Consider the following 230,686-nt stretch of genomic DNA (forward strand, 5'->3'; position numbering starts at 1 on the left):
TATTAGTATGTTTATTTACTAATGCCAGTACGTATTTATGTAATATTTTATGCGACATTCTGAAGTGCGGAATATGGGTTGTAACCTTCATAAAGTGCAAATGTCAGCTGTAACATGTTAAAAATTTTTTATAGTACTAATGAATTAAAATTACTTAAACAAACGGTTTATTTATTTTTGTGAATAATTGTAAAATATTGTATATGGGTAATAATGCCCGATTTGACTATACTTATATAATTAATCACCTATGTCATCACTAAGTACAAAAACATCTGACTGGAAAATTAAGCTGTTATATGACGGTGAATGTCCCTTATGTGTACGCGAAGTCAACTTTTTAAAAAAGCGAGATGCTGGTAGAGGGTTAGTTGCTTTTGTAGATATTGCGGATGAAAACTATAACCCTTCGGCAAACGGTGGGGTTGACTTTGAAACTGCGATGGGTCGTATTCACGCAGTATTACCTGATGGAACACTAGTCAAAAATGTTGAAGTGTTTCGCCGTATTTACGAAACTTTGGGGATGGGATGGGTTTATGCTGTAACGAAGTTGCCCGTTATCGGCGCCATAGCTGATTTTATATATGGTATTTGGGCAGACTGGCGCCTTGCTTTGACAGCAAGACCAAATTTGGCAACAGTTGTGCGAGAGCGTCAAGAGCGGGCAGAGTGTACAGAGCGCTGCCGCATTGATTGATTAGTGTAAGAGTGGGATGGGCATCTTGTGGGATGGGCATCTTGTGGGATGGGCATCCTTGCCCGTCCCTACAATATTAAACATGATAAACGGGCAGGGATGCCCGTTCCACAAGAGTGATTGTTATTGCCAAGATAAATTTAGAAAGTTTGCTAGCTTTAGAACAATTCTGGCGCCAACATTACCATCCCACTCAGCATCACCAACTTCGCACAAGTCAAAGCCAATAATTTTTCTACCACTGTTTACTAGTTCTCTAAATAAACAATAAGCTTGTTCTAGTTCTAAACCACCTGGTACTGGTGTTCCTGTTTTTGAACAAAGTTTAGGGTCTAAACCGTCAACATCGAAGCTAATATGGACGTGTTGGGGTAGATTATTAATGATTTCTCGACATAAGTCTATCCAGGTGGCGCCAGAATATTGTCTTTGCTTGATTAGTGAGTCGTAGTAGGCGACTATACGATTGTTTGAGTTGTTAATGAAATCAACTTCTTCATGACAAATATCGCGTAAAGCTACTTGAACTAACTTAGAGATTTGCGGAATTTTCATGGCGTTAAACATAATTGACGCATGAGAATATTTAAATCCCTCATATGCATCACGTAAGTCAGCATGTGCGTCAATATGTAAAATTCCAAAATCAGGATACTTTGCTGCTAATGCTTGGAAGTAACCTAGTGGAACACTGTGGTCTCCACCGATAACACCAACTCGCTTACCTTTATTGAGTGCTTCTTGACAGTTTTCAAATAACCATTGATTTACATTGGCGCCTGCCTGGTTAATTTCTGTAACAACAGGTGTTAAGTCTGGTGTTTCTGTGAGTGACTTACCTTGTTCTAATCTTTCAATAATGGATGCTGCGCGCGTGCGGTAATATTCGTTTTTTTCCAATATATCTTGGGGAATCTCTTGCATAAAAATTCCCTGTTTCCACCCATCAGGATTATCAAAATCAAACAAATCTAACTGGGGTGATGCTTCTAAAACTCTTTGTGGTCCTGAAGCTGTGCCGGCGCCGTAAGATACAGTTACCTCCCACGGAACCCCAAAAACAATCAAATTCGCCGACTCATAATCGAATGGTAAACCAAAAAGATTCCCATTCGCTTGGCCTACTCCACTAGGGTTGTAGTCTTGGAGATTACCCATAATACGCTTCCAGCATTCTGAACTAAACCATTACTATGTTAAAGGTTTAACGTAGAAAGGGTTATTATATAGAGTGTGTGTACCAGCGTGTAACTTATGGTTCTACAAGCTCCACCCCAGAAGAAACAGCCAAGCATCACTTGGGAAGCACTTCCTCCCGACTTTGCTCTACCAGATGACCCTGTGGAAAACATTCAACAACCCCCTCTCGCTGCTGGACTTACTGATGCGTTAGGTGCAGCTGGACGTATTCAACCGCAGATGCTAATTGGTTCCAATTTTGGGCTGGTTGCAAACGTTAACAAAAAAACAGTTGTAAAAGCACCAGATTGGTTTTATGTGCCAAATGTGCAACCTGTGGCATCCGATGTAATTCGTCGTAGCTACACTCAGAATTTAGAGGGCGACCCCATTGCAGTTGTAATGGAATTTCTCTCGAATGAAGATAATGGAGAACTTTCTGTACGTGCGACTCCACCATATGGAAAACTTTACTTTTACGAACAAGTTCTCGCTGTTCCCACATATGTAACTTATGACCCTTACGAACTAATTTTAGAAGTACGGCGCCTGCAAAATAAACAGTACGTACTACAGCAACCATCCGAGCAGGGGCGCCACTGGATTGCTGAGTTAGAGTTATTTCTAGGAATTTGGCAAGGTGAGCGACTGTGCCAAACAATGAATTGGCTACGATGGTGGGATGCAGATGGCAATATGTTGTTATGGAGTAGCGAGCAAGCTGTCCAAGAACGTCAGCGCGCGGAGCAAGAACGCCAACGCGCGGACAAGCTAGCCGCAAAATTACGCGAATTAGGTTTAGACCCTGATGAAATAGGTTCATAATTATGGCGCCTCTTAAATAATTAGGAGGCGCACACAAGTTTATTTATAAAGTAAACATTAATATCCGTAGGTTGGGTGGAGGCTTTGCGGAACCCAACTAATATAACTATTTTTTATTGTATAAAACTTACCTTATAAATAGTATTTATCTTATATCTCAAAATTTTAATCTGTAATCGACTATTTATACTTGTATTTTTAACATCGCAATTTAACTAAAATAGTCAAATTTTAAGAATAATTTATATTAAATATAAATCCAAAATAATAATTCAAAAATTATTGGTACAAACTCATGCTTATAATGGTACAGTGATGGTACTAAAAAATCTTTGGAAAGGTTATATTCCCGTCGATTTTTGGTATTGTACCACGGTACCGTACCACTATTTTTATGGTAAAAACAAGAGTTTTAGTTAGTTTCAAAAAGATGTTGAGTCATATTATTAAGCTATTATTGACAAATAATTTTATGTTAGTACCAATAATTTTTGATTTGGTACTATATTTAATAGCTAACTTTAAGTTTATAAGTTTTAATATATACAAGTAGTAGGCAGTGGGATTCAGAAACAACCCACTGTAAAATGTATTTAGCAGTACTTAAAAACTATTACGAAATCTTTAGCATCAATATTGGTTCGGACTACTAGTTTTTCCCAGCATGATACTTTCTACTAGAGACCTCCATAACTGATCAGGTAATATGGTATGTAAGAAAAATATTGCTTCACCGTAAGGGGAATAACGTAGTTTACCTGATTTATCGTTTGCTGCTCTATATATAACTTTGGCGACTCCTTCAGGTTTTGCTAGGGAGTCATTTATCATATCCATGAAGTTTCTGACATGATTTTCCATCTCAGTATAAGCTGGGTGAGGCGCCCATAATGCTCCATGATTAATAAAATTTGTTTTAATTCCACCAGGTTCAATAATTTTGACACGAATGTTAAAGCGACGCAGTTCGTAACGCATAGCTTCTGAAAGTCCTTCTACTGCCCATTTTGTTGCATGGTAAGAAGACGTAAACGGAAAACCTATACGCCCACCTATCGATGCAACATTAATAATTGTGCCCCCACCAGATGAGCGGAAGATTGGCAGGATTGTTTGAATAGTTGATACAAGTCCGAAAAAGTTGGTTTGAAATTGCTGGTGTAATTGCTCTGGTGTGACACCCTCGACTGAACCCATGAGCGCATACCCAGCATTATTAATCAATACGTCTATACTGCCAAAGTATTCTAAGGTTTCATGGATTGCGGATGTAATTGTCTCTGGTTTGGTTACATCAAGTTGAGGACAAATAACTTTGTTTGTTTTCGTCCAATCAAGTGCTTTATTTGGTGTTCGCATTGTGGCTGCAACATTCCAACCTTTTTGGATAAAATATTTTCCTGTTGCTTCGCCAATACCACTTGAGGCGCCTGTTATCAAAACTGTCTTACTCATTGCTTGCTTCCAAATGTCGTTATGAAGCAGCGTAAACTATGGAGTATACTCCACAGTCAAGTGGTATTTATTCAAAATTTTTTGGTTACTGTAATGCTAATTGGTCAACTATCGAAGAAAACTGGTTTGTCGAAGGACACTATCCGCTTTTATGAAAAAATCGGGCTAATCACTGCAACTGACAAGCAAGCAGGAACCAGAATTTATAAAGAGTATGACGAAGAGATGGTAGAACGTCTTTCGATGATTAATCAAGGTAAGGGGTTAGGTTTTACTCTCGGCGAAATGAAGCAATTGCTCGACGAATGGGGAAATGGCTCTATTCCTAAAAGCGAACAAATACGAATCATTGAGCGTAAACTCGAAGAAGTTGCGACTAAGATGCAACAACTTCATCAAGTGGAAAATTATCTAATAAATAAGTTAGGCAAATTGAAAGATGATTTCTAAAAATAGGTGTTGCATTCAGAGGTGCCTTCTGTTTCTAACACTTGATGATTTGCAATAATTAGAGATGCTTCGTACCTCAGCATGACAGGAGGAGATGCTTCGTACCTCAGTATCACAGGAGATGCTTCGTACCTCAGTATCACAGGAGATGCTTCGTACCTCAGTATCACAGGAGATGCTTCGTACCTCAGTATCACAGAGGATGCTTTGTTTTTTAGCATGATGTGGTTGGCGCCTCACAAATTTTTGTGTTACAGTGTGTAGTAAGGCAGTAATACAAAGCGATGCTATGGTTTGGGTTCTGTATGCCCAACTGGTGCGCTCTTAAGATTTAATTGTGCGTATGCCGCATTATTGTAGCTGTCTTATCGTGTGATTAGCTCAGTTGGCAGAGCATCCGAAGAATCGGCTGGACGAAGGTTCGAGTCCTTTATCATACACCAAAAAAGTTAGCTCATTAGGTAGAGCGGTCGGCGTTTAACCGATTGGTAGTAGGTTCGATTCCTACACTTTTACCAACCCTGTCCGGGTCAAAAGACACTACTTTGAGGAAGTAGCTCCTACAAAAATGGAAAAAGGGAGAAATCCCAAAACGGTTCGATTCCGTTATTTTACAAACTCTGTGGTGCAGGTGCGCGTTTTTGCTTGTCATTCGTGGTGAGCTTTAATGCAACAGTGAAGGCGCCTGTGCGTTTACATTTTATCTGACTTGAGTATGCCCTTCATTTGTAACATCTAAGTTCTTTACAGAATTTGGAATTAGCAAATTGAACGGTATATGTGAGCGTTGTTTTCTTAACTGCCGAAAGGTACTTGAGTGACAATAATCTTAATCCAGTAGATAAATATGTATTTGTCCGCACCTTAACTGTAGACACTTGCACTTGCGGAGTTTATAATTATTTTTCATGTAGTATATATGCTACAAGTTATAAATTATGGCTTTATTTAATTTTGACTGGGTAAAAATACCCAAATTATCTATCAATATCACTATGTGGAAAACTTTTTATATCAAACCTAATGAGCTTGGAATTTTGTATCATCGCAGCGATTTTAAGAAAATTTTGCAGCCTGGTACTTATACTTATTTTGGTAGTCACTGGCAAGTTAAAGCATATGACCTGAATGTGCCAGAAGCTAAGATTGAAAACTTAGAATTGTTGCTGCGAAACCACGGTTCTGAGTTGGAAGATTATCTATTAATTGTGCGAACTGCATTTAACCAAACTGCTTTGGTTCGTTTGGGTCAAAACTGGTTGAGCGTTGCACCAAATCAACTACGTGCGTTTTGGCGTGGTTTTATTGAAGTGGAAGCACATGTCTTTAATTTGGAGGAAAGCTTAGAGTTACCATCTGAGTTTGTTCAACAAACGCGCAGTCTGGTTTTGGGTGGAATTAGAAAGTTCCAAATTTCTGAGTCTGAGATTGGTTTATTGTATGTGCAAAATAACTTTGTTCGACCTTTAGAACCAGGTGAGTATGCATTTTGGACTTTTGATAGAGATGTGGCTGTTCGTACTCTTAGTCGAATTATCCCAAATCCAGATTTTCCTCTTGAAGATGTTTTGATTCAAAGACATCCTGATTTTGTTGCTGCTTATTGTGAGGTCGTGCAACTGCTGAGTACTGAAGTCGCTATTGTACGATATCAAGGTAAAGCTATTTCTATACTGGCGCCATCTAGTCGCAAGCTGTTTTGGCAAGGTGTGGAAGTTGAAGTTATTGATATCAGCACAGATGCTAAGTTATCACCTCGCTTGGTAGCTGAGTTAAACTCTGGTTTACCTGAAGTAACTTATCTTGCTTGCAAGAGTTTGCATTTATGCGAGGTTAAGGCACAGCACATTGGTCTACTATATATTAACCAAGAGTTCAAGAACGAACTTCAACCGGGTGTCCACGCTTGGTGGATATTTGGACGGTCTTTCCAAACTGAAGTTTTTGACTTGCGTCAACAAGCAATGGAAGTATCGGGTCAAGATATCCTTTCTAAAGATAAAGTGCCTTTGCGGTTAAACTTGACGGCTGGTTATCGTATTCTAGACCCATTACGAGCAAAAAATGCTTTGTCAGATATAAGTAATTTCTTGTACAAAGAATTACAGTTTGCTTTACGCGGGGCTGTTGGTGAAAAGACTCTTGATGCTTTGCTCGAAGATAAAGGCGCCGTTGATACGAGTATTTCTGAGTACATTCGCGCGAAGACAGCAGAGTACGGAATTGAAGTTGCTTCTGTGGGAGTTAAGGATATTATTTTACCTGGTGAGATTAAGACTATTTTGAGTAAGGTAGTCGAAGCTGAAAAAGCTGCTCAAGCTAACGTAGTACGGCGCCGTGAAGAAACTGCCGCAACTCGTAGTATGTTAAATACCGCTAAAGTGATGGAAGATAATCCTGTTGCTTTACGATTAAAGGAACTTGAAGTGCTAGAACGAATTGCCGAGAAAATTGAGAAAATTCAAGTAAACGGTAGCTTAGACAGCATTTTAACCGAGTTAATTAGCATTAATAGATAGTAAAGTTTTGAGAGGTTGTATGGTGGGCAATGCCCACCTTACTGCACAGTTCGTATGCCTGTGCTATGAGTAACGTAGGGTGTTAGTTTGTTTCTCCAAGTAAGATGAATGAAGTTTTTAGTTGTTTAATTACTTGCGTTGTAACTTCACTGACTGCTAATCCTCCAGCAGTACGGTAGCGCACGGAACGCAAAATTACTATATCGGTATTTAATGCTTCTTGAGTAATTATTCTGGCTATATCATTACCTTTTACTGTTTTAATAATAGTGTTTATTTTTGATTGGTTTTTTGAGGCTATATCTAATATTTTTGATTCAAAAACTTCAACTTGAATTTGCGTTGTTTTTGGGTTACGAATGTGTAATAAAATTATTTCTGCTTGATTTCCTTCTGCTAGTATTTGAGCAAACCTAATGGCGCCTGTTGTTTGAGATGTTAAATCTCCGACGGGTACGAGAATTTTTTTGAACTCTGTTGGACTTTTTAAAAGACGAGTTACGGCAACTGGGCAGTGAGACGACCAAAAGATACTATCGATTATATTACCGAATACTTTTGCCTTTAAACCGATGTTTTGTGACCAACCTAATATTAACAGGTTAGCGTCTTGCTCTCGACTAACACGACTAATACCTAAAGCTATATCATCATCTATCCGAATTGCTGGCGCCACTTCTATATCAAATTCTTTGCTTATATCTGTGGCTAAATCTAATCTTTCTCTAGCTTGTACAAGTTCCGTTTTCAATTGAGGATTATCCATTTGGATATGTCCTTTTGTTATTGCTAATGGCACCAGTCTTCCTGACTCATAACGAGCTAAAATTGCTGCCATTTCTAGTAAATAACGTTGGGTTTGCGGGTTATAAATTGGAACTACTACAGTGAATGTTTGATGAATTGTATCTACCACATCATCGCGGTAATTACTCCACCAAGTTGAGAGAGGTTCAGAAGCTAAATCTGCTTGGGGAATAGTCAGGGAAGTGGCAGACCTCGCTGTTATTACTGGGCCAAGAATAGCTGTGATTAGCATTAAAACTATAACACTATTTAAAACACCACTATTAATTAGTCTTTCATTGTTGGCATTTACAGTTTCATAGGCAACTAATGCAGCAGCGAGTGTGGCAGCTACTTGTGGTAAAGATAATGACCACATTGTTAATAGTTCTGCATTATTATAACGGTAAAAAACTTTAGCTAGATATGCGGCAATAAATTTACTACCTATTAAACCTATGACTATTGCTGCTGTTAAACCTATTGAGCTTAAAGTTTTAATAAATGCTGGTATATCAATTAGTAATCCCATGTCTATGAAAAAACAAGGGATAAATAATGCACTGCCAATAAACTCTATTTTCTCTTTGACTGGACTACGTCCTAAAACATCATTTACCGCTAAACCCGCTAAAAAGGCGCCAACTATTTTTTCTACTCCAATAAGTTGGGCACCTACCGATGCTAAAAACAATGCTAATAAAATGAATAAAAATTGGTTACTTTGCTCATCGCCTGTACGTTTAAAAAATTCTTTTCCTGCCCAATCAAATCCAAACAAAACAATTACTGAATAAATAGCTAATCCACCCAGTAAAGTAATTAAACTCAAAGGTGTAAATTCTCCACCATGAATCCCTACACATACTGCTAGTACTAATAAAGCACCTGTATCTGTAAAAATGGTGGCGCCGATAGTAACTGTTACCGCTTCATTTGCTACCACTCCTAAGCGACTGACGATTGGATATGCTAAAAGGGTATGTGAAGCTAGTAGAGAGCCAATTAAAACAGAGCTATTCCAACCAAAATTAAATATTCTACCAACTAAAATACCCGCAATCATTGGAACTATAAATGTTAAAAATCCAAATCCTATCGAACGGTTTTTTGTTTTACGAAATTGTTCTAAGTCTATTTCTAACCCTGCCACGAACATTAAATATATTTTGCCAATTTCAGATAATAATTTGATGCTTTCTGACTCAGGATTGAGAAGTTTTAATCCGCTATCACCTAAAAGTACACCTGCTACAAGCAAACCTACTAGTCCAGGCAGCTTTAGCCGCTCGAAGAGTGGTGGAATTGTAAATATTACTATTAAAAGAATGGTAAATGCAATGATTGGGCTATTTATAAGCACTTTGTGTATCCTTTTGATTAGTTTTTGACGAGTAAAAAAACAATTGCTAGTAGGATAAGGGTTATCTTCTATTTACAGTTCTACCTTTAGATGGGATTTTAATTATTCAATATTATCATTAATTAACTTTGTGTATAAATTAGTTCTATTGTGGTAATAATAATGTTCAGTAGCGGAGCCACCTGGTTAAATTATCCAATACCTGAAGCTTTGATGATTTTGGTGATGTTAGGGGTAGGCGCCGTTTGCTGGATACGTAGGAATTTCTATGTCCTTTGGCTCGAATAGGCAAGACTGGCAACGGATGTAACGGATGTAACGGATAAGTACTTGGTAACAACTGCAACAAAAATTGTAAATCAGCGTCTAAGCCTCTAGAAACCGGGTTTCTTTGTTAAGATATTGTAATAAAAACGATGATTTGTCTGCGACAATGAATGCATAGAAAGCCGGTTTCTTTACGTTATTATATGCACGAGAGTTATTTAAGATGTTGAAGTTATTAAGTAATGATAAAGACTTTAGATATTGGTTCGTAAAATCAAAACTAGTAGGAGTCAGCTTTTTTGTATCTATTATTTTAGGTGTAATTTTATCACAACCTGCAAGTGCTTGTAGACCCGCACCAGGAAGCACGCCCGCTACTTTAGCGGCAAGAGTGGATAATACTCCTTATGTTTTTGATGGTACTGTCATTCGAGTGAATGAAGATAAAGTGACAGTTCGAGTCAAGCGGTATTTTAAGGGTAAAGGTTCAAGAATTGTTACCTTAACGGGGTTTAATAGAACTTCTTGCGATAATTTTATTACTACTACTGGCACCCGCTATTTATTTTTTGCTAAACCCGCAGAAAAAAAGATTTTGACTGCGGTTTATGATGGCGCCTTTGGTTCGGTGCGTGAGTGGTCTAATGATACTGAAAGTGAGTTAAGGCAGTTGGGTTTACTAGGTAAAAGTAAAAAACGTACATTGTAGAGACCGAATTAATTCGGTCTCTACGTGGATATAATTTTTTGTTGAATATAACCAGGTAGCGCAAACGCTGCTTGATGAATATCTGGGTTGTAGTAGCGCAGGTTATGTAATGCCGTAAATTGCGTTGAAGAGTCACGGTCAAAATTATTAACTGGGTGTTGTCCTTGTTTAGAGCAATATGTCAAACTCCACATTCCCGTGGGGTACATGGGTATAAATACTAAATACGGATGTACAAAGTCGGCGCCGAAAACTTCTTTAAGACATTTATTTAAGTCTACGAATGCGTCGGGATGGAATAGTGGTGACTCGCTCTGTATTGTTACTACTCCACCTGGACGCAAGCAACGGTATACGTCTTCGTAAAATGATTTGCTGAAAAGTCCTTCTGATGGGCCTACTGGGTCGGAGGAGTCGATAATGACTAAATCATAAGATGCATTGGCGGCATCTTTGACAAATTTAATGCCATCGTCGATGAGCAAATTCAATTTGGGATGTTCTAGGGCTGATGATATTGTGGGTAAAAATTGCTTTGATGCGCGTACTACAACTTCGTCAATTTCTACCATTGTGACTTTTTCGATACCTGGATGACGCATTAGTTCCCGAATTGTACCACCATCTCCGGCGCCGATTACTAATACATCTTTGATACTGGAATTAGCAAACATTGGTACATGAACAATCATCTCATGATAGTTTGCTTCATCTGATTCGGTACACATAACCATGCGGTCAATAGTCAGCATTTTCCCTCGGTCGTATGTATCAAATACTTCTACTACTTGAAATGGTGATTGCTCTTTAAAAAGACATTCTCCTTTGACGCGAATTGACAGCGCGCTTTTATTGTTATGGTCTATTACCCATTCGTCTTGGTTAAATTCTGCTCCGGTCTCAGGTGTAGTCATTTTAAAGGGCGCCCTTATCAAATAAATCAAATGCCAGTGGATTAGTATACATCAAGAAGGCGCCTCTACATATATACCTATTTTTTGCTAATATTTAAGATTCGAGAGATAAGAACACGGATTTGAGATATGAGCAAGGGCACGCTGTTTGATAAAGTTTGGGAATTGCACACTGTTGGTACGCTTCCATCAGGGCAAACACAATTATTTATAGGACTTCACCTTATTCACGAAGTTACTAGTCCCCAAGCTTTTGCGATGCTACGCGAACGGGGTTTGAAGGTATTATTTCCAGAACGGACTGTGGCAACGGTTGACCATATTGTTCCTACTGACAACCAAGTGCGTCCATTTGTTGATACTCTTGCTGAAGAGATGATGCAGGCGCTGGAGGATAACGCTTCATCTAATAATATTACTTTTTATAATATTGGTTCGGGCAATCAGGGAATAGTTCACGTTATTGCACCTGAACAAGGTTTGACTCAACCGGGTATGACTATTGCTTGCGGTGATAGTCATACTTCCACACATGGCGCCTTTGGTGCTATTGCTTTTGGTATTGGGACTAGCCAAGTTCGTGATGTTCTCGCTTCGCAAACGTTGGCTTTGGCAAAACTCAAAGTTCGTAAAATCGAAGTTAACGGCGCCTTAAAGCCAGGTGTATACGCTAAAGATATTATTTTGCATGTTATTCGCACTCTTGGTGTTAAGGGTGGGGTTGGGTATGCATACGAATTTGCTGGAACTACCTTTGATGCGATGAACATGGAAGAACGAATGACCGTTTGTAACATGGCTATTGAAGGTGGCGCCCGTTGTGGTTATGTTAATCCTGATAAAATAACTTACGATTATCTCAAAGGACGCGACTTTGCTCCTAAAGCTCTTGACTGGGATAAAGCTGTTGCATGGTGGGACTCGATAAAAAGTGATGATAACGCTGAATATGATGATGTAGTTGTTTTTAAAGCCGAAGATATTCCTCCTACTGTCACTTGGGGAATTACACCTGGTCAAGGTATTGGAGTTGACCAACAAGTACCAACTCCCGAACAGTTGAGCGAAGATGACCGTGTAATCGCTCAAGAAGCATATAAATATATGGATTTGGCGCCAGGTCAATCTATCGAAGGCACTAAAATAGACGTATGTTTCATTGGTAGCTGTACGAACGGACGTATTAGCGACCTTCGCGAAGCTGCAAAAATTGCGAAAGGGCGCCAAGTTGCTTCTGGAATAAAAGCCTTTGTTGTTCCAGGTTCTGAACGAGTCAAAAAACAAGCAGAAGAAGAAGGACTCGATAAAATTTTTGTGGAAGCGGGTTTTGAATGGCGTGAAGCTGGATGTTCAATGTGTCTAGCAATGAACCCCGATAAATTAGAAGGACGACAAATAAGTGCTTCTTCTTCTAACCGTAACTTTAAAGGGCGCCAGGGTTCTGCAAGTGGTCGCACTTTATTAATGAGTCCCGCAATGGTTGCTGCTGCTGCTGTTAAAGGTGAGGTCTTTGATGTGCGTGAGTTAGTGTAGGTTGGGTGGAGGCTTTGCGGAACCCAACATTATCTATATATAAGGGACGGGCAAGGATGCCCATCCCACAAGATTTCCACAAGATTTCCACAAGATTTCCACAAGATTTCCAGTTAAAAATATCTAGAATTTATATGCCAAGTGAAGTAAAATCAGTTTCTGGTCGCGGTATTCCTTTAGTAGGTAATGACATCGACACCGACCGCATTATTCCTGCGCGTTTTTTACGTTGTGTTACCTTTGACGGGTTAGGCGCCCATGCTTTTGAAGATGACCGTATTGCCCTTAAAGGTCAACATCCTTTCGACCAACCGCAATATCAAGGCGCCAATATATTAGTAGTCAACCGTAACTTTGGCTGTGGTTCATCGCGCGAACACGCACCGCAAGCTTTAGCAAAATGGGGTATTACTGCGGTAGTTGGTGAAAGCTTTGCCGAAATATTCTTCGGCAATTGCGTAGCTATGGGAGTACCCTGTTTAACAGCCGATAGCGAAACAGTAAAACAACTCCAAGACCTAATTACCGCAAATCCAGAAATATCAGTAACAGTAAACCTAGAAACAATGCAAGTTCAATGTAATGACTTTACAGGCGCCGTCTCAATAAATGAAGGAGCAAGAAACATGTTTGTCTCCGGTTCCTGGGACGCATGTGGACAACTAGTAGCGCAAGCAGAACAAGTCAGAGCCACCGCAGCAAAATTACCCTACATAGCTTGGAAGTAAAGTAGGGTGCGTGATGCCTACAACTTTTCATCAACAAACATTACAATCAAATGGCATCACGCACCATCTAACATATAAAACCACCAAATTACGATAATTCAAGAAAACCGTTGCAGGAAAAACCGCTTAGTAACTACAGGTTCAACAGTGCCAAACGATACATAGGGTTTGCTTAAATGCACTTTCAATGATAATATATATATAGTTAAAAAAGTTTTGCGGCGCAGAACAGAGTTTGTCAAGGTGCTTTTACAAAAATTTCTAAATAGAAAAATATTCAAAATTTGATTGTGGGGTGTCGCGAGCCACCCTAAATTTGAAATGGGCAGGGATGCTGATTTTAGATTGCAGGAAAATTATTAATTTTTATAATCTCCTGATAGTACTGCATAAAGTTACGTTGATTACCCCTATAAGATACTAGAAAATCATTTACGTTGACCTCGGATTACCGATTCCCAGTTTAATTATAATAATTTAAGGGTAAAAAAATGTCTTGTGATGCACTCAAAGCAATTTATACTATACAACCAGATTTGCTGACAGAGGCTGCTAAGATTGCAGCTTTAGTTTTCCCTGATACTGAGTACAAGTTATTGTATCGGCAAGCTAGCTGTTTCGATGCTGCTTTTATTTTTCCAAAAAATCAATATCATTTGTTAGGTCAAAAAATTGGCAATAATAACTTGTCTATAACTTTCAAAAAAGAAAAACATATTGGCAAAAATGTAAATTTCAGTGTGTGCTTTTTCCCAAAAATTAATACTATGACTTTATCTGGGTACTATTCTGAAGGAATGGCTCACCTTATTTATACACCATTTAATAATTATAACTGGTTAAATGGAAAAGGGTATAAAATTACTACTCCTGATTGTGTTGGAGAGAAATTTGAGTTGTTGGCGCCGAAGTTTTATACTTTTTTTGAAGAATTTTTTATAGACTAATGGTGTCCATTGGTGCGTGATGCTTTATTGTATTACGCATCTAATATTACATGTGTATGTGATGACGAGTGATACAGCATTATATTTACGTCAAGCAGCAACTGAATTTCTGGAACAGGATGCTCAACAGCGTTTACATATACTTAAGCAATATGGAATCGCACGCTATACGTTTTTGTTACAAATGCGTTTGAATGAAGCGAATATAATTTGTGTAACGAGATATTTACAAAATCCTAGAGGATTAAAGTTTCCAAATTTGATCGGAGCAGATTTATCTGGTTTAAACTTGGATGGAGCTAATTTGATTCGCGGTAATTTGTCTGGCGCCAATTTAAGCAATACTAGTTTAGTTAAAGCTGACATGATATTTGTTAATTTTACTGGCGCCGATTTAAGTAACACTAATTTATCGGGCGCCACGCTTAATGAAACAATATGGCAAGATACATTAGTTACAGGATGTCAACTTGATAATACTATTGGTCTAACTTTAGCACAACGTCAAAATTTACTTTCGCTGGGCGCCAGATTGTAAGTTGTACTCAGTATTTATACGACTAACATGCGATGGTACCAAGCTTGATATTTACATCACAACAGCATTAGTGCGTTAAAAAACTAGCAATTACCACACCCCTAGATAATTTAAATATGGGTCAAAATAGAGGAAGATAATTCTTCTGTTAATAAGATTGTTTCAAATATGAGTAGTAGCAGCAACTTCCGCGAAGCCATTAACCAGGCGAAAAATCAAGCCCTGGTTGGTCCAAACGTAATTGCTAACGCCCTTCCTTTTGTGGGTGGGGGTCTTGTGTTGACTGCTGTCGGCACATATGGTGGTTTGTTTGTGCGCGCGAATAACCCAGGAATCTTTTTTCCTACGTTTATTGCGGCGTTTGTCCTAGAACTGATACTTTTCTTCGTTGCCCAGAACGTTGCAGAGAAAGCGAATAATAAAGTCGCATTACCTTTATTGGCAACATATAGTCTGTTATCTGGCTATACACTTTCGGGTATTGTGGCAGTTGCCTTGGGTACCACAGGTGTAGGCATTGCAGGAATTGGGTTTGCAGCACTTGGTTGTGGAGTCACCTTTATTGGCGCCCGTCAAATTGGCTCTAACCTCTCTGAGTCTGATGGGATGGCGCTAAGTAAAACAATTGGCTTAGGGTTAATTGCTTTACTTGTTGTGATGCTAGTCCAAGTAGTTTTCCGTATGTTTGGTGTATACACACCAGGTTGGTTAGAAATTGGAATTTCGGGTATCGGAGTATTTTTGTTCGTAGGAGCAGCAGTTGTTGACTTCTATATATTACCGCGCGCTTATCGTGATAACCAGTATTTAAGCGCTGCTTTATCAATGTACCTAACCTACATCAATTTGTTTATTTTCATTTTGCGGTTACTAATTGCAATAAATAGCCGTGATTAATCTCTACCTGAATATTAATAAGGTGTTCTAGATTGATGAGATAAAATATTCAATTTTGTCCAGATTAGCTCAAGCCCGCAGCGAATACAAATTCTAGATGCACCCTGATTAATCTTTGCCTCAGCCCCTAGTGGGTTGAGGTTTTTATTATTTATATGTAAAGATAAAAAATCAAGAAATGAAATAAATTTTAAAGCAATTTAAATTTATTTACAAATAATTTTAAATATATAAAATTTACGCTTCATTTTCAAAATCACGGAGATAACGGTTAAAGTAAATTTCGCGTGAACTCATATCTTGCACTTACATTTTTTATGTAAGATTAATTGCTCAATTTGTAACTACGCTCATACCCGCCTAGGAATAGAAGTTCCTAGGCTAATAGCCAAAGTCCATTAAAATGGACTGAATAAATAGTCATATTAAACACATACTTTTTGAAAATTAATAATTTATTTCCATAAGTGAAAGATGTGAATAAATGTATTGATTTAAATTGTTTCTGAAGTATCAAGTTAAGTAATCCTGGCTAACTTCAAAGTTGTTAGCTGGGATTATGCAATAGCACCACTAATTTGCCCTGTAAAAAAGGCTATCGCCATTAAGGGTAGTGATGAATTTAGAATGCTTTGGTATATATTTCATATATATCTATCTTAGGAGGAATTGTTACTCAAGCTACGCTTGTATATTGTAAGAAATCACTGATTGGAGGTTTATTATGAACATAGAATTTTCTCTCTGTCCTATTGGTCGTATCTACATTCCACGTCCAGGTAACTTGCCCTCTGAGTTAGAGGACTTATTGAAATTAGTTGATGTTATGCATCGTCATAGGAATGTTACTTGGTTTAGAACTAAAGACTACTCTGTGTATAGAAGGTTATCAGAATGGTATCCTCATCCTAGGTACTCTTTTACTTCCCAGATATACTTTCATGGTATTTCTACGTCAGATAACAGGTTCTAATTATTACCGTTAATAGGTTACAATCTATTCTACTGACCGACAATACGCCTCTACTATAAATAAGTATATTTCTCCATCCTCTTCTGCCAGGTAAAACATAAGCTCTCCTCTTCATTTTTTTGTACCTGTTCGGTCTCATTGACTAGTTCTTGGCTTATACCTTCTAAATCTTGCATATATTCTCTTAATATTCCTCCAACGGAAATACCTCTAGTTTTGTGTAACTGTCGGGTTAACTCTAAAAACCACTTAGCGTCTGCTACCAGGTCTGACTCTTATTACCTGATACTTAAGAATTTCTGGGATGATAATTTTAGGGTCTTGATGCTTTGCTATAGCACTGACATGAACAACAGGTTGATAGTTGACTCTTAAACATTGTTGCCATGTGTCTACCCACTTGGCTTGTGTAATGTAACCATGACTAAAGTACGATGGGGGCGCCATTGCTAAAATGTGTAGGTGTGGGTGTGCTGATACTCCATCTTGCCCTCTAGTTACTTCGACTGACTTTATCCAACCTTTAAAACGCCAAATTTTTAACTCTGTTAAGCGTTTAAAGCTTTTGTTGATAAGATTTAAGGTTGACCGCAATTCTTTAATATCGCAGTTTTTTAGAGTTAATGTTATAAACAGCCACCGATGCTTAGGGTAATCACTTATAATCTGTGGAAGGATTTTACAGATTTTTGCTTTCCACATTAGACTACGGCGCCACTGACAAACTGGACAATGACGAACCCTACAGAAGCGCGCGTCTGTTAGCTGTAGTTGAACTGTGCCTTCATCATCGTCTAACAAGTTAAACTCTAACCATTTAGAGCAATTTTTTACTCGCCAAGCGTAACGAGCAAAACCATCTTCTTCTGCATCAGCATAATATTCAGAGATTTTTTGCGCGCTAGCTCTGTGCTTGTCCCAAATTTTACCAGCAACAGAGACATTAGAAAGCTTAAGTTTATTTTTTGTTTTTATTATAAGTTCTGGAGATAAGTCCATCTATGAGATATATATGATTACAATATATCTTCCTCTAAAATTTACTTACTGATTGCAGTATAATTACTGAAATTTAGATTATAAATAATCTAACATTGTCTAATTAAAGGACTTTATAATACGATAGGCGCCAATTTCCAAATTTAATGACATGAAGCACGCTTTGGTCTGTGTTATTAGTTTTGCCAGGTTGGCGTATATCGTAAGGAGGGCATTGCCCACCCCACAACCGTCCAAAACTTATGACATATACCACTAGTAATAGCACTGAGTTTTTTTCAAGATGATAAAATTTATTGTTTGCCATATTACTTTAATTTAAGTTGATTGAAAACCAGACTGTTCACTGTAGCGATATCTGTAAATATTATTATTTTTAAAAGTATTAAATAATCGTTGCCAGTGGACAATTATATCGTTATCTTGTGAGTTACTCTTTAATTGCAAGCCGATGAGAGATTCTATATTCCCGCGACTGTAAGACGCAGAAGTTGGAGGTTGATGTCTAGAATTAGCAAGAATTTCTACAAAAGTCGGCCATGCTTTTGTGACTCTAATAAATTATTGTGGTGTACCTTGATTATGGCTTATTATTAATAGCTCATAATTATCTCCATAATTAACCATTTTTTGCCATTCGTTTTTTGTAACATGTATGTAGTGTTTGTGATACGTAATTGCCTTAGCTTCTACTCTAATATTTTCTGCACCTTCTTGAGAGTAAAGTAAATCAAAGCCACTGCCATCGCGTGCTAGAATAGTGTATTCTAAAAATTCTTCATACAAACGTCTTGCCCAAAGTTCACCTATTTGACCGTATCTTTCCGCATTTTCCCCAGAGCTTGGGCTATCATCGTTTTGATTTGGAATAGATATTAAAGAATTAGTAACCAAATTTTCGGTAACAGAATAGTTATCAGGTTCTTCAACTAAAGAATAATCTTCAGGATTTTCAATTAAGCTCGTAGAATTATCGTTTATATAAATAACTCCTTGATTGGTAACTGGCAGAACGCAATTAATACCAAGTTCTGCAAGTAATGAAACAACTATTTCAGTCTCTACGTTTGATTCTCCTTTTAAATTTTCTAATGCTTTATAAGTATCAATCTTTTCAGCGAGTTGATTTAGGTCATTAGCTGTGATATAAGGTTTGCGAGCAATATTAGCTATAGCATCAAGTTTATCCGGAGGAGCTTGCAAAACATCAAAAATATTATTTCTAACTTCGTCATTGCCCAAGGTTTGCAAAACTAATTCAGCCCGACGTTGAAAGAAGTAAGTAAATAATTTTTCAAATTTTTTTTCTACTATCGAATTAGACCAATGCAAGAGTTGTTGTACAACTTGCCTAAAATTGTTATCTTCCTTATCACCTTCATAATCACGGATGGCATTATCAATTTCATTAGCAATATCTTCAAGTGTTACAATCTCTTTTACGTCAATTATCTGTCGTGCTTTTGTGAATGAATCGTTTTTTAATAGAAGGAAATCATTCCAATCCTGTAACCTTAGATAACGTGCAATTTCTTTCAGTTCTTCTGGTATACCTCCATCTCTTTTTAAAGATTTTTTTAATTTAAAATCTTCGTTTTGAGTTGGAAGAATTGCATATTTATCAAATAGTGTATAATCAATTGTATTAACGAAACATAGGAAATTATTGAGCCAACTTGTTGTTAGCTCTTTAGTTTGGGATAAAAAGCTTGCAAGAGTAGTTAACCTGCTTGCTTGTGCTACCTCTTCAACAATAGCAATTATTATCCATTTGTTACATTCCTCCCAGTCAAATTCTTCTAAATTATCTATTTCTACTTTGTCTGGAATCGCTTGATTATAGATATCGCGCGCAAATTGCCAAATTTTTAAGCGATTTACTTCTCTACTGCCAAATTGAAAGTAGCTAATTAAGTTATAAATAGCTCGTTTAAAGTCTTCGCTTTGGTCTCTACCTTTACCTCTAATAATATCGTTAATTTCCTTCGAGTTGTTAGCAACACGATATTGCTCTAAGCTTTTATCAAAATTTAATATATTTCGATGTAAAAGTCTACTTCTGCAAGAAGCGTTTAATCTTTCCAAAACATCTTTTAACTGTTCAGGTACGTTTTTATCAAAAAGTAATTCTGCTTTTTTACGAAAAACTCCTTGTTGGTTAGGGAAGATAGCTATTTCGCTATACAGTGATTGTTTTTTATTAGCTTTAAGAAAGTTAATAAAACTGCTTAACCAATTAATACTTTCTAACTCTGTAGTTTTTCCTAAATTTGTGTGTAATGTAATAACATCTTGGTACTGGGCGATATCTTGAATTAAAGTATTTAAAAGCCACTCGTCATTAATATCCCAGAGAGAAGGAGTCCAATCAAATAATTTCTTAATTTCAGGCACATTATTATCTAAAGCTTTTGCAAACTGCCAAATTTGGATTCTCTTTTCTAAGAAATCAGTTTTAATAGCTTTTTTGTTGCTTTCGCTGTTGGGAAGATAACTAGCTAATAGGTAAGCTGCATCTCTTAAATTGGGATGTGCTTTTTCTGTAAAAATGGCGCCGATACGTTCGGATATATTACGTGTGCTGTAACTTCTTTCTAGTTTAGAATTTACATTTAAGTGTAATAGTTCCTGCTTCCAATCTTCGCCAAGTATAAAAAGAACTTCTTTTAACCCATCAGGAATATTTTCATCTAATCGCAATTGAGTTCTTAATTGGAATACTCCGTACTGGTTTGGTAAGATAGCATACTTGTTATCCAAAAGTTCAAGTTGCTTAGATTCAATAATAAAGCTGATAACCCTGTTTAACCAAGTTAGAGTATTAGTATCTCTCAAACCGAGCCGAGCAGATAAATTTTCTAAAGTTTTTTGTTCGCTAATCTCAGCGAGCAACCTTTGTAAATTATATCGCAGTTCTTTTGGATAACGATTATCAAGCCCAATAACTTCGCTCCATTCTTTTATATCCTGTCTTTGAGGTAACTTAGAAGAATGAAGGAATGCTGTAATTTCCCAAAATTCTAAAAGATTTTTATTGTTATATTCGGGAATTAAAGCATCTTTCAACTTGATATTTACCCCCTCATTGGTACGAACAATTTTACTTTCAAGTACTTTAGCTCTAATAAAACTTTGAATATGTGATTCATACCATTCGGAATCAATATTTTTTGGTAATTCTGCCAAAGCCAATAAGTGAGGGTTTAACCAATTTTGTGCTGCGTAATCTAATAAAATACCGTAAAGTGATATGGTTTCTTCAAAAATTGCTCTATTTTTTTTACCACCAGTCTCATTTCTATCGTCAAGCAATATACTGTCTCTAGGTTCAGTTGGCTCCAATAATGGACTGTTAATTACTACCGGATACTTGAATTTAGTTTCAGAGCCAATTAAAGGGAAATCGCAAAATAGAAGTGGTGCAGAGGAATTAAGCTTAACAACAGAATATTGATTATTTATTTGTTCTAGCTGAATGGCGATACTTATCTCACCTTGTTCATCGGCTAAGTTAATGGTTTTTGAGCAATTTGCAATAATTATTTTTTCTATTTGGTCATCAACGTGCTTTTCTATATGCGATATTGTTATTTCTTCTAGTTTTTCGCGATTTTGAATATAATAAGATGTCTTTGTTGATTTTGTTTCATCTTTAACTATTACAGATTCTAGTTCAGGGATGAAAACAAGGGTATATATAATTGCATTGTGTAAATCTTCAATTCCTTTTTGAGCAACTTTAAATCCTTCTTTATTAAGCCGGTAACGAAATGATGTATCACAAGTTTGGTATAGCTGATAATCAGGAGGTAAAGTAGGACATATGTTTTTATCGTCTAGATGGCGCCGAATATCAGAAGCTTTTTTGACTGCTTCAATCATTTCTTCGATTGTTGCAGCACTTCTATCTAAATTTAAATTAAATCGCTTATAAATTTTACATTTTGGATCTTCAAATATACTACTTAACTGAACTACTTTAGATAGTAAGTGGGTGGTCATAAAACCTGTACCAAACTTACCAGTAGTTCTGACTTTATTACTATCGCTTTGATTTTCTGTAGGTTTATTACTATTTCTATCTTTTGTTGAAACTTGTTCAATTAAATATGTAATATTTTTCATCAAGAACGGCTTACCGTTATGCTTGAACTCAAGATAGTCTTGATTCAAAATTATTTCTACTTTAACCTGATTATGAGCAACATCTTTAGCGTTTTGTAAAAGCTCCCAAATCCAACGCCGGGGTGATGACTCGCTACTATATAACCTACGAATACCGTCAAATAGTTTAGTTGCTGTTTGCTGTCGGTGAGCATTTTCTAACTCGTCACGATACTCTTGTTCGTAAGTCATAGTATTTTACCCTGTTTATGCTAAAAGTACTGGTAATTATTTTCGCTATGCTTAGTATTCCCAGAAATATGTAGAAACTAAACCTGGGCAGAGCAACTTTATCGAAATTAATGTTATTAATGTCAATTCTTCTCTAGCTTGGTCGCGACAGTATGTTGGCATATATTCCTGTATAAGTTTTAACTTAAAATCATTATTCCATACAGTTAGGATACCCACGATTAGAACGAAACTAACCTTGTGATAAGAAGCGGCGCCTTTGTAGCAAGTGTATGATTTCTAAGACTTGCTTTCTATAAATGATTTAATTTCACTTACCGTTTTATGACTGTTAATCATTGCCTGTACTGCCGTTACTTTATTCCTGGGTATTGACAACGAGCGTCCTTTCCATTCGCCGTTTTCTGAAACCTCATATGAATATGCCCAATACTAGTGTTCTAATTTGTTTGGGTCACGTTCACCTTAAGAGCATCTACAGTTATGAATCTTACGCCAACAATAGGAGCGATTTCTGTTGCAACGTACTCCAGTGCCCATTCTACTAAGCAGCGACCAACTCCTTTTGCCCTTTGGTCAGCAGCTAACAAGCCTATTTTTATCGCTGGGAAAGTTTGATACTGCACGCCTTCTTGAATCAAGATTTGCTCGTCAACTTCTAGCTTATCTGCCAGTAAAGTTATATATCCAGCTAGCGCATCACCAACACGAATAATCCAACACTGGCTAATTAAAGCATTTACTTCACGTTGTACTCGTCCCTGTCGCCAGTAGGTTACAAACTCACCTCGCAAACACCTAAAACCCTGACCAGGAACATCCAAATCAGGGGTTAGCTTTTCGACATCAATCTGAGAGAAGTCAACTCCGGCAAATTTACTGCTGGCTGCCATTAGCTGCTTGTTTCTGACGACGACGCTCGGCAATCTTTTTTGATAAAGCAATAGCTGTTTCATTTGCTACATAGCCACCTGACATAATCGCATGAGCTATTTTTCTAGCTTCATCACCAGTTACCCGTTGAGATACAGTACCAAGAGGATAATCCATATAAGCTTGATATACACTTTTTCTAGTATAACAGTTTTGTAAATGGTTATAATGCTAACAAATATAAATTTACAGGTGCCTTTAATAGTTCTAGTTTTTATAAAAGAAATGCTGAAAACCCTGTCCTTTTAAGGCAGGGATGAAAGCTGTATGAAGCCTTTTAAAGCTTCATATTTTTTTTTAATTCTGTGGTAAGATTTTATAGTCAGTACAAGACGTTAAAACCTACCCCTGGACTGAGGGAAAGTAGACGCCTGTTCGCGAAGCGTGCCGAAGGCATAAAACCTTGAGGAGACATCAGCACGCTCAATTTTGAGCAAACGTGTTGAGCCTGGGAACCCAAAATACAAGGCAAGTCCCTGAATCTGGGATACGGCACAAGATAGACTGAAATGAGCCGTGAATCTCTGCTCCTAAAGGACACCGAGAGTCAAAAGCGAGAAAAGAGTGTTTTTCATTGCTTAACTTTTCGCGCTTAATTTCTGATTTATTCGCGCTTAACTTTTTCTTGTGTTGAGGCAGGCAGGGATGCATGCTCCACAAGATTGTTAATTGTTAATTGTGATGTTGCTGTTAGACGTTACATGTTAGGTCGCCGGCTTTTTGGGAGAAGCGTGCGTTTTCGCGGTAGTCTACTGGGCAGTCTATTACTGCGGGTACGTCTTGGGCTAGTGCTTCTTTGAGGACGGGTATAAAGTCGGTAGCGGATGTGACTCTGTAGCCTTTTAATCCCATGCTTTCGGCGAATTTTACGAAGTCGGGGTTGCCGAAGTGGACGAAGGATGAGCGACCTTTACCGAAGTGGTTTTCTTGTTTCCATTCGATTAGTCCGTAACCTCCGTCGTTGAATATTAAGGTTACAAATGGTGTGCCTACTCGCAGTGCGGTTTCTAGTTCTTGACAGTTCATCATGAACCCTCCGTCTCCTGTGGCTGCGATGACTTTGCGGTTAGGATGTACTAGTTTGGCTGCTAGGGCGCCTGGTATGGCTATACCCATTGCTGCGAAGCCGTTAGATATTATACAGGTGTTGGGACTGTGGGCATGATAGTGACGGGCTATCCACATTTTGTGGGCGCCTACGTCTGATATTACGATGTCTTCTGGCCCCATTACTTGCCGCATGTCGTAAATTAATTTTTGCGGTTTTATTGGGAAACCGTCATCGGATGCATATTGTTCGTAGTCTTCGCGGATGTTGTCACGTAGGGTGAGTGAGTAGGGTTTTGCTTTGCCGTGTCTGTCGGCTACTTTTAATATTTCGTTTAATGAGTCTGATATGTCACCAACTACTTCAACTGTTGGTATATAACTGCTGTCTATTTCTGCTGAGTTGGCGCCTATATGTATGATGGGTATCTTACCGTTGGGATTCCATTTTTTGGGTGAGAATTCGATTAAGTCGTAACCAATGCAAATTACTAGGTCTGTGTTATCAAAACCGCAGCTTACAAAGTCGCGTTGCTGTAACCCAACTGCCCATAATGCTAATGGATGAGTATAAGGTATTACACCTTTACCCATGAATGTATTGGCTGTAGGGATATTTAGTTGAGTGGCAAATTGTGTTACTGCATCACTCGCTAACGCGCGGATTGCTCCGTTTCCTACTAAAATAATTGGGTTTACTGCTTGAGATATTGCTGCTGCTGCTGCGCGGATACTAGCAAAAGAAGCAAAAGTTCTATCGGGTTTGTCGATGCGTAAGGGTTCACCTTCTACTGGCATCGCTGCGATGTTTTCGGGTAAGTCGATATGCACTGCACCAGGTTTTTCGCTTTGCGATTTTTTGAACGCTTTACGTACTAGTTCGGGTGTGATGCTTGGTCGAACTATTTGTTTACTCCATTTGGTGACTGGGGCAAACATTGCTACTAAGTCTAAGTACTGGTGCGATTCTATGTGCATTCTGTCAGTACCAACTTGTCCGGTTATTGCTACTAACGGCGCCCCATCTAAGTTAGCGTCGGCAACACCTGTCATTAAGTTGGTTGCACCGGGACCAAGTGTAGAAAGACACACGCCTGCTTTGCCGGTTAGGCGCCCGTATACGTCAGCCATGAAGGCTGCACCTTGTTCATGACGGGTAGTAATGAATTGAATCGAAGAATTTTTAAGTGCTTCGAGTACGTGTAAATTTTCTTCTCCAGGAAGACCGAATACGTACTGTACGCCTTCGTTTTCCAAACATTTTACTAATAATTCTGCTGTATTCATTGTATTCATAATCTATTGCCCCTGTTCTCTAATTATTTCTGCCACACTGTTTTAACATTTACAAACTCATGTATCCCCTGGATACTTAGTTCGCGACCGTAACCAGAATGTTTAATGCCCCCGAAAGGTAAGCGGGGGTCTGATTTTACCATGCCGTTTATAAATACTGAACCTGCTTCGATTTCGTTGATGAAACGTTTTTGCTCGCTTTCATCGTTACTCCAAGCACTGGCGCCTAAGCCAAAGGGTGTATCATTGGCAAGTTCAATAGCTGCGTTGATATCTTTGACTCGAAACAACATTGCTACTGGTCCAAAGAATTCTTCTTTGGCAATGGGGTTTTCTTTGGAAATTTTTAAGATTGTTGGTGGATAAAAGTTACCAGGACGGTCATCGATAGGATTACCACCTGTTAATACTTTTGCACCGTTGTTGACGGCAGCTTTGACTTGCGAGTCTATATCTTGGAGGATGTTTGGTGTCGCGAGTGGGCCAATGTCGGTGTCGGTTGACATGGGGTCGCCGATTTTTAATGCTTGGAATTTTTGTAGGAGTAATTGTTCAAATTTATCTGCTATTGTTTCAGTGACTATAAATCGTTTGGCTGCGATGCATGATTGTCCGTTGTTTAACATGCGCGCGCTTGTGGCTGTTGTTGCTGCTAGCTCTAGGTCTGCACTCTCCATTACTATAAATGGGTCGCTTCCACCTAGTTCTAATACGACTTTTTTAATTTCTTTGCCTGCTGTTGCTGCTAGTGAGGCGCCTGCTGGCTCGCTACCTGTTAGGGTTGCCGCTTTTACGCGGTCGTCGGTTATAATGTCAGCGACTTTGTTGGCGCCGATGAGGAAAGTTTGAAATACACCTGCTTCAAACCCTGCTTTTTGGAAAATTTCTTCGATGGCTATGGCACACTGAGGTACGTTTGAGGCATGTTTTAATATACCAACATTACCTGCCATTAAAGCTGGTGCCGCAAAGCGAAAGACTTGCCAAAACGGGAAATTCCACGGCATCACAGCAAGAATAATACCTAATGGCTGGTAGCGAATAAAACTAGCGCTCGCATCTGTTTCGACACTTTTATCAGCTAGAAATTGCGGTGCCGTTTCGGCATAATAACGACACACTAGAGCACATTTTTCGACTTCAGCAATAGCACTTTTATAAGTTTTGCCCATTTCTAAAGTCATCAAAGCTGCAAATTTAGCTTTGTCTTGTTCTAAAATTTCTGCTGAAGAATTGAGTAAATGCGAGCGCGTATCGAAACTTGTGTGACGATATTTCAAAAATACCTGCTGTGCCAAATCTATTTTGGCGCCTATTTCACTATCATTGAGCGGCTCGAAAGTCCTGAGTAGTTCCCCGGTAGCGGGATTTATGGTGGCTATTGCCATGACAAACACCTCCCGTTAAATACACCTATAGATAACATTGATTTTTGACTTAACCATTATGGTAAAGAGCAAAAATTAATTATGTATAACACTATTATAATTTTAGTGTCTGCTATAGAAACCGGTTTTTTTTATTAGATTGCAATAAAAATGACAATTTTGCTTAAAAACCCGGTTTATTGCATTTTAGATTTAAAATTTACAATGTTAATTAGTATATATATTTAAAACAATCACTTTTGTATTTACTTATTCAGTATTTATACTGATGAAATTAATATAATTATAAATTAGTGCATCCTTGTTTGATATACTTTTACTAGACGGTCAATACCTTTAAAGCGGTACTCACCCATTTCGTAAAATGAAGAATTGGAATTAAGAAGTTGGTAAGTTGCTTCACTTATGACGCATTCACCTGGTGGACATACACTTTCTAAACGTGATGCTAAATTAATTGTTGCTCCTAATGCAGTGTATTCTACCCGTTGTGAACTGCCAACATCACCTACAACGGCTTTACCACTGTTAATTGCTATTCGTAATTGTAAAGGTTCTTGCCAGAAGTTATTGGCATTTAGATTCTCTAACCGAATTAACATTCCTTGTGCAGCAGCAACCGCACGTTCTGCGTGGTCGGGCTGTAGTTCGGGGGCGCCGAAAAAAGCCATGATACAATCACCGATATATTTATCTAAAGTGCCACCGTAGGCAAAAACCTCTTGAAGCATTTCTTCAAATAAATTATTGAGCATTTCGGCAATTTGCGTTGGTGTCATCCGTTCGGAAATAGCTGTAAATCCAACGATATCGGCGAATAAAATGCTAATTTCGCTTTCTTTGGGTGGTAAACGTCCATCGGGTAAAGCACCAACCTCGATTAATTGCTGAACAACTGCTGGTGAATGATATCGTTCTAAACGCTGACGTATTACTTCTTCGCTTTTGAGTTTTTCTGCTAACAACCAACGTTGAACGCTCGATGCTACAATATTTGCTAGCGCTGAGAAAAAACTTAACTCTTGCTCTCCTTCTGCTTCCCAATGGTATGAAGAAAGATGCGCGTCTGCATATAAAACGCCAACTACTTTATTTTCATCCCATAGAGGTACAGCCATTGCGCTGCGTATATCGTTCATTAATATGCTATGTTCGCTTGCAAATCTTTCGTCGTTTTGTGCGTCAGCAATTTGAATCGCTATTTTTTCTTCAAATACTTTTTGGCAAATACTGCGACTTACCCAACTGCCATCTGCTGAGAGTTTTTTTTCTTTAGCAGAAATTCGTACTGCTGCACTTATTAATTCTAGCTTGCCACAGCCTTTAACATCGATTAATAGGGCTAAACGGTCGATGCTGTCTAAGTAGCGAAATACAACTTCTTGCACTTGTAAAAAAATTTCTTCTATTGACGCTGCTGCTGAGAGATTTTTCGCGATGTTTACTAAATCCTTAAGACGTGCAATTGTTTTATCTTTGTTACTATCGCTACCTGAGTTTCCTTGTGCTTCTATCCAGCTTTCTTGTAACTGCTTGACGTTTCGCAAGATAGTTCGCTGTTCTCCTGCTTCTGGGAACCCCGGCGCCTGAAGACGAAAATTATTATCTTTGAGAATAACGAGCAGGCTGATGTTTCCCAACCATATTACATCGCCATGATGGAATTGTTGTGGTGCCGTAATCATTTTATCATTAACGTGTGTCCCGTTTTTGCTTCCCAAATCCTCAACTGTCCATGTGTCGTCAGGTGCTTTTACTAAACGAGCATGATAGCGAGAAATTCCGCCAAACGGTAAATATAAGTCGCATTCCGGTAGACGACCAATTGTAAACACATCTTGATGCACTTCTACCGTTTTTTCAGTATTTCCCTCTTTGAGTCGTAGCTTCAGGTGGGTCATGGGTGACGAAAACTCCATCCAGGGCAAAGTTGTGCTAGCATCTTAACTCAGCAGCCTGTTGGCTTGGTAATTGATTAGTCATTTTTAGCCCACACTCCTTGATATGAGTAATATAAAGCACATAATATTTTCGCAATCTAATTCCAGAAACGCAAGGTTAAAAGTACTGGATAGCTTAGACAAAAAATTTAATCTGAGTAATTTCAACTAGAGTATAGCTTATTGGCATAGGTCAGGCGAGTGCTGTAGGTCAGGTGAGATGCCTCATTTACGGTTATTTTTTATACAAATACAAATACAAATAAGTATTTTTGCATATTCTTTACAACGGCTTTATTCTATCTTGACCTTTTTTTAGTCAATATTATATAGACAAAATATTTTAGCGACTAGATATTAATAAATAATGAAACGAGACAAAGCATCTTCCGTATTACTAATTTGGGGTTTTCCAGCAGATTTATTGTTGGTGTTTGTTGGTATTGCAGCAGTCGCAATTGCAACATTATACCCGTTTAATTTTTCAGTACCAGATAATTTTTCGCTTGGCGCCATTTTTGAGCGATTTGACAACACGAGTTTTTTTAATGATCAAGTAAATAATATTTTACTGTTTATGCCGCTTGGTTTCGGTGTTGCAAGTATTTTACTTAGAAAAAATGTTTCGCCATTAATTCAAATACTTGCTGTGATTGCCACTGGCGCCTGTTTATCTTTTACGGTAGAATTTTTACAATCGTTTTTACCTTCACGAGACCCTACTCCTGCTGATATTTTTAATAACACGCTGGGTAGTTTTGTTGGGTTGCTTAGTTTTTATATATTAGACACACGTCAATTCCGTTCTACGCTTGATTATATCCAAAATAGCCGCATTAGTAATTCTCGTGCTGGTATTGTAGGATTTTTGACTGGATATATTATTTTGGCGTTTTTTGTTGGTATTTCCTGGGAAAACAATATTAGTTTAAACCAATGGAACACAAATTTCCCTTTGGTGATTGGTAATGAACGAACTGGTGATAGGCCTTGGCAAGGAAGTGTATCGCAAATAGCTATTGCTGATAAGGCTTTTTCAGATAGCGAAATTGAAAAAGTTTTCTCTAACCCTAATTATTTAGCTAGTACAAATGATGCGATATTAGCAAAATATGAATTTGATGGGAAAGATAGCTATCGTGATATTACAGGGAAACAACCTGATTTATTATGGCAAGGACAAGTATCTAACGGTTCAAGCAGCAATCAAAAAGGTATATCTGTTGATTCGAGTCGCTGGTTAAAGACAGAAGAACCAGTTAAATTAATTAATCAAAGAATTAGTGAAACTTCAGAGTTTACGATTATTACTACTGTAGCGTCTGCTAATCTTTTGCAGAAAGGACCTGCACGGATAATTTCTGTTTCTGGTGACCCGATGCATCGAAATTTTACTATTGGTCAAGATAATACTAATTTATCGCTGCGTTTGCGAACTCCTATAACTGGACAAAATGGTTCGGATATTAACTTGTCGGTGCCTAATGTGTTCTCTGATACTAGTCCACGTCGTATAATTATTAGTTATGCGAAGGGTAAAATTCAGGTAAATGTAGATAAACCAGAAAATGTTTATTTGTTTAACTTGTTAGAACTGTATCCTAATAATCTAAAAGTTTTTGCCTATGCAATTACTTTTATTCCGTTAGGATTGTATTTAACAGTGTTGATTATTATGGTTAAGCGCAAAGCGTTTAATTTGATTCTACTTATTTGTGGTGCCGTTTTACCTTCTTTGATAATTGAAAGCATTTTAATTCATGCTAGTGATAAGAGTTTTAGCTTGGTGAATTTAATGCTGGGAGTATTTTTTACTGCTTGTACAGCATTGATGTTTAAAGCACGAACTTTGATATTGAGTAATTAATTAGTAAGGTTGGGGTTATACCCAACCGAAGTTATTCGTCACCGCTAAATTGAGTGGGTATTTCTAGGGGTATTTGACCTAAAAATCCTTTGCGATAGTCTGTGAGTAGCTGACGAGCGGTACGTTCGACATCTCCTTTGTAACGATGTTCTGCTAGAGCATGAAGATAACCTTCACCTGTATGCTCTGTTGGGTCTAGCTTATAACGCTCGTTTAATGCTTGTTTTGGTAGTAGTTCTGGCGCCACTGCTTCTAAGTAACTAATTATATCAAGAAAAGCAGCAGCGACTAACTGATTATCATACGACGCATCACCGATATCATCGCAAATCGCTAATTTGACGGCAGCATCTTGATTTTGTAGTTTTAAAGGAATTACTCCGGGTGCATCGAGTAATTCTAATTCATCAGAAATTCTGACCCAGCGTAGCGAACGTGTTACACCAGGACGTGCGGCACTTTCAACTACACGCTTTCCTAATATACGGTTAATTAATGCCGATTTTCCAACATTGGGAAAACCAATTACAACCGCACGGACAGGACGTGGTAGCATTCCTCTGCTTTTGCGACGTTCATTTAATTGTACACCCTCTGCTTGAGCGGCTTTGAGTACAGCTGGTACACCTTGCCCATGTTGAGCATTGGTATAGTAGGGAACTTCGCCTTGTCGCTTAAACCAGTTTATCCAGGCTTGCTTCGTTTGCGGTAAAATCATGTCGAAGCGGTTGATTACTAAAACGCGGGATTTGTTTCCTATCCATTCTTGTAATTGTGGGTGATGGGTAGATACTGGGATACGCGCATCACGCACCTCTAATACCACGTCAACAAGCTTTAGCTGCTCTTTTAGTTGCTTTTCTGCTTTGGCTATGTGACCTGGGTACCACTGGATAGTATTTAATTTATAGTTTTGTGTTATTCCCATTGATTTAAGTTAGGAGTTAGGAGTTAGGAGTTGGGAGTTAAGCTAGATTTATAATACTACTTTGTGGTGTTTTTGATTGCGGTTGCGGTTTGTTCTGGTTTGCCTTCTAGGGGGAATACTAAAATGCTTTTGATTTTGGGGTTGTCAACTAATTGTTTTAAGCGATTTAATTGTTTATCTAGAATTGCGACTCCTGCGTAATTTTCTGCGTAGTCTAATTCTTCGTTAAAGTTGGCATCGTTATATGATTGAATAAAAACTCTATCTACACCCCAATTTTTCCAATCAGCGGCAAAATAACGTTTCGCCCAATAAGGGTTATGATGACATATGTCGAAACTAACTTTGGAATTAGCTTTTTTCATGTCTGTTATCATTTGCCGCACAAAGTTGGTTAGATGAGCAGTACGGTCTACTTGACCTGGTAGTTCTGCATGATAGCCTAAATAATCATCCCATTGGACTGCATCTATGTTGGGATATTTTTGAACAAATTCTGTTAAGGTTCTTTTAAATAAATTACCTACTTCTGGAATTTCTACATCTAATACATAGTGGTCAATTCCTGCATAGGTTCTATCGACTCCAGGGACAATCCACTTTTTAGATATTGCTAAGTCAAATATTGGGCTGTTTTTATCTATTTTAATGCCTTTCTCAAAATAGGCGTGAACTTGCATTCTTTGTTTATGTGCTTCATCTATTAACCAATTTAACCATTGGTCTTGAAACTGGTTGGGGCAACTTTTATAACCAAGAATTTGCTGTGTCACTTCACTATTATACATTGTACAACCATTACCCCATACTCCATGAATAATGGTGTTGATTCCTTGGGCGCGATAATTACGAACTCGTTGACGAATTGTTTGCTCGTCTGCATTATTCGTTATTTGATATCTACTTAAATAAATTCCTCTAATTACTTTTTTATCCCAAGCTGTTTGAGGTAATGCTTGTCGAGTGCTTTTTGGTGTACTATTTGAAACAATCGGCGCCTTTGGTAGAGGGGTAGTAACTGTATGATTCACTATAGGCGCATGAAGCAAAGTCGGAGCAGTTATTTGCTGGTTATTAGGTAAGAATTTGCTGAGATTAAAATTGCCTAAATGAATAAACCACCAATAACCACCGCCAAGAGCAGCTAAAATTACTGAGATTGGAATACTCCCGCATCCACACCCACTTTCTTTTTTGCGCGACATATTTACAAAAGAGAGCAATATATAGTTACTACAACCTGGCTCTCTCGTATTCCGCAATAGTATTAGCAGAAATATTCGGGTCTGCTGACCAAGGGTTTTTATAGAATCTAAATTTTTGTTTAAGAACTAACCAGAAGAATGGCGCCACATCGAGCAAATACCTCTTCCAGAGTCGCTGGGGTTCAGCGGAAAGTCTATATAACCACTCTAGACCAGCTTGACTCATCCACCTTGGCGCCCGTGTTATTGTTCCTGCTTCAAAATTGATGGTGGCGCCTATTGCTAAGAAAATTTTGATGTTATTTAATTTATGTCTATACTTATAAATCCACATTTCTTGCTTAGGGGCGCCTACTCCAATTGCTAGAACTGTTGCTCCTGAGTCATTAATTAACTCTATTATATTTTGACATTCTTCTTCGTTTTTCTCAAATCCCATTGGTGGGGAATAAGTTTCAATAACGATATTACGCCCTACCTTGGAGTTGATATTACGCTGGGCAGTATATCCAACTTCTCCAATTCCTCCTAACAAAAATATTTTGATATCATCGTCATCTCTATAATAATTATAGAAAGCTGGAAATAAATCTGAACCTGAGATTTTTTCTCGAATGGGTATACCTAAAAACTTAGATGTGAACATCAAAATTTTACTATCGCAAACTATGTAATCTGCTTTTTGATAAGCATGATAAAAATCTAAGTTTTTTTGTAGCTTAATTAGATGGTCTACATTAGGAGTAAATACAATACCACCAAATTTTAGTTTTTTGAGTAACTGATACATTGTTATGTTATCAATAGTCAAATTAAATAGTTGAACTCGATTCATTGCCTTATTATATAATTAAGTAGTTATTTGAGAAAGCAAAAGACAGAGAGCAGTAGCGAATCATTATGAACTTTAAAGGGTTCAATCAGCAGGCTTTATTTCTAAGCTTTGTGTATTGATTGTGGGGTGGGCAAAAATGCCCACCCATATTTGTTTGAGCTTAAAAAATGTTCATATTTCTACTTTTGTTTGGTAAAATGAGTTATCATATTAAGTTTTACCAACATTGTTTGGTCTAAAATGTCTAAAATAGTGCTATCAGTGTTCATATCAAATTTACGTGCAAAATAATATTTATTTTGTTGTATCAAAGTATAATCATCCTTGGTTAGGGTTGCAGGGCTACCATAACGAGATTGAGAAAAATCTATGTAATGTTTAGATTCATTCGATAACTTGAACAGTTGATTGTTGACTAGTACAGTATGAATAAAAGATTCTTCAGGGTTGATTACATATTTATAATGCTCAAGAAGATCGGGATGCTTTTGAGTAAAATCATGTATATATTTAAGGCATTTTTTAGACAGAATACAAAAATAAGAACCTCCATAACAAATAAATTCATCATTAAATGGAGATTTAACTCTGCTTCCTATCATCAAACCATAAAAGAAATGAATTCGCAAAACAGGTTGTAAGTAATTCAAAAATTTTAATGGTTTTAATAGTGATAGAAACCATTTAGGTAAAATTTTTGAAAGTGTATAATATTTATACAAGTATCTATCACACCCTTGTCGAATATTCCATAAAGCTTCTTTAGAAAATACTTTAAAGTATTGTATGTAAGCATCATAACTAGTTCTAGATAATAGGTTTTCTAACTCTGAAATAGGTTGAGTTGGATAATCTTGTCCAGTTAGATTCACAAACCAGTCAAACTCTAGATTATTACTTAATATCCACTTAACAGTTGATAGATATTCTCTTAAAATCGAAAAATCTCCTCTTCCTGTTATTACATTGAATAAATGAATTTCTGAATATTCTTTTAATCTAGACATATCTAAAGTACAAGAAACCGGATTGTGACTTAATATAATTATCGAGTTCGGGCTAGTACTTTTGATATTGCGAACAAGGCGATATATTTGCTCTGGGTTTTTGTAAGTTTGAATTAAGAAACAGATTTTCATACTCTAAACGTCTTGTGATTGATGAAAAATTAATAGGGAAGTAAAGAAAATCAGATATTAATATAAAGAAACCGGGTTTTTTTAAAGATTTTGCATAAAAACCCGGCTTCTGGCTAAGGTCAAGTTGATAATTCTGGTTTACGGAAAGTGGCTTTTAGAGGGTTTAAGAACCAGAGCAGATAAGCTGCAACACCAGTTAATAAAGTCTTACCTGGTTCTTCTAACAGAATGTGCCAATGATTAATCAGAACAAGGTTAAATAGTTTGGCGGCAGTTATTCCGTCACCTAAGCTCACTAGACGACGCACTGTATAACGCATATGATAAGCCTTTGCAGCTTTTTCACAGTGCGCGATGATATCTGGAGCATAGGAACGAGTTTTTTCTACTACTGTTTCTAATGCTTCTAGTTGTTGTAAAGCGTTTGCAGAGAGTCCGGACGTAGTTATCCGGTACAAAGTCAACACTTCTGGAATTCCTTCGTGGCGCCAGTGAGTCAGAATAGAGATTCGTAACCAACATTCGATATCTTCAGCACGACGCAAACGCTCATCAAAATAATAGTTTTCGGCGATGCCATACACATCGTCTTGAAACTCAATACCTTGAAATACTTCACGTCTGATTACGGCAGCTGAACCATTACCAACAGGATTACGACAAAGTACATATGATGGTGTAATGTCATAGAGTTTTCGCGGTTTCTGATAAAGTCCTGTAAGATTACCTTCTTCATTAATAAACGCGGAATAGCAAAAACTAATTCCTACAGTTGGTGAATTATCCAAATGATTGACATGTTTTTCCAGCTTGGTGGGCAACCAGATATCATCAGCATCTAAAAAAGCTAAATAATCTCCTTGAGCATGACGAATACCTGTATTCCTAGCTCCTGGTAATCCCCTATTCGCTTGATGGATAATCTTGATTCTTGGGTCAGTAAACTGCTGACACACTTCTACGCTACGGTCTGGAGAACCATCATCGATAATTAAAATTTCAAAATCCTTATAAGTTTGTGCTAGTACAGACTCAATCGTAGCTGCAATATATTTTTCAGCATTGTAGAGGGGAATAATTACCGATACTTTTTTCATCTTAAGGAACCTGTGTAAACTTCTAATAGCTGCAAAAATTCGTAATTTAGTGATTAATTCATAATTTACTCATATTCAAATTGGGTATAAAATATCTTGAATATACGGCGAGCAAAGTTAAAAGAGTTCTACGAGGTTCTTTAAAAATCAATTTCCATTCTGAACGAAGCGCACGATTCATAAAATTGATGCCAATTTCAGACGAAAGGTGTAAACGCAGTGTTCTTCTGGCTAAATAGCGTAGAAGTAAAGCTTTTGCATGGTTATAATGTGTCTTCACTAATTCAGGTGCATAAGCTTGTACTTTGGAATTGACTCGACTCCATTCTTCTTCCATTCGGTAAAGCTGGGAAGACATTCCTCCTAAATTGGTTCGGTAAAGTACTAATACTTTGTCAATACCTTCTACTTGCCAACCATGACAGCAAACTCGTAAAAACAACTCAGCATCCGCAAATCCACTTAAATCTAGATCAAAACCTCCTACTTGCTGTAAAGCGACTCGACGAATTACAGCATTTGATGGAGTTACAGCAGGATTCTCTTCATATAATTTTTTGGAGGTAAGGTCTTTAAAGCAAGGATTTGAATACTGTCCAGTCGGTGTGCCATCAAAATTCATAAATTCAACTCTTCCAAAGCTCATACCAAGAGTTGGGTTTGCGCTTAAATGTTGAACATGAATTGCAAGCTTTTGTGGCAACCATAGATCATCTGCATCAAGAAACGCAATAAATTCTCCTTGAGCCATTTTGATTCCTGTATTTCTTGCTGCTGAGACTCCTTGGTTTTCCTGTCGAATTATTTGAATTCTAGAATCATTAAATTGCTGACAAATTTGTATACTCTGGTCAGGAGAACCATCGTCAATAATCAAAACCTCAATATTTTTATAGGTTTGCAATAATACAGATTCAACTGTTGTCGCAATATACTGTTCCGCATTATACACGGGAATGATTATGGAAACTTTTTTCATTTTTTGCACTATTAAAAAATTGAAATTAGTTCTTTAAAGATATAAGCTTTTTGACAATTTGAGGTGTGAACAATTTCATGATTGACCATTTGAAAATGTAGAATATTGTAACTGTATCTAGAAGATACTTTGGGTTTAAAGATATCGCTGTCCATAGCTTTTGACCAACTATATTAATATGACTGCTGTTTTTAACATGTGCAAAGTATGTTGCCGCTAGGTAATGATATAAGGCTGCTAATGTTTGATTTTTGAGGTATTGTAAATGTGATGGCACAGATTGGTAGATAATTTCTAATGTCATTAAAAGATTTTGTTCCATGACGGCAACTTTTGATGTTGCTGATGATGGTGATTGACGGTAAAAAACTTGTTGTTTAGGAATGACAGCAAACTTGTATTTTGCAGCTAATCTAATGTAAAATTCCCAGTCTTCGCCATATTTTAAGTTAACGTTGAATCCTCCTATTTCATCGACACATTCTTTACGCATAAGGGGAGTTGAACCATTCTCTAAAAAGTTTACGATGAGTAAATCTTGATAAACGTTTCCTTCTATAAATACGCGGGCGCCGGAATGAAACTTTTTTCCGGTTTCATCCATTTGTGAAGTCCAACTGTAAACTACCCCAATATCGGGGTTTGCTTTGATGGCAGCGAGTTGAAGTTCTAGTTTATCGTTTGTCCATAGGTCATCTGCATCTATAAATGCTATGTATTCGCTTTGTGCAGCTTTTATTCCTTTGTTACGAGCGGCTGATACTCCTTCATTTTGGGATGAAATAATTTTTAATCGCGGTTCTTTTATTTTTTCAAGGACTAATTGAGTGTCATCGGTCGAGCCATCGTTGATGACGATAATTTCAAAGTTGCTGAAGGTTTGCTCTTGAATAGATTTAATTGTTTCTAAAATTGTTTTTTCTGCATTGTAAGCAGGAATAATTACTGTTATTTCTGGCATCTTTTATTATTCAATTTACTATTATTTTGCTACTCACACCTGAACTGTAAACAATAATACTATAGAAATCCTAAATTCTTTTTGAAAAAATCTAGTATATGTAAGGTGGGCACTGCCCACCCTACGTGGTGTTCAAAAATCAAATAGGAATTCTATAGTTAGTTGAAACAATAATATTTGAGATAACATTTTTAATGTAAACAGCTAACATCGTTAAAATTGTTCTTCGAGGTTCTTTGTAAATAATTTTCCAATCAGTTTTTAACGCACGGTTCATAAAATTAACTCCCATATGTGAAGAAATTTGATTACGCAATGTCCTCCTTGCCAAATAACGTAAGAAGAAAGCTCTTGCTCGTTGATAATGTTTATTAACAAGCTCTGGAGCATACGTTTCAACTTTAGCGTTGAATTTTTTCCAATCTTCTTCCATACGGTAAAGATTTGATGACACACCGGCTGGATTTGTACGATAGCGTACTAAAGCTTTATTGATTCCTTCAACCTTCCAACCTTTGTATGCAACTCGCAAGAATAATTCAGCGTCTTCTGTTCCACTCAGGTTTGAATCAAAATTTCCAACGCTGTCAATAACAGTACGACGAACTACGGTATTAGATGGAGTAACTATTAAATTTTCATAATACAAATCTTTGGGCGTAATTTGGAACAGTTGTGAATTTGATAATTTACCAGTAGGTTTTCCATTAAAACTCATAAACTCTATTCTTCCAAAACTAATACCCAAATTTGAAGATTTTGCAAAATGCTGCATGTGTACCTCCAATTTATTAGGTAACCATTGGTCATCGGAATCTAAAAAAGCAATATATTCTCCTTTTGCAATTTGAAGACCTTGATTCCTAGCATAAGAAACTCCCTGGTTTTTTTGGCAGAATAATGTAATACGAGTATCTAGTTTGCAGTAATGGTTCACAATTTCAGAAGTATTATCTGTAGAACCATCATCAATGATAAGTAATTCAAAGTCATTAAAGGTCTGAGCTAAAACAGATTCTATGGTTGTAGCTATGTACTTAGATGAATTGAATGCGGGCATGATAATGCTAATAGTGACGCTCATAGATATTTCGATATAGTAGTGATACGGTGATAAATTTTAAGAGTTTCTTAATCTTGGGTCGCTGATTGCTTTTACACTACTAATAAATTTCATAATGTTTGAAGCATTTTTAGGAGTGAGTAGCCATATTAAAAGTAATTTAACTACTAATACTTGAGTATTCTTTCGCAATAGATTAAGTGGATTTAAGCAAATACCTTTCCATAATCTAATACTTGCTTTTTGAACTGCATTTTCAGTATTGATTTGATTGAAATATAGTTTACTTGTATATTGATATATATTAGAAATACCTTGACTTTTCAGGTATTGTAGTTCTAGAGGCGCCGATATAAAGGCTCTTTCCAATACTAAAAGTAAATATTTTTCCATCACATCAACTTTGCTAGACATACCACCTAAAGACAAGCGATAGATGATTTGTGGTTTGGGTACAACGACGAATTTCCAGTTAGGTGCCAGTCTTAACCAGTAATCCCAATCCTCACAAGATTTAAGAGTGATATCAAATTCACCAACTGATTTTACTGCTTCAGTACGTATTAATACATTTGAGCCACTAGCAATAAAATTATTGACTAGCAAATGCTTATAAACATTACCTTCAAAACTGGCTTTGACACCCTGATGAAAATGCTTTCCTGCATTATCTACGCATATAGTCCAACTGTATGCGACACCTGCTTCCGGTGACTTTTTAAAAGCTTCTAGTTGTAATTCTAACTTATCATATGTCCATAAGTCATCTGCATCAATAAATGAAATATACTCACCTGTCGCATGAGTTATACCTCTATTACGAGCCATTGATAAACCGCCATTTGGGTAAGAAAAAACTTGCAACCGAGAATCTTTTACTTCATTTATAAGTTCTAATGTTTCATCTGTAGAACCATCGTTAATAAGAATTAATTCTAGATTAGAATAGGTCTGTTCTAGAACTGAATTTATTGTTTCTCTAATTGTTTTCTCAGCATTGTAAGCAGGAATAATAACAGAGACTTTTGGTGTGGTTGTAATGTTCATATATATTGAAATTAAATTGATTATTGTTTAATTACTTAGACTCTTTTGTAGAAAACATATTTACTAGACCAGACTGCAAATCCTGACATAAAAACTATATGAGTTACTAAGACAGATACAGCGACCCAAAAAATTCCCCAGTTGACAGCAATTAGTAATCCAAGAACAAAAACAACAGTAAACAAAAGATTAAAATATAAATCAACCCTAGGTTTGCCAATTGCTTTAAGCAAATGACCAGCAGCTTCTCCAAAAGGTCTTGGAATAGCAGAAAGACAAACAACTACCAAAATTGGTATTGCATTTAGCCATTTTTGACCAAAAATAATTGGGACATAAAAAGGAGCTAAAAACGATTGCAATAGAACCAAAGGAATAATTATGTAAGCCATTGTTTTGAGACTATTGAAATATCGTTTCCGTAGCTCTAATATATTTGCTCTTACTTCACAAAGATGAGGATATAATGACCATACTAGCGAGTTAATTACATTTAAACTAATTCCAATTCCAGCATTGAAAGCAAAATAATACATACCTAAAATATCTATTCCTAAAAAACGTCCAATTATTAAATAATCTAAATTAGCTCGAAGTTTAGTCAATACTTCAACACCTAACACATTAAAAGAGAAACTTGCGATTTCTTTCCAACGATATAACGTAAAAGACTTTTGTGGTCTCCATTTATGATTTTTTAAAGTAACAATAGCCCAAATAGGACTAGTTAAAATAATTGGTATAATTATAGCCCACATTCCAAATCCGAGGAAAGCAAACACTATAGTTAAAAAATTTCCAAAGAACGATTGTAAAAGGTTACATAATGCGGAAACAGAAAATCTATTATCGCGTAGTATTAATGCTCCTTGAATTGAATAAATTGGTAGTATTAAATAACTTATAGAAATAACGCAAATTGGTAATATAACTCGATTATCTCCATAAAACCAAGCTATAGGGAAAGCTACACAGCACTGAATAATCATCAATGCAATAGATAAAATCCAATTCATCCAGTAAGATGTGTCACATAATATATCTAGTTCTTCATCAGTAGCTTGAATTAACTTGGAACCTATTCCTGCTCTTAAGGTAAAAACATTAGCAATTTCGTTAGTAGTTAAAACTACCGCAACTAATCCATAGTCGTATGAATTAAAAATACGTGCGAGAACAACGGTTGTTCCTAAACGAAATATTCTATTTGCTAATTCTGTTCCTCCCATCCAGCCAATATTCCGTATATATTGACCGGATAACTTGTGCTTGAATTTACTAAGTAACATAAAAAAAATAAATGTAATTGCTAAAGACTTTGTGAACAATACTTTTGTTAATTCATATAGACGCTTTGAAAACTTTCAGATTTAAATGTCAGGTGTTTTGGTTGACTTTGAAATGCAATTCCCATAAGAATTAATCCAGGGTAATATAAATAAGCTAATAAATCTAAGTTTTCAGCGAAGGAAAATACCATTAATATTAGTATAAAACTTAATGCCGCTCTAGCAATTTCACTTTTTTGGGCTATAACTAATAGATATAAAAAAGTGCTAGTTATTGGTATTAAAAAAGCGAAAAAACCTACTAATCCTTTTATAAATAGTAAACCAACCCAGTTATGGTGTGAACCTATTGGCATATTTGCTGTTCCAACAAAACCTTTTTCTGGCTGACTATGACCCCATATAGGAGCATCTTTAAAACGCTCAAGTGCCATTCTCGTTAAAACTGATCTTACCCGTGAAGAACCTTGTCTAGAACTTACAAATTTATCTTCAAAGTCTCTATATAATCCAATAATAAAGCTCGAAGATATTCCTGATATAAAGCAGGTAGCACTACAGAGAATTTGTGTGTATGGACGATAAAAGTTAGTAAATAACCACATCAAGATTGCTACAGTTGGAAAACAAACAATAGATGTTCTAGCTGCTGTTAAATAACTTATAATAAGGCTTGCGATTATACCTATCCATCGCCATTTTTGAGTTTTTTCTTGAAGTGCAAAGAAAAAATACATTACAGCTAGTAAAGCTAATGCAGGAGACCAAGGTGCAAATAAAGTCAGACGAAAACCTTCTCCAAAATCAGCTTCTTTAAAATAAAGTACTACATCAAAATACATTTGACCATTTTGAGTTATTCTTTCCAACGGTGAAGAGTAGATTAAGTTAGGAATTTTTAATAAGTAAGCTCCAACACTAATTGGTATAACAAATAGACTTTGTAAGCAGAGTATACAAACTGCTCGGTAAATTAATTGTGGACGAATTTTGAGACAGCAACCAGCTAACGGGAATAATGCAAATAATGCCCATTCTCTAGTCCAGTTTAGTACTCCTCGAATAATTGATCTAATGTCCTGACCAGAATTAATAGAACCTATATACCCACCAACTACCATTACAAGCATACAGATAATCCAAAGCCATATAATCCAGGGTATTTTTATTTTTTCTTCCGCAGGAGTATCTGGTTTTTGATACCAAAGTTTTACACATAAGTAAAAAAGTAGTATCCAAGCAATTGTTGAGTTAACAATGTACAGCAAACCAGAAACATATAGAACATAAGTACCGACCATTGGATACCATATTAATCGTTCTTCAAAGTTCTGGGGTTTCATAACCAATTTATTACCTCTTTATTAGTAGTTAATATTTACTGCTCTTTTGCTGAAATTGTTGCCGGCACCAATTTCAACTTGCTTGACCGTGAATACATTGTTAATATTGCCGTCATCGATAAGATTGAAGCTAATCCTGTGCCCAGTAAAACAAGATTTTTTTGTGGTGAATTAGGTTCATCTGGCAAGCTTGGGTCTGTTAAAAGTTGAACTTCTGGATAAGAACCGTAAAAATTAGATTTATTTACATCCAAACTTGCAAGGCTTGATGAATAAACAGCTTCAGCTATTTGCATTTCTCTTTTTAGAGCTTCTAACGTGGATTTATGCTTTGCTAAAGTTTCTACTCTTGTTTGTAGTTGAGCAATTTGACCATCTAACTCCTGAATGGTCGCTTTAGATTCTTGTTGGTCTACACCAGCTGTTACTATTCCTTCCACAAAAGTTTGCTGGGCGCCATCACCACTAAGTTTATTTAGCAACTGCTGGCCAATAGGATAGCCTAAAAGAGATTGGCTACGGCTTAATAAAGCAGATTTTGCTAAGTCTTGTTTGCCTTGTGCGTCAATAATAAGAGGATGCCTAGTAAGAAATTTAGATTGTAGAAGTACTAAATTTGATGTTGCTTCACTATAGTCTTTAAGATGCTGTCTGAATACTTGGTCTGATTGTAAAATAAAAGATTGAGTAGCTTCTGGAGTTGATATTTTAAAATTGCTCGATAATTCGCGTAAACGGGCGCCACTTTGTTGTTGTTTAACCGCAGCTCCATCCCTTTCTTTACGTAATATTTCTAAATTAGTCGCTAAATCTTCAAGCTGTTTATCGGTTACCAACCCAGACTTATTTCTATAATCAAAAAATCTTTTTTGAGCTACTTCTAATTTGCGCTGAGAATCTCTAAGAGAAGTTTGTATTTTACCTTCTTTCTGCGCTGATTCTTTACGTCTAAGCAAAGTAAGCCTTTCTTGGAAAGCCTGATAAAATGCCCATGACTTCGCTTGTGCTTGCTGTGGTTCATCTCCTTTGAACTCCAAGTTCATGACTGTTGTTTTGTCTATTATTTTGAATCTTGGCTTGCCAAATTTTTCTAAAGTCATATTGACTTTAGCCGCTGCCGCTTTGTGAACTACAGGACTTTCTATAATTATTTTGTAATTCTCTCTTGGATCTTGAATAGTATTTTCGTAAGGAGATACAGCTTGAGAAGATGCGGTTCCACGTTCAGGAAGATTGATGTTTGTATATGAAATAGTTCCAGGAAGAGAAAGGGATAACTTACTTGTATAACTAGGCTTGGCATTATTTAAATAAAATAAAGCTGCACCCCACATTGCACAGTTGGTAATAATTATTAGCAACAAGTAATTTACCCAACGCTTTGGAGCTTTTGGCAATTCTAGAGAACTTGCATTTTTAGAAATTAGCTGTGTCATACGGCATTAATGAAGAATATATTATTTTCGAGTCAAAATATTGGTGATGCTGTTATCAAAAAACTTAAAAATTATCTTAATTCTAATAGAAACCCTCATTACTTGCTCTCTTCGTATTGTTTTGATATTTTAAATTTATGACAGTATCTGCCAATGATTTACTAAAGTTTCAATCAATAAGCGCTTTAAACTTTTAAATAATACTCAGAAGATATCCATGCCAACGCGGTTTTTGGAACAACTGTGCAGTTATCCAAGAATGCTATTTCTGTCACTTCTTTGCGCGTATATATTGATTAAGTTTATTGCCTTTTTTGAGCAACTCAAATTAGATCAAAATTATTACTATGCTGGGTCAAACTACAAAACTTTAATCAGTCTTGTTCATTTTTTTAAACACGATTCGATGCACTTAAGCGTTGTGTAAACTCTAACTAATGACTAACAGTATGCTTTCAGCTACATAAGCCTTCGGTAAATACACTTCTTAGTTGCTAGCAGCTGACAAAAACTGACATACCTGCTCTTCCTGATGTATAAAACATGATTTAACTTTGTCTAACTTTAATTAGTGTATAACTTATTCACCGTAAGTCAACTGTGTGTAACATTTTGACGGTAAAAACTTTATACTCTTTACATTTGATTTGTAAATTCTTTACAATTCTGTCTCCGTCTTACAGAAACTACGAAAAGCTAACACGAAAATTTTAGTGTTATGTATATGAATAGACATTTTTCCTAAAATTTCTGCTTAAAACATTAGTTATAGTTTATACTTTCTTTCTACGTAGTATTTAGGTTAAAGCAAGGATAAACTTTAATATTAATTAGTTTTATAAACAGTTCAGTATTAATTATGCCTGATAAAGTACAACTACGCTCTTCTCTACTTCAAGCACGTACGGCACTACCAGTAATTGAATGGCGCCAGAAAAGCGATGATATTTGTAGTCACCTCACTAATTCGCAATTACTAACGAACGCCAAAACCATTCTTGCGTATTTTAGCTTTCGTACTGAACCTGATTTAAGTTCTTTATTTTATGACTCTAACTACCGTTGGGGATTTCCGAGCTGTGTTGGTAAAACTATGTCTTGGCATGTTTGGAAACCTGGAGATTCTACGAACACAGGCGCCTATGGTATTACCGAACCAAACAGCGATGCCCCTATAATTGAACCAAACGAAGTTGACTTGATTTTAGTACCCTGTGTTGCTTGCGACCAATTAGGATACCGTTTAGGCTACGGTGGCGGCTATTATGACCGAATGCTAAGTCAACCTAAGTGGCAATCTATACCAACTATTGGAATAGTGTTTGAATTTGCTTACTTGCCACAATTGCCTATTGAAACTTGGGATAAACCATTACAAAATATCTGTACAGAAAACAAGTGTAGAGACGCGATTAATCGCGTCTCTACATTAAATTACGTCTAAAATCTAAAATGCTACTAAAAAACCCTACAATAAAAACTTTATTGATGTATGGAGTGCTGACTTCCACTGCACTCGTAACACTCTTTCCATTACTATGGCTGGTTGGTACCGCTTTTAAATCGCAAACAGAGAATATATTTCAATCTCCACCACAATTATTGCCTGCCCAACCTACTTTTGATAACTTTGTCACTGTTTGGCAAACTAACCCTTTTGGGCAATACCTGTTCAATAGTACTATCGTGGCGGTCTTGACTGTTTGCTTGAATTTAATATTTTGTGCTTTAGCTGCTTACCCATTAGCCAGATTATCTTTTCCAGGACGTGACTGGATATTTACTGCCATAGTCACGACAATCATGATTCCTTTTCAAATTGTCATGATTCCACTATATATATTGACGGTGCAAATTGGGCTGCGGAATACCTACTTGGGAATGATTTTCCCAAGTTTGGCTTCCGCATTTGGTATATTTCTGTTGAGACAAGCTTTTTTGGGTGTTCCTAAAGAACTTGAAGAAGCAGCGCGGATGGACGGATGTTCAGAATTGGGACTGTGGTGGAATATTATGTTGCCAGCAATCCGTCCGGCACTTGTTACCCTGGCTATTTTTGTATTTATTGGAGCTTGGAGTGATTTTCTATGGCCCCTCATCGTTATTCAAGATGAGAGTTTATATACATTGCCGCTTGGAGTGGCAAAATTAGCGGGAACGTTCTCACTCGACTGGCGTTTGGTAGCTGCGGGTTCTGTAATTTCGATTGCCCCTGTGATGATATTATTTTTATTTCTACAACGATATATTGTACCCACTGATGCTGGCAGCGGAGTCAAAGGGTAAGTTAATATGCCCCTGAAGCTTTTATCACAACCCAAATGGTTTTGATAATTAACTTCAAATCGTACATTGCTGTCCATTTCTGTTGATAGTCAATGTCCATTTGAACGATTTGCTCAAAATCTTTAATGCTAGAACGTCCGTTTGCTTGCCACTCTCCGGTCATTCCGGGTTTGACTTGCAAGCGTACATAATGATGACCTTGGTAATTTTTTACTTCATCAACTGTAGGTGGACGGGTACCAACTAAACTCATTTCTCCTTTTAAAACATTCCAAAATTGTGGAAGTTCATCTAAACTCGAACGTCTTAGTAACCGACCAATGGGAGTAATACGAGGGTCATTGGCACACTTAAATATGTGCCCCTGAGCCTCATTTTTAACTAAATGCTTGAGTTTGTCGGCATTTACGACCATCGAACGAAACTTCCATATTTGAAAAGTTTGCCCATGTAGACCACAACGAGTTTGCTTGTAAAATACTGGCCCTCGGTCGTAGGAAAAGTTTGCTATTGCAATGGGTATTGCTAAGAAAGCTGTTATTATCAGCCCAACGATGGCGCCGATAATATCAACTAGCCTTTTTGTTCTACTTTGTACAGAAGGGTGTATTGGCTGTTGTAAATACTGACTCAAGTACTGATTATTCAGTACTGACTCGCGAGTATAGGGACTCGTATCGGGAATATATGCAGACACAGTTTTCAATTCGGTTCTTACGTAGGTTTTGTCGTACTTCACCATCATAGTCAAGTGAATTTACTACTCAACACCTAAAATCCAAAATTTTATCTAATCTTTGGATAAAGCAACAGAAAAGTAAACTTTCAGTATTTCTATTTGTAAAGCTTGTATGAAGAAAGATAACGATATATGTAAATTACATAGAAAGAAAATAGGGAAAGGGAAAGATTAAATTAACATTCCTTTCCCCTTTCTGCTTTACAAAGGTACACCAACCGCAAAGTTAACGGTGTAAGGTTCTTCTAGTGATTGTTGAGTACTAGCTTTTACTGCATCAAGTAAACGACGCAAGGTGTTTATTTGCTGAATATTGGGACGATATGTAAGACTACCTTGTTTTTCAAATAACTCGGCTTCTTTTGCTGCTTTGTAATCAAAATTTTCTAACGAAGCTTGAGTTAACCACATTGACTCGGTGTTGCCAGGTACCAAACCTGCGGGTAGTTCACCTTCTAAAAATGCCAGTAGTCTTTGTTGGCAGTTACGGGTGTTAATACCGCGTTCCTCAAACAGTGCAATGACTTCGCCAAATGTTAAAGCATGTTCTGGTAATACGCGCAATAATTCTGTAAACAAGAAATAATCTGTATATTGCTGTCTTGACACTTCTAAAACTTGGGGATGAAGTGGTAGTAAGCTTAACCCATAAGCTACACGACTACATGTAGGGGCACCATTTTCGCCAAGATACAAATCTTGAATTATTCTGGCATTTGGAAGTTTTTGGCGTAACCACCTACTAACGGCGCCAAGTGTTGCAACTCCACCTGTTAAAATCGCTTGGTTAATAGCTTCGGTAGGAATACCACGTGCTACCAATAAACGATTTAGTTCACGGTTGAGACGACGGACAAACGGCACAAACACTTGTCCCTCTAAATCGCGCCGTTGCAAAACCCAGCGTTGGTCAGCTAATTCAAATGAGAATGATTCTTGATGCTGCAAAATTAGTTTCATCGCAGTTGCCGCATCTAACAGTGCGTGTCCTAAACGTGAACTTTCAAGTCGCTGTAACAAGCGAATGCGCTCCATAATATCTGGTTCACCTGGTCGCGGTAAGGTTAACTCTTCCCATTTCAAACTAGATAGTCGTGTTGCTTCTAATCCTTGTATGTTTGGTTGCCAGTGTAAAGCATTACTTGCTATTGGCTCAGAAGAAGGCTTTTCGGATAAAGGTTGACGCCATTTTGGTGGTAGTAATAACTGACATAAAATGTCTATTTCGATACCTTTACCACCGTATGCAAAACTATGAAGCATGAAGTCATTGTGAGACAACTCCAATAAGTTTTCGGGCAACTCAACCAGTCCCATTTCCGTAGCACTGGCGCCGATATTCATGATTAAGGTGTTACCTTGTAGTGATTGTTCACTACTTTTGGCACTGCGAAAACCATTTCGAGTATTTAGTTTAACTTCCTCACTGTTGGCGCCGTCAAGTTCGCTAAGTAAACTAGCAACTGCTTCTTCAACAAAAAATACTTGCTGAGGATGAACAATTAATTTTGAAAGCAGCAAAGCTTCACGAATATTAAAGCGATATTGCTCTGACCAGTTCGACGGACACGAGCAAACAACACCAGATATATTATCGACAATACGACGGAAGCTTTCTTGGTTAATACCCATAGCAGTTGCCGTTAACCCCAAAGTCGTGCTATTACGGTCAGATTTGAGAGTTAACAGTAACTTTGAAAGTGAGCGTACCATCCATACTAAAGGTACCGTCGCAACTTCATTTAATTGCAGTACAGGTTCCCATTTATGTGAAGTTTTTGCTACCGACTGATCTAAAGGCAAATCTTGGTCTTCATTTGATTGAATTTGCTTTTCGCTTCTATAAGGTAAAGCTATTTGTAAATAAGGCTTGAGTTCGGCAGAAAACAGATTTTGCGTGCTTTGTGTGCTATCTTGGCTACCAATTGGTAAACCAGCACTTGCAGGTAAGTAAACTTCTGCGGGTAATCGAAACGAACGTTTGGCGCCGTTTGTATTAATATCATCTGTTGACCAGTAAAGGGGATAGACTTCTGCTGTTAAACGATTTAATAAAGCAGCAGAAATTCCAGTTGTTCCTAAATCTATGCCCAAATACCACGCTGAGTCTACTGTATCAGGTATGTCTTCATAGTTATCAATAGATGGAGTTGCAAGTTTTTCTTCGGGTTTTTCTTCGGGTTTTTCTTCGGGTTTTTCTTCGTTTTGTTGAGGAGAAGGATTTATATATTGCTCACCATCAAACTGTCTTAAATCTTGGTCTAATCGCTGTATCTGCTCTTCATCAAGCGAAATATTGGGCATTGCCGCATCAACTTGAGCTGATGCTTCAGAAAGCAATGCTTCTTTTGGCAAAGTTGTAATAAGGTTATTTGTTTGATTTATGTGATTTTCGGGTATCTCAATACCAATTAAAGCAGATGCATCTTCAAAAACTAAATCTGTTAATGAGGTAATTGTATCAGCAGCAGTTAGTTCATAATGTGTCGAATCTTGGTCAATGCGAACAAATGTTTCCCATGCATTTGATGTTTGCCCTGCAATGCTTGTTTCTTGTGGAGCTTGAAAGTCTTGTAAATCTAGTAGTCCCGCATCTGCGCTATCGAGCCAAGGGTCTGGTACAAATGTTGTTTCTGTCTCTGGCGCCGAGGATGTTTCTACTATTTCTTCTGTTTCTTGTAACTCAGCGGCTGCTGATGGTGTAATAAATGTAGTAGATGTAATATAGATGGTTTCTTCAGAAGTTGGTGATTGTAAGGCACTTTCTATAGAAATGCTAGAAATAATTTTTTCGTCTTGGCTTGGAGAAGAAGTTAGAGAATCTAAATTAGCAGCAACATCAACTGTATCAAATATATCAACTGTATCTGGAGTGACTTCTGGCTCAGTTGGAGTTAAAGGCGCCTCTAAATTTACTGGCGATGGGATAACACTGATGGGGTTTGAAAGAGGTAAGCTAACTTGCTGATAGGATGTTGGTGTATCTGAGGCGCCGAATAAGCTCGCATAAAGTAAGTCAACTTCATCAACAGTAGATTGAGTATTGATTTTAGTTGTTTGTAATGATTGAATGTTTGAGTTTGTACTAAAACTATTTACATTCGGATTTAATTCCAAAAGTAAAGCATCTAAATCGGGAGTAACGTTAGCATCACCGACTAAAGCAGTGTCAATATCTGGTAGCGAAACCGCGTTTTGAGCTTCTTGTTGCGTTTGGTGTTGCAATGACTGTGACTTGTTAGCAAGCTCTGACAAAAACATATTTACAGACTGCAATTGCTGCATTAAATTGTCAATCCAATTTTTGAGCAGTTGCTCACTTTGCACACCCTCGTTTTGCATACTCACGAGTGCTTCTGTCAAAGACGAGCGGTAATTATTTAAATTACGTTGTAAAGTCTCAAACGAAAGATTTACATTGCCATCGAACTCAACTATTTTTTGGTCTAACTCATTATAAGAGCGCGAAATACGTTCTAATAGTTCGGCTGATTGCGCTTCGATAACAGAAGGCGCCTCACTTGTTTTAATTAATGGTGGGGCAGTTGCTAATCTAGCATACATTTGCTCTGGTGTTGAGAGCGGTTGTACAGGATCAGGTAGTTGTGGTGCGGTAGTGGAAACTCTGTTTGCTAGCACCTGTAAAAATTCGGCAATCATTTGCTCTTGGTTTGCCATTTGGTTAGCCAAGGAGTAATTATGCATCCGTTGCTGTTCAAGCTGGCGAATTTCTTCAACCAGATTTTTTCGCTCTTGTTGCATGGTTTGAATTTCAACGCGCAACGGCTCAATTAACGTTCTTAAGTCGTTTATTTGAGAGTTCGTAGAATTGATCTGTTGAGATTGAGACTCATTATCGGGTAAGTCATCGCTGCCAATGTACTTAGCTAGTAAGGGAGATAGTAACGCTGCCTGGGAGGACTGCGGTTCGGTTTCGATTGAAACTAAAAAGTCACGCACTCGCTCTAATACCTGTCTGGGTTCTTGTCCTTGATTAGCGAGAACTCTAACCAAGCGCTTACCTTTATTATTGGCGAGCAAGTTATCAATATCTGCAATTAGCGTTTGAATTTCGGTTGAGCGGGAAGTCACAGTAATTTACCTAAGCTATAACTGGGCGAGGGTTTGCTAATCGCTACTAGGGTACAGCATTATTTACAAAATTTCCGCTCTTATCGCCAAAATTATATTTGAGAAACCAGAAACTGGGTTTCTTGATTAAAATCTTTGATCAAAATGATGATTTTGGATAGAAACCCGGTTTCTTATGCTACGGGTATCATTAGTGTAATGCGTGTAAGTAGTTTGGTGATTATATTTGCAATATGTTGTTTGCTGAAAAGGCATTACACTAGACTAAGAGCTAATTAGAGTCAGAGCTTTATCTTTTTATACCCCTAGATAAAATTTGTATCGGAAAAGCAACTCGATTTCAGTTCTTTGTTATAAACTTTTCGCTTTATCTTTGAAAGCAGTTATGCTTTGATAGCGTAGGGTTAAGTTTAACTTTTTAGGTTTATTAACGCTTGTTGCTGCAATATTTAAAAATATTCTAATGGAAGACCGATATAGCTTAATCAGCCCAGCCAATCCTACGATAGTCACCTCGTCACCCTTTTTTCAAGGGTTGCCACAAACTGCTATCGATTTGGCACTTACACATCTTGTTACCCGTACCCATCCGGCAAATCAGGTTATTTTACTCGAAAATGACTGGGGAGGTTCAGTATATTTTATTGCTCAGGGTTGGGTTAAAATTCGGACTTACAATCTTGAAGGTAAGGAAGTAACGCTGAATATTTTAGGAAAAGGTGAATTATTTGGTGAAATGGCGGCACTTGATGAAGTTCCCCGTTCAACCGATGTAATTACTTTAACGGGTACTATTATAGGTAGTATGCCTTCTCAAGATTTTGTTAAGTTACTTCAAACTGAACCAATGGCAGGAGTGCGGTTGTCTCAACTAATGGCACGAAGATTACGACAAGTAAATCGGCGCCTGCGGTTGCGCGAATCGGACAGTCAGTCTAGAGTAGCAGATACATTAATATTTCTAGCTGAGGGGCAGGGAATTAAAGGAGATTTTGGTATGGAAATACCCATCCTACCGCATCGGGAGTTAAGCAGTTTGAGTGGATTAGCGCGCGAAACTGTAACAAGAGTTTTAAATAGGTTAGAAAAGAAAGGACTAATCAAGCGTGACCAAGATTCAATATGCATTCCTGATTTGTCAGCATTAGAAAGGATGATTGTTTAAACTGAGCGCGAAAAATCATGGTTCCAGAGAAAGAATGGGCTGAAAAAAAAGAAGTATTAACATCTCCAGAGATAAAAGTAGATGCACCACTACGAATGGTAGAAACTGCCTTTTTAGCTAGTACAGGCAGTTTGATTTGGTTTATTAGCTTATATTTTCCGGCGTTTGCACCTGTTTTGCGGATATTTTTTCCGGTTCCAATTGCGTTAGTTTACCTGCGTCGAGGCAAACGTGCAGCTTGGATGGCAGCTGTTGTATCTGGGTTGCTGTTATCGGTACTAATGGGGCCGATTCGCAGCTTACAGTTTGTAATGCCGTTCGCGTTGATGGGAGTATTACTAGGTGTCACATGGAATCGCCGTGTTCCTTGGATTGTTTCGATTAGTCTAGGAGCGCTGTTAGGGACGATTGGTGTATTTTTTAGAATTTGGTTTATATCTATATTAACCGATGAAGATTTATGGATTTATATAATTAATCAAGTCACTGGTATAATTGACTGGATTTTTCTAAGGATAGGTATTCTATCGACTCCAAGCCCATTTTATATTCAAATCGGCGCCCTTATATTTGTTCTATTGAATAATTTTCTATATTTATTTTTAGTTCACATTGGAGCATGGCTATTATTAGACCGTCTTGGTAATCCTATACCTCGTCCTCCGCATTGGGTACAAGTTTTACTCGATTATGATTAATATCTATACTCAGATTCAATCCGGAAAAGCCTGGGTAAGTAAGCATTGCGGGTTGCCAATATTTGTTTGCGTATTAGGATTTACTGAGACAGCGTTGATACCAGGTATATCCGCCGCTGGTCTAACTCCAGAAGACCGTATGTACACCGCTTGCGCTGATGCAGAATTTTTATATCACGGTGCCTCACATAACCCTGAGTATCCTTTACCACCACTGACCGCAGGAGCATCACCTGTAGTTATTTCGCGTGCCGTTGTCGAAGAACTAAAGTTACCTGTTTATATTTTTAATGCTGGATTAATTAAGGCGCCGCCTTTAAGTATTAATGCAATTGATTTAAAAGGTACACATGCTCTATGTGTAAGTAGTGGTAATGCAATAAAATTATCTGTAGTGCGTCACTTATTCCAGCAAGGATTAGAGTGGGGAGAGAAGCTAGGACGTGGAGCTTCTTTAAGTCAAGATTGTTCTAATCAAAGATATGTAATTTTAAGCGAGTGCGTTGTTGGTGGAACGACGACAGCTTTGGCGATTTTAACAGCTTTAGGAATTAATGCTGCGGGAAAAGTGAATAGTAGTCATCCTGTTTGTAATCACACCCAAAAATTAGCGGTAGTGCAAACAGGACTACAGAGAATGGGTAAAATTTCTGATGACCCACTAGAATTAGTTGCATCGCTTGGAGACCCAATGCAAGTAGTGGTAGCTGGAATGGCGATAGCTGCGAGTCGTTTTTGTGGGGTAATGCTTGCCGGGGGTACTCAAATGCTGGCAGTGTATGCTTTATCCCGTGCTTGTGCGAATTTTTATGGCTTAGAGTGGCAACCAACCCAAATTGTAGTAGGTACTACTCGTTGGGTTGCATCCGATACTTCTGGCGCCACAATTGAATTAGCTTCTTTAATCGGCGATGTTCCGCTAATTGCTACCCAACTTAATCTTACTAACTCTCGTTACGAACAATTGCGTGTATACGAGCAAGGCTTTGTTAAAGAAGGTGTAGGTGCTGGTGCAGCTTGCATTGCTGCGTATTTATACCAAAACTGGCAACAAGAGCAGCTACTAATGGCAATAGAAAAACAAATTGATAAATTGAAACAAAATTAATGTAGAGACCGTACATGGACGGTCTCTACAGGTTTATTAATAATTGATTCGTTTGAGTAATAGTTGCTCTTCTAAAGCGGCAATGCGATTGTATGCTGCGGTTAGTTGTGCAGTTAACCGTTGAATTTGAATTTCGGGTGTTAAATGCCGATCTCCCCCTTGAAAATTAATGTCCGTAAAAATTCCATCAGTTAAAACGTCTTTATGCTCTAGTTCTGAATTAGAGAGTGTATATCCTTTTAACTGGTAGCTACCAGTTTCGCTTGACTCGTGCAAACTGCCTCTAACGGTGGTTTTCTCTGTATTACACGTCGATAAAGCTTGAGAGACTTTATGCTCAAGTTGCTGAATAACCTGGTAGAGGGCATCGACTTTATGGCTTAAAGTCAAGACCTGTTTCTGCAATGGCTCCATTTAATACCCTCAGCGGTATGTTTACTCTATATTATTCAATTTCAAGTCAATGTTAACTATACTTATGAATTATTTAATTATTACTACTCTTTGATTGAATACTATACAGAATTTAATTAAATAAAAATACTTCTAAAGATTTAATAAAGTCCCTGCTCAGTTAGATGTTTCGTTAAGTAAAGCCATAAAAACAAGAAATAACGATAAAAAAGAAGATATCTAACCTTTATTCGCTGTTTTAAACATAAAAATCCTAAAATGACTCCATATTGTAGGTTGGCTTTAGGAACGCAACCCAACACCCAGAGTATTAATACTTTAGTGTAAAATCTGACCGACGATAAATTACTTACATGTATTTACGTATTATCACTATACATGTCTTAAAGCTTTCAAATTGAATAAAGATGTTACTAATTAGAAAATTGTGGGCATCCTAAGTAAGAATGGAAAGCTGCAAAATATACAATGTTATTACTTAATAAACGAATAAATTATTATCTTTTAGCGACTTGTACATGCTTATCCTATTTAGGATTGCAATCTCAAGCAAACGGGCAAATAAGTACAGAACCAGTTGATAAGAATGAAATTACACAAATGCCTGATTTGGCGCCGTTTCAGCTAAAGCAAGAAGCATCTGATGCAAAGCCAGTTTTAGAGTATACAAGTCGTGCAGAACTGATACGTAGGTTACAGCGTCGGATAGCTGCATCAGATTTAGTGTCTTCACCAGCAATTGCTACAGGTACACAAGAGACATTTCCCATTAAAGACGTGCAAATTTTAGGTAGTACAGTCTTTAAAAAATCGGAGATTGCGGAAATCGTTAAACCTTATATTGGTAGACAAGCTCGTTTTGAAGAACTGCTAGCAATTCGGAGCGCGGTTACAGACTATTACACTAAGCGTGGTTACACAACTTCAGGCGCCTTTTTACCACCGCAAGATGTTTCAAGTGGAGTTGTGAATGTTCAAGTAGTAGAAGGTGAGCTTGAAAGGGTAGAAATTCAGGGACTAAGACGGTTACGTCCTAGTTATGTGCGCGACCGAATTCGTGATAAAGCAGGCGCCCCAATTAACTTACGTCGTTTAGAAACCGCGCTTCAATTACTTCAAGTAGACCCTTTGTTTACTTCAGTACAAGCAGAACTAAAAGCTGGAAGCACACCAGGACGAAGTATTTTAGCGCTAAATCTTAGAGAAGCACGACCAATAACAACTTCGTTTACAGTGGAAAACCGTGATTCCCCCAGCGTTGGTTCGGTTCGTGGTACTTCGTCGTTAAGCTATCAAAACTTACTAGGTTTTGGCGATAAATTTACTGCCCAAGTTGGTTATACAAGTGGCGCCAATAGTTATGACCTTGGTTACAGTTTTCCTATCAATGCACGGGATGGGTCTATAAGCTTTCGTTATGCAGACGGCAACAGTAAAATTATCGAAGAACCATTTTCACCGCTTGATATTCTTGGTCGTACAAAAACCTTTTCACTTGGCTACCGTCAACCAATAGTAAACACTCCAAGTAGCGAATTTACACTCGGTTTCTCAGCAGATTTACGCGAAAGTCAAACTTATTTGCTCAAAGATATTCCCTTTTCATTCTCAACAGGGCCAGAAGATGGAAACTCAAGAGTAACCGTATTACGATTTAGTCAAGATTGGATTAACCGCACACCAAACCGCGTATTAGCTGCACGCTCACAATTTAGTTTAGGAATAGGCGCATTAGGAGCAACAGTAAATGATATTGGTGTTGATGGTAGGTTTATGAGTTGGGTTGGTCAATTTCAGTGGGTACAGAATTTAGGAAGAAATTTTATTGGGGTTGCACGAGTTGCTACTCAGCTAACCCCAGACTCGCTATTGCCTTTGGAGCAATTTAGTATTGGAGGTGTTGATACAATTCGCGGTTATCGCCAAAACCAATTTGTCGCTGATAACGGTATTACAAGCTCGTTTGAACTACGAATTCCAGTAGTAAATCAGCCTGGTGGGTTTGGTAATATTCAGGTGGCGCCGTTTGTGGATGTTGGTAAAGTCTGGAATAATAGTGGTCAATCTGTTGATACTAGTATTTTTGCCAGCACTGGTTTAGGTTTACGTTGGCAAATCGGTGGCTTCGTGACTCGTTTAGACTGGGGTATTCCTTTAACCTCTATTTCTCGACAAGGTGACTCACTCCAAGACAATGGTTTATTCTTTTCTTTGATGTATCAGCCGTAAATTTATTGTGATGAGACTTTAGGCGCCTGCCTAATCGTTAAAAAGAGGTTAAGATTTAAGTCTTAGCTTGCATAGCGCGTTCTCACCAGAGAGCGCGCCTTTTGTATTTGTATAATTTAATAAACTCTCTTGTGGAATGTCTTGTGGAATGGGCATCCTTGCCCGTTTCAAATTTAAGACGGGCAGGGATGCCCGCTCCACAAGAGTTTTTTAATACTTTTACAAAATATCGGAACGTTGGGATTTGAACCCAAGACCTCCACTACCCCAAGGACAATCGCTGATGACCTGCGACCAAACCCGAAGCTTTTTCTTCTTAGCTTTTTACCTTTGCCAACCTTTCAATAAAAATACCAACGTATACCATTATCGTACCATGAGATGTCTTTTACAAGCATTAGTCAATAGTTTGTTTCTAGATAATAGTCAATAGTTAATCATGAGTAATAGTCAATAGTAGTGCCTTGATTCCCAGGTAATAGTTAAGGGTTAATTATGAGTAACAGTCAATAGTTTATTACTATATAATAGTCAAGAGTTATTTTTTTAGATAAAAGCAATGTTTGTGTGTAAACAAAGTCCGCGCATAAAAACCGCACATACATTGTCGCAGACAAACCCATTGATTAACTGTTAATTATTTTTTATGGCGCAATACTCAAAAGTATCATTGTTTATACTGAAAAACTGATAGTATCGCGTATAACTATAAAGTCTTTCAGTAGAAAACTTTATGAGCTTAACCCAAGATACAGAAATTAGAGGTTTGTCAATCGCTGGATGCTACGCTTTATTAATCGCTGAAGGAACCAAAACTATTGAGTTACGGGTATGGCAAGAAAAAACTTACAGAGGTTTGGTAATGCTGCACTGTAGCAGTGGTTCCGGGTATGATTTTTCGTATGAGCATTGGGAAATATCAAAGGATGAATGTCCTAAAAGTTCAATCATTGGTGTAGCTACGCTGGTTGATTGCATAAAATACGACACTGCTAAAAAATGGGATGCTGACCGAGAGAAGTTTCAATGGGATATTTCCTACAAACAAGCTTTAGAAGAATATCAAGGTAAACCAATCTACGGTCATGTTTTTGAAAATCCCTGTGTTTTTGACCCTCCAATATTAAATATTAAAGGAACATTTCGTTATTGGGAACCAAAAACAGACCCACAGATTGAAGCGGCAGAACAAGTAAAGTTTTTGATTAGCAATATTTAACCGTTAGTTTTCTCCGGGTTTTATCCTATCAATGCCTCGATGATAACCGCGATTATAACCTTGACGATAAACCTTTAAAATTTCTTCGCTACAATCTTTTGGCAAGTCCACAGAAACATCTTCCTCGAAATGTTCACCGCAATAATCGCTACTTACATACTGCGATAATAAATCTGGGTTACTAAAGATTCTACTAGCGAAGTCACCTGGTAGATGTCGTACTTGTGCGTAAATCCATTTTTTAAAACTGTGTTCTTTTACTAGATTATTCACTATTTGTTGCAGGTTTTCCATTGTTCTTACCCTGGTCAAATTTAAAAAACAATACCCTCGAAGAATATTATTCTACGACAAAACCAAAAAAAACATAAGCCCAGAGTTACAGTCGCAGCAAAGCTGCTTCTGGGGCATACCTGCCGCAGTCGTAGATATCCCACGAAAAAACCATGAGAATTTCTCATGGAATTTCATTGGTTTCTACGAAACTCCGCTAATTTATCACCAAATTCCACGAAGTTTCACAGACCTATCATCGATATCCCATTGGGCTTTTATCGAGGCTTTTAGCGATTGTTTTTGGTATAAGCCAAGATAACAGCTAAAGCTTCATCCTCGGTTTCGTAACTGGAACGCCAATCAAGGAAAAGGAGCGCTGGATGTTTCTTTTGGTGACTTCGATAGCGAGTTGGTCGTTGAATAGGCGTATGAGTTACTTCCCAGATTTGTCCTGCGTAGGGAAAAAGTTCACCGATTTGTGGCACAAAGTTAAAGCTAAGAAGGTGAACGCCAACGCACTTTTGAACAATATCCTGGGGTGTTTTATTGCGAACATCTTCGGGTAATCTGAGGACGCACCCAATCGTTATCCGCTGTTGGTTTAAAACAACCTTTTCATAAACCTTTCCTAGATTCTCAAGCATTGATAGACTCCTTAGTTAATATTTATTAATTTAACAGAAAAGCATTTTGTAAAAGCTAAAATGCCTATTGCCCCGCCATCGCCCCAGTTTTTATCTATTATTTAATATTTTTGGGGCGGAACAGTGATTTTTCTGGGGCGGAACCTTCGGGCGGACTGGGGCGGAGCCTGTAATGCTTATCGCCCCGTTGTACCCCTGTCTGTTTTTGAGTTTTCGCCCCAGGTAAAAGCAAGGTCTTATCCTTTGTACGAAATTGTGTAAGTATCAGCGGATATTTCTATTAAGAAGTTGGTCAAGGAAAGTAGCTTAAGTATTTCTCGAACATCCTGTACTGATAATCTATTGCCATCATTAGTAAAATCCATAAAGTACCGACTCTTGCGAATATGTTCCACGGTAACTTCCGATAATTCTTTTTGAATTAAATAACCTTTGACTGCATCTGCGAGTTTAATAATGTAATCAAAATGGCTGGCTTCATGGTTAGGTTGAGAGCTTGGTTTAAGAATTTCTTCGGTAAATTCCTCATCATGTAATATGTCAGAGGAAGTTTCGCTAATAACAGGTTCGTTGGTGGTTTTATTGGATTCCCAAAGCTTTCTATAATTTTGATATTCAGCGTAGACAGAACTAGGGACAACTCCCAAAGTCCAATTATTATAGTTACCAAGCACTATTGGTTCATCGGTGGCAACGTCTATTGAATCAAGCTGAGATTTCAACAATGAGCGTTTACCATTGTCGCTAATCAAGAAATTATTTCCTAGGGCTAGTTCGATAAATTCTCTCTTGCCATTCTTCGCTAAGAATATCATATCACCCACAGAACGAGCAGAGGCACTGCCCATGAAAGGTAAATCTTGGACGTTTGATGAATGGCTACTGACAAAAACAGCGCTATTATATTCTCGACCCACAAGCCAATATTCGTTAAGTAAAGTCATCAAGTGTTCGTACAGCGGTAAACAATCAAAAGACGCTTCGCTGGCTTCTTTCTTGCTGTCAAACACTGCATAATTTTCGGGGTTAATGAATTTACCTTTAGTACCAGTCTCAAGGTATTTTTGCATTGTTAGAAAATCATCCAAGAATAATCTGCTGATATTTCCTGTGTGACTTGTTGAACCATCAATGAATTTAATGATTTCAACAGCAGCGGTAACAGCACCAGATTTAACACTAATACATTTGTCAGATACTCCGCGAAAAGCTTCTATATCGCTTTTCTTGACTACTACAGCTAGGCTTTTAAACTTTGACCCATATCGTTGTTTTAAAGCACCCCAAGCTGTACCAAGAAACGTTGTTTTACCGCTTCCTGGTGCAGCTAATATTACACAACCTCCAAGGACAGAATCATCGGCACGGTTAACTAGTGAATCTCTAATAGAGATTGCATTAGCGAATAAATCAGTGTTGCATACCGGATTATTAGCGTTGAAACTATCTTTAGGACTATTTGCAGTAGATGTTAATATATTTGTTTTTTGAGCATCACCCACTGTTTGCTTCCCTTGAATTAAATCTAGTATTTGCAGCGGTTTTAATCGTAATGCACTAGCACAGTAAGTAAGTGCTGCATCCCAAGAATCCACACTTCGACCAATCAATTTATTTTCAAAAAGTTGTCCTGTAGATGCTTCATATAAACTTTCTAAGAAAATGTCAGTGCTGGTGCAATGCCATAACCCAGCCCAATTATCGAGTGGTGCCTTGGATAAAGCAATCTCATATTTTTTCAATATTTCAATTACAGGTGTCTCAAGTTTATTCTTAAAAACAGAACCACCGACAGTTGCCAAAGTAAAAACACCAAGGATAGGTATCGCCACTGGTGTAATCATCAAACTAGCTGTTGCAAAAATTGCTGATGCAATCGATGTCCAACTCGTGAAATTTTTTGCGTTTTCTGCATCATTCTCGCGTTCGCTGATATTTCTACAAAGCTCACCTAAAAACTTTCTCTTTGATTCAAGCGAATCAACATCGTTAAATTGTAGCCCAGATTTAAATAATAGTTCAAAAGAATTTTTTCCTGATTCAGTCAGTGCCAGCGTTTTTACTGTTAAATTAGTCATATGTTTATTTTTTTATAATTTCAAAGGTAGATATTTACGAATCTACCTTGATTTTTTATCTCAATGTATGATATATTAGGAATAAGCAACAGAATAAAGCCTAGAGCTTATATTTTTGTTCGGGTTCTTCGGAATCGCCTTCAATATTACCAAGCAAAGATATTGTGCTGGCAACAAACTTTAAAGCAAACTCAGGAGCAAACAAAGAAAGTACTCCAAGTATTAAACCAAAAGGGTTAAAGTTACCGAGCAAAGTATAGGTAATCATCAGTGTCGTTTCGACAATGTAACTGATTCTACGCGCTGCTTTAAGGTTTTTGTGGTCATGAGACAACCATTGAGTTAAGCGCTGTTTTACAGAAACATCAGCGTCGGTTTCAAGGTTAGGATTCACGTTATTTTTTGAGTAATATTCCGCAAATTGTCTGCTGATTTTCCACATCTCAGAACTAAGCTGAAAAGCATTCACGCAAACCCCGAAGAATAAACCAATAAAACCTGCCGAATAACCACCAATGGAAGATAACCCAAATAATCTACCGAACCATAACCCTAGTGCGTACCATTGACCAGTAGTCACGATTAAAACCACGCCAAATATAATGATTGACAGCAAACATGGCGTTGATGGTGAGCTAATAAATTTAATTGCGATAGAAAACAAGAAGACAGCAGTGTGTAAGCATTCGTGAAGAATCTCTGATAAAAGCGTTAGTAGTTTTCGGAGAATTCTAAATATTTTCTTGACAATTGCTGTAACTCCATCCCAGAATGTTTTTTTGGTTTTCTTTGCTGTATCACTTGATGAATTAGAACCAGGTTTATAATTTTGTTGCATTAGTTGTCACCTTTCATTGATAATTGATTTTGAACTTCTTTTATACTGAAAATCCGTGTAACAGTTACCTCGCCATTCGAGTAAACAACATTAAGGAATTGTTTTGTTTTTGGTACGTAGACGCAACTTGTAGGAATCTTCCCGGTTTCTGTACCTTCGACTGCGATAACATCGTTTATTTTCAGCGGATAATTAGCTTTATTCTGCCAGCAGGTATCGCTCTTAACATGTTTCGCGATATTAACCAGCGCTCTCTGCCGTGAACTTATCGCTGTTTGCGAAGAAACATTCGCTGATATTTGCTGGGTCATTCCATAACTAAATATTGAGAAATTACCTAGCACTCCCACCAGAATAATTGTATTGAGATGTTTTTTTAAAGTTTGAATCATTGCGCTTATTCTTCGGTTAATTGATGGATTATTTTTTACATGTTCAAGAAACATCTGTGAACTGGTTACAGCCCCGCCAACAAATCCAACTTCGCTAGCGGCTGTAACCATATCTATAGACTTTAAGCAATGAGCTTTTTCTTGAACACTTGCATAAAAACCGCGAGTTCATCCTTGGCTGCAACTCCATCAGCTTGTAGTTTTACATCGTCGCCTAACAGCCCAGATACTTCTTGCAAAATGCCGCGTAATGTTTCACGCTCGTTTCTGTGTTCTTGCTGGAAATGTGCCGCTAGTTCTTTTTTCTTCTGATTGTGTATATGGATTATTGCTTGGTTTTCTACTTCAGCGATTGTTTCGTGGTACTGTAACCGCTCGACAATACTAAGCTTGATTTGATGCTCTAACACCTCGCTAGCAGTCAATACAATAGCCTTCTGATGTTCCAATGGCATATCTACTACATGTTCTATTGCAGTGGCTCCAATGCGCTTTGCATTAACTAGTTTGGTGATAATCTCGAACTCCGCATCAGTTAATTCTTTGACTGAATCCCAGTGATTGTTGGTTTCGGATAATATCATGCGGATTTCTTCAATAGATAACCCTGTTTCTGTCGAGACTTGATTAATGTTTTTCATTTTGTAAAATCCTTTTTAGTAAATTTATTGAATGTTTTAGTGTTTGAACCCGGTTTGCTTCCGGTAAGCATACTTTGAAAAATCCGCTGGACTAGCTTTGATTTTGTCAACGATGAATTTCTTGTTCTTAAAAACTTTGAAGGCATCGTTAATTTGAATTAAAACCCAACATTGGTAGCGAGTCAGCGGTAAACGTTCTGTGTGAGTTTCGCGGTAATCCTCAATTAATATTTTTGCCATCCGCTGATAACGATGCAAGGTAGCTGCACCCACGTTTAATATTTGTGATAAATCTTTACCGAGCGTAAACTCTGGTAAACTTGTAATGTCAAACTGTAATAAATCTGTTGATAACACCTGTGTTTTTTCTCCTGTGATTGTTTGATGGAAGTTCGTGGAAGTTCGTGAAAGTTCGTGAGATATTCTCTTGGTTTATCCGTGAGATATTTAACAGTAAAAAAAACGAGATTTGATAATCGGTAATTGTTTGAAATGCGTCTCTGTTGTTTTTACGCTTCTGTTATTAGTTTACCACATTTAAGATGCAATGTGCAACTTAATAGAGATTTTTTTTGGCTAAAACCTTTGTTATTTAAAGGTTTTAGCAGTGATGCAATCAGCACATCAAAACTAAGTTTTTATTTAGAATATAGCCATAGTAAAGGTTTCACCGATTAACCCACTGGGAAAATGCTAAGATTAATGCACTGATGCAAACTGCACATCAAAACTAAGGTTTACTTTTTTAGCTGATGCACAATGCTCACTTTAAGGAAAACTATCTTGTAGATAAACCTATTAAAAATCTTATGTCTAATCAAAACACTGTTAAAAGAAGCACCATCAATATACCCACGAAAATCTACGGATTAATCCTTAGCCTATCCGCAAACCAAATTAGTTTTAGTTCCACAGTTGTCATGCTACTGACTGAAGCTCTAGAAGCCCGTGGTCTTATCGTTGATAAAATCGAACCAATCACTAAGGATGAACTTAAAGAAAAACCGTAAGCTTACTAAAAATGTTTATATATAAACAATAGCTGCGTATTTACGGAGTTATTTTAGTATCTTTTTAGACATGTTTTCTCAAACCTTAATAGCTGCTTAGAATTTCGATACGGGGGGTTCCAAAACCCGTCCATAGCCCCCCTACTTTTTAAAGACTAATATAGTTGCTATGGACGGATTTTTTGCTTACTGTATAAGGCTTTCAGCGATTTAGCCCCTTGCAACGCTTGCAAGCTTTTTTAAGATGCCAAACCCCTGTTTCAACCTCTAAACAAAGCCTAAAAACAGCTAACACTGTACTTAGACCAGAGATAGATACCAAAAACATAAATACTAATCATCTGGTCAAGGGTAGCGCAGTGTGGGCATCCGCAAAAATATCCTTTTAGCCATCCCGCAGGATTAGCCCTGAGACAGCCCCAACGCCCCGTAGGTCGCGAACTTCGCTTGCATAGCCAGCAACCGCTCATCAATGCCACGGTAGAGCGGTTAACCTGCGGAGATGTCTAAAGCTATTATCTGTGGGTAAAGTCTCTGGAAGGCACTAAAACCCGCGCTTTTGGCAGAAGCGTTAGAGATATTACTGTATGGCAATCAAGCATTGATTCATATCTCTGATTAATAATCTTTAAAATTCACCGCATAAAAATATTGCACTGAGCAATAAATATGTTAAAATAGTGTTATGAATAGCCCAGAAAATATGGCACAAAAAAATATATTGTGGCTGTTCCGCAGAAATAATTTACGAGAAAAATAAGGAATAAAGTCATGGGAGAAGCGCGAAGAAGAAAAGGTTTTGACCCGAACTATGGGAATAAAACGACAGAGCAACAAGCATTAGAGATTTGGGAGAAAATACAAAAAAATAAACCTGAAACTTATTCAATAGATTTAGGTTTATCAGTAGCAGCAGAGTTTGGGACGAAGAGATTTAATTTAAGATTTGGCACAGGTGAATACCAATGGTGTGTTTTTCCTTATAAAAAGTTCACAGGGATAACAGTAGTGCTTCCAGGGTTTATTATAGATACAACATTGTATACAGAACAAAGAATAATAACATTGGAATATCCCTTGAAGCACAACAAAGAAACTCTTGATATAATTTCAGAGTTGTTAATGAATGAAGGCTTAGAAGTATTTGCGGATTGGGGTAATAGATACGCAACAAAGGGAATTAATTCTGATTTGGCATCACTGAAAAAACACAGGGATTTTAAAGAGTTGGTAGTTCCGATTAAGTTCACTGAAAAGAGCTTAGAAAAGATACGAACAGCAATAGCGGAAATGAACCAAGGCAAGCAAGTTAATCAGACAACAAAGGATTTGGTTTCGAGTACTGTAGTAGAAGTACCAACAGAGAATGTGTTTTATTTTACAGATGGCACCAATAAAACTCCACAGCAGCTTATTAGAGAACTAGAAGATAGAACAGCGTAATAAAAACAATGATTAACTTAGAATTAATTGGCACTGATTTAGGATTATTAATAAATGTGTTGGATGTTGACCTGCAATATCACCTATTGGAAGTAGAAACATCGGCAGGGAAATATTGCATAAGTCCGTTAGCAGCCTGTAGTGATTACGATAAAAATGAACTTGATGAATATGATAGACATTTCTCGAAAGCAGTAACAGCGTTTGAATCAGTGGAACATTTTAAGGACAACCCTGATACAAATATTTTGATTAGCGTAGATATATTTGGTGCTGGTTATTTGAATTGTCAAGATTATTCACTATTAGGTTAATCTAGCGTCTGAAACAGCGTTTACAGTCTTCGACCGAAAGCTTCGCATTACATACAATCAATAAGTTGATATAGCATTTGTTCATCGGAAGAATCAAGGTCATCTACATTAAAAGTTACATTGGTTCCATCATTGAAATAAAGCGTAAACTCTTCGCTGTTTAAATAATCTTCGCCATCAAAATCCCAGTCGTTTACTTCGCGGATATCATAATCTTTTCCATCGATAGTTATCAAGAAAAATCTTTCTTGAGCTTCCTTGAGTTCTTTCGCAAAATCGTTCATTGCTTTAATTCCTTGATATATCTTCTAAATAGATTATAGCATTTCATCATGTAATTTCACAGACTTTACACATCAAATGTGTGCCTTGAAAACCTTTCGCAGCAATGCTTACCAAGATTACTTACACCTCAGATGGATGTCTTGGAATAATCTTTGAAAAGCATTGCAAAATTCCCCAAGGATAATGTACAATAGAAATATCAAAGCACTTACACCTCAAAAACAAAACCTCAAAGTGTTTCACAGAAAGAATTTAAGGTAAGCACTGACATATCAGCAGGGAAACCTCAAAAGGTATTTATGGAAAATATTTTAGCAGAAAGAATAACAGTAGAGTACGGTGGTCAAAGCATCAGTGGGATAGCGCTGAAAAAGAACTCAAGAAATTCCTTCGGGAACCCCAATGCGTTTGTATCAAAGAAAGATTTAATGATAGCGTTCCCTGGATTAACAGAGGTAAGGTTACAGAAAGCGCTACAACGGGGTAAATTTATAGCCAAAACTATTGATACGACCATTGATTGTTATCGTGTGCAAGCGGTGAACATTAACAATGAGATTTTCTATAAATTTAGTTTGCTAAAAAATATCCTTGATAAATTAGCTTTAAAAAGACCTTATATCGATAGTTTGCGTAAAGCTTACTTTAGTGGTGAACCAGGGAAGAAGCGTAATAGGACACCAGGAACAATATCAAAGTCTCAGCCCAAGAGCCAAGCTTTAAGGCAGCTTCCCGCGAGTTTAATCGGTGAATGGCTCAAAGCTTGCCAACCGTTAGAAGATAATGAATATGGGGCAACGAACAAATGCAATATAGATAAGCAGTATTGGGACGAAGATTATTTTGTAAAGTTCGAGGAACAACCGCTGCGAACATTCTTGGAATTAAGTGATGAAATTAACTCTGTTATCTGGCAATGTGATAACACAATATATTGCGATGATATATATATATCGCATGATTATAATAATAGTCCGCACTGTATCTTGCAAAAACTTTTTGAATATAACCTTGTATTTATTGACAAACCAGTAGCCAAAGCTGCCACAGCGAAAGAAATCTTTGATTTAGGTGTAAGTAAGTTTAGTGATGATGGTTCAGTGGGTGGTGTCGAAGATTTTCAAAGAGTTTTATTAGAGTACGCATTGTTAAACCACCGCTGGGACATCTTAGCGGCGTTCGAGGTAGGTAACAGAAAACCTATCGATAGAAAAGCTTATTGGACTAAGGTCTACAGCGAGCAACTAGGGAAAGAAAGCGTTAATTATTGGCAATGGCTACCCAACAAAGAATGTCTAGAGATTTGCGAGGAATTAACTTGGTTACTTTCGTTAGATAAACCCAGTAACGATACCTTGATTGTTTTAAATGTCTTACCCAAAGGTCAAAATCCGTTCGGTGAAGCCAAGGATTATAATTCTAAAGATTTTGGTTCATGGGCGACTAGACCCGCGTTTATAGACTGGAATAGCACCCGCCGAACAGAAACAAGAAGCGCTTTCAGAGAATGGCATGAGACAACCTTGAAGTTGATTGGCAAGGATAAACTCGAAGCTATCTACAAAACCTGTTACAGGATAACCTGGGATATCATCGAGGAAATTATTGACCAATTCTCTGGACACTGGTGGGAAGTTTTAGGGGTATCATCCACGGCTAGTCCAGAGCTTATCAAAGCTGCTTATAAAAATCTTGCCAAGAGATATCACCCTGATGTTAACCCTAATGGGCAGGCAAAGATGGTTATCATCAATGCTGCTTTTGAAGAATTCGAGAAAACAATCAAAAAAAACAAAGACATGTCTTTAGATGAAATGATTGAATATGTCCGCAAACAGACAGCTAGATAATTCTGTTAATTTCTCAAAGCTATAGCCAGAGCATTTTCTAGCGTTCGCACATCGAAAATTTCAATGTACTTTACAGAAAATATCACTAATGTACTAGCTTTGTTAGATTGACCAATGGTAATACTAGCGCTGCATTTTTGCCAATATCTCTGGTGAAATCTGATGTACTATCCGCGAAGTTTCTAGCGGCAACCAATCAGGATTATTTTGCTGGTGTTCAATAAAACGTTCTTCGCTCCAGATTACTAACGGACTATCGATAGTTTCAATGAAGCCAACAAAGACAAGTTCGGTAATATTCTTTGAGATATCCATAACATTAATCAAGGAAAATATCAGTATACAATCTAAAGTTACCTTTTTAGATTAATGTTACGCTGAATCGCTAAAACAACCATATATAAGCTTTACGGATTAACTTTTTGATATTTTACTGGACAATCATAGAATATCAGTAGCAAAATCCTTGAAAGTACTGCTGGACGGTCTTAAGGGACTATTTAGTGCTTCACCCGTGGATTAATTGCAAAATGATTTACGCAAATCGCTCCTAAAAGACCGTACAGCAATATTTTCAGGCTGTGCATAACAAGTTAAGTTATAGAAATAAACACTAGTCATGCACACTAAAAAAGCCTACTAATCATTTAATCTTTAAAAAGCTTCTTTGTACAAATTGGAAATAGGTCACGTAATCATATTTACTGTTAGCTAGTGGACAGTCGCAAGACGCTCGCACACTATCTTAAAGTTGGCTCGCAGCTAGAATCCTTACTATCCAAGGCATTTCTCTAGAAATCGATTTTAAGGGCAATACAGAGGACATTCAGCAAAGGTATAATCCCACGGCTAGCATCTTTAAGGTGGCTTGCTGGACGTGCTACCGATGGCAATCTGTGTATCTGACAGCGTGCAGCTAATGGTGCCACCAGGGGACAGCTACCTACAGCTAAAAATCCTTGAAACAATTGCTGTGGTTAAATCAGTGGCAACAGCTAAGGAGCCAAGTTCGCCGCTCCAGCCCACCAGTTCCCCTCTGGAGCCGAACAGTGCTAAAAATCCTTGAAAGTATTGCTAGTGCTGGATTCTTTGGTGGAGCCATGAAGCTTAAACCATGATTTTCCGAACAGTAAACCACCACCCATAATAGAAGTCGGCTAAAAACATTGCTTGAGGCTTTATTGGTCAATTCCGTGGATATTTCCGTAAATCTGTCCAATATTGCCAGTCGCCTATAATTCTTGCTGGTGCCTGCGGTTAGCTGTTGGAAGACCATCAGAGATATAGCTTAATGGGCATCTAGTAATGGTAGGACGAAGTACTTGCGAAGCTAAATGGCTTTTGGGACTTGCCACAGATGACCCACAAAAAGTCTATTGGATTATCCAAGAAAAAGCTCCGTAAAGTGCTGTGGCTGGTCTTTTGGGACTGGTGAATAAGACCCACAATAGTAATAAAAAAACCTTGGTGGTAGCACCGCTACTTCGTGCGAAGCATGTCATGCACACTAAACGATTAGATGGTCATCTAAATAAGATTCACTAGTAACCGCTGATGGTGAACATTGATACTAGCTGTGATGGTGCCTGCGGGTGCCTATCAGAGATATAACGATATATCGGTATCGATGAGTCTGTGATGGACAAACTGTCTTTGACAATCATCAGTGAACGACCGTTCGGTCATTCTTTAAAGTTTGTTTCGTGGGTGGGGGTTCTGCGGTATTCCCATCGATAAACCGTAGATTTAATGCGTAAATAAATCTTTGGTAGTTATCGATACTGCCAACCAGTGAATTACTACTGAGGAAGCTATCAAAATTAAACCACCCCAGAATCTAATCTAAGGTGGTTCAATGTTGTTATCAAGGAATTAATCCTTGGGACTATCTTCGCTGTCTTCTTGGGCAATATTCCGCTGGTACATCTCAATATATAAAGCCTTAAGCGCTTTCATTGGTTTGCTACGGGATATCGCTGAATTTAGCCACGGTTTTGTCTGTTGTATAGCTCGTTGCTTCGGTGTCAGTGGGAACTCTATCGGTTTTAACACTGCATCATCTTCGGGTAAATCTGTAAACATATTTATTCTCTATCAAAGTTTAAAACAGCGAACTCACCATGATAAAGTTTTGCGACATTATCATATGCAATTGCAGCAGCGATTTTATCTGTGAATGTTCCTAGATGTTTAATTTTGCCGTTTACCTTGATACGCGCTATCCATTTATTGCTGGAATGCCTGTGAACTCCCTTAAATCCTGATTTATTGTTTTTTCGTTTGGTGCGGTTCCAAGAATTTTGACTAGCGGTAGCTTCCCTTAGATTAATTCTGCGGTTGTCTAATGGATTTCGATTAATATGGTCTACCACTAAAGTTTTATCGAAGCCCATCCTTTTTGTAACTAACTTGTGAAATTTAATAAGTTTACCTTCGACCCACCCTTGAAGATAACCCCTGCCGTCAACATACCACGAATCAACACCATTAAATGTTAAACCAAGTAGGTCAGTGTCTTGATTATCGATAAGAACTTCGCGTACTTTTATTGAAAATATCATAAAAGTTTCTCCGGTAAATATAAGGGTGTTCGTTAATAGTTTAGTCTAATGGTAAATTTGATGATTTGAATCGCTGGAATACCTAATCCCAGGTCATCGCCCCAGTTTTAAGCTACTATTTGATTATTTTTGTACGAACCACTGGCGAACCGTGTGCGGAACCTTGTGCGGAACCTTGTGCGGAACCTTGTACGGCGTACAAGGTTGATTGTACCGTAAAACCCTCTCTGTTTTTTCAAAGTTCGCCCAAGGTCAAAATCAGTGAACATCAGCGGTCAATCTTTGATGCTCAAATCAGCGCATCACTCACTGGTGATTCTATTAATAAAGCTTCGCTAGCTCATCCAGGTGACGTTTCCAAGCTGGGCTATTGGTCTGCTTTGCAGCGTATAACTCTTGGGTTGTCGGTGGCACGTACTCTAAATCATTCACTGGTGCTTCTGCTGATGCTTCTGCTGATGGTTTACTGCGCCACTTCTCCGCTATTTCCTGTGATTGTTTTAGATACTCCGCTGCCTGCTCTTTTGCTAGTTTCGTTGCTCTGTCCATCTGCTGTAATAGCGATTCTGTCTCTGTTGTTTTCATATGATTCCTTTAATATACGTTCATTATGAGCCTTTAACGCTGCTTGTTGTTCTTTAGTTGCCCAGTTTCCTTTCATTAAATTATCCCTGATAGTTCCGCAAATGGTTTCTATGACTGACTCACAGATTTATTTCCTGATACTATCATAGCATATTTTTTGGTGAGTATGCAGATTTGCATAGTAATATATTTTGCAGATTCAAATCCAAAGATAGCGACTGCTGGCATGATGCATCGGAGTCATATCAAGGGTTTGACCGTGGTAAAATGTTAAGAGAAAACTTTAATTAATATGTCACGACATTTTGTCGGAACTTCACTGAGTATCATTTAGTGAATCCGACAAAAAGTCCATTAGAGCCATCTCTAAATCAATCAAAGTCATTATCAGTAGTGCTTTCAGGAATCCGAAACTTTGGAGCTTATACGTAGATGCATTTCTCTGGATTTCTCGCGCAGCAGCATTAATGATATTCCCTAGGTTAGCCCCGCTAGAATGACCAGCAAGCTTCCTCTAGGATACTAGCCGTGGGATTATTCATTATTCATTCGTCCTCTGATTTGGGTCTAGAATGACCAGCAAGGTCAATCTCTGATAGGGACTGAGGTCTGAGCGCTGGAAACTTTGCGCGGGATAATTCATGAGTTATAAAACTCGAAATCTTCCCTGAACCCGTCCAACACAAGCCAGCAGTAAGTAGCATCGTGTTTCTGTTCGTCGGTAAGAACATTGCTGAAAGCATCTTGGACAAATATAATGTGTAACCAATAATCGTAGGGCATTGGGAATTACCAGTAAAATTTCAATGTTTTGTCTCAAGACGCTTGTTTGCTGGTTTGGTTCGCTGACTTTTTGCGCGCGGGATTTTAACCTATTCTTAACCCTTGGATTCATCTGCGATTGGCTCACCCTTATCCGTTCTAATAGCCTATATCCCAATCCTGACTATTAAGTTAATAATGGCTGCACCCACAATAGACTACCGCGAACTACGTATAGAGCCGATGTTTTTGAACAGTCTACAAAGGCTGAAACAGCGGTTTTGTCATCTGAAAAGCTTGCAAACGTTGCAAGGGGCTAAATCGCTGAAAGCCTTATACAGTAAACAAAAACCGCGTCCATAGCACCTATATTAGTCTTAAAGTAGTAGGTGGGCTATGGACGGATTTTGGAACCCCCCGTATCGAAACATTAAGCAGCTACAAGGTCAACTGAGAACATGTCTAAAAAGATACTTAATTGAGTACCAGTAGACACCTTAGCAGGTTCATCGCTGGATGATTCACCGAATGGTATCTCGGTATCGCTCTCTGGAATACTAATGAACTGCTCCGGTGCGTATTTAGCAGCGATACATTCTTGGATAGCCATGATGTCCGTTTTTTGGTAAATTTTGCTGTCATATGCGTAGGAATGAACACGTTGACCATCAATGGTTGGTCGTCCAAGATATTTAGTTTTGATACCTAACCATTCAAGCATTTCAGAGATTAAAATCATTGCTTGTTTGTCATTAAACTTCTTGGCAACTAAACTGCGGTCTTTGTTTTTTTTAAGTTCAACGCCCCAACGTTTTTGGAACTCAAGACCATTGATTTTATCGATAACATTGCGAACTTCGGGTGTTTTAACGTTCCAGCTATCGAGGTTGATAATATCAAGAAGACCAATGTTAATTACTGCTTGAAGTTTAGGGTATTCATCGCTGATAGCAGTGGGTAAACATTGACCTGTTTTGATGAAACCTTTAAGGATGTTCAAAGTTTGTTTAGTGAAGAAATCCTTGGTTATATCCAAGTTTTCGACAAAGAATTTTCTCTGAAGTTGTCTAATTAATTCAGGTTCATCGAAAACAACCTTGCGGATAAATTCACTGGAAATATCTTTGTTAAATATTCCGGGTAGTTTGTCGTTGATTTTGTATTTAGTGATTGCCGATTGTTCTGATGGTGTTCTGTGTTGTTTAGTGCGGAGTTCAGTGTATTCAGATTCGCGCAACAGGTCAGCGTCGAAAATGTCCTCTGATTTTTCATCCTTGATACAATCTTTGATTTTTTTTAGTTCATTCTTGGTTGAGGTATCGCTAGGTAATGCAATGTAATCGATATTGTGTCCAGCTTCTTGGAGGAGAACATTAAGGCATTCGCGGATATTTCTACGTTCGTATTCGTATTGAACAGAGGTTTCAATCGCGGCTCTACCGTTGGTTGTTTCAGATTGTTCAATAACCTTAGCTATGAGTGTTTTAAAATCATAGTCAGTGCCTAATTCCTCGAATACTTTGTCATCGATTAAATCACAAACAGCATTAAAATTATTTTTTAGTGTCTCTCGTGTAGCTTCAACATCATAATTATCATCGCGTCGTCCAGCGATAGAATTAGCGACACAAGAAACGTAGGTTTCAATCGCTGGGTCACGTGGTCTGAATATACCTTGTGTTCCCGAAGATGCATCAATAACCCCGTTTAGCATTATATATTCGTGGTTGAAATACCCGCGAAGTGAGATATCAAGACCGCTATCTCCGGTAGGTGACACTAAAACACCATCGTATTGGTTTTTTAGTAGTTCATCATTAGGATTTTCAATGAAAGCAACAACGTCAGGTTCACTGGAAGTATCAGCGCAAACTAGCAGATATTTTTTCAGAGGATTAGCGGCAGTAAGTGTTTTATGGATAGAAACAAGAGAATCTTTGCTATCGCTAAAGCTGTAGAATTTTTCAGTGCTATTAACAAGTAAAGATTCAACCGCAGAATGGTCATTGTTATTGATTCCTTCGATATCGATAACATCAGTATCAAACTTAGTTTGACCTTCGTAACCATCTTTGTAAGTACCAACAATAAATTTTATTGTGCGTTGTTCAGCGTTTTTTTCGTTGTAGTACTTCCGTAAAGGTCTATCAGTGCCAGCTAATTCATGAATCCACTGAACAGCAGCAGTATTTAAATGTCCATCGAGTAAAATAATGTTGCCACAAATCTTTAATACAGTGCCTAGAATTTTGAGACATTGGTTGCGTACAGAAGGGGCAATATGTTTTGAAATCAGCAGGTGTTTTCTAAAAGACATCAACTCATCAAAAGCAACAGGACGGTTTTTAAATACTTGCTCATTGCCTTTAAATCTAAGTAGTGAGTCAACGCAAAAACTCAGAACAGCATTAGGGTTATTCATATTAGCGATAAATTCATCGGCGTTCCGGTGAATATGATAACCACCAAGTAATTTCGCTGTTTGAATCCCTAATAAATTTCTGTAGCCAAGTATTAATGCACCAGCTTTTAAGTTTTCGACTAATAGACGCATCCAAAAGCTTTTACCAGTGCCTAACCCAGATTTGATTGCGATAATTTCTCTTGGGTCAAAACCAGTGGTAGGTACGCCGTCGCTAACATGGGCAACGTTTATTGATATTGCACCAGTAAACTTTCTCGAATCAGTCCAACGAGCTAAACCAGTGGCTCTTTTTTTCTGAATCCAACTCTGTTTTTCTTCCTCGGTAAACTCTTTGTTGGTAGCTTCACCGCTTGTATTGTTGTCTGATTCGCGAGTATCAACGTTATAGGTTGTAGCATCCCAAAGTGTATCACCAGCGTCTTTGGCTTTTTGACGGAATGCTGTCATGACTTCAGCACTGGTACAATCGCTTTGACATTTCACTGCACCACTCACAGCATGAATATGTAGATTATCCATGTTGCCACTGCTGGAGCCATGCGCGGGACACTGACAGGTATGCCATTGATTCCTACCTCTAGCATCAAATCCTAAGCCGTAGTTCCGTGCAAAGTATCCAGAAAGAGTTTCCTCGGAACCTAACCCAGCTTCTCTTAAGGTTGAATCGCTGACTTTGTTTAGTGGAAACTCATATTCTTTTTTGTATGCTTGGTGAACTTTTTTTAGCGATTCTGTCCAAGCTGTTTCTGGGTCATCACAAGCAATACCTTCGTGTTTTTGTTTGCAGAGTCTAGCGAAGAGTTTAGCCCGTGTATGTAGTTCACTGACTTCTGAATCAGCGCAAGTTCTAAAGATATTAGGGTTAAAATTCTCATGGGAATAATTAACACCTTTTTTCTTTTGGTTTAGCTTGCTGTTGATATATTGATATCCCTTGAAACGTTCTTCGGAATAATCTTTAATACCTAACTTGGCTCGTACTTCTGCGAAATATTTAAGAATATCTTCGGGTGAGTGTTGTGGGTCAGGTTCGCAGGTTATTAATTTGCAGGGTGTGGTATCGTAATCAATTTCTCCGGGCAATTGGAACGAGGATAGTTTAATGTGGTCAAAACTTGCGAGACGCATTAGCCGTGGTAAATCTTTAACCGCTGGGTCAGAACCAAAAGTGTAAGCTGCGATTTGCTGTAAGTGTTTCCAAAGTTCTAAATCATGACAATATTCTTCGCTAACTCGCAAGTAACTGTGTGTTGAACGTCTAGTGGTAATTGCAACAGTTAAATCTACAGGTAACAAGGAATTTACAAGAGCTTGTTCTTCGTGAGTTCCTTTGTCCGATTCCCAGAAAACAGCATGGAATTTGTTTACTGATGCATTATCGCGACCACCATTAACGTTATAATAAATTCCTTTATCGCAATTTTCTTCGGCTAACCAGGAAAGACCATCTTCGTGATAATCTCCGGTGTATCTCTTGGTGCTGTAACTATATTCTGTTATCTGTAAATTGTCTTTAGTCAACACTCCATGCCAATCTGTACGAGTTCCGTCTATTGGTGGGATGTTGCGTCCTGTTACAGTATCGCCTTCTTCATAACCCAGTGCATAAAGCTGTTGAATCGCTGGATGTATCTCTGGTGTACACACACCAGCAAGTGTGCTGATGGACGCTACGCTAACATTGTCCACGTTTTGCGGTAAACTAGATATAGCACTAACTAATAGTGCTGGGGTATTCTCCTTTGAGATAACCTCTGAACTTATATTTGAAGAACTATTTACCTTTGAACTATCATCTTGTACAATATTAGTAAGCATTTTTCATCGGTTCCTATTTTTTAAGTTTTGAGTAGGATTCCCGACTGGTTCACTAAAAAAGCTTTGAGTTTAACTTTTGGCATTAAGCCGTAAAGTTCAGCGTTAAAATTTCAGTGTTAAGAAAAACTCGGTGGAAGCTTTCTAGGACGGCGAATCCTAGGTTAGTTAGCCGGGATTTTTTTTGGGAACTTTTGTCTGCGACAATATATATCGTTCCCTATTGATTATTTTCCTTAGTACGTGCCCGTAATAGTTTCAATACCCCAAGCAGGGGACGGAAACACAAGTTTTAATCATGTTAAAATCAATGATGATTCACAGATGGTTCATGATTGCTAGCCATATATCCAGCCTAGAAAAAGTTTAACGGTCGGTCTGGAGGTTCGTTATAAAGGGCTATCGTAAATCTGTATCCCTCGGTTATAAGCTTTGACTATCCACTTACGACCTACTCTTTTCGATTATTTTTGTTGCCCGTTTTCAAGGTACTGGTTCGCGGGTAAATGCCAAGGGGCATTAATTATTGATAGTTATCTGCATCAATTCCACGTTTTTCTAGGAACTCATGCAGTGCTGATAATAATAAATCTTTCATGCTCATTCCGTGGCATACTGCTATTTTCTTGATGTTTAGATTCTGTGGTTCAACAAAGCAGATTCTTTTCTCGGTCTTATTGGTTATAGTGTTCATTGTTTTTGCTTTTTTGTGCCTATTTATATTTTAATAATAGCGCAGATAAAATATTAATACAAGCATCAAAAAGGTATACCCAGCAGTTCTTTCAGGATATCTTCATTAGAGATATAGTACACAAAGTAATATTTTCTGTAAGTGATATCGAAAATTTCAAAGTGACATCGCTGAAAAATAGACACAGAGCTGCTTTCAGCGCAACCATAAAAAACAGTGAATATTACAGAGAAATAAACGTTGGTTAATCGATAACTTTTAGTGATTGATTAATGGATTAACTAAGGATATTGTGATGGATAAACCAAAAAAAAGTTTACCAATGAACAGAAAGCAAGGTTTACTGCTCTTAAGAAAACTGGCATTAGAATATTATGAAAAGAATTGTACTGATTCTCCCCAAGGATTAGCGTTAGCGTCCACGGCGTTCCGCCAGTCCTTCGTCCCAGACATACTCCCTGCGGTCGAACCAACTTCGTTGCTACTTGGCTGTAGTAGTTATATTATTATTACGAGCCATGATATTAAAAATCAGGGATTAGAACTTTGGTAATATTCCCTGCATAATGTTTGTACAAAACCTCGATAGAATGCCCGGTTATTTCAGCGATAGCTGCTGGTGACATTCCTTGAGCTAAACAGTGGCTAATAAAGGTGTGCCGCAGATGATAAAAACTTCGGTATTTAACACCAGCAGTTTTAAGGCAAGTTCGCCAAGCACGTTTACAAAACTCAACGTCGCGTATCGCTAAACCTTCTGGTGATGGAAACACTAAATCGTTCTCGTTGGTCAACGACGGTTTCACTGATTTAAGCAATGCTTGTATCCTGGGATTACACGGAATTGTTCGGGGTTTATTATTTTTGGATGCTTTGCGCTGACCGCGAGACAGCGATGAACCTATCCAAACCTCGCAACAATCCTCAGAGACATCACCCCAACGTAGACCAATGGCTTCGCTTATCCTGGCACCTGTCCATGCACGAAACTGAACAAAAGGCAAGTAATATTTGTAGTAACGATTTTCCTCAAAAGCTTTAAAGATTAGCGCTAGTTCATCCGTGGTAAACGGCTGAGGTTTGCGTTTTGGTGGTACTTTGATGCGTCCAGGTAGTTCTTCCCACGGGTTTACTTTGACTAATCCTTGTTTGATTCCCCATGTCCAACTAGCACGGATAATTGTCAAGCGTTCTTTCAAAGAAAATTCTGCGAGTTTTTTCTTTTGATGTTCCGCAAATAATTCCGCGTCTTTTTCACTGACCGAAGTTGCTGGATTATTTTCTTTGAAAAAATCTTTTAGTTGCTTTGCGGTGGTATGGTATTTTTCGATGCTGCGACGGTAAAGACTTTTTGATTTGTAAGCTATAAACAGGTCAAATAATTCTGTGACGCTTCCCCGTGGGTCTTTCTCGTTGATACCTGGTTGATATTTCTTTAAGGAAGTATCGAAATTATCCGTAAGCATATCCAGTTCAATCTTCGCGGCTAATTGCTTCGCGGCTTTAATATTGACTGTTGTGTTGGGAAAACCTAGCGAGAGACAATAGCGTTTGTTTGCGAAAGTCCAACGAAGCCGGAGTCGTTGTTTAACTTCCTCGATGGCTACAACGCCCTTTCTACTGCCGTTTAAGTCCTGCGATGCCATACCAAAGCTGTACCTGTGAGGTTATTTTTTGGTATTTTTATTGATGGTTTGCAGGAAGATTTTAGAAACCTGACCAAGGGCTAGAACCTAGATATAGACTGGATATAAAAATATCGGAACGTTGGGATTTGAACCCAAGACCTCCACTACCCCAAAGTGGCGCGCTACCAAGCTGCGCTACGCCCCGAAGAATACAAATTTAACTTTGTAATCTTTAACTTAGCTATAATAACACAAGTCTGAAGAAAAATAGCATCTTTAATTAAAAAACCTTGAGTGTACTTGCTGCTTGGAGTAAACCTGGTACGGCATCGGCCTCCCATTTTCCTTCGCAAGCGCGTTTATTATTAATGATGAAGCGTAAGGTGTAGGAGTGATGGTAGCCTTCTGCTTCCATCCAAATTAAATCGCTTTCGGCTTCTATGGCTATTTTTTCAGAGTCCATTAACTCAGGCGCCAGTTGTTTCATTGTGTCAGCAAGCTGTGCTGATAAACGACAAAAATCATCTAATTCAGCTTGCGTTAACTCAACAGACCAATCCGAGGTACCTACTAATCCTTTAAATTTTGGCACCGAAGGGTTCCAACCAATACGCCAACCAACACCACTTTTAATGACACGTTCCATTTTAGCTTTTGCCTGTGAAGGCGTTTGTTAAAGCTTGTACTAAAGCAGCACGCTGACTACGGGTGAGTTTTTTTACGGCAGCCCTATCACCGTCAAATGGGTTTGTTGTTAAATTATCTTTTCCTGGATAGCTGTAATCGTACATGATTTCGTTGGCATCCAGATAATCTGCCAAAGTTAACTTCCAATCTAAACGAAAGTTAGGCGCCCGTCCCTTTGTGTAGATGTGGTAGCGAATTATGCGACCGACTAAAGTATTATCAGTGGCAACCTTACCACCCTCTTTAGCTTTGTAAGTATTTTCTTTGGGTAAATCTGGTAATTGTTGGTAAATTTTTTGCCAAACATCACCGATAACAACACGCTGCTGTGCAACTGCTGGCTGGGCGCCAAATAAGCTTATATTAGACAAAATTGGTGGGTTAACTTCGGCACTGCAAAGCACGGCAACCAAAACTGTTACAAATAAAGCGAAATATATAATTCGGCGCGCTGGATATAAAAAATAAATAATTGGCAGAATAGGATTTTTTTCCATTGTTGGAATTTAGTTGTTTAGTACATAGTATTTGATCCCCCCTAACCCCCCTTAATAAGGGGGGGAAAAGAGGGAGATTAGAATTAACTTCTACACTTCGCCAATGATTTCCGGTTGAGTTAGCTCATCTGACATTTCGATAATTGCGCGCAGTACAGGTTTCATGAGCGTATCATCGGCATTGTCAAAATCTTCATAACGGCGCCGTTTTGCGCGGTTAGCGACTTGAACTGTTATGCGATAACGATTTGAGGCTGCATGTATCAAATCCTCAGCACGGTGCATAATCTGAGACTGAGTTGTCTCGAACTTTGAACGCTTGAGCATAATCACTGGTTCAGTAGAACAACTTTTAGTGTAGCACTCGTGATTCATTACTCCAGGTAGAGGATATACATACAGTTGGGAATTTATAAGTTACTTGTAATATCACCGAAAAAGAAGCAACTTATGGCAAACCTTTTAGAAACAGCAAAGAATGCAGGTAATTTTAAGACTTTAATCAAAGTAGCTGAAGCTGCTGGGTTACTAGATACTATTGAACACGCAGATTCTTTAACTGTATTTGCACCTACTGACGATGCGTTTAATAAGTTGCCACAATCAACTTTAGATGAACTTCTTCAAGATATTCCTAAATTAAAGAGAATTGTCGCCTATCATGCTGTGTTTGGAGATGTACGCTCTGATGATTTAGCTCAAATTGATGAGGCGCCGACTGTAGAAGGTTCTATATTAGCAATTGAATCTTCTGACGGTAAGGTCAAAGTTAATGATGCTAATGTACTACAGACTGATATTCTTGCTGATAATGGCGTAATTCACGTTATTGATGAAGTATTAGTTCCCACGATGGTTACAGTGGAATAACCATGCAGGAGGATTGGGTAACATTTTATAAAGTTTACTTAATTCCTCTACATCACTGTCAAACCAATTGTTAACCCACTTGTTGTAGTGTTGAATAGCTTGTTGCTCGGTTATTTTACCTGCGGCTTCTGATGTAATTAAATGCCCTGCCATCATTCCCGACATGATAGCTTTTAGTACTCCGTGTGATGATGCAGGGTCGAGAACCATTGCTGCATCTCCGACTGTGAAATATCCTTTTCCTGCGGGTTGAGAAACAATACGCCAAGTTACATCGCTGGCACGTGTTTTTTGGTAAACTTGTAATTGCTCAAATTCTTTAGGAAACCAGTCTTTGTCAAGTTTTTCATCATTTAATGTTAGACGTGACCACTGGTAAAGTTGAGGTTTGACTTTTGCCGTCCATGTCCAACCGCTTGAGTCTGCTACTATTGCAGGCGCCTCATCACGCACCGGACATTCGCCTTGCACATAACCGTAATATGCTATTAAACGAGGTGAACGATAATTTATTTGTATATTTAATTGTTTAGCTAACCAATGGTTACTACCAGATGCGTCAATTACTTTTGATGCTTCTAGAAAACCTTGAGATGTTTCTAAACCAATAATTTTGCCTCTTTGGGTAACTATACGCTTTGCATGGCAAGGTTGTAAAACTTTTACACCCAAAGATTGCGCGCGTTTTAGTAAAATATTATCAAAGTCGGCACGTACTGCTTGAAATCCCTGCCATATTTCTTTATGGTCACTTCCAAAAGGGATAAATTTATTTTCGCCTTCCCATTTTACCCAGTTACCTTGGTGCCGTATAAAATTAGCTTTCAACAATTCTTCTTGAACTCCTAGTTGCTGTAAAAGCGGTTCTGTACCAGGATGAAGCGTTTCTCCAGGGTGAACACGTGGAAACGGTTTTGCCTCTATTAATATAACCTTCAAATTTTGTAAAGCACAGGTAATAGCCGTTGCGGCGCCTGCGGGGCCACTGCCAATAATTATTATATTATCCATATTTATTCTTATAATCTTGTGGAGCAGTCTTCTCAGGCTGCCCCATATGCTTGATATTAAACCCGTCTAGAAACCCAGGTGCCATTTCTCTGTTTCACTAACACATTAATAGGAGAAATGTATAATGTGGTTACTTCATCAACTTCTAAAGTAGATTTACGCGGGTTGCCTGGAAGTAGTTTGGGTTGTTTGCCATTACGCAAGTAAACTTCAAAGCGGTAAATTTTTCCTTGAAGTGTAGTGCGTGTTTGTGTTTGTGCTTGTTGGAGTTCTGCATCAGCAATTGTTATTGCCCGGAACGATAATACCCCGATATTTGCTTTTTGTTGCCTAGTAGTGGCATTGAACATACGATAGACGTTTGCCATTGCTAATACTCTAGCTTGATATTCAGATACATCTACTTTTCCTGTTAGTGATAGTGAGAATTTATTATTTAATGTATTTTCAACGTAGTCAGTGTGGTCATAATCAGCATATTCAATGACTACTTTTCCGTTATTTGATACAACTTTTGGACCTTGAATACCATCCCAAGGTAAGTTACCGCTTTGACCGATTTCTTCATCGGTAAGTGGGCTAACTGTTGGCCAATCTAATTTAGGTACATAGGTACGTGCGGTATCTGGCGCCACTGCAGGCCAAAACGTACTAAGAGCGGCACAAAGTTTTGAGTCTTCTGGAAAAGGACTACCCAAACCATAAGCAGCTAAATGTTCTACATTTCCAGACCTATCAATGCTTACATCCCAACCAGGTGCAAAAAATCCTGCGGCACCATCTGGTAAATGTGTGTGACGCATAGTTGGACGAACATTGAGAGAAGTTTGGCGTACTTCTGGACGATGAAGCGGTAATGATATTATGGCTGTGACTGTTTTATCTTCGGCACGGAAGTTGGCGCCTTGTATTTGAATATTTGCTGCAATACGGTCATCAGATAAAGACTCTGGTGGAATACGCCACAAACCTTGACGAATAGCACTGGGTACAGATTGTTGTGTCCAGTCTAAAAGTTCTCCTTGGTCGCAGTTAGGGAAAAAGTCAGGAGCAGTTACTAGCGAATATGCAGGAATATTGCGAGGAATATCCACAGCTAGTTGAGGACACAAAGCTTCTACCCAACCATCTCCTGTAAAGTCAATATAGTGTAGAGCATCATAACCGCCTTTTTTTACAGTCTCAACTACATTTGGCAAATCGTTAAGATTTTGGATTTGACCATTCGCTAACACTCTATGACGTGCATGAACATATTCTGGAGCGCTTCGATATTGACCTCCTTCACCCATAGCAGGAATCATTATACTCGAAGAAAGCACATCATCTGTTGGCTGAACTTTATATGTTAGTGGTTTACCTTTGTATGTTGCCGCTTCAACTAAATTTGGATGAACAACAGGTAACAATAATCCGGCGCCGAAATTAAGATTTGTTGCTAACTCAGCTATACCTTCGGTAAAAATAAATGGTGGATTGTTAATATCCGGTTGACCCCATCCAGCATTTTTAAGAACCAAGTGAATACGTCGCAGCTTTTCATTTACATGGTGAGTATCAAAATTTACTTGTAAATCAAGACCGCGAATACATTCATCACCAGCAAAAAGCTTGTGTAAAGGTACCCAGAAATTTAAACCGCTATCACCCTGTTGAGACCGCATTGGACCAAATGCATCTTGGTTTCCTCTGCTTTGCACTGCCACATAAGCTGAATAACGCGCGGGTAAAACACGGAAAGAATTTGGTTCTCCTTCCACAAACGGTATAAAACCACGTTTTGAAGCATCATATTTTGGTTGAGCAGTACCAACTCGTGCTACACCAGTTCGAGAAAAACACATATCCGCGTGCTTACGGTGAACAGTTTCAGGCGCCGGACGATACTCGTTAGCAAAAACAACAATAGCTAAAGGTTGTCTACCAGCACGCGCACGTAACTCTCGAACCGAAGGAGCTTGAACACCATATATATAGTTCTCAACAACATCAATTTCTGCTAATGTTGGAAAACCCTGTAAAAGTCTACCCGCAACAGTAGTAACATTACAACAAGCCAAAGCATGAAACAACAAACTACGAGCAGGGTTTCCCGCTTGAATACCGCGCCTTCCCTCAATAGCAAAATCTTCAAACCCAGGAACTCGACGATTAATACTAGGTAATTCTTTAATTAACTCTCGCTCTAAATCAGTAGCTGTAATATCTAAACCATGCTGCATCAGTAAATCACGCCATCCTAAAGGCGCCAGACGGTTGCATATAACTCTGACTTGTTCTATTAATCGCATATTTATTATTTAATCGATTGTGCTTTTAGTTACCACAACACCAAAATTATCGATTCAGGAAAATTAGGCACTGTAATTTGTAATAAATGGCATAAAAACAAACTTATACACCCAATTTTGTGGAACAGACATCCCTGCCTGTGGATTCATGTCTTCATTTTTACCATCGAGACACAGAGAGAGCTATATTAATATTTGTTAAGCACAAATAATACAAGTATACAGGCGCCAAAGTATCACCAAATACCCTATTCCAATACACGGTAGAGACCGTATTAATACGGTCTCTACATTTACGTATTTGTATAACAACTGGGAAACTTTTCGGTTATACCTACTAAGCTACCCAGTTGAGTTTGATTTTCGCAATTACTGCTACCCACAAACACCGCAGCAGATTTACTAGTTTTTATTTGTGTCTCTAGTTCTGGTTGCCAAGGAAAACCAGGACGAAGTTGCCATACATCCAGCCACGGTCTAATTTCTAACTCAATTAATTGATTTGCTATTTTCTGTACCTCTGGCTTGTCCTGACTATTATGGCAAAGGAAAACATCAAACTGAGATGAGGCTACTTTGCCGTCTATCTGGTTTTGCGGTGAAGTCGGGGGTTTACTATTTTGTCTATTTTGTACGAACGCTTTCAATTTTGCATTGCCAGGGTTTTCTTCATAAGCGGCGCCTATAAGTATGTCTAATTTACCATTTGCCTCTGCCCAGTTAATTATTCCAAAAACGATATCATTCAAGTTTTCGCCAATTACTATCTCTTCAACATTTATATTTAAATCGGATTCTCTTAGAAGCATATTTAATTTTGCTTTACTACGAAAAGCATTTGTCAGGGCATTTCGTAATTCTTTTATTTCAGAACCCGATAGTGTCATAATTGCTAAAATATTTCTGCTTATTCTTGTTTTGCTCCCATTATACACTAATGTATAAAAAGCTTTATTTATGAAACAGGCGGCACTGTAGCAATCCCATATGAGTTGTGAAAAATGTATCCACGTAGAGACGCGATTAATCGCGTCTCTACAGCGTGCGGATTTTACAAATGATTTAGGACTGCTATATCAACAAATTGCATTGAAACTTATACTTAGTCGTCTTGAGACGACTTAAGGTATTAGCATTAAATTTGAATCCATACAGGTTAAAAACGAAGCAAATTAGCGATAAAATCGCGTGATTGAGCATTAAAAAAGTCGAGATATATTACACCCGACTTTTCTATACTTTAACTTAATATACTACAAACGGGTTAGAACTTTACTTTTAAACAAAGTTAAAATCTTAAAGATGCTACCCTACCCTTCGGGAAAACTGCGTTAACGTTCCTCGGCATGACATTTTTAAGATGCTACCCTGCGGGAAAACTTCGTTAACGTTCCTCAGCATGACATTTTTAAGATGCTACCCTGCGGGAAAACTTCGTTAACGTTCCTCGGCATGACATTTTTAAGATGCTACCCTGCGGGAAAACTTCGTTAACGTTCCTCGGCATGACATTAGTCCATATTTTACCCGTTTGCAGTATGAATAAGTTATGTTATTGAAGCTCTTGATTTAACCAAGCTTCCAAGTCAGTTAAGGCTGAAAAATCTAGTAATGCTTCTGCCAATGCTTCTAATTGTTCTGTGGACAGTAAACGAACTCTTTCAACTACAGATGCATCAAGTTCACCAAAACGTCGCGAAAGTAGACGCAGAACTAAACGTTGTTCTCCTTCGGCTCTTCCTTCGGCTCTTCCTTCTTGCTTTGCTAACTCACGGTCTTGTTGATAAAGTGGCGCCAGTCTCATAATTAACTCCGTTTCTGCGTCTTCTGTTTTATTTAATTCTAGATTTTGCTTGAAGTTGTATAAACATTCTAGCGTGGCTTGCTTGAAAGGGTTGTCATCCGGTAGTGCGATAAATTCATCGATGGCATTTGCTTGCACTGTGTCTCGACCCAACATTCTTAACCACAGTGTATCAGGTGTTTCAAGCAATTGGTGGATGACAACTATTCCTGTTCTTAAAGCTTCGGGTGGAAAATATATCCCTGGCGCCCAGCTTGTGTCTGGGTCTGCCTTAAACATAGATAATATATCATCAGATGCGGTTGGTGTCAGAACCCATAGTTTTGGTATCGCAGTTTCTTTAAGTACTGTTTTTTTAGATTTGGCTTTTGTTTTGCGTGTTGTTTTCTTTGGCTTTGCTTTTCTTTTGAGTGCGTTTTTGACTTCCAGTACCTTGATTATACAATCACAAATGTCGTCTTCTGGCGCCGGATTGCGAAACGGCTCAAATATTGCTGGAAACTCTGCAAACTTACCAAGTAAACCTAGCGCTTTCAGCTTAGGGTTTTGTAAGACTTTGGGAGTAAATAAAATATCTATTTGCTTTACTTCTGTGGCAACGCGCTTTGGTGCTTTGACTGCACCATAAGGTTCTAGTAATGCTTCAATGAAGTCTTTACTAAATTCATCGTGTATAAATCTAGTCATTGATTTTTGCTGCTTATTAGACTGTTTTAATTGGATAAATACTAAAGTATCATCCTGCTCAGTATTTTTGTATTAAATAATGTAATTTTTTTTATGTATATAAAATAACTGTTATTCTCATTCTAGAAAACGCTGTGTTTTCTAAAAGGCAATCATTTTAAGAGTTGGATATAATGTATATTTATGATAATGATTATTATGATGTTCAAATTGAATTTAAAATTGTTGTATTAATTAATATAACATTGGGTTAATTGTTAGGTGTTTGAGGCTTTTCGTTTTGGTTGAGAAACCCGGTTTCTTTTCGTTTACCATCATAATTGTTGTGCTTAGTGTAGAAGAAACCGGGTTTCTGGCGAATTTTCTGGAATTGGTATGGTTGGGGTTGTAGCATGTATGTGGCAAAATCTATGTTTGTTACTTAGAGTGGCTTGTGAATTTAGAAGAAATAGACCAATTACTGGCTGATTGGAAGTTGAAGCTTGACGTTGTGGGTCAAAATTTAATTGATTTACACGGAATTTCTGCTTATCAGCGTCTTTGTGGGGTTTCGGGTTTTTGCAAGGTGGAGTTGACGGGGGTGACGTTTGCGCGCGTTAATCCTGTGCTACATGTAATGAATGAGTTATTCCAGAATTTTGATTTGCTGGTACAAACTATTGATAAAGCGGTGCAGTTGCGCTGTTTGATACCAAGGTTTTTGGCGCCACCACAAAAAATTCAGGAAGTTGAAGATTTGTTAACAAAACCTTCGATTCATTTGTCGATTGAGACAATACCTTTGGCACAGCGAGGATTACTTTCTGCTGCCCAAACTATAAATGCGATAACTCCGCAAGAGTTGTTAAAGTTGATGACGAGCGCGTTTCAAGCAGCAAAAGATGTGGTTTTAGCTGTTGATGAGGTGTGGTCACGTTTAGAACCAAGTTTAATTGATATAGATGTAGAGACTCGCCAGTTGCAACATTTGGCTGAGTCTTTAAATATTGATTGTACTGAAGAAATTGCTGGTTTCACTCATAAACTCAAACTACAAAGGGCAAAAATTGAATCTGACCCGTTAGGGGTAAATGAAGAGTTTCTAAAATCAATTCAACCACAGATAATGAAGCTGAAGTTAATGCTGGATGTGGCAAGACAGCAGCAGGAGTCTGTACGGTTCGGTTTTATAACAGCGCGCGAGTATTTATCGAAGTTACACGAAATTCATCACCAAGCTGAAGTTGCTTATGATGAAAGCAAAATCAAGGTAGCTGACCACTCCAAATTACATAAACCGCTTGCTTTTGAGGAGATACAAGCTTTAGAGGTGTGGTTAGATAGACTCGAAATAAAATTTAATGAAGGTTTGTTTAATCCTGTGCGTGTTGGTTTGGAAAATTGGACTGCCAAGGTGAAGGAATATATAGCTAAAGAAAAAAATGTTTATGCTGCTAATAAGGCGCCAATCGAATTACGCGCGGAGTTACGAGGTAGACTTGACGCATTAGTAGCCAAAGCACTTGCGCGTGGTTTTGTCGAGGATGTTGTGTTACAAGAACTCGCACAACAAGCTAAACAAATATTATTTACTCGTCCGACTCCTCTCGACCAAGCAGTGGAGTTAGTAACCAAATATGAAAAAAGATTGAGCAATTATCCGAATTCGCGATAAGTCGTGCTGTAGTAGAAACAAACTCTCTTATCTTTGCGCTCTTTGCGCCTTTGCGGTTCGTTATTCTTACTTTGCATAATCTCTAGATTGTTATAAAGAAACAATATATATATAGTTAAACCGCAAAGGACGCAAAGACGCAAAGGTTAAGAAAGTTGTTACACAAATGTTATTTTAAATTACCTACAAAAGCAAAGGAGAGTCCGAATGGATGGTGAAAGCTGCAAGCGCAATGGATGTAGTGGTACCATTGATGACGGCTATTGCAATATATGCGGACACGCTGCGATTAAAAGCGTAGGGACATCTAACATACAGTCTTCGTTATATAACCAGCCAACCAGAGTTAGTGGCAACATTACTACTGGTACAGGTTCCTCACCTCTTAATAGTCGCTCCCACGGTTCAAGGCGTACTGGGGGAACAAGGGGAAGTAGTCGAAAACAATTAGGCGCCGGGTTAATATCTATACCCGAACTACCTTCGACTGACCCTGAAAAGCTGATTATGGCTGAAGCGAAGGTGCCTGAAAACAAGCGCTTTTGCTCTAATTGTAATAATCCTTTAAAAAGGGAAAAAGGCTTTTGTCCTCAGTGCGGTCATAAGTATTCGTTTATTCCTTCCTTAACCCGTGGTGATGTTGTTTCGGGACAATATGAAGTTAAAGGCGCCATTGCATATGGTGGTTTAGGATGGATTTATCTTGGTTTTGATATAACTCTTTCGCGTTATGTAGTTTTAAAAGGATTACTAAATACAGAAGATGCTTCGAGTGCTGCGGTTGCTGTAGCTGAGAGGCAATTTTTAGCTTCTGTAAAACATGGTAATATCGTCGGAATTTATAACTTTGTCAATCACGGCGCCGAAGGCTTCATTATTATGGAGTATGTCGGTGGTAAAACGCTTAAGGATATTCGCAAAGAACGGGGACCTCTACCAGTTGCCGAAGCTATTGCTTATATTCATAGAATATTAAGTGCTTTTGCTTATTTACATTCACTGGGTTTAGTTTATTGTGACTTTAAACCTGATAATGTCATGCTTGAAGGCAGTGATGTTAAATTGATTGATATGGGTGGGGTACGACGCATTGATGACCCCAATGGCGATATTTACGGTACAGTTGGTTACAGCGCACCCGAAGCAGGTGAAGGACCCACGGTAGTATCAGATTTATATACTATTGGTAGAACACTTGCTGTTTTACTCACTAACATTCGCTCTTTTAGTAAAGAACATTTATATAAATTACCAACTCCACAAGAAGAACCTTTATTTGCCGAACAAGAATCTTTGTACAGATTTTTACTCAAATCTACTGTGGAAAACCCTGATGAAAGATTTCAATCTGCTGATGAAATGGCAGAGCAGCTTTTAGGAGTTCTTAGGGAAATAGTAGCAAAACAAACTGGTACACCACGTCCAAGTACTAGCACGATGTTTGGTGGTGATATGCTGGCTTTAATGGATGGTAATAGTTTCGGCGCCATTAAACCAAATCATCATCAATTACCAATGCCATTACTCGATACTACAGACCCAAGCTGTAATGGGATATTAGCAGCAGGCGCCGTAAGTGTAATCAACTTGCAAATTAGTAACTTAAGACAAGTTGTTCAACAGTATCCTAACTCCCGCGAAGCATTATTAAGACTGGCTAATAGTTTAATTGAAGCTAGTAACTATGAAGAAGCCGAACAATACTTAAAACAAGTTGAAGAAAAAGACGCTTGGGACTGGCGAGTACTATGGTACCGAGGACGCAGTTTGATGGCACAAGGTAAATATCAAGAAGCACAAAAGATATTTGACCAAGTTTATTTTGATTTACCAGGAGAACTACCACCTAAGTTAGCACTAGGTTTAGCAGCAGAAGCAGCAGGAAATTTCAAGTTAGCAATGCAAATGTATGACTTAGTATCACTTCAAGACCCTAGTTATACAGCAGCAGCATTTGGTTTATCACGGTGTTTACGTGTACTAGGAAAACGTAGCGAGGCAGTAGCAGCATTAGAACGTATACCCCACACCTCGAATTTACATACACGCTCGCGCGTTGAAATTGCCAATACATTAATAGATAACTCAAATGGGGCGCCAGTAGCCAAAGAACTCCAAGAAGCTGCAAAAGTAGTTGAGACACTAACTCTAGACGGTATTGAACGTTATCGGTTAGCCAAACAAGTCTTGGAAACAGCTTTAAACTTAGTCACTTCTAAACAACTTCCTCCCACAGATAACATTTCTATTTTGGGAGAACCATTAAAAGAACTGTACCTACGAAAAGGTTTGGAAAAAGCACTTCGTAATATGGCACATCTTTCTACAGGAGATGAAAAAATCCAGCTAGTTGACGAAGCAAACCGTGTCCGTCCAAAAACTTGGATTTAAATTAGTTAGGAGTTAGGAGTTAGGAGTTAGGAGTTACCAACATGAATTTACAATGTTCTCAATGTGGGGCAACCCTACAAATCGATGATAACTTTTGTGAGGAATGCGGCGCCTCTGTGGCAGTTCCAACATTCTCTCCACAAATGCATAAATCTATGAATGTAGATAGGAATATATATAGTAAAGACCAATGTGAAAAATGTGGCGCCTCTTCAACTCTAATTGATGAAGAAGGGTTTTGTTTACAGTGTGGGTTTCGACGGGTACCTCACGAACTCGACCATTTTGAGGTGATAATTTCACCAAAACTAGCTGCTTGCTGCGACCGAGGACTAAGACATCATCATAATCAAGATTTTGTCGCATGTGCCGAAGTTAATAACGGCAAAGCTTATGTAATGGTTGTTTGTGACGGTGTTTCTAGCGCACAACTTGCAGAGTTAGCATCTAAAGCTGTAGCAGAGACAACTTGCCACGCATTAGTTGAAAGGGTCAACGAAGAACTAAAACTTGGGGAAGTACAACATGAAAGAGACATAATACGTGAATCTATCGAAATTGCCAAACAAGCAGTATGTGACATTCCTTATAGCAAAACTACAAAAGAGAATGACCCTCCATCAACAACAATTGTCGCAGCAGTTGTAATGAACGGTGTCGCTAAAATTGTATCAATGGGTGACAGTCGCGCTTACTGGATATCTCCTAGTGGTTCACAGTTACTAACAGAAGATGACTCGTGGTTTAATGAAGTTGTCAAGTTAGGAAAAATGACTGAAGCAGAAGCACGTAAATCACCACATGCTCACGCTATCACAAGCTGGATAGGCGCCGATGCTGAAAACAACCATCCATCACCTTTCGAGTTTAATATTCCTGGTACTGGATATCTATTATTATGCAGCGATGGATTATGGAACTACGCACCCGAACCATCACAAATGGAAATACTCGTCAAGCAATATTTACATTTGGATACTGGAGCGATGGCACGTAATTTAGTTGAATATGCACGCGCGTGTGGTGGTCATGACAATATTACTGTAGCTGTACTCTCTTTATAAGCGAACAATTGTCATGCCAAACACAACAAGCGAACAATTGTCATGCTGAGGAACGAAGCATCTAATAAATTATCAAAACCCTTAAAAAACAGCTTATGTCTAAACCAATATTAGATACTTCAAGTCAAGTAGATGAAAAATACATTGATAGAGTTATAGATTCAGCTATCCAACAAGCTAATGATACTGATGAACCCGAACAAGTTTCTATCAATATGACCGAATCTCAAGAAAAAATGGCACGAGAAATTCGTATTGCTCTAGGATTAGCTTTTGGTGTAACAATAAATTCTGCTATTAAATACGCTCTTTATTATACCAAAAATCAACAAGTAGACCTGGAACAACTGCCTGAATACCTTAGTTGTATAAGCTCTTATTCAGTTAAAATTAAAGTAACACCTGAAACGTGGTCTAAGTTAAGAGAATTAAACAAAGAAAATCGAATTTCGGAATGCGCTGCTGTTGGAATTGAATTATTGTATAAAAAATTAATAAATTTTGTTTAGTTGAAAAATAATTGGTAAAAAAATTACCGTATGCACTTGCTTTTGTTAATAGAAGCGTAAAAAAGGAGAAATGTTAATCTTCACTTTACGTTGTCCGGATAAGTTTAATTGTAAATCGACCTACGTTCACACTAATTATATATATTATGAGTACTCAATTTAAGGCTGAAGTTTTTCAAAATCAGTTCCTCGCGCAAAATGCTAAGGAAGTTCACGCCATTATGACTGTTGCTGCTTTTGGTGATGGTGTTTCGAGTAATCAAGGTGTTAGTAAATTATTTGGTGTGATTTGTGATACTTCTGGTTCGATGGGGGGTGAGAAGATTCGCGCGGCAAAAGCGGCGATGATTAGAATTGTGGAGTTGTTGCCAGAGGATGCTTCGTTTTTTATTGTAACAGGCGCCAGCATTGCTAGTTTAATTTTCCCAGTTTTTCAAGCCACACCACAAAATAAACAGCGCGCGATAGAAGAAATTAAACAAATAGGCGCCAGTGGTGGTACAGTTATTTCACGTTGGTTGGCTGAAGCGCGCAAACAGTTTGATAAAATGCCGAATGGTTTACGTCAAGCGCTTTTACTTACCGATGGTCAAAATGATGACTCGGATGAAATTGCATTAGAAAATGTGCTGAGTACTTGCGAAGGAATGTTTCAATGTGACTGTCGAGGTGTTGGTACTGATTGGCGTGTTAAACAGTTACAGCAAATATCAGGGAAATTACTTGGTACGACAGATATTATCGCAAAGCCAGAAATGATAGAAGCTGATTTTCAAACGATTTTAGCAACAGCTATGAATAAGAATATCAGCGATGTGTCACTACGTTTGTGGACACCGAGTGGCGCCCATGTTTTGTATTGTAAGCAAGTTAGTCCTGATATTGTAGATTTAACAACGCGCGCCAAACTTGTTAAACCACAAGTTAATGATTATCCTACAGGCGCCTGGGGTAAAAGTGAATCGCGCGATTATCACTTTTGTATTCAAGTCAACCCTGGTAATGTTGGTGATGAAATGCTTGCTGGTCGAGCTAGTCTTATATATACCGTTGATGGTCTTGAAACCAAAGTTGCCGAAGCACGGATTATTACTGTTTGGACGGATGATGATGCTAAGTCTACTAAAATTGACCGAACGGTGGCTCACTATACAGGACAAGCTGAACTTGCTGATTCAATTCAACAAGGATTAGAAGCGCGGGATAGAGGAGATTACGAAGTTGCTACAGCGAAGTTAGGTAAAGCAGTTAAACTTGCTCACGAGTCAGGAAACGAAGCTACTGCTAAATTACTCAAAAAAGTCGTTGATATTGAAGATGCAGCAACCGGAACAGTCAAAATTAAGCGTCAAGTTGCCAAAGAAGACAGTATGGCACTTGAAACCCGTTCCACCAAAACAACTCGCATCCCTAAATCTTAATTATGTCTACTTATCAATGTCTCAAGGGTCACTTATCTACAGAGTCTGATTATTGTTCGGAGTGTGGTGCCAAAATTCAGGGTAGTATTGAGCAGGTAATTACAGTAAATCCACCTGATAATTTACCTAAGCTGGCAAAAAATGCAATAACTTGTCCTGCGTGTACTGCTCCACATGACTCTACTAGCGGTCACTTCTGCGAAATTTGCGGGTATAACTTTAACACAGGTGTACATGGAGAAGTTCCATTAATTATTTTAGATTCAGATACTATATCACCGCTTCCTGTGGAAACCCCACAAAATGTAGAGACGCGACATGTAGCGTCTCTACAGCAAAAACAAATTGAAATTACTATTACTGTTGACCCTGCGTTACGAAATGCTGAAAGTCCAGAAGCTCCTAATCAGCCACCAATTATTTTACGACTTGATAAGGATAGTAACCTAATTGGGCGCCTAAGCATTGCACGTGGTATTAATCCAGAGATAGCACTCAATTTTGACAGTGCTGTTTCTCATCGTCATGCGTTAATTAATCGTCAAAGCGATGGAACTTTTACTTTGCGCGATATTGATTCGTCAAATGGAACTGTACTTAACACTGTGGAATTAATGCCAATGGTTGATGCTGTTCTTAAAGATGGTGATGAGTTTTCTTTAGGACATTGGACTCGAATCAAAGTTAGATTGTGTAATTAAATTTTTGTAACCTATTACCTACAATAGATATGAATTACAATACTGCTGTTTTGCGTTCTAAATATATTTCGTTACTGAAGAAAAGGAATTTTAATACTCCGCAAGTTTTAAAAGCAGCTCTTTATCTGACTTGGGGCGCCAGTTTTCTGCTAGCTTTAACTACTATCTTTGGCGCCCAAACTCAAAGGCAAGCAATTCAAAGTGTTGGTAAAGATTCAATACCTAGTATTATTACTGCACAACGCATTAAGGATACTTTGGTAGGTATGGATGCTTATGTTGCAAATGAATTACTTCTTAAACCTACAGATTATGTTGGGGCGCCTCAAGAATATGAAAAGCTTCGACGTAGTGCTATTGATGGCTATGAAGAACGTCGCAAAGCGTTTTCAGAACGACTTATTATAGCTGCAAAAAATATTACTTATGGTGAAGCTGAAACCAAACCTATTGAAACTTTGCAGTTAAGTTTGGGTGATTATATTGCGAAAGTTCAAAGCGCGCGCGATTTTCATCAACGTGGTGATGCAAATGGAGCTTTGTTAGCTTACCGCGAAGCATCACAAATTATAGATAATATATTAATGCCCGCTGTTGATAAACTCGATAACGTTAATTTCCAGCAATTAGATATAATTTACAGCCAGCAGGGTTTTAAAACAACTGGTTCGCTATTTTTGATTTTAATTTCAGGTACATTTTTATTAGGAGTTTTAGCTGTTACTCAAGTCTTTTTATACCTAAAAATGCGGCGAATTTTAAATCCCATGTTGCTAGGTGCAACAGCAATTACATTAATATTTATTGGATACAGCACGCAGTCTTTAATCTCAGCATCTAACAATTTAAAGGTTGCAAAAGAAGATGCTTTTAATTCGCTTTATGCATTACGTCAAGCACGCGCACTTGCTTATGGCGCCAATGCGGATGAAAGTCGTTATTTATTAGATAAAGAGAACGCACTCAAGCACGAACAAGCCTTTTTTGATAAAGTCAATCAAATTATGAAATTGCCTGTTGGCAAAACTTGGAATGATGTCAAAGCAACATTAATCGCTGGCAAAAAAGTCGAAGGTATAACAGGGTTATTTGCGATTGGGATTAATAATATTACTTTTCCAGGTGAGCGTGGAGCAGTAATAGGAACAATTTTAACCTTTGGTGACTATTTAGATATTGACAAGCAAATTCGGCACTTAGAACAAAGTGGAAAACATCTTGAAGCAGTCAAATTAACTGTAGGCAAAGATAAAGGACAATCAAACTTTGCATTTGACGAATTTAAAAAAGCCCACCTTAAAGCCCAAGAAATTAATAGTAAAGTTCTTGATAAATATATTGACCAAGGTTTTCAAAATATCCAAGGTTTTGAAGCTATTACTGTTATTGCTACTTTAAGTATTTCTACTCTAACACTATTTGGATTACGTCTGCGCCTACGTGAGTATCAAATATAATTATACCATGAGCAAAAATTATGAATTTAAATAATATGTTAATATGTCGGGGATATCTAAATATTTACACTGAATATTGGTACTTTTATATACCGATAAAGACGGTTATTTTGTAGCTGAAGTACCAAGTTTGCCTGGGTGTATAAGTCAAGGTGAAACTCGCGAAGAAGCTCTAGAGAACATTCAAGAAGCTATCAAGCTGCATATTGAAGTTTTACAAGAACGAGGTTTACCAGTCCCTGTAGATAATATAGAAGTGGTAGCCGTATGAGTAAATTGCCAACGGTTTCGGGTGCAGAATGTGTTAAAGCTTTAGAGAAAATAGGTTTTGCCGTACAGAGGCAACGTGGTAGTCATATCACAATGGTTATGTCTGGAACGGGCAAGGATGCCCATTCCACAAAGTCTTATACATATTCCACAAAGTCTTATACATATTCCACAAAGTCTTATACATATTCCACAAAGTCTTATACATATTCCACAAAGTTTTATATATATTTAGGTGATTTTACCGTAATCTAGTTTAATGATTCGGTCGGCGCCACCAAAATATCTATCATCGTGGGTAATGGCAATTACTGTTTTACCTTTGTCTCGTAAAGAAGGTAATAACTCTTTATAAAATATATCTTTAAATGTGGGGTCTTGGTCTGCTGCCCATTCGTCGAATAGATAAATTGGTCGGTCTTCTAAATATGCTGTGAGTAATGCTAGTCGCTTACGTTGTCCTTGAGATAATGAAGTCGTGGAAAATTTACCGTTTTCTATATTTACTTTGTGGTCGAGTTTTAGTAGTTTTAAATATTCTTGCGCTTGTTTATCTAGTTCGTTTAAGTTCGTACTTTCTAAACCTAATAGTTCGTCGAATAGGTAAAAGTCTGCAAATACAACTGAAAAGTGCTGACGGTACCATTCACGGTTTTGGTCTGTTATTAATTCACCATCTAAACGTATTTCTCCACTTTCGGGAGCATATAACCTGGTAATAATTTTTAATAGTGATGATTTGCCACTTCCGTTTCCACCGACTATAAATATTAGTTCCTGGGGGTATAATACCAAGTCTATTGGCCCAAGCACAAAGTTGCTGTCTTCGTTATCTGTATGGTATGTATGAATTACTTGGCTTAGTTCTAAACGGCGCCATGATGTAATATCAGTAGGAACTATTGCAATTTCAGCACGGTTTGATAATGATAATCCTAAAGATTCGATTTTTTGTAGTGCAATATTTGCGCTTACGATTTGAGGCAGCTTACTAACGATATTATCCATCGGTAGCATTAAGTATGTGAAGGTGAGTATATAGCCAGCAAGTGTTTGTGGGTTAAGGGTGAGAAATTTGGGAAGTGCAAATAATACAAAACCAATCGCGAAGAAAAATATTAGTCTTCCCCAACTATTTGTCATTGCGAATAATGTGAGACCACGGGTATTATGACGTTTGAATGCATTTGCTGCTGTTTGTAATTGCCTTTCGGTAAAACTTTGGCGCCGTTGATAATGTAGTTTAAGCTCTTTTATTCCATCCGTAATTGTACGTAAATGCTTAAATAATAGATCTTCGTCTTCACGAGCTAAAGCTAAATATTTTTCACCTTGGTGTATTAGCCACTGACAGCTACCAATCGCTACTACAGCTAATATAACTACCATCACGATTACAAGCCACGATAACCAAGTAATATATATAAGACAACCTAAAACCATCGCCAAATCGATACATAAAAACGGAATTATATAAACTGCCTTTGCGACAGCTTGAATATCTTCGGTAAGAGTCGCTAAGATTCGCGCGTTTCCTAAACGTTCGAGATGGTTTAATTCAGAGTTGAGAATTTGAGTGCTTAAACGCATTCGGAGTTGGAAGACCGCGTTTTGCGAAAGTCGAATAAGCATTACCTGTGAAATTACACTGGTAATTAGCGAAATTATTGCCAAACCAACAAAAACCCAAGCTATCAGGGTAAGTGATGAACTAGGAGTGCGAGTACTTGCGTTGCTAATTAATGCAATAAGACTAGCACTACTACCACCGCTAATAAATCCGGTAAATATTGCTATCGCTACCATTCCCCACGCGGAACGCAGTAAAAAGAGAATAAGATTCATTTCAATTTAAAAAAGAAAGGGGAAAGGGGAAAGTAAATGCCCAATAAACCCGGTTTTTGTAACTTTTGCTTGCGATTATGTTCGTAGCGAAGAAGTTGCATTCTAAACTGGTACTGTGAATTAAGATAGAGCAGCTTTACTATTTTAACGGCTGTGCGGGAATTGATAATAATCTAGTTCAGGTAAGTGGTCTATGACTGTAAATCTAAAATCTCTGGAGAACCCGATTACAGCAACAACTCAAAATACTTCCACTAAAGAGCGCAAGAGTTATACTCCAACTAACCACCGTCGCATTCTCTGTGTTTTTCCAAAGTATAGCCGTTCGTTCGGTACTTTTCATCATGCTTATCCATTGATGGGAAAGGTACGCGCGTTTATGCCTCCACAAGGTATATTAGTTGTCGCTTCATATTTACCCAAACAATGGGAAGTTAGGTTTGTTGATGAAAATGTTAAACCTGCAACACGTAAAGATTATAGATGGGCAGACGTTGTAATTGTTAGTGGGATGCATATTCAACGCGCGCAAATCAATCAAATCAACGAACTCGCACACCGTGAAGGTAAAATTACTGTTGTTGGTGGCCCATCAGTTTCGGGATGTCCTGAGTATTATCCTGATTTTGATATTTTGAGTTTGGGTGAATTGGGTGATGCTACTAACAGGTTAATTGAATATCTTGATAATCATAACAGGCGCCCATCGCAGCAACTACGATTTGAAACAAAAGAACGCTTACCTTTAACTGAGTTTCCCACCCCAGCGTATCATTTACTCAACCTCGACCAATATTTTATTGCCAATATTCAGTATTCTAGTGGTTGCCCCTATCATTGTGAGTTCTGTGATATACCAGAACTATACGGAAATAATCCACGCATGAAAACTCCCGAACAGGTTATAAATGAGCTTGATACCATGCTCAAATATGGCAACATTGGAGCGGTATATTTTGTAGATGATAATTTTGTGGGTAATCGTCGAGCAGCGATGGAATTATTGCCGCATTTAATTGAGTGGCAAAAACGTAACGGGTATCCTATTCAGTTTGCTTGTGAAGCGACATTGAATTTGGCACAAAGTCCGAAATTACTCGAAATGATGCGCGAAGCATATTTCTGTACTATATTTTGTGGGATTGAAACTCCTGAAACTAATGCACTGCAAGCGATTTCCAAAACGCAAAACTTGAGTATACCAATTCTTGAAGGCGTAAAAATTCTTAATAGTTACGGTATGGAGGTTGTTTCGGGTATTATTATGGGACTCGATACAGATACAGAAGACACATGCGCGCGTATTCTTGAATTTATCGAGTTGTCTAACATTCCATTATTAACAATAAATTTACTCCATGCTTTACCGCGTACACCATTATGGCGCCGACTCGAACAAGAAGGAAGACTTATATTCGACGAAACCCGTGATTCTAACGTTGAGTTTTTGATGCCTTACGAACAAGTTACCAAAATGTGGCGCCAGTGTGTAACAACTGCCTACAAACCAGAATTTCTTTACCAGCGATTTGCCTACAACATAGAAAATACGTACCCGCATCGTATAAAAGTACCCAACAGCCCCGCACGGGTTTCACGAGCCAACATCATCAAAGGCTTAACCTATCTAAGTAATATCTTAGTAAAAGTTGGTGTATTTGGGAACTACCGTAAAAGTTTTTGGAAAATAGCAAAAAAAGCCTTCTCCGAAGGTAATATAGAAAGTCTAATTCACGTGGGATTAGTAAGTCACCACCTAATCAAATTCGCAGCAGAATGCAGCAAAGGAGAAGAAACAGCCTCATTTTACTCGCAAAAAACCCGCCCCACCTCGTCGTAATAATCGCAAAGACCGCTTCTACCCTACCCTCACAAAACTCATAAAAAACCTATGACCAAAACATGGGATGCCCAACTAGCAAACTGGCTAGTTCGCCCCCTCATAAACACTTGGATAACACCAAATTACCTCACCACAGTGCGATTAATAACAGGACTTATCGCATCACTAATACTAGCCATCGACATCAAATTAGCAAATTTAGGCGCCTTCATATTTGCCTTATCTAGCTTTCTAGACCATACAGATGGAGAATTAGCACGTATCAGTGGTAAAACAAGTAAATGGGGATATAATTATGACTTTGCCAGCGACGCAGTGATTAACGTTTTTGTTTTTGTGGGTATCGGGATCGGGCTGAAAAATAGCCAACTCGGTCACTTTTCCATACTGATGGGTTTAATATCAGGAATAGCAATAGCTTGTATTTTCTATTGTATTTTCCATTTACGCAACAAACTGGAACAGCAACCCGATAAAGACGTGACTCGTCAGCTAAACTTTGCCGGGTTTGATATTGAAGATATTTTGTATTTATTTCCTGTCGTCACACTACTTAACCAATTACATGTACTGTTAGTAGCAGCAACAATCGGCGCCCCTATTTTTGCTATATGGGTATTGTGGCAGTATCGAAAATTTTAGTTATTATTGTTTGATTAAATAAAAGTTAAGAAAATCTGTAATAGTTCTAAATGGTACATGATTGATTTTAAAATTTTGTCATAGCGTAAAAAAAATACCTGGTCGAGATGAAGTGTATTATTTTAGCTGCTGGTTTAGGTCGGCGCCTAGGGCAAGACTTACCTAAATGTTTGCTGAAATTCAACGGTAAAACTTTACTTGAAAGACATATTGATAATTTACTTGCTGGGGGAATTGATGAAGTTTTGATTGTAGTGGGTTATCAAGCGCAAGCAATCCATGATGAAATTAAAGTGTTAGGCGCCGAAACTCAGGTTAAAACTGTTTATAATCGTGATTATGAACAAGGTAGTGTTTTAAGCCTTTGGTACGCGCGCGAATATCTTAGTTGTGGTGAAGATATACTTTTGATGGATGCGGATGTAATGTATCATCCTCATATTCTTGAACGACTCATCAAAACGGATGTATTTAACTGTTTTCTTTTAGACCGCGATTTTGAAATGGGGGAAGAACCTGTCAAATTATGCGTCCGTGAGAATGTTTTGGTTGAGTTTCGTAAGCAGCTTGACGCAAATTTGACTTATGATTTTGCGGGTGAATCTGTCGGATTTTTCAAATTTAATGGTGAAGGGGCACATCATCTCACTCTTAAGATAGAAGAATATGTAAAAACACAAAGACATACTGAACCCTACGAAGAAGCAATTCGAGATTTATTGTTACAGTCTCCCAAAGATTTTGGATATGAAGACATTACAGGTTTAGCTTGGCTAGAAATTGATTTTCCCCAAGATATTCAGCGGGCACAATTGCAAATACTACCAAAGATAGGAGAATTGCAAAACAAATTAACGTAAAAATTTTTCTTAATTTCTATAAGTAACCTAGATAATGAATCAAATTTCACCAGCAACATATATAACTTCTAGACATAGTAAATGTACTGCTCTGCGTGTGCTACTTGAGTCTTCGCGACTTGAATTCATCATGGAAGCGCATAATGGTATCAGTGCGCGAATTGTTGAAGAAGCTGGCTTTCAAGGCATTTGGGCATCGGGGTTAGCGGTATCTGCACAATATGGCGTTCGCGATAATAATGAAGCAAGTTGGACTCAAATAGTAGACATGCTTGAGTTTATGTCTGACGTGACAAAAGTTCCTATTTTGCTGGATGGTGATACGGGGTACGGTAACTTTAATAATATGCGGCGCCTGGTACGTAAACTCGAACAGCGAGGTATTGCGGGGGTGTGTATCGAAGATAAATTATTTCCTAAATCAAATAGTTTTATTAATGGAGAACGTCAACCTTTAGCTGATGTTGAAGAGTTTTCCGGCAAAATCAAAGCTGGTAAAGACAGTCAACTGGATGACAACTTTTGTATTGTCGCGCGTGTTGAAGCATTAATTGCAGGGTGGGATTTGTCGGAAGCTTTGCGACGTGCAGAAGCTTATCGAATAGCAGGTGCCGATGCGATTCTTATTCACAGTAAATCATCACGTCCTAATGAAATATTAGCTTTTGCTAAAGAATGGGCTGGTCGCGCTCCTTTGGTTATCGTTCCCACTAAATATTACAGCACCCCCACCGAACTTTTTCGTACTGCAGGAATTAGCTTAATTATCTGGGCAAACCATATGATTCGCGCTGCTATAGCGAGTATGGAAACAATTGCTCGTGAGGTTCAGGTTAGCGAAACCTTGGTAAATATTGAAGAACGTATTGCCCCTATTAAAGAAATATTCCGTCTTCAAGGCGCCGATGAACTTGTGGAAGCAGAAAAACGCTATTTTAATAATGGACAACAACATACTAATGCAATAGTACTAGCAGCTACGCGCGGTGATGAATTGCACGGTTTAACGCTCGATAGACCAAAAGTGATGGTGCCTATAGCTGGGAAAGCATTACTTAGACATGTCGTTGACAAATTTAAAAAATTACAGATAAATGATATTTCGGTTGTTGCAGGTTACAAAGCTGAAACTATTGATGTTCCAGGAATTAATATTATTCAGAACCAAAACTATACAACTACAGGTGAATTAGCTTCTTTGGTAACTGCTCAAGCTAAATTTAGTAATGACATGTTGATAGTATATGGTGACTTGCTGTTTAGAAGTTATATTTTACGAGATTTACTCGAAAGTGTAGGTGAAATCGTCGCTATTGTAGATTCAACCATGAAAAGCAAATCTACCAGTGGTTCTCCTGACTATGCTTACTGTTCACATCCTGATGATTTATCTTTGTTTGGTCAGGATGTCAACTTATTACAGGTAGCTAAAACAAAGCAAATGCAAAGTCAAAAATCGCATGGTCGCTGGATAGGTATGTTACGTTGTCACGGTCAAGGTCGTCTTTGGGTAGAAGAAGCACTTTTACAACTACAGGGACAACCTGATTTTAACAAAATGGGTTTAGCTGACTTGTGTAATTACCTAATTACAAAAGGTAAACCAATTAAGGTAATTTACATTCATGGTCACTGGCTTGATATAAACTCATTAGATGACTTAGATTTAGCGTTTCAGTTACAAGGCTAAAGTAATTTAAATGATTAAAGCATCCGAGTTTGTTGAAGCTGCCCGCAAATTGGGTTTTGAGGGGTACACTGGTGTACCTTGTTCTTTTCTGACACCTTTTATCAACTATGTTATTAATGACGAAAAGTTAACTTATATTTCTTCAGCGAATGAGGGTGATGCACTTGCTACAGCTGCGGGAATGGTTATAGGTGGAAAGCGTGCTGTAGTGATGATGCAAAATTCTGGTTTAGGAAATGCCGTTAGTCCTATTACTTCGCTTGCTTATATCTTTAAAATTCCAGTGTTGATTATTTGCACTTTGCGTGGAGATGCTGAATTTAAAGATGAACCGCAACACGAACTCATGGGACGGATTACTGGTAAGCTTTTGGAGACAATGGAAGTGCCTTGGGAATTTTTCCCTCATGACGCTGGTGATATTCTACCTGTTTTGGCACATGCGGATAATTACATGCGAACCGAACATCGTCCTTATGCGTTGGTTATGAGAAAGGGAACAGTGGCGCCAAATGCGTTAAGAAATAAAGTAAATACTACAATAGAATCTGAAAAATTAGTATTTATTAATACAGATATTAAAAATAATATTAGTTCTCGTAATCAAGCACTAAAAGCAATTGTCAGATTAACTAACCCTGAAGAGACAGTAATAATTGCTACTACTGGGTATACAGGAAGAGAATTGTTTGCTTGTTTTGACCGCGCGAATCATTTTTACATGGTAGGTTCAATGGGGTGTGCGTCATCACTGGGGTTGGGTTTATCGTTAGCGCGTCCAGATTTAAAAGTTGTAGTTATTGATGGAGATGGAGCGGCTTTGATGCGGATGGGTAATTTTGCAACAATTGGGGCTTATGGTGGTGCAAATTTTATTCATATTCTTTTGGATAATGAAGTTCATGACTCGACTGGCGCCCAATCAACTGTATCAGCAGGGGTGTCATTTGCTAAAATTGCTGAAGCATGTGGTTACGGTGCTGTTTTTGCAGGTAATGACGTTGCGCTGATTGATAAACTATTTGCTACCAGTACTCAAAATAAACCATTATTTGCCCATCTGAAAATTCGTGCTGGTACACTCGATAACCTACCGCGACCAAATTTAACTGCAACAGATGTTTTGCGGCGCCTGATGAATTATATTAATTCAAGCTTTTAATTTTCAATATGATTTTACTCAACCCTGGCCCAGTAAATTTAAGCGCGCGAGTTCGTCAAGCACTTCTGCAAAAAGATTTATGCCATCGCGAAATCGAATTTTCTCAGCTTCAAAGCCGTATTCGTAATCAAATTCTACAAGTCTACAACCTAACGTCAAAATATTGGGCACCAATTTTACTTACTGGTTCGGGAACTGCGGCAGTAGAAGCGATGCTTGCTAGTTTGGTACCGAGAAATGGTAGGTTATTGATAATTGAAAACGGTGTGTATGGAGAACGTATATCAAAAATAGCGCAAATCCACGGTATAGAGTTTGATATTCTTCATCACTCATGGGGAGAACCAATTGACTTTGATTTACTAACAAAATTTCTTGATAGTCATTTTGAAATTACTCATCTTGCTATCGTACATCATGAAACTACTACAGGACGTTTAAATAATTTAGAAGAACTAGCTCAAGTTTGCTATGATAGAAATATTAAAATTTTAGTAGATGCTGTTAGTAGCTTTGGTGGCGAAGAAATAAATTTTCAGGCTTGGGGAATTACAGCTTGTGCGGCAACAGCGAATAAGTGCTTACATGGTGTTCCTGGTACAGCTTTTGTCGTTTGCCAGCGTGCAGCATTACCAAGTTCTGAAATTATACCACGCACTTTATATTTAGATTTGGGTACATACTGCCGCTATCAAGACGAAGGCGCCACACCTTTTACTCAATCACCTCAAATATTTTACGCTTTAACCGAAGCATTACAAGAACTTGAAGACTCTGGTGGTTGGCGCGCTCGTCATGCAAACTACGCTCAACTTGCTGTTCATGTGCGTAACGGACTTGTGTCTATGGGTATTTCGCCTTTGCTACCCCAAGAACATTCATCTGTAGTTCTTAATGCATATCATTTACCGAATAACTTTACCTACGAAGCATTTCATGACTCATTAAAATCGCAGGGCTACATTATATATGCAGGACAAGGTAATTTTGCCAAGTCTATTTTTCGAGTTTCTACAATGGGAGCAATTAGTATTACTGATATGGAGCGCTTTCTTGAGGTTGTGAAACAAATGACGAATTCCTAAATTTTAGTTAAGTTTTTCATATATATGTTAAAAAAGAGACAAAATTTTATTAGATAGTTCTTAGTACTTGGTAAAAGCATATAGAGCATAAATTCTAGAAAGCAAAATTAAAAATTAAATATAATAAATTTACTACTGTTAATCATCTGCTTGGTATCAGTTTGGTTTAATCGCTATGCGATTTATGCATCCTTTTGGTTTTTTCACAATCGGTATCTTAAGCTTTACTTGTAGCGTATAAAGAATATGATTTTCTTCCTAGAAATTTTTTGCTTAATTATTTGTTTCGGCTCAGTTTGTTTTTATTTGGCTGGTGCTATTTATACTCTTCTGTTTTTCACTAATAAAAATTGCAAGAGCGAAAATAACAGAGAAAATAACATAGAGCCTGTTTCAATCTTAGTTTCAGTGAGGGGTATAGACGAAAAATCCTGGGATAATTGGTTTTCTCTTTGCAATCAAAATTACCCAGATTATGAAGTTTTATTTGGAGTAACGGATAAGGATGACCCAGCTATTGTTCTCCTCGAAAAGCTGGTTGAAATTTTTACCGACCGCGTAAAATACTATTCGGATTTGGTTCCGCTCGGCGTAAATCTTAAAGATAGTAATTTAAGCTATCTCTTAGAAAAATCTCAGCATGAAATTTTAATTTTTGCTGATGGTGATATAAAGGTTAGCCCAGAGTATATTCGTCTCTTAACTGCTCCACTCAAAAATCACCAAGTAGGTGCTGTTACTTGTGCTTATATTGTCCGCTCTCCCAATTCCTTAATTGCTGCGCTTGCGTCTTTCGGTCGCTGTTTTGATTTTCTTCCTAGCGTTTTAATTGCTCGCGCTATTGATTTTGGTTTGCGTTTTGCGATTGGCGTTACTATTGCTACTAGTAAATCTACTTTATTAGAGAGTGGTAGCTTACAAACAAGTAGGATTGGCTCTGATTACAATCTTGGTAAAAGGATTGCTTTAGCAGGTTATCAAATTTACCTATCTCCCTACGTATTAGATTGGAATCCTGGTAGCGAAGGTATAGGTCAACTTTATGCACGGGAGTTACGTTGGGCCAGAACTATTCGTTACAATCGCGGTTCCATATACTACGGCATGATTTTTTGCTATGGTACGGTTTTTTGCCTACCGCTATTAATTTTGTCTGGGTTCACTTCGTGGGCAGTCGCAATTTGTTTAACTGTAATATTGGTACGCTACGCTCAGGTACTGGTAAGTATTTTTTGTATGAAATCTCCAAAACTCTTACTTTGGCTTTGGGCTTTACCACTGCGAGATTTGCTGAGTTTAGTTATTTGGGTAATAGGTGGTTTTGGAAAGCGCATTTACTGGAGTGGAAGATTTCTTTCAGTTGAGGGTGATGGTTTGATTTCCCAGTGGGAATGAGCGATTTGTGCCAGCACACCATGTTTTAATTGTTTATTTGAGTCCTTGCAAAACTTCATATTAAAATTTCTCTACATCAATTTTTATTAGTTTTACGGGCGTTGGCGTGAGTTTTCTCAATATATAAATAATATAAAATTATAATACCTACGAAATTAGAGTACATTAAAATATTGTTTTACACAAACTTGAGGCGCCGCAGAAAGCTCTGTTTGAAGTTGGATGGAAACATGTAAAATAATGGGAACAGTGAATACACAAGCTTTAGGATATTGTTGTCTATTCGTAAATGCAGGCAAAATCAACTTATGCACTTTTTATCCCTATAGTTTTATGAGTGAAGATTTAACGCAGCGTTGGTTAACCGAAATTCAAGCGCTGAAGCAACAGCTGGCAGATGCAATAACGCGCTGTGATGAAGCGTGGGAAAGTGCTGAGAAATGGCGCAAACTCTATAACACCGAAGCTGAACAGCGACGTACTGATGCTCAACTGTTACAGCAAGAAATAGCGTCTTTAAAGGCAGAACTAAAAAAAATGCGGGGTATTGACGAAACGATACTTCCCGACGCGGATGTAAATACAGCTATTCATGCTGAAATTAGTCAAATTGGGGAAACGAAAGAATTACAAGCCAAACTCATTGAAGCGATGAAAGAACGTGCGAGTCTGTTGCTTGCTCTAAAAACCGAGCAGGAAAGTCATGCTCAAACTCGTAATAGTCTTACTACAGCTCTCGGTGATGCCATTGATAGCTTGGCGCGAATACGCTCTGAAGCCAAATAGGGCATCATACCATAGTGATGCCATCGTAAAACCAAATTTATAAAAATTTTATGTTAGTTTGGCGCCGTTACTGGGAAATATCTAAGTATAAGCACTCCTACTTATTTAAAGAGAGCTATTAGTTTTCCCTGTACGGAGATTATTTTCTATGCCAACTAAAAAGAAAATATCTAAAGTCGTTCTTTTTAAAAGAATCCGAGCATTGGCGATTCTGGCTACAGTATCAGTATTTGGATTCAATTCCTGTAATTCTGGGGTGCCGGAAGCCAAACTGGTGCTACGTAACGACTCAGAAAAAACGATTAATTTTATGAAAATCCAGGTAGCTGGTAAAGATTTCGAGCAGCGAGATATATTACCAGGTACAGAAAGAATGTGGCAATTTAAGCCAAATCGTGAAGACTCTTTTTTGGTTAACGGTCGTTTTAGTGCAGATGTTCCAATTCAAACTGCCTCTGTAGGACGTACAAACAATACAGATACCAGAGAACATCATCTCACTGTTAAAGAAAATGGTCGAGTCTCTTATAGTAGCCCAAAATAACTGGCAACTGATTTAACGGATGTAACGGATGTAACGGATATAACTGTAAATCATCCGTTACATCTGTTGTATCCGTTGCAAGGTTACATTCCCATCGCTTCGGCGACTGCTTTAACTTCGGGAAGGATGCCTTGTTTAAATTGGCTGTTGCTGTGTTTAATTGCGGTGTCGGGGTCTTTTAACCCGTTTCCTGTTAGTACACAAACTACTGTGGCGCCAGTTGGAATTTGGTCTTTAACTTTTAACATTCCTGCCACTGATGCTGCACTCGCTGGTTCACAGAAAATTCCTTCCTCGGATGCTAATAGTCGGTAAGCATCGAGAATTTCGGCATCGGTGACTGAATTAAATTCTCCTGTAGAAGCAGATTTTGCTGCTACTGCTTTTTCCCAACTCGCAGGATTACCTATACGAATTGCTGTTGCTATTGTTTCTGGATGGGGGAAAGGGTGACCTGTAACTAATGGTGCGGCGCCTGCTGCTTGGAATCCCATCATACGCGGTAGGCGCCCACATTTTCCAGCTTGATGATATTCACAAAATCCCATCCAATACGCGGTAATGTTTCCTGCGTTACCTACGGGGATACATAACCAGTCCGGTGCATCTCCTAAAACATCGACTACTTCAAAGGCGCCTGTCTTTTGTCCTTCTAGACGATAGGGGTTTACCGAATTAACTAATGTTACTGGGTAAGTTTCTGCCATCTCACGCACAATTTCTAAGGCACGGTCAAAGTTACCTTTAATAGCTAATACTTCTGCACCATATAATAGTGCTTGCGCTAATTTACCAAGAGCAACATAACCATCGGGAATCAACACAAAAGGACGCATTCCACCACGTCGCGCGTAAGCTGCTGCTGCGGCTGAAGTGTTGCCTGTACTCGCACAAATCACCGCTTTTGCCCCAGCTTCTTTGGCTTTGGAAATTGCCATCGTCATTCCTCGGTCTTTAAAACTCCCTGTCGGGTTAAGACCGTCGTATTTTACAAACACACGCACCTGCTTTCCAATGCGTTGAGCTATCGATGGTACAGGAATTAAAGGTGTGTTCCCCTCGTACAGTGTTACTACTGGAGTTTTTTCACTGACAGGCAAATACTCACGATAGGTTTCGATAAGTCCTAGCCAGGGTTGGCAATTTGATTTAACAGCAGACAAGCTTAAAGTCACGGTATATATGATTCAACAGGAACAAAAATACGTTTACCCAACTACTTAATATACAGGTGTTAGCGGCGCCTGAACGCACCATCTCACACTATTTTTCTAAAATCAGCTAAATATTCTACCATTTGGAGGATACCTAGTTTTAGTTTGTTTGACATACTGAAAAAATTGATTTTGACAAGCAATAATACTTATCTTACGCTGTTATACAGTGATTTTCATCGAAACTTTAAGAAAAGGTAACACAAATAACCAATTCTTGAGGAACCAGCTGAATACATTTGTAGTCAGATACACTGAATAGAAAATCATTAGAACTATTTATACCAAGTATATAATATTTTAATGGTTTTAAATATGACACTATTATAATATCTCTAATGGTGTGAGTTGAGGATTCAATACTCGTATGTCTATATCAACAGTTTCAGAACGCAGTTCCGTAAGTCAGTTGGCTTCTAACTTAAACAAAACGTTTTACCAAGTAGACCAACAAGTCAAATTTATGCATTTGCAAGCTGAAGTCGAGTGCTTGCTACAAGAGTTGCAGAATTTGAACACACAAAGATTAACGGCAATTAAGCCAGAATAATATCAGGCTTATTCGTTGTAATGACGTAATTTAAGTTGACTACTCGAAGCGTTGATTTTTTTGTGACCAGCGCTTCAATGTGTAGCCATTAGAGTCACTAATCAGCAAAGAAGGCAAATTAGTTTGACTTAAATTTGCTATGGCTATCAGTGATTTATGGTAATTTTGACCGAAGTCTGTATAAATTATACTGTTATTGTCCGATAAAATTAACGTCCTGGGGCGAGAATTTAGATTTATTTTATTTTGTGTCTGCTTGGCAACAGGCGCCAGTGATGTAATTGCCTCATTTGATGCTGTCAGTACAATCTCTGGCTTGCCGTTGCCATTTATATCGATTTCTTGTATGGGCCAGTGTCCTAGCTTTTGCTGAATAGTTTGGACATTGGGAAAATTACCTTTGACACTATTTGTAGTTTGTAATGCGCGCCATACTGCTTTCAAAACAGCATTACCGCGTTGCGAGTCTATACTTTGCAATTGCTCCAAGGTGGTTGGTGATGGTTGTATCCATTCGAGTGCTGATGTTGTTGTTGCTAGTGCTTGGGGTTGATTCTTTTCGCCAGATGTTGAGATATTCACAGAGTTATTTGGTAGAACTAGTAAACGCAACGTTCCGTTTGTTAACTGAACAGCTTTGACTGTTGCAGTTGTAGATTGTTGTTCAGAGTTTGTATGCCATACTGCGATTTGCAGTGTTGCGTCGTTGTCTAAGCCTAGAATTGAACGTAGATATTTTTGTTTTTCTGGCGGCGTTTTGGGTAGGTTTAAGGTAGTGAACGGTGCTTTTAGCCAGTTTTTACCATCATGAAACGTTGACACTTTGACTTGATACCATCTTTGATTATTAGATGGGTTATTAGTACTATTGTCACTATTGTCGGTGCCGATTTGTAACCAATCGTTTAAATTGACTTGTTTGCTTTCAATAGTTTGTGCCGAACCAATGATTTTGCTAGTGTGTGTCGTTGTTGGCAAAGACTGGGTAGTAACTTCACCTTTGAGATGTTTTAATAAAACTTGAATTTCAGGGAAATTAACTGGTTTACCTTTGAATTGTTCCTTTAACCATGAATAAGCGCGTGCGTCTCCATATTGTGATGCCAGAATTAATGCTCCCCAAGCTTGCACTTCCTTTTTGGTTGGGGTTAACTTCTAAAGCAGCTTCAACACGACTCCATAACCGTCCACTGTCAGCTTTGAGTGACTGACTAATCTCTAACGAGTTTTGTTTATGTGTAGTTTTGAATGCTTCTAACGCTTTACCCCAACGTCCATCGATTAAATTAGCAAGGACTTGTTGACTGGGACTTGCCCAAGTTGTATCTGCCTGAGTTTTACTAATTTGAGAGTGTAAACGAATAACATCGATTTGAGCTAGTGCGTTGCTTGAAATATTTTTTTTCTGCTTTTTAATCGATTTTAGTGAATTATATGCGGGAGTCCATAGACCACTGCGTGCCATTGAAATGGCTTTTTCAAATGATGAATCTTTTAAAGCTGCTGGTTTAAGCGTAATTTCGTTGAGTTCAACAGGGTTGAGAAAAGTTTTTACAGATTTGACTTGATAGACTTGTAACTGTGGTTCTAAGCCAACAGTTTGATTAATAACTAGTTCTTTATTACTATTACCCGTGACTTGTTGCCATTGTGGAAGTGTACCTGTTGGACTTGTCCAAGATATGAGTTGCTGTATATGGTAACGAGCAGGATTGAAATAAAGTATATGACCGTAGTTGATATTGTAAGTACCTTCGCTGCGCTGTCCAAGTAAATAGTACCAAGTACCAGAATCTTTTGAGGCGCCTTCTAAGCGTTTAATTTCGGTTACAGGTAAAGAAATGCTGCTTCCTTGATTTTCGTTAGTGGCATTAACAAGTGGTGCAATTACAAACGACTCTTCTGGACCTGCGATAGCAATTTGAGTTGTAAGCAGGTAATGTTTTTCTGGTTCCCTTTTAAACTCTAAGTCCAATGCTTGTTGATAAACTCGCAGTTCGACAATTTCTTTACAATCAGATTGACAATTTGAACGTTGTTTGTAAATAGGTAATAAGAATGAGTCTTCATTGAAAATTATTTCACCTTTTTGTAACCCAAGTTTATTTACAGCCGCTTCAATTTGTGCTACTGTTTGCGCTTCACTTTTGGCAACTTTAATTTGCGCCCACTGTGGTAAAAGTTTATTTATCCAGCCAAGTTGTTGTGGTTGAAAAATAAATAAAAAGCTAATCCACGCAAACCCTATAACCAAACTTGTAAGCAAGAGCAAAATTATTAGAGCTAACAATGATGTTAGGCGCCTTGTTTTGTTAGATTTTTGGCTTGTGTTTTTGACGACACGCTTAACAAGACGCGCGTTTGAATTTTTGGATAGAGGTTTTTTTATCGGCTTTCGTGGTGTAGCCATATTAACTATCGGTCTTACGTACTGCACTTCTCTTTTATACTCGCTTTAATAAAAAACCGCTAATTACTCTTAAAGCAGTCATTAGTACTATAGAAACCGGGTTTGTACGTAAAATCTTTGTTTTATTACAAAATATCAATTCATATTCCCGGTTTCTAACTTTTAAGCTAATAAATATTATAGTTTCACCAAAAAATATAGGTATTAATAACTATATAATCAATGAAATGCATGTAATTAATGGAGGAAACATGATGAAAACCCCATATAAATACGTACCTTTTATTACTCCTTATTATCGACAAGTCCGTAAAATGTATCGGAATTTTACGTATGCGGGTAAAGGAGTTTATTGTCCCATTTGCAATAATGATTCTAAGTCGTGGTTGAATCAAGAAGATGCAGGTACATGCCCTTACTGTGAAAGTCAAGCTCGGCATCGATTATTGTGGTTATTTATTGAAAAGCACAGTCAAATTTTGACGCAAAAAACTAAATTATTGCACTTCGCACCAGAGGAATGCTTAAAAAACAAATTTAACAGCTTACCAAATCTTGAATATGTGACCGCAGACCTTTCTGCACCAGGAGTTGAAGTGCATACTGACATAACCAACTTAGTATTCGAGGATAATTCATTTGATGCGGTTGCATGTTGTCACGTACTCGAACATATTCCCAACGATAGCTTGGCAATGAGCGAGTTATTGCGGGTTTTGCGTCCCCAAAGTACTGCTTACATTCAAGTTCCTTACAACAAAAACAAACCAACCGATGAAGACCCAAGTATAACTGACCCTCTTGAACGGGCAAGACGTTTTGGACAGTTCGACCATGTTAGAGTGTATGGATTTGATCTTAAGAAGCGTTTAGAAAGCGTGGGGTTTGCTGTTAGTGAAGAGTATTATGCACACGAAATAGATTCTACTCTCTGGAAACGTTATGGACTGTGGGATGATGTCATTTTTTGCTGTACTAAAGTTTGATTGCCTTTGAAACGTAGGTTAAATTTCCGTAAATCCTCGCATGTCATATTTAAAACTTATTGAATAAACTCGTCCGTTGAGTGTGAGTGTAAGTGTGAGTAAAAACGGATGCGCTTAAAGGATAAAGTTTGTATCGTTACCGCGATGCTAGTTGGGGGAGTTATTGGGCTACCTAGCAAAGCATTATCAAGCGAGTTGTCTCGGATAGAAAGTGGTGCTGTTTCTTCCCTTTCTGTCGCATCCGTTCCTTTCTCAATGAACGGTGATGAAGGTGGAATGTCACAGGTAACATCTGTGTCACAGCTTAAAGATGTACAACCTACTGACTGGGCATTCCAAGCGTTACAATCGTTGGTTGAACGCTATGGTTGTATCGCAGGGTATCCCGATGGAACCTTCAAAGGAAATCGTGCCCTGACTCGGTATGAGTTTGCTGCTGGGTTGAATGCTTGTCTAGACCGTGTTAATCAAGTGATTAGTGTTGCGGTTGATGAATCTTTTAAAAAAGAAGATTTAGCGCGTTTAAGTAAATTACAAGAAGAATTTGCTACTGAATTAGCAACTTTACGCGGTCGAGTTGATAATTTGGAAGCACGTACTGCTGAAATTGAGGCTTCGAGATTTTCGACGACAACAAAATTATCGGGTCTTAGCGTTATTGGTATTCAAGGTCGTACTCGTAACCGTGGTGACATTGCACCGCGCGATGGCAGACGAGATACACAAGACCAAGGTACAAATACAAATGTAATTAATTTCACTCAACTTTATTTAACAACTCAGTTTGACCCCAAAAGCTATTTAGTAACAGGTCTATTAGCTGCTAATGGTGGTACAAGTCCAGCACTGAGTAACGATGTAATATTAGGCTATGAATTTTCAACAGGCAATAGTTTAGTACTTAGCGACTTGCATTATCACCGACTTTTGAGCGACAACTTCGCCATTATGGTTGGTACAAGTAACGTTAACATGGCAAGTGCATTTCGCGGACCAAACCGTGCAGAAAGTGGCGCCACTGGCCCGCTTTCGTATTTCGCTCAACGCAACCCGATATTAAATATGGGATTTGCATATCAGGGTGGAATTGCATTTGACTGGCAATTTGCCAAGCGCGCGAGTTTGCAGGGTATTTATATGAGTGCTGCTCCTGGAAACCCAACCAAACGTAATGGTTTATTCGATGGAAATACAACAGCAGCAGCGCAGCTATTAGTAACACCAGTCGATAGTTTAGATGTAAGTGTGTATTACGCAAATAATTATTCTTCGAGTGGTTGTTTACAAACCTTTGTTGGTGATGATTGTTTAACAGGTGTCAACCCGACTACTCAAAAACGCGAACCTGTTAAAACAAACGCAGTTGGCGCCACTCTTAACTGGCAATTATCACCTAAATTTACTTTAGGCGCCTGGGGTGGTTATACAAACTCCAACATTCCCGGTCGGTCAGGAAATGTAGAAACAACCAACTGGATGGTATATATGAACTTTCCCGATTTATTCCGCAAAGGCAACCTTGGGGGAATTTACGTAGGACAACCACCAAAAATAACTAATAGTGACTTACCAGTAGGAAATAACGTACCAGATATTATTAACGGTGGTACAGGTCGCTCAGGTGGTCAACCAGGAACAACAACTCAAATAGAAGCCTTCTATCGCTTCCAAGTTACAGACAACATCAGTATTACACCAGGCATAATTCACATTATTCAACCAGGACATACACCCGATAGTGACTCAGTAACAATGGGAGTATTGCGAAGTAGTTTCATGTTCTAAGCTCTATACTTCATAAATCTTTTATATAAACAGCAATAAATTAGCTAAAAACCTCAATAATTAGCACATCTTTACCTGCAAAAAATAAATAAAAAATTCAGTGGTACTTCGCTTTTAAAATAATCTCAGCAAGATTAAATTCAGATTAGTTAATAATAAACTCTTCTTAAAATCTATGCATCGACAAACTCGTTACCTACTAGCTTTAGGTATAGCGGCTAGTACCACTATGGCTGTAAACCCCTGTCACGCACAGACAGTTACCGATAATGTAGATAATAGCAGCGACAAAGAACTACTGGCGCCACAACCAGCATCAAATCAAAATATAACTAACCCAACCGACAAATCACTTACACCTTCAAATGCAGTTAGTCAAACATCCGTCGAGAAAGCTGCTATACCTAACGTAAATCCTCGTATTCCTATATCAAGTAGAATATTTCCTGCAATGCAGCAGTAATAATCTAAAATTTGACATTTCCAAACTAAATATATTGCACTTCCCCGTTTTTCCTTTGCATTAAATTTTATATCTTGTGGGATATCTTGTGGGATGGGCATCCTTGCCCGTCCAAAATACGGGGCGGGTTTAGATATGTTGTTATGATGTATCTAGTTTGTTGTGTAACCCGCCCGTACATTATTTATATCTTGTGGGATGGGCATCCTTGCCCGTCCAAATATGGGGCGGGTTTAGATATGTTGTTATGATGTATCTAGTTTGTTGTGTAACCCGCCCCTACGATTTCTTCGTACTGCTTACCTGCACTTTCCCAGGTAAATTCTTTCTCAACATACTCTCGTGCATTATGCGATAATTCCGCGCGCAATTGCGGTTTATCAAAAATTTGACTAATTGCTTTTATATATTCATCTGGTTGATTCGCACGTATTGCTCGCAGTGGTACATTTGGTAAATCACATGCTAACCCTTCTAAACCGCGATTACTACCTACAACTGGTGTACCAGCTGCCATAGCTTCTAAAGTTTTATTTTTAATTCCAAATCCGGTTCGCATTGTCACTACACAAACAGTAGCTTGATGCAAATACTCTGCCATCGAAGGAACTCGACCCGTAACATTCACACCTGGTTTATTTTTAAGCTCCATCACTTCCTTAGTCGGACGAGAACCGACAATATCAAAAGTTGTACCTGGATAAAGTTTTTGAATTTCTGGTAAAACTTCGTTACAAAAAAAGCATACTGCGTCAATATTGGCTAAATTATCCATTGCCCCAACAAATACTATACGGCGCCCACCAGGGTCAGAAGTACGATAAGGAAACGACACCAAATCGACGCCATTGGGAATTACAGGAATTTGAGCGTTTGGTTTAAATTTGAGAAGTTGAATTTTATCTTCTTCGGTTGTCACTACAATATCTGAAAACTTTTTACAGTACTCTTGTTCGTAGCGGCGTAGTAAGGGTAAATTTAATCTATCGCGAAGTTTATTTTCAGAGATTCCAGTTTCAAGTTGATTCAAACAGCTACCGTACACGGAACTGTGGACATTAACTACAGTTTTGACTTTTTCTTGAAAATGCGGTCTGATATAAATCTCATTAACGCTGTGTTCACAAGTAATAACGTCACATTTACCCGCTTCAACAAAATCATCAATCCAGCTTTGCATCTGGGGTGAATATCTATTTAGTACACTAGGTGGAGTTGAGCGCGCGATAAAAGTGCCAAACCTCTTAACTTTTCCAACCGCACCACCACTACCAGTGTGTGGACGGTCAAAAACAACTAAATTATCAACATGCTCTCTCAAATTAAAAATATCCATATCACTAACATCAGCTTCGCGTTGCGTCACCATCGTTACGGTATGGCGCCGACTTAGATAATCTAATAAATTAAAGGTTCGTACCTGCGTGCCCCCACGAGTCGCAGGATAAGGAAAAGTTGAAGATAACATTAGTATGTTCATTTTAAGTAATTATACTGATAATAAAATGTAAACTATATAAATATAGGATTAACTACGATTAAAGATAACGTCATCGTCAATATCCCTGATATTTAGATATATAAATCAAGTAGCTATTTTAATGTATAAAAGTTAAATAGCTACCTCACTGATATTAAATATAGCGTTTGAAGAATATAAAGGCGCCGATGTTATGTTAATAAAACTTTAGGGAAGTATATAAATATATTCAAATACAGAAAAATGTCTAAAATAACCGTTACAATTCCTACGTACAACCGTGCCAACCTACTACCTTTCGCCATCGAAAGCGTACTTCAACAAACCTACCAAAACTTTGAACTAATTATCTGTGACGACGGTTCTAGCGATGACACCCCCAACCTGATGTTACAATACACTGACAACCGCATCAAATACATTCGCCACCAGCAAAACGTTGGAAAAAGTAATAACATGCGTGCGGGTTTTGAAGCAGCAACCGGGGAATACTTCATAAAATTCGATGATGACGATAGACTCACACCCAAATTTTTAGAACACACAGCCACAATCTTAAACAACTACCCATCAGTAGATTTTGTTGGTACAGACCACTGGATAATAGACATAAACAACCAACGTGACGAAGTGCAAACCAAATATAACTCTCGCATTTGGGCAAGAGACACCTTACCTGAAGGAATAGTAGAAAACCTGCTTGAAGTCGTATTCGTTCGTCAAAGCTTTCAAATCGGCGCCACATTATTTAGACGCAAAGTCTTAACAGAAGTTGGTTTCATGCAACCCAACTGGCAGAACTGCGAAGACAACGATTTGTTTGTAAGGTTAGCATCATCAGCAAAACAAGGGTATTATCTACCAGAGTTACTAATGGAATATCGCTGCCACGCTGAACAGCAAAGTAAAGACCGTGCGATTCGCTACCTATCAGATAAAATACAGTACTTAGAAAACTATAAATTTGAGTCAGATAAATTAGAAAAAATCCGTCAAGGGCGCCTGACCGAAACACAGTTATTATTAGGACTAAGATTAATAGAAAAAGGTGAGACGCAGCAAGGAAGACAATTAGTACTAGCGGGTAAAGCACATTCGCTTTCTAAAGCGTTAACAGGTTTAGGATTGTCGCTGCTACCCCTTGGAATTCGTCCAATGGCGTTTGATGCAGTCCGGAAAGTTAACTCACATTGACTTAAATACTTTATATTCTACGGTTTATTCAGTATAATTTCTGATGTGTATAAGTTGCAAAGATGATTAAAAATGATTAAGTAACTAATAACATTTTGTCGATAATAAGTATATTAAATAGCATGATTATCAAGAGGTTTTAATATATGAAAATTGGAATATATACACTAGGAAATGACGCTGTTTACGACCAATTAGTCGCATTATTAAATAGTATAGAAGTTAATATTGGCGATATTCCTGTTTGTATTATTCCCTACAATGAACAACTAGATTTAGTAAAACAGGAAGTTAATTCTAGAGCTAATGTCACCATTTTTGATAATAGCGAATCTATTCAACGCTGGGAAAAATTTGCAAATGAGGTATGGGCTGTTCATCCCGGCGCCAAAGCTTCTAAAATATCACTAAATTGGTGGTCTTCTGGTCATCTGCAAAGGAAATTGTGTGCTTTTGATGGAGACTTTGATGCATTTGTATTTTGTGATGCCGATAGTTTGGTAATGAAGTCTTTTGATGGTATTTTTGAAAAATTGAATACATATAGCTTTGTATTCGATGACTGGATACATAGCAAAAACCGTATTAAAGTACCATTGAATGTTCCATTACTTGAGCAAGCTAATTTATTTACAGAACAACAGATACGTCCTCGACTTCACTGCTCTGATTTTTTTGGTTCAAAGCGAGGTTTATTTACAGCAGAAGATTTAACAAAATACAAAAAGCTTTTAATTGAACAGAGAGAAGTTGAGTGGCTAACAGCTTGGTGGGATGACGCTCATTTATTTAATTATTTAACCTTTAAATCAAATTTACCACTTTTTAACTATACTCTCAGTGAAAACGCAGAGGATAGAACCGGGAATTGCGCCATTGCAGATTCATTTGTGAACATAAACAATGTGCTTTATAACGAGCAAGGTTTAAAGCCAATCCACCGACTTCACTATATGAACTACCCAACAATCGATTTTACTCGTTTGTGTTCTGGTGAAAATGTAGATATACGCTACAAAGAAGAGTTTTTGCATTACCGCTTTTTGAAACAGCCTGAAAGTAGACCGCAAAACTTTTATTCTCCTAGCTTAAGCGAAAAATTTTCTAGATTATATAAAAAAGCCACAAAAAAAGTCAGAATGCTAGTTTCATAACGTTTTTATCTCTACTATTGCAAGACTGTTTTTTCTAGATAAATTACATTTGAGATAGGAGTTAGGTTTATAATGCTTGTTACAGAAAAAAGTCCAATTGTAATTGTTGGCTGTGCAGACGATAATTATTCAATGCCACTAGCCACAACGATGTCCTCTGTAATTGCTAATGTTAGTAGTCAACGTCAGGTAGTCATATGTATAATTGCAGATAAAATTACACAAGCAAATAAAAATAAAATTCTTAAATCTTTAAAGAAACCTAACGTTATTATTGAGTGGCTTATACCAGATTATGCAAAACTCACTAATGCCATAATTTCCAGACATATCACAATTGCTTCATATTATAGAATTTTAATTCCTGAGTTACTACCTGAAAAGTACCAAAAAGCAATTTATTTAGATAGTGATGTAATAGTAAAAGCTAATATAGAGAAATTGTGGGATACAGAAATTGCAGATAATTATGTATTAGCAGTGCGAGATATGGATATAGACGCAACTTATGTGTCTTCGTCCAAGGGTTTACAAAACTATCAGCAACTTGGAATAGCTCCAGATTGTAAATATTTCAATGGAGGAGTTTTAGTTATTAATGTTGAGAAATGGCGCCGTGATAATCTTTCACAAGAAATAATTAACTATATAAGTAATAATCAACAATATATTCGCTGGCATGACCAAGATGCGATGAATGCAGTAATTGCAGGAAAATGGAGTGAGCTTGACCCAAGATGGAATAGCCAAGCTGTGATACATAGTTATTCATCATGGAAAGAAACTTCTTTGACCGAAGAAATGTATAATAACGTAATTAACGATTCTTATATTGTGCATTTTTCATCATCTGCGAAACCTTGGAAACTAGGTTGTAAACATCCAAACAGAATGTTATTTTTCCAATATATCGATTTAACTGCATGGGCAGGATGGCGAATCACTTTTATTAGAAAACTTTGGCTAAAAGTTAAAGATATGATGAAAAAGAAAGGAATATCATTCAGCCAAGCGTAAGGTGGGCAATGCCCACCCTACTACTAGTTACAAATTACAGTTTCAGGATCGAGATAATTTTGTTGCGTTAATATTAATAGTTCCTGCGTGACCAGAAGCAAAGACGCCACTTGTAATTAATCCTCCATTTGCTACTTTTAGTAGAGACGCGAAATTTACCTTCGGTACACTTCGTGAACGCGTCTCTACAAGGTTTTGGGTTTGTCGAATTTTCTTAACCGAGCAGATTAAAGACGCATATTTATCAGATTATTGATAAAAATATATGTTTATTGAACATATAAAAATTAAGTATTAATACGTTGGTGCAAGATGTGAGGTAAGAGGATGCAATTGTTTAACTGTATGATTTTAAATTTTGTATCACGCTATTTGTTTGGCAAACAAAAACGGTAGAGCAAATAGAAGTGGTGGATTGGTTAGCTGTACTGGATATAACTTTATATTTACGTGGTCGCAGACCTGACCATTACGCACTAGTACTGGGCCTGCGGAACCACGCAGTGGTGTCTCCTGCAAAAAATAAGTTAATCTCTCTGTAGACCAAGTAAGAGTAGTGGCAAACACATAGTATTGTCCATCCTTTGGCAGGGAAGCTATGTGATAAGTACCAGGTGCAGTTAAAACTGTGCAACTAAGAGGACGACTCTGGGGAATAGGTGTTGGGAAAAGTCCTACAAAGATTGGTTTGGTACACTCGTCGATTGTACTGATTTGTCCAGTAAGACCACGACTCGACAACGAGATACAGCAATGTTGTGTAACGTGTTCGTGTACATATTGCCAACAGGGTAAGGTAATGTACTCAGCCATATATCGCATTTGCCCAGGTGATAACCCTACAAGTTGTTTAAAACGGGTGACGAAGGTACCCAAGCTGTTGTAACCGACTTCGTAGCAGATGTCGGTGACACTGTTCTGGGTTGTTAGGAGGAGTTGTTTAGCTGCTTTCAAGCGTAGCGCGTACAGGAACTGCGAGGGTGGAATACCAGTTATTTGGCGAAATATACGGTTGAAATGATACGGACTAAGTGCAGCAATAGCAGCCATGTCTTGTAGCGAGAGCGTTTCATCCAAGTGTTCGTGCATGGTTACAATGACACGTTTCACAGCCTTATCATGTGATAAAGATGTTTTGTTGCGATGATTGATACCTATTAACAACTGCTCTTGCATTTTTCTTTCTCCTTAATATCTTCAATTAGACTTCTGGCTAATTACATGAATGTTAAAATCGGGAGCAACATATGAATATAAGGCCTCCTGTAATGCTTTTGGTATGGGAGTTGCTACTGTTGCCTTTCCTTGTCGTCGCATACAAGCTACTTGCTGTTCACCACGGGCAACGAGTTCCTGACTATCATTGGTAATACGCCAGTACTCGAAGAGCATTGTAATTCGATTTTGCTTTAATTCTTTTAGTTGCATTCGGATTGCAATTTTGTCAAAAGCAAAAAGCTCAGAAAAATATTCACACGATACTTTCACCGTGGCAAGGGCTAACCCATTGGAAAGTTCTACTAGTACACATGGTGCATGTTCTTGGAGAAACATCTCTCGACAGCGACCTTGCCAGCGCAGATGGTTTACATAATAGACATTTCCCACAAGATTCGTTTCTTCAAAACTTATTATATGGATGTATTCATAAGTTAGCATGTTGACTCCCAGAAAAACTGTTTTTGACCAGTAATGCTAGTACTAATGGTTTTTCTATTCCCCGTACTGATGTCACCAATGTTGCAATAACCATCTGACCTGCTGCCAATACAACTCTGCCGTCTTTACTTGAGTCAAGCATCATGAGTGAGATATTTATCATTGCCCCGGCTTTTTTCAAACATTCGCTAGCTGCCCAAATACGTGTAGCTGCTATATCTAAATTTTCACCTGCATATGAAGCAACAATTTCTGCTAACTTAAACCGCTCTGTTGTCAGCAGGTCTTGCCATATGTCAACTGTTCTGGGTCGCACAACTTCTGCGTCACAACCCACTGTCTCTTGCCCTGCAACAGCTATTGTTAAATCATCTGCATGAGCTACCGAGACAACCTTCTCGACTAGTACCTCTGGCTTACCATCAGGTCGTCGAAATACTGGCAAATTTACTCCTATTGCTTGCTTAATCGCGCGCTCACTCCGCACATGATGTTCAACAGTTGGGTCTTTATCTATAACAACCGTTACGTCTGTTGAAGGAACTAATTCTCGTATTTGGCGCTCAATGTATGCTGCTAAGAGCGGTTCCGCCCACAATTGAGATACTGTTTGTTTAATAACTTTTAACCGCAGACCTTCCCATCGCTCCAGTACACAGCCATTTATGTCTGTAACCTCTAAATCATAAATGAAAGTGTCACCTATTTGCGCTTGTTCTTGGGCATATACAAAGTGTTCGTTGGATGTTTGTTTAATTCCAGGGATAAGTCGATCTACTCCTATAGGCAAAATTGTCGCATGTGGGATACAAGCCTGTAGTGCATGGATGGCAGCATCTCTGGCGCCTGGGTCTCCTAAGACTAGTGTTTGTGGTAGATAGTGACTAAACCAATTATTTCCAGTATCTGGCATAATTTCTGCAACACATTTTGTCGCTCTTAAATATTTATAGCCTCGCAGTCGTCGAAATCGTCCACTATGAAAGAGGATGGCGCCATAAATATCTCGTTCTGGGTTGAGCGCATAGTTTTCATCTAACTTATGATTGGCTGTTGAAAGCAAAGATGTCTTATCTGTCTTATCTACTGAGTTACTAATTACACAAATTGCCTGGAAATGTTCCACTTGGAAAGCAGTTTGTGTACTTCTCAAAACTACTTCAATTTGACCAGGCTTCTGTATCAGAGCTGCAATGCGGATTGTAACACTTGAGCCATCGGGAACTACTACTGGGCGATTAAACTTGACCGACTCAAAAATTGGCGGTTCAGTAGATTTTGCTAACGCCATAGCCACCTGTGCCATTGCTTCTAGCCCCATAACTGCTGGAAACAACTGTTCTCCTTGAAACACGTGGTCTTTTAAATATGGGTCTGTGTGGGTCGATAACTCGATGTCAACAATTAACTCCAACTCTGGATAGTAAACTTTTTGACTTTCCAAAAAGCGTAAAAATGGAAGTTCTGATTGTTCGATTTTGAGCGTTGGCATTAATCCAAAACGACCAGTTACTACTACGGATGTCTTTGGTAAAGAGTGAGATATTAAACTACGTAGAACATCTATTCCCCTATCTGGTGAAATCGGTGTAATTCCTTGTTGTATAAGCGTATCTATACGACCTAACCGCTCACCCATTCCGACACCAGACCAAATAGACCACGCTATATTTAGGCATCGACAACTTGAATGCTGTTCCTGAAATTTTTCCATTAGAAGAGCTAACCATTCGTTTGCTAACCCATAATGCGCTTCGCCCCGCAACCCAGTATTGGCAATAATAGAACCAAAGGTAATGAAAAGCCGCAAATGTTTTGGGTTAATTGCAGCGATTAGATTACGCGCTCCTTGTACTTTGGGTGCTAATGTGTTTATAAATGCTTTCTTATCCAACGAACTTAATAACTGTGGTACGTTTGTGCCGGCACCGTGCAAAATTGCCGTAATTTTACCTAGTTCTGCCTCTAGTTTAGTAACTGCGGTTTGGACTGCTTTGGCATCAATGACATCAACTGAGATGTAACGTGCGTGTACACCTGCTGCGGTTATTCTCTCTAAGTTTTTTGAAAGTACGGTGTCAGTTTCTGGCAGAGAACGTCCTAATAGTGCTAGCCGCACTCCGGTTTCTTGAGCTATAGAAAGCGCGCATTCAGCAGCAATTCCTTTTCCCCCTCCGGTAACTAATAACACATCGTTTGAGCTTAGAGGTATTTCAGCAGGTTGTACTAACGGTAATAACCGCAGGCAAGGTTCAAACCGCTTTCCAGAAGAATCATAATGTGCCTCAGAATAACCTACTGTTGCTAAAGCTTCTGCCATTATCCACTTTGCTGCGTCAGGATGAGCGATTGGTACATCAACAATACATATATTGACATCCTGTGCTTCGAGGTAAAGCGTTCGAGCAAATGAGGCGCCACCTCCTCCATGCTGCACTAACACAAATCGCGTTGCTTTCTCCACCAAAACCTTACGAGCAGACGCAAACAACATGTCTAGATGACATTCATCTGGGGTTGGGAGACACACAACAATTCCGCCACCAGGGCAACCTTTAAATGTCTCTTGTAAGGCGCCTAACAAAGGATAATCATTGCCCGCCATAACTTGCCAAGAGCTTTCTTCTATACTGTTAATATGACGGTGTGGCAATGAACGCTCCACTAATTCAACGGTAAATGACCTTATCCATGCATCTACACCTTGTGGAAATTTTAGTTGTGCATCAACTTGCTCAGAAATACCACTATGTGATAGTTCCTCTAATGCTTGAGCAATTTCACTTACGCTAGCATCGGCATAATCAGTTGGTGCAATAGGTGGTGGTAACTTAAGACAACGGGCAGCTTCGGCGACTAGCTGACTTACAGTAATCGAATTCAAATGCAAGTCACTTAGCATACGGCTAGAATCTTGCACTGAAGAAGGAGGAAGTTCGGCACGTTCAGCCACTAGCTGACGCAAAAGCTCTAAAGCAGATTTTGAATTAGATTTTGAATTAATTGATTGCTTATTATTGTGGTTTAACTTGTTTTTATCATCTGACTCTAATTCAAGATTTAAAGGCGCCAATTTTTTATCAGTGGACAATGGCGCCAGTTCACATGGATTAGTAAAAAATCGCGGATGCCAATCTAGGTTAAAGGGTCGTGTAAATCGCCCGGCAAACAATGCTTTATGTTTAATTGGCGTACCTAGAGCGAATGCAGCACCTACTGCTTGCCACAAACCAGAGAGTGAAGAACCACTAGCATCTAGCGCTACAGTTGGCACATTCACAAAGTCTTTAACCAAATTGCTTAATACTTGCCCAGGACCTACCTCAATTAACAAATCTAGTCCTTCAACTGCTTTGGTTACTGCTTGGATAAATTTTACTGGTGCTGTAACCTGACGAATAAGAAGTGAGCGCAGATCTTCATCTTGTGGCAATAGCTCTCCAGTAACTGTAGATACAACAGTACGACGCAACGCTTGAAAATCTAACTCAGCTAGATGTTTTGCTAGCGGCTGGGCTGCTGCTGCTACCATTGGTGAGTGAAAAGCATGGGACACTGGTAAAATTGTAGCCTTAATACCTTGTGCTTTTGCCCTTTCGACAACTTTAGTTACAACCAAAGCATCTCCAGAAATAACCGTTTGACGAGGTGAGTTGAAACCTGCTATTACAACTCCCTGGCTGATATCTAGACTAATATCTAATTTATCTGACTGAATTTTAAGTAATTCAACCTCCTGTTGTGCAGCTTGGATACTTGCCATTGCTCCAGTAGAACTGCCAAAAGCTGCCATTGCCTTTCCCCTAACGGTAGCAATTTGCAATAATGTCACTACATCCAAAGCGCCAGCCCAATAAAGAGCAGTAATTTCACCTAAGCTGTGTCCAACAGCAATACTTGCTGTTATTCCCATTTCCTCTAACGTTTGGAGTGCTGCTGTTGAAGCGGTAACAATAGCGGGTTGGGCAATAATAGTGGATTTACGGTCATTTTCTATAGGAAAACTAACTTTATTATACAGTTCTCTTACCCACTCAAAACGACTCCATAAACCACCGTCGAGATAGGTAGGAGACGCTTGTCCGGGAAAGAGGAAGCCAATACATGGTGTTTTTGTACTATTGCCGAGAAATACTCCTGAGTTATTATCTAGTCGAGTTGTTATATCCTCTGTAAGCCATGACTGAAGTATTTTTAAACGACTTGTTAACATCTTGGGGCTATTAGCAATAATTGCCGCCCTCACAGGCATAGTATCACGACCATCCAGGTTTTTTGAATACGAGGCAGCTAAATCAATAACTTCAGCCCTGGACAACCTGGGAGCTAGTGTCAACAAATGTTCTATTATCTGCCGTAGATTTTGAATATCTTCGGCGCCTATGAGAATAAGTTCAGTATCTTGAGATGAGGTCAGACATGTGTACTCTTGGAGAGTAAGTGTTTGGCGCCGCTCAGTGGTGGGACTTTCTAGAACAATATGAGTATTAATTCCTCCAAAACCCATAGCACTGACACCAGCACGCAATGGCTGGTCAGATGACCAAAGTTTTCCTTGGCTAAGAACTTGTAGAACAGGCTTTTCTCCAGTTAATTCAGGGTGAGCAAACTCTGAGCCGGTTGTTGGTGGTAGAATTTGGGTATGCAAAGCCATTGTGGCTTTAATCAACCCAGCAACTCCAGCCGCCGCTTTGGTATGTCCGATATTAGCTTTAATAGAACCGATAACTGCGGGTGCGACTTGAGATGTTGCTAACCGACGAGCGCGCGATAGTGCTTGTAGTTCCACAGCATCACCAACACTTGTGCCTGTGCCATGCCCTTCAAAATAACTAACTGTTTCAATTCCAAAACCTGCTCGATGATATGTGCGTTTTAAAGCTAACATTTGTCCTTCAACTTCAGGACGGGTAATGCCACCGCTACCATCCGAAGATACACCCCAACCACGAATAATGGCATAAATTCGATGCGAATGGGCAATCGCATCTTCATACCGCATCAAAACTACACAACCGCAACCCTCACCAGGAAAAAAGCCTTCAGACCGGGTATCATAAACGCGCATTTCTGACTCTGCTAAGGCGCCTGCTTTCGCAAACCCGACCAATTCAAATGGGTCTATGCTCAAATCTACACCACCAGCAATTGCTACATCTATATCCCCTGCAACCAGGGCACTAGCGGCGTTAGTAACTGCTAACAGCGAAGAACTACAAGCTCCGTCAATAGTATAGCCGCCACCTTTGAGATTAAAATGATTGCAAATACGTCCAGCAATTGTATTAGATAAGTTACCTGCTAAAGTTTCTTCACCAATTATTGGAAACGGTGCTTTATATTTTGCTTCTAAATTATTTAGAAATTCCCAACGTTTCTCTGGCAAACAGTTTTGCTCCGCAAGGGCAGCTTCTACTACTCGGCGCACATAAGGCCAACGCAAGCGCATTGTATTAGCTCTAGAAAATTCCCCTGTTAGCGTGTTGCCTAACAATACAGCAGTTGTATCTCGTGGTAAACCCTCACCTCCAGAAAATCCAGCATCTGCTAATGCCAATTCAGCGACATCCAACGCTAGCCAATGTGCCAAATCTGCGGCGCGAAATGTGTTGCCAGCAACCCGAAAAGCTACTCTGTCAAATTCATAACCTTCAATTAAAGCAGCTTCCGTAGTATAAGTACAATCAAGAGCATTACGGTCAGCAGACATATAATCTGCTAAGTTCAAACGTTCTGGTGGTATTTGCCTGAATGACCGACGCTGGGCGAGTACATTTGACCATAAATCTATCGGTGAGGCAGCATCTGGATAACGGCAAGCCATGCCAACAATTGCTATTGCAAATGTCATTATTTATACCTCTCTAATTGTTTTGGTTGCTGGTACTAAAACCTTTGTAAATGCCACATAGTCAGCTATTGCTTGGGCGTAAAAGCTCAGTCCTCGAAATATACAGACAATTGTCAGAGCAAAGAAAAACCCAAACACGATGTGATTGACCATTAGTAGCCCATACACAATAGCCACTGATAAGCCAAATATCGCTTGATTTAATGGTCTGCTTGGCGTTGTACCTGGGTCTGTCACCATATAAAAGGTGAACAACACAAACGCTACACCCGTCATCGGTACAAATCCAGCTATCATAGGTGTTCCAAATATCAAACTTCTCAATAATGCTTGTAAGACAAAGCCACCTAGCCAACCTGCAATTAGGGAAAGTTTTCCAGTGAAGCGAGTATTGAGAAATGTGCCACTAATTACAATTAGCCCCGGTAAAATCCAATCTCCTGCACCGCTAAGGTTTTCTGTAAATTGGTAAGGAGGAGCAATACCAACCCAAGGAAACATTAACAGTGTGACTGTGATGCCAAAGTTGGAGGGGTTGAGAAAATGCCGCTGTTCGTTACCCAACGGTGCGCGAAAGATAGCTTTTGAGGCGATAGCGACTGCACTGGCAAAAGCGATAGGTAATAGACGCTCGTTTGCATACAGCAGCATAGCAACTGCCAAAGCTGTAATGTGTGCGGATAATAGAAAATTGACAAAACGCCTCAGTCCACCAATGAACACAGGTTGGCGCCCATTAACCCATGCATCAATCAGTTCGAGCAGAATTTCCATACTATAGGCAGTCGCTAAGGCAATTAAAGGCTGTGCCCAAGATTGCTCAAAGCCTAAAACCGTATGTCCTAAAATATTCAAAACTGTAATTGCTACAGCAAAACGCTGCAATCCTGCTAAACGATTTGCTTTGTGTATGTTAAAAGTGCTTATCACGTCTTCATACCTCTGTGCTATTACCAACATTTTTTTCGTTCAGTAGTACCGTATGCCAACCAGATGATAAAAGTCGTGTTGACTCATGTACCCGACCAGATGAATCTCGCCATTGTATGTCAATTGGTACTTGCGTATTAGGATTTAAATCACCCAGTCCGAACAAAATTTCTGAACTGCGGGCGCCAGAATGACCATTACCACCATCTACTTGTGCCACAAGTTTTCTACCATCTGGAAGGTGTACAGTTGCATTAGCTCCAATAGCTGGGCGCCCAGTAACATGTTCTAAATTCCCAGCCACAGGTAGTAGCAACTTGAGTCCTAAAAATGTTCCTAACTTAGAACTTTCATTTCGATAGAAAACTGATGAATCCCACTGATTCGCCACAGCAAAATCCAAATCGCCATCACCATCTACATCGGCAGTGGCAATTCCACGAGTAACCTGGATTGTGTCCATCCCTAATTCCTTAGCAAAGTCATAATAACGACCATCATTTGCACGCACAAAGAATGGGTTGTGTCCATGACCACTCAAGTCGTCACCAGTTTGTAAACGAAACCAACTATGGGGGTTGCTCAGAAGTTCATCATTCCCCATTGCCAATTCGTGTAACTCAGGCCATCTGTTAATATTACCTTTGGTAAAACCTGTTGCTTGTAGTGCTTCTAAAACTCCATCATTGTCAAAATCACCAAATTTCGTCTCCCAACCCCAGCTACTGCGCGATAGACCGAGACTCTCGCTACGGTCAATATAAGGTGCAACACCCCGACGCATTTGCTCAAACTTGCCTGTGCTAGTAAAGAGAAAATGACTTTCTTCCAAAGAATATTCACCAGCAATATTACTGACATAAATATCAAGCAAACCATCGCCATTTACATCACCGAAGTCCACACCCATACCCTTAAAGGAGTCGTGTCCAAGAACCTTTGAATTGGGTGTTGTCAGGGTTTTCTTACCTTCCAAAAGTGCAAAGTTCAGCTTACCAGGCTTTGAGCGGTTGTGCAGTAATCGATCTGGCCCAAAATCGTTAGCAAAATAAATTTCTGGAAGCAGGTCACCATCTAAATCTGCTGCACCCACAGCTAGCGTCCAAGCGTTTGCAATTTGTTCATTTAAAACTTCTTTCGCCTCCTGAAACTGCACTTTTGGTTTATTGCCCATAGTTGCATTTTTCCAGAGTAAAAGTCGATTTCGACCACCATTGTAAGCGCGAGTCATTGAATGTTGCATTGACTCTACACCTGTGGCACTTGCATTTAAAACTTCGGCATTGTCAGGAAAGTAGTTACCAATAATCAAGTCGGTGTGACCATCACCATCTAAGTCAGAAAAAGTTGCAGCGTTTGTATACCACCGTTCCTGTTCTGTTACTATCTCTTGCTGTACATATATAGTTGATTCTAGTTTCACAGAAGATGCTGTTTTCAAGAAGGCAATGGGAGTACGTCCCCAGTAGTAGACAAGGATATCAATCAACCCATCTTCATTTAAGTCTCCAGGCAGGCAACCCATCGGCGCCATCGCGGTATCTCTATATAAACTTGCAGATGGTTCCAGTACAAAAGGTTGGTATCGAGCCGTTGTTCCAGGTACTGGTGCTATATTTACTTGATTAGTTCGCGTATCTACGTAGCAAACATCGTTAGGCAAACCATCTCCGTCAAGGTCGTTTAATCCCACAGAAGCACCAACAGCGGATATCCATGCTGAGTGTCTTTCCATACTAGGATGGACTGAACGCGAAAATCGAAGCGTTCCTGTTAACTCTGGTAAAGGTAAGGGAGTAAAGCTAAAGTGGGAAGCTATTGTGGCTCGTTCGTTTGCAGATAATGTTGGAAGGCGGGTAAACCAGAATAAACATATAATCAAGGCTAATGCTACAAGGCGCCTGGTATTTTGGCGCCAAAAATCAGCTAGAAACATTATTAATACCTCATACCGCTGCAAATTTTTTCTGAATTCGCTGTCGCCATACCTCGTAAACTGTTTCTATACCATCAATTGGTAAATTTTTTAAAGCAATATCTGTAATTTGAGAAGCAGCCTCAGCGGACATTTTGCACAAAACTTGGCATGTCATTTCAGTGTGTGTTTCGGAGTTGCCCGCTAAAGAACGTGCCTTAGCAGCAAAAGCGGCCCCCTGAGCTAAGTGAGGACAATAGATATCCGCTGCCAAAAGTAAAGCTTCTTCTTCGGCACAATCTACACCACCAGCATAAGTACAGGCAAGACCAACACCGCTCCAGAGGTCTGCTTGTCTGCGGTCGTCAAAACTGCGAATTGTAACCGAGATACGATTTACGTCAGCACCATCCACAAACCAAAGACTACGCCCTAAACCCTGGTCAAAAACTCTGCGGGCATAACCAGTAATTTCACGAGGAATTATTTGCTGTCTCACATAGCGTGAAGCATTGAAATAACCCTGATGAAAACCATACCCATCAATTGTTAACCAGCCAAATAAGGGGTGAATATTTCGGAGTTTTGAGTTTTGAATTTCTAAATTATTTGTGTTTTTTGTCACTTCTTTGTTGAGTTGAGCTAGATAACGGTCAACGCTCAAAGGAATTCTAGCTAGCGCCCAACCAATACCTACATACACCATATAAACATGAGATGCTGCCCCAATTGTTAGAAACGTCTCAATGCGATGTTTCCAAGGTGTAAAGTAATCTAACAGCGCAAGACCCATTGCGGCGCCTTCAAAAGCAAACCCACGTAACTCTGTTTCAACATTGTTTAGCTTCCATACAAGCGTTTCTAGATTATCTATAGCTATTGCTGTATGGTAGCCATGCAAAAACGTATTACCAATATTTTCTAATCTTTGTTGTACTTCAATATCTTTACTATAAAATCCACGTTTAGCGAAAGTTACCTCTTCACAAGAAATAGTGAATAAGTACTGACGCAGATTTTTACATAAAGGGGTGAGAACAGAGTTGTTATGCTCGGAGAATACTTTTGTTTTAAAACTTGAGTCTGGATTATTTGTACGGTTACATAATCCCCTGATAATTTGTAACATAAAGAAACCTTATGTATCATTATTTCAGCAGGAGTGACCCTATATCTTATTCATCTGAAAACGTTGTAACTCTAGAATGATGAGCTACTAAGGCAAAATAAAACTGTAGTAAAATTTGGTTGCTATATCAGCAATTACGAAGAAGCGCAAAAGCTATTATTCAACAATAACACGAACAGTCTCAAAAATAGATAGGTGTATTGTAACTTTTTTTTAATTTTGTCGAACCTGAGTTAAGACGCAGGTGCCGGCATACAAACAAAAAGCAAAAAGCAGAATTTGTAAAGAATTATTGCAAAATTGACTTTTTAATATACTTAGTTATACTGCAAACGGGTAGAATATGGACTTTTGTCATGCTGAGGAACGAAGCATCTTAAAGATTTAGACTTTGTTTAAAACCCACATTCCGCACTTCAAAATGTCGCATAAAATATTACATCATTCTAATAGTTCGTGTTATTAGTTTTGGTTGGTTGTGTAAATAATAAAACCTTGTAGAGACGTTACATGTAACGTCTCTACATTCCTCGGTTAACGTTTTGTACCAGGCGGGGGTGTGGGAGATTTATGTATACACGGTAGCCTTCAACGCGGGGGGCTAGGGGGGATTTAATTCTTAACCGAGTAGTATTGGTAGTAGTCCTATCAAATTAATGCAAAGTTGAGAATTTCAAATGAGCAATTTGGAAGAAGTCATAACTGTAGCAATACAACACAATGAGAAACAATGAACAATAAAAATATCTGATGTCTGAAGTCAACTATTAACGAAATGTCGGCAGGACAAACCACTCGACTCAAAGGATAAAAGCAACAATGGCAATTGACCTTTGCAATAAGTCAGAACTTAGACGTAATGGAAACGCAGCAACAGCAAAGAATATTCTTGGCTCAACGTTGAATAACGTTTCATTACCCCTTATTCATCCACAGCAACAGGAAGTTCTGGAACTTGCCTATCAAACAACTCTTGGGTATACCGAACCTCACTACTTCGTTGGAGACCCCGCAGCTTGGGCAAGTGATTTTGGCTATGCCCTAGACCGAATATCAATGCGTCTTGACTCCCGCCCCAGCGATGTACTACGACAAGATGCGCTATCTCATCCCGACCCTGTAATGCGTGAACAGGCACTATACGAGTATGTTGACCGTAATGAGTGCGATGCTATTGAATTACTTTGCCAGATTGTTGAACACGATAGTGACCGTCAAGTTCGTTGGGATGCACTTTGGGCAATTGAGAAACTCGGCGGTCAAAATGCAGTTCAAGCATTGCAGAAATTTTGCTTCGATGCCGATCCAGAAATTGCAGAATGGTCGAGTTTATTTATTTCAGAGCTACAAACAGGTGACCCAACCTTTGATAATCGTAACTGTCGATATACACCTGGACGTACCTTTGACGAAACCATTTTTTTGCTAATTCATTGCGACCTTTATATCCGTTTAGATCAGAAAAATCAACATTGGGGCAAGTTATCGCTTGCGCCTCAAGGATTGGCTCGCGTCTATGGTCAAGCTCATGCTTGTCCCAATGTAGAAACCAGAGAGCGACAGTTAGTGATTGCAAAAGCAATCTCTGGACTACATGCAGATGGCAGCTTGCATATTGATAATTATCTATTTAGGGGCTTTACAGAAAGAACGCGCGCAGACAGAGGAAATTTTTACTTTGAGTCACAAGTTCAACGTCCTTTTTACATCTCCGGTAGAGCCGACGACCCATCTATGGGATTCCGAGATGCTTTAATTGGCTTTGCACGTCAAGGATGCTGGTATTTGGACAATCGGTTTAAAATCCGAGAAGCAGACGCAATTCGATACGTGCGGGGTCGTTTCCAAGGTTGGGGTTACACCAATCTCGAAAAATTAGCTGGTAAATCTTTAGAAGAAATTATCCAGCCAGGTAATGGCATTCTCTCAACTCTACACGACCCAGTTACAGGCCCTCTCACCAACGTATTTATTTCAGGTACATTCAAAGGCAAACTGAACGACTGGGACAGAGACGGCTATATTGACCTTAATTCGCGCGATGTCTATGCAACAACAGAAGGAGAAGTCGATACCAACATGGATGGTATTGCCGATGTTCCTGGTTTGTCCTGTTGTCCAGGTAAACCTACTTTGCATTCCGTTTAATACTGGTTGACATCAAATAACTGAACTCACGGAAACTGATTATGACTACTGTAGAAGCTTTTAATCATCAAAACAAAAAATTAGCTTGGGGACCTCAAATTGATTTATCAGGGTTAGATTACTTATATCCACCCCAAAACGTTAAGCCATACACACCTCCCCCTCCAGGAGTTGATAATTTAGGAATTTCATCCACTGACAGTTTTTTAGTGCCTAATGTAGGTGAGTTTACAGTTAACTTTGAAGGGTATGTTCGGGTAGCTCGTTCGCAACCAACCAGCAACGAATGGAATACTTCAGATGTTTTCACAAATTTAATTGACATGTGTATGCGTGGAGAAGAATCGGGAATTGGAGAAATAATTGTCACCCTCAATCCTGATGTTCTATCTACAGGGCAACTGCGAACACCTCACGCCGACTTAGCTTGTGAAAAGCCATCAAAAGCTTGTCGAATGGCTGTTGGAGCATTGTTTAAAATGCCACTACTAAATCTAACCCTCTTCAATAAAGAACCCATCGAACTAACAATCGATGATGTGCGTATGATTCCACCTGCTGGTAACCCTGGAGAAGGACGGATATACCAAATTTTGCCTTTATTTCACCGGGAAAATCCAGACGGTCTTCCAGCCGCATATCTTACAAGTTTACAATTTAGGATGGGTCACTACATCACAGAAGCTAAAATCCAGGGTATTTTGCAAGGTTAATGGTAATGTCTAATATATCTAACCTAAATTTGCCTAACTTTTCTAGTCTTGAAAACCTAGAAAAGAAGTTGCCGCCTTTACATGCTGCTAAAGCACAGACAATCATTCGTGACCGCTGGGAACAATTAGTAACCAATATTACGCTGTCGGCACCTGTAGAGGATACGTGGCAGGCATTGACAGACCCCAATCTACTAAAGTACTGGCTTGCCGTTTGTCATGGTTCTCTAGACAAAGTTCATACTGATTGTGTATTAGACTTTGAAGATGGTGAGTTTTTTTTGTGTCAGCCTCTGGTTGTGCAACCTCCCTCTCAACTTCAATATCTCTGGCGCTGGCTAGGTATTGGTCAGGCAACAACTGTAACCTGGCAGTTAGAACCAACTGAACAGGGAACTAAGGTAACTGTGATTGAGGAAGCATTAAATCCGCCTTGGGACTGGCAAACCTGGAATGGAGAAGGTTGGACTGGTATTCTAGAGCAGCTAGCTGCTTATCTACGAACTAGAATTGAGTGGCGTTGGCCTTGGCGCCGTATGGGTCCCTATGTACAAATTGAACTACCAGCACCCGTATATTTAGCTTGGGATCAACTGTTCAACCCTGCGAGCTTAAAGTATTGGCTACTAGTTAGCCAAGGGGAAATGGCGCCAACACAGTCATTAAATATTCTTATGGGTGATGCTAGTGGCGCCATCGAAATGACAGTGCATGAAATAATTCAGCCTGGACAATCAGCCCCATCATTTTTACCCTACGCGAACTTCTCTTTAAATAGACCAGCTTGGCAAAATTCCGTGGCTGGAAGATTTTGGCTCGAACCTGCAGGATGGGGACGCAGCTTATTCCAAGTCTTTAACTATGGTTGGGAAAGCTTACCTGCAGGATTACAACTCTCAGAACGAAAAATATTAACTCGTTTTTGGGCAGATACAATGCAACGTGCCAGCCTAATGTTTACACCTTCATCCATCCCTGCTGGACCCCATAATTGGTAAATTTTATTCATAGGAGAAAATAAAATGTCAACACCAGAGGAACTAGAAGAAAAAAAAATTGTTGTTCGTCGTTGGGTTGAGCAGGTTTTTAATAACAAAAATTTGGCTTGTGTAGATGAACTCAAGATAGCTAACTACGTTGACTGGACACCATTTCCGGGACAAGGCCCAGCACTAAAAGGATTTAAACCTGTTTTGCAACTTTTCTTAACAGCTTTTCCTGATTTCCATTACACTATTGAAGATGAGCTAGCTGAAGGTGATTTAGTTGTGTTTCGGGGCACTTGGAAAGGAACTCATCAAAGGGAATTTATGGGAATTCCTCCAACTGGACGCGAAGTTACTGGGCAACGAATTGATAATTTTCGAGTTATTGGTGACAAAATGGTGGAACACTGGGGTTGCGGTAACGAATTAGACGTTATGCAGCTTATCGGCGCCATTCCATCAGAACAGGAGTAAAATATAAAACGTAAAATATCCAACAAAATCTAACCAAAGGAGAATGACTTGATGTCATTAGAAAAAAATAAAGCTGTTGTTAATCGTTTTTTGTCAGAGGTTTTCAATCAAAGAAATCTCACTGTAATTGATGAAATTGTTGATGCAAATGCAATAGACCATTATAAACAAGGCTTGACTTTATGGTTGATTTTGGGTGCTTTCCCAGACTTTCGCATCAGCATTAAAACTATGATTGCCGAAGGTGATAAAGTCGCAGTTATCTCAACCTTATATGGAACGCATCAAGGTGTACTAATGGGTATTCCGCCTACTCATAAACCTGTATCAATTGTAAAGGCTGATATTTTTCGCATTGCTAACGGTAAAATTGTAGAGATTTGGCAAAACGGTGACTACATTGGTTTAATGCAGCAAATAGGAGCTATTGATGTTCAACGTTTGACTTATCATTTACAAGTAGCTCCTGAAATCTCTAATAAGACGCAGCCATCGGTTGTCGCAACACAGGTGAAAGGCGCCTAATCAAAATAGGAGGGAGGAAATTTTTATGTTAGTTCAACCAGGTGAGCCAATATTAGAAATTCATGAGATTCAAGGTCATATTTTACCTGGCTTTAATAAAGATTTCCAAATACTGCTTTTCCTTGAAATTGTCGAAGTCTGTCAGATTAAGGATTGGTTGCGCCAAATTCACCCGCGCATCGTCAGCTTAGAAACAGTATTAAATCATCAACAATTAACTAGTAATGATTCTCCAAATCATCTTTCTAGTTGTGAACCTAGCATTTGGATAAATATTGCTTTTTCATTTAATGGACTAAGCAAATTGACTAACGATGCTGATTTATTTATTGATGCAGCATTTAAAGATGGTTTACATAACCGCTCAGAACTATTAGGAGACCCAACTCATCGAGATATAGAGGGTAATTGCCACAACTGGGTTATTGGTAGTTCTGGTAACATTCCAGACATTATCTTAATTATTGCTGCTGATGATAATAACAATCTAGTTCAGGCAGTTAACCAAATAGAAGCAAGCTTGAACAGTGGGTTTAAAGTAATCTTTAAGCAAGCTGCTGCGGTTTTACTTTCACCTTTTAAGGGTCATGAACATTTTGGTTTTCGTGACTGCATTTCTCAACCATGTGTTAGAGGAAGAATTTCCAACCAGGCAAATGATTTTCTTACACCCCGCTTTAATCTTGATAATGCACACCAAGAAAAGATCACCCAAGATTTAATTTGGCCTGGAGAATTTATTTTTGGATACCCTCGTCAAAGTCCAATTGATAAACTTTTACCTGGAGCAATTGCGGAAGCTGGACCAAGTTGGGCGCCTAACGGTTCATTTCTTGTTTTTCGGAGGTTACGCCAAGATGTAGAGGCTTTTCAAACTTTTACTAAATCTGTTGCAAAGCAACTAAGGGAGAAAAATCTGACTCTTGAGGATATAACTTCCGAAAAATTGGCAGCAAAACTTATGGGACGTTGGTTTAGTGGTACGCCAATTATTCATGCACCCAACAGTGATAACCCTGAGATTGCTCAAGAAAGTTGGCTTAATAATCACTTTGTATATGAAAATTCTAGTCAATCTGCTGTCGATTCTGCTGTTGATGATGTCCACTTGTTAGGTGATACACTAGGTATAATTTGCCCTCACGCGGCTCACATCCGCAAAGCTTTCCCGCGCGATACAAAAACTCTGAGTGGTAGCGAAGCTGATACTCAAACTCATCGACTACTACGCCGAGGAATACCATTTGGACAACTTTTCTGTGATGATACAGAGCGAGGTTTACTATTTCTTGCTTATCAAACCTCTATAGAACGACAATTTGAATTTATTACTACTAATTGGATCAACAACCCAAACTTTCCTGATAGTGGCGCCGGACACGATCCAATTGTTGGTCAAAATAATAATCTTGGAGAAAACCGCGTTCGGAGTTGGAATTTACCAGTTAAAAACCCTGATGGGGGTGTAACAAAAATTTCCGTAAAAATTCCCATTGATTGGGTTATTCCCACAGGTGGAGGCTATTTCTTTGCTCCCTCTATTAGTGCTTTAAATTACTTGAGTAAAAATCATTAAAAAAAAATTACACAAATTTTTATATATGTCCAGAGATGAAACCTACCTCTGTTAGCTTAATTCGAGCAAATTCCTACGACCAAGACTCATTATATCTTGCCTTAGAAAATCTGTTGGCGCCATTGGGAGGAATAGCTGCTTTTGTAAAACCGGGTGATCGCGTTCTCTTAAAACCCAATTTGTTAACAGCTTCTAAGCCCGAAAAAGAATGTATCACTCGAAAAGAATTAGTACGTAACATAGCCTATATGATTAAAGCAGTAGGCGGTAAACCTTTTCTTGGGGACAGCCCAACGTTTAATACTGCAAAGGGAGTTGCCAAAGCAGCAGGTTACTTTCATATTGCAAAAGAACTAGACATGCCAATAGTTGAACTGCACAGTAAACGTTATCAAACAGAGAATAAGGAATTTCAACATTTACTACTTAGTAAAGAGGCAATGGAAGCTGATGTAGTAATTAATTTACCTAAAGTTAAATCTCATTCGCAGGTAACGTTAACACTAGGTGTAAAAAATTTGTTTGGTTGTGTACCTGGTAATACAAAAGCTTGGTGGCATATGGAAATTGGCACTTCGAGCATTCACTTTGCCAAAATGCTGGTAGAAACTGCACGAACCATCAGTCCAGACTTAACAATTATTGATGGCATTATTGGACACCAAGGAAATGGGCCGAGTGATGGGGAACCCCGTTATTTGGGTTTACTAGGAGCTTCTCAAAATGTATTTGCCCTAGACCGAGTTATCGTAGAAATTCTAAATGTAGACCCAAACTTAATTCCTACCATAGTCGCAGCACAACAATTAGAACTTTGTCCTGAGCTTGCAACTATTAATTTCCCTTATTTACGACCAGAAGAATTAAAAGTTTTTGACTGGCAGTTACCCAGCAAATACATCCCACTCGACTTTGGTTTACCAAATATAGTTAGGTCTACTCTCAAATCTTTATTTTTACGATTAATGAAAGAACGTATTTATTCTAGTACAGAAAAAATTAATTGAGGAGTAAATAATAATGCAATTCTCTCTCAAAAGGCTATTTAAATTCCGAATTTTTCGCCAACTAGGTATAAAGCTGGCAATATTTGTGTTTCTCGCTTTCGTAATTTTCCCACTCTCGCCTTGTTTTGCACAAGAAATTGCACAACAACCAGATTTCTCTATACCTATACCTGGCAACTTTAGGTTACCTAATGCTGGGACAAATTTTATCCCCAGTAGATTTGATATCGATCTGGAAATCTTGAGCGGACCCAATGCAGGTAGAAGACTGATACTAGGCAATTTAACTGATATTATGGTTGTCTCTCGCAGCAACCCAATGACAGGTAACGAGACTTCTGCAAGAGTCAAATTTGATTTTAAAGACCAAAATGGCGAAGGAGAAAAATTTTCCCGACTAGATAAACTACGCAAAGAAGGAATTACCCTTGATAAAGAAGTCCGTAAATCGGATTTTAGTATGATTCCTGAAGGGTTTCGCGATAATCAGGCAAGAAAGATTTTTGTAGAAATTGCATCTATTGATGCTTCCTCTGCCGATGGTAGCAGTCGAATTTTAGTCGGTCAACCCCTCAAAAACATGTTTCCTCAAATTTATAAACCTGCTTTAGGGATGATTGTTATGGATGGAAATCGTAAATACCCAGCAAGAAGCTTTTTCATTCCATATGGAGTAATCATGACAAAGTATGGAAACTTCATCGCCAATGCTAACGGATATGAAAATCCAATTTATGCCTTTGCCACCCCTCCAACTCGAAAGTATCCCAATATACCTGTTGATCTGGAAGAAGAAGGAGAAAGCTACAGAGCAGTTGAAAGATCACAATTAGTCTCACTTGATAATCCTAGTGGACCTCCTGTTGCAAGACTAAATCAAGTTAGGTTTACAAATGCTACAATCCGTCGCCGAATAACAGGAGAACTTGACTTAGAGCCTCCCGAAAGGCAACCAATACCCAAACCTTTTCGTGGTGAGCGTTTTACAAATTCTAAAGACCCCAAAGACCTATTTCCCAGTGAGTAATTAAGGACTAAAAAATAGTATGGGGCTTGGCATTAAAAGACTTGAAGATTGAGGGAAAAGCATGAACGAGGCTTTGGATATTTCGCAATTATACCCGACAGATATTTGTATTCATCAGTTATTTGAGGCTCAAGTAGTTAAGTCTCCTGAAGCAGTTGCAGCAATTTTTGGTTCAGAGCAACTCACTTATCGAGAGTTAAACCGTCGAGCTAATCAACTGGCACATTATCTCAAACGTTTAAACGTCGGTTCAGAAGTTCTCGTTGGTATTTGTCTGGAACGTTCTTTAGAAGCCTTAGTTAGTTTATTAGCTATTCTCAAGGCTGGTGGTGCCTATGTACCATTTGACCCAGCATATCCGTCAACGCGCCTTGCCTTCATGTTTCAAGATAGCCAAGTTCCGGTAATTTTGACTCTTCAACACTTAGTCAATAATTTTCCTAACAACACTCAAGCGCGCATAATTTGCTTGGACAATTGGGAGATAATTGCTCCAGAGTGCGAGCATAACCCCACGTCAGAGACAACCGCTGATAATATTGCTTACGTCATTTATACCTCTGGTTCCACTGGAACCCCCAAAGGTGTCCTAGGACTACATCGAGGTGTAATCAACCGTTTTTATTGGATGTGGAATCTATATCCCTTTGAGGTAGAGGAAGTATGTTGTCACAAAACTTCTCTCAGTTTTGTAGATTCTATCTGGGAAATTTTTGGCCCGTTGCTACAGGGGATACCGATAGTAATTATAACCGATGATGTCGTTAAAGACACTTATCAGCTAGTCCAAACCTTGTCAAAAAACCAAATTACGCGCATTGTACTGGTTCCCTCTTTGCTACGCGCGATTGTTGATAGTACTGTTGATTTACAGCAACTTTACCGACTTAAGTATTGGCTTAGTAGTGGTGAAGTTCTCTCACTGGAATTAATGCAGCGCTTTCAACGACGAATGCCTGAAAGTGTACTGATAAACCTTTATGGTTCATCTGAGGTCGCAGCAGATGTAACTTATTTCGATACAAGAGCCAACTCATCACAAATATCAGTTCCCATTGGGCGCCCTATTGCTAATACGCAAATTTATATTCTGGATACTGCACTGCAACCTGTTTCTGTTGGAGTTACGGGTGAATTGTATATAGGTGGTGCTGGTTTAGCCAGAGGTTATCTCAACCAACCTCAATTAAGCGCTGAGAAATTTATTCCCGATCCTTTTAACCAACCGGGTGCGCGTCTGTATAAAACTGGAGACTTGGGGCGTTATTTACCAAATGGCGATATCGAATTTATCGGGCGCCTTGACCATCAGGTGAAAATACGGGGTTTCCGAATTGAGCTAGGAGAGATAGAAGCAGTTTTAAAACAACACCCAGCGGTGGAAGAGTCTGTAGTTATTGTTTGCGAGGAGCAACCTGACAACAAATATTTAACCGCCTATGTAGTTACCAACCGTCAGTACCAAGAAGACCAAGAAGCAGTAATGCAATGGGATGTTGTTCATACTAAGCAATGGCAAAAAGTTTGGGATGAGATTTATAGTCAAACCCAACTACAACACGAGCCAACTTTTAATACTATTGGCTGGAACAGTAGCTACACAGGTTTACCAATTCCAGCAGTACAAATGCATGAGTGGGTAGAAGATACAGTTAAGCAGATTCTTGATTTAAAACCAACGCGCGTACTAGAAATTGGTTGTGGAACAGGGTTATTGTTGTTTCAAGTTGCCCCGCACTGCACGTCCTATTGGGGAACTGACTTTTCAAAAGTGACCCTTAACTATTTGCGACAACAATTAAACCAACTAGAAAATCCTTTATCTCAAGTTACTTTGCTGCAAAAGACAGCAGATGATTTTGAAGGAATTGAAGCAGGTAGTTTTGACGCGATAATTTTAAACTCTGTTATCCAACAATTTCCGAGTGTTGAATATTTGTTGCGGGTGTTAGAACAAGCTGTTAATACAGTAGCACCTGGAGGATTTATCTTTGTGGGAGACGTGCGTAGTCTTCCACTCCTAAAAGCCTTCCACGTTTCTGTAATGCTGCATCACGCACCTGAGCACCTCTCAACAGAACGGATGCAACAGCGGATGCTTCTTCAGATAGATCAGGAAGAAGAACTGATTATTGAGCCAGCATTTTTTATTGCTTTAAAAGCACATTTCCCACAAATTAGCCATGTAGAAATTCGACCAAAGCGCGGTCATTACCACAACGAATTAACTCGATTTCGTTATCAGGTAGTTATTCATGTAGGGAAGCAGAATAATTCTGTAAATCCTGTTTACTTAGATTGGCAGCGTGAGGGCTTAAATTTGTCTACAGTTCTCCAATTATTAGAAACTAAATTAGAAACTAAATTAGAAACCAAACCAGAAATTGTGTGCATTACACGTGTGCCCAATGCTCGCCTCTGGCAAGAAATGAAAACTCTAGAGTTGCTAGCAAGTTCTAGTCCTCCTGCGACTGTAGGAGAACTGCGTCAAATCCTCAGTCAAATTTCTGGAGATTGGGTAGACCCAGAACATTTTTGGGCATTAAGCCATGACTTACCTTATGCTATCAGCATCGATTGGTCGAACCCAGGTGCTGATGGCTGTTACAATGTAGTTTTCCGACGAACCGAAACTAAAGCACAGAAACAGGAAACAATTATTACCTCCTTATTAATACCAACATTTGACCCCAAACCTTGGAAAAGCTATGCAAACAATCCTCTACGAGGAAAATTTATCCAAGGTTTAGTACCACAGTTGCGTAGCTTCCTGCATGAAAGACTACCCGAACACATGGTACCTACCACATATATGTTGCAAAATTCCTTACCACTGGCGCCTAATGGTAAAGTAGATCGTCGTGCGCTTCCTTTTCCTATCAAGACTCGACCTCAATTAGTAGAGACAACCTTTGTAGCACCTGGCAATCCTACAGAAGAAATATTAGCAAGTATCTGGATGAAAGTTTTAGGACTCGAAGAAATTGGTACTCACGATAACTTTTTTGAACTAGGGGGACATTCCTTACTTGCGACTCAAGTCATCTCTCGCATCAGCGAAGTTTTTCAAGTAGAAATTCCCTTGCGTCAACTATTTGAGGCACCCACAATAGCGAGTTTAGCAAAGAGTCTCAAAGAAGACAAAAATCGAGAACTTAATCTGCCTACCATTGAGTCAGTTGAGAATAGGTCTAATATACCTATGTCCTTTGGTCAGCAGCAGTTATGGTTCTTTAATCAATTCCAGCCTGCAAATCCTTTTTTGAATGTACCAACAGCTATTCGTCTGAGCGGTCAACTTAACGTAGAAGCTTTAGAACAATCCCTCAAAGAAATTATTCGGCGCCACGAAATTTTACGAACTACTTTTACAACAATACATGGGCAACCAACAGCAGTAATTTTTCCTCTAATTAACTTTAGTTTGAGAGTGATTGATTTACAAGGTTTGCCAGTAAACGAACGTGAAATCGAAGCTCAACGATTAACTAATCAGGAACTACAGCAACCCTTCAACCTGACAGAAAATTTGCTCTTCCGCAGTAGTTTGTTGTGCTTAAATCAGCAAGAACACATTTTATTATGGACAATGCATACCCTTATATGTGATGGTTGGTCTATAAAAGTGTTTATGCGTGAATTGAGTAAGCTGTACACTGCTTTCTGTCAGGGACAGGCTTCACCACTACCCAAACTAGCAATTCAATATGCGGATTTTGCCGCTTGGCAACGACAATGGTTACAGGGAGAAATTCTAGAGCGTCATTTAGCTTATTGGCAACGACAATTAGGTGGCAATTTACCTGTGTTGCAATTACCTACAGACCATCCGCGTCAAGTTAGGCAGAGCTATCGCAGTGCAATGCAGACTCTATATCTATCTCCTGACTTGACGACGGCGCTCCAGTTACTGAACCATCGTGAAGGGGTAACGATGTTTATGCTCTTACTGGCAGCATTTCAAACATTATTGTACCGCTATACAGGTCAAGAGGACATTTTGATCGGCGCCGCCATTACCAACCGTAACCGGGTGGAGTTAGAAGCTCTAATTGGATTGTTAAGCAATGGAATAGTCCTACGTACAAATTTATCCAGTAATCAAACATTTCAGGAATTATTAGCTCAGGTAAGGGAAACAGTATTAGATGCTCACGCTCATCAAAACCTGCCTTTTGGGATGTTGATGGAAGTTTACCAGCAAGAACCTGGGCCACCAGCACCACCATTCCAAGTAATGTTTAACCTCCTCAACTTGGGAGACAGGTATATTGAACTACCATTAGTTAAAGCAGAAGTACTTTCACCTCCTGCGGGACTAACATGTGAAGTAGATTTAATTTTTTGGGTTGTTGAGCAAAACGCTAGTATTTTACCTGCTCTGATTTATAATGCCGAGTTATTTGAAGCTGCTACCATTAACCAGATGTTAAACGATTTGCAAACTTTACTGTCGGATATTTTGGTTAATCCTCAACGGCGCCTGCACAAATTTCTCCTCAAATAAAACATTCCGAGCAGCAAGGGAGGCTAATAAAATGGATGCAGTTCGTTTAGAAGAATCACAGATTGACGAAGCTACCATAACTCTTTATCAAGCCTTTGATAACGACCCAATGCTTCGCTACATCACTTTAGAAAATAATCTGGCAAGGGCAGATATAATAAAATGCTTTTGCCAAGCTATTTTGCGCTATACCAAATCATATAACACCATCTATACAACCTCAAAAGACTTGAAAGGCGTTGCAATTTGGATTCCACCAGGTCAGTTTCCGATTAATTTTGTTAGACTTTTACAAGCAGGTCTTTATAAACTACCTTTCAAACTTGGTTGGAGCGGATTTAATCGATGGGTTTCCCTGTTTACATTAGATTCATACCATAAAAGTGATATGTCTCAACCTCACTGGTATTTATTAATACTGGGAGTAATACCTACCTATCAGGGACAAGGGATTGGAAGTTCGCTATTGCAACCAATCCTCAAGCAAGCAGATGCAGAAAAACTCCCTTGCTACTTAGAGACTTTTACTACAGCATCTGTTCGCTTTTTCCAAAAGCATGGTTTTAAAGTTTTGAAAACAGACCAATTGCCGGGTAACGCTTTGTCTTTTTGGACAATGAAAAGAGAACCGATATGATAAAACATAAAACATTAGATATAAGCTTGAAAAATGGAGGAGAAAAAAGTGGATTGGTTAAGTTTACTTAAAGGAACAGCAGTAGGTGGTGTTTTACTGTTTCTGTGGAATGGACTCACACAAAGCTTTACTCCTTGGGGGATTAAAAGCATAAAAGAACTTGAAGACCAAGCGACCATCACAGAAACAATTGCGCGCGCTTCAACCAATGGTGTGTATTATCTGAAAGACAAGGTTACTGCTTTTATTGCAGTTAAGCCTGAAGCATATTACTCTATGCCACGTTACTTTACCATTGAATTTGTGACAGAGGTGCTAGTTGGTGGTGTATTAACAGCAATTTTGCTGTTAACCAGCACAGAATCTATCGTGACACGGTTAATAATTATTGGACTAGTAGCACTGGCTGGTATCTTTAGCATAGACCTTCAGTACTGGAACTGGTGGGGCTTCTCAAGTATTTTTACATTTGGCATTGCCATCAATCGCCTTGTTGGCTATTTGCTTACTGGCTTTGTTCTGATAAAATTTATACTTTGAATTTATTTTTAGTTAATGTTTAAAACTATTTGACAACCAGTTCATATGGTCTAAAACGCAATGCTGACCAAACATGATTAATTGATATCTGAGCTACTCCCTTTAAACCTGCTTTATCAATCACATCCCAACCCACATCTCGATTAATATCCGTTATCATTTTTGAACTTTGTTTCGGATAGGCAATCCATAATATGCCATCGTACTTTAAAGCACTGATTGCTTTTGAAGCAAAACTTTCTAACTCTGAAATATTTTTGACAAATATATGAATAAAGTCAAATTGACCTTCTAGTTCCTTTGCCAACTCTACACCTTCTGGCAATATTAGTTGTTCCATATATCCAGGTGGGGAATTAATAACAATCATTCTCTGCCCGGATTTTATACGTAATTTTTTAACTAATGGATTATCTACCATATTTTCCTTTTTACACATCCTTTTTGTACTAGTTTATCTTATTTAGCGCAGCCATTACGAACGGCACAGCTTCCTGCTGGAAGTTGAGATCAGGGAACCTCTGCTTGGCTACACCCTCAAATACCAGCAGAGAGAGGATTGTAAGCGTAAATTGATTAGTACCGTAGATACCATGTTTACGCTGAATTGCAAACAGTTCTCCAACAAAACCTGCAACTTGAAAATCGCGCGCTCGTAAACCTCCCACTCGTTTGATTAAGCAGGTGATTTCCAAGTCAAAAGCTTTGATATTAAGGTTAGAAGGCAGATTAGTCGCGGTTTCACGGACAATTTGAGCTGCGGTATTACCTTCACAGAACGCTATAGATAGAAAGAATCTTGCAAAATTGCGACGGGTTGAGTTATCAAGTTGGGTCATAAATCCTGCATCCAAAATGACCAATCGATTATCCGGCGCCATCAGGACATTGCCGGGATGCATATCGCAATGAATAAAACCTTCCTTGAAAATCATATTGTAAAGTGATTGCACTCCAACGGTAAGAGCTTTTCTTGCGAAATGTTCTGGCAAAGCAGGGTCGCTCAACTTTTGCAAACCTGGAATGAACTCCATTACAAGAATTTCTGGCGTGCAGAGGTTTTCGTGAAGCACTGGCACAATTACATTATGGTTATTAGCAAAGAGCGCATGGAGCCGCTTTAAGTTCGATGCCTCACGCATAAAATCAGTCTGACCAATCAGGATATCGCTTGCTTCTTTCAATGCCTCTTTTACAGGAATACTCTGCATTGCAGGCAGTTTTGCAATAAACTGCCCGAAGAACTGAATAATTAGGCAATCACTTTTCAATGCCTCCCGTACAGTTGGTCTTAGAACCTTTAACGCGACTTCACAGTTATCATCACAACGAATGCCACGATGCACTTGAGCGATAGTGCCACTTGCTATTGGGGTGAAATCAACGTTCTTAATTTTGTGAGAAAGTGTATATTTGTCTAATATTTGCTTGGTTATGTTAGGGCTAAGAGCTTTAACTTGATCCTGCAAACAGCTTAATGCTTCACAAATCTCAAGAGGTAATAAATCTGCCCTAGTCGCGAGGATTTGTCCTATTTTTGGAAAGGCGCCACCTAGATGTTCACAAATAAGTGCAAGCGTCTGAGCAAAATACACACGCAAAGTTAGAGGTTTCCCTAAAAGTATATAAAAACAGAAAGTCAGAACAAATCGAATCACTTCAAATCCAAGAATCAAAAAGACATGTAGAAATCTTATTATTACCATACAGAAGTAAACTAGTAGATGCTACAAAGGTTTCAGCAATTATTCTGACCAAAGTCACTTGGAAAACGATGGTAGTACAAGGCAATTAGCATTGGTAAAAGTACAAGTGCATTGTAGAAGAGATGAAGCTCAAGGCGAGGAATCCACAGTTGACCGATACTGGTGGGAACGGGAGAACCAAACAAATTTTTGTTGATTAAAACTTGTCCCAGCAATAAAGCATGTTCAAAGTGATGATAGAACGCAATCACAAATGTAATGTCCCACCAGATACGAGCGCGTCCGACAATAGCAGGACGCAAAGCAGCTAAACCTAAAAGCATGAAAAGTGCATGTCCATAGTGCAGCCATTCTGAGCGGACTAACCAGGGGTATAGTAATCCTAAAGCGCCGAGCGCATCCTTTCGAGACCAGCCTAGAACATAAACTTGATATACCTGGAAGATGTGTTCTAAAAGATGAGTGATGATAATCACCATGAACACTTGCATAGCAGGTTTATGCCATCGTCCATTAAGCGTATGAAAGATAGACTGAGTTATTAATTTTGGATATTGCGTAAACCGGGGGTTACTGATGGCATTCTTGGCTCGACTCATATTATTTCCTTAGCGTTAATTTGTGTCTTCAACAAATTGATCTTTTGAAACCCATCAATACTGATACATTTTATGGGACTAATTAGGAGTAAATAAGCGGCATTAACGATAATTAATTTGATTCCTAATTCAAAACATTTACTGAAGGGCAATTCATAAAAACAGCAAGAAGCAAAAGGACAAATATTTTGTCCATCGTTTAGTTTTGTTGATAAGCCTTAAAATTTTTGGTAGTCCAGTATGGCTAAAATAACTATCCAGTTGGAAAAAGCGACAAAGCTTGTGAAATAAGGTTTTTTTCTTTTGTCTTTTAGCTTTTTACTTTTGCCTTGTTGCATTATGTCTCTAAAATGTAATGCATTTGCTCTAATACCTACATTTGTTTGCGTCTTTGTGTATTTTAACTAAACGAGAACCACTAGTGCCAGAAGGCAGAAAATAAGAGACAGAGGGAATATTCCTTATTTAATAAGCCTTTTAGTTTTTTCTAACTACAGACTTAACTTAGCCATGTTGCACTATTATATAGCTTATTCAACTATTTTTTTAGTATAAAAGTTACTAATAACAGTAATACTTAAAAAAATATTAAAATTAGTAGTTAGTTTAATCTTATTAAATAATGTATTTTTTAATAAAAAAATTGTTTGTGTTATTGGAGAGCGAAAAATTTCAGGGGGCTGGGCTAAATAATGCGGTAAAATAATGCAATGCCTAATTCCTCGCTCACTAGTCGTCTACCAGTTAAAATATTACTGCTTGGTATTAGTCCAGCAATTTGGGGACGAGTACTCGTGGGAGCATTCAGTTTTGGCAGAGACACTCAAACAATGGGGCATTTGGAGATAAGTACTCTAATCCTAAACATGGTTAGTTACAATACCCACTATCGCCTTGAACAAGGGTGCAGAAGCTTCATTTCTATTAGAATACGCCGGGTTAATAAATACACACTTACCCGCAGGTAGCTTTAAAAACTGTGCTGGCTCAAACAACTTCCGCATTTTTCTTTAGAAATAATTGCTTCTTGCATATTCAAATTTGTCTTTACATTGACGCTGTTACCCTCTGCTGACATAGTGTAGAGACGCATTCACGTAGTGTCCCGCTCTTAATAATCGCGTCTCTACTGAATTAAATCAAGAAAAGTTAATTTGAATAGCTAATGCCAATCTAACAAATACAAAGCTCTGGGAACAAGCAACACTAATTATACTTCTTTGAATTAGTGCAAGTGAAGTTAAGCGTGACTGTATAAATATAAGAATTTTCTAGTTTGCCAGGGAGTTAATAGTCCATAGGCACAAATTCCCGCTAGAAGAAAATATGTGTAAATTTTAACTGCCGAAGCTAAGTATTGTTGAGTTCAGCCAAAATAAAGATTATCGATGGATATTAATGAATTAGATTTTCTTCTTCAGTTACTGGGATGTAACGATTATTGTTCTAGCTACGATGCCATTGAATTTAAGTCTTTGAAGACTAAAGATAAGATTTGTCTTTCTTTAGGTAAGCAAAAACTTATAGACTATACCCGTGAAATTGCTACGGTCAAAATTTTATCTCATGGTCAAGATTTGCTAAAGCTCGACCCTAAAGAAGTGTCGATAACACAAGAAGAACGTCAGGTATTGGAAAAGATTAGTAAGGCTTCTGAACAAATTAGTCTTAGTAAAATTACTTTGCCAGAAGCTAGTAAACGGGATGAGATAATAAAAGTCTTGATTGATAAGGGCTTAATTGAAGCAGAAGAGAAAATCAAAAAGACGAAGGCTGAAGTTTGGCTGACTGAACGCGGTATTGAGTATTTGCGAGATGATTATGTTGCTGAAGGCGCCGGGAATATCAGCTTAGACTTGCTTGGTAATTACCTGCGCTTCATGCGGAAAACTCTATGCGGTCATTCACAACAGCTATCTACACCGATAGATAACACAGAGCCATCGGTTGAAAAAGATACTAATATTGGCGATGAAGAAATTTTAGAAATTATCCGGAATTTAGACAGAGAGCTTGGTAGTGACAATTATTTACCAATCTTCCACTTACGGAAAAAGTTACAGCCACCACTAACGCGCGATGAATTGGACAAAGCACTTTACCGTCTGCAAGCAAGCGACCAGATAGAGTTAAGTACTTTACTTGACCCCACAGATTATAAGCCCGACGAAGTTGAAGCTGGAATTATTCAGAATATAGGTGGTTCGCTCTTTTTTATTATTGTTTACTAAGCTACACAGCTAAACGCTTTTACATTAATTTCACCGTACAATTGAACTATGGTATCTATCAACGACATCATCATGCGCGAGGTTAACCCTTTTGACCTCGTAAACACAAAGGTTGGCAATTTTTGGAATGATAATCAAGATTATGCTTCTGTTGTTGAGTCAATTCATCAAGAAGTAATTAATGATATCGAAAGTTATTTAGACCTTGTTTCTAAAGATAATCGCAGTCGTACACTTTTACTTGTAGGTGATTCAGGTTCGGGTAAAAGCTATCTTTTAGGAAGACTGAAAAAAACTTTTAACTCAAAAGCTTTTTTTGCCTACATTGGACCTTGGGCAGATAATGATTATATCTGGCGCCATATTTTACGGTATACTGTTGATAGCTTAGTGCAAATACCCGAAGGTCAGCAAGAATCTCAATTAATTTTATGGCTTAAAAGTTTATCGGCATTTACAAAGCGTTCCACTAAGAAAAATTTTGCCGATAGCATCTGGCAATCATTATTAAATGACCGCCAAAAATTTATCAAGCATCTTAAAAACGAATATAAATTAGCAAGTATTTATAATCCTGAGATGTTTTTTGGGGTATTATATGACTTGACGAATCCAGAACTATCTGACTTAGCTAGCGAGTGGTTAAGAGGTGATGACTTGAGCGAAGAGTCAATGCAAGCTCTCAAAGTAAAATTTTGTATTGATACGGAAGATGCAGCTAAAAATATTTTGGCTAACTTTGGCAAAATATCAACACAGACACAACCTATAGTTCTCTGTTTTGACCAAGTTGAAACTACAGCTAAATTCGACTCCAACCCACAACCACTATTTAATATTAACACAACTATTCATAATGACAATATTAAAAACTTTCTAATCATTATTAGCATAGTTAAAAACCCTTGGATGCGCGCTAATAAGTTTATTCTTCAAGCAGACAAAGCTAGAATAGAAAAAGATATTCAGCTTAAACCGATTAACTTAAACCAAGCAGAAGCACTTTGGGCTTATCGATTACAACCATTACATCAAGCAGCTAACCTTCAACCTGATACATCCATCTTCCCACTCACTACAAAACTATTACAATATAACTTTCCTGGTGGAAAAGCTCTTCCAAGAAATATAATTATTTTAGGAAGACAGCAATATCAAGAATATAAAGAACTACTTATCGAAGCTGGAAAAGGTGGCAATAAAGACCAAGCTGAATTTGAATTAATTTGGCTAAAAGAAATTAAAAATACTCAGGAGAGAATTAATCAAATAAGCTATGTAGCTGCACATGACTTAATAAAAATGTTACAGTTATCATTAGATGCTTTAGAGTTGCTGTCTGTGAAAACTAAGTTTATTAACGGTAAATATGATAGCTCTTCTTTAAGCTACCAACATCATAAAGTTGGCAAAAGAGGAGTAATTTGGACGGAAGATGCTAATATGGTAACATTTTTCAACGTGATGAATGCTGCTCAAAAAGTCATTCAGCAAAGCCTTTGTCAAAAATTATATTTGATTAGGATGGCTAGTGTTGGAGATGCAAAGCTGAAAGGTAATCAAATCTATCAACAAATTTTCAAAGGAACTAGAAATATTCACATCAAACCTAATTTAGAATCAGTTCATATTCTCGCAACTTATCAGAGCTTGGTTAATTCTTGCATAAGTCAAGAATTACTTATTGGTGGTAAGACTATTCAAGTACCAGAGTTACAAGACTTAATGCGTAAGTCTAAGATTTTAGAAAATTGTACCGTTTTACAAGACTTAGGTCTTATTGCTAAAGATAATTCTACAGGAATTCAGGCTAAAGATTTACAACCAATTAAAGACTTTTTGCTAAATCTTATCACAACTCAACAATTTCTTGGAATTTCAACTTTATTATCACAAGCTCAAAATCAGTATCCGAATGTTAGTGACAGCGACATTCAGGGATTAATTGATTCTTTGCGAGATGAAGATAGAGTGAAACTTATGGATACTAATAAAAACATGGAGCAGTTAATTTGCTTAGTCGCTAAATAATTAATATAGTTATCAGGAATCATGCAATATTTAACAGGAAGCATCGAAATCATAACAAAAATTAACGAACTTACTTCGGCTAAAATATTATGGGTAGATACAGAAATTGCTGACTGGTATACTGAAAAGCCTAGGCTTTCTATAATACAAGTATTAACAAAAGCTAATGATGCAGCAAGCCAGTCAGTGTATATTTTTGATGTTTTGGATAAACATGATTTGATTTCCTATTTCATTAATCAAATCATGATTAATCCTCAAATCGAAAAAGTATGTCATAATGCTAGCTTTGATTTGAAATATCTTGGTAGTATTGATGCACAAAACATTACTTGTACATTAAAAAAAGCCAGAAGGATAAGTAAGGAAGTTTTACAAGTTTCTAATTTACAGTTAAAAACCTTAGCCACAGAGCTATGTAACTTCTCAGATGTAGATAAAGAAGAACAAGGAAGTGACTGGGGAAGGCGCCCGCTTACTCAAAAGCAGCTAAAATATGCAGCTATGGATACTGTCTATTTAGCTGCTGTTCATCAACGTTTACTAGCATTCTCTAAAGCTAATGTACTAACTCCTGTTATCGAAGTGGCGCCAAGTTCAACACAACCAGTAGAAAAACCCAAGTCTTTAACGCCGAACAAATTAAGATTAGCGTTTGAATGTCCACGCTTACTCTATCTAAACCATCATTTTGGAGGTAGTACATTATTCTTACAGACGGAGGACGTTATTGATATTAGTCAATTCCATAACCTAGTAGACGAATTGATTAATTTACTACTTAATAAACCAGACTTTATAGAGTTATTTAGACCATCTGCATCAGAGTTAGTTGTAGAGCAAATAGCTCATAACATACAACAGCTTTATTACAACAGAATATTCTATGCTTATTTACAAAAGGCGACAAGTAAAGATTCAAAACTAGCTCAACCACTGCTCAAAGTTTGGGAAGGTTTGAAAAAATTAATTATAAGCTTTGCAGAGCTACTAATAATTAACCGAAACTATTGTGATGCTGAAAACGTAATTAGCGAAACTTTTATTGTTGAAGACCGTAAGCTTGAACATTATTTCAACTTGCCTGATAACTCACAGCTAAGAGTTTTAGGAAGATACGATTACTTAGTTTTCAATTTTGATCTTAACCGCTTATGCCTAATTGAGTTTAAAGCTTATCAACCCGTAGACTTATCAGCGCAGCTAGCACAAGTCGCAGTTTACAGCTATATGCTTTCGCAAAATAAAAAGGCGCCTGTTGATTCGGTGGTTTACTGTATTTTGCCATTTAAAGAATATTATTATTCTTGGGAGCAGCTAGAACATATAGCCCACGAGCTAATTCCTCGTAAATTAGAACAAATGCAGCAATGGTTAACTTGGAGGGCGCCTTTACCAAACCCACCCCCAGCTACTATCCAGCCACATTTATGTCAAATTTGCCCGCAGCAACAAAAATGTCAAAGTTATTTTGGGGGTAGTAGCTAATTAATTTATTGACTGTCATTCTGAACGAAGTGAAGAACCTACAATATACTTCACTATACATAGGCTTAAAGTAGGGTGGGCACTGCCAGCCCTTTCAACGCGAACTAGAGTTCTATTAAAACGGCGCCTGAAACCCCGATTCTTGCGTTACCTACAAATTAGGTTTTTTAGTCATCGACCCAATTTACTCACTTCGGATATCAAAAATGATCAACATGGCGCCGTTTATATTGTTCATTTTTTTGAAGGATATGCCGCAAGTCTTGTTTGAGCGGAGGTTAATTCAACATGTATTTTAGGTAACTAATTTGGTACTAATGTTCGCGACATCAAGGGCTGGGTGGGCACTGCCCACCTTACTCTCTAATTTCAAGAAGAAATTCTACAAGAGTCTAGATAGCTGTAAAGAGAATCTGGTGTATCAGCGTATTGAGATAAATCAGAAATAAGATTCTTTTTAGATCAAGATAAAACAACTTTGATTTTTTTAGTAAAATATGGATAACTATACTAATAACGGGTTGTTACTTTACTTTTAAAATCAGTGAAAATCTTTAAGATGCTTCGTACCTCAGCATGACAAAAGTTTAGATTTTACCCGTTTGCAGTATACCTTGGTTCGCTTCACTTATAAGCTTTTGAAGAAAAGGAAATAAAAATTCAATCTCAAACTTACCTCTAAAGTTGTTCTGACGATTTTTAACCAACTCACTTCATTTTGCGTCTAATTCATCTTGAGAAATAGAACATGTTTTTGGGTACATTGTGTATAAATCATTAGATAATTACTAATATATCTAATATATCCTAAGTTGCGGGTGGTAAGATTCCCAGATTTAATGACATAGACCAGTAGTATATTATGTTCACGGCAACAGATATTTCACTAATGATAACCAAGAATTATTGGTTTAGTAAAGTAAGCAGCAAAAAGCTGCTCCAGTAAGTATCTCGCAAATGGAATACTCTCACCCGTAAACAATGCCAAACTCGGTTGGGGAACCATAGCTTGCTTCTAATTTATAATATTTGTGTACTAAATAATTGAAATTACCATAGTCAAGCTAAGGTTTGGCGCTCCAAAACGCGGTGTTGAGTATTCGCGAGATAATTATGTATTTAAGGCACCAATTTTGCAAGCTTAAATCTACTAAGTAACTCGTGTTTTACACGGGAGTATATAATCGGCTAAATTTGACTAATGTTGCTCCTTGTTAAATGAAATTTCTGACCAAGTATCAACTATTTGAAGCATTTTCTTTTCACTAATAGCTTTTGTTTCTTTTTTACTTTTGCCAACTTTAAGTTTAATTCTTTCAACTATATCCGCTAAAGAAGTAAATGCTTGATTACTACGCTCTTTTTCAATCTTTTCTGCAACTTCTATAGCTCTTTTTTCAGGATAGTTAACTGTTTTTAACCTAGCTATTAAATCTCGTACATTTAACTTATTAAATGCTTCTAATGGTGTTAGGTTATCAGCTTGAGTAAATTTTTTAGGCTGATTAACAGCACTATATAGTCTTTGTATTTCTTGTACTAATTCTATCCTTAAGTCGCTCATCTGCTTTTCTAATGAGCTTAGTTGATTGCTTGGTAGTGTCTGAGATTTAGTTTTTGAAGTTGATGCCTTTACTTCCTGCTCATAATTTTGTGTAGTGTTAAGCTCCGTATTTTTTAATAGTGCAGTTTGTTCGATAACCAAATCTTCAACTTTAGGCGAGATTACAAAAGCATTAACCATTTCACCTTGTCTTGGATTTTTTTCCCTTGCTTTAACAGCGGCATAATATTCTAGATGTCCGTCAATTACTGAGAATTCTTCTACACCTGTTTCTTTTAAAACTAAAGGTTTAATAATCCCTCCACTGGCAAGAATTGAATCTGCAAGTTTTTCTAAATTACTTTCGGAAAAATTAGAACGAGGAACGTCTGAACTAATACTTTTGACATCAACTAGATAAAAATCAATCACAAATTATTCTCCTACGTATCTTAAAACTTCATTAGCTAATTCAATAAACTCTTGAGCAGACTGTTGAGCAGCAGTTTTTGTTTCCGCGTACTTCACAATTGATTTTGGGTCGGGATACTCTAACTCCCCAACCATTAAAACTTGGTTCATTGATTCTGATAAAGCCGTTCTATCATAGATTACAGAATCCATAAGAGGTAAGTTATAACGCTTGGTTATTACTTCTCTTTGTTTTGGAAAAGTATATTGCACAAATTTTGGATTTGGCGATATTTTAGAGGCAAGTACACCTATAATATTGATTGGAGGCTTTCCTCTATCTTGCCGAGCTTCATTAATATCTTTAACAAAATTTATGACTGTTGGTAATCCTTGATTAGCAAATGGTTTTAAATCAGATGGAATAATTAGATAATCCGTAGTCATTAAAGCAACTTGAGCATAATAGTCTCGTGAAGGAGGAGTATCTATAATTACAAAGTCATAGTCAGAATCAACTTTTTTTATTTTTGCAATTAATCGACCTTGAGTAGCAACAATCCTACTAAGTTTGTCAATCTTCTCTATAAGTGTAATATGAGAAGGAATAACATCAACTTCTGGGTTATTAAAATACTCGGACTTACGAACAATATCGGGAATGAAGTTATAATCACCCGATTCTAATAAATGATAAACGTTTCTATCTCTTAAATCATCATCTTCATCAAACTGAAATTTTACTAAACCCGCAGCAAAAGTTGTGTTTGCTTGAGAATCAATGTCTACAAGCAGGACTTTTTTACCTTTATTACTTAAAGCTGCTGCTAAATTAATCGAAACTGTAGTTTTTCCGACACCACCTTTATTATGGTAAATTGCAATAGTTTTCATTGTGCGCTCCTTTTTTTCTGTAGAAGTAGAATCAGAATTGGTTCTAGTATCATTTTTTTCACTTAACGTAACTTCATTAATTACTGGATTAATTATTTGCTTTTGAAATGAATCTTTTCCTATTAAGCTTTTGATTTCATTGATTTTATTAGCAACTTCTTTTCCAGCACACTGAAATACTAATTGAATATCGTCTTGATATTTATGATAAATTCTGATTTCTTTCCCATTAGTTAATAAACCATGTTTCGCATTCAATTTATTTAAATAGTGCCTAAGTCTATGAACATGATTGTTCAAGTTTTGTTTGGGATGCTTTGCTTCCATGACAACACTCAGAGGTGAGTTTGCATCCAACACAAAAGGAATAACCTGTGCAGCGAACGCTAGAAAATCTAAACGAATACTGCCTACAGCTACTTCTTGATGCCATGTGTCAGGAGTATACCCCAATTCAGGTAGCAAATATTGAACGATGAGCTTACTTTCTACTTCGCTTTCATTACGGCAAAGCTCTGGGTTAAAAGCCAATTTTTATAACCCTCCTCTAAGTTGTTTTGTTTTGAACATGCTGTTACTTTACTTATTGTTACACTGCATCAGTAAACATTAGCAATAAGAATTACTTATTATTATGTATTGATAATTACAATATTAACTAATATTACTAGGTGGTGTCAGTATATATAAAAAATCTTTTGGAACAGACTACTTTGTCTAACCTATTTGTTTGACGTATCGGGCTTCCTTACCTTATCTTAAGTATTTTGTAAATATATATAAAGAGATAATATAAAAGTATTCTATAGATAGATGACATTCACAACATAGATTATACTAAAAACTAAACTAATCATCTTGTGGGATGGGCATCTTTGCCCGTCTAACCGAGGTGCCCCCACCCAACTTACTATTCTCCTTTTATCCGTTCAAATTTACCAGGAGGAACAAGATGGCCATACTTAGAGGTTGCTCTTGAAGAATACGAGCATGATGGGGAGGAGTGCGTTTTTTCTGGAAGCATTGCGGAATGTGGTGGAGGCACGGTTTGGGATGACCCACTTTGCGGAAAAAACGGGTTTGAATCGTCAAAACCTGTATCGGGCTTTGTCTTCAGAGGGGAACCCTGAACTGCGAACCATTAGCCTTGTTCTTCATAATCTTGGCTATCGCTTGAGCATACAACCGATTCGCGCTGTGTCAAGTAATTAATGTTTTGCTCAAATGCTTATGTGGTAAAGTTTCTAAAAAACTTTGTGATTTACGGAATATAGATTAATTACCAAAAATGAAACTAACCATCTTGTGGGATGGGCATCCTTGCCCGTCTTATATAAACAGGCGCCAATCTTAAGCTCTTCTTACTCTTCTCTCTGTGTACTCTGTGCCTAATAAGGTAATTATCTTTACCTGAAAATGACTAGTGGCTTGTTTGTTTGATAGTTGGGGCGGGCAAGGATGCCCGCTCCACAAGAAAGAGATGTTACTCTACAAATTCTCTTTTTTGTTTGCTCTGTTAGTTATTCTTCGCTGGTATAATTTTGACTGCTTGAAATTGTGAGGGGTGTGGGGAGGTAACTTATATAAATACTCATATATATGTTGGGTTCCGCAAAGCCTCCACCCAACCTACAATGTGAATGCGTTATTGGAAGGGTTGAATAATGGGATATGTAATTGCGACTGCGAATATGAAGGGTGGTGTGGGTAAAACGACACTTACTGTTAATATGGCTACTTGTTTGGCGAAAAATCACGGTAAACGGGTGTTAGTTATCGATTTAGATACGCAAATTAGCGCTACTCTAAGTTTGATGTCTCCTGTTGAGTTTGCTAATCGTCGTAAACAGGGTAAAACGTTTCGATATTTAATTGACCAAATTATGACCCCTAGTGAGGCGCCGAGCCATACAATTCATGATGTAATTCAAAAGCAGGTGTGTAATGTGTCTGGTTTGGATATGATACCGGGTGACATTGACTTATACGATGAGTTTGTGGTATCGGAACTTTTGCACCAGCAAGCGGTTACTTTGGGTGAGAAGGATTTTGAGACTATTTGGAACCGTTTTGAGCGGGTTTTGCTAAGTAAAATATTAGAACCAGTACGCGATGAGTACGATTTTATTATTTGTGATTGCGCTCCCGGTTATACTTTACTAACACGTAGCGCGCTGGCAACGAGTAATTATTATATATTGCCTGCAAAACCTGAGCCATTATCTATAGTTGGAATTCAACTTTTAGAAAGACGCATTGCCCAGCTAAAAGATAGTCACGAACACGAAGCTAAGATTGATATTCAAATGCTAGGTATTGTGTTTACCATGTACAGCGGTAATTTGCTCAGTGGTAGGTATTATAAGCAGGTAATGAACCGTGTATATCAAGACTTTGGCGATAGCAAGGTGTTTAAAAGCCAGGTACCGATGGATATGAATGTCGCAAAAGCTGTTGATAGTTTTATGCCTGTGGTTTTAAATAATCCTCAGTCTCCTGGTTCTAAATCTTTTGTGCAGTTAACACAGGAGTTATTAATGAAATTGTGATATTTAATTGGTTTTGGCTGGCGCCAGTCAAAACCACCTCTAAAATAGGCTAACCTTAAAAAACGTTATTATCCCAAGTCGCGCAAAAAGTTGCTACAATCTCAGATAGGAAATCAAGACAGAATATTGCAGCTTATACGGAAATACTAGCAGGTTTACGCTTTGCAAAAGATTTAATTCGTCAGTTATTGAGTGAGGATAGTATGCGAGAGTCAGTAATTTATCAAGATATTCTTCAACAAGAAGCATTTAAATTAATTAATCGTCAGTTAAATCGACGCTTTAACCAAATAAATGCATCGTTAACAGAACGAGTGTAAAAATTATCTGCGGAACAGATAGAGAATTTAGCGGAAGAATTTGTTGATTTTTCAGATATATCTGATTTAGAGGCATGGTTAGATCAGCAAGAAGAAAGCTAACTTAGAACAATTAATTATTAGAAGGTCAGAGTTGTTAATTCTTACCTTTTTATTCACGTAATTTTTTTTCGCGTAAAAGCGTATCACACCATGCCGCGTTGTCGGCTTTGAGAGGAGGTACTGGTTCAAGGTTATAATCAATTCTTAAATGATATCTGGCACGATTATATATACTGTTTAATAAAGATTGTATATCTAAAATTGGTTCTATATCTTCTGATTGTAAAGGTAGTTGAAGTGAGGGTATTGGCTGTTGGACAGAAAAAGTGTATAGTTTCGCTTTGGGACGAGTATTGCTTCTGCTGACAATGATGTAATAATCACTTATGGCTACTTCTCCTAATATCGACATAGGTTTGCCACTTCTTAATAAATTAATTTCGACTAAGTGAGAAAGACTAGCTAACACTTTTTTCCGTTTACTTTCATAAGCTTTTCTGCCTTCTCCAGCTTTTTTATTTTTTGGAGATATAATTTCAATTGTTGTGACTACAAAACCAGTTGCTATTTCTCGTATTTCTAAGTAACTTTCTGTAACATTTTCTGGCATTGGCATTATTACTGTTATACCTTCTGATGTAGAAAGCTGTGTTGTAGATGAATGTTGCGGCGCCAGTTGTTTAGAAAAGACAGAAACATCAGGTATCCCAACAGATACAGAATCTGAGTCATCACTTAAATAAGTGCGCTGTTCAATGGCAACTTGATATTGCTGTGGGATATTAACCTCAATTGCGTCTGCTATCGCTGTAATCAATCTATGATGTAACTCTGCCCAAAAAACAGGATTCTCTAAATATGGATTCATTCCTGGAAACGGATTATTCATTTTTGGAGTGTCCAAAAAAAGCTACTCTTAAATTTTAATCATCTTACTGACTTTTGTGGTGTTAGAGAGTATTTGCTTCTTTTGATGGCGCCGAATTATTTCGTTTGACGGAAGATGCGCGCGTGTGATGAGCCATATATTGAGCCTATAGATATATAATATTAAGCTGTGTACTATGATGTTATTTATACAAAATTGGCAGTCTTTGACTTGCGCTGCTATGGTTGTAGGGTCTGTGTTCATGGGTTTGCAGGCAGCTATTTATCAAAATAGGTCTGGTGTAAAATATTCTTTCGTTTGTTTTATGATTGCTGTTTCTGCGGCTTTATTGCAAACGGGGTCATAATATAGATTTTGTAGGTCAGGCAAGATACCTACCCTACCTCACCGGATGCACGCCTGCCTAGAAACCGGGCTTCTGTACGAAATATTAACGTTTTATGCAAAATCTTTGCCAAGAAGCCCGGTTTCTTTAAGCTTGTTGAGAATGCTGCATTCCGGTGAGCTACGAAGTAAAAATTTTTTGTTTTCTAGCGCACGCGGTTGGATGCTAGAGTAGAGACGTTACATGTAACGTCTTTACCTTATTGATGTTTTTTGATAGGCAAGATAAATGCCTTCTAAAAAAGTATCTGGGCTAATTCCATCAGGTAAGTTATTTAATTGAATAATTGACTGTACTTGTTGAGTAAGCTCAATAGCAAGTGCTGCTCGTGCTTGTTTAGACATTATATGGCGCCGCACTAAATATTCTCGAATAACTGCAAAATCATCAGGAAGCATTGGTGATAAATTAGTAGTTTCTAAAATTTTTTCACAAGCTGAATTAGAAGATTCTGACAGTGTTAATTTTTGTTTTTCCGAAACAGCTATAGAAGAAGTTTGAATTACGATTGTACCTGCGACGAAATCACCTAAACGCTTTTCTTTACGATTAAACATAATTAGCAAGGCGCCAATAAAAGAAATTTCATCAAAAGGTCGCAGTAGGGCACGTAAAGTTGTTTGCTGAAGTCCGACAGGTCTACCATCATCGCGAACGACGCGGATTTTTGCTAAACGCTTACCTGGTGTTTGCCCTTGCCATAAAGTTTCAAAAAATACAAAATATCCAGCGTAAACTGCAAACAAAATGAAGAATGCTATAGCAACTACCCAGTTATCAGCTTGCTCACCAAATATTTGTTTTCCAAAAGTTTGTATTTGATAAGAAACTGTTAGCCAAATAGTGAAAATTAACGCTATTATTAAAGCTAAAATATGATAATCAATTAGTAGAGCAAAAGTTCGACTACCAATACCAGCTAAAGTAAATTCAAGCTCAACGCTCTCTGGTGTAATAAATTTAACGCGATTAAAAATATGCATAATTTTTTTAACATAATTTTTCTATATATTACGGTCGCGCAACTTTAAGCCAAAACCTTCACGACGACTTCGTAAATCACAGTAAAGTACGGCTTTAATTGTTTGCCACAATGGTACTACTAATGCAATACTAATCAAAGTTAGAACTATATTTACTATTGCAGCTAACAACCTATAGTTACTATTTACTCGTGCTAAAGGTTGTAAGGAAATTTGAATAATAATATTTAACACACTTAAAGGTACTTGAAGCGGAAAAGTTAATAAAGAAGTGACAATAATAATTGCAACAATTCTCCATAAATTACCCCTTGTCAAATTCCAACTTCGCTTAATAGTTGATGCTCCATCAGTAGAACTTTCAATTGCTAAAGGCACTTCAACAAGAATAAAACGTGCTTGCACTAAAAGAAACACGCTAAAAATTAGACCTATATAAACAAGTACCAATGTAAATGATACTAATGCTACTACAGGGTTAAAAGCATCGTTTGCGGCGCCTCCAGGTATAAAAATTCCTAATATAACTCCCGTTATCAGTGCCAAAATAAATAATAATATAATTACTCCAATTGTGATACCGATAATAAGTAAAAACATTAATAAACCCATGACCAGAAATTGCCATAACCGCGCTCTTAAAAAACGACCCGCTTCTGATGGAGTTTCTGGTTGTTCAACTAATTCGCTATATGCCAACCGAGATATCAATGCTAAAGTGGCGCCGCATCTTGCCCAACCGTAAACGGGCACAAGTATCCAGGCATAAGCAATAAATGCTAGTTTTAAATAAGATTTGAGATGTACACCATACAGCCTAAGTCCAGCAGTAACTACGTTACCAATACTCAACGGTTGAATGGGTTGCGAAGAACCTTGGTTAAAAGACATGGTGCTATTACAATAATTAAGCTACTGCTTCAAGCTATCTTAAGCTAAGGTAGCCTGAGTAAGAGTATAAATTCATGAATATTCAACGTTGGATAGCGCGACGTGAACCAAACTGGCAACGTCTCGACACTTTATTAAAAAAAATCGAAAAATCTGGACTTAAATCACTGCGTTCAAATGAAATTCGCGAAGTGGCTATTCTTTACCGTACCGTTGCCGCTGATTTAGCGCGCGCTCGTACCCAGCAAGTCAGTAATACGCTTATACAAAGCCTACAATCAATGACAACGCGCGCTTATAACCAAGTTTATCAAGGTTCGCGTCGGCAAGAATGGCAAGGTATCACCGATTTTTTTCTATGGGGATTTCCTGCGGTAGTGCAGCAAAGTATAGTTTATATAGCTTTGGCGACTGCTTTGTTTATATTGGGGTGCTTGATTGCTTGGTGGTATGCTTGGCAAGACCCAAGTTTCATGTCCCTAATTGTACCCGAACATTTAATTAAAACAGTTAGAGACGAGCGCAAACTTTGGATGGGTTCGATATTAGGCATCGAGCCGCTAGCATCAAGCGGTATTATGATTAATAATATTATGGTGTCGTTTAAAGCTGTTGCTGGTGGAATTACCGCAGGCGCCTTTACTTTCTACATTCTGTTATTTAATGGTTTATTAATAGGCGCCGTTGCAACGCTTGTTGGACAAAATAATTTGGCATACCCATTTTGGGCATTTGTCTTTCCTCATGGGTCATTAGAGTTACCAGCGATATTTTTTGCAGGTGGTGCAGGGTTTTTAATCGCACGGGCAATTCTGTTTCCAGGGAAATATCGGCGCCTGGATGCTCTGAAGTATTATGGAACTCTAGCTTCGCAATTAGTGTTTGGAATTATACCTATGCTTGTAATAGCAGGCATTATCGAGGGTTTCTTTTCCCCTAACCCAAGTGTGCCTGAACCATTAAAATATCTTGTTGGGACGGGGCTGTTTATGAGTTTAGTTGTATATTGTAGTAGGCGAGGCAACGGATAGAACGGATGTAACGGATGTATTTGTATGTTTGGCTTTAATAAGAAAAGTATTCGCTTAATTTTGGTTAATTTGTTTGCTGTGGTTGTGATTAGTAGTGCATTGATGGGGTGTACGACGACGAATAGCAACATGCCTCCTACTCAAGCTGAGAAACCAGTGGAATCTTTACCTAATCAAAGTGAGAGTCAAAATAATAAATTACCCGAAGCTGTAGCAAGTGCTGTTTTAAAAGATGCTTCTAAACGTACTGGTAAAGAGAAGAGTGAGTTAAAAATTACTACGTCAGAAGCGCGCACGTGGAATGATGGTTGTTTGGGTTTAAAAGAACCGGGGGTTCTTTGTACTCAAGCATTGGTTCCAGGTTGGCAAGTTCAGGTAACTACTAATTATAAAGTACTGCTGTACCACACTAATAAGTCAGGTAGCGTAGTTCGACTGAACACAGCAGCCAATGATTCTACCACCTGAACCTAACCCAGCACATATTGCAGACCCTTCAGCTAATGAATGTGAGGAAGGAGAGGTATGTAAAAATTTTAGAGACTTTGCTCACGGTTCTTCGCTAGAATCTATAAATAACATCGTTACTAATGGATTGAGTTTAAATGCAGCAAGAAACAATTCTAAAGGAGGGTTAGTTAATAGACCTGGTTGTTTCTTCACAATTGAGCTAACTCAAAAAGATGGTATTGTAGTTTCGCAGAAACTCCAACTGGCATATGAGTTCGGTCTAAACCGTGGTTCACCAACAGCACGGCATTGATATTTGTATTTGGAACAAGCCTTAGATTTATATTAGGCGCCGTTTTTTCTAAGATGGGCAGTAATTTTGGTAACAATAGTGCTGCTGTGTAGTCTGCCACTGAAAGCGTAAATGTGTGAGTTGCTTTCTCTAGGTCAAACATAGTAGGTGAAAGCGCTTGACGTGTACAGCACATAGACGATGATCTGATTGAGTAATAATATACGTCAATAACAATACACTTAATTGCCCGTAACTCAGCCCTTTGTGGTTTCCGTGTAGTGGACTTAATTTTTGGTCAATAGATTTAGCAACCTCCATCTGTTTGAGCCATTCAACTATTACGGGAATATCATCAATTCTCTCAGAATTAATTTTTACCTCTTCGCTTACCACCATACGTACACCATGAACCAGAATATGTCTTACACATTACTGGATTTAGGGCGCCAAGCTTACTGACTGCCTTATTCCTTTCCCCTCAAGGCATTAATTCCTCTTCGACTCTAAAAATCAGCGAACGCACAGTTTGAGAGTTTTCGGACGATAATTTTACACGCACAATTTTTGTGTGAAATTACATTAACTTTACATTATGTTACATAATTTGATTTATTTATGCCAATCCACTTGGGCTAGTCAAATATTAATTTTGTTAACGATTAATTGTGTTCAAACAGTAACTCTTTGTATTACTTCTTAACAATATATATAATAAGTGAAACTATAATAACAGTTATACTGATAACTGATTTTATTTACTTAGTACTTAATTCTATGAGTAGTGATACTCAAATTCAACAAATTTTGATTCTCACAGCCAATCCAGAAGGTACAAACAAATTACGTCTTGATAAAGAGGTTCGTGAAATTGCAGAAGGCTTGAGGAGGTCTAAAATTGGACAACAATTTGTGATTGAATGTAGATGGGCAGCAAGTCCGGATGATATTCGGCGAGCTATATTAGATGTCGATCCACAAATCGTCCATTTTAGTGGACACGGTGAAGCAGAAGGGGGGTTAGTATTTGAAGACGTAAGTGGAGAAGCTAAAATTGTAACCCCAGAGGCATTAGCGGGACTTTTTCACTTATTTACTGATAAAGTAAGCTGTGTGCTGCTCAATGCTTGCTATTCAGAAAAGCAAGCGAATGCTATTGTTCAGCATATTGACTACGTAATTGGTATGAGACAGCCAATAGGGGACGCTGCTGCCATTAAATATACAACTGGTTTTTACGATGCTCTTGGCGCCGGACGAACAATAGAAGTAGCACACGGTTTTGGCGTTAATGCCATTCAGCTAGAAGGAATTTCAGAAGAACAAACTCCAACTATAAAAAAGAAGGTAAATATCAATTTACTTAGTAGTTTACCTACTACAGAAAAAAAGCTTGTAAGTATGCAACATAATAATAGTATCGAAGTATTCTTCTCATACGCACGTCAAGATGAAAAACTGAGAGATGATTTAGAAAAGCACCTTGGTCTCCTAAAACGCCAAGGAGTGGTTACAGGTTGGCATGATCGTAGAATTAGTCCAGGAAAAGAACGGAACAAAGAGATAGATACACATCTAAACACAGCTAAAATAATTTTGTTGCTTGTTAGTTCGTCGTTTATTGCTTCAGATTATTGCTGGGATATTGAAGTCGCACGAGCAATGGAAAGACATGAAGCAAAAGAAGCTTGTGTTATTCCAATAATTCTAGAACCTGTAGATTGGGAAAGTGCGCCATTTGCCAAGCTACAAGCCCTTCCAAAAAATCTCAAACCAGTAACTAAATGGGGAAAACAACGTAACGAAGCTTTTACAAGTATTACTCAAGGTATTCGAGAAGCAGTTAAAGAGCTAACTGTACAAAAATGAATATATAAAGGAAATGAGAAATAGTAGCAGGAACTAAAATTACCAGTTTTTGCGAAATGTAAGTAATTATACGTGAAGTTTTAACTCATTGTCGTCATAACATATTGAAATCCATGCCATCTACAAAAGCAATCAACCTTTTATACTGCTGTTCTGATTCACAGCGAGATGAAGACTTGCGGAAAGGATTAGAAAAGCATCTTAGACTTATGAATCGTCAGGGAGTGATTAATACTTGGGATAAAGGAATGATTAGCGCTGGGAAAGAGTGGGAAAATGAAATTGATACGCGCCTAAATACAGCAAATATTATTTTACTTTTAATTAGTTCAGACTTAATATATTCTGATTATCACTGGGAAGTTTTAGTCAAGCGCGCGATGGAAAGGCATAAGGCTCGCGAGGCTCGCGTTATTGTAGTTTTGTTAAGTACATACGATAATTGGAAGTCTGAATTTAGTAATGTCAAAGTTCTGCCTGATGAAGAAAAACCTGTAACAAGGTGGAGAAATTACGATCATGCTTTTGAAAATATTGCTAAAGGTGTACGAGAAGAAGTCAATCAATATATAAACACTCCCTTCGTAATCAAATCTCTCCAGCTACTTAGCAAGCGTGCAGCTAATGCTTTTTCATCCTTGAAATCTCAAATAATATCATTAACATCTTCCTCTCCATCTAACTTATCAAAGCCTCGTCAGCAAGGTAAAGCCTTGGTAAGTTTCGCAAAACCTATTAGTATAATTTTTTTAGGCGTGGGCGCGTTAACATTAGTTGCAAAAAATAGTGACATTTTCAGTGCTTCGCCAGACTCAAAACCCAGTTCTAATTTAGTATCAGCGAAAGAAGCCACTTCGACTGGGTGGATTTGGTTAGGTATGGTTAAGGATTCTTCTAACAGTTTGTCTGTAGGGGAGCAACTATTCCAAACTTCAAACCCTGAGTCTAAGGTACTTCCTAGTATCAATCCTCCTGTTGTTCCATCACCAGGAAAATTAGTAACTGTTAAGTATCCAGTGAATTTAAAAAAAAATAAGTCTTTGTCTGGACAACCACTTGATGTACTTAAACCAGGAGAAAAGTTAGTCGTGTTAAAAGTAGAACGCTTGGCAAATGCAACTAATAGTCTTCCATATATTAAACTTCGGGCACAAGTACGTAAATGCAACGACACTTGTAATCCAAAATAGTAAATACTCTCAGAGCAAAAGCTAATCTTTGCTACTTAAATTATAATTAGTATTAGTTATTATGCTTAAGAGGTTGTTTGAAAAGTCAAATAAGGTATAAATTGTCCCAAGCGAGTGGAGCTATAAGGAACGTAATGCGAAGCATTTGCCGCAGGCTAGAATCTAGGGTTTAAAACTATATACTGAGATGCTTCTACCTGGGTCATGACATTCACAGATACTTTTCAAACATCCTCTAACAAAGTAGTTGGAAATCCAGTACCGAACTTGTTTTAAAAGTGTCTTTTCATATCATTATGAAAGCAGTAAATCATCTAAGTATCTAGATTCATCGCTATGTTCAGAATGACAATTTATGCATTTTCTAACTTTTAAAATATCATTTTTTTTTAAATAAGTCTTAGAGGATGTTTGAAAAGTCAAACAATGTATAAATTGTCCCAAGCGAGTGGAGCTATAAGGAACGTAATGCGGAGCATTTGCCGCAGGCTAGAATCTAGGTTTTACACCTATACTGAGATGCTTCACTGCGGGACTCATGACACGAAACGACACTTTTCAAACAACCTCTTAACCCTTATTAATCAAAAAAATTATATAGTCATTCTCTACATTCACATAAGTAGGTGGGCATAAATATTTATCGTTGAAACAAGCTAGGACGCAGAAGTTAGAAGGTAAGAGCAAGGAGGCTTTGGAGCAACTTTACTTTTCGTTACATACTTCCATTTTTTTGCGCCTTCCTACTTAGCTTCAGTGTGTACGACTTCGTATAGTGACATTTGAAACTCATTATTTGCTAGCGCGCGCATTTGTTTTAATGGTTCAGCCATTGGTGGGTTTGCGTTCATTTTGGCGTATTCTTCTTGAGATGTCCATAAGCCGTAGTTTATCGCACGGGCGCCATCTAGTGAACGATGGAAGTGAGTGGTTGGCATTGCGGGTAAACCTGAAATTTGTCGAATTGCTTCTGCGGTTGCTTCTAAAAATTTAGGTTGGTCGGCAGGATTTTTTAGTTTAAATATACCAAAGTTGATAAATTGACCAATACCCGCCTTAATTTGCATTTTACTATCGGCTGGTTCACTCATAAAAATTTCGTATAGGTGAGAATCCGGCGCCAAAAAGCCTGTTATTTGTGTAGCTAAAGCAATATTTATGTTACTTATATATGTGTCATAGTCAGCTTGAGTTTGCCATTGCACATAGTTAACAACGCGCAAACCATCGAAACTGCGATGAATTGCACTAGCTATATATCCGGGTTGCTGTTTGAGAATGTTTTGAGTGTAAGTTATCAAGCTATCTACTAGCATCCATTGTTGTTCTGGTTGAGTTACAAAAATATCCAACTCTGCCAAAACTGAATTGTCCTTAAATACTGTAAGCATACAGGCGCCCTAATATTGTTGTTCATTGAAAAGTTTTATATAAAGCTTAACTATACAGAGTGTTGTAACTGCCGTATAGCCGTTTCTTGCATTTTTATGCGATTATTGCTAATTTTTGAAGAATTCTTTTGGAGTCATGCCTGTAAAACGCTTGAAATGTCTACCAAATTGACTTTGACTTGTAAAACCAACTAGTACTGCTATATCTGTGATACTTCCCTGCCTAAGCATCATTAATTGCTTCGCGCGCTCAATACGGCATTTAATTAAATATTGATAGGGAGAGTAACCTGTAGATTGTTTAAATAATCGAACGAAATAATATTGGCTGATTCCAACATATGCAGCAATATCTTCTAAAGATATATCTTCAGATAGATGAGATTGTATATAATCTATTGATTTTTGCAATTTATGGCTAGGCAAACCACCAGAATAATTAGAAATTTCGTGTTTTTTAGATGAGTAACGATGTAATATGTGAACAACTAGTGCATTCATCATTGACTCAGCGTAAAGACGATTGCATAATCCGTCTGTTTCTATCTGTGATTTTAGTGCTAAACCTATATTTTGAATTAAAGGGTCACGAAGTTTAAGTTGTGGTGTAATATGACACTTGGAATCGGTAAATTGCTGTGTTATTGCACTGAAAAACTTTGATTCAAAACGAAGTAGTAGAAACTCTGCATCAGTATCCCAAGATAACTTACGACGTAGGTAAGGAGGCGAAATCATTATATCGCCTTCTATTAAATAATCACTGCTACGGCGCCCGTCTATTTTTCGTTGTATTGTTATTGGTTGTCCAAGATGAATGCTTAGTAAATAGCTTGGAAGACAACATTCAGAGGCGCCGTTAGCTGGTTGGTAATGATGTTCTATTTTGAGAATATCTGAAATTATATTTTGGTTCATGCACCTTCAATTTAACCAGGTTAGGTATTATCATTATATAATGTCAGTAATTCCGTATTATGAACATTGAACCACTCAGCGATACTAAAATCATTGATTCATGGTACAAAAACGCTTTACCTTGGACAAATGCAGTACGTTCTGGTGAAATTGAAAGTCGCAATTTAGTTACAAATCAAGCAATAATTGATACATTTATGAGTTATTCACCGCAGTCTGTACTTGACTTAGGTTGTGGGGAAGGGTGGTTGACTCGTGAGCTTGCAGTGCAAGGAATGCATGTTATTGGAGTGGATGTAGTTCCTGAATTGATTGAGAAAGCACAACAAGCTGGAGGAGATTTTTTTAATGTATCTTATGAGGAAATACAACAAGGTAAACTAAGTATTTCTGTTGACGCTATTGTTTGTAATTTTTCGCTGTTTGGCAAAGAATCTGTAGAAGGGTTATTTACAACAATTACTACACTTTTAAATCCTAATGGTTTATTTATTGTTCAAACGCTTCATCCTTTGGTTGCTTGTGGTGATTTTTCATACCAAGATGGCTGGAGAGAAGGTTCTTGGGCAGGATTTAATGATGATTTTACCGACCCGGCGCCGTGGTATTTTAGAACTTTAGAGAGTTGGGTAAAGCTATTTAATGATAATGGGTTGCGGTTAATTGAAGTGCGTGAACCTGTCCATCCAAAAACACAAAAGCCTGCTTCAATAATTTTTATAAGCTGTAACATAGGTGTCTTGCCTGGTTTATAGCATAGTTGGAATACATATAGAGACACTCCAAATCGAAGCATCTCTCAAAAATAGCTTGCGTATTACTATAAGATTAGGAGCTATTAAATTAACTGTCGCAACTCATCCAAAGTTTGCGCGTTTTTAATTGCGTCTCTAATTGTTTTCAGTTTATTTAAGTCAGCAATTTGAGAAACAGGTTCCATCAACTCTAAACCTTCGGCGCCGAATTTTAAATCAAGCCCCAATTCTATCGCCGAAATAATTCCTCGTTGCTCACCTCGTTGTTCACCGATCACCTTCCCTCTTTCCTCACCTCGTTGCTCACCTCTTTCCTCGCATTCTTTGCCAAATTGTTGATACCAAGGAGACTCTTGTAGTATTGCCATATCCCATCCCATTATACTTTGAACTATCGCATTGTCTAATACAAATGTAGCAAAGAAACCCAAAACAGTTTCAAGTTCACTTAACTTTTCATCTGCACGCATGACTCGCAATGCTTGTTGGATTGTTTCTTCGTTGTCTCCATTTTTGAGAATAGGCGCAAACGGTATTAAAGAAGAGACTTTTTGGAAAGCTAACTGTACGTCTACTTCCCACAGATTAATGACTCGGTAGTCTTGACGCGCGACTAAACCCATGAACTTCGATTTGAATCTGGTAGGTATTGGGGTATCACTGTCTTTAATAAAATTGATTAGAACTGGATAAACTGGTAAGTCGTACTTCTCCTCTGCTAAACCTGTATATGCACGCACCCGTTTAGGCATCTTAGTTTTGTAACGCAACTGCAATTCATTCAAAATCAAGAAATTACCATGCTGTGGGCTGTTAACTTTAATCAGAATGTCACTATCACGGCTTACAAATTGGAACTCTGAGTTGACTATTTCTTGAACTGTTATATTGGAACTACCAGTAATCCATTGTGCCCATTGAACTGGTTCAAGACCAATAATGCGCTTGGAACTGATATCAGCTGATTGTGTCATTTCTGGTTACGCCTTACCCTGTATAAAAATAGACAATTAATCAAATAAGATTGATTGGTGAATAATATAATACTCTTATTTGAATATAAGTTAATTATTTAAACAAAAATAATGATAACTTTTATATAATCATTCTCGTTTAAATAAAAATGTATTATTTCCTTTAATTGTAAGGGTTTGATTAATATGCTATTATTTTTATTATCAAAATCATGTCTTTTTATATACATTAAAAGATTTGATTACACTTACATGCTCAGAGATGCACACTTGGAGCAGTGCCTACTCCACTTTTATGAATAATAAAGAGAAAATAGGTGGTGCGTTACTGCACTGGAATTTGTTGTTTAATTTGCGGTTATTGTTTGCAGTAACGCATCCTACATTATATTTTGCAAGCATTTCTTTTGATAACTTTTGCTCCGAACGTTATTTTTACGCTTATTACACCAAACTCTCAAAAATCGGAAATTTTACTAAGTAACAATACTCAATCTTCAAAAATTGAATAAAAATTATGGACTTTTTGGTTCAAAACATATATCCTAATCTCAGGAGGTGATAAATATGGGGCGCCCAAAAGAGTTTGACCGTGAAGAAGTACTGCAAAAAGCTCTCTACACATTCTGGGAAAAGGGCTATGATGCAACCACACTCCCAGATTTACTAGAGAGTATGGGCATTAATCGTTCAAGCTTCTACAATTCTTTTGGGGATAAGCAGACTCTTTTTCGTGAGGTGATGAGTCTCTACTATCAGCAAATAGGGATAAAAAGACTTGCTATACTGCATAAAGCCAAGTCCATAAAACAAGGATTATGGGATTACTTCAATCACAATATTGATGTGGCAGTAGCTGAATATAACCCAGGTGGTTGTTTGCTGACTAACACAGCTACAAACCTCAAAACCATTGATGAACAAGTAACCAAGCATATTGTTCAAGGTGTTGACCGTTTGGAACAAGCACTGTTTAATCTTCTTGAGAAAGGTCAACAATCAGGTGAAATCGCCCCTAACAAAGACATTAAAGCTATCGCACGACTTATGATATCTGTATCATACGGGCTAAATATCGCCGCACGCATCCATTCTGACCGAGAGATGCTTCTCGACATGGTGAAAGCTGCTCTGTCAACTCTCGACTAAAATTTTTTCGTTTATTTTGAACCAAAAAGTACAAAACACACTATGAAGAAGATTGTTTTTATTTCCGGCGCCACCAAAGGTATTGGCAATGAAGTCGCACAGCAACTAGCTTTACATGACTTTATTGTTTTAATTGGCGCGCGGAATAGACAGCATGGAAAAGCAGCAGTAGAAAAACTCCAGTTAAATGGCGCCGATGCTCATTTTATTCAACTTGATGTTAATGATGAATCATCAATTAAATTTGCGGCTGAAACAATTAGTAAACAGTTTGGAAAAGTTGATGTACTTATCAATAATGCTGGAGTTAACTATGAGTTTTCATCGGGTACTCGTCCATCAATGCTGAGTGTAGATACTCTAAAAGATACGTTTATCACGAACTTTTTTGGAGTATTCGCAATTATTCATCATTTTCTACCACTACTTAAGCAAGCTGGCGCCGCTCGTATTATAAACGTTTCATCTACACTTGGCTCACTTACTGCATTAAGTAATCCCGAAAACTTTTTCTATGGAGTTAATAGTCTTGCTTACAATTCTTCTAAAACTGCACTAAACGCGCTAACTGTATCTTTAGCAAAAGATTTAGCTGAAGACAAAATTAGCGTCAACTCAATTTGTCCAGGTTGGGTGAAAACAGATATGGGAACAGAAATGGCGCCGCGAACTGTGGAGCAAGGAGCAGCTATTATAATCAAGATGGCTACAAGGAACGATTCACCAACAGGTAAATTTCTTGATGACAACGGGGAAATTCCTTGGTAGAGACGCGATTTATCGCGTCTCTACTCAAACATCTCCAATGAAATTACACCTTCGGCAACCTTAGTAACACCACCTGTCATAGTCACCATAAAATCATCAGTAACTTGTATAAAAATTTGCCCTCCAGGCATATGAACAGTTATTGATGAATCGCACAAACCTAACTTATAAGCAACGGCTGCTGCCGCACTGCTACTACTCCCAGATGCTAAAGTATATCCCGCTCCCCTTTCCCAAATTTCAATTTGGATATTTTCACGGTCGATAACCTTCATAAATTGAACATTCGTGCGATTCGGAAAACTTGGGTGAACTTCTAATAAAGAACCATATTTATAAGCAATATCCGGCGCCACTTCAGGCAGTAAAATAACACAGTGAGGATTACCAATAGTAGCAGCACAGAAAGTAAACGTCTGGTCTAAAACTGTTATACTTTCTTGAATAACTTCTCTCGGTTCTCCTGTAACGGGAATTTTTTCGCTGTTAAAGTTGACACGTCCCATCTCGACTTGAACACTTTTACCAGAGTCAGCAACCCGCGCTTTAACTTTTCCACCAAGTGTATCAATACTAAATTGTTCTCTCACAAGCTGCCTATCCCACAAGTAACGAGAGAATATCCTCAAACCATTACCACTTTTTTCTGCTTCGCTGCCATCGGGGTTAAAAATGCGTAGTCCAAAGTCCGAATTTTGGGATGGTAACGGACCAAGTAGAATTCCATCGGAACCAACACCGAAGTTACGATGACAAATTCGCTCAATACGTTCTTTGGTTAATTCAATCTCCACATCTTCAGGAGCAATAACCAAATAATCGTTTCCTAGTGCATGATACTTTGAATATTTCACTTAACTATCAAATCCATTACAAATGTACTATAATTGTTTTTTATATCTTTTGATAAATATACTCTACTCAGGACTGATGTAATTCCCTATGTTTCAAGATTATTCATCTATCCTATTAAATCTTTGGATAGAGTTAGCGTTGAGAGTATAAATGTTCTTAAAAGCGGCGCCTTAGAGCGAGATAGAGAGTTTGCCATTGTCGATAAATTAGGTAACTTAGTTCAGACTTAATATGTTCTGATTATCACTGGGAAGTTTTAGTGAAGCACGCGATGCAAAGGCATAAGGCTCGTGAGGCTCGTGTTATTCTAATTTTGCGTGTATAATGGGCAAACGTGGCGCCGTCTGCGAAGTAATGTTTTTGTTTTTATCGTTTTGATTGAAATCTTGGCTCATGCACTTTTAGCTTAACTGCTTATACTTAACTTTAACAAAACATAATTTAATTAATAAAAATTAACTGCTACTATCGCTTATGTAAAATTTTTTTAATGGTCAAAGTTGAAAGCAGTATAAATATTAAATTATTTTTGAAAAAATATTTCTATATGTAGGGTGGGCACTGCCCACCCTACGTGTCATTTACAGATGTGGTGATGTCTTGTCCAACAAAAGATGTTGCACTTTTCGCTGCTTCCAAAATTGTTAGTAAACCGCTACCTGGATGGACGGCGCCACCAATAAAATATAATTTACTAACGGTGTTTGAGCGAATATGGGGACGTAAGGGACCAAGCTGTTTCCAGTTATGAGTGAGATTGAATACTGCGCCTAAGTGCGTGCGATAATCATCCTGCCATGTATTAGCAGTGTAACAAGTCTCTGTAACAATATGCTTTTCAATATTTTTATAACCTAGTAAGGGCATTCGTTGAATAATTAGATTACGGTAGGATTTTTGTTTGCTTGCCCAGTCAACGTTGTAAGCTGTATTAGGAATGGGAACAAGAACAAATAAAGTGCTGTGTCCTGCTGGTGCGTTACTTGGGTCAATAATTGTTGGGTTACAAACGTAGAAAGGCGGGTTTTCTTCATCTAAAGCTGAATCATCAATCCAAGGACGGCTGCGTTTACGAACGTTATCAGATAGGTAAATTTGGTGATGGGGTAAATCTTCGTAACGTCGATTTATTCCCAAGTACAGCATAAAAGTTGAGCATGAGAACTGCATTTTTCCTAGTTTAGCATCTGTATACTTTCCGCGCGCTGATTCTGGTAATAAATTTTTCATTGCGTGGGCAAAGTCTGCATTAATAATTACGGCATCCGCGCGTACACGTTCACCAGATGCTAATTCTACTCCCTTTGTTTGTCTGTTTTCGATCCAAATTTGTTTTACCGATGAATTTAAGTGAATGCGTGTTCCTAAATCTTCAGTAGCTTTTGCCATTGCTAAAGCTAAAGCACGAAATCCACCTTCCGGATGCCAAACTCCATCTGCAAATTCTAGGTATGGGATAAGACTAAATATACTTGAGCATACGGTTGGATGCATTCCTAAATATTTTGAAGAATATGAGAGCGCGTAAGCAATGCGCTCATCTTTGAAATGGTGCCAAAATTGTTGATATAAGCTTTCCCAAGGACGGAAAGATATAGCTCTGGCAATTTCTAATGGATTTAGATAACCTGCTATTGAACGTACTGGTGTACCGAGATATGATTTATATCCAACTTTGTATTTACGGACATGTTCGGCGTACCATTTATCAAATGCTGTTCCTAAGTCAGAACGAATGGCGCCAAGTTGAATTTTGAAAGCTTCTATATTTGATGTTAAGTCTAATCGGGTATTATCCCAAAAGTGTACACGAGTATTAGGGTCAAGCTGTTTGAATTGGATATAGTCGCTTAGATTTAAACCTGATTCTGTGAATAATTCTTGATACACTCGTGGTAATTGCAAAATAGTTGGCCCTGTGTCAAACGAGTAAGAACCATTTTCAAATCCTGCCATCCTTCCACCTACGCGGTTTGCGGCTTCAAAAATCTCTACACTATATCCGCGTGATGCTAGCCGTATTGCTGTGGCTAGTCCTCCAGGTCCTGCTCCGACTATGATAATTTTTGGCATATTTTGAGGTTTGCTATTAATACAAGGCAGATGGTAGAAAGGCGCCTGCTGGCTCGTTATAAAGACCAAGACTCATCAACGTTTCGGGTTGGATGATACGCAGTCCATGTTTCAAACACCAACGCAACAACTCGGCGTTACGCATTGGAACATAAAAGCCTGACCCAGCTAACTCCTTTGCCGCTCCTATAAGTGCTTTTAGGTCTTCATTATTCTCACCAACAGCGTGACCAAAGAAGCCTATTTCGGTAGCATAGCCCGATACACGCCCATCATACTCGACAAGCGTCGCGGTACCTCGCTCGACAGCCCTCTTTAATTCCCCCGCTCGGTCATGACCGTGAATGCCATAGCAGAGTTGATTACATACAGCAAGATCAGCTTCAACCACTGAACGAACAATACGATTAGGTATCGTTAAGCCGAGCGGTTGCCCTTGAAGGTTTGCCAGTGGCTCGCGTACATTGAAGCCAAGTTTTGTATACAGTCCAAGGGAACAACTATTATATGCAGCTTGAACGAGCCGCACACCAGCGTAACGTTTTTCACGTGCCCGTTGTAAAACATGTTCCATCAGGCGCCGACCAACCGACCTATTTTGTGCGGTTGGGTCTACCGTAGTGGGACCTATTCCGGCGATAGTGTCCCCTTCCCACAAAAAGTTGCTACCGATAACTTGTCCATTAGATGTTTCAGCTACAACAGAATAAATTGCTGGGTCAGCTAAAAGCTCAGTCAGCATATCCGCTCCAAACTCAGCAGAGGGAAAATCGGCTACAAAGCCATGCTGTTCCGCAATGGCACGAATTGCTTCATACACAATGGCGCCACACGGGAATGCATCATCAGGTTGTCCTGCACGCAGTATTACCAGAGGTGCTTGTTCAAATACTTTGTCCATCAAAATATACAAGGATAAACAAAAGTGAGAAATTCTCACGTTTTCTAAAATACGAGAATTCCTCACGTTTGTCTAGTGGTAGGTAAAATGTGATTATTTGTAGAAAACTCTCTTGAATTGGAGGGGTACTATTTTTTATTAATATTTCCCAAGCGACAAATGCCTGAACCTTTACGCCGTTTACCTCAGCAAGCTCGCAGTCGTCTGCGATTTAATCAAATATTAGATGCAGCTGCACTGGTTTTTGAGGAAGTTGGCTATGAGATGGCAAGTACGGAATTAATTGCTGTACGGGCTAATACTTCTATTGGGTCGTTATACCGTTTTTTCCCTGATAAATCAGCAATTTTACATGCTTTGGGAGAAAGGTATGCATCTGAGCTAAAAGACTTGTTTGTGGAGATTTTTCACGCTAAAAATCTGGGTAAACCACTAGCTGATATTTTGAATGAAGCTGTAGACTTATGTGACATTTTTTACTCTAATAATCTGGCTGCTAGAATTATTTTTTTGCAATCCCAAGCTTTTCCTCAATTGCAAACAATGAATCGACGTTTAGATAATGAAATCGCTGTGATATTTGATACGTTTTTAGCGTTACGGCAACCAAATGTAGAAGCAGAGCAGCGGCGCTTGATGGCATTAATGGTAGTAGAAATAGCAAGTGCTTTACAATTATTTTACTGGAATCAAGATGAACAACTAAGGCAAAAAATCGTGACGGAAACTAAATTGGTATTAATTAGGTATTTAGAACCAATCTTTTAAAGAGATATACATCTAAGGGTATTTCCACAACAGTGAAACAATGCTACATATTGCATTATCCAGTACACATGGGCGCCAAATACACAGTTAATTGAATGAAGGGCACAAAATCCTAATTTATCAATGGGTAGCATCGCTGAGTTACAAGGACTAAAAAAACAAGAAGTGTTTGTGTGTGAACAAAATTGGAAGTTGGACGCAATATCTTGACAATATTTTCTTTGTGTCCTTTGTGTCTTTGTGGTTCATTCTCTTCCCTCTGTGTTCTCTGCGCCTCTGTGGTAAAAAAAAGATATGTACTGCACATCTGGGACTTTATGCTACAGCTCTAAAATAGGCTTTTAAGTCTTTTAAGGAAATTTCCTTGGAAATAAATCCGATATAGTTATCTGGTCTTAGCAGCACCTTAAAAGTTTGATTTTTCCCGAATATTTCTATGACGCGCGGGTAAAGGGGAATAACATTGAAGTCGATTAAATCGCCGTATTCCTTTTCGAGTTCCAACTTCAAACCTTGATAATCTTGTTGCCCGTCTGAGAAAATAAGCAGGTGAAATTTAGGAGCGCGGAGTTGATCGTAAACATTGGCGCCGTTTACCAGAAAATATGGCATTCTGTCTCCAGCTTTGACCTCAAAATCGTGATCACCTTCATGCCTACTTAATGAACTGTCATGGTAATTAAGTCCAATTTGAGAAACCATAGGAAATATGAACTCTTTTGCGGCGCCAAACTGACTCACAAAACTGGCGACGCTTGGCAATATATTGTTCCGAATAAATCGGAAATACCACTGTTCGCCCGCTGCAACATTAAAAAACTGGTCAGTCGTATGCAAGAGATGTTTTGCATTTGCCAAACGTTCCTCGTTATAACTTTCAAGTAACGAATCCTTGGCATAGCCTTTCAAAATAAACGCTATTTTCCAAGCCAAATTGTAAACGTCCTGAATGCCCGTGTTCATTCCCTGACCGCCAGCAGGTGTGTGGACATGAGCAGCATCACCAGCAAGAAAACATCTGCCGTATTTGAACTTCTCAGCATGACGAGTATGCACTTTGTAAGTCGAAAACCAGCGCACGTTAGTTATATCAAGTGGGCGCCGCACTAATTGCTTAACTTTATTTTCAACTTCATCATAGCTGACTTCAGAAGAAACCTGGTTATTGTAATCGTGTTCAGGCATATTACCTATAAGCCTCCAATGTTTTTCGCCTTGCATAGGAACTATCAGCACAAATGCATCTTGTCCTAAGGCAGCGCTAAACATATGCTCATCAGTCTTCCACTCCATGTCTACGTCCGCAACATAAAACAAACGTGGATAAGTTGAACCTTCAAACTCAACATTGAGTAAATGTCGTGTTAGACTGCTGGCGCCGTCACAGCCCACCAAGTATTGAGCTTCAATAGTCTGTGTGTCACCGTTTGCAGCTTTGAGAACTGCTTTCACGCCGTTTGCATCTTGCGTGAAACTGTTCATTTCGGTCTGCCACTGAACGTCTTTCCCGTTCTGTTGGAGATGCTCGTAAAGAAGATGCTCATTTTTGCTTTGTTCAAAAACGAGTAAAAAAGGAAAAGGGCTGAGTCGTCCACCAAAATCTGAAAAATCGAGGTGGGCACTGATTTTAGCATCGTGCATTAAGGCGCCTTTCTGAACTATGGAACCGCTAAGAATAGCTTTTCGCGCTAGGTCAAGTTGGTCGTAAATCTCTAGCGTCCGTGCGTGAACGACCAGAGCTTTTGATAAATCGGTGACACCTTCCTTTTTGTCAAAAATTACGAAGTCGATACCATAACGCATCAACTGGGCAGCTAAAGATAATCCTGTCGGACCGGCGCCTACGATTAGTACTTCTGTCTTGGTTATTGTTTCCATAATCCAAACTCCAGTTATTCAACTTTGAACTAATTCATGTGATGCTTCTGATGAAGCATTAACGTTACCATCGCTAATTAAATGACCATCTTCCATATTAATGATTCTGTCAGCGATATCTAAAATTCGGTTATCGTGTGTTACCAATAGAATTGTGCATCCTTGTTCTCGTGCTAACTTCTGCATTAATTCCACAACATCGCGTCCAGATTTTTTATCGAGGGCAGCAGTTGGTTCGTCTGCAAGAACAATTTTAGGTTGACCAACTAACGCGCGCGCAATAGCAACCCGTTGTTTTTGTCCTCCTGATAAGTCATCTGGGTAGTAGTTGACACGTTGACCTAACCCAACGGTTTCCAGCATTGCTTTAGAACGAGTAATCATTTCGGTTGGAGTAATACCTGGATGAATCTCCAAACCCATCCGTACATTTTGTAGTGCAGTTAAACTGCCATGTAAATTATGAGCTTGAAAAATATAGCCATTATTCCGTCGCGCTTGAGTTAATTGACTTTGACTGGCGCCAGAAAGTTCTTGTCCTAATACACGTAAACTACCATCAGTGGCAGAACGTAAACCTCCAGCAAGAGTAAGTTGGGTCGTTTTTCCGGAACCAGAAGGACCTGTCATGATAATAATTTCACCCTTTTTGATTTCCAGATTTATATTGAACAAAACCTGTTTACGAAGTTGACCTTTACCAAAATAGTGGTTAAGATTTTTGATAGAAATAACAGTTTCATTGCTAAATTTACGTTCCATATTATTCTTTGTGTCCTTTGTGCCTTTGTGGTTAAATAAAAAGGTTGCAGCTTAATTTTGAATCAGAGTGTAAATATATAAGATGCTTTCCTGCGGGAAAACTCCGTTTACGTTCGCGACTCATAAGATAATATAAATATGATGAGATGCTTCGTTCCTCAGCATGACATTTTGAATTTCGTTCCTCGGCATGACATTTAGAACATATCTGCTGGGTCGGCAGATTGTAATTTATTCGTAGCAATCACTCCAGAAATAGTACACATAATAATAGTTAGCCCAAATACTAATATTGCCCTTGCAACAGGCATATATATAGGTAGATTGGTTGCATTTGCAGCTAACTGATAAAGACCTAAAGGAATCAAATAACCAGGAATAAAGCCAATACAAGCTAAAATAATTGCTTCTTCAAAAATTACGCCTAATAAATAGCGGTTGCGATAACCCATCGCTTTAAATGTTGCATACTCTTTAAGATGAGCATTTACATCTGTTGAAAGAATTTGATAAACAATAATTACACCAATTAAAAAGCCCATTGCCACACCAAATCCGAAGATAAAGGCAATTGGACTTTCTCTTCTTAAATTACCCTCTTCTAGTTCCACAAATTCCGCGCGCGTTAAAACTTTTACATCGTTAGGTAGATGTGCTTTAATTGCTGTGGCTACTTGAGTTGGATTATATCCTGGTTGCAAGTAAATTAAGCCAACGTTGACGCTACTAGCTTTTTGACGGGGAAATAACCGTAAAAAATTTTCCTCGCTAGAAAGTAATATACCATCTGCTGCGAAAGAGGCGCCGAATTTAAACAACCCACTAATAGTAATAGTCTTTCTATCTACCTCGGTAGTAACTTCTTTACCTGCATCAACACTTTCAAATACTTTTTTATATTCACCCCTTGCACCTCTATCAAACAAAAAACTGTTTGGTAATTGAATTTTATCGAGTTGAGCGTTTGCTGCTGGTATATCTAAAGCAGGTACTTCTGGATTAAAGCCAATTGCTTGTACCGTAGCTCTTTTGAGCGTTTGAGGATTTCTCCATGTTACCATCCCAATATACATTGGTTCAGAAGTTTTTACACCAGGTATATCAGATGCATCAAATAACCTACGACGTGAAAAGGTAGATAAATTCTGCGTATTCTTTGCTTGCGAACTAACTAAAACAATATCTGCAAGGATTGAGCGATTTAAACGAGTATTGCTATCAAAGAGCGCGCTTTGAAAACCTAACTGCATAAACATCAGAATATCAGCAAATGCAATTCCAGAAACGGCAACTAATAAACGACTCTTATGACGGTTTAATTGTAACCATCCTAACGGTGTGCGTCTTTGTAATTCTTGAACAAATCCAACCATAATAATTTTTATGATATTTACTAGCTATTACAATTCAATCGCTGCTTTAACTTGCAAGTTTGTAAACTTAGCAGCTTCCTGACTCGATTTTTCATCTAGCTGTATATGAACCTCAATCACTCTAGAATCAATATTTTCGCTAGGGTCTGAGTTAATAATGTTCTGACGCTGAACTTGCCAACCAATCCAGTTAACTTTCCCTTGCAATTCACTGCCTAAAGAGTTGCTACTAATACGAACATTTTGTCCTAACTTCACCTTTCTAATATTGGTTTGATATACTTCCGCAACTACTCGCATTTGACTAACTTGCCCAAGCTCAACAACCCCGTTATCAGAAACCTTTTCACCCGCACGGGAGTTAATTTTGAAAATTACTCCATCTTGAGGCGCCTTAATATATGCTTGTTCATAGTTTGCTTTGGCTTCTTTTTTAGCAGCTACCGCTTGTCTGACTTCCGCATTTGCTGCCATGACATCGACTGGACGTACTTCAGCTATTTTTTCAAGAGTTGCTTGTGCAGAACTAACTTGTTTGCTACTAGTACTTTTAATTCGTGCTAAAACTACTTTCGCCTCTTGTATTTGCTTCCTTCCAGTTCTGGTAGTGCGTTCAAGGTTAGCTTTGGCTTCGCTCAACTGCTGCGTTAAAGTTTGTGTTGGCAAACGCTTGCTGTCATACATGGATTGAGAAATGGCGCCATATGAGTAAAGCTGATAATAACGGTTTAACTCTGCTGAAGCATTACTCAATTCAGCTTCAAGTCGTCTAACAGTCGCTTGTTGTGCTGCTTTGTCTCCTTCCCACTGCGCTTCTAATCTTGCTACAGTTTCCCGCTGCGCGCGTTCTTCACCTAATGACTGTGCTTGTACTCTGGCTATCTCAGATTTCTGAGCATCAATTTCCCCAACTTTTGCACCTGCTTTGACTTTTGCTAAATTAGCCTGAGATACCAGCACCGCTTCTTTGGCTTTTTGATAGGCAGCTTGCAACTTATCACGGTTGTCCAAAACCGCAATTACCTGTCCTGCTTTGACTTTCTCTCCTTCTTGCACCAATAAATTCTCTAAGCGACTTCCTTGAGTAGATGCTGGTGCAGATACTTTTATTACTTCTCCCTTTGGCTCAATTCGACCCAACGCTGTCACTGTCTTAATTTGAGGTATTTCAACTTGCGGCGCCTTTGTTACATCTGGCTGTGACTTAAAATTGCGAGTAACTAATACTCCTCCCGCAATACTAACTACAGTACCAAGTATTACAAGCTGGCGCCAGTTAGGCTTAGATAGTATTGAATCTTTAGCTATTCCTAGACGCATTTTTATTTACCTGGCGCCAACTAAGTAAACTATACCGTTTAGTTGCGCTAATACTAAACTAAACAGTACAGTTTGTTTTGTCAAGGGTGTAGAATAGAAACTAGGAAAATAACAAAACATATGCGAGCAAGGCGAAAAAAGACAAGTACATCGGATACTGATGAACTGGCGCAAGGGACAACTAAAGTAGAAGCAATTCTTAGAGGCGCCATGCAAGAATTTTTGGTACATGGGTATGCTGCGACATCTATGGATAGAGTCACATCCGCTGCTGGTGTGTCAAAAACTACTGTTTACAGTAATTTTCATGACAAAGAACAATTATTTATTGCCTTAGTAAAAACCTTAGTCAAAAAGTCTCAGGGTGTACTTTGCTCTATGCAGCAAGAAACACTGCAAGGAAATCCAAGTGAAATATTAAAGCAATTAGCGACAAATTTTTTAAATGGACTAAGTAGAACTATTGATGATACACCAGAAATTTTAGATTTAATTCGTTTGGTGATTGGTGAATCAGGACGCTTCCCAATGCTTGCTCAAATAATGGTGAGAGATAGAGATAAACCAATAATCGAATTAGTTACTAATTATCTAAATTCGCATCCTGAACTACAGATACCAGACTGTGAAGCTGCCGCACGCATATTTTTGGGTTCTCTAGTACACTTTGCGATGGTAAAGCATATTCTTCATTGTCATGAAATTTTGCCAATGGAACAAGAGCGTTTGATTGATGCTTTGGTTTATTTCTTAACCATGAATCAAGATGCTCAAACTTCAGATAAATATTCTGCGATTAAAGAAAAATCATCCCGGCGCCAACGTTCTATTTCAGGCAAATTTGAGGCTGATTACAAAGAAGAGAAAAAAAACTTAAGGTCAATTCGATTAACTGATACAGCTTGGGAGCAATTAGATAAAATCGCCAAAGAAAATAATCTGTCCCGCAGCGAACTAATTGAAATTTTCGCGCGTCAGCAACTTGGCTAATTGACAATTTTGTATATACATGGGTAGCAGCACATGAATATGGAACCACTCACAATACTGCTCGGTTAACGTATGTAAAGACGTGACATGTCACGTCTCGGAGCGGGCTTTTACGTTTCGCAATTGTCTTAACCGAGCAGTATTGGAACCACTCAGCGATGCTAAATAATTGACTCTTGGTACAAAAACGCATCACCCTGGACAAAGGCAGTACTTAAGAGCGAAATTGAGAGTCGTAAACTAATTACCAATAAAGCAATAATCGATGCATTGATGTGTAGCCAGGCGTTTGAGTTTGACCTGACCTAGATTGATATGCCTCTGTTTTATAGGGAATATTTAATTCGTGAAGTATCCAATGCACTTGTAGCGCGTGTAAGCTTTTTATGCCGTAAACAATCAAAGCTAAATTGTAAGGTGGCTAAAGCCACCTTACAATTTAGTTGAGTAGGTCTTGGAAGCGCTTGTCTTGACGTAATGCGGTGAAGTCGGTGTCAGATTTGGCTAGGGTTTTGTATTTGGCGGGTTGTAATTTGATTGCTGCTTGCAGGTTTTTAATGGCTTCTTCATGGTTGTTTTGCAAGGCATAGGCACATGCTTTGTTGTAGTAAGTTAAGTGTTTTTTGGGATTGATGGCAATTGCTTTGTCGTAAGAGGCAATTGCTTCAGTATAACGGTTTAGCTTTGCTAGAGCTATACCTCGGTTTATCCAAGCTTCTTCTTTGTCTGGTTCTATTGCAATTGATTTGTCATAAGAGGTAATTGCTTCAGTATAGCGTTTTAGCTCGCTGAGAACGTTTCCTCGGTTGAACCAAGCTGTACTGAGCCGTGGATTGATTTTGACTGCATTATCATAAGATGTGATTGCATCTTCATTTCTTTGTAAAACGGTTAATGCATTACCACGATTTATCCAAGCTTCTGCTTTGTTCGGTCTAATTTTTAGTACTTTATCATAGGTTTCTATGGCGTTTTTGTATGAATGCGCGTCTAATAAACTGTTAGCTTGACGAAACAAGCCATCTACTTCCTGAGTTGTCTGAGCTTCGGTTAGTAATTGCGCTACGTTCGATTCCTGCACCGCTTGATTTGTATATTCGTAAGCTGGCGCCACATTACTACAGCCAAACGTCAATAGTGCTATTAAGCTTAAGGCAGCAAAACTTCCCGAATCAGTCATTTTGTACCTACATATATCGTACATCTGCATGTTAAAACTTCTGTTCCTATTAAAAAAGTAAGTTGCATTACTGTTTCATTACACTTTATTTATTCTTTTTATTTCTCATGAAATTATTATGGAGATAACCATTTTCTTGCTTGACTTTAAATCAATTACACACACTCTTTGCAAGTACTTCATATTTTGATGAGATATCAACTATTTACCCTGGCAAAAGCTAACAAAAAATGTCGCTTTTTTTTATGCAATTATTTCTTTACTGTAAAATCATATTACCTTTTGTCCCTCTTAAAGAAAAATTTATAAAAATATACAAATTAATGTAAAATTTTTAACACTTCCGGCTTTAAATGTGGTATGCCGTTTGACACCGGGTTTCTCTACCATGTACCAGAAAATGATTAATGCTTCTTACCGTTACACACCGTGCAGCAGATACCATAGGATAAATATCGTTTAAGGAGTCGATACGGCACCCATACTAAGCATGACAATTGATAACAATTCCAACTCATCCCATTCATCTGAGCAAGCGTCTGAAGACAAATTACAACTGGACGACTTTAACGGCGCCAGCGAAAATGGTCTTACCTCAGAAGGACTTGTTACACAGCAAGCTCTAGCTGTAATTAATTCTCTACAATCTCAACAAAGTACAAATGCTCTAAAACAATCGCACTCTAATGTAGAAATACGCTCAAATAAGCTTGTAGTAGTCCAAAGGCGGGCATTTTTATTATCTCTTGTAGCTGTAGGCTTGATTTTTATTGGTTTTGCCTCAAATATTTGGATTATTGGCGCCATTGGAACCGTTGCTACTTTAGCTTTATCGCTCGCAATACTTTTTCCGTGGTTACGAGAAGTCTTTGCGGAATGGTTTTCACCTCAAGAACGTGCTGTTCTATTTGGTATTTTAGTATTAACTATAGGTATAATAGGCGCCATTAAATTTACAGGCGTGGGTGATGATATTTTACGTTGGGGGAAAACTGTTAACTGGGATGCTTCAGGAGCATTAGGGGAATGGTTTGGCGCCTTGGGACAAATTTCTATCGCTATAATTGCTGTTTACGTCGCTTGGCGCCAGTATGTTATTTCTAAAGACTTGACTATTCAACAAAATTTGCTCACAGTTCAACAAAATATTATTACTCAGCAGCAAACTATTGACTCCTACTTCCAAGGTATTTCCGATTTAGTACTTAACGAAGAAGGACTGCTCGAAGATTGGCCCCAAGAACGCGCAATTGCCGAAGGACGTACTGCTGCTATTCTTAGTAGCGTTGATGGTAGTGGCAAAGCTAAAATACTTCGCTTTTTATCTCGTTCAAGATTGCTAACTCCACTTAAACGCGACCGTACTCTCGGACGCCCAATACTCGATGGTAGTGGAGGATATGCTGAAGACCGTACTTTTGGACAGCGTGTTATCGACCTTGGCGTAACATTAGCAGGCGCCGACCTTTCTAGTACAGATTTACGATGGACAGACCTCTCTGAAGCGAACCTTGTACGTGCTAACCTTAGTGGTTGTGATTTAGTCAAAGCAAACTTATCGCGTGCTATTTTATACGAAGCTAGCTTAAGAAATTCTGACTTAAAAACAACACGTTTGTTTTACGGTTCTCACGAAACCGCATCACCACGCAGTCGAGTTAACCCTCCCAATTTCCAAACTGGTGAATATACTGGTGCGGTTGTTCAAGACGTTGACTTTACTAATGTTCAGCGTATGTCTGAACAAGTACGCTATTACTGCTGTGCTTGGGGTGGCGAAAAAACTCGCGGCACAATTCCTGGTGGTTGCGAAGGTATCCCTAATAAATTAGAAAAATAATTCTCATTCTCTTTCTTATGTCCGCATCAGAATTTGAAACTAATAGTCTAGGTTGGCAGTTTTATCTGTTTCAAAAGCGAGTGGGAGAATCTATTGAGTATTTTCTTTCTCGCTTTGACCCTCCTACACCTGATAAGTCTCAAGGTTTAAGATTTAGCCAATGGTTTTTAAACTTGCTTAATTTCTTATTTTGGGTAGCAGTTAGTTTTTTTGCTTTGTGGTTAATGTGGCGCCTGTGGAAAGAATTTAACCCGTATTTATACGCTTGGTTAAACGAAGCACAATCGAATGATATTCGTAGTCAAAAAAACGAGCAGCAAATATCAGCAGCAGCTTTGTTATCGCAGTCGCAAGAATTTTATAGGCAGGGTAAGTATCGTGATGCTTGTAAATGTTTATACTTGGCGCTTTTACAATTTTTACATGAAAAAAATACATTGCCTCATAAAAAAAGCCGCACCGATGGCGAGTATTTACAAATATTGCGATTATCTAATTCTTCTATGCAGCCATACGAAACGCTAATTACAACCCACGAACAAATATGTTTTGATGAAATGGAAGCAGCGCAAGTCAACTATGAACAATGTCGAGAAGCATATAAAGAAATTACGCAAGAATGAATTAAACAATAAACTAAATACATGAAACGTCCAAATCGCCTAACTATATTTTCTCTAATTATTCTTGGAGTTTTAATTTTTATAACTTTGTTTGCTGCTCCGAGTGGTGGCAAACTTAATAATGGTTCTACTTATAATCGGGCGCCTGAAGGTTATGGCGCCTGGTATAATTATATGCAGCGTCGAGGCAAAATCGAACGTTGGCAGCGACCTGCTATAGATATTAAATCTAAAAAAGACCTTGTAACTCTTTTGCAAGTAAACCCACCTCAATTTGGCGTTGCTCCAGAATATGAACTACAAGGTTGGATAGAAAAAGGCAATAATCTCATTGTCTTAGATTACACCGGAAAAGCAACAGGAGCAAATTTTAGTACAATTCATAAGTCAAGTGCAGGTAATGTAAAAATAGATACTACTAAACGGTATAAAATTTCTTTCTCAAAATCGGAAGTAGAGCCATTATTAAGCGATGATAGAGGCGCCATTGTTTGGCAAGCAAGATATGGTAAAGGTAAGGTTATATATTCTGTGACTCCTGAACTGGCAGCTAATGCATATCAAAACGAACCTGGAAATTTTGAGTTTTTAGCGCAGCTAGCTAGTGATAATAATAAAAGGAAAATATATATAGATGAGTATATACATGGCTATAAAGATAAAGATATTAAAGAAGCTAAAGGTGAAGGAAATATTCAAACTTACTTTATTCAGAAACCTATTTTTACAGCATTTATTCAAGCTGGGATTTTGCTGCTAGTACTAATATTTGCACAAAATCGTCGTTTTGGTAAAATAGCTACTTTGGAAGCACCAAAAGTAGATAACAGTCAAGCTTACATTCAAGCACTTGCCGCAGTTTTACAAAAAGCTGACTCTACCGACTTTGTTGTAGAGATGGTTGGTAAGGAAGAAATAAATCAACTGACACTTAATCTGGGTTTAGGTAAGAAAAATCTTATTGATATTACAGCACCCGACTCTGAGGAGTTATTAAGTGTATGGCAAAATAAGTTTGGTGCTGGGTCAGATGTAGAATCTGCCTTGCGTGTACAATCTCAACAAGGACAACGGCGCCTGAGTGAAAAAGATTTGATAGCTTGGTTAAGAAAATGGGGCAATATACGTAAGTACAGACGTGATTAATCCCTGCGGGAAAACCTCCGGTTTACGCGTCTCTACATTAATAACTTTATTTTGCATGAATCAAATGAATCCTGTTCTAATCCGTTTAAAAGACGCACTTAATCAAGTTGTTGTTGGCCAGTCTACGTTAATTGAGCAAACTTTGATAGGTTTGTTATCAGGGGGACATATTATTTTAGAAGGTGTCCCAGGAACTGGTAAAACTTTACTAGTTAAGGTATTGGCTCAATTAATTAAGGCTGATTTTCGCCGTATTCAGTTAACACCCGATGTTTTGCCTGGTGATATTACTGGTACTAACATATTTGATTTGAATACTCGTAGCTTCTCGCTCAAAAAGGGGCCTGTATTTACAGAGGTATTGCTTGCAGACGAAATTAACCGTACTCCTCCTAAAACTCAATCTGCACTTTTGGAAGCTATGGAAGAGATGCAGGTGACGCTTGATGGTGAGACTTTACCACTTCCTGATTTGTTTTGGGTAATTGCTACGCAAAACCCACTCGAATTTGAAGGAACTTATCCTTTACCGGAAGCGCAGTTAGATAGATTTTTATTCAAACTGGTTGTAGATTATCCTGAACTTGGCGCCGAAAAGCAAATGCTATTAAATCGTAAAGCTGGGTTTGCTGCACGTCGTTTGGATATCGCTAAGTTAGAACCTGTTACTACTGTTGCTCAAATCTTAGAAGTACGTCAAGCTGTAAAACTTGTCAAGGTTTCTGAAGCTATTATTGATTATATCTTGGCTTTGGTCGGCGCCTCACGTCAGCATCCTGATTTAAATTTAGGCGCCTCCCCACGTGCTGCGGGTTTATGGTTACAAACATCGCAAGCATCAGCGTATTTTGCTGGCAGAGATTTTGTTACCCCAGATGATGTAAAAGTTGCCGCACTCCCATTATTACGCCATAGACTTATTTTAAAACCCGAAGCTATGCTTGATGGTTTACAAATAGATGGTGTAATAGCCTCCATATTAAACAAAGTTCCAGTTCCAAGATAATTAACTCCTAACTCCTAACTCCTAACTCCTAACTTTCATAAATGATTCCAACTAGAAAGGTTTATTTATTGTTGACTTTGGGGATTATACTTGCCCCTGCTGTTGCGAGTTTTACTAAAGTCTCGACTGGCATAGCGGTTATTTTACTCTATGATGCAGTAATCTTAACTTTAATGATTATTGATAGTTTACGTGTGCGTCGTTCTCGTGTTGATGTTAGGCGCGAGTTACCTCCACGTTTATCAATAGGACGTGATAATCCTGTTAAGTTAGAAGTAAAATCTACTACTAGTACAATTATTAAAGTTTGCGATTATTATCCAAATACTGTTAATCTTAATCAGTCTTTGCTTCGTATTAAAGTAGAAAAAAATACTACTAGTGAAGTAACTTATACAGCGTTTCCGACTAAAAGGGGAGAATTTGATTGGGGAAATCTTCAAATACGTCAACTTGGCGCCTGGGGTTTAGCATGGGATAATTGGAAAGTTCCGCAAAGTTTAAAAGTTAAGGTTTATCCTGATTTAATTGGGTTAAGAAGTCTTTCAATACGTTTGACGCTACAATCTTCTGGGTCAATGCGGCAATTTCGACAGTTAGGTATTGGTACAGAGTTTTCGGAGTTACGAAATTATCGTAGTGGTGATGATTTGCGGTTAGTTGATTGGAAGGCAACTGCAAGACGTGTTGGCGCCAGTGGTAATACATCAGCGCTTGTAAGGGTTTTAGAACCAGAACAAGAACAAACGCTGTTAATTTTGCTTGATAGAGGTCGGTTGATGACGGCGCAAGTTCAGGGTTTACAAAGGTTTGACTGGGGTTTAAATGCAACTTTATCGTTGGCGTTGGCTGGGTTAAATCGTGGTGATAAAGTTGGAGTGGGTGTATTTGACCGTCAAATTCATACTTGGATTTCTCCTGAACGTGGACAACATCACCTTAGCCATCTTATCGACCGTTTAACTCCTATTCAACCAGTACTTTTAGAATCCGATTATGTTGGTGCAGTTACTCATGTCGTCCAAAAACAAACTCGACGCTGTTTAATTGTTGTTATTACCGATATTATTGATACCACTGCTTCCGCTGAATTATTAAGTGCCCTATCACGACTTACACCCCGCTATCTATCATTTTGCGTGGCTTTGCGTGACCCTCAAGTTGATATTATTGCTCGTACTTTTACTGAAGATGTTCAAGGCGCCTATACCCGCGCTGTTGCTTTAGATTTGATGGCACAACGCCAAGTTGCATTTGCCAAGCTTAAAGGTCGTGGTGTATTGGTGTTAGACGCACCAGCAAATCAAATTAGTGATGAGTTAGTCGAAAGATATTTACAACTCAAAGCTCGTAATCAACTTTGAATCTCTCAGCACGCGCATTGACTGAGATTCATTAAGACCTGAGCGATGCCTCACAAATAAACTCAAGCACAGCTTTTAAATCCACAGTTGGATTAATTAAAACCTGTTGACAACCGTACAATTGACTTCTGCTGAATTAGTGCTATAGTTAGAGTACACACTACTACAACACAAGTCAATGAGATTCCAGAAAGATAATAAATATGGTTTTACAACAGAAAAAGAACAACCATTGACCGCCTCTGTGTCACTCAGGGTAGACAAAGAATTAGCGACCAAATTAAAATCAATCCCTGGCTGGCAGGATAAAGCGCGAAACGCATTAAACGAGCTAATTCAAAGCTGGAATGCGGAGTCATGAGCGAAGTAGTCGCCTTTTATCCCAGGTCGCGCATACACGCTCGCTTCATGCTTCCATGCAACCTGGTAAATATTCGATAAATTTGAGGAAATTTAGATAAATTACTGTACCGTTCGTATGCCTGTGCTACAAGGAATGGTTATTGATTAAGTTGCAAGTCATAGTCATATCGAGTATGATTTATTGGTGAAGATAAATCTTTAGATATGAGTAATCTTGTTATAGGTACATTTGCTAGTTTAGGTGCGGGACTTGCAACATTTATCGGCGCCTTGCCAATATTGTTGCCAATTAATTTGACACAACGGGTGCAAGGAATAATGCTGGGTTTTGGTGGGGGAGTGATGTTAGCGGCAACATCGTTTTCTTTAGTGCTGCCAGGAACAGAAGCGGCGATGAGTCTTGGTTACTCTAAGGCTTATGCAGCGTTGATAATGGTTGTAGGAATATTGTTTGGAGGTTTGTTTTTGCAGTTAGCGCATAAACTGCTGCCTCACGAGCATTTTATTAAAGGGAAAGAAAGTGGAGGAGAGAGTTTAAAGCGTATTTGGTTGTTTATTGCTGCAATTACGATTCATAATTTCCCTGAAGGGCTAGCTGTGGGGGTAAATTTTGGTAATAACAATATAAAAGATGGTTTACCTGTGGCGATGGGTATTGGTTTACAGAATATTCCCGAAGGTTTAGTAGTGGCGTTATCGCTAGTTACTGAAGGATATTCTAGAGGTTATGCGTTATGGATTTCGTTATTAACAGGTTTGGTTGAACCTATTGGTGGTTTAGTTGGCGCCTCGGTAGTCAGTATAGCTAACTTTGTTTTACCTTGGGCAATGGCATTTGCTGCAGGCGCCATGTTATTTGTAATTAGCGACGAAATTATACCAGAGTCTCATCGTAAAGGTTTAGAGAAAGAAGGAACAATTGGTGTAATGGTAGGCTTTGTTGTAATGATGTTTTTAGATATTGCGCTTGGATAATGGAATTAATTAGATATATGAACAACTAATTCTCTAACGTGATTGTGCTGACGGTGTTCCCAAATATAAATTCCTTGCCATGTGCCTAATACTAGTTGTCCTCGGTTAATGGGGATATGTTCTGAGGTATGAGTGATAGCAGTACGAATATGTGCTGGCATATCGTCGGGACCTTCGGCGTCATGGATATATTTTGCTGATTCGGGTACTAACTTCGCCATAAAGTTCGCTAAATCTTTTAATACATCGGGGTCAGCATTTTCTTGGATAATTAAGCTTGCTGAGGTGTGCCGTAAGAATAGGGTGCAAAGTCCTGTATCTACTTTTGATTCGGCTACTATCTCGGCAATATTTGATGTAATATTACGTAGCGATTTTGCATTGGTAGAAATTCTGAGTAATTTTTGATAGTGAGACATTGCTTAAGAGTGGATAATCTTTTATATATTATAATATTGATATGTGTTGGGACGGGCAAGGATGCCCATCCCACAAGACTGCATCCCACAAGATTTTATCCCACAAGATTTTTATTTTGCAAGATTTTTATCTTATGGGGAAGTTGGATGCATTTTGTTGTTCGATTTTGAGTTCACCGAAAATTGGTTTATTTGCTAAATATTTTAATCCGGCATAGGCTAATAGGTTTTGCCAGTCTTGCTGGAAGGTTGTATTTTGTGGTTCGGCAATACGAAGTAAAGCTAACTCGCTCAATGCTGTGTACCATATACCATTTTGAGCATATGCTGCAATTTTTGCTCGTGGTGTGGTGGCAGCTTTTAACTGTTGTTCTAATTTTACATCCGGCGCCACCCTTTTGAGTGAACCGCTAACAAAGCTGGGTATGGATGATTTTGATGTACTATTGTTTTGGCAATAAAGCTTGAAGTACCATGTGTAAGTTTTATTAATTTCTAAGGGTTTTGCTGTCTTTAATTTCAAGCTAAAAATACCAGGTTGAGTGGGTACAGGAAACGAAGTTCGCATCACGTCGTTTTTTTCCTCATCTTGCAACGAAAATTCACCTGCTGATACTTGATTTGATTTAAAAGGTATGTAAAACCATAGAGTCGGATTTTCTTCTATTACCAACCCTGAGCGATTATTTGGTATTAAAGCTTCTAATGGCATTTCTACAGATGGACAGTCACCACGACTACCAGTCCCCCTTCTGCCACTAGGTCTACCTTGGCTTGAACCATCTGGCTCATTTGTATTAAAAAATACTTGTGTGCTACTAATGCTTTCGACTTGATTGATTTGTGCTTTTGCGGGCATAAAATATGACATAACAATCAAATTCAATAAGCTAATAATGACGGTTTTACAGCTTTTTAGACAAAAGCTTTTCAGTATTTGCTGCACAGGCATAGTATTAACCTTATACTTTGTGTTTTGCATTTGTCTAAGTAAAGAAATACATCTGGTTATATACTTTTATCTGTATTAAGACATTATTTTATGCGTAATTACTTAAGAAGAAACCGGGTTTCTAAGCAAAATTGTCTTTTTTATTACAATATTCAACGAAGAAACCCGGTTTCTCGGTTTTTATAGACTTTCAAACTCGCAGTGCTTCCTAACAAAACCAACATCGATGGTACTAAGGGTATCCAAATACCTAATATAAATATGTAAAGACAAACACCATAAAGCACTCCGCAGCTAATCACTGCCGTCAAAATTAGGCGCCGTGTTGATTGTATAGTTAAAGCTATTGCTGCTCCTACTATTGCCCAAGACCATATCCAAATATATTCGCTCCATTTTGGCAGTACATTCAATAAAGGACGATTATTCAACACTGCACTCAAAATTTGACTAATCATATGTGCTTGCACAACCACACCCGCAATTTGAGAGTGAGGCCATTTTCCTTTTGTGTAAGGTGTAGACCAACGCAGGTCATTAAAGCTGTCGGCGGTTGTACCAATGAGAATTATACGATTTTTTACTAAATCTGACGTTAACTTGTTATTTAATACATCTTGGACAGTAAATGTTCTAATATATGGATTGGCAGCACGCCAGTTTAACATTACTTGATGCCCTTGATTATTTATATCATGATAGCCGCCACTGTTTGATTGTAAGTTATTAAAGACTGTATTACCGATAACTAAATTTTTGTCTGGAGTTAGCTTGGAACCAATATTTTCACTCGCTAGATAACGGGTCGCAACTCGGAAACTAAAAGATTTATCTGTTTTACATTTAGCGTTTTTAGCAGTTGGAGGCGCCATTGCTAACAGGTGACGACGTAAAATAGTGTCGGGGTCAGGGACTACATCAGTAAAACCAACACTTGTTTGTAAAGTCTCTGGTGGTGGTGGAACTCCTGGGTCTGCATTATCTTCACCTCCTTTACAAACAGCGATAAAGTTATCACTTCGCATAACTGCTGCTAGGTTTGGGAAATTAGCTTCTACGGGGTTCTCCCGATAAAGGTCTAAACCTATTACACGAGGTTTAAATTGCTGTATCTTTTCCATAACAGCAGCGAGAGTTCTGTTAGATAAAGACAACCCTCGTCTTTCTTGGGGATTTTGAGCTTGAACATCTGCTTCAGTCACCGTTATAACTATAATTCGATTATCGGGTTTTTCAGCAGGACGACTACGCATAATTTTGTCGAAAGCTGAAAGTTCCCATGACTCTATAATTCCGGTACTGCGTGCGACTACTACTACACTACTTACTAGTAAACTAACTTGAAGTAATGCTGTAAATAAAAACTTTCTTGGTAAATTCGGTTTATGTACAAAAAATTTGCTTCTCCAAATCAATGGTGCTGCTGCTGGGTTTTGACATATTACAGGTAACCAACTCGCACAGGGATATTCATCTTCTAATCCTTGTAACCTTGCTTGTGCTTCTCGCACCGACATATACAAAGACTTACCAGTTGCAAATGCTTCGAGAAAATTCTTTAAAAACGCTTGGGCAATAATATCTGGAACTGGTTCACGCATTACTATAACTTGCGGAATGTGTAGCGATGCTAAATCACGTGCTAGTCCAAGACCATCACACGAATTAAATATAGTTAGACTTAAACCGTTAGATAATGCTGCTCGTAAACCGTTTTTTAGTTGCGAAATCGTTAAAGTATCTGTCTTGTTTATTTGAATTGTACCCGTTTCGCCATCCGATTGACTAGAGCTATGTCCTGCAAAAAATATTATATCCCATCCTTGCTTATCCCAGAGCCAGTAATCTAACTCTCGACGTTTGGGTTCCACTAAAAATACTGTTTGTGCATTTATAAGCTCTAAAATTGCTCGGTCTTTTTCTACGTCAATTCCTTCACTGTTTCCCAAAATTGCTAAAATCCGCATTGGACGATTTGGATTTTTTGCACTTGGTTGAAGATATTCAAATTGTGAAGTACTCAGACAAGCTACTGCATTCACGTAATCTTCAAAAAAATCCCACAAATGCCAGGGTATTTTTCGAGCTTCTTCGTCTTCTGTCTCAAATATAAATTTTATCTCATCACTCGGCGCCAGTTTTGTGCGTAACTTTTGATTGACGTGTATAAATGATAAAGATTTAAACCATAAATTAATATGATGCTGCAACTCTTCACATAAGCTACTGAATTCCATTAACGAAACATTTGTAACATCTTCTTCTTCAACCTCTACGTCAAAATCATTGGCATAAATGTCATAATTTCTTAACTTTCGCCAACTTCTATCGTGGTAAAGCGCTTCGTTAAGCAAACAATAAAGTAGCTGCCAACGTCTATATGACTCAGAAATTTCTGGTGCAGCAGGCAAACTACCCACCATTTGTGTTGGTGCGTTTGTATTTTCCCATAGTTGAATTGTAACAGTCGAAAAACCCTGTCTGAAATTACCCTTACCCAAATTTAATACTACTAACTTATTCATGGCGACTTGCCAATGAGTGCATCAAGCATGAAATCCTCTTTTATAATGACATCTTGCAACACCAATTGAATACTAAAAGATTTTCCTAAAGGAAACTTAAATCTTTTTAATTGAATGTAATTGTCATGGTTTCTAGAAACAACTTCTTGAACAACAGCACCTGAAGGCAATAATAAGGAAAGTTTTATACTTGCGGGTAAGTAATATTCTCCACTTGTAGGATATAATTGCACGCGAATATTTACTTTGTCATCTATCTCAGGTGATAACCCAATTAATAGTACAACAGCTTTATTACCTAATTGCATTCCTAAATCGATTAACTTGGCGCCTTGAGTACGATGAGGAGTCAAAGCAGTATCTTGCCTAAATTGAGCAGCTAAAGTTCTTTGCTGTAGATTTAACAAAGCATCTACATGCTGCCAGCCAGTTTCAAAAATGTCTTCTAACCATAGAGTTAAATTAGTAAATCTTGGCTGAATAGTATTACTGAGTTTACTAAGCCTAGCTTTGTATAATTCTTGTCTCTGTGTATTGGATGCAATCAAAGCACTCCACTCGTCAAAATTTCCATATAAACGGGGGGAGTGGATATTCGACTGACTTAATATATTTAGTAATTGTGTTGCTTGTGCATTTGAGGTTGTTAATAAAGGTTTGAAGTGTAGTTGTTGTTGACAGTACTCACGTGCAACCCACATCACATTTAAGTCTTCAATAAGAGACTCTCTTTCTAGACAGTATGTCCTAGTCATTTGGTTGAACGTCGCATACTGGGTAAGTTGTTCGTGGGTTGTATATCCCCATACTCGTAACCATGATTGTTCTAGATTTAACTGTACATGTAAATAATATTCTCCGGCCCAATCGGGAATATTAACCCATTCTGCTGAAACTTCAAATTCCAATGGATTACTTTTATCGCTAGGTATCAATACTAATTTAGTATTGTCTACAGTAATCGCACATCCGTTGACTACTTCCCAATACGTTGCCAAATCATCCAAACTGGGAATTTTGATGACGTTACTAAATTCTGGGTCATCCTTTAACCAATTTGAAAGGGTATTTAGAGATAGATAATTTAAAAATGCTCGCCATCGTGCAGCATCATTAGAATAATGCTGTGAATAAATCTGTTTCCATGCATCTTCTTGTGCTTGGTTTGATAACTCTAACCATAATTGGTTAGGGTAAATGGTTTGTAACTCACTAAAGTTGTAGCTCATATTATTTTGCTGTATGGTTGCACGTAGTACGATGAGTATTTCTATTTATTAGCCAGTTATCAATAAAAATAGCTAGTTTGTTTTTGGCGCCATCTAAAGCATTGATGCCCAGTTGCGTGGTTGTTTCTAGCTCCTCTTGAAAAGCATTTATTAATTTTTGTTTAATTATATTATCATTTTCAATATTATTAAAAGATATGTTATCGGCAATCTTGATTCGAGCAACTCTATCTAGAGTATTGAAAAACTCTTGCTGAGTATATACCTGTAGACAATCGTTCATAGCGTCTTTAATCGCTTCTATATTTTTGTCATCATATACCTTAACCTCTCTTAAGTTCTTCTGCCACTGGGAAATTAGGCTATCTAATAAAGTTTTTGTATATTTTCCTAAATGGCGGGCAACTTGATACTGTTTTTGTATTTCTGTATATTTATTAGTAATGGCGCCTGCGATTTCAGTTTGAGTCAAACCTAAACCATGCCAAAGCTTAAGCATTAGTTGCCCTTGTTCAGGTAACGTCAAAAATAATTTTTTAATCAAAGATTGTGTTTCTTGCCATTCTTCGTGTTGAATTAAATTTTCTAAAAGACTTGAATTACAATCAGTAACATTGATTTGCTCATCAAGAGGCGAAAACTTTTTGGTACGATAATTGCGTGCAGCTTGAATACAAGTTAAAAGAAGATTTTGAACTTGTGCAACAGATTGGGTAGTTAAATTAAATTCTTCGCATCGCTGATTATAATAAGATGTAATTTGCCCAATTTGCAAAATTTCTTCAGAACCAAGCTTGCGATTAGCTGGGTTATACAGATAAATTTCATCAAAACATTGCCAAGCTAAATAATAATAATTTATATTATTCTGATTAATACCTCTTGCCAATAAAGCTTCTTTAAGCTCCTTAGCCGTCAAATCTTTAAGCAAACCATAATCAGTAAACTTATCTCTTTTTGCCTCAATATCTTGTGCATAAATCAAATTACCAGTAAAACGTAAAATAGCTGTTTTTGCATAAGCATTCAAATTAGCTTGAGGATGCTCAACATCAAATGTTTTGAATAATTTTTCTGGTGGGTTAACAGCCAAATTAGCTATTTGAAACAACTCCGAGAGTGGATACTTGTGGCGAATAAAACTAAACCGTTGGAAACTTTTATGTGCCGCCCACAAACAAGCTTCTTGCAAATAAGATGATAAATGCCCCCTGGCTTTAACAAAACAATCCGAAGACGAAGACACCTGCTGCACAGCTTGATTTACCTTAATAATTTTAAGAAAATAGTGTGCCCAGTATTCTGCTTTAACCTCCGATTCACTTTGTATCAATCTTTTCATATGGCGTTCTAACTGTAAATCAGTCTGCCATACTATATTTAGGCGTTTATTAACCCCCTCGAACATCAAAAACGTCGAGAATTTTTGTATAGTGTCGTCACGTTTCTTCACATTTAAACCTCCATGCACCATTCTCTATAATACCCGTGTGTTGAACACCAATTCTGCCCTCAACCTACTTATGGGCGCCATAATTAATAGAATATGCAGCTTTCTCAAAATTTGCGTAAAAACTGGCAACGGATGTAACGGATGTAACGGATGTAACGGATGTAATGGATGCAACGGATGTAGCGGATGTAACGGGTGTAGCGGATGTAGCGGATGTAATTATAAATTATCCGTTACATCCGTTATAATCCGCTGCTAATAATCTGTTGCCAACTTTGAGCAAACTTTTCGGCTTCAGAATGCTGAGGGAACAAATTTTTGACTAGCTTAAAGTTTTGTAAAGCTTGGATATACCTTCTTTATTGGTAATAACTGTTTTGTCAAAGAATTCATAAATTTTTAACTTTTGTAAAGAATTTCAATTTTGCATAAAACCCCCTAGCTTGTGCAGAGAAGTAATGGTGGGTAAAGCCTTTGGGTGGCGCCTGCGTATATTAAGTACAAACACTGATATATAGCCATAGATGATGACTATGATGACCTTTGATGAAACCCAGACTCCATCCAACGAGACTCCTTCTCAGTTACAACAGTTAGCGATACAAGCTCAAAATACTCTTGCAGGAAGTCCACAAAGACATCGTGCATTAACTCTGTTAATTCAAGAACTGTGGAAACAGCCAACGTTTGGGATTTTGAGAAAAAGTCTTAAAACAAAATATGGCAATTTATCGAATGGTCTTTTTGATGACTTATTCAATGATGCGCTTCAGGAAACGTTTATTGCAATTAGCCAATATATTGACAGATATGACCCCAAGCACCCATTGCTGCCATTGATTTGTACAATTATTCGCAATAAATATAGCAATCTTTACAAAAAGCATTGCAAATACGGCGTTACACGTATTCCTAAGCTCACAGGAAATCATAATTCAAAACAAGGTCAGGTAATATCTTTAGATGGATTAGATGAGTTTGTGCAAGATAATATCATGAGCAAACACTTCTCAAATTCTTCCGGTAAGTCAATATCTAACTGTGATGTATTAAGGGAGTTATTAATTGATGACCCAGACAATAAGTTCAAAGTATCCGTTAGAGATAAGCCTGATATCACTTTTCAGTATATAGCCATATACTTATACGTCAAAGGAAGAAACATGCAACAGCTAGCTTCGGAACTAGACATTTCTTACCAGACTCTAAATAGCTTTTTTAAAAGGAACTTAGAGAAACTAGAGCCATATTTCCGAGAAAAACTACAGTCTTAAATTATACATATTAGGTAATAACTATTAAGGAGCAATGATGAATAATACAAATACTGTTGACGCTTTAACTTTTACAGTACCGCTTTCTTTTGAAGCGCACTCTCTAGCTCAAATATATAGCAAACAGCAAAATCGTGCAGATAGAGCGAAACAAGTGTACTTAAATACTTTAGCGATATACGCAGTTGAGCATTATTTTAAATGTATAGGTTTTGCAACTAACTGGGAAGGTAGTGATAGTCGCAACCCAATAGTACAAAAGTTTTTAGATATTGCCGATTTAAACGTTAGAAGTATGGGCAAATTTGAATGTCGTCCAGTATTACCAGGCGCCGACACATTAGAAGTACCATGTTCAGCATGGGATGAACGCGTTGGTTATGTTGCAGTACAATTGACTCAATCTTTAAAACAAGCAACACTAATAGGTTTTGTACCGCAAATAGCAGACAACGAAGGAAGCATACCATTAAATCAACTGCGCGCGTTTGATGAATTTCCAGAATACTTAAATCAACTAAAAACTAGAAGCAAAACACTAACATCATCCACATCACCACAAATTGTAAATTTAGAAGAATGGCTAAATAATATTATTGAAACTAGCTGGCAAACAGTAGAAGAATTTTTTAGTACTCAAACATATAACATGGCTTTTAGACATCGTGGTATTATTTCAGAACAGATAAACCCTAACGATACTAGCAGTCTCAAACAATTTATTAGCACTTTATACGCAAATCAGCGCGGCAACACAACACAAAAAACTTACCCTGCTCACTTAGAACCATTATCAGCATTAACTCAACTTATCAAGTCAACTCAAGACGACGAAACTCGCTGGAAAGCAGTTGAACTTTTATGGAAAATAAACCCTAAACATCCATCTGCCGCAATTAGACAAATTACAGATTTAGGAATGCGCTTGGCAGGATATTCAGTTGCCCTCATGGTCGCTATATTACCAAAACTTGACGGTAAAAGAGGCATTCTCTTACGAGTTTACCCAATGGATAATCAAGCGTTTCTACCCCAAAACCTCAAATTAGCCGGTTTCGATGAAAACGGTAAAACACTACTCGAAGTTCAAGCACGCAGCCAAGACAATTACATTCAATTTAGATTCAACGCCGACCCAAAAGACAAATTTAGTGTCCAAGTATCCCTAGGTGAAGCCAGCATCACAGAACATTTCAGCGCCTAACATGCTCTAACAAATCTTGCAATACATTCTGTAACACATCTTGTGGAGCGGGCATCCTTGCCCGCCCCAACCTAAAGTTTTTCTTCAATGAAGTTACATAAAGAGCTTTGGCATTGCACTTTTACTAGTACTCCTACACGGTTGCCACTGCTAACTGGTTTTCTACTGCCTTTTTCTTGTTGAGTGTCAAATTGAATTTTTGCTACGGCGCCTTCTGCTGTAAAATTATCTAGGTTGTTGAGTATATTGTTTCTGAGTAGTTGACGAGTGGGTTTTTCTGTAATTGTGCTTAAACCTTGACTAATTACTTGTACTGCATCGTAGGAAGTAACCGTAACCCAGTTAATTTTTGCACCACCCCAAAGTTTATCAGATTCTTTCTCGAATTCAGATAAATTGGCAGGTGATTCACTTCTTTGCCAAGGTACTGCTGTTATTAACTTAGTTTGTTCTGCTCTGGAGCCAAAAGTTTGGTTTAGTGTGGCTGGACTATATAATGTACTGGCGCCTAATAATATTAAGTTATTATTTGGGGTGTTAGAAACTTCTTTAAGTACTTCTAACCCTTTATTTAAAACTTCTTCTATACCAGAAGGAGCTAATAATAGTACATTAGCATTACTTTTGATAGCTCCATTAATAATTTGTTTGGTGCTATCTGTTTTTAAGTCGTATATAGGTATATTTTGTTGATTCGCAATTTTGAGAAATTTGTCTTTTATTGATTCGCTATAAGATTCTCCTCTATCATATGCTATTACTGGTTTGATTGATTTTGATGGAATTTTTGTGAGTATATACTCATATAAATTTGTGACTGCAACAGTATCACTTGTAACTGTGCGAAGAACCGGATATGATGAATTACTTAATTCGGTAGATGTACTTGTAGGGGAAATAACAACAATATTATTCATGTATCCTAAATTTACAGCAGCTTTTGTTAGTTCACTTCTGTAATGCCCAATAACTGCAATAATATCTTTCTGGTTATTATTATTTGCTATTTTACTTGCGACTTGTGTTGTTGTTGAATGGTCGTTGCCGTCGTCTACTATTTCTACTTGTAACTGTCTGTTATTAATGCTGTTTGTACATGTTGGATTTTGATCGTTTTGGATAGATTGTACAATTTTATCTATGCTACCACAGTTAATTTTACTTTGAGCATGAGCAATACCACGTAGCATTTCTTCCGCAACGTTTGGGTTTTTAGTGATGGGAACACTTACTGCAATGTGCAGGTTATCTTGTTTTGTGTTTGCTGCAATAGCGTTATTTAAGTAAATTAAACTTTCAGGGTCGTTGGGAGTTTGCTTTAATGACTTTCTAAATGCACTAATAGCTGAGTTCCATTCTTTTTTTTGAAAAGCATTTGTTCCTTCTTGTTTGTTTGCGTTTCTTTTTAGTAATATTTTCTCTCCTTTACTAAAAAGGTTATCAAGACTTTGACTCGAAATCTGTGGTACTGATGTTTGACTAAGTGCTGGAACAGGTGGTGTTGATGATGTAATTATTTGTTTGATTATGATAGCTGCTAAGGCGCCTGCTAATACTAAGCTTATAAGTGTTACAACTTTGTGTGAATGCCAAAGTCTACTTACACCACGTTTAATTTTAATATGGATAGGTTGGCGCCAGTATAATGACCTTTCGGCAGGGTTTTGACAAATTACAGGTAGCCAAGATGCATAAGGGTATACATTTTCTATGTCTTCTAATTTTTCCTGAGCTTGTCGTACCGAATAGTGAAACTTTTCTCCTTGCGAAAATAAACGCAAAAATTCTTGTAAAAACTCCTTTGCAACTTCATCTGGTACTGGTTCACGCATGACTATTACCTGCGGAATACCAAGTTCAGTAAGTTTGTTCGCTAACCCTAACCCGTCACACGAGTTAAAAATGGCTAGTTTTAAACCGTTCTCTTTCGCTTTGATGAAAGCATTTCTTAAATCTTTTAATGCTGGACTATCTATATTATTAAGCTGAATGACTCCATCGTTGCCAGTACTCGAAGTGCTGCTATGTCCAGCAAAGCATAAAATATCCCATGAACCAGTACGTAATTTCTCACATAGTTCTTTTCTACTCGGTTGTTTTAGCTGTTCTACCTTTGAACTAGGTAAATTTCTGAGTATTTTTCCATCTGTACCAATATCAATTCCGTCATCATTACCTAAAACTGCTAAAATTTTAACTGGTGTTTGCAGTGGTTTCGATGCTGGATTATATTTGGCGCCTAACGATAACCAAGCTCTTTTACGATTTTGAAACAATTTCCATAAATGCCAAGGAAGCTTTTTTAAAACTTCATCGCTTGTCTGAAAAATAATCCGTGCTGACTCATTTCTAGCTACTTCTTCTTCGACATATACACGTAGCTGTCCCATTGATGGATGCTCAAACCATTGTATCAATCTATCTTCGAGCGCTTTACCTGCTACTCGACATTGGTCTAAAGTCGATACGTTGGTTGTTTGGTCTGGGTCTACGTCAAAACCTCTCACAGAACTAATAACTCGTCGTACCGCATCTAAATTATTATAATTTCGCTGAAATTCATTATACAGCCGAGGAATATCCGGCGCCGCTGGAAAATGCCCGACTTCTTCTTTATAAACACCCCCACTCTCTTCTCTGATTCGCAGGGTAACTGGAAAACCTTCCTCAAAATTACCACTGGCGATGGTAAATATAACTACCTTGCTCATTTATATTTGGTTAATTATTATACTGTATTTATCTTATTTTTAACAATATACCATTAAATCGTAGAGACGTTACATGTAACGTCTTTACAAATCGCCTGCTGTTAATTCCATAATTTTATCGAAGTGAAAATTGTCAACTAGTTCCCGTAGTGCCGAAGTTAAGTTGGCATATTTTGCTGGAATTTGTTGCAACAGTTGTAAAATACTTTCATCACTACATTCACAAGCAGCGATATAAATTGCTTTTCGCCATTGAGGTGGCATTACCTCCAAGTCAAGCATAGTTAATTTAACTATTGGCGCCGCCTTATTGAGGGTTATATTATGGCTTTGCTCGACGACATACACGACTCCTAAATGTTTGGCTAGTTTGTCAAAAATTTCCTCAGCTTGAAATGGTTTGCTTTGGAAGTCGTCGCACCCTGCCGAAAATACTATTGCTTTTTCTTCTTCGAGAGCGCTTGCAGTTAATGCAATAATTTTGGTATTCTGTCCTTGAGTTGAAGCTTTGATTTGTCGTGTTGCCTGGTAGCCATCTATTAAAGGCATTTGCATATCCATAAAGATTAAATGTGGTTTCCACTTACGCCAAAGCTCTAAACCATGTTGACCATTTTTAGCTTCTCTGACCACAAAACCTAACGGTGTTAATAGCTGTGTTAGTAAGTGACGATGTTCCCATGAGTCTTCGACTATTAATATCTTGTAAATTTGTTGCCCTGGCGCCAGTCTTTTTTTTTCACTATCTGTAATCTTATTAGCTTTAACTTCATTTTGTACTTCAATCGGTAAGAAAAAGGAGAATACACTGCCTTGATTAATAACGCTTTGAACTTTAATTTCACCACCCATCAATTGCACAAAACTACGGCAAACGGATAAACCTAACCCCGTTCCTTGCTGAATTTTTGCATTAGAAGATTGCATGAAAGCTTCAAATAAATTATCTATTTCTTCGGCAGCAATACCCACACCTGTATCACTCACATCAAAGCTTAATTTACCATTCTCATATATTACATGTAAATGTATAGAACCTTTTGAGGTAAACTTAATAGCATTACTGAGCAAGTTAAGTAATACTTGCCGTAGCTTCCTTTCATCAGCAGTAATAAATTCAGGTACACTTTGCGCGCATGTAAAAATAAGAGTCAAATGTTTGGCAACAGCAAGTTGAGCCATACTCTCTTCTAACTCATTCAGCACACTATATAAATCAAAAACAGTATCGTTGAGCTTAACTTTACCCGCTTCAATTTTAGACATTTCTAAAACATCGTTAATTAAACCAAGTAAATGCTGTCCGTTACGGTTTATGATATCAAGATATTTATTTTGCGTTTTTGTACAAGTCTCGCGCTGCAAAACTTGAGTAAAACCTATAATGCTATTAAGGGGAGTTCTTAACTCATGACTCATGCGAGCAAGAAATTCGCTTTTCGCACGGTTGGCAGTTTCTGCATTTAATAAAGCTTGCTGTAACTTAGCTTCTGCTTTTTTACGGTCGCTAATATCTGTTAGTGAACCAACAACTCGCACTGCTCGACCAGTTTCATCCCACAAAGCTTGCCCACGCGATAATACCCATTTATAGTCATGGTTTTTGCAGCGCATCCGGTATTCAGCGACATAATACGGTATTTGATGGTTTAAATGAGCCTCAAATTGCTGCATCATTGCTTCAACATCTTCAGGATGAACCAATTTCGTCCATTCTTCAAACGAACTCAGTTTTTTGTCCTCGTACCCTAACATTTCCCAACAGCGATGTGATATGAGACTTTTGTTTGTTTTTAAGTCGTAGTCCCATATTCCATCATTATTACCACGCAATGCTAACTGCCAACGCTCTTCACTCTCACGTAAAGCTGCTTGTGCTATTTTATGTTCGGTTACATCTGTTGCGGTTCCTAAAATTTCTTTAATTTTACCATCAGAAGTGCGAGAAAATACTGTATCGCGACTCAACAACCAACGCCATTCACCATTTTTATGCTTTATACGATACTCAAATTCAACAACTTCACCATCCCTGGCATTTGTCAGATATTGACAATGGTCGGCAAATTTAATTAAATCATCAGGATGCATTAACCTTGGGAAAAAGCTGTTACCCATTGCTTGAACTTGGTAGGGTCGATATCCCAAAAATGTAAAGATCTTGTTATTAACGTATATATTGCGTGCATCAGCTAAATCATAAACGTATAAAACGCTCGGATTTGCTTGAATTATCGCCTCTAAAAAACGTTGATTGTCAGCAAGTGCCATCTCTGTTTGCTTACTCAATCCAATATCCTTTATAACACCAACTATATATTGCGGCTTTTCATCAATATCACGCACTAGCGATAAATCTATCCTCGTCCATTTTACTTGATTACTTCTAGCAAGTAAACAAATTTCAAATGAAACGCTTTTTGTTACGCATTGCAGAAGTTTATTTATAGATACTTCGTATATATTTAAGTATTCTGGTAATATAATGTGCTGTAAGCTTTTTTCCAATAATTCTGACTCGTCAAACCCCAAAATGTTGCAAAAATGCTGATTGACTTGCAGTAACTTTCCTGACAATGTAATTTGCGTAATTCCTACAGACGCCTGTTCGACAATCGAACGATATCTATTCTCACTTTCACGTAATTGTATTTCAACTTGTTTGCGCTTATCGATTTCGTTTTGCAATTGTTTATTTAATTGTTTTACTTCTAATGTTTTTGCATCAGCAAAATCCTGTAAAGATTCAAAAGTTTGCCAAAGCTCAACTGGATTGATTGCTTCTATTATTCGAGTTTGAGTTATAATTCCCAACTTTTCTGTATTATTCCATACAACTAGGCGCCGTAATCGATGAGTCTGCATCAAATAATGTGCCGTCCACATCGAATCATCTGGTTTAATGTGAAACAGCGGTTGACTCATGACTTGGTTGGTAGGAATATTCGCTAAATCTAGACCCAAATTACAAAACTGTACAATATCACGTTCAGTAATAATACCAATAGGTAATTTTAAAGTCTCATCTTGTGACGTTTCTACTATTACCACGCAGCTAACACGTCTAGATGCCATTACTTGAGTCAAATGTAACAACGAACAATTCGGGGAAGCACTGATAACATCGGTTGACATTACCTCAGATACCTGTCTATGTTTCAACAAGTCAGCAGGTTTCAGAGTATCGCGAATACTCTCATATGTAATCATTCCCACTATGTCATAATTCGCTGACACTATCGGCAAATGACGAATACGATTTTGACGAAGCAGCCCAATTACCGTAAAAATATCTTTAATTTCATCTTCTTTAACCGTCAAAAGTTCAGATGTCATAATCTCTGACACATAGGTATTATTGAAAACAACACCTCTTGCTGCTGCTTTGACAATATCTCGCTCAGTAACAATACCCGTTATATTAGAATTATTATCAAAATCTTGCGTTAAAGCATAACTACATCGTTGCTGACTCATTAAAGCGACAGCATCTATTAGCAACATATCCGCTGATATAATCAACGGGTCGCGGTTGATTGCCAAATTAACATCAGGACTAGACATCAGGGCTTGATACAACTTTATCTATTAATCTTATCTATCAATAAAGAAACCAGCTTTCTTAGATTAAAACTAATGCACCATGTAATAAATATATCTTAGCTTGTCAATAATTCTACTATGAAAAAAAAGTCGAAAATCATATAAGATATATAGTTTTTATAAAGCATAGGAGTGAAAACCGATATCGAAGTGGGATGGCATTACTATGAGCAAAAATAGATATATGTGTCAAAATGTTAAATAAAGTAACAATATAAACAGATATAGTAACCGAGGGTAGCAAAAATGATTTTTGGATTTGGTAAGAAAAATGCCATGCCTAAGCCAGAGGAAGCATTGCCAGGACGCACTCAGCAGATGCCTGTACCAGCTACTCACTTTGTAAATGGTAATCCTTTAAAACCTCCGTTTCCTGAAGGAATGGAAACAGCGATGTTTGGGATGGGTTGCTTTTGGGGCGCCGAGCGCAAGTTTTGGCAGTTGAAAGGAGTGTATAGTACAAGTGTAGGATATGCTGCTGGTTATACCCCAAACCCTACGTATAAAGAAGTATGTTCAGGAATGACGGGTCATAACGAAGTAGTGTTTGTTGTATACGACCCAAAAGAGATAAGTTACAGCGAATTACTCAAAACATTTTGGGAAAGTCACAACCCAACGCAAGGAATGCGTCAAGGTAATGACTCTGGTACTCAATATCGTTCGGGAATATATACATACTCCCCAGAACAGAAAAAACTTGCCGAAGAATCACGCTCTAGCTATCAACAAGCATTAACCAAAGCTGGTTACGGTGAAATTACCACCGAAATTTTAGAGGTGCCAGAATATTACTATGCTGAAGACTATCACCAACAGTATCTAGCAAAGAACCCTGGTGGATATTGCGGCTTAGGTGGAACAAATGTTTCATGTCCTATAGGTGTAGCACAAGCTTAATTTGCAACGGATGATGAACGGATGTAACGGATAAGTTGTTCGTGACAAATAAAGTTTATACTCAAAACGGGTGAGAAATTTACTTTTAAATAAACGTCAAAATCTTTCAGATGCTACCCTACGGGAAAAGCTCCGCTTTACGTTCGCGACTCATGGTAGAAGTTCACATGTTACCCGTTTCGAGTTTAGTTACTTAAATAACCTATCCGTTACATCCGTTATATCCGTTGCCAGCATTTTCATTCCTGGTGGAGTAGCGACAGTCAAACCGCGACGTGTTGGTTTGACTGGACGTTTATTTAGAAGGGAAAGTTTATATTTAGATAAAACTGTGGCTAAAACAATTTTCATTTCATGCATTGCAAAAGCTGAACCAATACAGCGACGACTACCACCACCAAAGGGTATAAATTCGTAGGCAGAATACTGTCTGTTCAAAAATCGTTCAGGTTTAAATTTATTTGGCTCTGGATAAGTTTCTTCGCGATGATGAGCCATATAAATACCAGGTGCAATCCAAATTCCTTCTGGTAATTTATAACCCATAATTTCTATAGGTTTTACAACTTTTCGGAAAACACCAGTTAACAAGATTGGGTAAATTCGCAAAGATTCTTGGCATACTGCTGTTAAATAAGGTAGTTTACTAATTGCTATTGTGTCATCAATACTATTTAAAGTACTAAGTTCATGTAATAATTTGGCGCGCGTTTCTGATTGTATATCAAGCCAATAAAACGCCCATGTTAACGCTGATGCAGTCGTTTCATGTCCAGCTAGCATAAGTGTCATGAGTTGGTCGCGTAGTTCAATATCAGACATTGGTTGACCGTCGTCGTATCGTGCGGACATCATCAAGCTTAAAATATCTTGTCGCTCTTTTGAGGTTTCAGTTTTGCGCTCTTGTATTAAAGCGTAAACTAATTCATCAATTTTTTCAATTTCGCGTCTCATCCATCCCCACGGACTTAAGGCGCCAAAATCTTTTTGTAGAAACCCGAAGAACAACGAACTCGACATTAAAGGGGAACCCATAAAATCGAGAAGTGAACTTAATCTTCGTTGTATTTCTGTTAATACATTTCCTTCATCTAATCCAAATACAACTCTTAAAATTACTCGTAAAGAAATTTCTTGCATCGACGAACGAATATTAAAAGGTGTGCCAACTTCCCAAGAGTCCATGACAGAAAGTGTAATTTCACGAATTGTATCTCCATACGCGCGCATTCTATCACCATGAAAAGGAGGTGTTAAAAGTTGACGTTGTTCCAAGTGACGCTCACCATCCAAAAGTAGTAAAGAATTGGCGCCGACTAAAAACCTTAAAAATCGATTCCCGTTACCCGCTTCAAAATAACTTGCATCAGCGGTATAAATTTGTTGTAAAGCTTGAGGATGACTAAAGTAAACTATGTGATTTCCGCTCTTATTACGTAGAGTTAAAGTATCACCATATGCTTTAGCATAGTCTTCCATGTACTTAACAGGCTGGAAAACTAACTTCATCATACGCAGCAACGGCGCCGTAGAAGGGCCATCAGGTAAATTATATGTAACGACCATAATTACAACTCAAGGTTCACGCACTCCTTAATCATATCGTGGCGCCTAGAAACCGGGTTTCGTATGCAAAATCTTCGTTTTGATTACGATATCGAAAAAGAAACCCGGTTTCTTGTATATTTAATGTTAGTCAGCACAGAAGTGAGTATGGGCGTGCCGAAAATCATCGCGGTTGTAAATGGTAAAGGCGGAGTCGGTAAAACTACTACCGCAATTAATCTGGCGGCAACTTTTTCTCGTAACCATACAGTGCTTCTTGTGGATGCTGATATTCAGGGTTCAGCAAGTTGGTGGTTTGGACGCAGCCAGAAAGGAATGGGGTTTGACCTATCCCAAGACACAAATTCAAAACTTTTAGGTCATTTACGTTCTATTAAAGGTTACGATTTAGTAATAGTAGATACACCTCCAGCGCTACAGTCAGAAGCTTTGGCGGCAGTTGTGGATGTTGCCGATTATTTGGTTTTACCTACACCTCCGGCGCCAATGGACTTAGCTGTTCTTGTTGATACAGTAAAAACAGCAGTGACTCCTGCGCGAAAGCCATATAGAGTCTTGCTTACCAAAGTAGATACACGAAGTTTAGGAGAAGCACTGGAAGCACAAAACACTTTATTGCAATTAGGTATACCCGCTTGTAATGCGTTTGTTCGTATTTATAAAGCTCATGAACGTGCTGCACTCGAAGGTGTAGCAATTACAGAATGGCGGGGAAAAAATGGACGCGAGGCAGAATCAGACTACCGTCGCGTCGCCGAAGAAATACAGCGCGACTGGAGAAAATAATGGCTAGAAAAAGACTTGCTGACTTAGTACAAGAAGAAGCAAATAAAGATACTACTGATACTACAAAAGCATCTGTAATAGATGTGACTGCTACACCCGTAGAAGAATCATTAGAACAGGAAAGTGCAAACGAAGAAAATAATACAGAAGGAACTCATTTAAGCAAAGCCGACTTAGAAGTAACAATTCAAGAATTAAATGAATTGATAGCACAAGTTCATCAAAGCGAGGCTAATCTACAAAACCAAGTTGAGCAGTTACAATCTGCTTTATCTGAACAAAAACAATTGTCTGAATATTCAGAAAAAGCTTTAGCCGAACAAAAAACAAAAGCAGACCGTTCCGAAAAAGAGCTTAAAGAAGCCAAAAAAACTGCATTGCAGCTAGCAGAAGCAAATTCACAGCTATCAGCAGAAATTGAAGAACTCAAGCAAACTGTAGCTTTATTAGAGCAACAAAGGCAACCTCAACAACAGCGTCCTCAAGTTAAAGAGAAACCACCTGCGATCACAAAGGCGCCAATATCTTACAGAAAATCATATGGAACACTCGAGAGGTTACAAGTTCAACCATCAGTAGAACAAACACATTCCTCTGATACTTCATCACCAATGTGGTTACTTGATTAGTAGAAAGTGCTGAGTGCTGAGTATTGAGTGTTGAGTACTGATTTTTTGTACTGTTCTCAATTTATAAGAAAACACTGTATTTTATATTATAGACGTGAGGTTTTTAAATCAAAGCGCCTATTTATGCTGTTTCAGGCAAGTAATTTAACTTCTGTTCTCTGTAATCAAATTCAAACCAGTTACTTTGAACGAACACACGCACTAATTACTTAAAACTCAACACTCAGCACTCAATACTCAGCACTCAGCACTCAGCACTTTCCACTTTCCACTTAATAGCTATAGCTCTCATGTACAATTTTTTACCAATTGCCTACTTTGAAGATAATTTTATACCTTTTTCGGATGCAAAAATATCTATAGCCACCCATGCACTACATTATGGAACAGGGGCATTAGGAGGACTACGTGGAATTCCTGACCCGCAAGATTCGACACGAATATTGCTATTTAGACTCGACCGTCATTGTCAAAGATTGAGTACCAGCGCAAAATTTCTCCATTACGACATATCAGCCGAAAAAATTGAAGAAACTATTATTGAATTTATTAAGAAAAATCAACCATCAACATCATTTTATATCCGTCCTTTTGTATATACTGCTGATTTGGGAATAGCTCCACGACTGCATAGTATTAAAAAAGACTTTTTTGTTTATGGCTTAGAACTAGGTGAATATTCATCACCCACAGGCGTTACATGTCGAATTAGTTCATGGTATCGTCAAACAGACGTAAGTTTTCCATTGCGTGGAAAAATTAGCGCAGCTTATATTACTTCATCGCTGGCAAAAACCGAAGCTGTAGAATCTGGGTTTGACGAAGCAATTTTGATGAATTCCCAAGGCAAAGTTAGCGAAGCTTCGGGAATGAATATTTTTATCGTTAGAAATGGGCAAATATTTACACCTGGATTCGAGCAAGACATATTAGAGGGAATCACCCGTGATAGCGTTATGAAATTAGCTGGCGATTTAGGATTTAAGGTCATTGAAAGACCCATTGATAAATCGGAGCTATTTATCGCTGATGAAGTCTTTTTGTGTGGTACTGCTGCTAAAGTTTTGCCTGTTCTCCAAATAGAAAACTTCAAGTTACCAGAAAGTAGACCGATAACAGAAAAATTGCGCGATAAATTTACGGCAATTACCGAAAATCGCGACCCTAAATATCAAGATTGGGTATTTCCTGTTTCTCTTTAAAATTTCACATTGTCATGAGTCACCGTAGTGAAGCATCTAGCAAAATCTAAATGTCATGAGTCACCGTAGTGAAGCATCTAAATATTTAGTCGTAACTTTAGAGGTTGTTTGAAAAGTATCCTTTCGTGTCATGAGTCCCGCAGTGAAGCATCTCAGTATACGTATAAAATCTAGATTCTACCCTGCGGGAAAACTGCGTTTACGTTCCGCTGCGCTCCACTCAGAATGACAATTTATACCTGATTCGACTTTTCAAACATGCTCTTAGATTCTTCGCTACGCTCAGAATGACAATGGTATTTTTCAGAATGACAACATTAAAATTCTAATAAATGTTGTGCGACTATTTGCGGTTGTTCTAAATGTGGAACATGTCCAGAATCTTGAATCCAAATTAGTTTACTATTGGGAATAGCGCGCTTAAATCTTTTAGCATCTTTTGTACCTAATATCTTATCGTCATCACCCCACAATATAAGTGTAGGCTGTTGAATTTCTGATAGCTTTGTAAATCTAAACGCACCATATCCACCACTCTTTGTAAAAGCAATTAATGCAGTGTTCCAATTAGGCATTTCTAAGTGTAGGGTTGCACAAAGTTGAGCATCTATTGTTGCTAACTCTTTATTTTTGTAAGCTGCACGAGAAATACTTTGGCGGACTTTTGGACTACGTAAGAAATTAGCAGCGAGTGTATCTAAAGGTGGGAACATAAATTTTACCAGTGGTGAATTACCCACTAAACCCGCGCTATCTATTAATACTAATTTTTCAACGGCTTCTGGATAAGTCAACGTGAAGTCAAGTGCTGCGGCGCCACCCATTGAGGCGCCGACTAAAATTACTGGTTTATTAATTAAACTTTTCCAAAAGTGGTATAAATGGGTTTTTATCGCTACCTGGCTAAATTTAACACCCGTTAATCTGTCAGTAAATCCGAATCCTAGTAAATCAACGGCCCAAGTTTCGTTCTTTTCGCTTATATTAGGCAAAAGGCGCCGAAACTCTAGTGCCGAACTATCAAACCCGTGAATCAATAAAAAAGGAGTGCCACCACTACCTTGATGTACATAAGCGGTAGTGATTGGTTGATTACTCAGGGGAGTGATAATTTCTGCTTGTTCGATTTTTTGCGCTATAGCAATTGAAGCTGATTCGACCAACTGCTCAACTGTAGCGGGTAAAAACTTTGGAAATGGAAATTGCTCTACACCAAAAGAAGACATTTACGGTAAAAGCACATAAAAATTAACTATTGATTTATTTTACCACTACTCAACGTATAATTGTTTCACTTTCATTTTTGTGTAGTGGAGCGGGTAATGCCACAGGCGGTTGGAGCAATTGAAACACTTGGTTTTCCTGCTGTACTAGCGGCAGCAGACGCTATGGTAAAATCTGCTGAGGTGGCTATTGTTTATTATGGTATAGCAGAAAGTGGGCGCCTAATAGTTGTGGTGCGTGGACAAGTCGCAGAAGTTCAGCGTGCCGTAGAGTCTGGTATAGAAGCAGGCAATCAAACTTTTGGAGGTGAAGTTATAACTTACTTTGTAATTCCAAATCCTCCAGAAAATATAGAAACCGTTTTGCCAATTCATTTTACCAGTAAATCTGAACCTTTCAGAATATTTTGATGTAGAGACTGTATTAATGCAGTCTCTACACGACGTACAATAAATTCCTAACGCTAAATAATTTTATTGATATAGGAGATTATCAATGCCACTACAGGCAGTTGGCGCACTAGAAACCAAGGGGTTTCCTGCTGTTCTTGCAGCAGCAGATGCAATGGTAAAGGCTGGACGAGTCACACTCGTTGGTTACATACGAGTTGGTAGCGCACGCTTTACAGTTAATATTCGTGGGGATGTATCGGAAGTTAAAACAGCTATGGCTGCTGGTATTGAAGCGGCAGAAAGTTGTCACGGTGGAACTTTAGAGTCATGGGTGATTATTCCACGTCCTCATGAAAACGTCGAAGCTGTTCTGCCTATTGCCTACACCGACCAGGTAGAGGAGTATCGACTGTCTGTAGAAAATCCAATAATACGTAGAAGTTAAAAGGCAGCCAAGCTTCCGTACTTATTACGAGCGTAACAGTTTGCACACAAAGTACCCTTATGGGTACTTTTAAATTCCAACCTTTTTTTTAAGAATTATTGAAGTAAGCCATAAAAAAGCCCAAAAATGAACAAATTATGAACTGATACACTGAGGAAAGCTAAATCTTTGTTAATTTAACTAAGATTGGGCTACAGAAGAGTTATATAGTATAAAAGCTATCTCTAATTTTTTATCTACGCAGGTGAAAAGAGCGTGAAACATAAAGCGCTTTAACTTCGTCATGCTACTGATGGCTTTAAAATCCTAGAAACCGGGTTTCTGTAATAAAAAAACAATTCTGGTGTACAAACCCGGTTTCTTTTGACATCTTGTAAAAACAATACGGTTTTGCGTAGAAACCGGGTTTCTTAATATATCAACAAAATCATGTTTACAAAACTTAATATAATTATAAACCGTCAAAATATCTGGGATAAATCGAAGTATACACTTCCATGAAGGAGAAAAAATCTAAAAATCTCTAAATCATTGCATAAATTACATAAGTCCGAACGTAATTAAAATGTGTAGTGGTAAATCTAGTAATGTATATTATCTCTGGTTGGGTGCAGCTGCCAGTTAAAAGACTCTAAGTGGGATAACAGGGGGTTGTGATGCAAACTTTAAGACAGGGTTTTGAGGAGTGCAATCTCGCAATGGAAACAATTGCGGAAAAACTGGCTTCATACTGGCACTCACGCTTGGCTGCTGAGTGTTCAGAACAAAGCGTAGCAAATAAAGAAAGTATTGTTAATTGGTTGCTTGGAAGTGATAAAACACGCTATGAAGAACTAAGTCTCAAAGATTTAGATATTGCCAAGCAAGCAATGGAGTATCGCTTTAAAATTTTACAACAGCGCTACTTAGGTAAAGGTCGAGACGTTGCTTATCGTAACTTGATTACTCGCTTGGGTGGACTAGTTACTTTACGCAATAAAATTCAAACTTGGGTTTCGTTAAGTCGCGACCGTCAACGCTCAGTAGTTGACGTGTTACAGGAAGTCATTCAAGAATTGCTGCAAAGCGATAATTATATGCTTTCTCAGATGGCTTTTATTTCGCAGTCTACGTCAGAGCCAAGGTTAAAGAACGCGCTGTTATTTGCCAGCGTTGAAGAATATTGCCTACGTCCAATACGTAATCAACCGCTGCTTGTATATAGATTTGTAAACTATTTACGACGTACTTCGCGTGGTGGTTTAACGCAGGTCCCGACGAGTGATTTGGTAAAATTAGTTTCAGAAGAAGTTTTAACCGACGACAGCGACAACCGAATCAACTTAGTAGACAACCAGGCAATTGCCGACTACCAAGAAGCACAAGATTTAGAAGAACAGCAAACCCTGCGAACCGATGTTAAGCAGGAATTTGAAAACTACTTAAAAGAAAATCTTGGGGAAGATGCTGTACAGTGGTTGCGGATGTACTTACAAGGCAAGTCACAAGATGCCATTGCCAAGAAATTAAATAAGCCAATCAAAGAAATTTATCGACTGCGAGAAAAAATCAGCTATCATGCTATCCGCGTTTTTGCGCTCAAAAATAAACCTGAACTAGTCGATACTTGGTTAGGAACTTCGTTAATTGAGCATAATTTTGGTTTAACTCCTGTACAGTGGGAGCAATTGTTAGAAAAACTAACTCCAACCCAAAGACAAATTCTAGAGTTACGTAAAGCAGGGGAATCTGTCGAAGCTATTGCACCAAAATTAAAACTAAAAGCGCACCAAGCAATGGGTGAATGGACAAAAGTTTACTTAGCTGCACAAGCGTTGCGAACAGAAGACTAGACGCAATATCAGTAAATTTATACTATAAAAAAAGAATCAAACATGCAGGCGCCCTCTCGAAGTGGCGCCTATTTTAATTTAAGTAAAATTCAGTCGGCGCCTGTTAACTACACCCGAAGTTATGGGAAGAATAGAAAGGTAGGATATATTACTGCACGGGAACTATGCTGTCGGAAGAGGACAAACCAATTGACACCGAGACAATGACAAAGCAAGTGTCACCCGACACAGAGCTTGAATGGAACCAAGAGTCAGTAAGAACAGAGATATTTCAGCTTATTGAGAGTTTCTTATCTTTTGAAGCTTGCCTCTACCATCAAATATTGCCCCTACGGTTTGAGGCCAAGAGCTTAATCTTGGGAATGGTTAACTCAAGGGACGATGTAGCTCTCGATTACGTAAATCGTATTTTGTCATATGTAAATTGTACGATGGTGATTCGGCCAATGGACGCTGAAACTCATCGCTCAATACTTTCGGCATATTTAAATTACAAAAATACTTCCCAATCCGTTAACAAACGAATTTCTTTGCCTGAAGTATTTTCACAACAACCACACACCACTTCAGAGAACCCGCAGCAAAATGTAACATATATAGATGATATATATACAAATCATTCAAATAGTACAAGTACATTAGATAGCTCAGATAGCGATATAATTCATACAGAAACTAAAGCTGCGGCAACCAAGAAGGCAGAGGAAACAGCGATAGAGTCTACACCAATTACGAAAACACCATTTTTATCAGTTCCTTTACCCGACGAGTTTACTCCTGTGGAGTTGTTAGCATCACTGCCACCCAAGAAATTTTTAGAAGAGTTGTTAGGGAGAGTAATTGTTGGGGGAATTGGAAGGCTTTATTTTGAACGGCTACCTTACGAGGGTAAAATCCTTTGGAGTGAAAACGGTGTGTTACAGTCAGTGTTAGAAAAATTACCTCTTTCAGTATTCCAAGGCGCCTTAAACGAACTGAAGCGATTCGCAAATATACGTGTAACTACTTTATCGGAGCCAAAGCAAATAGAAAAAGAGTACATGTATCACAACCAGCGTATACTACTGCGGTTGCGAGTGATGCCAGGAATGTATGGGGAGGAAGCAACGCTACAAGTATTGAAAGGAGCAGCTTTAAAATTTTATCAGCAGCAACAACTATCTCGTCTTAGTCGTGACGCATTAGGAATTTCCCAACAACTCAGTTTCAAGTTACATGAGATGCAAGATAGATTATTACAGAGTCGTAACAGTAGTAGCGAGCAACTAGAAGCGTTAACAGTATTAAATCGTTTGTTAGGAAACTTAGATAGTCAAATCAGAAACTTAACGATTTCAGAAAATAAAGGAACACAGGATAAAGAGTAAAAGTAAAAATTTACGTGAAACTTCCGATTTGACAAATTGTGATTTGTGTTCTAATAGATACAAGACCAATACTGTTTAAAAGTTGTGGTCAATATTCAAATATATTTAACTTATTAATAAAGTCAGTTAATTTTTATTGCTTAATAAATTAGCAGCTTTTTAATTATCCTCCACCTATTTATTATCGTTTTTGCACGTTCATGCTGACAGCAATTTTTAGTGAAACTTTTCCCCTATTAAGTACAGCTAGTCCTCAAACAATAGAGTGGATGTTGAATGTTGCTACCGAACATGAATATCCGACCGGACGTGCTGTATTAATGGAAGATTCCTGGGGAAATGCAGTATATTTTGTAATTTCGGGTTGGGTAAAAGTTCGACGTACTGCTGGTGAAGATTATCGCGCACTGGCAATTTTGGGTAGAGGTGACTTTTTTGGAGAAATGGCAATTCTCGATGAGTCTCCTCGTTCTACAGATGTAATTGCTTTAACTCCTGTAAAATTGCTCAGTATTTCTAGAAACTGTTTTATTCAAATTTTATTTAAAGACCCACAACTACATCATCGCATGTTGCAGATGATGGTACGGCGCCTACGTCATGTTAACATGCGGTTGCAAATGCGACAGGCGCCTCCTGCTGTTAAACTTGCCTACACCTTAATTTCTCTGGGTGAAAATTATGGACAAGAATCAGAAAACGGCAGAGAAATATTTAATGTTTCTTGCCAAGACTTTGCTGATGTGACTGAAATAGGTGTAGATGAAGCTGAAAAAATTATGGAAAAACTACATGAAAAACGTTGGATAAATATCGATGCCAATAAACAAGTAATCAATTTAGTTAATTTAAATCAATTGATGAATTTAGCTAGAAAAGTATAATATTCTTGAATCATTGGTAAAATGCCAACCTGTAGAGACGTGATTAATCACGTCTCTACATTTACGCTAAACTAAATTATCTAGCCCCACAGCAATTGTTACTCACTACTCAACAATGACAGAACTTATCACACCTCACGCAGGCGCCAGCAGTAAAGATAACAGTAAAGAACTTTCCCCTAGTATAATTCATTATTACGTGGCAATGCCGCAACCGCAAACTCACTTATATGAAGTTAGTTTGCTACTTCAAAATTGCCCATCACCTATTCTGAATTTAAAATTCCCTGTCTGGACACCAGGTTCTTATTTAGTACGAGAGTACTCTAAAAATTTACAAGATTTTGCTGCGTATTCTGATGATAAGCCTTTGCAGGTGTGCAAAGTTAGTAAAAATCATTGGCAAATTAATACGACAGATATTACTAATGTTTCATTAGTTACTATAAAATACCGTATTTTTGCGGCGGAGTTATCGGTAAGAACTAACCATTTAGACTCTACACACGGTTACTTCAACGGCGCCGCATTATTTTTTAGAATACCAAATTACGATAAACTCCCAATAGATATTACAATCGAGGCGCCTTCAAAGCAATGGCGTGTAACTACAGCATTACCACCTGTACCAGGAAAAGCTAATACCTTTCGTGCAGCTGATTTTGATACGTTAGTTGATAGTCCGTTTGAAATAGGTACCCACGAAGTATATAACTTTGAGGTACTAGGTAAACCTCATGAACTAGCAATTTGGGGAAAAGGTAATTATCAAGTTGAACGGATGATTACTGATATTAAGCGTATCATCGAAGTCGAAGCCGAGATGTTTGGCGGATTACCTTATTCTAGATACATATTTTTGTTACATTTGTTTGCTCAAGCTTATGGTGGATTAGAACATAAAGACTCATGCTCGCTAATATATCAAAGGTTTGGATTTAGAGATAAAGATAAATATGAACGGTTTTTGCAGCTTGTAGCTCACGAATTTTTTCATTTGTGGAACGTAAAGCGAATTCGTCCTAAAGGTCTCGAAGTATTTAACTACGATGGAGAAAATTATACTCCTTCACTTTGGTTTTGTGAGGGAACGACAAGTTATTATGACTTGCTAATTCCTTTACGAGCAGGAATTTATGAAGCAATATCGTACTTATCACACTTAAGCCAAGAAATTACTAGGTATCAAAATACTCCCGGAAGAAAAGTTCAACCGTTATCTGAATCAAGTTTTGATGCGTGGATTAAATTATACCGTCCCGATGCAAACAGCGGTAATTCACAAATTTCTTATTACCTCAAAGGTGAAATGGTGTCGCTGTTACTCGATTTAATGATTCGAGCGCGTCATAGTAATAAAAAGTCATTTGATAATGTTCTTGTTATAATGTGGGAGCAATTTGGTCAAGATGAAATAGGCTTTACTCCAGAACAGCTACAATCGGTTATCGAGTCGGTAGCAGGAACAGATTTATCTGATTTCTTTGAACGTTATATTGACGGGTTAGAAGATTTACCTTTTAATAGCTTTCTTGAACCATTTGGTTTGCAATTAGTCGGTGATAATAATGAAGAACCTTACTTGGGTATGCGAGTTAGTACCGAAAATGGTAGAGAAATAATTAAATTTGTCGAAGCTGGTTCACCTGCACATATTGCTGGAATTGATGCTTGTGATGAACTACTAGCAATAGATGGTATTAAAGTCGGCGCCAATGGTTTAGCTGAACGTCTCAAAGATTACCAGCCTAATGACTGTATGCAAGTAACTGTTTTCCATCAAGACCAGTTAAATACACATACTGTCACCCTTACTTCTCCAATTCCAACTAAGTATCAATTAAAACTTGTAGATAAATTAGACTCAAGTCAAAAAGATAACTTGATTGGTTGGTTAGGCGCCTCTGCTAAAAAAATGTGGTAATCTTGGCAACGGATATAACGGATGTAACGGATGAGTTTGTTACATCCTCTTTGACAGTGTTAATTATTATCTTTATGTATATTTTGAAACAGCTTGGTAGAAATAAAATCTTCATATTGTTGCATTTGCCTTTTTATTATTCCACTTTTCTAGAACTTTCTTGACATGTTCAATTTCTTTAAAGTCAACCCGTACAGTAGCATTTTGAAATTCTACACCTAAGACTGTTATAACTTCGAGGATTTCGACAAAGCTAGCACATTGGTAGTCACTATCCTCATACTCTTTAACCCTTTGTTCCTCAATACCTAGTAATTCTGCTAGCTGTTGATGTGAGAGCGATGCAGCTATTCTTGCTTTTACTAAAGCATCTGGTAATTGATGAAATGATTCGACTTTAATTTGAATAGACTGGCTTTTATCACAATTAATTAATCTTTCATATTCTACTATTTCTTGCTTGAACTCTTCAACTTGACTTTGGTATGCATCGTGATATAGCTGCCATCTTAATGGGTCAGCTTTCAATCTCTCATTACTATCAATTTCGGCTACTGATTTTTCAAATTTTTGTAACCATTCTTTAGTTGTATTATATTGCTGTTCGTTTTTAATTATCACGGTGTCCACCTCGTTAAATCAATAGCTATAATGCCTTTAGAAGTATCGGTTCTAGTATCAAATTGAAAAAAATCTACATATAATGTTCCAGTTTCATTGGCTGGATGATAATATTTCAAATACAACTTGTGGCGCAATATTGCCTTCAACCCACTGTAAATATGAACCCCTATATACTTTTGGTCTCCCAAACACCACCATTGCATCAGGTGCATATTTAATTTTATTGTCGCCTTTGACTGGATACCAGAATAAGTCTCCTGCAACAAATACATCTATAAGTGATGCAAATAATATTTCTAAACCTTCTTTAATTTTGGTCGGGTAGCAGGATTATATCGCTATAATCCCGCCCCCTAAGAACCGGACGTGCGACTTAAACCGCATCCGGCTCAAGCAAGTCATGGACTACTCACTGTTCCAGAGTGTATTTGTTGATGGCAGTACAAGTGAACGAGTTGTAAGTTGCCATAATTATCCCCACCGCCTTGGCTTTTCGGCTTTTTGTGATGAAGATGTAATTCTTCACCATTAAACAAGGAATCTCCACATATGGGACAGACATATTTTTGCCGATGTGCTATCTTTTGTCTGCTTTTGACTAGTTCAGATTCGGCTTTAGCCTCTTCTCGTTTTCTCCAATAATCCTTGAGATTGGGGTCATCAGGTGATGATTTTCCTTGAACTAAGATATGTCTCTTAATCGGAAACCAGGCGAATTTCAACATATGGGCACCAGTTTTTTTATTACCAAACACCCAATTGTCGTTTGGCCTATCAAGATTTAATCTTCCCCAATATTTATCCTTACGCCATTTATCGGATTTGTTGCGATGAGTATGTTTGACATACCTCTTTTGCTTCTCATACAGCCAGTGGTCGAGGGAACTGAAAATTTCTGAGGATACACCAATACGGAGATAGTTAGCTTCTCCCCTAATAATTGGGTTGAGCTTTTTAATCACTGCATCTATTGGTATACCTTTACAGTTACGCCATTCAGTACGCAGATGACTCCGTATGTTGGACACGGATTTTTTACTCGGTTTAATTAGCAGTTTTAATCCAGTTTTACTGGTTGAATTTTTATAGTGTCTGACGTTGAATCCCAGAAAGTCAAATCCTTCATTTAGATGTATTATTTTGGTTTTTTCTTCTGATAGGGTAAGACCCCTAGGCTTCATCCAATCCTTCAGGATTTTAACAGCATTTTCTGCATCTTCTTTGGATTCGCAAAACACCACAAAGTCATCTGCAAATCTCACCAAAGCCCTTTTTGAAGTAATTGTACCCTTTTTACTGTATTTAACTCCAAGGGCTGATTCCATACCGTGCAATGCAATATTAGCTAATAGAGGACTGACAACAGAACCTTGAGGAGTACCAGCATCTGTAGGATGCCATGTACCCTCTTCTATGTATCCCGCTTTGAGCCATTGTTTAATTAGTTCACGAGCTGGAAAACTCGTTAAAAGCTCTAGCAGAAAATCATGAGAAATGTTATCAAAACAACCCCGTATATCTGCATCTATCACCCATTTCTTGAGTTTATTTGGACGGGCTAGGTTATAAATGCTAGCAATTGCATCATGGGGACTACGCCCAGGTCGGAAACCGTAACTTGACCGCTCAAAGATAGTTTCCCATTCGGGTTCTAAGGCATTTTTTACCATTGCCTGTATGGCACGGTCATGTATCACTTGAATTCCTAAAGGACGCTGTTTTGCCGACGCTTTTGGTATATACACTCTTCTTGCAGGCAATGATTTCCAAGGAGAGTAATTAGCGATTTTATCAACTAATTTTCCCCTGGCAGTAGCAGTTTTAATTACTACTTTATCTACACCTGGCGTATATCTCCCTCGATTCTGCTGCGTCACTTTTCTAACACTAATTAATCGGTTAGAATAGCTGCGTAGCATTAATTTCTGGAGCGAGCGAACCTTTTTAAGGTTGCCTTCAGTTTTGGCTCATTTGATTCGATGTCTCAAATTTTTAACAATCCGGTTAGCCTTACGCCAATTAACACAATTCCAATCGGTTTGTCCTTTGGTTCCGTTTACAGTTTCCTGCATCTAACTTGCACCTCGGTTTAAAATTATTACAACGGTCTTCGAGAGACTCACCTACTCCCCATCTGCACCCTTTCGGGCTAGGCATTCGCCTTATCCACCAGGTTATGGATTCCCTTTACTTTTCAGTATGGTGGCGTTCGCTTTTGGGAGCATCCTATACCCTCTGGAGAATTGGACTTCCCTTGCGGGTCGCTTACTAAGAATTTCTTGGTTCTCAGACTCCATAGGGGTTATCACGTTTCGCACGGATGAGACTCAATTGGATGGGATGCCCTCTTTACGCCGGAGTAGTTGGTGTCCGAGTTCAACTAGATTGTGGAGTTGAACCTTTGTATGAATGTTTTGCAACTCTTCAGTACATTTACTCATATCACTGTATCAGCCTTTTCAGTGACCTTTATTGACGACGCCTCATCAAGGGTTCATTTACATTCACCCATCCACCTTTTTCCTTTGCCCGGTTACATTTTTAGGCTAAATGCTTCCTTGGGCTTTACTCCCCGCTTCACACACCATCGTTACCAATAATGCATGGGGAAGTTAGGAACAGCTTTGGACACTTTGCTGAAGGAGACGGCTCCTTACTCATCTAGAGGAAGCTCTTATCTGTAGGGGCTTCCAAACCTTCGTGCGCCTTCGTGTCGCACACAATCCAGTTAAACTGTAGTGTATTCTGTGCCATCGGCTCACCGTCGCTGTCCGGATAAATAACCAAATCATCGGCGGCTTCTTCTTGTGTAACTTGTCGTACCATATTGTTGCACCTCCTTCATAAATTGAGGTTGTATTCCTCATTGTAGATGGTAGAAGAGTAGATTCCCGCTTGCTATTTAGTAATAAAATACCTTCAAGTAAATATTTATTGGTGAATGCCTAGGACAGATGTTAAACTGGCGCCATCTTCTTTGACAATGTTAATGATTATCTCTGTGCAAACTTTTAAACAGGCTTATAAATAATTCTTTCTTTGTGGTTTATTTTTCTTTTCTCTGTCTTCTCTGTGCCGTTGTGGTAAATAAAAGTACATGACTGCACAGGCTTTTCGGCCTGTGCTACAACACTTAAAATTAATGACATGGGGTAGTAGATTCGCTCAAATGCGCCAAAAAAAGCTAGTGTGGTATTGTCCAGTTGGAATTGTATAGGGATTTCGCGTTGCGACCTTTAAGAATTATTGTAATTGGGGGAGGCGCCGCTGGTTTTTTCGGCGCCATTGCTGCTGCTAGGGCAAATTCTTTAGCAGAAATTATTTTGTTGGAAGCTGGTGGACAACTGCTGTCGAAGGTACGTGTGTCGGGTGGTGGGAGATGTAACGTTACCTACGCTTGTTTTGACCCAAAAGTGCTGACACAAAACTATCCTAGAGGAAGTAAAGCTTTAATTGGCGCCTTTACTAAGTTTCAAGCTCAAGATACTGTAACTTGGTTCAATAAACATGGTGTTCAACTTAAAACTGAAGCTGATGGACGAATGTTTCCGACTACCGATAATTCGGAGACTATTGTTGATTGTTTGATGGAAACTGCTAAGTATGTAGGTATCAGAATTTGCACAGGTACACCCGTTGTGTCTGTAAATAAGTTAAGCAAAGGGTTTGAGGTGGTTCTCAAGTCGGGTGATACATTGGAAGCTGACCGTTTGTTAGTGGCGACTGGTAGTAATCCGGTAGGTTATAAAATTGCTCAGTCCTTTGGACATAATATCGAATCACCTGTTCCTTCACTATTCACTTTTAATGTTCGTGATGAAAGTTTACGAGAATTGGCAGGTGTAAGCGTTAACCCTGTTAAGTTGCGCTTGACTGTTCCAGGAAATAATCAATTAGAGCAAACCGGAGCATTGTTAATTACGCATTGGGGAGTTAGTGGCCCTGCTGTACTCAAACTTTCAGCATGGGGCGCCCGTGTATTACACTCTAGTAAATATCAGGCAAATTTGTCTGTTAATTGGTTGCCGCAATTTACTCAAGAAGAACTACGACAAAAATTACTGGCAGTCAAAGACGAAGTACCAAGACGCGCAATTTTATTACATCGTGGTGTAGATATACCTCACCGTTTATGGCAATATATGGCAACACGTGCAGGAGTTGAGAGTGCTGAAACTCGCTGGGCAGAACTTTCCAAAAAACAACTCAATTTACTCATTCAGGAACTTACTCAAGGACAATTTCCTGTAAACGGTAAAGGTGTATTTAAAGATGAGTTCGTCACTTGTGGTGGTGTTCAGCTTAAAGAAGTTAACTTTAAAACAATGGAAAGTAAACTAGTTCCTGGATTACACTTTGCTGGAGAAGTACTCGATATCGATGGTGTAACCGGTGGTTTTAACTTTCAAAGTGCTTGGACTACCGGATATTTAGCTGGTTCGGCAATAGCTAACGAAAATTAACCTTTATTTTCCCCAAACTAGCAGTCAATGCCTTTTTCCTTTGACTGCTGGATAACCATTTTCTCTAAAATGATTCCAACTTTGTCTATAGCTTGATTCGTATTGCATTGAAACTTGGTAAGTTGAGAAATATCTTGCTTTTGCTGCTTTAACTCCTCAGCGACAAGTCCAAAATTCTTTTGCTGCTGTAAAGCTATAGACATTAAAGCTTCGACCTTAAATCTCAAATCCGCAACAGTCGCTTGTAGCGATTCGTTCCGATTTCGCAATATCTCTACTGATGTTCGTAAATCAGCATTGACATCGACTTGTCTATCGAGTCCAGCTTCTGTCCAGTCCAAACGTTCGTTAGTTGTGTCGGTCATTGTAATTGTAGTATTTCTTAGACTGCCTAATTCTCTACCTATCTTTTACTTATGCTACTACATACTATAAAATTCCTGAATCAATTTTATCCATTCTTTGAAATTATTACTCACTGGACTATTCCAACTACTGCTCGCTCAAAATAATTCGTCGGGTTTTCAATAAATCCTGTAATGACAATATTGTTACACACTAGTCTAAGTATTTTTGATGAAGGATTGGCGCCTAGCACATATAATTTGTACTCTGAGTCTTTTTGTCATAAATATTTATAATACTGCGAGAGCGAATATAATAACTGCCTCCTCGTTTTCAGAACGGTTCATTGCTCCCCAAAACAGTACCTTTTTTTACCATCTTCCAAACTTATCGGCAACAGGTTTTTTAGTAAATTTATTTACAAATATTTTAAGCTTTCTTGCATTTGGTGGTTTAAGAAAAAACCTCGCAGGTAATGTAAATAGTTCATTCGCAACCCATGCAATATAAGCTTGAAGTTGTTCTTGATGGTAATTATATAAACAAGTATTAGTCTGCTGGCTAATTAACCAAGATTCATACAGCAAATTTCATGTTCATGCGGTACATGTAGAGACGCAATTAATCGCGTCTCTACGACGTTTTAAACATTATGTATGTACCTCATATACCTAAAATCTGCTGTATATCAACTTGGCACGTGTCCAAGGATTCATTTAAATTTAACTAAACAATGTCGTCCTTATTATACACATAATTATGAAAAGGCTAAACAATGGAGTTGCGAGCGTGTAGTTGGTGCAATAATAAGTATTTATATAAATAGGTATAATTAGTATTCTATCTATGTACTGATGACATTTTAACAGTCAATACTATAATTGGATTCCATCTATGTTTAAATTTGGAGGCTTATTAACGTAAATAAAAGTTTAATAATATACGTTGGGTTTTACCCAACCTACAAAAATTAAAAAGGGGTTTATTTGTGGCTATTAAGAATGTTGAAAAAGAACGAGTGTATACAGTTGATATCAGGCAATTATTCAAAATTATACTCCGGCGCCGCATTTTAATTCTGGGTGTAGCAAGTGCAGTTATGTCAACAGCAAGTATTTTGGCGTTTCTTGCAAAACCAAATTATCAAAGCTCGATGCAACTACTTGTCAGTCCAAATTTATATACCACAAAATCATCTAATAACCCAACTGATGCGAATAGCGACTTTACAGACCCAAATGTGGAGGTAGTAGACTATACAGCGCAGTTACAGTTAATGCGAAGTAATCAGTTGATAGAAAAAGCAGTTGTAATATTACGTCCCGATTATCCTGATATTAAAATTGAAGACATAAAAGGCAAAAAAGGTAAAAAACCACCTCTCACCGTTGCTCGTGTAGAGTCAGGGACTGGAATAAACCGTACCCCTAGTCAAGTATTTGAAATCAAATATAAAAATGACGACCCCATCAAAACACAACGAGTACTACAAACGTTACTTAAAGTATACCAAGATTATAATATTGAACAGCAGAAGCAGCGACTAACTAAAGAGATGACGTTTGTTAACGAACGTTTACCAAAGGTAAAAAGTAGTGTTGTAACTGCCGAAAGTAATTTAGAAGCTTTCCGTAAAAAACATAATATACTTGACCCAGAAGCGCAATCAAAAATTCTTTTAGAAAATCTGGGAGATACTCAGAAGCAGTTACAAACTACACGCGCACAATTACAAGATGTGCAAGCTAGATATGCAGCGTTGCAAGATAAGCTAGCAGCATCACCAAGTAGTGCCATAATTTCGTCGCGCTTAAGTCAATCTACAAGGTATCAAACATTACTTAATGAGATTCAAAAAACCGAGCTAAGTTTAGCGCGAGAGCGAATTCGCTACACAGATGACTCTCCAGTAGTACAGAAATTAGTCCAACAGCGAAAAAATCAATTAGCATTGCTCAAACAAGAAGTTACCCGTGCGTTAGCTTTCCAAACAGGGAAAAAAGCTTCGCAACTAAAAAATTCAGAAATTGACGCAGTAATAAGTCAAGCTTTGAAGCAATCTGCCTCTAATGAGTCATTATTAGCTGAAGGGCAAATGGCAGAAGTTGATATTAAGTTAGCAGAAGAAGTCATACAGGTGCAAACAACTGCACTTGGTTTAGAAGCGAACGAAAAAAGTTTATCAAACTCCGAAAAGCGTTTACAAGCTGAATTAGCCAAATATCCTAGTTTGATAGCAGAATACAATCGTTTGCTACCTGAAGTTGAAACCAACCGTAAAACCCTTGAACAATTAATGCAAACGCAGCAGTCACTAAGTTTAATACTTGCTCAAGGTGGTTTTGACTGGCAAACATTAGAGGCGCCGGAACGTGGAATATATACTGGTAGTGGTCGCTCATTAATACTGGGTTACGGTGCTATTGCGGCGCCGATAATTGGTATTGTTGTAGCACTAATCTTAGAAATGCTCAACGACTCAATTCACACATCATATGAACTGCAACGAATTAGTAATTTACGCTTATTGGGAGTAGTCCCTAAATTAGGTAAGAATTATAAACGTAAGCGAGCTTTATTAACGGATTGCAGTACTGAAGTACTGATTACGAGAATGGGGGGTTTGTCAGTAGCTTCTTTGCCATCGCACGAAAACCTGGATATGGCATATCAAAATATCAACATTCTCAACTCACCTTTACCATATAAATCATTGATGGTAACGTCAGCTAACTTCGGTGAGGGAAAATCAACAGTAACATTAGGACTTGCCGTTAGTTCTGCACGAACACACCATCGAGTATTAATTATTGACGCAAACCTACGCGAACCGAGTTTACATAAATACCTCGACCTACAAAATGAATGGGGACTATCACTTTTACTAGTCGATGAAGCACATTCAACATTTAAAAACTACATTCAACCAATCCATCCATCAATAGATGTACTAACCGCAGGCCCCCCAGGACTCGAAGATACAGTCAAACTACTAAGTTCGCGACGCATGAAAGAACTGTTAAACGAATTCGAGCAAAATTACGACCTCATATTAGTAGACGCTCCACCAATACTTAATACAGTAGACGCAAGAATTTTAGCAACGCTATGTAACGCTATAGTCATAATTGCCCGTCTGGGTCAAATAACTCGTACCGAACTTACCCAAACCAAAGAAATTCTAGAAAACCTCAACTTAATCGGCATTATAGCCAATCAAGCCACCAATAATTGATTTCTTGAAGTTAGCACTTACGCACAGAAACCGGGTTGCTATTTATTCAATTGCATGATCCTTGATTCTTAGGAATTTGAACAGTGGTAGGAGCCTTTGCGATTAATTCGATTTCATCATCAACATTTTTAATCCATGCTTGTGACTCAATTAATTCTTGATTGTTAATGGTCGATATTTGCTTTTCTGTCACCGACTGAGTGCGTCTACTATTTTTATTAGGAAAAATACGCAAATCTTGCCATAGTACTTGACCTTGAATTCGAGTGGTGGGATTTTCAGGTAAGCCTTGGCGCCCAACAATAGTAAAACTGTTGGTCTTATCACCTCTACAACCATCAACTATTTGCTGTGAGGAATCATTAAATGTAGATTCCGGTATCCATAATCCTTGTTGAGAAAAATCTGTATCAGAGATATTGATTTGCACAATTCCATTAAATTTTACACCAGCTTCCGAAGATGCTGTGATGTCACTTTCTTGTGTCAATGAGGGGCGAAATTTTGTCCCAAAGATAGCTTTAGCATTAACTACAACTTGACCAGCAAAACTTTGTTGAGCGTTTGCAGTGATATCGCTATTTTGTCGAGGTACGCCGATGAGAAAATCAGTATCGATGAAAATGTTACCTCCTATTCCATTGCCTCGTGCATTCGTAGTAATTTTACTACCCCGAAGCATTTGAATTTTTTCAGATTGAAGATTAATGTTTCCTTTATCTCCCAATGTTTCTGTGGTGATAATACTTTTATTATCAAGCACAATAACGTTAGCTTGTACATTTATATTTCCAGATGTTCCTTGTCCTGGCGGAACATTTGGGTTAATGCTAGAAAAATTACTAGCGTTAATAGTTGCTCCATCTCGAATAATTAGCTTATCTACAGCAATATTGATATCACCTCCCGCTCCAGTTCCAATGAGGTTGCTTGCAAATAATCCACTACGACCTTTTTCTGTAGTTCCAATTAGCCGAATCTCAGTAGCTCGAACGTTTAACTCCCCCCCATTTCCAGCGCCAAAGGTTCCAGTTGCTATTTGACCACCGTTCGCAACTTCTAAATTTCCTGTCTCAATGGTCAATCGTCCTCCATCACTGCTACCGTCTAACCCCTCAGTTGTCTCTATCAGACTTGGATTGAATTGATTAAAACCAGTTACATTTA

The 230,686-nt window shown here is 38.2% G+C and carries 198 protein-coding genes, 3 tRNA genes and 4 pseudogenes (1 of these 205 cut by a window edge); 104 read left to right on the forward strand and 101 right to left on the reverse strand.

From position 1 onward, the window contains the following. The first annotated feature begins 250 nt into the window (after window positions 1-250). Complete coding sequence (locus DSM106972_RS28565; RefSeq protein WP_127083873.1) at window positions 251-700, forward strand: thiol-disulfide oxidoreductase DCC family protein; 450 nt, start codon at window positions 251-253, stop codon at window positions 698-700. 123 nt (window positions 701-823) lie between these two features. On the opposite strand, the gene DSM106972_RS28570 is transcribed toward DSM106972_RS28565, so the two are convergent. Continuing rightward, window positions 824-1,861, reverse strand: coding sequence for an agmatinase family protein (locus tag DSM106972_RS28570; protein WP_222596633.1), 1,038 nt, complete (start codon window positions 1,859-1,861; stop codon window positions 824-826). Window positions 1,862-1,954: 93 nt separating this feature from the next. Here DSM106972_RS28570 and DSM106972_RS28575 point away from each other — a divergent pair, with 93 nt between their 5' ends. Next, window positions 1,955-2,704: a Uma2 family endonuclease gene (locus DSM106972_RS28575; protein WP_127083875.1), complete on the forward strand. Its 750-nt coding sequence runs from the start codon at window positions 1,955-1,957 to the stop codon at window positions 2,702-2,704. A 630-nt stretch (window positions 2,705-3,334) separates the two neighbouring features. Here DSM106972_RS28575 and DSM106972_RS28580 read toward each other — a convergent pair. Then, window positions 3,335-4,159 (reverse strand): SDR family oxidoreductase, encoded by an 825-nt coding sequence (locus tag DSM106972_RS28580; protein WP_127083876.1) that lies wholly within the window; start codon window positions 4,157-4,159, stop codon window positions 3,335-3,337. Between the two features lie 21 nt (window positions 4,160-4,180). Between DSM106972_RS28580 and DSM106972_RS28585 the strand changes: the two genes are divergently transcribed. From DSM106972_RS28585 to DSM106972_RS28605, 5 genes are all read left to right on the forward strand, one after another. Further along, on the forward strand, window positions 4,181-4,609 hold the full coding sequence (locus tag DSM106972_RS28585; RefSeq protein ID WP_127083877.1) for a MerR family transcriptional regulator: 429 nt from the start codon (window positions 4,181-4,183) through the stop codon (window positions 4,607-4,609). Window positions 4,610-4,690: 81 nt separating this feature from the next. After that, window positions 4,691-4,873: a hypothetical protein gene (locus tag DSM106972_RS28590; RefSeq protein WP_127083878.1), complete on the forward strand. Its 183-nt coding sequence runs from the start codon at window positions 4,691-4,693 to the stop codon at window positions 4,871-4,873. Between the two features lie 106 nt (window positions 4,874-4,979). Beyond that, window positions 4,980-5,052 (forward strand) — tRNA-OTHER (locus DSM106972_RS28595). Then, window positions 5,053-5,123: transfer RNA gene (locus DSM106972_RS28600), tRNA-Lys, on the forward strand. A gap of 481 nt (window positions 5,124-5,604) precedes the next feature. Then, window positions 5,605-7,128, forward strand: coding sequence for a slipin family protein (locus DSM106972_RS28605; protein ID WP_127084075.1), 1,524 nt, complete (start codon window positions 5,605-5,607; stop codon window positions 7,126-7,128). Between the two features lie 82 nt (window positions 7,129-7,210). Here the strand turns inward: DSM106972_RS28605 and DSM106972_RS28610 are convergent, their stop codons facing one another. Then, entirely contained in the window at window positions 7,211-9,277 is a 2,067-nt protein-coding gene (locus tag DSM106972_RS28610; RefSeq protein WP_127083879.1) for a cation:proton antiporter domain-containing protein, read from the reverse strand. Between the two features lie 162 nt (window positions 9,278-9,439). Between DSM106972_RS28610 and DSM106972_RS55010 the strand changes: the two genes are divergently transcribed. Further along, on the forward strand, window positions 9,440-9,565 hold the full coding sequence (locus tag DSM106972_RS55010) for a hypothetical protein (RefSeq protein WP_267901166.1): 126 nt from the start codon (window positions 9,440-9,442) through the stop codon (window positions 9,563-9,565). 202 nt (window positions 9,566-9,767) lie between these two features. Further along, on the forward strand, window positions 9,768-10,253 hold the full coding sequence (locus tag DSM106972_RS28615; RefSeq protein ID WP_127083880.1) for a hypothetical protein: 486 nt from the start codon (window positions 9,768-9,770) through the stop codon (window positions 10,251-10,253). 20 nt (window positions 10,254-10,273) lie between these two features. Here the strand turns inward: DSM106972_RS28615 and speE are convergent, their stop codons facing one another. After that, complete coding sequence (speE, locus tag DSM106972_RS28620) at window positions 10,274-11,167, reverse strand: polyamine aminopropyltransferase (RefSeq protein ID WP_127083881.1); 894 nt, start codon at window positions 11,165-11,167, stop codon at window positions 10,274-10,276. Window positions 11,168-11,296: 129 nt separating this feature from the next. Here speE and leuC point away from each other — a divergent pair, with 129 nt between their 5' ends. The 6 genes from leuC to DSM106972_RS28650 all read left to right on the forward strand — a co-directional run bounded on the left by leuC (window position 11,297) and on the right by DSM106972_RS28650 (window position 16,783). Beyond that, window positions 11,297-12,700 (forward strand): 3-isopropylmalate dehydratase large subunit, encoded by a 1,404-nt coding sequence (gene leuC / locus DSM106972_RS28625; RefSeq protein WP_127083882.1) that lies wholly within the window; start codon window positions 11,297-11,299, stop codon window positions 12,698-12,700. A 134-nt stretch (window positions 12,701-12,834) separates the two neighbouring features. Further along, window positions 12,835-13,428 carry a 3-isopropylmalate dehydratase small subunit gene (gene leuD / locus DSM106972_RS28630; RefSeq protein ID WP_127083883.1) on the forward strand — a complete coding sequence of 198 codons (594 nt, stop codon included), beginning with the start codon at window positions 12,835-12,837 and terminating at the stop codon, window positions 13,426-13,428. Window positions 13,429-13,919: 491 nt separating this feature from the next. Then, a complete protein-coding gene (locus DSM106972_RS28635) occupies window positions 13,920-14,375 on the forward strand; it encodes a hypothetical protein (protein ID WP_127083884.1) in 456 nt (151 codons plus the stop codon). Between the two features lie 61 nt (window positions 14,376-14,436). Then, window positions 14,437-14,913: a pentapeptide repeat-containing protein gene (locus tag DSM106972_RS28640; RefSeq protein ID WP_127083885.1), complete on the forward strand. Its 477-nt coding sequence runs from the start codon at window positions 14,437-14,439 to the stop codon at window positions 14,911-14,913. A 168-nt stretch (window positions 14,914-15,081) separates the two neighbouring features. Next, entirely contained in the window at window positions 15,082-15,810 is a 729-nt protein-coding gene (locus DSM106972_RS28645; RefSeq protein ID WP_127083886.1) for a Bax inhibitor-1/YccA family protein, read from the forward strand. 724 nt (window positions 15,811-16,534) lie between these two features. Then, window positions 16,535-16,783, forward strand: coding sequence for a hypothetical protein (locus DSM106972_RS28650; RefSeq protein WP_127083887.1), 249 nt, complete (start codon window positions 16,535-16,537; stop codon window positions 16,781-16,783). A 53-nt stretch (window positions 16,784-16,836) separates the two neighbouring features. Here the strand turns inward: DSM106972_RS28650 and DSM106972_RS55910 are convergent, their stop codons facing one another. The 8 genes from DSM106972_RS55910 to DSM106972_RS28680 all read right to left on the reverse strand — a co-directional run bounded on the left by DSM106972_RS55910 (window position 16,837) and on the right by DSM106972_RS28680 (window position 28,703). Then, window positions 16,837-17,049 carry a protein rep gene (locus tag DSM106972_RS55910; protein ID WP_201800799.1) on the reverse strand — a complete coding sequence of 71 codons (213 nt, stop codon included), beginning with the start codon at window positions 17,047-17,049 and terminating at the stop codon, window positions 16,837-16,839. Continuing rightward, window positions 17,033-17,782, reverse strand: coding sequence for a protein rep (locus tag DSM106972_RS28655; protein ID WP_201800795.1), 750 nt, complete (start codon window positions 17,780-17,782; stop codon window positions 17,033-17,035). Before DSM106972_RS28655 ends, DSM106972_RS55910 begins: the two co-directional genes overlap by 17 nt. Before the next feature lie 561 nt (window positions 17,783-18,343). Then, window positions 18,344-22,138 (reverse strand): sacsin N-terminal ATP-binding-like domain-containing protein, encoded by a 3,795-nt coding sequence (locus DSM106972_RS28660; RefSeq protein WP_127083888.1) that lies wholly within the window; start codon window positions 22,136-22,138, stop codon window positions 18,344-18,346. A 440-nt stretch (window positions 22,139-22,578) separates the two neighbouring features. Beyond that, window positions 22,579-23,031, reverse strand: a complete 453-nt coding sequence (locus DSM106972_RS28665; protein ID WP_186538820.1) for a GNAT family N-acetyltransferase — start codon at window positions 23,029-23,031, stop codon at window positions 22,579-22,581. Further along, a complete protein-coding gene (locus DSM106972_RS52285; RefSeq protein ID WP_170213607.1) occupies window positions 23,015-23,188 on the reverse strand; it encodes a hypothetical protein in 174 nt (57 codons plus the stop codon). The genes DSM106972_RS28665 and DSM106972_RS52285 overlap by 17 nt, the downstream gene beginning before the upstream one ends. A gap of 573 nt (window positions 23,189-23,761) precedes the next feature. Continuing rightward, window positions 23,762-25,405, reverse strand: a complete 1,644-nt coding sequence (locus tag DSM106972_RS28670; RefSeq protein ID WP_127084076.1) for an acetolactate synthase large subunit — start codon at window positions 25,403-25,405, stop codon at window positions 23,762-23,764. A gap of 32 nt (window positions 25,406-25,437) precedes the next feature. Further along, window positions 25,438-26,802, reverse strand: coding sequence for an NAD-dependent succinate-semialdehyde dehydrogenase (locus tag DSM106972_RS28675; protein ID WP_127083889.1), 1,365 nt, complete (start codon window positions 26,800-26,802; stop codon window positions 25,438-25,440). A gap of 290 nt (window positions 26,803-27,092) precedes the next feature. Next, on the reverse strand, window positions 27,093-28,703 hold the full coding sequence (locus DSM106972_RS28680; RefSeq protein WP_127083890.1) for an adenylate/guanylate cyclase domain-containing protein: 1,611 nt from the start codon (window positions 28,701-28,703) through the stop codon (window positions 27,093-27,095). A gap of 406 nt (window positions 28,704-29,109) precedes the next feature. On the opposite strand from DSM106972_RS28680, the gene DSM106972_RS28685 reads away from it, so the two are divergent. Beyond that, window positions 29,110-30,609 carry a VanZ family protein gene (locus DSM106972_RS28685; RefSeq protein ID WP_127083891.1) on the forward strand — a complete coding sequence of 500 codons (1,500 nt, stop codon included), beginning with the start codon at window positions 29,110-29,112 and terminating at the stop codon, window positions 30,607-30,609. A 31-nt stretch (window positions 30,610-30,640) separates the two neighbouring features. On the opposite strand, the gene ylqF is transcribed toward DSM106972_RS28685, so the two are convergent. The 12 genes from ylqF to DSM106972_RS28745 form a co-directional block, all read right to left on the reverse strand. After that, a complete protein-coding gene (gene ylqF, locus DSM106972_RS28690) occupies window positions 30,641-31,537 on the reverse strand; it encodes a ribosome biogenesis GTPase YlqF (protein WP_019495609.1) in 897 nt (298 codons plus the stop codon). 56 nt (window positions 31,538-31,593) lie between these two features. Continuing rightward, a complete protein-coding gene (locus DSM106972_RS28695; RefSeq protein ID WP_127083892.1) occupies window positions 31,594-32,742 on the reverse strand; it encodes a family 10 glycosylhydrolase in 1,149 nt (382 codons plus the stop codon). A gap of 28 nt (window positions 32,743-32,770) precedes the next feature. Further along, on the reverse strand, window positions 32,771-33,577 hold the full coding sequence (locus tag DSM106972_RS28700) for a WecB/TagA/CpsF family glycosyltransferase (protein WP_127083893.1): 807 nt from the start codon (window positions 33,575-33,577) through the stop codon (window positions 32,771-32,773). Between the two features lie 179 nt (window positions 33,578-33,756). Continuing rightward, window positions 33,757-34,584: a beta-1,6-N-acetylglucosaminyltransferase gene (locus tag DSM106972_RS28705; protein WP_233787687.1), complete on the reverse strand. Its 828-nt coding sequence runs from the start codon at window positions 34,582-34,584 to the stop codon at window positions 33,757-33,759. Window positions 34,585-34,835: 251 nt separating this feature from the next. Beyond that, window positions 34,836-35,813, reverse strand: a complete 978-nt coding sequence (locus tag DSM106972_RS28710; protein ID WP_127083895.1) for a glycosyltransferase family 2 protein — start codon at window positions 35,811-35,813, stop codon at window positions 34,836-34,838. A 58-nt stretch (window positions 35,814-35,871) separates the two neighbouring features. Continuing rightward, complete coding sequence (locus tag DSM106972_RS28715) at window positions 35,872-36,792, reverse strand: glycosyltransferase family 2 protein (RefSeq protein ID WP_127083896.1); 921 nt, start codon at window positions 36,790-36,792, stop codon at window positions 35,872-35,874. 25 nt (window positions 36,793-36,817) lie between these two features. Continuing rightward, a complete protein-coding gene (locus DSM106972_RS28720) occupies window positions 36,818-37,753 on the reverse strand; it encodes a glycosyltransferase family 2 protein (RefSeq protein ID WP_127083897.1) in 936 nt (311 codons plus the stop codon). Window positions 37,754-37,892: 139 nt separating this feature from the next. Beyond that, window positions 37,893-38,813: a glycosyltransferase family 2 protein gene (locus tag DSM106972_RS28725; RefSeq protein ID WP_233787685.1), complete on the reverse strand. Its 921-nt coding sequence runs from the start codon at window positions 38,811-38,813 to the stop codon at window positions 37,893-37,895. A gap of 60 nt (window positions 38,814-38,873) precedes the next feature. Continuing rightward, window positions 38,874-39,863 (reverse strand): glycosyltransferase family 2 protein, encoded by a 990-nt coding sequence (locus DSM106972_RS28730; RefSeq protein ID WP_127083899.1) that lies wholly within the window; start codon window positions 39,861-39,863, stop codon window positions 38,874-38,876. 35 nt (window positions 39,864-39,898) lie between these two features. After that, window positions 39,899-41,152 (reverse strand): lipopolysaccharide biosynthesis protein, encoded by a 1,254-nt coding sequence (locus DSM106972_RS28735; RefSeq protein WP_127083900.1) that lies wholly within the window; start codon window positions 41,150-41,152, stop codon window positions 39,899-39,901. A gap of 47 nt (window positions 41,153-41,199) precedes the next feature. Further along, window positions 41,200-42,495 (reverse strand): O-antigen ligase family protein, encoded by a 1,296-nt coding sequence (locus tag DSM106972_RS28740; protein WP_127083901.1) that lies wholly within the window; start codon window positions 42,493-42,495, stop codon window positions 41,200-41,202. Window positions 42,496-42,530: 35 nt separating this feature from the next. Next, entirely contained in the window at window positions 42,531-43,931 is a 1,401-nt protein-coding gene (locus DSM106972_RS28745; RefSeq protein ID WP_127083902.1) for a GumC family protein, read from the reverse strand. Window positions 43,932-44,790: 859 nt separating this feature from the next. Here DSM106972_RS28745 and DSM106972_RS28750 point away from each other — a divergent pair. Beyond that, entirely contained in the window at window positions 44,791-45,375 is a 585-nt protein-coding gene (locus DSM106972_RS28750; protein ID WP_127083903.1) for a 5-formyltetrahydrofolate cyclo-ligase, read from the forward strand. Window positions 45,376-45,383: 8 nt separating this feature from the next. Then, the gene (locus DSM106972_RS28755; RefSeq protein WP_127083904.1) at window positions 45,384-46,217 is read left to right on the forward strand and encodes a carbohydrate ABC transporter permease; all 834 of its coding nucleotides are present in this window, start codon (window positions 45,384-45,386) and stop codon (window positions 46,215-46,217) included. Window position 46,218: 1 nt separating this feature from the next. Here the strand turns inward: DSM106972_RS28755 and DSM106972_RS28760 are convergent, their stop codons facing one another. Next, entirely contained in the window at window positions 46,219-46,962 is a 744-nt protein-coding gene (locus tag DSM106972_RS28760; RefSeq protein ID WP_233787683.1) for a sugar transferase, read from the reverse strand. Window positions 46,963-47,157: 195 nt separating this feature from the next. After that, window positions 47,158-51,048, reverse strand: coding sequence for a hypothetical protein (locus DSM106972_RS28765; protein WP_127083905.1), 3,891 nt, complete (start codon window positions 51,046-51,048; stop codon window positions 47,158-47,160). 463 nt (window positions 51,049-51,511) lie between these two features. Here DSM106972_RS28765 and DSM106972_RS28770 point away from each other — a divergent pair, with 463 nt between their 5' ends. From DSM106972_RS28770 to cobT, 3 genes are read left to right on the forward strand one after another with little or no spacing between them, the layout of a single operon-like run. After that, window positions 51,512-52,213, forward strand: coding sequence for a Crp/Fnr family transcriptional regulator (locus tag DSM106972_RS28770; protein WP_127083906.1), 702 nt, complete (start codon window positions 51,512-51,514; stop codon window positions 52,211-52,213). Window positions 52,214-52,230: 17 nt separating this feature from the next. Then, window positions 52,231-52,911 (forward strand): DUF2232 domain-containing protein, encoded by a 681-nt coding sequence (locus DSM106972_RS28775; protein WP_127083907.1) that lies wholly within the window; start codon window positions 52,231-52,233, stop codon window positions 52,909-52,911. Next, window positions 52,904-54,019, forward strand: coding sequence for a nicotinate mononucleotide-dependent phosphoribosyltransferase CobT (cobT, locus tag DSM106972_RS28780; protein ID WP_127083908.1), 1,116 nt, complete (start codon window positions 52,904-52,906; stop codon window positions 54,017-54,019). Before DSM106972_RS28775 ends, cobT begins: the two co-directional genes overlap by 8 nt. Before the next feature lie 36 nt (window positions 54,020-54,055). Here the strand turns inward: cobT and DSM106972_RS28785 are convergent, their stop codons facing one another. Then, window positions 54,056-54,433 carry a hypothetical protein gene (locus tag DSM106972_RS28785; protein WP_127083909.1) on the reverse strand — a complete coding sequence of 126 codons (378 nt, stop codon included), beginning with the start codon at window positions 54,431-54,433 and terminating at the stop codon, window positions 54,056-54,058. A gap of 537 nt (window positions 54,434-54,970) precedes the next feature. Between DSM106972_RS28785 and DSM106972_RS28790 the strand changes: the two genes are divergently transcribed. Together DSM106972_RS28790 and DSM106972_RS28795 are read left to right on the forward strand one after the other, a co-directional pair. Continuing rightward, a complete protein-coding gene (locus DSM106972_RS28790) occupies window positions 54,971-56,662 on the forward strand; it encodes a ShlB/FhaC/HecB family hemolysin secretion/activation protein (RefSeq protein WP_233787921.1) in 1,692 nt (563 codons plus the stop codon). A gap of 733 nt (window positions 56,663-57,395) precedes the next feature. Further along, complete coding sequence (locus tag DSM106972_RS28795; protein WP_127083910.1) at window positions 57,396-57,881, forward strand: ASCH domain-containing protein; 486 nt, start codon at window positions 57,396-57,398, stop codon at window positions 57,879-57,881. Between the two features lie 3 nt (window positions 57,882-57,884). On the opposite strand, the gene DSM106972_RS28800 is transcribed toward DSM106972_RS28795, so the two are convergent. The 7 genes from DSM106972_RS28800 to DSM106972_RS28830 all read right to left on the reverse strand — a co-directional run bounded on the left by DSM106972_RS28800 (window position 57,885) and on the right by DSM106972_RS28830 (window position 63,107). After that, a complete protein-coding gene (locus DSM106972_RS28800; protein WP_127083911.1) occupies window positions 57,885-58,175 on the reverse strand; it encodes a hypothetical protein in 291 nt (96 codons plus the stop codon). Window positions 58,176-58,444: 269 nt separating this feature from the next. After that, a complete protein-coding gene (locus tag DSM106972_RS28805) occupies window positions 58,445-58,801 on the reverse strand; it encodes a hypothetical protein (RefSeq protein ID WP_127083912.1) in 357 nt (118 codons plus the stop codon). Window positions 58,802-59,037: 236 nt separating this feature from the next. Next, on the reverse strand, window positions 59,038-60,879 hold the full coding sequence (locus tag DSM106972_RS28810) for a hypothetical protein (RefSeq protein WP_127083913.1): 1,842 nt from the start codon (window positions 60,877-60,879) through the stop codon (window positions 59,038-59,040). 100 nt (window positions 60,880-60,979) lie between these two features. Then, a complete protein-coding gene (locus DSM106972_RS28815; protein WP_127083914.1) occupies window positions 60,980-61,717 on the reverse strand; it encodes a hypothetical protein in 738 nt (245 codons plus the stop codon). Beyond that, window positions 61,717-62,220, reverse strand: coding sequence for a hypothetical protein (locus DSM106972_RS28820; RefSeq protein WP_127083915.1), 504 nt, complete (start codon window positions 62,218-62,220; stop codon window positions 61,717-61,719). The genes DSM106972_RS28815 and DSM106972_RS28820 overlap by 1 nt, the downstream gene beginning before the upstream one ends. 11 nt (window positions 62,221-62,231) lie before the next feature. Beyond that, window positions 62,232-62,750: a hypothetical protein gene (locus DSM106972_RS28825; protein ID WP_127083916.1), complete on the reverse strand. Its 519-nt coding sequence runs from the start codon at window positions 62,748-62,750 to the stop codon at window positions 62,232-62,234. Between the two features lie 36 nt (window positions 62,751-62,786). Further along, a complete protein-coding gene (locus DSM106972_RS28830) occupies window positions 62,787-63,107 on the reverse strand; it encodes a hypothetical protein (RefSeq protein WP_127083917.1) in 321 nt (106 codons plus the stop codon). 452 nt (window positions 63,108-63,559) lie between these two features. Here DSM106972_RS28830 and DSM106972_RS53945 point away from each other — a divergent pair, with 452 nt between their 5' ends. From DSM106972_RS53945 to DSM106972_RS28845, 3 genes are all read left to right on the forward strand, one after another. Then, window positions 63,560-63,760: a hypothetical protein gene (locus DSM106972_RS53945; protein ID WP_127083918.1), complete on the forward strand. Its 201-nt coding sequence runs from the start codon at window positions 63,560-63,562 to the stop codon at window positions 63,758-63,760. 771 nt (window positions 63,761-64,531) lie between these two features. Then, on the forward strand, window positions 64,532-65,203 hold the full coding sequence (locus DSM106972_RS28840) for a hypothetical protein (RefSeq protein WP_127083919.1): 672 nt from the start codon (window positions 64,532-64,534) through the stop codon (window positions 65,201-65,203). An 8-nt stretch (window positions 65,204-65,211) separates the two neighbouring features. Beyond that, window positions 65,212-65,517 (forward strand): hypothetical protein, encoded by a 306-nt coding sequence (locus DSM106972_RS28845; protein ID WP_127083920.1) that lies wholly within the window; start codon window positions 65,212-65,214, stop codon window positions 65,515-65,517. 47 nt (window positions 65,518-65,564) lie between these two features. On the opposite strand, the gene DSM106972_RS28850 is transcribed toward DSM106972_RS28845, so the two are convergent. Further along, on the reverse strand, window positions 65,565-65,801 hold the full coding sequence (locus tag DSM106972_RS28850; protein WP_127083921.1) for a hypothetical protein: 237 nt from the start codon (window positions 65,799-65,801) through the stop codon (window positions 65,565-65,567). A 300-nt stretch (window positions 65,802-66,101) separates the two neighbouring features. On the opposite strand from DSM106972_RS28850, the gene DSM106972_RS55445 reads away from it, so the two are divergent. Next, window positions 66,102-67,652: a J domain-containing protein gene (locus DSM106972_RS55445; RefSeq protein WP_127083922.1), complete on the forward strand. Its 1,551-nt coding sequence runs from the start codon at window positions 66,102-66,104 to the stop codon at window positions 67,650-67,652. A gap of 123 nt (window positions 67,653-67,775) precedes the next feature. Here the strand turns inward: DSM106972_RS55445 and DSM106972_RS28860 are convergent, their stop codons facing one another. The 7 genes from DSM106972_RS28860 to DSM106972_RS51585 all read right to left on the reverse strand — a co-directional run bounded on the left by DSM106972_RS28860 (window position 67,776) and on the right by DSM106972_RS51585 (window position 76,494). Next, entirely contained in the window at window positions 67,776-67,967 is a 192-nt protein-coding gene (locus DSM106972_RS28860; RefSeq protein WP_127083923.1) for a hypothetical protein, read from the reverse strand. Between the two features lie 1,557 nt (window positions 67,968-69,524). After that, window positions 69,525-69,734 carry a hypothetical protein gene (locus DSM106972_RS28865; RefSeq protein ID WP_127083924.1) on the reverse strand — a complete coding sequence of 70 codons (210 nt, stop codon included), beginning with the start codon at window positions 69,732-69,734 and terminating at the stop codon, window positions 69,525-69,527. 2 nt (window positions 69,735-69,736) lie between these two features. After that, window positions 69,737-70,213 (reverse strand): HNH endonuclease, encoded by a 477-nt coding sequence (locus DSM106972_RS52725; protein WP_201800796.1) that lies wholly within the window; start codon window positions 70,211-70,213, stop codon window positions 69,737-69,739. Window positions 70,214-70,534: 321 nt separating this feature from the next. Further along, entirely contained in the window at window positions 70,535-70,798 is a 264-nt protein-coding gene (locus DSM106972_RS28875; protein WP_127083925.1) for a hypothetical protein, read from the reverse strand. A 646-nt stretch (window positions 70,799-71,444) separates the two neighbouring features. Next, the gene (locus tag DSM106972_RS53955; protein ID WP_127083926.1) at window positions 71,445-71,693 is read right to left on the reverse strand and encodes a hypothetical protein; all 249 of its coding nucleotides are present in this window, start codon (window positions 71,691-71,693) and stop codon (window positions 71,445-71,447) included. Window positions 71,694-71,990: 297 nt separating this feature from the next. Then, window positions 71,991-75,803, reverse strand: a complete 3,813-nt coding sequence (locus DSM106972_RS28885; RefSeq protein ID WP_127083927.1) for a plasmid replication protein, CyRepA1 family — start codon at window positions 75,801-75,803, stop codon at window positions 71,991-71,993. 520 nt (window positions 75,804-76,323) lie between these two features. Beyond that, window positions 76,324-76,494 carry a hypothetical protein gene (locus DSM106972_RS51585; RefSeq protein WP_158632888.1) on the reverse strand — a complete coding sequence of 57 codons (171 nt, stop codon included), beginning with the start codon at window positions 76,492-76,494 and terminating at the stop codon, window positions 76,324-76,326. Window positions 76,495-76,789: 295 nt separating this feature from the next. Here DSM106972_RS51585 and DSM106972_RS28890 point away from each other — a divergent pair, with 295 nt between their 5' ends. After that, window positions 76,790-77,047 (forward strand): hypothetical protein, encoded by a 258-nt coding sequence (locus DSM106972_RS28890; protein ID WP_127083928.1) that lies wholly within the window; start codon window positions 76,790-76,792, stop codon window positions 77,045-77,047. On the opposite strand, the gene DSM106972_RS28895 is transcribed toward DSM106972_RS28890, so the two are convergent. The 5 genes from DSM106972_RS28895 to DSM106972_RS28915 all read right to left on the reverse strand — a co-directional run bounded on the left by DSM106972_RS28895 (window position 77,019) and on the right by DSM106972_RS28915 (window position 79,633). Next, the gene (locus DSM106972_RS28895; RefSeq protein ID WP_127083929.1) at window positions 77,019-78,140 is read right to left on the reverse strand and encodes a tyrosine-type recombinase/integrase; all 1,122 of its coding nucleotides are present in this window, start codon (window positions 78,138-78,140) and stop codon (window positions 77,019-77,021) included. The two genes, DSM106972_RS28890 and DSM106972_RS28895, sit on opposite strands and share 29 nt — an antisense overlap. 113 nt (window positions 78,141-78,253) lie before the next feature. Further along, window positions 78,254-78,327 (reverse strand) — tRNA-Pro (locus tag DSM106972_RS28900). Window positions 78,328-78,402: 75 nt separating this feature from the next. After that, window positions 78,403-78,768 carry a DUF1818 family protein gene (locus tag DSM106972_RS28905; protein ID WP_127083930.1) on the reverse strand — a complete coding sequence of 122 codons (366 nt, stop codon included), beginning with the start codon at window positions 78,766-78,768 and terminating at the stop codon, window positions 78,403-78,405. Between the two features lies 1 nt (window position 78,769). Further along, entirely contained in the window at window positions 78,770-79,306 is a 537-nt protein-coding gene (locus DSM106972_RS28910; RefSeq protein WP_127083931.1) for a hypothetical protein, read from the reverse strand. A 90-nt stretch (window positions 79,307-79,396) separates the two neighbouring features. Beyond that, window positions 79,397-79,633, reverse strand: a complete 237-nt coding sequence (locus DSM106972_RS28915) for a DNA-directed RNA polymerase subunit omega (protein WP_026093591.1) — start codon at window positions 79,631-79,633, stop codon at window positions 79,397-79,399. A 123-nt stretch (window positions 79,634-79,756) separates the two neighbouring features. Between DSM106972_RS28915 and DSM106972_RS28920 the strand changes: the two genes are divergently transcribed. Next, window positions 79,757-80,176, forward strand: coding sequence for a fasciclin domain-containing protein (locus DSM106972_RS28920; protein ID WP_127083932.1), 420 nt, complete (start codon window positions 79,757-79,759; stop codon window positions 80,174-80,176). Here the strand turns inward: DSM106972_RS28920 and DSM106972_RS28925 are convergent. From DSM106972_RS28925 to DSM106972_RS28935, 3 genes are all read right to left on the reverse strand, one after another. Beyond that, window positions 80,147-81,187 carry an NAD(P)/FAD-dependent oxidoreductase gene (locus DSM106972_RS28925; RefSeq protein WP_127083933.1) on the reverse strand — a complete coding sequence of 347 codons (1,041 nt, stop codon included), beginning with the start codon at window positions 81,185-81,187 and terminating at the stop codon, window positions 80,147-80,149. The genes DSM106972_RS28920 and DSM106972_RS28925 overlap by 30 nt on opposite strands. A 56-nt stretch (window positions 81,188-81,243) precedes the next feature. Then, the gene (locus tag DSM106972_RS28930; RefSeq protein WP_127083934.1) at window positions 81,244-83,478 is read right to left on the reverse strand and encodes a hypothetical protein; all 2,235 of its coding nucleotides are present in this window, start codon (window positions 83,476-83,478) and stop codon (window positions 81,244-81,246) included. A gap of 293 nt (window positions 83,479-83,771) precedes the next feature. After that, window positions 83,772-84,365, reverse strand: a complete 594-nt coding sequence (locus DSM106972_RS28935; protein WP_222596621.1) for a toll/interleukin-1 receptor domain-containing protein — start codon at window positions 84,363-84,365, stop codon at window positions 83,772-83,774. Between the two features lie 100 nt (window positions 84,366-84,465). Between DSM106972_RS28935 and DSM106972_RS51590 the strand changes: the two genes are divergently transcribed. Next, a complete protein-coding gene (locus tag DSM106972_RS51590; protein WP_158632889.1) occupies window positions 84,466-84,603 on the forward strand; it encodes a hypothetical protein in 138 nt (45 codons plus the stop codon). A 427-nt stretch (window positions 84,604-85,030) separates the two neighbouring features. Here DSM106972_RS51590 and DSM106972_RS28940 read toward each other — a convergent pair whose 3' ends face one another. Then, entirely contained in the window at window positions 85,031-85,969 is a 939-nt protein-coding gene (locus DSM106972_RS28940) for a DUF4351 domain-containing protein (protein ID WP_127083935.1), read from the reverse strand. A gap of 433 nt (window positions 85,970-86,402) precedes the next feature. On the opposite strand from DSM106972_RS28940, the gene DSM106972_RS28945 reads away from it, so the two are divergent. From DSM106972_RS28945 to DSM106972_RS28985, 9 genes are all read left to right on the forward strand, one after another. Then, window positions 86,403-87,623, forward strand: a complete 1,221-nt coding sequence (locus tag DSM106972_RS28945; protein ID WP_127083936.1) for a hypothetical protein — start codon at window positions 86,403-86,405, stop codon at window positions 87,621-87,623. Between the two features lie 207 nt (window positions 87,624-87,830). Then, on the forward strand, window positions 87,831-90,014 hold the full coding sequence (locus DSM106972_RS28950; protein ID WP_127083937.1) for a serine/threonine-protein kinase: 2,184 nt from the start codon (window positions 87,831-87,833) through the stop codon (window positions 90,012-90,014). Window positions 90,015-90,055: 41 nt separating this feature from the next. After that, window positions 90,056-91,078 carry a PP2C family protein-serine/threonine phosphatase gene (locus DSM106972_RS28955; protein ID WP_127083938.1) on the forward strand — a complete coding sequence of 341 codons (1,023 nt, stop codon included), beginning with the start codon at window positions 90,056-90,058 and terminating at the stop codon, window positions 91,076-91,078. Between the two features lie 95 nt (window positions 91,079-91,173). Then, window positions 91,174-91,587 carry a hypothetical protein gene (locus tag DSM106972_RS28960; protein ID WP_127083939.1) on the forward strand — a complete coding sequence of 138 codons (414 nt, stop codon included), beginning with the start codon at window positions 91,174-91,176 and terminating at the stop codon, window positions 91,585-91,587. A 146-nt stretch (window positions 91,588-91,733) separates the two neighbouring features. Continuing rightward, window positions 91,734-93,008 carry a vWA domain-containing protein gene (locus DSM106972_RS28965; RefSeq protein WP_170213608.1) on the forward strand — a complete coding sequence of 425 codons (1,275 nt, stop codon included), beginning with the start codon at window positions 91,734-91,736 and terminating at the stop codon, window positions 93,006-93,008. Window positions 93,009-93,010: 2 nt separating this feature from the next. Further along, a complete protein-coding gene (locus tag DSM106972_RS28970; protein ID WP_127083941.1) occupies window positions 93,011-93,709 on the forward strand; it encodes an FHA domain-containing protein in 699 nt (232 codons plus the stop codon). Window positions 93,710-93,738: 29 nt separating this feature from the next. Then, the gene (locus DSM106972_RS28975; protein ID WP_127083942.1) at window positions 93,739-95,166 is read left to right on the forward strand and encodes a GlnX family signal transduction membrane protein; all 1,428 of its coding nucleotides are present in this window, start codon (window positions 93,739-93,741) and stop codon (window positions 95,164-95,166) included. Between the two features lie 76 nt (window positions 95,167-95,242). Beyond that, complete coding sequence (locus DSM106972_RS28980; RefSeq protein WP_233787679.1) at window positions 95,243-95,437, forward strand: type II toxin-antitoxin system HicB family antitoxin; 195 nt, start codon at window positions 95,243-95,245, stop codon at window positions 95,435-95,437. Further along, the gene (locus DSM106972_RS28985) at window positions 95,434-95,691 is read left to right on the forward strand and encodes a type II toxin-antitoxin system HicA family toxin (protein ID WP_127083944.1); all 258 of its coding nucleotides are present in this window, start codon (window positions 95,434-95,436) and stop codon (window positions 95,689-95,691) included. Before DSM106972_RS28980 ends, DSM106972_RS28985 begins: the two co-directional genes overlap by 4 nt. Here the strand turns inward: DSM106972_RS28985 and DSM106972_RS28990 are convergent. Then, window positions 95,668-97,281 (reverse strand): cyclic peptide export ABC transporter, encoded by a 1,614-nt coding sequence (locus DSM106972_RS28990; protein WP_127083945.1) that lies wholly within the window; start codon window positions 97,279-97,281, stop codon window positions 95,668-95,670. The genes DSM106972_RS28985 and DSM106972_RS28990 overlap by 24 nt on opposite strands. Window positions 97,282-97,474: 193 nt before the next feature. On the opposite strand from DSM106972_RS28990, the gene DSM106972_RS28995 reads away from it, so the two are divergent. The 7 genes from DSM106972_RS28995 to DSM106972_RS29025 all read left to right on the forward strand — a co-directional run bounded on the left by DSM106972_RS28995 (window position 97,475) and on the right by DSM106972_RS29025 (window position 105,958). After that, on the forward strand, window positions 97,475-99,121 hold the full coding sequence (locus tag DSM106972_RS28995) for a B12-binding domain-containing radical SAM protein (protein ID WP_127083946.1): 1,647 nt from the start codon (window positions 97,475-97,477) through the stop codon (window positions 99,119-99,121). A gap of 51 nt (window positions 99,122-99,172) precedes the next feature. Next, window positions 99,173-99,766: a CDP-alcohol phosphatidyltransferase family protein gene (locus DSM106972_RS29000; protein ID WP_127083947.1), complete on the forward strand. Its 594-nt coding sequence runs from the start codon at window positions 99,173-99,175 to the stop codon at window positions 99,764-99,766. Window positions 99,767-99,873: 107 nt separating this feature from the next. Beyond that, on the forward strand, window positions 99,874-100,626 hold the full coding sequence (locus tag DSM106972_RS29005) for a phosphocholine cytidylyltransferase family protein (protein ID WP_127083948.1): 753 nt from the start codon (window positions 99,874-99,876) through the stop codon (window positions 100,624-100,626). 34 nt (window positions 100,627-100,660) lie between these two features. After that, entirely contained in the window at window positions 100,661-102,316 is a 1,656-nt protein-coding gene (gene aepX / locus DSM106972_RS29010; RefSeq protein ID WP_127083949.1) for a phosphoenolpyruvate mutase, read from the forward strand. 10 nt (window positions 102,317-102,326) lie between these two features. Then, on the forward strand, window positions 102,327-103,478 hold the full coding sequence (aepY, locus tag DSM106972_RS29015) for a phosphonopyruvate decarboxylase (protein ID WP_127083950.1): 1,152 nt from the start codon (window positions 102,327-102,329) through the stop codon (window positions 103,476-103,478). A gap of 8 nt (window positions 103,479-103,486) precedes the next feature. After that, window positions 103,487-104,563 (forward strand): 2-aminoethylphosphonate aminotransferase, encoded by a 1,077-nt coding sequence (locus DSM106972_RS29020; protein WP_127083951.1) that lies wholly within the window; start codon window positions 103,487-103,489, stop codon window positions 104,561-104,563. A 246-nt stretch (window positions 104,564-104,809) separates the two neighbouring features. Continuing rightward, on the forward strand, window positions 104,810-105,958 hold the full coding sequence (locus DSM106972_RS29025; RefSeq protein WP_127083952.1) for a glycosyltransferase: 1,149 nt from the start codon (window positions 104,810-104,812) through the stop codon (window positions 105,956-105,958). Between the two features lie 155 nt (window positions 105,959-106,113). Here the strand turns inward: DSM106972_RS29025 and DSM106972_RS51595 are convergent, their stop codons facing one another. Beyond that, the gene (locus DSM106972_RS51595; RefSeq protein WP_158632890.1) at window positions 106,114-106,272 is read right to left on the reverse strand and encodes a hypothetical protein; all 159 of its coding nucleotides are present in this window, start codon (window positions 106,270-106,272) and stop codon (window positions 106,114-106,116) included. Window positions 106,273-106,291: 19 nt separating this feature from the next. Between DSM106972_RS51595 and DSM106972_RS29030 the strand changes: the two genes are divergently transcribed. Together DSM106972_RS29030 and DSM106972_RS29035 are read left to right on the forward strand one after the other, a co-directional pair. Further along, window positions 106,292-106,744, forward strand: a complete 453-nt coding sequence (locus tag DSM106972_RS29030; RefSeq protein ID WP_127083953.1) for a hypothetical protein — start codon at window positions 106,292-106,294, stop codon at window positions 106,742-106,744. A gap of 148 nt (window positions 106,745-106,892) precedes the next feature. Then, window positions 106,893-107,288: a hypothetical protein gene (locus tag DSM106972_RS29035; protein WP_127083954.1), complete on the forward strand. Its 396-nt coding sequence runs from the start codon at window positions 106,893-106,895 to the stop codon at window positions 107,286-107,288. An 83-nt stretch (window positions 107,289-107,371) separates the two neighbouring features. On the opposite strand, the gene thrC is transcribed toward DSM106972_RS29035, so the two are convergent. Further along, window positions 107,372-108,463 carry a threonine synthase gene (gene thrC / locus DSM106972_RS29040; protein WP_127083955.1) on the reverse strand — a complete coding sequence of 364 codons (1,092 nt, stop codon included), beginning with the start codon at window positions 108,461-108,463 and terminating at the stop codon, window positions 107,372-107,374. Window positions 108,464-108,869: 406 nt separating this feature from the next. Here thrC and DSM106972_RS29045 point away from each other — a divergent pair, with 406 nt between their 5' ends. Continuing rightward, window positions 108,870-109,052 carry a hypothetical protein gene (locus DSM106972_RS29045; protein WP_127083956.1) on the forward strand — a complete coding sequence of 61 codons (183 nt, stop codon included), beginning with the start codon at window positions 108,870-108,872 and terminating at the stop codon, window positions 109,050-109,052. Between the two features lie 39 nt (window positions 109,053-109,091). On the opposite strand, the gene DSM106972_RS53960 is transcribed toward DSM106972_RS29045, so the two are convergent. After that, window positions 109,092-110,183 (reverse strand): hypothetical protein, encoded by a 1,092-nt coding sequence (locus tag DSM106972_RS53960; protein WP_233787922.1) that lies wholly within the window; start codon window positions 110,181-110,183, stop codon window positions 109,092-109,094. Further along, complete coding sequence (locus DSM106972_RS53965) at window positions 110,098-111,462, reverse strand: hypothetical protein (RefSeq protein ID WP_233787923.1); 1,365 nt, start codon at window positions 111,460-111,462, stop codon at window positions 110,098-110,100. The genes DSM106972_RS53960 and DSM106972_RS53965 overlap by 86 nt, the downstream gene beginning before the upstream one ends. 251 nt (window positions 111,463-111,713) lie before the next feature. Between DSM106972_RS53965 and DSM106972_RS29055 the strand changes: the two genes are divergently transcribed. From DSM106972_RS29055 to DSM106972_RS29065, 3 genes are all read left to right on the forward strand, one after another. Then, entirely contained in the window at window positions 111,714-112,448 is a 735-nt protein-coding gene (locus DSM106972_RS29055; RefSeq protein ID WP_158632891.1) for a class I SAM-dependent methyltransferase, read from the forward strand. 108 nt (window positions 112,449-112,556) lie between these two features. Continuing rightward, window positions 112,557-114,233: an iron uptake porin gene (locus DSM106972_RS29060; RefSeq protein ID WP_127083958.1), complete on the forward strand. Its 1,677-nt coding sequence runs from the start codon at window positions 112,557-112,559 to the stop codon at window positions 114,231-114,233. A 175-nt stretch (window positions 114,234-114,408) separates the two neighbouring features. After that, window positions 114,409-114,696 (forward strand): hypothetical protein, encoded by a 288-nt coding sequence (locus DSM106972_RS29065; RefSeq protein ID WP_127083959.1) that lies wholly within the window; start codon window positions 114,409-114,411, stop codon window positions 114,694-114,696. Between the two features lie 256 nt (window positions 114,697-114,952). Here the strand turns inward: DSM106972_RS29065 and DSM106972_RS29070 are convergent, their stop codons facing one another. Further along, window positions 114,953-116,176 carry a glycosyltransferase family 4 protein gene (locus DSM106972_RS29070; protein ID WP_127083960.1) on the reverse strand — a complete coding sequence of 408 codons (1,224 nt, stop codon included), beginning with the start codon at window positions 116,174-116,176 and terminating at the stop codon, window positions 114,953-114,955. Window positions 116,177-116,419: 243 nt separating this feature from the next. Between DSM106972_RS29070 and DSM106972_RS29075 the strand changes: the two genes are divergently transcribed. From DSM106972_RS29075 to DSM106972_RS29085, 3 genes are all read left to right on the forward strand, one after another. Further along, complete coding sequence (locus DSM106972_RS29075; protein ID WP_127083961.1) at window positions 116,420-117,370, forward strand: glycosyltransferase family 2 protein; 951 nt, start codon at window positions 116,420-116,422, stop codon at window positions 117,368-117,370. 146 nt (window positions 117,371-117,516) lie between these two features. Continuing rightward, window positions 117,517-118,524 (forward strand): Npun_R2821/Npun_R2822 family protein, encoded by a 1,008-nt coding sequence (locus DSM106972_RS29080; RefSeq protein ID WP_127083962.1) that lies wholly within the window; start codon window positions 117,517-117,519, stop codon window positions 118,522-118,524. Window positions 118,525-118,596: 72 nt separating this feature from the next. Continuing rightward, window positions 118,597-119,541 (forward strand): glycosyltransferase family 8 protein, encoded by a 945-nt coding sequence (locus DSM106972_RS29085; RefSeq protein WP_127083963.1) that lies wholly within the window; start codon window positions 118,597-118,599, stop codon window positions 119,539-119,541. 363 nt (window positions 119,542-119,904) lie between these two features. Here DSM106972_RS29085 and DSM106972_RS29090 read toward each other — a convergent pair whose 3' ends face one another. The 6 genes from DSM106972_RS29090 to DSM106972_RS29115 are packed head-to-tail and all read right to left on the reverse strand — an operon-like array spanning window position 119,905 to window position 131,025. After that, the gene (locus DSM106972_RS29090; protein WP_127083964.1) at window positions 119,905-120,717 is read right to left on the reverse strand and encodes a helix-turn-helix domain-containing protein; all 813 of its coding nucleotides are present in this window, start codon (window positions 120,715-120,717) and stop codon (window positions 119,905-119,907) included. Window positions 120,718-120,738: 21 nt separating this feature from the next. Beyond that, window positions 120,739-121,200, reverse strand: a complete 462-nt coding sequence (locus DSM106972_RS29095; protein WP_127083965.1) for an acyl-CoA thioesterase — start codon at window positions 121,198-121,200, stop codon at window positions 120,739-120,741. Beyond that, window positions 121,187-127,051: a type I polyketide synthase gene (locus DSM106972_RS29100; protein WP_127083966.1), complete on the reverse strand. Its 5,865-nt coding sequence runs from the start codon at window positions 127,049-127,051 to the stop codon at window positions 121,187-121,189. Before DSM106972_RS29100 ends, DSM106972_RS29095 begins: the two co-directional genes overlap by 14 nt. A gap of 3 nt (window positions 127,052-127,054) precedes the next feature. Then, a complete protein-coding gene (locus DSM106972_RS29105) occupies window positions 127,055-127,981 on the reverse strand; it encodes an enediyne biosynthesis protein UnbU (protein ID WP_233787675.1) in 927 nt (308 codons plus the stop codon). Between the two features lie 4 nt (window positions 127,982-127,985). Further along, a complete protein-coding gene (locus tag DSM106972_RS29110; RefSeq protein ID WP_127083968.1) occupies window positions 127,986-129,917 on the reverse strand; it encodes a CRTAC1 family protein in 1,932 nt (643 codons plus the stop codon). A 10-nt stretch (window positions 129,918-129,927) separates the two neighbouring features. Then, a complete protein-coding gene (locus DSM106972_RS29115) occupies window positions 129,928-131,025 on the reverse strand; it encodes a DUF1702 family protein (RefSeq protein WP_127083969.1) in 1,098 nt (365 codons plus the stop codon). Between the two features lie 819 nt (window positions 131,026-131,844). Here DSM106972_RS29115 and DSM106972_RS29120 point away from each other — a divergent pair. From DSM106972_RS29120 to DSM106972_RS29170, 11 genes are all read left to right on the forward strand, one after another. Continuing rightward, window positions 131,845-133,173 (forward strand): HEAT repeat domain-containing protein, encoded by a 1,329-nt coding sequence (locus DSM106972_RS29120; protein ID WP_127083970.1) that lies wholly within the window; start codon window positions 131,845-131,847, stop codon window positions 133,171-133,173. Window positions 133,174-133,214: 41 nt separating this feature from the next. After that, window positions 133,215-133,886 carry a DUF6073 family protein gene (locus DSM106972_RS29125; protein ID WP_127083971.1) on the forward strand — a complete coding sequence of 224 codons (672 nt, stop codon included), beginning with the start codon at window positions 133,215-133,217 and terminating at the stop codon, window positions 133,884-133,886. Between the two features lie 5 nt (window positions 133,887-133,891). Continuing rightward, on the forward strand, window positions 133,892-134,884 hold the full coding sequence (locus DSM106972_RS29130) for an SRPBCC family protein (RefSeq protein ID WP_158632892.1): 993 nt from the start codon (window positions 133,892-133,894) through the stop codon (window positions 134,882-134,884). Window positions 134,885-134,908: 24 nt separating this feature from the next. Next, window positions 134,909-135,346, forward strand: coding sequence for an ester cyclase (locus DSM106972_RS29135; RefSeq protein ID WP_127083973.1), 438 nt, complete (start codon window positions 134,909-134,911; stop codon window positions 135,344-135,346). 51 nt (window positions 135,347-135,397) lie between these two features. Next, entirely contained in the window at window positions 135,398-135,871 is a 474-nt protein-coding gene (locus DSM106972_RS29140; protein WP_127083974.1) for an ester cyclase, read from the forward strand. A gap of 25 nt (window positions 135,872-135,896) precedes the next feature. Then, the gene (locus tag DSM106972_RS29145; RefSeq protein WP_127083975.1) at window positions 135,897-137,447 is read left to right on the forward strand and encodes a Dyp-type peroxidase; all 1,551 of its coding nucleotides are present in this window, start codon (window positions 135,897-135,899) and stop codon (window positions 137,445-137,447) included. Window positions 137,448-137,482: 35 nt separating this feature from the next. After that, window positions 137,483-138,454: an Npun_F2552 family protein gene (locus DSM106972_RS29150; protein ID WP_127083976.1), complete on the forward strand. Its 972-nt coding sequence runs from the start codon at window positions 137,483-137,485 to the stop codon at window positions 138,452-138,454. Window positions 138,455-138,467: 13 nt separating this feature from the next. Next, window positions 138,468-139,481 (forward strand): hypothetical protein, encoded by a 1,014-nt coding sequence (locus DSM106972_RS29155; protein WP_127083977.1) that lies wholly within the window; start codon window positions 138,468-138,470, stop codon window positions 139,479-139,481. Window positions 139,482-139,542: 61 nt separating this feature from the next. After that, window positions 139,543-143,988, forward strand: coding sequence for a non-ribosomal peptide synthetase (locus DSM106972_RS29160; RefSeq protein WP_127083978.1), 4,446 nt, complete (start codon window positions 139,543-139,545; stop codon window positions 143,986-143,988). Window positions 143,989-144,019: 31 nt separating this feature from the next. Continuing rightward, the gene (locus DSM106972_RS29165) at window positions 144,020-144,625 is read left to right on the forward strand and encodes a GNAT family N-acetyltransferase (RefSeq protein ID WP_127083979.1); all 606 of its coding nucleotides are present in this window, start codon (window positions 144,020-144,022) and stop codon (window positions 144,623-144,625) included. Window positions 144,626-144,673: 48 nt separating this feature from the next. Continuing rightward, window positions 144,674-145,165: a hypothetical protein gene (locus DSM106972_RS29170; RefSeq protein WP_127083980.1), complete on the forward strand. Its 492-nt coding sequence runs from the start codon at window positions 144,674-144,676 to the stop codon at window positions 145,163-145,165. 25 nt (window positions 145,166-145,190) lie between these two features. On the opposite strand, the gene DSM106972_RS29175 is transcribed toward DSM106972_RS29170, so the two are convergent. The 4 genes from DSM106972_RS29175 to DSM106972_RS53970 form a co-directional block, all read right to left on the reverse strand. After that, window positions 145,191-145,586 (reverse strand): hypothetical protein, encoded by a 396-nt coding sequence (locus DSM106972_RS29175; protein ID WP_127083981.1) that lies wholly within the window; start codon window positions 145,584-145,586, stop codon window positions 145,191-145,193. Between the two features lie 28 nt (window positions 145,587-145,614). Beyond that, window positions 145,615-146,841, reverse strand: coding sequence for an ABC1 kinase family protein (locus tag DSM106972_RS29180; RefSeq protein WP_158632893.1), 1,227 nt, complete (start codon window positions 146,839-146,841; stop codon window positions 145,615-145,617). Between the two features lie 62 nt (window positions 146,842-146,903). Beyond that, the gene (locus tag DSM106972_RS29185) at window positions 146,904-147,470 is read right to left on the reverse strand and encodes a hypothetical protein (RefSeq protein ID WP_127083983.1); all 567 of its coding nucleotides are present in this window, start codon (window positions 147,468-147,470) and stop codon (window positions 146,904-146,906) included. Between the two features lie 685 nt (window positions 147,471-148,155). Continuing rightward, a complete protein-coding gene (locus DSM106972_RS53970; RefSeq protein ID WP_186538816.1) occupies window positions 148,156-148,293 on the reverse strand; it encodes a hypothetical protein in 138 nt (45 codons plus the stop codon). Window positions 148,294-148,858: 565 nt separating this feature from the next. Here DSM106972_RS53970 and DSM106972_RS29190 point away from each other — a divergent pair. The 3 genes from DSM106972_RS29190 to DSM106972_RS29200 are packed head-to-tail and all read left to right on the forward strand — an operon-like array spanning window position 148,859 to window position 153,220. Further along, window positions 148,859-149,701, forward strand: coding sequence for a transcription factor RcaD (locus tag DSM106972_RS29190; RefSeq protein ID WP_127083984.1), 843 nt, complete (start codon window positions 148,859-148,861; stop codon window positions 149,699-149,701). A gap of 48 nt (window positions 149,702-149,749) precedes the next feature. Continuing rightward, on the forward strand, window positions 149,750-151,732 hold the full coding sequence (locus DSM106972_RS29195; protein WP_127083985.1) for a P-loop NTPase family protein: 1,983 nt from the start codon (window positions 149,750-149,752) through the stop codon (window positions 151,730-151,732). Between the two features lie 21 nt (window positions 151,733-151,753). Continuing rightward, window positions 151,754-153,220, forward strand: coding sequence for a PD-(D/E)XK nuclease family protein (locus DSM106972_RS29200; RefSeq protein WP_127083986.1), 1,467 nt, complete (start codon window positions 151,754-151,756; stop codon window positions 153,218-153,220). Between the two features lie 1,198 nt (window positions 153,221-154,418). On the opposite strand, the gene DSM106972_RS29205 is transcribed toward DSM106972_RS29200, so the two are convergent. Together DSM106972_RS29205 and DSM106972_RS29210 are read right to left on the reverse strand one after the other, a co-directional pair. Then, window positions 154,419-155,195 carry a ParB N-terminal domain-containing protein gene (locus tag DSM106972_RS29205; protein ID WP_127083987.1) on the reverse strand — a complete coding sequence of 259 codons (777 nt, stop codon included), beginning with the start codon at window positions 155,193-155,195 and terminating at the stop codon, window positions 154,419-154,421. A gap of 3 nt (window positions 155,196-155,198) precedes the next feature. Next, the gene (locus tag DSM106972_RS29210; protein WP_127083988.1) at window positions 155,199-156,599 is read right to left on the reverse strand and encodes an AAA family ATPase; all 1,401 of its coding nucleotides are present in this window, start codon (window positions 156,597-156,599) and stop codon (window positions 155,199-155,201) included. A gap of 444 nt (window positions 156,600-157,043) precedes the next feature. Between DSM106972_RS29210 and DSM106972_RS29215 the strand changes: the two genes are divergently transcribed. From DSM106972_RS29215 to DSM106972_RS55915, 3 genes and pseudogenes are all read left to right on the forward strand, one after another. Beyond that, window positions 157,044-157,280 (forward strand): addiction module antidote protein, encoded by a 237-nt coding sequence (locus tag DSM106972_RS29215; RefSeq protein WP_201800797.1) that lies wholly within the window; start codon window positions 157,044-157,046, stop codon window positions 157,278-157,280. Window positions 157,281-157,732: 452 nt separating this feature from the next. Next, entirely contained in the window at window positions 157,733-158,617 is an 885-nt protein-coding gene (locus DSM106972_RS29220) for a ParA family protein (protein WP_127083989.1), read from the forward strand. 203 nt (window positions 158,618-158,820) lie between these two features. After that, window positions 158,821-159,039 (forward strand): annotated as a pseudogene (locus tag DSM106972_RS55915) (DUF4351 domain-containing protein). 49 nt (window positions 159,040-159,088) lie between these two features. On the opposite strand, the gene DSM106972_RS29230 reads toward DSM106972_RS55915, so the two are convergent. The 3 genes from DSM106972_RS29230 to DSM106972_RS29240 form a co-directional block, all read right to left on the reverse strand. Then, a complete protein-coding gene (locus tag DSM106972_RS29230) occupies window positions 159,089-159,868 on the reverse strand; it encodes a DUF4058 family protein (protein ID WP_127083990.1) in 780 nt (259 codons plus the stop codon). Between the two features lie 579 nt (window positions 159,869-160,447). Further along, entirely contained in the window at window positions 160,448-161,236 is a 789-nt protein-coding gene (locus tag DSM106972_RS29235) for an RDD family protein (protein WP_127083991.1), read from the reverse strand. Window positions 161,237-161,257: 21 nt separating this feature from the next. Next, window positions 161,258-162,127 carry a DUF7847 domain-containing protein gene (locus tag DSM106972_RS29240; protein ID WP_127083992.1) on the reverse strand — a complete coding sequence of 290 codons (870 nt, stop codon included), beginning with the start codon at window positions 162,125-162,127 and terminating at the stop codon, window positions 161,258-161,260. A 74-nt stretch (window positions 162,128-162,201) separates the two neighbouring features. Between DSM106972_RS29240 and DSM106972_RS29245 the strand changes: the two genes are divergently transcribed. From DSM106972_RS29245 to DSM106972_RS29255, 3 genes are read left to right on the forward strand one after another with little or no spacing between them, the layout of a single operon-like run. Further along, on the forward strand, window positions 162,202-163,158 hold the full coding sequence (locus DSM106972_RS29245) for a stage II sporulation protein M (protein WP_127083993.1): 957 nt from the start codon (window positions 162,202-162,204) through the stop codon (window positions 163,156-163,158). 24 nt (window positions 163,159-163,182) lie between these two features. After that, window positions 163,183-163,626 carry a DUF8738 domain-containing protein gene (locus DSM106972_RS29250; RefSeq protein ID WP_127083994.1) on the forward strand — a complete coding sequence of 148 codons (444 nt, stop codon included), beginning with the start codon at window positions 163,183-163,185 and terminating at the stop codon, window positions 163,624-163,626. After that, the gene (locus tag DSM106972_RS29255) at window positions 163,610-163,921 is read left to right on the forward strand and encodes a hypothetical protein (protein WP_127083995.1); all 312 of its coding nucleotides are present in this window, start codon (window positions 163,610-163,612) and stop codon (window positions 163,919-163,921) included. Before DSM106972_RS29250 ends, DSM106972_RS29255 begins: the two co-directional genes overlap by 17 nt. Window positions 163,922-164,086: 165 nt before the next feature. On the opposite strand, the pseudogene DSM106972_RS29260 reads toward DSM106972_RS29255, so the two are convergent. After that, a pseudogene (locus DSM106972_RS29260) lies at window positions 164,087-164,299 on the reverse strand (IS1634 family transposase); the annotation flags it as partial. A 378-nt stretch (window positions 164,300-164,677) separates the two neighbouring features. On the opposite strand from DSM106972_RS29260, the gene DSM106972_RS29265 reads away from it, so the two are divergent. Together DSM106972_RS29265 and DSM106972_RS29270 are read left to right on the forward strand one after the other, a co-directional pair. After that, on the forward strand, window positions 164,678-165,769 hold the full coding sequence (locus DSM106972_RS29265) for a TIR domain-containing protein (protein ID WP_127083996.1): 1,092 nt from the start codon (window positions 164,678-164,680) through the stop codon (window positions 165,767-165,769). 113 nt (window positions 165,770-165,882) lie between these two features. Further along, window positions 165,883-166,959 (forward strand): toll/interleukin-1 receptor domain-containing protein, encoded by a 1,077-nt coding sequence (locus DSM106972_RS29270; protein ID WP_127083997.1) that lies wholly within the window; start codon window positions 165,883-165,885, stop codon window positions 166,957-166,959. 743 nt (window positions 166,960-167,702) lie between these two features. Here the strand turns inward: DSM106972_RS29270 and DSM106972_RS29275 are convergent. Together DSM106972_RS29275 and DSM106972_RS29280 are read right to left on the reverse strand one after the other, a co-directional pair. After that, window positions 167,703-168,350 (reverse strand): antibiotic biosynthesis monooxygenase, encoded by a 648-nt coding sequence (locus tag DSM106972_RS29275; RefSeq protein WP_127083998.1) that lies wholly within the window; start codon window positions 168,348-168,350, stop codon window positions 167,703-167,705. Between the two features lie 108 nt (window positions 168,351-168,458). After that, the gene (locus DSM106972_RS29280) at window positions 168,459-169,268 is read right to left on the reverse strand and encodes an AraC family transcriptional regulator (RefSeq protein ID WP_127083999.1); all 810 of its coding nucleotides are present in this window, start codon (window positions 169,266-169,268) and stop codon (window positions 168,459-168,461) included. A 59-nt stretch (window positions 169,269-169,327) separates the two neighbouring features. On the opposite strand from DSM106972_RS29280, the gene DSM106972_RS29285 reads away from it, so the two are divergent. After that, entirely contained in the window at window positions 169,328-170,023 is a 696-nt protein-coding gene (locus DSM106972_RS29285) for a class I SAM-dependent methyltransferase (RefSeq protein ID WP_186538814.1), read from the forward strand. Between the two features lie 83 nt (window positions 170,024-170,106). On the opposite strand, the gene DSM106972_RS29290 is transcribed toward DSM106972_RS29285, so the two are convergent. Continuing rightward, window positions 170,107-170,997: an RpnC/YadD family protein gene (locus tag DSM106972_RS29290; RefSeq protein WP_127084000.1), complete on the reverse strand. Its 891-nt coding sequence runs from the start codon at window positions 170,995-170,997 to the stop codon at window positions 170,107-170,109. A gap of 567 nt (window positions 170,998-171,564) precedes the next feature. On the opposite strand from DSM106972_RS29290, the gene DSM106972_RS29295 reads away from it, so the two are divergent. Both DSM106972_RS29295 and DSM106972_RS29300 read left to right on the forward strand, forming a co-directional pair. Further along, window positions 171,565-172,146: a TetR/AcrR family transcriptional regulator gene (locus tag DSM106972_RS29295; RefSeq protein ID WP_127084001.1), complete on the forward strand. Its 582-nt coding sequence runs from the start codon at window positions 171,565-171,567 to the stop codon at window positions 172,144-172,146. A gap of 42 nt (window positions 172,147-172,188) precedes the next feature. Then, window positions 172,189-172,914, forward strand: a complete 726-nt coding sequence (locus DSM106972_RS29300; RefSeq protein WP_127084002.1) for an SDR family oxidoreductase — start codon at window positions 172,189-172,191, stop codon at window positions 172,912-172,914. Between the two features lie 20 nt (window positions 172,915-172,934). On the opposite strand, the gene dapF is transcribed toward DSM106972_RS29300, so the two are convergent. Next, window positions 172,935-173,768, reverse strand: a complete 834-nt coding sequence (dapF, locus tag DSM106972_RS29305) for a diaminopimelate epimerase (RefSeq protein WP_127084003.1) — start codon at window positions 173,766-173,768, stop codon at window positions 172,935-172,937. Between the two features lie 33 nt (window positions 173,769-173,801). Between dapF and DSM106972_RS29310 the strand changes: the two genes are divergently transcribed. Then, window positions 173,802-173,999, forward strand: coding sequence for an MOSC N-terminal beta barrel domain-containing protein (locus DSM106972_RS29310; RefSeq protein WP_411675350.1), 198 nt, complete (start codon window positions 173,802-173,804; stop codon window positions 173,997-173,999). A gap of 340 nt (window positions 174,000-174,339) precedes the next feature. Here the strand turns inward: DSM106972_RS29310 and DSM106972_RS29315 are convergent, their stop codons facing one another. Continuing rightward, window positions 174,340-175,842 (reverse strand): phytoene desaturase family protein, encoded by a 1,503-nt coding sequence (locus DSM106972_RS29315; RefSeq protein ID WP_127084004.1) that lies wholly within the window; start codon window positions 175,840-175,842, stop codon window positions 174,340-174,342. A gap of 16 nt (window positions 175,843-175,858) precedes the next feature. Beyond that, a complete protein-coding gene (locus DSM106972_RS29320; protein ID WP_127084005.1) occupies window positions 175,859-176,743 on the reverse strand; it encodes a GNAT family N-acetyltransferase in 885 nt (294 codons plus the stop codon). A gap of 159 nt (window positions 176,744-176,902) precedes the next feature. Here DSM106972_RS29320 and DSM106972_RS29325 point away from each other — a divergent pair, with 159 nt between their 5' ends. After that, window positions 176,903-177,511: a TetR/AcrR family transcriptional regulator gene (locus DSM106972_RS29325; protein ID WP_127084006.1), complete on the forward strand. Its 609-nt coding sequence runs from the start codon at window positions 176,903-176,905 to the stop codon at window positions 177,509-177,511. A 315-nt stretch (window positions 177,512-177,826) separates the two neighbouring features. Here DSM106972_RS29325 and DSM106972_RS29330 read toward each other — a convergent pair whose 3' ends face one another. The 4 genes from DSM106972_RS29330 to DSM106972_RS29345 all read right to left on the reverse strand — a co-directional run bounded on the left by DSM106972_RS29330 (window position 177,827) and on the right by DSM106972_RS29345 (window position 182,844). Then, window positions 177,827-179,389 carry an FAD-dependent monooxygenase gene (locus tag DSM106972_RS29330; RefSeq protein WP_127084007.1) on the reverse strand — a complete coding sequence of 521 codons (1,563 nt, stop codon included), beginning with the start codon at window positions 179,387-179,389 and terminating at the stop codon, window positions 177,827-177,829. Window positions 179,390-179,407: 18 nt separating this feature from the next. Continuing rightward, window positions 179,408-180,151 (reverse strand): DevA family ABC transporter ATP-binding protein, encoded by a 744-nt coding sequence (locus tag DSM106972_RS29335; protein WP_127084008.1) that lies wholly within the window; start codon window positions 180,149-180,151, stop codon window positions 179,408-179,410. Window positions 180,152-180,348: 197 nt separating this feature from the next. Next, window positions 180,349-181,524: an ABC transporter permease DevC gene (gene devC, locus DSM106972_RS29340; RefSeq protein ID WP_127084009.1), complete on the reverse strand. Its 1,176-nt coding sequence runs from the start codon at window positions 181,522-181,524 to the stop codon at window positions 180,349-180,351. A gap of 27 nt (window positions 181,525-181,551) precedes the next feature. Continuing rightward, window positions 181,552-182,844: an HlyD family efflux transporter periplasmic adaptor subunit gene (locus DSM106972_RS29345; protein ID WP_127084010.1), complete on the reverse strand. Its 1,293-nt coding sequence runs from the start codon at window positions 182,842-182,844 to the stop codon at window positions 181,552-181,554. Between the two features lie 120 nt (window positions 182,845-182,964). On the opposite strand from DSM106972_RS29345, the gene DSM106972_RS29350 reads away from it, so the two are divergent. Beyond that, window positions 182,965-183,834, forward strand: coding sequence for a TetR/AcrR family transcriptional regulator (locus DSM106972_RS29350; protein ID WP_127084011.1), 870 nt, complete (start codon window positions 182,965-182,967; stop codon window positions 183,832-183,834). 439 nt (window positions 183,835-184,273) lie between these two features. Here DSM106972_RS29350 and DSM106972_RS29360 read toward each other — a convergent pair whose 3' ends face one another. After that, on the reverse strand, window positions 184,274-185,014 hold the full coding sequence (locus DSM106972_RS29360) for a tetratricopeptide repeat protein (RefSeq protein WP_127084012.1): 741 nt from the start codon (window positions 185,012-185,014) through the stop codon (window positions 184,274-184,276). 490 nt (window positions 185,015-185,504) lie between these two features. Between DSM106972_RS29360 and DSM106972_RS29365 the strand changes: the two genes are divergently transcribed. From DSM106972_RS29365 to DSM106972_RS29395, 7 genes are all read left to right on the forward strand, one after another. Next, window positions 185,505-186,854 (forward strand): pentapeptide repeat-containing protein, encoded by a 1,350-nt coding sequence (locus DSM106972_RS29365; protein ID WP_127084013.1) that lies wholly within the window; start codon window positions 185,505-185,507, stop codon window positions 186,852-186,854. Between the two features lie 17 nt (window positions 186,855-186,871). Continuing rightward, the gene (locus DSM106972_RS29370) at window positions 186,872-187,477 is read left to right on the forward strand and encodes a DUF4129 domain-containing protein (protein WP_127084014.1); all 606 of its coding nucleotides are present in this window, start codon (window positions 186,872-186,874) and stop codon (window positions 187,475-187,477) included. A 21-nt stretch (window positions 187,478-187,498) separates the two neighbouring features. Further along, on the forward strand, window positions 187,499-188,623 hold the full coding sequence (locus DSM106972_RS29375; protein WP_127084015.1) for a DUF4350 domain-containing protein: 1,125 nt from the start codon (window positions 187,499-187,501) through the stop codon (window positions 188,621-188,623). Window positions 188,624-188,678: 55 nt separating this feature from the next. Next, complete coding sequence (locus DSM106972_RS29380; RefSeq protein ID WP_127084016.1) at window positions 188,679-189,629, forward strand: AAA family ATPase; 951 nt, start codon at window positions 188,679-188,681, stop codon at window positions 189,627-189,629. 41 nt (window positions 189,630-189,670) lie between these two features. Then, window positions 189,671-190,993, forward strand: coding sequence for a DUF58 domain-containing protein (locus tag DSM106972_RS29385; RefSeq protein ID WP_127084017.1), 1,323 nt, complete (start codon window positions 189,671-189,673; stop codon window positions 190,991-190,993). A 178-nt stretch (window positions 190,994-191,171) separates the two neighbouring features. Then, complete coding sequence (locus DSM106972_RS29390) at window positions 191,172-191,354, forward strand: hypothetical protein (RefSeq protein WP_127084018.1); 183 nt, start codon at window positions 191,172-191,174, stop codon at window positions 191,352-191,354. 206 nt (window positions 191,355-191,560) lie between these two features. After that, a complete protein-coding gene (locus tag DSM106972_RS29395) occupies window positions 191,561-192,331 on the forward strand; it encodes a ZIP family metal transporter (protein WP_127084019.1) in 771 nt (256 codons plus the stop codon). Window positions 192,332-192,336: 5 nt separating this feature from the next. Here DSM106972_RS29395 and DSM106972_RS29400 read toward each other — a convergent pair whose 3' ends face one another. The 5 genes from DSM106972_RS29400 to DSM106972_RS29420 form a co-directional block, all read right to left on the reverse strand. Then, window positions 192,337-192,750, reverse strand: a complete 414-nt coding sequence (locus tag DSM106972_RS29400) for a secondary thiamine-phosphate synthase enzyme YjbQ (RefSeq protein WP_127084020.1) — start codon at window positions 192,748-192,750, stop codon at window positions 192,337-192,339. 127 nt (window positions 192,751-192,877) lie between these two features. Continuing rightward, window positions 192,878-193,702, reverse strand: coding sequence for a DUF928 domain-containing protein (locus DSM106972_RS29405; protein WP_233787924.1), 825 nt, complete (start codon window positions 193,700-193,702; stop codon window positions 192,878-192,880). Between the two features lie 152 nt (window positions 193,703-193,854). Beyond that, window positions 193,855-196,227 (reverse strand): CHASE2 domain-containing protein, encoded by a 2,373-nt coding sequence (locus tag DSM106972_RS29410; protein WP_127084021.1) that lies wholly within the window; start codon window positions 196,225-196,227, stop codon window positions 193,855-193,857. Beyond that, window positions 196,224-197,456, reverse strand: a complete 1,233-nt coding sequence (locus DSM106972_RS29415; protein WP_127084022.1) for a DUF1822 family protein — start codon at window positions 197,454-197,456, stop codon at window positions 196,224-196,226. The genes DSM106972_RS29410 and DSM106972_RS29415 overlap by 4 nt, the downstream gene beginning before the upstream one ends. Window position 197,457: 1 nt before the next feature. Further along, entirely contained in the window at window positions 197,458-198,909 is a 1,452-nt protein-coding gene (locus DSM106972_RS29420) for a sigma-70 family RNA polymerase sigma factor (RefSeq protein WP_127084023.1), read from the reverse strand. Between the two features lie 533 nt (window positions 198,910-199,442). On the opposite strand from DSM106972_RS29420, the gene DSM106972_RS29430 reads away from it, so the two are divergent. Continuing rightward, on the forward strand, window positions 199,443-200,183 hold the full coding sequence (locus DSM106972_RS29430; protein WP_127084025.1) for a sigma-70 RNA polymerase sigma factor region 4 domain-containing protein: 741 nt from the start codon (window positions 199,443-199,445) through the stop codon (window positions 200,181-200,183). A gap of 34 nt (window positions 200,184-200,217) precedes the next feature. Then, a complete protein-coding gene (locus DSM106972_RS29435; RefSeq protein WP_127084026.1) occupies window positions 200,218-201,387 on the forward strand; it encodes a DUF1822 family protein in 1,170 nt (389 codons plus the stop codon). A gap of 71 nt (window positions 201,388-201,458) precedes the next feature. Here DSM106972_RS29435 and DSM106972_RS29440 read toward each other — a convergent pair whose 3' ends face one another. Next, window positions 201,459-204,098, reverse strand: a complete 2,640-nt coding sequence (locus tag DSM106972_RS29440; protein ID WP_127084027.1) for an ABC transporter substrate-binding protein — start codon at window positions 204,096-204,098, stop codon at window positions 201,459-201,461. Window positions 204,099-204,182: 84 nt separating this feature from the next. Continuing rightward, window positions 204,183-207,662: a PAS domain-containing protein gene (locus DSM106972_RS29445; RefSeq protein ID WP_127084028.1), complete on the reverse strand. Its 3,480-nt coding sequence runs from the start codon at window positions 207,660-207,662 to the stop codon at window positions 204,183-204,185. Window positions 207,663-207,947: 285 nt separating this feature from the next. Here DSM106972_RS29445 and msrA point away from each other — a divergent pair, with 285 nt between their 5' ends. Further along, a complete protein-coding gene (gene msrA / locus DSM106972_RS29450) occupies window positions 207,948-208,601 on the forward strand; it encodes a peptide-methionine (S)-S-oxide reductase MsrA (protein WP_127084029.1) in 654 nt (217 codons plus the stop codon). A gap of 189 nt (window positions 208,602-208,790) precedes the next feature. Here the strand turns inward: msrA and DSM106972_RS29455 are convergent, their stop codons facing one another. Further along, window positions 208,791-210,167 carry a cytochrome P450 gene (locus DSM106972_RS29455; RefSeq protein WP_127084030.1) on the reverse strand — a complete coding sequence of 459 codons (1,377 nt, stop codon included), beginning with the start codon at window positions 210,165-210,167 and terminating at the stop codon, window positions 208,791-208,793. 153 nt (window positions 210,168-210,320) lie between these two features. Here DSM106972_RS29455 and DSM106972_RS29460 point away from each other — a divergent pair, with 153 nt between their 5' ends. The 3 genes from DSM106972_RS29460 (at window position 210,321) to DSM106972_RS29470 (ending at window position 212,784) form a co-directional block, all read left to right on the forward strand. Next, window positions 210,321-210,953: a ParA family protein gene (locus DSM106972_RS29460; RefSeq protein WP_026093602.1), complete on the forward strand. Its 633-nt coding sequence runs from the start codon at window positions 210,321-210,323 to the stop codon at window positions 210,951-210,953. Then, the gene (locus DSM106972_RS29465) at window positions 210,953-211,582 is read left to right on the forward strand and encodes a hypothetical protein (RefSeq protein ID WP_127084031.1); all 630 of its coding nucleotides are present in this window, start codon (window positions 210,953-210,955) and stop codon (window positions 211,580-211,582) included. Before DSM106972_RS29460 ends, DSM106972_RS29465 begins: the two co-directional genes overlap by 1 nt. Window positions 211,583-211,872: 290 nt before the next feature. After that, window positions 211,873-212,784 carry a branched-chain amino acid transaminase gene (locus DSM106972_RS29470; protein ID WP_019495696.1) on the forward strand — a complete coding sequence of 304 codons (912 nt, stop codon included), beginning with the start codon at window positions 211,873-211,875 and terminating at the stop codon, window positions 212,782-212,784. Between the two features lie 317 nt (window positions 212,785-213,101). Here DSM106972_RS29470 and DSM106972_RS29475 read toward each other — a convergent pair whose 3' ends face one another. Then, window positions 213,102-214,010 (reverse strand): alpha/beta fold hydrolase, encoded by a 909-nt coding sequence (locus tag DSM106972_RS29475; RefSeq protein ID WP_127084032.1) that lies wholly within the window; start codon window positions 214,008-214,010, stop codon window positions 213,102-213,104. Between the two features lie 96 nt (window positions 214,011-214,106). On the opposite strand from DSM106972_RS29475, the gene DSM106972_RS29480 reads away from it, so the two are divergent. The 6 genes from DSM106972_RS29480 to DSM106972_RS29505 all read left to right on the forward strand — a co-directional run bounded on the left by DSM106972_RS29480 (window position 214,107) and on the right by DSM106972_RS29505 (window position 220,852). After that, entirely contained in the window at window positions 214,107-214,418 is a 312-nt protein-coding gene (locus DSM106972_RS29480; protein WP_127084033.1) for a carbon dioxide-concentrating mechanism protein CcmK, read from the forward strand. Between the two features lie 85 nt (window positions 214,419-214,503). After that, a complete protein-coding gene (locus tag DSM106972_RS29485; RefSeq protein WP_073616549.1) occupies window positions 214,504-214,845 on the forward strand; it encodes a carbon dioxide-concentrating mechanism protein CcmK in 342 nt (113 codons plus the stop codon). Between the two features lie 656 nt (window positions 214,846-215,501). Next, window positions 215,502-216,677 (forward strand): HetZ-related protein 2, encoded by a 1,176-nt coding sequence (locus DSM106972_RS29490; protein WP_127084034.1) that lies wholly within the window; start codon window positions 215,502-215,504, stop codon window positions 216,675-216,677. A gap of 164 nt (window positions 216,678-216,841) precedes the next feature. Further along, window positions 216,842-218,044 (forward strand): pilus assembly protein PilB, encoded by a 1,203-nt coding sequence (locus tag DSM106972_RS29495; RefSeq protein ID WP_127084035.1) that lies wholly within the window; start codon window positions 216,842-216,844, stop codon window positions 218,042-218,044. 200 nt (window positions 218,045-218,244) lie between these two features. Next, window positions 218,245-218,928 carry a Crp/Fnr family transcriptional regulator gene (locus tag DSM106972_RS29500; protein WP_127084036.1) on the forward strand — a complete coding sequence of 228 codons (684 nt, stop codon included), beginning with the start codon at window positions 218,245-218,247 and terminating at the stop codon, window positions 218,926-218,928. Between the two features lie 115 nt (window positions 218,929-219,043). Next, a complete protein-coding gene (locus DSM106972_RS29505) occupies window positions 219,044-220,852 on the forward strand; it encodes a M61 family metallopeptidase (RefSeq protein ID WP_233787671.1) in 1,809 nt (602 codons plus the stop codon). A 111-nt stretch (window positions 220,853-220,963) separates the two neighbouring features. Here the strand turns inward: DSM106972_RS29505 and DSM106972_RS29510 are convergent, their stop codons facing one another. From DSM106972_RS29510 to DSM106972_RS29525, 5 genes and pseudogenes are all read right to left on the reverse strand, one after another. Beyond that, window positions 220,964-221,473, reverse strand: coding sequence for a DNA-binding protein (locus DSM106972_RS29510; RefSeq protein ID WP_233787670.1), 510 nt, complete (start codon window positions 221,471-221,473; stop codon window positions 220,964-220,966). Window positions 221,474-221,578: 105 nt separating this feature from the next. Then, window positions 221,579-221,791: pseudogene (locus DSM106972_RS29515) on the reverse strand (Uma2 family endonuclease); the annotation flags it as partial. Between the two features lie 83 nt (window positions 221,792-221,874). Then, window positions 221,875-222,201: an HNH endonuclease gene (locus DSM106972_RS55020; protein ID WP_267901172.1), complete on the reverse strand. Its 327-nt coding sequence runs from the start codon at window positions 222,199-222,201 to the stop codon at window positions 221,875-221,877. A gap of 78 nt (window positions 222,202-222,279) precedes the next feature. After that, window positions 222,280-223,431: pseudogene (ltrA, locus tag DSM106972_RS29520) on the reverse strand (group II intron reverse transcriptase/maturase); the annotation flags it as partial. Window positions 223,432-224,137: 706 nt separating this feature from the next. Then, entirely contained in the window at window positions 224,138-224,302 is a 165-nt protein-coding gene (locus tag DSM106972_RS29525; protein ID WP_233787667.1) for a hypothetical protein, read from the reverse strand. 401 nt (window positions 224,303-224,703) lie between these two features. Between DSM106972_RS29525 and DSM106972_RS29530 the strand changes: the two genes are divergently transcribed. Beyond that, window positions 224,704-225,939 carry a BaiN/RdsA family NAD(P)/FAD-dependent oxidoreductase gene (locus DSM106972_RS29530; RefSeq protein WP_170213609.1) on the forward strand — a complete coding sequence of 412 codons (1,236 nt, stop codon included), beginning with the start codon at window positions 224,704-224,706 and terminating at the stop codon, window positions 225,937-225,939. Between the two features lie 17 nt (window positions 225,940-225,956). On the opposite strand, the gene DSM106972_RS29535 is transcribed toward DSM106972_RS29530, so the two are convergent. Together DSM106972_RS29535 and DSM106972_RS29540 are read right to left on the reverse strand one after the other, a co-directional pair. Next, on the reverse strand, window positions 225,957-226,304 hold the full coding sequence (locus DSM106972_RS29535) for a hypothetical protein (protein ID WP_019495708.1): 348 nt from the start codon (window positions 226,302-226,304) through the stop codon (window positions 225,957-225,959). 351 nt (window positions 226,305-226,655) lie between these two features. Then, entirely contained in the window at window positions 226,656-226,871 is a 216-nt protein-coding gene (locus tag DSM106972_RS29540) for a hypothetical protein (protein WP_127084038.1), read from the reverse strand. A 401-nt stretch (window positions 226,872-227,272) separates the two neighbouring features. On the opposite strand from DSM106972_RS29540, the gene DSM106972_RS29545 reads away from it, so the two are divergent. Further along, the gene (locus DSM106972_RS29545) at window positions 227,273-229,519 is read left to right on the forward strand and encodes a GumC family protein (protein WP_127084039.1); all 2,247 of its coding nucleotides are present in this window, start codon (window positions 227,273-227,275) and stop codon (window positions 229,517-229,519) included. Window positions 229,520-229,565: 46 nt separating this feature from the next. Here the strand turns inward: DSM106972_RS29545 and DSM106972_RS29550 are convergent, their stop codons facing one another. Then, window positions 229,566-230,686: the 3' portion of a two-partner secretion domain-containing protein gene (locus tag DSM106972_RS29550; protein WP_127084040.1), read on the reverse strand. It continues 1,519 nt past the right edge of the window; the window shows 1,121 of its 2,640 coding nt (coding positions 1,520-2,640); the start codon falls outside the window, past its right edge — the gene reads right to left on this strand; the stop codon is at window positions 229,566-229,568.

Source organism: Dulcicalothrix desertica PCC 7102, from assembly GCF_003991905.1.
GTDB classification, from domain to species: domain Bacteria; phylum Cyanobacteriota; class Cyanobacteriia; order Cyanobacteriales; family Nostocaceae; genus Dulcicalothrix; species Dulcicalothrix desertica.

What these genes read in the sequence shown, in the direction of transcription:
- DSM106972_RS29030 (WP_127083953.1), top strand. Translation starts at nt 106,292, where the DNA reads ATGAGTGAAGATTTAACGCAGCGTTGGTTAACCGAAATTCAAGCGCTG.
- DSM106972_RS29470 (WP_019495696.1), top strand. Translation starts at nt 211,873, where the DNA reads ATGTACAATTTTTTACCAATTGCCTACTTTGAAGATAATTTTATACCT.
- DSM106972_RS28580 (WP_127083876.1), bottom strand. Translation starts at nt 4,159, where the DNA reads ATGAGTAAGACAGTTTTGATAACAGGCGCCTCAAGTGGTATTGGCGAA.
- DSM106972_RS29035 (WP_127083954.1), top strand. Translation starts at nt 106,893, where the DNA reads ATGCCAACTAAAAAGAAAATATCTAAAGTCGTTCTTTTTAAAAGAATC.
- DSM106972_RS29385 (WP_127084017.1), top strand. Translation starts at nt 189,671, where the DNA reads ATGATTCCAACTAGAAAGGTTTATTTATTGTTGACTTTGGGGATTATA.
- DSM106972_RS28680 (WP_127083890.1), bottom strand. Translation starts at nt 28,703, where the DNA reads ATGACCCACCTGAAGCTACGACTCAAAGAGGGAAATACTGAAAAAACG.
- DSM106972_RS28825 (WP_127083916.1), bottom strand. Translation starts at nt 62,750, where the DNA reads ATGAAAAACATTAATCAAGTCTCGACAGAAACAGGGTTATCTATTGAA.
- DSM106972_RS29235 (WP_127083991.1), bottom strand. Translation starts at nt 161,236, where the DNA reads ATGCATATTTTTAATCGCGTTAAATTTATTACACCAGAGAGCGTTGAG.
- DSM106972_RS28840 (WP_127083919.1), top strand. Translation starts at nt 64,532, where the DNA reads ATGGGAGAAGCGCGAAGAAGAAAAGGTTTTGACCCGAACTATGGGAAT.
- DSM106972_RS52285 (WP_170213607.1), bottom strand. Translation starts at nt 23,188, where the DNA reads ATGGATTATCCTCTTGGTACTGTATCTCAACGGGTAACTGGTGATGAA.
- DSM106972_RS29135 (WP_127083973.1), top strand. Translation starts at nt 134,909, where the DNA reads ATGTCAACACCAGAGGAACTAGAAGAAAAAAAAATTGTTGTTCGTCGT.
- DSM106972_RS29275 (WP_127083998.1), bottom strand. Translation starts at nt 168,350, where the DNA reads ATGCTTACAGTATTTAAGGACAATTCAGTTTTGGCAGAGTTGGATATT.
- DSM106972_RS28575 (WP_127083875.1), top strand. Translation starts at nt 1,955, where the DNA reads ATGGTTCTACAAGCTCCACCCCAGAAGAAACAGCCAAGCATCACTTGG.
- msrA (WP_127084029.1), top strand. Translation starts at nt 207,948, where the DNA reads ATGATTTTTGGATTTGGTAAGAAAAATGCCATGCCTAAGCCAGAGGAA.
- DSM106972_RS29400 (WP_127084020.1), bottom strand. Translation starts at nt 192,750, where the DNA reads ATGTCTCACTATCAAAAATTACTCAGAATTTCTACCAATGCAAAATCG.
- DSM106972_RS29315 (WP_127084004.1), bottom strand. Translation starts at nt 175,842, where the DNA reads ATGCCAAAAATTATCATAGTCGGAGCAGGACCTGGAGGACTAGCCACA.
- DSM106972_RS28700 (WP_127083893.1), bottom strand. Translation starts at nt 33,577, where the DNA reads ATGAATCGAGTTCAACTATTTAATTTGACTATTGATAACATAACAATG.
- DSM106972_RS53955 (WP_127083926.1), bottom strand. Translation starts at nt 71,693, where the DNA reads ATGAATCCAAGGGTTAAGAATAGGTTAAAATCCCGCGCGCAAAAAGTC.
- DSM106972_RS29125 (WP_127083971.1), top strand. Translation starts at nt 133,215, where the DNA reads ATGACTACTGTAGAAGCTTTTAATCATCAAAACAAAAAATTAGCTTGG.
- DSM106972_RS29200 (WP_127083986.1), top strand. Translation starts at nt 151,754, where the DNA reads ATGCAATATTTAACAGGAAGCATCGAAATCATAACAAAAATTAACGAA.
- DSM106972_RS29280 (WP_127083999.1), bottom strand. Translation starts at nt 169,268, where the DNA reads ATGAACCAAAATATAATTTCAGATATTCTCAAAATAGAACATCATTAC.
- DSM106972_RS28875 (WP_127083925.1), bottom strand. Translation starts at nt 70,798, where the DNA reads ATGAAAACAACAGAGACAGAATCGCTATTACAGCAGATGGACAGAGCA.
- DSM106972_RS28635 (WP_127083884.1), top strand. Translation starts at nt 13,920, where the DNA reads ATGTCTTGTGATGCACTCAAAGCAATTTATACTATACAACCAGATTTG.
- DSM106972_RS28815 (WP_127083914.1), bottom strand. Translation starts at nt 61,717, where the DNA reads ATGCAACAAAATTATAAACCTGGTTCTAATTCATCAAGTGATACAGCA.
- DSM106972_RS29195 (WP_127083985.1), top strand. Translation starts at nt 149,750, where the DNA reads ATGGTATCTATCAACGACATCATCATGCGCGAGGTTAACCCTTTTGAC.
- DSM106972_RS29330 (WP_127084007.1), bottom strand. Translation starts at nt 179,389, where the DNA reads ATGGAAACAATAACCAAGACAGAAGTACTAATCGTAGGCGCCGGTCCG.
- cobT (WP_127083908.1), top strand. Translation starts at nt 52,904, where the DNA reads ATGATTAATATCTATACTCAGATTCAATCCGGAAAAGCCTGGGTAAGT.
- DSM106972_RS28800 (WP_127083911.1), bottom strand. Translation starts at nt 58,175, where the DNA reads ATGGAAAACCTGCAACAAATAGTGAATAATCTAGTAAAAGAACACAGT.
- DSM106972_RS29045 (WP_127083956.1), top strand. Translation starts at nt 108,870, where the DNA reads ATGTCTATATCAACAGTTTCAGAACGCAGTTCCGTAAGTCAGTTGGCT.
- DSM106972_RS28665 (WP_186538820.1), bottom strand. Translation starts at nt 23,031, where the DNA reads ATGGCAGCCAGCAGTAAATTTGCCGGAGTTGACTTCTCTCAGATTGAT.
- DSM106972_RS28895 (WP_127083929.1), bottom strand. Translation starts at nt 78,140, where the DNA reads ATGGCATCGCAGGACTTAAACGGCAGTAGAAAGGGCGTTGTAGCCATC.
- DSM106972_RS29060 (WP_127083958.1), top strand. Translation starts at nt 112,557, where the DNA reads ATGCGCTTAAAGGATAAAGTTTGTATCGTTACCGCGATGCTAGTTGGG.
- DSM106972_RS29175 (WP_127083981.1), bottom strand. Translation starts at nt 145,586, where the DNA reads ATGGTAGATAATCCATTAGTTAAAAAATTACGTATAAAATCCGGGCAG.
- DSM106972_RS29395 (WP_127084019.1), top strand. Translation starts at nt 191,561, where the DNA reads ATGAGTAATCTTGTTATAGGTACATTTGCTAGTTTAGGTGCGGGACTT.
- DSM106972_RS28725 (WP_233787685.1), bottom strand. Translation starts at nt 38,813, where the DNA reads ATGCCCGCATTCAATTCATCTAAGTACATAGCTACAACCATAGAATCT.
- DSM106972_RS28685 (WP_127083891.1), top strand. Translation starts at nt 29,110, where the DNA reads ATGAAACGAGACAAAGCATCTTCCGTATTACTAATTTGGGGTTTTCCA.
- DSM106972_RS29370 (WP_127084014.1), top strand. Translation starts at nt 186,872, where the DNA reads ATGTCCGCATCAGAATTTGAAACTAATAGTCTAGGTTGGCAGTTTTAT.
- DSM106972_RS29020 (WP_127083951.1), top strand. Translation starts at nt 103,487, where the DNA reads ATGATTTTACTCAACCCTGGCCCAGTAAATTTAAGCGCGCGAGTTCGT.
- DSM106972_RS28720 (WP_127083897.1), bottom strand. Translation starts at nt 37,753, where the DNA reads ATGCCAGAAATAACAGTAATTATTCCTGCTTACAATGCAGAAAAAACA.
- DSM106972_RS28820 (WP_127083915.1), bottom strand. Translation starts at nt 62,220, where the DNA reads ATGGTTACAGCCGCTAGCGAAGTTGGATTTGTTGGCGGGGCTGTAACC.
- DSM106972_RS55010 (WP_267901166.1), top strand. Translation starts at nt 9,440, where the DNA reads ATGTTCAGTAGCGGAGCCACCTGGTTAAATTATCCAATACCTGAAGCT.
- DSM106972_RS29475 (WP_127084032.1), bottom strand. Translation starts at nt 214,010, where the DNA reads ATGTCTTCTTTTGGTGTAGAGCAATTTCCATTTCCAAAGTTTTTACCC.
- DSM106972_RS28605 (WP_127084075.1), top strand. Translation starts at nt 5,605, where the DNA reads ATGTGGAAAACTTTTTATATCAAACCTAATGAGCTTGGAATTTTGTAT.
- DSM106972_RS28655 (WP_201800795.1), bottom strand. Translation starts at nt 17,782, where the DNA reads ATGGACTTATCTCCAGAACTTATAATAAAAACAAAAAATAAACTTAAG.
- DSM106972_RS28965 (WP_170213608.1), top strand. Translation starts at nt 91,734, where the DNA reads ATGAGTACTCAATTTAAGGCTGAAGTTTTTCAAAATCAGTTCCTCGCG.
- DSM106972_RS29345 (WP_127084010.1), bottom strand. Translation starts at nt 182,844, where the DNA reads ATGCGTCTAGGAATAGCTAAAGATTCAATACTATCTAAGCCTAACTGG.
- DSM106972_RS29505 (WP_233787671.1), top strand. Translation starts at nt 219,044, where the DNA reads ATGACAGAACTTATCACACCTCACGCAGGCGCCAGCAGTAAAGATAAC.
- DSM106972_RS28660 (WP_127083888.1), bottom strand. Translation starts at nt 22,138, where the DNA reads ATGACTTACGAACAAGAGTATCGTGACGAGTTAGAAAATGCTCACCGA.
- DSM106972_RS55445 (WP_127083922.1), top strand. Translation starts at nt 66,102, where the DNA reads ATGGAAAATATTTTAGCAGAAAGAATAACAGTAGAGTACGGTGGTCAA.
- DSM106972_RS29495 (WP_127084035.1), top strand. Translation starts at nt 216,842, where the DNA reads ATGCTGTCGGAAGAGGACAAACCAATTGACACCGAGACAATGACAAAG.
- DSM106972_RS28740 (WP_127083901.1), bottom strand. Translation starts at nt 42,495, where the DNA reads ATGAAACCCCAGAACTTTGAAGAACGATTAATATGGTATCCAATGGTC.
- DSM106972_RS29490 (WP_127084034.1), top strand. Translation starts at nt 215,502, where the DNA reads ATGCAAACTTTAAGACAGGGTTTTGAGGAGTGCAATCTCGCAATGGAA.
- DSM106972_RS29240 (WP_127083992.1), bottom strand. Translation starts at nt 162,127, where the DNA reads ATGTCTTTTAACCAAGGTTCTTCGCAACCCATTCAACCGTTGAGTATT.
- aepY (WP_127083950.1), top strand. Translation starts at nt 102,327, where the DNA reads ATGATTAAAGCATCCGAGTTTGTTGAAGCTGCCCGCAAATTGGGTTTT.
- DSM106972_RS55020 (WP_267901172.1), bottom strand. Translation starts at nt 222,201, where the DNA reads ATGTTGAAATTCGCCTGGTTTCCGATTAAGAGACATATCTTAGTTCAA.
- DSM106972_RS28695 (WP_127083892.1), bottom strand. Translation starts at nt 32,742, where the DNA reads ATGTCGCGCAAAAAAGAAAGTGGGTGTGGATGCGGGAGTATTCCAATC.
- DSM106972_RS28970 (WP_127083941.1), top strand. Translation starts at nt 93,011, where the DNA reads ATGTCTACTTATCAATGTCTCAAGGGTCACTTATCTACAGAGTCTGAT.
- DSM106972_RS28675 (WP_127083889.1), bottom strand. Translation starts at nt 26,802, where the DNA reads ATGGCAATAGCCACCATAAATCCCGCTACCGGGGAACTACTCAGGACT.
- DSM106972_RS28925 (WP_127083933.1), bottom strand. Translation starts at nt 81,187, where the DNA reads ATGGATAATATAATAATTATTGGCAGTGGCCCCGCAGGCGCCGCAACG.
- DSM106972_RS29115 (WP_127083969.1), bottom strand. Translation starts at nt 131,025, where the DNA reads ATGTTACAAATTATCAGGGGATTATGTAACCGTACAAATAATCCAGAC.
- DSM106972_RS29100 (WP_127083966.1), bottom strand. Translation starts at nt 127,051, where the DNA reads ATGACATTTGCAATAGCAATTGTTGGCATGGCTTGCCGTTATCCAGAT.
- DSM106972_RS28850 (WP_127083921.1), bottom strand. Translation starts at nt 65,801, where the DNA reads ATGAACGATTTTGCGAAAGAACTCAAGGAAGCTCAAGAAAGATTTTTC.
- DSM106972_RS29130 (WP_158632892.1), top strand. Translation starts at nt 133,892, where the DNA reads ATGTCTAATATATCTAACCTAAATTTGCCTAACTTTTCTAGTCTTGAA.
- DSM106972_RS51585 (WP_158632888.1), bottom strand. Translation starts at nt 76,494, where the DNA reads ATGAACACTATAACCAATAAGACCGAGAAAAGAATCTGCTTTGTTGAA.
- DSM106972_RS29145 (WP_127083975.1), top strand. Translation starts at nt 135,897, where the DNA reads ATGTTAGTTCAACCAGGTGAGCCAATATTAGAAATTCATGAGATTCAA.
- DSM106972_RS29320 (WP_127084005.1), bottom strand. Translation starts at nt 176,743, where the DNA reads ATGGACAAAGTATTTGAACAAGCACCTCTGGTAATACTGCGTGCAGGA.
- DSM106972_RS29270 (WP_127083997.1), top strand. Translation starts at nt 165,883, where the DNA reads ATGCCATCTACAAAAGCAATCAACCTTTTATACTGCTGTTCTGATTCA.
- DSM106972_RS29455 (WP_127084030.1), bottom strand. Translation starts at nt 210,167, where the DNA reads ATGGTCGTTACATATAATTTACCTGATGGCCCTTCTACGGCGCCGTTG.
- DSM106972_RS28735 (WP_127083900.1), bottom strand. Translation starts at nt 41,152, where the DNA reads ATGTTACTTAGTAAATTCAAGCACAAGTTATCCGGTCAATATATACGG.
- ylqF (WP_019495609.1), bottom strand. Translation starts at nt 31,537, where the DNA reads ATGGGAATAACACAAAACTATAAATTAAATACTATCCAGTGGTACCCA.
- DSM106972_RS29230 (WP_127083990.1), bottom strand. Translation starts at nt 159,868, where the DNA reads ATGAATAATCCGTTTCCAGGAATGAATCCATATTTAGAGAATCCTGTT.
- DSM106972_RS28795 (WP_127083910.1), top strand. Translation starts at nt 57,396, where the DNA reads ATGAGCTTAACCCAAGATACAGAAATTAGAGGTTTGTCAATCGCTGGA.
- DSM106972_RS28890 (WP_127083928.1), top strand. Translation starts at nt 76,790, where the DNA reads ATGGATAAACCAAAAAAAAGTTTACCAATGAACAGAAAGCAAGGTTTA.
- DSM106972_RS28955 (WP_127083938.1), top strand. Translation starts at nt 90,056, where the DNA reads ATGAATTTACAATGTTCTCAATGTGGGGCAACCCTACAAATCGATGAT.
- DSM106972_RS29025 (WP_127083952.1), top strand. Translation starts at nt 104,810, where the DNA reads ATGATTTTCTTCCTAGAAATTTTTTGCTTAATTATTTGTTTCGGCTCA.
- DSM106972_RS53965 (WP_233787923.1), bottom strand. Translation starts at nt 111,462, where the DNA reads ATGGCTACACCACGAAAGCCGATAAAAAAACCTCTATCCAAAAATTCA.
- DSM106972_RS28960 (WP_127083939.1), top strand. Translation starts at nt 91,174, where the DNA reads ATGTCTAAACCAATATTAGATACTTCAAGTCAAGTAGATGAAAAATAC.
- DSM106972_RS53945 (WP_127083918.1), top strand. Translation starts at nt 63,560, where the DNA reads ATGTCTAATCAAAACACTGTTAAAAGAAGCACCATCAATATACCCACG.
- aepX (WP_127083949.1), top strand. Translation starts at nt 100,661, where the DNA reads ATGAATCAAATTTCACCAGCAACATATATAACTTCTAGACATAGTAAA.
- DSM106972_RS29350 (WP_127084011.1), top strand. Translation starts at nt 182,965, where the DNA reads ATGCGAGCAAGGCGAAAAAAGACAAGTACATCGGATACTGATGAACTG.
- DSM106972_RS28885 (WP_127083927.1), bottom strand. Translation starts at nt 75,803, where the DNA reads ATGCTTACTAATATTGTACAAGATGATAGTTCAAAGGTAAATAGTTCT.
- DSM106972_RS29415 (WP_127084022.1), bottom strand. Translation starts at nt 197,456, where the DNA reads ATGAGCTACAACTTTAGTGAGTTACAAACCATTTACCCTAACCAATTA.
- DSM106972_RS28845 (WP_127083920.1), top strand. Translation starts at nt 65,212, where the DNA reads ATGATTAACTTAGAATTAATTGGCACTGATTTAGGATTATTAATAAAT.
- DSM106972_RS29390 (WP_127084018.1), top strand. Translation starts at nt 191,172, where the DNA reads ATGAGATTCCAGAAAGATAATAAATATGGTTTTACAACAGAAAAAGAA.
- DSM106972_RS29500 (WP_127084036.1), top strand. Translation starts at nt 218,245, where the DNA reads ATGCTGACAGCAATTTTTAGTGAAACTTTTCCCCTATTAAGTACAGCT.
- DSM106972_RS28995 (WP_127083946.1), top strand. Translation starts at nt 97,475, where the DNA reads ATGACTGTAAATCTAAAATCTCTGGAGAACCCGATTACAGCAACAACT.
- leuC (WP_127083882.1), top strand. Translation starts at nt 11,297, where the DNA reads ATGAGCAAGGGCACGCTGTTTGATAAAGTTTGGGAATTGCACACTGTT.
- DSM106972_RS29085 (WP_127083963.1), top strand. Translation starts at nt 118,597, where the DNA reads ATGCTTGTTACAGAAAAAAGTCCAATTGTAATTGTTGGCTGTGCAGAC.
- DSM106972_RS29120 (WP_127083970.1), top strand. Translation starts at nt 131,845, where the DNA reads ATGGCAATTGACCTTTGCAATAAGTCAGAACTTAGACGTAATGGAAAC.
- DSM106972_RS28770 (WP_127083906.1), top strand. Translation starts at nt 51,512, where the DNA reads ATGGAAGACCGATATAGCTTAATCAGCCCAGCCAATCCTACGATAGTC.
- DSM106972_RS28705 (WP_233787687.1), bottom strand. Translation starts at nt 34,584, where the DNA reads ATGTCTAGATTAAAAGAATATTCAGAAATTCATTTATTCAATGTAATA.
- DSM106972_RS28565 (WP_127083873.1), top strand. Translation starts at nt 251, where the DNA reads ATGTCATCACTAAGTACAAAAACATCTGACTGGAAAATTAAGCTGTTA.
- DSM106972_RS29080 (WP_127083962.1), top strand. Translation starts at nt 117,517, where the DNA reads ATGAAAATTGGAATATATACACTAGGAAATGACGCTGTTTACGACCAA.
- DSM106972_RS28715 (WP_127083896.1), bottom strand. Translation starts at nt 36,792, where the DNA reads ATGAAAAAAGTTTCCATAATCATTCCCGTGTATAATGCGGAACAGTAT.
- DSM106972_RS28750 (WP_127083903.1), top strand. Translation starts at nt 44,791, where the DNA reads ATGCCTGATAAAGTACAACTACGCTCTTCTCTACTTCAAGCACGTACG.
- DSM106972_RS29440 (WP_127084027.1), bottom strand. Translation starts at nt 204,098, where the DNA reads ATGAGCAAGGTAGTTATATTTACCATCGCCAGTGGTAATTTTGAGGAA.
- DSM106972_RS29525 (WP_233787667.1), bottom strand. Translation starts at nt 224,302, where the DNA reads ATGGTACGACAAGTTACACAAGAAGAAGCCGCCGATGATTTGGTTATT.
- DSM106972_RS28745 (WP_127083902.1), bottom strand. Translation starts at nt 43,931, where the DNA reads ATGACACAGCTAATTTCTAAAAATGCAAGTTCTCTAGAATTGCCAAAA.
- DSM106972_RS28990 (WP_127083945.1), bottom strand. Translation starts at nt 97,281, where the DNA reads ATGAATCTTATTCTCTTTTTACTGCGTTCCGCGTGGGGAATGGTAGCG.
- DSM106972_RS29410 (WP_127084021.1), bottom strand. Translation starts at nt 196,227, where the DNA reads ATGAATAAGTTAGTAGTATTAAATTTGGGTAAGGGTAATTTCAGACAG.
- DSM106972_RS28930 (WP_127083934.1), bottom strand. Translation starts at nt 83,478, where the DNA reads ATGCGATTAATAGAACAAGTCAGAGTTATATGCAACCGTCTGGCGCCT.
- DSM106972_RS29090 (WP_127083964.1), bottom strand. Translation starts at nt 120,717, where the DNA reads ATGCAAGAGCAGTTGTTAATAGGTATCAATCATCGCAACAAAACATCT.
- DSM106972_RS29160 (WP_127083978.1), top strand. Translation starts at nt 139,543, where the DNA reads ATGAACGAGGCTTTGGATATTTCGCAATTATACCCGACAGATATTTGT.
- DSM106972_RS28865 (WP_127083924.1), bottom strand. Translation starts at nt 69,734, where the DNA reads ATGTTTACAGATTTACCCGAAGATGATGCAGTGTTAAAACCGATAGAG.
- DSM106972_RS28905 (WP_127083930.1), bottom strand. Translation starts at nt 78,768, where the DNA reads ATGGAACGTGTCATTAAAAGTGGTGTTGGTTGGCGTATTGGTTGGAAC.
- DSM106972_RS28775 (WP_127083907.1), top strand. Translation starts at nt 52,231, where the DNA reads ATGGTTCCAGAGAAAGAATGGGCTGAAAAAAAAGAAGTATTAACATCT.
- DSM106972_RS29155 (WP_127083977.1), top strand. Translation starts at nt 138,468, where the DNA reads ATGCAATTCTCTCTCAAAAGGCTATTTAAATTCCGAATTTTTCGCCAA.
- DSM106972_RS28670 (WP_127084076.1), bottom strand. Translation starts at nt 25,405, where the DNA reads ATGAATACAGCAGAATTATTAGTAAAATGTTTGGAAAACGAAGGCGTA.
- DSM106972_RS28915 (WP_026093591.1), bottom strand. Translation starts at nt 79,633, where the DNA reads ATGCTCAAGCGTTCAAAGTTCGAGACAACTCAGTCTCAGATTATGCAC.
- DSM106972_RS29295 (WP_127084001.1), top strand. Translation starts at nt 171,565, where the DNA reads ATGGGGCGCCCAAAAGAGTTTGACCGTGAAGAAGTACTGCAAAAAGCT.
- devC (WP_127084009.1), bottom strand. Translation starts at nt 181,524, where the DNA reads ATGGTTGGATTTGTTCAAGAATTACAAAGACGCACACCGTTAGGATGG.
- DSM106972_RS28950 (WP_127083937.1), top strand. Translation starts at nt 87,831, where the DNA reads ATGGATGGTGAAAGCTGCAAGCGCAATGGATGTAGTGGTACCATTGAT.
- DSM106972_RS28920 (WP_127083932.1), top strand. Translation starts at nt 79,757, where the DNA reads ATGGCAAACCTTTTAGAAACAGCAAAGAATGCAGGTAATTTTAAGACT.
- DSM106972_RS29285 (WP_186538814.1), top strand. Translation starts at nt 169,328, where the DNA reads ATGAACATTGAACCACTCAGCGATACTAAAATCATTGATTCATGGTAC.
- DSM106972_RS29190 (WP_127083984.1), top strand. Translation starts at nt 148,859, where the DNA reads ATGGATATTAATGAATTAGATTTTCTTCTTCAGTTACTGGGATGTAAC.
- DSM106972_RS29165 (WP_127083979.1), top strand. Translation starts at nt 144,020, where the DNA reads ATGGATGCAGTTCGTTTAGAAGAATCACAGATTGACGAAGCTACCATA.
- DSM106972_RS29480 (WP_127084033.1), top strand. Translation starts at nt 214,107, where the DNA reads ATGCCACAGGCGGTTGGAGCAATTGAAACACTTGGTTTTCCTGCTGTA.
- DSM106972_RS28755 (WP_127083904.1), top strand. Translation starts at nt 45,384, where the DNA reads ATGCTACTAAAAAACCCTACAATAAAAACTTTATTGATGTATGGAGTG.
- DSM106972_RS29380 (WP_127084016.1), top strand. Translation starts at nt 188,679, where the DNA reads ATGAATCAAATGAATCCTGTTCTAATCCGTTTAAAAGACGCACTTAAT.
- speE (WP_127083881.1), bottom strand. Translation starts at nt 11,167, where the DNA reads ATGACTACACCTGAGACCGGAGCAGAATTTAACCAAGACGAATGGGTA.
- DSM106972_RS28645 (WP_127083886.1), top strand. Translation starts at nt 15,082, where the DNA reads ATGAGTAGTAGCAGCAACTTCCGCGAAGCCATTAACCAGGCGAAAAAT.
- DSM106972_RS29150 (WP_127083976.1), top strand. Translation starts at nt 137,483, where the DNA reads ATGAAACCTACCTCTGTTAGCTTAATTCGAGCAAATTCCTACGACCAA.
- DSM106972_RS29055 (WP_158632891.1), top strand. Translation starts at nt 111,714, where the DNA reads ATGATGAAAACCCCATATAAATACGTACCTTTTATTACTCCTTATTAT.
- DSM106972_RS28940 (WP_127083935.1), bottom strand. Translation starts at nt 85,969, where the DNA reads ATGACTAGATTTATACACGATGAATTTAGTAAAGACTTCATTGAAGCA.
- DSM106972_RS29365 (WP_127084013.1), top strand. Translation starts at nt 185,505, where the DNA reads ATGACAATTGATAACAATTCCAACTCATCCCATTCATCTGAGCAAGCG.
- DSM106972_RS29325 (WP_127084006.1), top strand. Translation starts at nt 176,903, where the DNA reads ATGCCTGAACCTTTACGCCGTTTACCTCAGCAAGCTCGCAGTCGTCTG.
- DSM106972_RS29300 (WP_127084002.1), top strand. Translation starts at nt 172,189, where the DNA reads ATGAAGAAGATTGTTTTTATTTCCGGCGCCACCAAAGGTATTGGCAAT.
- DSM106972_RS28785 (WP_127083909.1), bottom strand. Translation starts at nt 54,433, where the DNA reads ATGGAGCCATTGCAGAAACAGGTCTTGACTTTAAGCCATAAAGTCGAT.
- DSM106972_RS28805 (WP_127083912.1), bottom strand. Translation starts at nt 58,801, where the DNA reads ATGCTTGAGAATCTAGGAAAGGTTTATGAAAAGGTTGTTTTAAACCAA.
- DSM106972_RS29000 (WP_127083947.1), top strand. Translation starts at nt 99,173, where the DNA reads ATGACCAAAACATGGGATGCCCAACTAGCAAACTGGCTAGTTCGCCCC.
- DSM106972_RS29375 (WP_127084015.1), top strand. Translation starts at nt 187,499, where the DNA reads ATGAAACGTCCAAATCGCCTAACTATATTTTCTCTAATTATTCTTGGA.
- DSM106972_RS29335 (WP_127084008.1), bottom strand. Translation starts at nt 180,151, where the DNA reads ATGGAACGTAAATTTAGCAATGAAACTGTTATTTCTATCAAAAATCTT.
- DSM106972_RS52725 (WP_201800796.1), bottom strand. Translation starts at nt 70,213, where the DNA reads ATGATATTTTCAATAAAAGTACGCGAAGTTCTTATCGATAATCAAGAC.
- DSM106972_RS29535 (WP_019495708.1), bottom strand. Translation starts at nt 226,304, where the DNA reads ATGACCGACACAACTAACGAACGTTTGGACTGGACAGAAGCTGGACTC.
- DSM106972_RS29110 (WP_127083968.1), bottom strand. Translation starts at nt 129,917, where the DNA reads ATGTTTCTAGCTGATTTTTGGCGCCAAAATACCAGGCGCCTTGTAGCA.
- DSM106972_RS28650 (WP_127083887.1), top strand. Translation starts at nt 16,535, where the DNA reads ATGAACATAGAATTTTCTCTCTGTCCTATTGGTCGTATCTACATTCCA.
- DSM106972_RS28910 (WP_127083931.1), bottom strand. Translation starts at nt 79,306, where the DNA reads ATGGAAAAAAATCCTATTCTGCCAATTATTTATTTTTTATATCCAGCG.
- DSM106972_RS29245 (WP_127083993.1), top strand. Translation starts at nt 162,202, where the DNA reads ATGAATATTCAACGTTGGATAGCGCGACGTGAACCAAACTGGCAACGT.
- DSM106972_RS28585 (WP_127083877.1), top strand. Translation starts at nt 4,181, where the DNA reads ATGAAGCAGCGTAAACTATGGAGTATACTCCACAGTCAAGTGGTATTT.
- DSM106972_RS28810 (WP_127083913.1), bottom strand. Translation starts at nt 60,879, where the DNA reads ATGACTAATTTAACAGTAAAAACGCTGGCACTGACTGAATCAGGAAAA.
- DSM106972_RS29005 (WP_127083948.1), top strand. Translation starts at nt 99,874, where the DNA reads ATGAAGTGTATTATTTTAGCTGCTGGTTTAGGTCGGCGCCTAGGGCAA.
- DSM106972_RS28615 (WP_127083880.1), top strand. Translation starts at nt 9,768, where the DNA reads ATGTTGAAGTTATTAAGTAATGATAAAGACTTTAGATATTGGTTCGTA.
- DSM106972_RS29250 (WP_127083994.1), top strand. Translation starts at nt 163,183, where the DNA reads ATGTTTGGCTTTAATAAGAAAAGTATTCGCTTAATTTTGGTTAATTTG.
- DSM106972_RS28590 (WP_127083878.1), top strand. Translation starts at nt 4,691, where the DNA reads ATGACAGGAGGAGATGCTTCGTACCTCAGTATCACAGGAGATGCTTCG.
- DSM106972_RS28860 (WP_127083923.1), bottom strand. Translation starts at nt 67,967, where the DNA reads ATGGATATCTCAAAGAATATTACCGAACTTGTCTTTGTTGGCTTCATT.
- DSM106972_RS29445 (WP_127084028.1), bottom strand. Translation starts at nt 207,662, where the DNA reads ATGTCTAGTCCTGATGTTAATTTGGCAATCAACCGCGACCCGTTGATT.
- DSM106972_RS29265 (WP_127083996.1), top strand. Translation starts at nt 164,678, where the DNA reads ATGAGTAGTGATACTCAAATTCAACAAATTTTGATTCTCACAGCCAAT.
- DSM106972_RS29220 (WP_127083989.1), top strand. Translation starts at nt 157,733, where the DNA reads ATGGGATATGTAATTGCGACTGCGAATATGAAGGGTGGTGTGGGTAAA.
- DSM106972_RS28640 (WP_127083885.1), top strand. Translation starts at nt 14,437, where the DNA reads ATGACGAGTGATACAGCATTATATTTACGTCAAGCAGCAACTGAATTT.
- DSM106972_RS29255 (WP_127083995.1), top strand. Translation starts at nt 163,610, where the DNA reads ATGATTCTACCACCTGAACCTAACCCAGCACATATTGCAGACCCTTCA.
- DSM106972_RS29065 (WP_127083959.1), top strand. Translation starts at nt 114,409, where the DNA reads ATGCATCGACAAACTCGTTACCTACTAGCTTTAGGTATAGCGGCTAGT.
- DSM106972_RS28710 (WP_127083895.1), bottom strand. Translation starts at nt 35,813, where the DNA reads ATGAAAAAAGTATCGGTAATTATTCCCCTCTACAATGCTGAAAAATAT.
- DSM106972_RS29070 (WP_127083960.1), bottom strand. Translation starts at nt 116,176, where the DNA reads ATGAACATACTAATGTTATCTTCAACTTTTCCTTATCCTGCGACTCGT.
- DSM106972_RS28760 (WP_233787683.1), bottom strand. Translation starts at nt 46,962, where the DNA reads ATGATGGTGAAGTACGACAAAACCTACGTAAGAACCGAATTGAAAACT.
- DSM106972_RS29290 (WP_127084000.1), bottom strand. Translation starts at nt 170,997, where the DNA reads ATGACACAATCAGCTGATATCAGTTCCAAGCGCATTATTGGTCTTGAA.
- DSM106972_RS51590 (WP_158632889.1), top strand. Translation starts at nt 84,466, where the DNA reads ATGAGTTGTGAAAAATGTATCCACGTAGAGACGCGATTAATCGCGTCT.
- leuD (WP_127083883.1), top strand. Translation starts at nt 12,835, where the DNA reads ATGCCAAGTGAAGTAAAATCAGTTTCTGGTCGCGGTATTCCTTTAGTA.
- DSM106972_RS28935 (WP_222596621.1), bottom strand. Translation starts at nt 84,365, where the DNA reads ATGACACTATCGGGTTCTGAAATAAAAGAATTACGAAATGCCCTGACA.
- DSM106972_RS29075 (WP_127083961.1), top strand. Translation starts at nt 116,420, where the DNA reads ATGTCTAAAATAACCGTTACAATTCCTACGTACAACCGTGCCAACCTA.
- DSM106972_RS29095 (WP_127083965.1), bottom strand. Translation starts at nt 121,200, where the DNA reads ATGCTAACTTATGAATACATCCATATAATAAGTTTTGAAGAAACGAAT.
- DSM106972_RS28975 (WP_127083942.1), top strand. Translation starts at nt 93,739, where the DNA reads ATGAATTACAATACTGCTGTTTTGCGTTCTAAATATATTTCGTTACTG.
- DSM106972_RS29360 (WP_127084012.1), bottom strand. Translation starts at nt 185,014, where the DNA reads ATGACTGATTCGGGAAGTTTTGCTGCCTTAAGCTTAATAGCACTATTG.
- DSM106972_RS29465 (WP_127084031.1), top strand. Translation starts at nt 210,953, where the DNA reads ATGGCTAGAAAAAGACTTGCTGACTTAGTACAAGAAGAAGCAAATAAA.
- DSM106972_RS28985 (WP_127083944.1), top strand. Translation starts at nt 95,434, where the DNA reads ATGAGTAAATTGCCAACGGTTTCGGGTGCAGAATGTGTTAAAGCTTTA.
- DSM106972_RS29435 (WP_127084026.1), top strand. Translation starts at nt 200,218, where the DNA reads ATGATGAATAATACAAATACTGTTGACGCTTTAACTTTTACAGTACCG.
- DSM106972_RS29140 (WP_127083974.1), top strand. Translation starts at nt 135,398, where the DNA reads ATGTCATTAGAAAAAAATAAAGCTGTTGTTAATCGTTTTTTGTCAGAG.
- DSM106972_RS29485 (WP_073616549.1), top strand. Translation starts at nt 214,504, where the DNA reads ATGCCACTACAGGCAGTTGGCGCACTAGAAACCAAGGGGTTTCCTGCT.
- DSM106972_RS29405 (WP_233787924.1), bottom strand. Translation starts at nt 193,702, where the DNA reads ATGCCTGTGCAGCAAATACTGAAAAGCTTTTGTCTAAAAAGCTGTAAA.
- DSM106972_RS29185 (WP_127083983.1), bottom strand. Translation starts at nt 147,470, where the DNA reads ATGAGTCGAGCCAAGAATGCCATCAGTAACCCCCGGTTTACGCAATAT.
- DSM106972_RS29430 (WP_127084025.1), top strand. Translation starts at nt 199,443, where the DNA reads ATGATGACCTTTGATGAAACCCAGACTCCATCCAACGAGACTCCTTCT.
- DSM106972_RS28730 (WP_127083899.1), bottom strand. Translation starts at nt 39,863, where the DNA reads ATGAACATTACAACCACACCAAAAGTCTCTGTTATTATTCCTGCTTAC.